Origin of the sequence: Micromonospora sp. CA-248260 (assembly GCF_050942205.1) — a bacterium.
Taxonomy (GTDB): domain Bacteria; phylum Actinomycetota; class Actinomycetes; order Mycobacteriales; family Micromonosporaceae; genus Micromonospora; species Micromonospora antibiotica.
Window position 1 is genome coordinate 4,808,784 of record NZ_CP192021.1, and the last position, 230,686, is coordinate 5,039,469.

At 72.6% G+C, this 230,686-nt stretch carries 192 protein-coding genes, 1 tRNA gene and 3 pseudogenes (2 of these 196 only partly in view); 77 read left to right on the forward strand and 119 right to left on the reverse strand.

The genetic code is table 11. The features are described from left to right. Positions 1-358: the 3' portion of a low temperature requirement protein A gene (locus ACQP2H_RS20510; RefSeq protein WP_433228515.1), read on the forward strand. Its footprint begins 905 nt before the window's first position; only the last 358 of its 1,263 coding nucleotides appear in the window; its start codon lies beyond the left edge, outside the window; the stop codon is at positions 356-358. A 164-nt stretch (positions 359-522) separates the two neighbouring features. Here the strand turns inward: ACQP2H_RS20510 and ACQP2H_RS20515 are convergent, their stop codons facing one another. Next, positions 523-1,221 (reverse strand): maleylpyruvate isomerase N-terminal domain-containing protein, encoded by a 699-nt coding sequence (locus ACQP2H_RS20515; RefSeq protein ID WP_433228517.1) that lies wholly within the window; start codon positions 1,219-1,221, stop codon positions 523-525. A 13-nt stretch (positions 1,222-1,234) separates the two neighbouring features. Beyond that, entirely contained in the window at positions 1,235-2,122 is an 888-nt protein-coding gene (locus ACQP2H_RS20520) for a phosphatase PAP2 family protein (protein ID WP_219463591.1), read from the reverse strand. A gap of 399 nt (positions 2,123-2,521) precedes the next feature. On the opposite strand from ACQP2H_RS20520, the gene ACQP2H_RS20525 reads away from it, so the two are divergent. Further along, entirely contained in the window at positions 2,522-3,145 is a 624-nt protein-coding gene (locus ACQP2H_RS20525; protein ID WP_219470176.1) for a DUF3159 domain-containing protein, read from the forward strand. Positions 3,146-3,489: 344 nt separating this feature from the next. Here the strand turns inward: ACQP2H_RS20525 and ACQP2H_RS20530 are convergent, their stop codons facing one another. Beyond that, complete coding sequence (locus ACQP2H_RS20530) at positions 3,490-6,387, reverse strand: glycoside hydrolase family 48 protein (RefSeq protein WP_219470179.1); 2,898 nt, start codon at positions 6,385-6,387, stop codon at positions 3,490-3,492. A 901-nt stretch (positions 6,388-7,288) separates the two neighbouring features. On the opposite strand from ACQP2H_RS20530, the gene ACQP2H_RS20535 reads away from it, so the two are divergent. Continuing rightward, the gene (locus ACQP2H_RS20535) at positions 7,289-8,785 is read left to right on the forward strand and encodes a GH1 family beta-glucosidase (RefSeq protein ID WP_357537128.1); all 1,497 of its coding nucleotides are present in this window, start codon (positions 7,289-7,291) and stop codon (positions 8,783-8,785) included. 87 nt (positions 8,786-8,872) lie between these two features. Here the strand turns inward: ACQP2H_RS20535 and ACQP2H_RS20540 are convergent, their stop codons facing one another. The 3 genes from ACQP2H_RS20540 to ACQP2H_RS20550 form a co-directional block, all read right to left on the reverse strand. Continuing rightward, a complete protein-coding gene (locus ACQP2H_RS20540) occupies positions 8,873-9,292 on the reverse strand; it encodes a roadblock/LC7 domain-containing protein (protein ID WP_244253239.1) in 420 nt (139 codons plus the stop codon). Continuing rightward, positions 9,292-11,850: a sensor histidine kinase gene (locus tag ACQP2H_RS20545; protein ID WP_357537130.1), complete on the reverse strand. Its 2,559-nt coding sequence runs from the start codon at positions 11,848-11,850 to the stop codon at positions 9,292-9,294. Before ACQP2H_RS20545 ends, ACQP2H_RS20540 begins: the two co-directional genes overlap by 1 nt. Before the next feature lie 69 nt (positions 11,851-11,919). After that, the gene (locus tag ACQP2H_RS20550) at positions 11,920-13,347 is read right to left on the reverse strand and encodes an FGGY family carbohydrate kinase (protein WP_357537132.1); all 1,428 of its coding nucleotides are present in this window, start codon (positions 13,345-13,347) and stop codon (positions 11,920-11,922) included. 230 nt (positions 13,348-13,577) lie between these two features. Between ACQP2H_RS20550 and ACQP2H_RS20555 the strand changes: the two genes are divergently transcribed. Then, positions 13,578-15,497, forward strand: a complete 1,920-nt coding sequence (locus ACQP2H_RS20555; RefSeq protein WP_357537134.1) for an anthranilate synthase family protein — start codon at positions 13,578-13,580, stop codon at positions 15,495-15,497. Between the two features lie 134 nt (positions 15,498-15,631). On the opposite strand, the gene wrbA is transcribed toward ACQP2H_RS20555, so the two are convergent. Continuing rightward, positions 15,632-16,249, reverse strand: a complete 618-nt coding sequence (wrbA, locus tag ACQP2H_RS20560; protein ID WP_208569787.1) for an NAD(P)H:quinone oxidoreductase — start codon at positions 16,247-16,249, stop codon at positions 15,632-15,634. An 85-nt stretch (positions 16,250-16,334) separates the two neighbouring features. On the opposite strand from wrbA, the gene ACQP2H_RS20565 reads away from it, so the two are divergent. Next, a complete protein-coding gene (locus tag ACQP2H_RS20565) occupies positions 16,335-16,826 on the forward strand; it encodes a GNAT family N-acetyltransferase (protein ID WP_219463596.1) in 492 nt (163 codons plus the stop codon). A gap of 292 nt (positions 16,827-17,118) precedes the next feature. Then, positions 17,119-18,225, forward strand: a complete 1,107-nt coding sequence (locus ACQP2H_RS20570) for a winged helix DNA-binding domain-containing protein (protein ID WP_433228521.1) — start codon at positions 17,119-17,121, stop codon at positions 18,223-18,225. A 677-nt stretch (positions 18,226-18,902) separates the two neighbouring features. Here the strand turns inward: ACQP2H_RS20570 and ACQP2H_RS20575 are convergent. The 5 genes from ACQP2H_RS20575 to ACQP2H_RS20595 form a co-directional block, all read right to left on the reverse strand. Continuing rightward, positions 18,903-20,108 (reverse strand): ABC transporter ATP-binding protein, encoded by a 1,206-nt coding sequence (locus tag ACQP2H_RS20575; protein WP_219463600.1) that lies wholly within the window; start codon positions 20,106-20,108, stop codon positions 18,903-18,905. Between the two features lie 8 nt (positions 20,109-20,116). Continuing rightward, the gene (locus ACQP2H_RS20580) at positions 20,117-20,950 is read right to left on the reverse strand and encodes a carbohydrate ABC transporter permease (RefSeq protein ID WP_433228524.1); all 834 of its coding nucleotides are present in this window, start codon (positions 20,948-20,950) and stop codon (positions 20,117-20,119) included. 1 nt (position 20,951) lies between these two features. Further along, positions 20,952-21,851, reverse strand: a complete 900-nt coding sequence (locus tag ACQP2H_RS20585; RefSeq protein WP_433228526.1) for a carbohydrate ABC transporter permease — start codon at positions 21,849-21,851, stop codon at positions 20,952-20,954. Continuing rightward, on the reverse strand, positions 21,848-23,137 hold the full coding sequence (locus ACQP2H_RS20590) for an ABC transporter substrate-binding protein (RefSeq protein WP_219463610.1): 1,290 nt from the start codon (positions 23,135-23,137) through the stop codon (positions 21,848-21,850). Before ACQP2H_RS20590 ends, ACQP2H_RS20585 begins: the two co-directional genes overlap by 4 nt. A gap of 234 nt (positions 23,138-23,371) precedes the next feature. Beyond that, complete coding sequence (locus ACQP2H_RS20595; protein ID WP_433228528.1) at positions 23,372-23,626, reverse strand: flavin reductase; 255 nt, start codon at positions 23,624-23,626, stop codon at positions 23,372-23,374. Positions 23,627-23,919: 293 nt separating this feature from the next. On the opposite strand from ACQP2H_RS20595, the gene ACQP2H_RS20600 reads away from it, so the two are divergent. The 4 genes from ACQP2H_RS20600 to ACQP2H_RS20615 all read left to right on the forward strand — a co-directional run bounded on the left by ACQP2H_RS20600 (position 23,920) and on the right by ACQP2H_RS20615 (position 26,169). Continuing rightward, entirely contained in the window at positions 23,920-24,717 is a 798-nt protein-coding gene (locus tag ACQP2H_RS20600; protein WP_219463614.1) for a helix-turn-helix domain-containing protein, read from the forward strand. Then, positions 24,714-24,896 carry a DUF397 domain-containing protein gene (locus tag ACQP2H_RS20605; RefSeq protein ID WP_204926244.1) on the forward strand — a complete coding sequence of 61 codons (183 nt, stop codon included), beginning with the start codon at positions 24,714-24,716 and terminating at the stop codon, positions 24,894-24,896. Before ACQP2H_RS20600 ends, ACQP2H_RS20605 begins: the two co-directional genes overlap by 4 nt. A 518-nt stretch (positions 24,897-25,414) precedes the next feature. Next, positions 25,415-25,846, forward strand: a complete 432-nt coding sequence (locus ACQP2H_RS20610; RefSeq protein ID WP_208569832.1) for a hypothetical protein — start codon at positions 25,415-25,417, stop codon at positions 25,844-25,846. Positions 25,847-25,893: 47 nt separating this feature from the next. Beyond that, positions 25,894-26,169, forward strand: a complete 276-nt coding sequence (locus ACQP2H_RS20615) for a hypothetical protein (protein ID WP_219463615.1) — start codon at positions 25,894-25,896, stop codon at positions 26,167-26,169. Positions 26,170-26,317: 148 nt separating this feature from the next. On the opposite strand, the gene ACQP2H_RS20620 is transcribed toward ACQP2H_RS20615, so the two are convergent. The 3 genes from ACQP2H_RS20620 to ACQP2H_RS20630 form a co-directional block, all read right to left on the reverse strand. Further along, positions 26,318-27,007, reverse strand: a complete 690-nt coding sequence (locus tag ACQP2H_RS20620) for a L,D-transpeptidase family protein (RefSeq protein ID WP_433228531.1) — start codon at positions 27,005-27,007, stop codon at positions 26,318-26,320. A gap of 396 nt (positions 27,008-27,403) precedes the next feature. Beyond that, complete coding sequence (locus tag ACQP2H_RS20625) at positions 27,404-28,111, reverse strand: HAD family hydrolase (RefSeq protein WP_433233608.1); 708 nt, start codon at positions 28,109-28,111, stop codon at positions 27,404-27,406. Positions 28,112-28,211: 100 nt separating this feature from the next. Continuing rightward, the gene (locus ACQP2H_RS20630) at positions 28,212-30,950 is read right to left on the reverse strand and encodes an MGH1-like glycoside hydrolase domain-containing protein (protein WP_219463618.1); all 2,739 of its coding nucleotides are present in this window, start codon (positions 30,948-30,950) and stop codon (positions 28,212-28,214) included. 45 nt (positions 30,951-30,995) lie between these two features. Here ACQP2H_RS20630 and ACQP2H_RS20635 point away from each other — a divergent pair, with 45 nt between their 5' ends. The 5 genes from ACQP2H_RS20635 to ACQP2H_RS20655 all read left to right on the forward strand — a co-directional run bounded on the left by ACQP2H_RS20635 (position 30,996) and on the right by ACQP2H_RS20655 (position 39,530). Then, the gene (locus ACQP2H_RS20635) at positions 30,996-32,936 is read left to right on the forward strand and encodes an amylo-alpha-1,6-glucosidase (protein WP_433228533.1); all 1,941 of its coding nucleotides are present in this window, start codon (positions 30,996-30,998) and stop codon (positions 32,934-32,936) included. Positions 32,937-33,079: 143 nt separating this feature from the next. Beyond that, positions 33,080-34,411: a glycosyltransferase family 4 protein gene (locus tag ACQP2H_RS20640; RefSeq protein ID WP_433228535.1), complete on the forward strand. Its 1,332-nt coding sequence runs from the start codon at positions 33,080-33,082 to the stop codon at positions 34,409-34,411. Positions 34,412-34,475: 64 nt separating this feature from the next. Then, positions 34,476-36,578 carry a protein kinase domain-containing protein gene (locus ACQP2H_RS20645; protein WP_433228537.1) on the forward strand — a complete coding sequence of 701 codons (2,103 nt, stop codon included), beginning with the start codon at positions 34,476-34,478 and terminating at the stop codon, positions 36,576-36,578. Between the two features lie 258 nt (positions 36,579-36,836). Further along, positions 36,837-38,618: a serine/threonine-protein kinase gene (locus ACQP2H_RS20650; protein WP_433233610.1), complete on the forward strand. Its 1,782-nt coding sequence runs from the start codon at positions 36,837-36,839 to the stop codon at positions 38,616-38,618. A 102-nt stretch (positions 38,619-38,720) separates the two neighbouring features. Then, entirely contained in the window at positions 38,721-39,530 is an 810-nt protein-coding gene (locus ACQP2H_RS20655) for a metal-dependent hydrolase (protein ID WP_219463626.1), read from the forward strand. Between the two features lie 289 nt (positions 39,531-39,819). Here the strand turns inward: ACQP2H_RS20655 and ACQP2H_RS20660 are convergent, their stop codons facing one another. The 7 genes from ACQP2H_RS20660 to ACQP2H_RS20690 all read right to left on the reverse strand — a co-directional run bounded on the left by ACQP2H_RS20660 (position 39,820) and on the right by ACQP2H_RS20690 (position 47,725). Continuing rightward, positions 39,820-40,413 carry a nucleotidyltransferase family protein gene (locus ACQP2H_RS20660; RefSeq protein WP_219470184.1) on the reverse strand — a complete coding sequence of 198 codons (594 nt, stop codon included), beginning with the start codon at positions 40,411-40,413 and terminating at the stop codon, positions 39,820-39,822. Positions 40,414-40,682: 269 nt separating this feature from the next. Further along, entirely contained in the window at positions 40,683-42,362 is a 1,680-nt protein-coding gene (locus ACQP2H_RS20665) for a bifunctional 3'-5' exonuclease/DNA polymerase (protein ID WP_357537155.1), read from the reverse strand. A gap of 356 nt (positions 42,363-42,718) precedes the next feature. Continuing rightward, positions 42,719-43,639 (reverse strand): carbohydrate ABC transporter permease, encoded by a 921-nt coding sequence (locus ACQP2H_RS20670; protein WP_219463627.1) that lies wholly within the window; start codon positions 43,637-43,639, stop codon positions 42,719-42,721. Between the two features lies 1 nt (position 43,640). Further along, positions 43,641-44,549: a carbohydrate ABC transporter permease gene (locus ACQP2H_RS20675; protein WP_208570895.1), complete on the reverse strand. Its 909-nt coding sequence runs from the start codon at positions 44,547-44,549 to the stop codon at positions 43,641-43,643. A 20-nt stretch (positions 44,550-44,569) separates the two neighbouring features. Further along, positions 44,570-46,006: an N-acetylglucosamine/diacetylchitobiose ABC transporter substrate-binding protein gene (ngcE, locus tag ACQP2H_RS20680; protein ID WP_219463629.1), complete on the reverse strand. Its 1,437-nt coding sequence runs from the start codon at positions 46,004-46,006 to the stop codon at positions 44,570-44,572. Positions 46,007-46,031: 25 nt separating this feature from the next. Next, positions 46,032-46,781 (reverse strand): sugar isomerase domain-containing protein, encoded by a 750-nt coding sequence (locus tag ACQP2H_RS20685; RefSeq protein WP_208570897.1) that lies wholly within the window; start codon positions 46,779-46,781, stop codon positions 46,032-46,034. After that, positions 46,778-47,725 (reverse strand): MurR/RpiR family transcriptional regulator, encoded by a 948-nt coding sequence (locus ACQP2H_RS20690; protein WP_208570898.1) that lies wholly within the window; start codon positions 47,723-47,725, stop codon positions 46,778-46,780. The genes ACQP2H_RS20685 and ACQP2H_RS20690 overlap by 4 nt, the downstream gene beginning before the upstream one ends. A 202-nt stretch (positions 47,726-47,927) precedes the next feature. Here ACQP2H_RS20690 and ACQP2H_RS20695 point away from each other — a divergent pair, with 202 nt between their 5' ends. The 3 genes from ACQP2H_RS20695 (at position 47,928) to ACQP2H_RS20705 (ending at position 49,887) form a co-directional block, all read left to right on the forward strand. Further along, entirely contained in the window at positions 47,928-48,956 is a 1,029-nt protein-coding gene (locus ACQP2H_RS20695; RefSeq protein WP_219463631.1) for an N-acetylglucosamine kinase, read from the forward strand. A gap of 165 nt (positions 48,957-49,121) precedes the next feature. Continuing rightward, a complete protein-coding gene (gene cspE, locus ACQP2H_RS20700) occupies positions 49,122-49,325 on the forward strand; it encodes a transcription antiterminator/RNA stability regulator CspE (RefSeq protein WP_043326981.1) in 204 nt (67 codons plus the stop codon). Between the two features lie 274 nt (positions 49,326-49,599). Next, a complete protein-coding gene (locus ACQP2H_RS20705; protein ID WP_208570907.1) occupies positions 49,600-49,887 on the forward strand; it encodes a hypothetical protein in 288 nt (95 codons plus the stop codon). Positions 49,888-49,954: 67 nt separating this feature from the next. Here the strand turns inward: ACQP2H_RS20705 and ACQP2H_RS20710 are convergent, their stop codons facing one another. From ACQP2H_RS20710 to murD, 3 genes are all read right to left on the reverse strand, one after another. Continuing rightward, positions 49,955-51,424: a CoA-acylating methylmalonate-semialdehyde dehydrogenase gene (locus ACQP2H_RS20710; protein WP_433233612.1), complete on the reverse strand. Its 1,470-nt coding sequence runs from the start codon at positions 51,422-51,424 to the stop codon at positions 49,955-49,957. Positions 51,425-51,558: 134 nt separating this feature from the next. Next, complete coding sequence (locus ACQP2H_RS20715; protein WP_208570900.1) at positions 51,559-52,866, reverse strand: aspartate aminotransferase family protein; 1,308 nt, start codon at positions 52,864-52,866, stop codon at positions 51,559-51,561. Between the two features lie 167 nt (positions 52,867-53,033). Continuing rightward, positions 53,034-54,383 carry a UDP-N-acetylmuramoyl-L-alanine--D-glutamate ligase gene (murD, locus tag ACQP2H_RS20720; RefSeq protein ID WP_357537159.1) on the reverse strand — a complete coding sequence of 450 codons (1,350 nt, stop codon included), beginning with the start codon at positions 54,381-54,383 and terminating at the stop codon, positions 53,034-53,036. Between the two features lie 86 nt (positions 54,384-54,469). On the opposite strand from murD, the gene ACQP2H_RS20725 reads away from it, so the two are divergent. Continuing rightward, positions 54,470-55,819: a hypothetical protein gene (locus tag ACQP2H_RS20725; RefSeq protein WP_219463632.1), complete on the forward strand. Its 1,350-nt coding sequence runs from the start codon at positions 54,470-54,472 to the stop codon at positions 55,817-55,819. Positions 55,820-56,184: 365 nt separating this feature from the next. Here ACQP2H_RS20725 and ACQP2H_RS20730 read toward each other — a convergent pair whose 3' ends face one another. The 3 genes from ACQP2H_RS20730 to ACQP2H_RS20740 form a co-directional block, all read right to left on the reverse strand. Then, positions 56,185-57,957: a PucR family transcriptional regulator gene (locus ACQP2H_RS20730; protein WP_433228544.1), complete on the reverse strand. Its 1,773-nt coding sequence runs from the start codon at positions 57,955-57,957 to the stop codon at positions 56,185-56,187. Positions 57,958-58,067: 110 nt separating this feature from the next. After that, the gene (gene argG / locus ACQP2H_RS20735) at positions 58,068-59,519 is read right to left on the reverse strand and encodes an argininosuccinate synthase (protein ID WP_357013707.1); all 1,452 of its coding nucleotides are present in this window, start codon (positions 59,517-59,519) and stop codon (positions 58,068-58,070) included. A 56-nt stretch (positions 59,520-59,575) separates the two neighbouring features. Next, positions 59,576-60,391, reverse strand: coding sequence for a TrmH family RNA methyltransferase (locus ACQP2H_RS20740; RefSeq protein WP_357537163.1), 816 nt, complete (start codon positions 60,389-60,391; stop codon positions 59,576-59,578). Between the two features lie 280 nt (positions 60,392-60,671). On the opposite strand from ACQP2H_RS20740, the gene ACQP2H_RS20745 reads away from it, so the two are divergent. Together ACQP2H_RS20745 and ACQP2H_RS20750 are read left to right on the forward strand one after the other, a co-directional pair. Further along, positions 60,672-62,510, forward strand: a complete 1,839-nt coding sequence (locus tag ACQP2H_RS20745; protein ID WP_433228547.1) for a thiamine pyrophosphate-requiring protein — start codon at positions 60,672-60,674, stop codon at positions 62,508-62,510. Positions 62,511-62,755: 245 nt separating this feature from the next. Continuing rightward, positions 62,756-63,361, forward strand: a complete 606-nt coding sequence (locus tag ACQP2H_RS20750; RefSeq protein WP_363822085.1) for a dTMP kinase — start codon at positions 62,756-62,758, stop codon at positions 63,359-63,361. Between the two features lie 344 nt (positions 63,362-63,705). Here the strand turns inward: ACQP2H_RS20750 and ACQP2H_RS20755 are convergent, their stop codons facing one another. From ACQP2H_RS20755 to ACQP2H_RS20770, 4 genes are all read right to left on the reverse strand, one after another. Next, a complete protein-coding gene (locus ACQP2H_RS20755) occupies positions 63,706-65,934 on the reverse strand; it encodes a transglycosylase domain-containing protein (protein ID WP_363822087.1) in 2,229 nt (742 codons plus the stop codon). 205 nt (positions 65,935-66,139) lie between these two features. Continuing rightward, on the reverse strand, positions 66,140-66,940 hold the full coding sequence (locus ACQP2H_RS20760; protein ID WP_357537168.1) for a hypothetical protein: 801 nt from the start codon (positions 66,938-66,940) through the stop codon (positions 66,140-66,142). Between the two features lie 258 nt (positions 66,941-67,198). Beyond that, a complete protein-coding gene (locus ACQP2H_RS20765; RefSeq protein WP_433228551.1) occupies positions 67,199-68,305 on the reverse strand; it encodes an SPFH domain-containing protein in 1,107 nt (368 codons plus the stop codon). 4 nt (positions 68,306-68,309) lie between these two features. Then, positions 68,310-68,783, reverse strand: coding sequence for an NfeD family protein (locus ACQP2H_RS20770; RefSeq protein ID WP_219463646.1), 474 nt, complete (start codon positions 68,781-68,783; stop codon positions 68,310-68,312). 94 nt (positions 68,784-68,877) lie between these two features. On the opposite strand from ACQP2H_RS20770, the gene ACQP2H_RS20775 reads away from it, so the two are divergent. Further along, positions 68,878-70,191 (forward strand): serine hydrolase domain-containing protein, encoded by a 1,314-nt coding sequence (locus tag ACQP2H_RS20775; protein ID WP_219463649.1) that lies wholly within the window; start codon positions 68,878-68,880, stop codon positions 70,189-70,191. 30 nt (positions 70,192-70,221) lie between these two features. On the opposite strand, the gene ACQP2H_RS20780 is transcribed toward ACQP2H_RS20775, so the two are convergent. Beyond that, positions 70,222-71,034: a DUF3097 domain-containing protein gene (locus ACQP2H_RS20780; protein WP_219463650.1), complete on the reverse strand. Its 813-nt coding sequence runs from the start codon at positions 71,032-71,034 to the stop codon at positions 70,222-70,224. 255 nt (positions 71,035-71,289) lie between these two features. Between ACQP2H_RS20780 and ACQP2H_RS20785 the strand changes: the two genes are divergently transcribed. Next, positions 71,290-72,084, forward strand: coding sequence for a hypothetical protein (locus ACQP2H_RS20785; protein WP_208570883.1), 795 nt, complete (start codon positions 71,290-71,292; stop codon positions 72,082-72,084). Positions 72,085-72,252: 168 nt separating this feature from the next. On the opposite strand, the gene ACQP2H_RS20790 is transcribed toward ACQP2H_RS20785, so the two are convergent. From ACQP2H_RS20790 to ACQP2H_RS20805, 4 genes are all read right to left on the reverse strand, one after another. Beyond that, a complete protein-coding gene (locus ACQP2H_RS20790) occupies positions 72,253-73,032 on the reverse strand; it encodes an HAD-IIA family hydrolase (RefSeq protein ID WP_088645665.1) in 780 nt (259 codons plus the stop codon). Positions 73,033-73,074: 42 nt separating this feature from the next. After that, a complete protein-coding gene (locus ACQP2H_RS20795) occupies positions 73,075-74,106 on the reverse strand; it encodes a ferrochelatase (protein WP_219463652.1) in 1,032 nt (343 codons plus the stop codon). Between the two features lie 95 nt (positions 74,107-74,201). Then, positions 74,202-74,969 carry an enoyl-ACP reductase FabI gene (fabI, locus tag ACQP2H_RS20800; protein ID WP_208570881.1) on the reverse strand — a complete coding sequence of 256 codons (768 nt, stop codon included), beginning with the start codon at positions 74,967-74,969 and terminating at the stop codon, positions 74,202-74,204. A gap of 23 nt (positions 74,970-74,992) precedes the next feature. After that, a complete protein-coding gene (locus ACQP2H_RS20805) occupies positions 74,993-75,697 on the reverse strand; it encodes a beta-ketoacyl-ACP reductase (RefSeq protein WP_357537173.1) in 705 nt (234 codons plus the stop codon). 378 nt (positions 75,698-76,075) lie between these two features. Between ACQP2H_RS20805 and ACQP2H_RS20810 the strand changes: the two genes are divergently transcribed. Then, on the forward strand, positions 76,076-76,234 hold the full coding sequence (locus tag ACQP2H_RS20810; protein ID WP_433228556.1) for a hypothetical protein: 159 nt from the start codon (positions 76,076-76,078) through the stop codon (positions 76,232-76,234). Positions 76,235-76,349: 115 nt separating this feature from the next. Here the strand turns inward: ACQP2H_RS20810 and ACQP2H_RS20815 are convergent, their stop codons facing one another. From ACQP2H_RS20815 to ACQP2H_RS20825, 3 genes are read right to left on the reverse strand one after another with little or no spacing between them, the layout of a single operon-like run. Then, entirely contained in the window at positions 76,350-77,300 is a 951-nt protein-coding gene (locus ACQP2H_RS20815) for a VWA domain-containing protein (protein ID WP_357537175.1), read from the reverse strand. Continuing rightward, complete coding sequence (locus ACQP2H_RS20820) at positions 77,297-78,307, reverse strand: DUF58 domain-containing protein (protein WP_357537198.1); 1,011 nt, start codon at positions 78,305-78,307, stop codon at positions 77,297-77,299. The genes ACQP2H_RS20815 and ACQP2H_RS20820 overlap by 4 nt, the downstream gene beginning before the upstream one ends. Further along, complete coding sequence (locus ACQP2H_RS20825; protein WP_219463659.1) at positions 78,286-79,395, reverse strand: AAA family ATPase; 1,110 nt, start codon at positions 79,393-79,395, stop codon at positions 78,286-78,288. The genes ACQP2H_RS20820 and ACQP2H_RS20825 overlap by 22 nt, the downstream gene beginning before the upstream one ends. 240 nt (positions 79,396-79,635) lie before the next feature. On the opposite strand from ACQP2H_RS20825, the gene ACQP2H_RS20830 reads away from it, so the two are divergent. The 3 genes from ACQP2H_RS20830 (at position 79,636) to ACQP2H_RS20840 (ending at position 82,045) form a co-directional block, all read left to right on the forward strand. Beyond that, positions 79,636-79,866, forward strand: coding sequence for a hypothetical protein (locus tag ACQP2H_RS20830; protein ID WP_219463660.1), 231 nt, complete (start codon positions 79,636-79,638; stop codon positions 79,864-79,866). Then, positions 79,863-80,381 (forward strand): PH domain-containing protein, encoded by a 519-nt coding sequence (locus ACQP2H_RS20835; RefSeq protein WP_308290849.1) that lies wholly within the window; start codon positions 79,863-79,865, stop codon positions 80,379-80,381. The genes ACQP2H_RS20830 and ACQP2H_RS20835 overlap by 4 nt, the downstream gene beginning before the upstream one ends. A 350-nt stretch (positions 80,382-80,731) precedes the next feature. Beyond that, on the forward strand, positions 80,732-82,045 hold the full coding sequence (locus tag ACQP2H_RS20840) for a PH domain-containing protein (protein WP_255598398.1): 1,314 nt from the start codon (positions 80,732-80,734) through the stop codon (positions 82,043-82,045). Here the strand turns inward: ACQP2H_RS20840 and ACQP2H_RS20845 are convergent, their stop codons facing one another. Beyond that, positions 82,046-83,074 (reverse strand): phosphatase PAP2 family protein, encoded by a 1,029-nt coding sequence (locus ACQP2H_RS20845; protein ID WP_219463664.1) that lies wholly within the window; start codon positions 83,072-83,074, stop codon positions 82,046-82,048. A gap of 154 nt (positions 83,075-83,228) precedes the next feature. On the opposite strand from ACQP2H_RS20845, the gene ACQP2H_RS20850 reads away from it, so the two are divergent. Together ACQP2H_RS20850 and ACQP2H_RS20855 are read left to right on the forward strand one after the other, a co-directional pair. Further along, positions 83,229-83,633, forward strand: coding sequence for a thioesterase family protein (locus tag ACQP2H_RS20850; protein WP_208570936.1), 405 nt, complete (start codon positions 83,229-83,231; stop codon positions 83,631-83,633). Then, on the forward strand, positions 83,630-84,460 hold the full coding sequence (locus ACQP2H_RS20855) for an MBL fold metallo-hydrolase (RefSeq protein ID WP_433228560.1): 831 nt from the start codon (positions 83,630-83,632) through the stop codon (positions 84,458-84,460). The genes ACQP2H_RS20850 and ACQP2H_RS20855 overlap by 4 nt, the downstream gene beginning before the upstream one ends. 90 nt (positions 84,461-84,550) lie before the next feature. On the opposite strand, the gene ACQP2H_RS20860 is transcribed toward ACQP2H_RS20855, so the two are convergent. Then, positions 84,551-85,483, reverse strand: a complete 933-nt coding sequence (locus tag ACQP2H_RS20860) for a carbohydrate kinase family protein (RefSeq protein WP_219470196.1) — start codon at positions 85,481-85,483, stop codon at positions 84,551-84,553. A 338-nt stretch (positions 85,484-85,821) separates the two neighbouring features. Between ACQP2H_RS20860 and ACQP2H_RS20865 the strand changes: the two genes are divergently transcribed. Beyond that, the gene (locus ACQP2H_RS20865; protein WP_219463669.1) at positions 85,822-86,952 is read left to right on the forward strand and encodes a lytic polysaccharide monooxygenase; all 1,131 of its coding nucleotides are present in this window, start codon (positions 85,822-85,824) and stop codon (positions 86,950-86,952) included. A 99-nt stretch (positions 86,953-87,051) separates the two neighbouring features. On the opposite strand, the gene asnB is transcribed toward ACQP2H_RS20865, so the two are convergent. Further along, positions 87,052-89,013 (reverse strand): asparagine synthase (glutamine-hydrolyzing), encoded by a 1,962-nt coding sequence (asnB, locus tag ACQP2H_RS20870; RefSeq protein WP_208570933.1) that lies wholly within the window; start codon positions 89,011-89,013, stop codon positions 87,052-87,054. 176 nt (positions 89,014-89,189) lie between these two features. On the opposite strand from asnB, the gene ACQP2H_RS20875 reads away from it, so the two are divergent. Then, positions 89,190-90,671, forward strand: coding sequence for an aminopeptidase P family protein (locus ACQP2H_RS20875; RefSeq protein WP_357537180.1), 1,482 nt, complete (start codon positions 89,190-89,192; stop codon positions 90,669-90,671). A 363-nt stretch (positions 90,672-91,034) separates the two neighbouring features. Next, a complete protein-coding gene (locus ACQP2H_RS20880; protein WP_219463671.1) occupies positions 91,035-92,711 on the forward strand; it encodes a right-handed parallel beta-helix repeat-containing protein in 1,677 nt (558 codons plus the stop codon). 126 nt (positions 92,712-92,837) lie between these two features. On the opposite strand, the gene pulA is transcribed toward ACQP2H_RS20880, so the two are convergent. From pulA to ACQP2H_RS20905, 5 genes are all read right to left on the reverse strand, one after another. After that, positions 92,838-98,333, reverse strand: coding sequence for a pullulanase-type alpha-1,6-glucosidase (gene pulA, locus ACQP2H_RS20885; protein WP_219463673.1), 5,496 nt, complete (start codon positions 98,331-98,333; stop codon positions 92,838-92,840). Between the two features lie 138 nt (positions 98,334-98,471). Continuing rightward, positions 98,472-99,245 (reverse strand): cellulose binding domain-containing protein, encoded by a 774-nt coding sequence (locus tag ACQP2H_RS20890; RefSeq protein WP_219463675.1) that lies wholly within the window; start codon positions 99,243-99,245, stop codon positions 98,472-98,474. A 104-nt stretch (positions 99,246-99,349) separates the two neighbouring features. Continuing rightward, complete coding sequence (locus tag ACQP2H_RS20895; RefSeq protein ID WP_357537185.1) at positions 99,350-100,072, reverse strand: hypothetical protein; 723 nt, start codon at positions 100,070-100,072, stop codon at positions 99,350-99,352. A 123-nt stretch (positions 100,073-100,195) separates the two neighbouring features. Continuing rightward, positions 100,196-100,585 (reverse strand): hypothetical protein, encoded by a 390-nt coding sequence (locus ACQP2H_RS20900; RefSeq protein ID WP_208570927.1) that lies wholly within the window; start codon positions 100,583-100,585, stop codon positions 100,196-100,198. A 37-nt stretch (positions 100,586-100,622) separates the two neighbouring features. Further along, a complete protein-coding gene (locus ACQP2H_RS20905) occupies positions 100,623-101,318 on the reverse strand; it encodes a hypothetical protein (protein ID WP_219463684.1) in 696 nt (231 codons plus the stop codon). Here ACQP2H_RS20905 and ACQP2H_RS20910 point away from each other — a divergent pair. The 3 genes from ACQP2H_RS20910 to ACQP2H_RS20920 all read left to right on the forward strand — a co-directional run bounded on the left by ACQP2H_RS20910 (position 101,317) and on the right by ACQP2H_RS20920 (position 103,354). Continuing rightward, positions 101,317-101,520, forward strand: coding sequence for a hypothetical protein (locus ACQP2H_RS20910; protein WP_208570938.1), 204 nt, complete (start codon positions 101,317-101,319; stop codon positions 101,518-101,520). The two genes, ACQP2H_RS20905 and ACQP2H_RS20910, sit on opposite strands and share 2 nt — an antisense overlap. 97 nt (positions 101,521-101,617) lie before the next feature. After that, on the forward strand, positions 101,618-102,343 hold the full coding sequence (locus tag ACQP2H_RS20915) for a hypothetical protein (RefSeq protein ID WP_357537189.1): 726 nt from the start codon (positions 101,618-101,620) through the stop codon (positions 102,341-102,343). 360 nt (positions 102,344-102,703) lie between these two features. After that, on the forward strand, positions 102,704-103,354 hold the full coding sequence (locus ACQP2H_RS20920; RefSeq protein WP_219462126.1) for a C39 family peptidase: 651 nt from the start codon (positions 102,704-102,706) through the stop codon (positions 103,352-103,354). A 100-nt stretch (positions 103,355-103,454) separates the two neighbouring features. On the opposite strand, the gene ACQP2H_RS20925 is transcribed toward ACQP2H_RS20920, so the two are convergent. The 4 genes from ACQP2H_RS20925 to ACQP2H_RS20940 all read right to left on the reverse strand — a co-directional run bounded on the left by ACQP2H_RS20925 (position 103,455) and on the right by ACQP2H_RS20940 (position 105,573). Continuing rightward, positions 103,455-104,111 carry a DedA family protein gene (locus ACQP2H_RS20925; RefSeq protein ID WP_208569160.1) on the reverse strand — a complete coding sequence of 219 codons (657 nt, stop codon included), beginning with the start codon at positions 104,109-104,111 and terminating at the stop codon, positions 103,455-103,457. Positions 104,112-104,189: 78 nt separating this feature from the next. After that, complete coding sequence (locus ACQP2H_RS20930) at positions 104,190-104,675, reverse strand: YcxB family protein (protein WP_219463689.1); 486 nt, start codon at positions 104,673-104,675, stop codon at positions 104,190-104,192. Between the two features lie 33 nt (positions 104,676-104,708). After that, positions 104,709-105,143: a VOC family protein gene (locus ACQP2H_RS20935; RefSeq protein ID WP_219470198.1), complete on the reverse strand. Its 435-nt coding sequence runs from the start codon at positions 105,141-105,143 to the stop codon at positions 104,709-104,711. A 37-nt stretch (positions 105,144-105,180) separates the two neighbouring features. Further along, positions 105,181-105,573: a VOC family protein gene (locus ACQP2H_RS20940; protein WP_357013769.1), complete on the reverse strand. Its 393-nt coding sequence runs from the start codon at positions 105,571-105,573 to the stop codon at positions 105,181-105,183. A gap of 162 nt (positions 105,574-105,735) precedes the next feature. On the opposite strand from ACQP2H_RS20940, the gene ACQP2H_RS20945 reads away from it, so the two are divergent. Beyond that, positions 105,736-108,603: an aconitate hydratase gene (locus ACQP2H_RS20945; protein ID WP_433228567.1), complete on the forward strand. Its 2,868-nt coding sequence runs from the start codon at positions 105,736-105,738 to the stop codon at positions 108,601-108,603. Between the two features lie 80 nt (positions 108,604-108,683). Here the strand turns inward: ACQP2H_RS20945 and ACQP2H_RS20950 are convergent, their stop codons facing one another. From ACQP2H_RS20950 to ACQP2H_RS20965, 4 genes are all read right to left on the reverse strand, one after another. Beyond that, positions 108,684-109,295, reverse strand: a complete 612-nt coding sequence (locus ACQP2H_RS20950; RefSeq protein WP_208569165.1) for a GTP-binding protein — start codon at positions 109,293-109,295, stop codon at positions 108,684-108,686. Further along, positions 109,276-109,662: a DUF742 domain-containing protein gene (locus ACQP2H_RS20955; RefSeq protein WP_208569166.1), complete on the reverse strand. Its 387-nt coding sequence runs from the start codon at positions 109,660-109,662 to the stop codon at positions 109,276-109,278. The genes ACQP2H_RS20950 and ACQP2H_RS20955 overlap by 20 nt, the downstream gene beginning before the upstream one ends. 5 nt (positions 109,663-109,667) lie before the next feature. Further along, entirely contained in the window at positions 109,668-110,090 is a 423-nt protein-coding gene (locus tag ACQP2H_RS20960) for a roadblock/LC7 domain-containing protein (protein ID WP_208569167.1), read from the reverse strand. 77 nt (positions 110,091-110,167) lie between these two features. Continuing rightward, complete coding sequence (locus ACQP2H_RS20965) at positions 110,168-112,600, reverse strand: nitrate- and nitrite sensing domain-containing protein (RefSeq protein WP_433228570.1); 2,433 nt, start codon at positions 112,598-112,600, stop codon at positions 110,168-110,170. Positions 112,601-112,893: 293 nt separating this feature from the next. Here ACQP2H_RS20965 and ACQP2H_RS20970 point away from each other — a divergent pair, with 293 nt between their 5' ends. Further along, positions 112,894-113,142 (forward strand): DUF2630 family protein, encoded by a 249-nt coding sequence (locus tag ACQP2H_RS20970; protein WP_208569169.1) that lies wholly within the window; start codon positions 112,894-112,896, stop codon positions 113,140-113,142. A gap of 47 nt (positions 113,143-113,189) precedes the next feature. On the opposite strand, the gene ACQP2H_RS20975 is transcribed toward ACQP2H_RS20970, so the two are convergent. After that, positions 113,190-114,119: a serine protein kinase RIO gene (locus ACQP2H_RS20975; protein ID WP_363818321.1), complete on the reverse strand. Its 930-nt coding sequence runs from the start codon at positions 114,117-114,119 to the stop codon at positions 113,190-113,192. A gap of 157 nt (positions 114,120-114,276) precedes the next feature. After that, positions 114,277-114,924 (reverse strand): HAD family hydrolase, encoded by a 648-nt coding sequence (locus ACQP2H_RS20980; protein WP_219463695.1) that lies wholly within the window; start codon positions 114,922-114,924, stop codon positions 114,277-114,279. Between the two features lie 231 nt (positions 114,925-115,155). Between ACQP2H_RS20980 and ACQP2H_RS20985 the strand changes: the two genes are divergently transcribed. The 7 genes and pseudogenes from ACQP2H_RS20985 to ACQP2H_RS21015 all read left to right on the forward strand — a co-directional run bounded on the left by ACQP2H_RS20985 (position 115,156) and on the right by ACQP2H_RS21015 (position 120,606). Next, positions 115,156-115,728, forward strand: a complete 573-nt coding sequence (locus ACQP2H_RS20985; RefSeq protein ID WP_208569172.1) for a TetR/AcrR family transcriptional regulator — start codon at positions 115,156-115,158, stop codon at positions 115,726-115,728. A 117-nt stretch (positions 115,729-115,845) separates the two neighbouring features. After that, positions 115,846-116,811, forward strand: a complete 966-nt coding sequence (locus ACQP2H_RS20990) for a TIGR04222 domain-containing membrane protein (protein WP_433228574.1) — start codon at positions 115,846-115,848, stop codon at positions 116,809-116,811. Beyond that, positions 116,808-117,626 carry a DUF692 domain-containing protein gene (locus ACQP2H_RS20995; RefSeq protein WP_219463699.1) on the forward strand — a complete coding sequence of 273 codons (819 nt, stop codon included), beginning with the start codon at positions 116,808-116,810 and terminating at the stop codon, positions 117,624-117,626. Before ACQP2H_RS20990 ends, ACQP2H_RS20995 begins: the two co-directional genes overlap by 4 nt. After that, positions 117,623-118,116 (forward strand): annotated as a pseudogene (locus ACQP2H_RS21000) (hypothetical protein). Before ACQP2H_RS20995 ends, ACQP2H_RS21000 begins: the two are co-directional and overlap by 4 nt. Before the next feature lie 62 nt (positions 118,117-118,178). Further along, a complete protein-coding gene (locus ACQP2H_RS21005) occupies positions 118,179-118,931 on the forward strand; it encodes an SDR family oxidoreductase (RefSeq protein ID WP_219463703.1) in 753 nt (250 codons plus the stop codon). 392 nt (positions 118,932-119,323) lie between these two features. Beyond that, positions 119,324-119,869 carry a G/U mismatch-specific DNA glycosylase gene (mug, locus tag ACQP2H_RS21010; RefSeq protein ID WP_255598404.1) on the forward strand — a complete coding sequence of 182 codons (546 nt, stop codon included), beginning with the start codon at positions 119,324-119,326 and terminating at the stop codon, positions 119,867-119,869. 299 nt (positions 119,870-120,168) lie between these two features. Continuing rightward, entirely contained in the window at positions 120,169-120,606 is a 438-nt protein-coding gene (locus ACQP2H_RS21015) for a hypothetical protein (protein ID WP_219463707.1), read from the forward strand. A 281-nt stretch (positions 120,607-120,887) separates the two neighbouring features. On the opposite strand, the gene ACQP2H_RS21020 is transcribed toward ACQP2H_RS21015, so the two are convergent. The 3 genes from ACQP2H_RS21020 to ACQP2H_RS21030 form a co-directional block, all read right to left on the reverse strand. Continuing rightward, positions 120,888-122,870 carry an ABC transporter ATP-binding protein gene (locus ACQP2H_RS21020; protein WP_357536981.1) on the reverse strand — a complete coding sequence of 661 codons (1,983 nt, stop codon included), beginning with the start codon at positions 122,868-122,870 and terminating at the stop codon, positions 120,888-120,890. A 158-nt stretch (positions 122,871-123,028) separates the two neighbouring features. Continuing rightward, positions 123,029-123,796 carry an enoyl-CoA hydratase/isomerase family protein gene (locus tag ACQP2H_RS21025; protein WP_208569179.1) on the reverse strand — a complete coding sequence of 256 codons (768 nt, stop codon included), beginning with the start codon at positions 123,794-123,796 and terminating at the stop codon, positions 123,029-123,031. 43 nt (positions 123,797-123,839) lie between these two features. After that, positions 123,840-124,067, reverse strand: a complete 228-nt coding sequence (locus ACQP2H_RS21030; RefSeq protein ID WP_007072022.1) for a helix-turn-helix domain-containing protein — start codon at positions 124,065-124,067, stop codon at positions 123,840-123,842. Positions 124,068-124,269: 202 nt separating this feature from the next. On the opposite strand from ACQP2H_RS21030, the gene ACQP2H_RS21035 reads away from it, so the two are divergent. Further along, positions 124,270-124,872, forward strand: a complete 603-nt coding sequence (locus ACQP2H_RS21035; RefSeq protein WP_308290851.1) for a cadmium resistance transporter — start codon at positions 124,270-124,272, stop codon at positions 124,870-124,872. A gap of 228 nt (positions 124,873-125,100) precedes the next feature. Here ACQP2H_RS21035 and ACQP2H_RS21040 read toward each other — a convergent pair whose 3' ends face one another. Continuing rightward, complete coding sequence (locus ACQP2H_RS21040; protein WP_208569180.1) at positions 125,101-126,705, reverse strand: ABC-F family ATP-binding cassette domain-containing protein; 1,605 nt, start codon at positions 126,703-126,705, stop codon at positions 125,101-125,103. A gap of 245 nt (positions 126,706-126,950) precedes the next feature. On the opposite strand from ACQP2H_RS21040, the gene ypfJ reads away from it, so the two are divergent. Then, entirely contained in the window at positions 126,951-127,862 is a 912-nt protein-coding gene (gene ypfJ / locus ACQP2H_RS21045; RefSeq protein ID WP_433228578.1) for a KPN_02809 family neutral zinc metallopeptidase, read from the forward strand. 76 nt (positions 127,863-127,938) lie between these two features. On the opposite strand, the gene ACQP2H_RS21050 is transcribed toward ypfJ, so the two are convergent. The 10 genes and pseudogenes from ACQP2H_RS21050 to ACQP2H_RS21095 all read right to left on the reverse strand — a co-directional run bounded on the left by ACQP2H_RS21050 (position 127,939) and on the right by ACQP2H_RS21095 (position 136,681). Next, positions 127,939-128,622 (reverse strand): acVLRF1 family peptidyl-tRNA hydrolase, encoded by a 684-nt coding sequence (locus tag ACQP2H_RS21050; RefSeq protein ID WP_219463714.1) that lies wholly within the window; start codon positions 128,620-128,622, stop codon positions 127,939-127,941. Positions 128,623-128,814: 192 nt separating this feature from the next. Then, positions 128,815-129,441, reverse strand: coding sequence for a LysE family transporter (locus ACQP2H_RS21055; protein ID WP_219463715.1), 627 nt, complete (start codon positions 129,439-129,441; stop codon positions 128,815-128,817). A 318-nt stretch (positions 129,442-129,759) separates the two neighbouring features. After that, the gene (locus tag ACQP2H_RS21060; protein WP_307799603.1) at positions 129,760-130,185 is read right to left on the reverse strand and encodes a metal-sulfur cluster assembly factor; all 426 of its coding nucleotides are present in this window, start codon (positions 130,183-130,185) and stop codon (positions 129,760-129,762) included. A 116-nt stretch (positions 130,186-130,301) separates the two neighbouring features. Next, positions 130,302-130,778 (reverse strand): Fe-S cluster assembly sulfur transfer protein SufU, encoded by a 477-nt coding sequence (gene sufU / locus ACQP2H_RS21065; RefSeq protein WP_208569185.1) that lies wholly within the window; start codon positions 130,776-130,778, stop codon positions 130,302-130,304. Then, positions 130,778-132,082, reverse strand: coding sequence for a cysteine desulfurase (locus ACQP2H_RS21070; RefSeq protein WP_219463717.1), 1,305 nt, complete (start codon positions 132,080-132,082; stop codon positions 130,778-130,780). Before ACQP2H_RS21070 ends, sufU begins: the two co-directional genes overlap by 1 nt. A gap of 23 nt (positions 132,083-132,105) precedes the next feature. Further along, complete coding sequence (gene sufC, locus ACQP2H_RS21075) at positions 132,106-132,879, reverse strand: Fe-S cluster assembly ATPase SufC (protein ID WP_208569187.1); 774 nt, start codon at positions 132,877-132,879, stop codon at positions 132,106-132,108. Beyond that, positions 132,879-133,223: a non-heme iron oxygenase ferredoxin subunit gene (locus ACQP2H_RS21080; protein WP_208569188.1), complete on the reverse strand. Its 345-nt coding sequence runs from the start codon at positions 133,221-133,223 to the stop codon at positions 132,879-132,881. The genes sufC and ACQP2H_RS21080 overlap by 1 nt, the downstream gene beginning before the upstream one ends. Before the next feature lies 1 nt (position 133,224). Continuing rightward, the gene (sufD, locus tag ACQP2H_RS21085; protein WP_219463720.1) at positions 133,225-134,367 is read right to left on the reverse strand and encodes a Fe-S cluster assembly protein SufD; all 1,143 of its coding nucleotides are present in this window, start codon (positions 134,365-134,367) and stop codon (positions 133,225-133,227) included. Between the two features lie 58 nt (positions 134,368-134,425). After that, on the reverse strand, positions 134,426-135,856 hold the full coding sequence (gene sufB, locus ACQP2H_RS21090) for a Fe-S cluster assembly protein SufB (protein ID WP_208569190.1): 1,431 nt from the start codon (positions 135,854-135,856) through the stop codon (positions 134,426-134,428). Further along, positions 135,853-136,681, reverse strand: a pseudogene (locus ACQP2H_RS21095) (helix-turn-helix transcriptional regulator). The gene sufB and the pseudogene ACQP2H_RS21095 overlap by 4 nt, the downstream one beginning before the upstream one ends. A 115-nt stretch (positions 136,682-136,796) precedes the next feature. Here ACQP2H_RS21095 and ACQP2H_RS21100 point away from each other — a divergent pair. Further along, complete coding sequence (locus ACQP2H_RS21100) at positions 136,797-137,795, forward strand: COX15/CtaA family protein (protein ID WP_433228583.1); 999 nt, start codon at positions 136,797-136,799, stop codon at positions 137,793-137,795. A 286-nt stretch (positions 137,796-138,081) separates the two neighbouring features. Here the strand turns inward: ACQP2H_RS21100 and ACQP2H_RS21105 are convergent, their stop codons facing one another. From ACQP2H_RS21105 to ACQP2H_RS21115, 3 genes are all read right to left on the reverse strand, one after another. Beyond that, positions 138,082-139,014 carry an ATP-grasp domain-containing protein gene (locus ACQP2H_RS21105; protein WP_363818340.1) on the reverse strand — a complete coding sequence of 311 codons (933 nt, stop codon included), beginning with the start codon at positions 139,012-139,014 and terminating at the stop codon, positions 138,082-138,084. A gap of 13 nt (positions 139,015-139,027) precedes the next feature. After that, the gene (locus ACQP2H_RS21110) at positions 139,028-139,360 is read right to left on the reverse strand and encodes a hypothetical protein (RefSeq protein ID WP_208569192.1); all 333 of its coding nucleotides are present in this window, start codon (positions 139,358-139,360) and stop codon (positions 139,028-139,030) included. 361 nt (positions 139,361-139,721) lie between these two features. Further along, the gene (locus tag ACQP2H_RS21115; RefSeq protein WP_219463724.1) at positions 139,722-140,681 is read right to left on the reverse strand and encodes a heme o synthase; all 960 of its coding nucleotides are present in this window, start codon (positions 140,679-140,681) and stop codon (positions 139,722-139,724) included. Between the two features lie 264 nt (positions 140,682-140,945). Here ACQP2H_RS21115 and tkt point away from each other — a divergent pair, with 264 nt between their 5' ends. The 6 genes from tkt (at position 140,946) to pgl (ending at position 148,162) form a co-directional block, all read left to right on the forward strand. Further along, entirely contained in the window at positions 140,946-143,075 is a 2,130-nt protein-coding gene (tkt, locus tag ACQP2H_RS21120; RefSeq protein ID WP_357536852.1) for a transketolase, read from the forward strand. A gap of 16 nt (positions 143,076-143,091) precedes the next feature. Next, positions 143,092-144,270, forward strand: a complete 1,179-nt coding sequence (tal, locus tag ACQP2H_RS21125) for a transaldolase (protein ID WP_433228586.1) — start codon at positions 143,092-143,094, stop codon at positions 144,268-144,270. 76 nt (positions 144,271-144,346) lie between these two features. After that, positions 144,347-144,571, forward strand: a complete 225-nt coding sequence (locus ACQP2H_RS21130) for a hypothetical protein (RefSeq protein ID WP_208569196.1) — start codon at positions 144,347-144,349, stop codon at positions 144,569-144,571. 2 nt (positions 144,572-144,573) lie between these two features. After that, a complete protein-coding gene (zwf, locus tag ACQP2H_RS21135; RefSeq protein ID WP_208569265.1) occupies positions 144,574-146,124 on the forward strand; it encodes a glucose-6-phosphate dehydrogenase in 1,551 nt (516 codons plus the stop codon). A gap of 31 nt (positions 146,125-146,155) precedes the next feature. Continuing rightward, on the forward strand, positions 146,156-147,172 hold the full coding sequence (locus tag ACQP2H_RS21140) for a glucose-6-phosphate dehydrogenase assembly protein OpcA (protein ID WP_219463728.1): 1,017 nt from the start codon (positions 146,156-146,158) through the stop codon (positions 147,170-147,172). Between the two features lie 219 nt (positions 147,173-147,391). Beyond that, a complete protein-coding gene (gene pgl / locus ACQP2H_RS21145) occupies positions 147,392-148,162 on the forward strand; it encodes a 6-phosphogluconolactonase (protein WP_433228588.1) in 771 nt (256 codons plus the stop codon). Between the two features lie 155 nt (positions 148,163-148,317). Here the strand turns inward: pgl and ACQP2H_RS21150 are convergent, their stop codons facing one another. The 9 genes from ACQP2H_RS21150 to ACQP2H_RS21190 all read right to left on the reverse strand — a co-directional run bounded on the left by ACQP2H_RS21150 (position 148,318) and on the right by ACQP2H_RS21190 (position 156,133). Further along, the gene (locus ACQP2H_RS21150; protein WP_208569199.1) at positions 148,318-148,662 is read right to left on the reverse strand and encodes an RNA polymerase-binding protein RbpA; all 345 of its coding nucleotides are present in this window, start codon (positions 148,660-148,662) and stop codon (positions 148,318-148,320) included. A gap of 124 nt (positions 148,663-148,786) precedes the next feature. Further along, a complete protein-coding gene (gene secG, locus ACQP2H_RS21155; protein ID WP_204959149.1) occupies positions 148,787-149,047 on the reverse strand; it encodes a preprotein translocase subunit SecG in 261 nt (86 codons plus the stop codon). A gap of 95 nt (positions 149,048-149,142) precedes the next feature. Then, entirely contained in the window at positions 149,143-149,934 is a 792-nt protein-coding gene (gene tpiA / locus ACQP2H_RS21160; protein ID WP_208569200.1) for a triose-phosphate isomerase, read from the reverse strand. Then, a complete protein-coding gene (locus ACQP2H_RS21165) occupies positions 149,934-151,133 on the reverse strand; it encodes a phosphoglycerate kinase (protein WP_219463730.1) in 1,200 nt (399 codons plus the stop codon). The genes tpiA and ACQP2H_RS21165 overlap by 1 nt, the downstream gene beginning before the upstream one ends. Next, positions 151,130-152,134 (reverse strand): type I glyceraldehyde-3-phosphate dehydrogenase, encoded by a 1,005-nt coding sequence (gene gap, locus ACQP2H_RS21170; RefSeq protein ID WP_363818352.1) that lies wholly within the window; start codon positions 152,132-152,134, stop codon positions 151,130-151,132. The genes ACQP2H_RS21165 and gap overlap by 4 nt, the downstream gene beginning before the upstream one ends. 338 nt (positions 152,135-152,472) lie before the next feature. Beyond that, the gene (gene whiA / locus ACQP2H_RS21175; RefSeq protein ID WP_091237335.1) at positions 152,473-153,453 is read right to left on the reverse strand and encodes a DNA-binding protein WhiA; all 981 of its coding nucleotides are present in this window, start codon (positions 153,451-153,453) and stop codon (positions 152,473-152,475) included. Between the two features lie 54 nt (positions 153,454-153,507). Further along, complete coding sequence (locus ACQP2H_RS21180) at positions 153,508-154,470, reverse strand: gluconeogenesis factor YvcK family protein (protein ID WP_219463731.1); 963 nt, start codon at positions 154,468-154,470, stop codon at positions 153,508-153,510. Further along, entirely contained in the window at positions 154,467-155,378 is a 912-nt protein-coding gene (rapZ, locus tag ACQP2H_RS21185; protein WP_208569204.1) for an RNase adapter RapZ, read from the reverse strand. The genes ACQP2H_RS21180 and rapZ overlap by 4 nt, the downstream gene beginning before the upstream one ends. Positions 155,379-155,647: 269 nt before the next feature. Further along, positions 155,648-156,133 carry a hypothetical protein gene (locus ACQP2H_RS21190; RefSeq protein WP_219463734.1) on the reverse strand — a complete coding sequence of 162 codons (486 nt, stop codon included), beginning with the start codon at positions 156,131-156,133 and terminating at the stop codon, positions 155,648-155,650. A 228-nt stretch (positions 156,134-156,361) separates the two neighbouring features. Here ACQP2H_RS21190 and recQ point away from each other — a divergent pair, with 228 nt between their 5' ends. Next, positions 156,362-158,206 carry a DNA helicase RecQ gene (gene recQ / locus ACQP2H_RS21195; protein ID WP_219463735.1) on the forward strand — a complete coding sequence of 615 codons (1,845 nt, stop codon included), beginning with the start codon at positions 156,362-156,364 and terminating at the stop codon, positions 158,204-158,206. A gap of 6 nt (positions 158,207-158,212) precedes the next feature. On the opposite strand, the gene uvrC is transcribed toward recQ, so the two are convergent. Then, positions 158,213-160,162: an excinuclease ABC subunit UvrC gene (uvrC, locus tag ACQP2H_RS21200; RefSeq protein ID WP_219463737.1), complete on the reverse strand. Its 1,950-nt coding sequence runs from the start codon at positions 160,160-160,162 to the stop codon at positions 158,213-158,215. Between the two features lie 10 nt (positions 160,163-160,172). Continuing rightward, a complete protein-coding gene (locus ACQP2H_RS21205; protein WP_219463739.1) occupies positions 160,173-161,507 on the reverse strand; it encodes a jacalin-like lectin in 1,335 nt (444 codons plus the stop codon). 334 nt (positions 161,508-161,841) lie between these two features. On the opposite strand from ACQP2H_RS21205, the gene ACQP2H_RS21210 reads away from it, so the two are divergent. Beyond that, positions 161,842-165,084 (forward strand): penicillin acylase family protein, encoded by a 3,243-nt coding sequence (locus ACQP2H_RS21210; protein ID WP_219463741.1) that lies wholly within the window; start codon positions 161,842-161,844, stop codon positions 165,082-165,084. A gap of 48 nt (positions 165,085-165,132) precedes the next feature. On the opposite strand, the gene ACQP2H_RS21215 is transcribed toward ACQP2H_RS21210, so the two are convergent. The 3 genes from ACQP2H_RS21215 to rsgA form a co-directional block, all read right to left on the reverse strand. Further along, on the reverse strand, positions 165,133-165,594 hold the full coding sequence (locus ACQP2H_RS21215; RefSeq protein ID WP_219463744.1) for a Rieske (2Fe-2S) protein: 462 nt from the start codon (positions 165,592-165,594) through the stop codon (positions 165,133-165,135). 149 nt (positions 165,595-165,743) lie between these two features. After that, on the reverse strand, positions 165,744-168,689 hold the full coding sequence (gene uvrA / locus ACQP2H_RS21220; protein WP_357536864.1) for an excinuclease ABC subunit UvrA: 2,946 nt from the start codon (positions 168,687-168,689) through the stop codon (positions 165,744-165,746). Between the two features lie 278 nt (positions 168,690-168,967). Continuing rightward, positions 168,968-170,047, reverse strand: a complete 1,080-nt coding sequence (gene rsgA / locus ACQP2H_RS21225) for a ribosome small subunit-dependent GTPase A (protein ID WP_433228593.1) — start codon at positions 170,045-170,047, stop codon at positions 168,968-168,970. A gap of 177 nt (positions 170,048-170,224) precedes the next feature. Between rsgA and ACQP2H_RS21230 the strand changes: the two genes are divergently transcribed. Both ACQP2H_RS21230 and ACQP2H_RS21235 read left to right on the forward strand, forming a co-directional pair. Further along, positions 170,225-170,944 carry a maleylpyruvate isomerase family mycothiol-dependent enzyme gene (locus tag ACQP2H_RS21230; RefSeq protein WP_433228595.1) on the forward strand — a complete coding sequence of 240 codons (720 nt, stop codon included), beginning with the start codon at positions 170,225-170,227 and terminating at the stop codon, positions 170,942-170,944. A 7-nt stretch (positions 170,945-170,951) separates the two neighbouring features. Next, positions 170,952-171,605, forward strand: coding sequence for an MBL fold metallo-hydrolase (locus ACQP2H_RS21235; RefSeq protein WP_357536870.1), 654 nt, complete (start codon positions 170,952-170,954; stop codon positions 171,603-171,605). A gap of 87 nt (positions 171,606-171,692) precedes the next feature. Here the strand turns inward: ACQP2H_RS21235 and ACQP2H_RS21240 are convergent, their stop codons facing one another. Then, complete coding sequence (locus ACQP2H_RS21240) at positions 171,693-172,310, reverse strand: DedA family protein (protein WP_208569215.1); 618 nt, start codon at positions 172,308-172,310, stop codon at positions 171,693-171,695. A gap of 97 nt (positions 172,311-172,407) precedes the next feature. Further along, positions 172,408-173,067 carry a class I SAM-dependent methyltransferase gene (locus ACQP2H_RS21245; protein WP_433233616.1) on the reverse strand — a complete coding sequence of 220 codons (660 nt, stop codon included), beginning with the start codon at positions 173,065-173,067 and terminating at the stop codon, positions 172,408-172,410. Positions 173,068-173,274: 207 nt separating this feature from the next. Between ACQP2H_RS21245 and ACQP2H_RS21250 the strand changes: the two genes are divergently transcribed. Then, the gene (locus tag ACQP2H_RS21250; protein WP_091237353.1) at positions 173,275-173,478 is read left to right on the forward strand and encodes a cold-shock protein; all 204 of its coding nucleotides are present in this window, start codon (positions 173,275-173,277) and stop codon (positions 173,476-173,478) included. 419 nt (positions 173,479-173,897) lie between these two features. Here ACQP2H_RS21250 and ACQP2H_RS21255 read toward each other — a convergent pair whose 3' ends face one another. Together ACQP2H_RS21255 and ACQP2H_RS21260 are read right to left on the reverse strand one after the other, a co-directional pair. After that, positions 173,898-174,086, reverse strand: a complete 189-nt coding sequence (locus ACQP2H_RS21255; protein ID WP_219463759.1) for a DUF397 domain-containing protein — start codon at positions 174,084-174,086, stop codon at positions 173,898-173,900. Continuing rightward, positions 174,077-174,877 carry a helix-turn-helix domain-containing protein gene (locus ACQP2H_RS21260; RefSeq protein WP_357536872.1) on the reverse strand — a complete coding sequence of 267 codons (801 nt, stop codon included), beginning with the start codon at positions 174,875-174,877 and terminating at the stop codon, positions 174,077-174,079. Before ACQP2H_RS21260 ends, ACQP2H_RS21255 begins: the two co-directional genes overlap by 10 nt. A gap of 355 nt (positions 174,878-175,232) precedes the next feature. Between ACQP2H_RS21260 and ACQP2H_RS21265 the strand changes: the two genes are divergently transcribed. After that, a complete protein-coding gene (locus ACQP2H_RS21265) occupies positions 175,233-175,484 on the forward strand; it encodes a flavin reductase (protein WP_433228598.1) in 252 nt (83 codons plus the stop codon). Between the two features lie 77 nt (positions 175,485-175,561). Here the strand turns inward: ACQP2H_RS21265 and ACQP2H_RS21270 are convergent, their stop codons facing one another. The 3 genes from ACQP2H_RS21270 to ACQP2H_RS21280 all read right to left on the reverse strand — a co-directional run bounded on the left by ACQP2H_RS21270 (position 175,562) and on the right by ACQP2H_RS21280 (position 178,792). Beyond that, complete coding sequence (locus ACQP2H_RS21270) at positions 175,562-176,419, reverse strand: hypothetical protein (protein WP_219463763.1); 858 nt, start codon at positions 176,417-176,419, stop codon at positions 175,562-175,564. Positions 176,420-176,609: 190 nt separating this feature from the next. Next, positions 176,610-178,271 carry a CocE/NonD family hydrolase gene (locus ACQP2H_RS21275; protein WP_433228600.1) on the reverse strand — a complete coding sequence of 554 codons (1,662 nt, stop codon included), beginning with the start codon at positions 178,269-178,271 and terminating at the stop codon, positions 176,610-176,612. Between the two features lie 5 nt (positions 178,272-178,276). Then, positions 178,277-178,792 carry a MarR family winged helix-turn-helix transcriptional regulator gene (locus ACQP2H_RS21280; RefSeq protein WP_363818379.1) on the reverse strand — a complete coding sequence of 172 codons (516 nt, stop codon included), beginning with the start codon at positions 178,790-178,792 and terminating at the stop codon, positions 178,277-178,279. A gap of 145 nt (positions 178,793-178,937) precedes the next feature. On the opposite strand from ACQP2H_RS21280, the gene ACQP2H_RS21285 reads away from it, so the two are divergent. From ACQP2H_RS21285 to ACQP2H_RS21295, 3 genes are all read left to right on the forward strand, one after another. After that, entirely contained in the window at positions 178,938-181,058 is a 2,121-nt protein-coding gene (locus ACQP2H_RS21285; RefSeq protein WP_433228602.1) for an MMPL family transporter, read from the forward strand. A gap of 705 nt (positions 181,059-181,763) precedes the next feature. Further along, complete coding sequence (gene typA / locus ACQP2H_RS21290; protein ID WP_357013864.1) at positions 181,764-183,632, forward strand: translational GTPase TypA; 1,869 nt, start codon at positions 181,764-181,766, stop codon at positions 183,630-183,632. A gap of 300 nt (positions 183,633-183,932) precedes the next feature. After that, positions 183,933-184,790, forward strand: a complete 858-nt coding sequence (locus tag ACQP2H_RS21295) for a serine hydrolase (RefSeq protein WP_433228604.1) — start codon at positions 183,933-183,935, stop codon at positions 184,788-184,790. 64 nt (positions 184,791-184,854) lie between these two features. Here the strand turns inward: ACQP2H_RS21295 and ACQP2H_RS21300 are convergent, their stop codons facing one another. Continuing rightward, a complete protein-coding gene (locus ACQP2H_RS21300; protein WP_433228606.1) occupies positions 184,855-185,652 on the reverse strand; it encodes a tyrosine-protein phosphatase in 798 nt (265 codons plus the stop codon). Between the two features lie 43 nt (positions 185,653-185,695). Here ACQP2H_RS21300 and ACQP2H_RS21305 point away from each other — a divergent pair, with 43 nt between their 5' ends. Then, positions 185,696-186,793 carry a mandelate racemase/muconate lactonizing enzyme family protein gene (locus ACQP2H_RS21305; RefSeq protein WP_357536884.1) on the forward strand — a complete coding sequence of 366 codons (1,098 nt, stop codon included), beginning with the start codon at positions 185,696-185,698 and terminating at the stop codon, positions 186,791-186,793. A gap of 60 nt (positions 186,794-186,853) precedes the next feature. After that, entirely contained in the window at positions 186,854-187,762 is a 909-nt protein-coding gene (locus tag ACQP2H_RS21310) for a C40 family peptidase (RefSeq protein WP_219463775.1), read from the forward strand. Positions 187,763-187,826: 64 nt separating this feature from the next. Here the strand turns inward: ACQP2H_RS21310 and ACQP2H_RS21315 are convergent, their stop codons facing one another. Continuing rightward, a complete protein-coding gene (locus ACQP2H_RS21315; protein ID WP_219463777.1) occupies positions 187,827-188,825 on the reverse strand; it encodes a TerC family protein in 999 nt (332 codons plus the stop codon). Between the two features lie 505 nt (positions 188,826-189,330). Between ACQP2H_RS21315 and ACQP2H_RS21320 the strand changes: the two genes are divergently transcribed. Then, positions 189,331-189,624, forward strand: a complete 294-nt coding sequence (locus ACQP2H_RS21320; RefSeq protein WP_208569225.1) for an antibiotic biosynthesis monooxygenase family protein — start codon at positions 189,331-189,333, stop codon at positions 189,622-189,624. A 511-nt stretch (positions 189,625-190,135) separates the two neighbouring features. Beyond that, positions 190,136-190,897, forward strand: coding sequence for an SDR family oxidoreductase (locus ACQP2H_RS21325; RefSeq protein WP_357536886.1), 762 nt, complete (start codon positions 190,136-190,138; stop codon positions 190,895-190,897). Between the two features lie 123 nt (positions 190,898-191,020). On the opposite strand, the pseudogene ACQP2H_RS21330 reads toward ACQP2H_RS21325, so the two are convergent. From ACQP2H_RS21330 to uvrB, 4 genes and pseudogenes are all read right to left on the reverse strand, one after another. Further along, positions 191,021-191,875, reverse strand: a pseudogene (locus ACQP2H_RS21330) (helix-turn-helix domain-containing protein); the annotation flags it as partial. A gap of 164 nt (positions 191,876-192,039) precedes the next feature. Continuing rightward, positions 192,040-192,408 carry a VOC family protein gene (locus ACQP2H_RS21335; RefSeq protein WP_357536888.1) on the reverse strand — a complete coding sequence of 123 codons (369 nt, stop codon included), beginning with the start codon at positions 192,406-192,408 and terminating at the stop codon, positions 192,040-192,042. A 23-nt stretch (positions 192,409-192,431) separates the two neighbouring features. Then, positions 192,432-193,334 (reverse strand): helix-turn-helix domain-containing protein, encoded by a 903-nt coding sequence (locus ACQP2H_RS21340; RefSeq protein WP_433228608.1) that lies wholly within the window; start codon positions 193,332-193,334, stop codon positions 192,432-192,434. Further along, the gene (uvrB, locus tag ACQP2H_RS21345) at positions 193,331-195,439 is read right to left on the reverse strand and encodes an excinuclease ABC subunit UvrB (RefSeq protein ID WP_208569228.1); all 2,109 of its coding nucleotides are present in this window, start codon (positions 195,437-195,439) and stop codon (positions 193,331-193,333) included. The genes ACQP2H_RS21340 and uvrB overlap by 4 nt, the downstream gene beginning before the upstream one ends. Positions 195,440-195,784: 345 nt before the next feature. On the opposite strand from uvrB, the gene ACQP2H_RS21350 reads away from it, so the two are divergent. Then, positions 195,785-197,368, forward strand: coding sequence for a hypothetical protein (locus tag ACQP2H_RS21350; protein ID WP_357536891.1), 1,584 nt, complete (start codon positions 195,785-195,787; stop codon positions 197,366-197,368). A gap of 93 nt (positions 197,369-197,461) precedes the next feature. Here the strand turns inward: ACQP2H_RS21350 and coaE are convergent, their stop codons facing one another. Together coaE and rpsA are read right to left on the reverse strand one after the other, a co-directional pair. Further along, complete coding sequence (gene coaE / locus ACQP2H_RS21355) at positions 197,462-198,646, reverse strand: dephospho-CoA kinase (RefSeq protein ID WP_219463785.1); 1,185 nt, start codon at positions 198,644-198,646, stop codon at positions 197,462-197,464. A 326-nt stretch (positions 198,647-198,972) separates the two neighbouring features. Further along, positions 198,973-200,472 (reverse strand): 30S ribosomal protein S1, encoded by a 1,500-nt coding sequence (gene rpsA, locus ACQP2H_RS21360; protein ID WP_208569231.1) that lies wholly within the window; start codon positions 200,470-200,472, stop codon positions 198,973-198,975. Positions 200,473-200,876: 404 nt separating this feature from the next. On the opposite strand from rpsA, the gene ACQP2H_RS21365 reads away from it, so the two are divergent. Continuing rightward, on the forward strand, positions 200,877-201,686 hold the full coding sequence (locus ACQP2H_RS21365) for a class I SAM-dependent methyltransferase (RefSeq protein WP_219470211.1): 810 nt from the start codon (positions 200,877-200,879) through the stop codon (positions 201,684-201,686). Between the two features lie 234 nt (positions 201,687-201,920). Further along, positions 201,921-202,268, forward strand: coding sequence for a DUF3140 domain-containing protein (locus ACQP2H_RS21370; RefSeq protein ID WP_208569232.1), 348 nt, complete (start codon positions 201,921-201,923; stop codon positions 202,266-202,268). Between the two features lie 25 nt (positions 202,269-202,293). On the opposite strand, the gene ACQP2H_RS21375 is transcribed toward ACQP2H_RS21370, so the two are convergent. Then, positions 202,294-202,854 carry an isochorismatase family protein gene (locus tag ACQP2H_RS21375; protein WP_357536894.1) on the reverse strand — a complete coding sequence of 187 codons (561 nt, stop codon included), beginning with the start codon at positions 202,852-202,854 and terminating at the stop codon, positions 202,294-202,296. Between the two features lie 99 nt (positions 202,855-202,953). Beyond that, a complete protein-coding gene (gene polA, locus ACQP2H_RS21380; RefSeq protein ID WP_219463787.1) occupies positions 202,954-205,662 on the reverse strand; it encodes a DNA polymerase I in 2,709 nt (902 codons plus the stop codon). A 659-nt stretch (positions 205,663-206,321) separates the two neighbouring features. Here polA and ACQP2H_RS21385 point away from each other — a divergent pair. Beyond that, a complete protein-coding gene (locus ACQP2H_RS21385) occupies positions 206,322-206,504 on the forward strand; it encodes a hypothetical protein (protein ID WP_219463790.1) in 183 nt (60 codons plus the stop codon). A gap of 329 nt (positions 206,505-206,833) precedes the next feature. Then, positions 206,834-207,106: a hypothetical protein gene (locus tag ACQP2H_RS21390; protein WP_219463792.1), complete on the forward strand. Its 273-nt coding sequence runs from the start codon at positions 206,834-206,836 to the stop codon at positions 207,104-207,106. Between the two features lie 110 nt (positions 207,107-207,216). On the opposite strand, the gene ACQP2H_RS21395 is transcribed toward ACQP2H_RS21390, so the two are convergent. The 7 genes from ACQP2H_RS21395 to ACQP2H_RS21425 all read right to left on the reverse strand — a co-directional run bounded on the left by ACQP2H_RS21395 (position 207,217) and on the right by ACQP2H_RS21425 (position 214,322). Then, the gene (locus ACQP2H_RS21395) at positions 207,217-207,933 is read right to left on the reverse strand and encodes an ABC transporter ATP-binding protein (protein ID WP_219463794.1); all 717 of its coding nucleotides are present in this window, start codon (positions 207,931-207,933) and stop codon (positions 207,217-207,219) included. Beyond that, positions 207,920-208,858 (reverse strand): ABC transporter ATP-binding protein, encoded by a 939-nt coding sequence (locus tag ACQP2H_RS21400; protein ID WP_219463796.1) that lies wholly within the window; start codon positions 208,856-208,858, stop codon positions 207,920-207,922. The genes ACQP2H_RS21395 and ACQP2H_RS21400 overlap by 14 nt, the downstream gene beginning before the upstream one ends. Then, positions 208,851-210,008: a branched-chain amino acid ABC transporter permease gene (locus ACQP2H_RS21405; protein ID WP_219463798.1), complete on the reverse strand. Its 1,158-nt coding sequence runs from the start codon at positions 210,006-210,008 to the stop codon at positions 208,851-208,853. The genes ACQP2H_RS21400 and ACQP2H_RS21405 overlap by 8 nt, the downstream gene beginning before the upstream one ends. Next, the gene (locus ACQP2H_RS21410; protein ID WP_208569240.1) at positions 210,005-210,988 is read right to left on the reverse strand and encodes a branched-chain amino acid ABC transporter permease; all 984 of its coding nucleotides are present in this window, start codon (positions 210,986-210,988) and stop codon (positions 210,005-210,007) included. The genes ACQP2H_RS21405 and ACQP2H_RS21410 overlap by 4 nt, the downstream gene beginning before the upstream one ends. Before the next feature lie 61 nt (positions 210,989-211,049). Next, positions 211,050-212,198 (reverse strand): branched-chain amino acid ABC transporter substrate-binding protein, encoded by a 1,149-nt coding sequence (locus ACQP2H_RS21415; protein ID WP_219463806.1) that lies wholly within the window; start codon positions 212,196-212,198, stop codon positions 211,050-211,052. 240 nt (positions 212,199-212,438) lie between these two features. Beyond that, the gene (locus tag ACQP2H_RS21420) at positions 212,439-213,638 is read right to left on the reverse strand and encodes a hypothetical protein (protein WP_357536898.1); all 1,200 of its coding nucleotides are present in this window, start codon (positions 213,636-213,638) and stop codon (positions 212,439-212,441) included. A gap of 60 nt (positions 213,639-213,698) precedes the next feature. Beyond that, positions 213,699-214,322, reverse strand: coding sequence for an ANTAR domain-containing response regulator (locus ACQP2H_RS21425; RefSeq protein ID WP_208569243.1), 624 nt, complete (start codon positions 214,320-214,322; stop codon positions 213,699-213,701). Positions 214,323-214,405: 83 nt separating this feature from the next. On the opposite strand from ACQP2H_RS21425, the gene ACQP2H_RS21430 reads away from it, so the two are divergent. Further along, a tRNA-Leu gene (locus tag ACQP2H_RS21430) sits at positions 214,406-214,491 on the forward strand. Positions 214,492-214,718: 227 nt separating this feature from the next. Further along, positions 214,719-215,714, forward strand: coding sequence for an LLM class flavin-dependent oxidoreductase (locus tag ACQP2H_RS21435; RefSeq protein WP_433228613.1), 996 nt, complete (start codon positions 214,719-214,721; stop codon positions 215,712-215,714). 197 nt (positions 215,715-215,911) lie between these two features. Here ACQP2H_RS21435 and ACQP2H_RS21440 read toward each other — a convergent pair whose 3' ends face one another. Beyond that, entirely contained in the window at positions 215,912-218,212 is a 2,301-nt protein-coding gene (locus ACQP2H_RS21440) for a cellulose binding domain-containing protein (RefSeq protein ID WP_357536902.1), read from the reverse strand. 211 nt (positions 218,213-218,423) lie between these two features. Between ACQP2H_RS21440 and ACQP2H_RS21445 the strand changes: the two genes are divergently transcribed. Next, complete coding sequence (locus ACQP2H_RS21445) at positions 218,424-219,902, forward strand: pyridoxal-dependent decarboxylase (protein ID WP_363818408.1); 1,479 nt, start codon at positions 218,424-218,426, stop codon at positions 219,900-219,902. An 81-nt stretch (positions 219,903-219,983) separates the two neighbouring features. On the opposite strand, the gene ACQP2H_RS21450 is transcribed toward ACQP2H_RS21445, so the two are convergent. Beyond that, entirely contained in the window at positions 219,984-221,036 is a 1,053-nt protein-coding gene (locus ACQP2H_RS21450) for a sulfite exporter TauE/SafE family protein (protein ID WP_357536906.1), read from the reverse strand. Positions 221,037-221,145: 109 nt separating this feature from the next. Further along, entirely contained in the window at positions 221,146-221,616 is a 471-nt protein-coding gene (locus ACQP2H_RS21455) for an RrF2 family transcriptional regulator (RefSeq protein WP_219463812.1), read from the reverse strand. A gap of 177 nt (positions 221,617-221,793) precedes the next feature. On the opposite strand from ACQP2H_RS21455, the gene ACQP2H_RS21460 reads away from it, so the two are divergent. Both ACQP2H_RS21460 and ACQP2H_RS21465 read left to right on the forward strand, forming a co-directional pair. Further along, the gene (locus ACQP2H_RS21460) at positions 221,794-223,311 is read left to right on the forward strand and encodes a serine/threonine protein kinase (protein ID WP_433228616.1); all 1,518 of its coding nucleotides are present in this window, start codon (positions 221,794-221,796) and stop codon (positions 223,309-223,311) included. A 28-nt stretch (positions 223,312-223,339) separates the two neighbouring features. Continuing rightward, entirely contained in the window at positions 223,340-225,106 is a 1,767-nt protein-coding gene (locus ACQP2H_RS21465; protein WP_219463816.1) for a vWA domain-containing protein, read from the forward strand. A gap of 111 nt (positions 225,107-225,217) precedes the next feature. On the opposite strand, the gene ACQP2H_RS21470 is transcribed toward ACQP2H_RS21465, so the two are convergent. The 3 genes from ACQP2H_RS21470 to ACQP2H_RS21480 form a co-directional block, all read right to left on the reverse strand. Continuing rightward, positions 225,218-226,102: an acyl-CoA thioesterase gene (locus tag ACQP2H_RS21470; RefSeq protein ID WP_208569250.1), complete on the reverse strand. Its 885-nt coding sequence runs from the start codon at positions 226,100-226,102 to the stop codon at positions 225,218-225,220. A gap of 135 nt (positions 226,103-226,237) precedes the next feature. Then, positions 226,238-227,686 (reverse strand): pyruvate kinase, encoded by a 1,449-nt coding sequence (gene pyk / locus ACQP2H_RS21475; protein ID WP_219463817.1) that lies wholly within the window; start codon positions 227,684-227,686, stop codon positions 226,238-226,240. A gap of 259 nt (positions 227,687-227,945) precedes the next feature. After that, positions 227,946-228,311, reverse strand: a complete 366-nt coding sequence (locus ACQP2H_RS21480) for a YciI family protein (RefSeq protein ID WP_208569252.1) — start codon at positions 228,309-228,311, stop codon at positions 227,946-227,948. A gap of 357 nt (positions 228,312-228,668) precedes the next feature. Here ACQP2H_RS21480 and ACQP2H_RS21485 point away from each other — a divergent pair, with 357 nt between their 5' ends. Beyond that, positions 228,669-230,686, forward strand: partial view of a PP2C family protein-serine/threonine phosphatase gene (locus ACQP2H_RS21485; protein WP_433228620.1) — the 5' portion only. The gene runs 232 nt beyond the window's last position; only the first 2,018 of its 2,250 coding nucleotides appear in the window; it begins with the start codon at positions 228,669-228,671; its stop codon lies off the right edge, out of view.

A 230,686-nucleotide genomic window follows, 5' to 3' on the forward strand; every position in this document is an offset into this window, starting at 1 on the left:
CTCGGCGGCGGACACCCACCTGGCGATGGTGGTGGGGCTGGTCGGTACGGCGATCGGGTACGAGCTGACCATCGAGCACCCGTTCACCTCCCCGGAGGCGGCGTGGGTGGTGCTGGTGGTGGGCGGCCCGGTGCTCTTCCTGCTCGCCCGCGCCCGCTTCGAGTACGAGGTCTTCGGCCGGGTGTCGCCGTCGCGGTGGCTCGCGGCGGTGCTGCTGGTCGTGCTCTTCCCGCTGCTGCTGCACGTGGTGCCGCTGGTCTCCGCCACGGTGGCCGCGCTGGTGCTCGGCGGGGTCGCGGCGGCCGACGCCCGCCGGGCCCGGGGCCGCCCCCCGGAACCCCCCGCCCCACCCCTGTAACCACCCCACCCCACCCGCCCCGCCGGGTGGGCCTGACCCCGGTGATCAAGAAGTTTGCGTCACGTTGATGATCAGAACTGACGCGAACCTCTTGATCACCGGGGCACAGTCGCGGGGGCACAGCAGCGGGAGCCAGCAGCGCGGGGCAGCAGCGCGGGGGTGGGTCAGGTGGGGGCGGTGAGGAACAGGTGGGGCCAGGGTTGCGCCGTGACGATCCGCCGCTCGGCGGCGGTGAGCGGGGCCCGGCCGGTGGTCTTGCGGACCAGGGTGAGACGGTCCCAGCCGAGCCCGTCCGGGACCGGTCGTCCCCCGGTGACCAGGTCGGCGATCACCCGCGCGGCGGCGGGGGTGAGCCACGGCTCGCGGTGCAGCGCCACCGCCAGGTCCAGCCCGTGCACGCCGACCTCCACCACGCGGGTCACCAGGAACTCGTGCACCGTCATCGGGTCACCGTGGCGGGTGCGGACGACCCGGTCGGCGGGCTGCGCCCGCACCGCCGCGTCGGTGGCCCGCCAGGCGGCGGTGAAGGCCGCGGCGGTCGTCACCGCTTCCGTGGACCCGGTCGGGGCGGCGGGATCGCGGGCCGCCCGCCGGGCGCTGGCGATCCGGTCGGCGTCGACCTGGGGGGTGAACTTCGCCGGGCCGAAGTAGCCGGCGGCGTCCACCTCGGCGCGCGGCGGCGCGGGCGCGGCGAGCATGTCGACCAGACGTCCGGCACCCGTGCGGACGTGGGCGACGAGGTCCCGGACCGCCCAGGGCGGGCACGGGGTGGGCCGGTCCGGGTCCGCGTCGGTCAGCGTGGCCAGGACCACGGCCAGCCGGGCACACTCGACTCGGAATGCCGTACCGGCCGGCGACGTCATGGTCGGGAGGTCCTCAACCCTTCCAGCGGGGCACCAGGCGGTGCACGGACAGCAGCACCAGCGCCGCCACCACCCCCATGGTGCCGGCGATCCCGGCGGCGCTGCCGGCGTACCCGATGAACAGGGTGCGGCGGGTCAGCTCGTCCACCGGCGTCTGCTGCTGGTCGAGCAGGCCGGACAGGGCGATGCCGCAGCCGAGGACGGCGAGCAGACCGCCGATGCCGAGCACGCTGGCGGCCACCTTGTGGGCGTCGTCGGGAGCGACCTGCGCCTGCTCGTGCTGGAAGATCAGCAGGAGCAGCCCGGCCAACGCCGCCCAGGCCCCGACCACCAGGAACGCGGCGATCGCGTCGCTGGGCCGGTGCCAGCCGGCGGAGAGGGTGGCGACCCCGGCGACGGCCGCGTACGCGGTGCCGAGGAACGCCCCGAGGACGCGCACCTTGGCCGGCAGCACCAGGATCAGCGCCAGCGCCACCGAGGCGGCGATGGTGGTGTGTCCACTGGGCAGGCTGTTGCCGACCGCGTCGCGTTGCGGGTCGATGCCGAGCGCGGGTCGGTCGATGACGTACTTGAGCACCTGGGTGGTGACGTTCGCCCCGGCGATCAGCAGGGTGGCCGAGATGGCGAGCGCCTTGCGGCCCCGGATCAGGGCGATGAAGAAGATCACCACCATGGCCGCCAGCAGGGAGACCACCGACATGGCGTTGAGGATCCGGTTGACCAGCCCGTCGATGCGGTCCTGGCCGATCCGGTTGCCGGTCAACGCGACCGTGTCGAGCCACTGCCCGGTGCCGGTGTGCACGGCGAACCGCCACACCAGCAGGAAGGCCGCCGTCTGGGCCAACGCCAGCACGACCAACCAGACCGCGGTCCAACCCCTTGCCGTCGCTCGCACCCGCACACCGTAGCGGCATGACCGGCACGTCGCGCGGGGGCCCACCGGCTCGACCCGGATACCTTGACACCCGGACCACGGGAGGTGACGGTGACCGGCACACCGCAGCACGGACGATCGACCCGGCAGCCGCCGTCCGGGGACCCGCCGGCACCGCCGCCGCACGGGCCGTCCCCGCAGCCACCGGCCGGGAACCCGCCGGCCGGACGGTCCGCCGCCGCGCCCACGGCGACCGGCCAGCCGACCGCCGCACCACCGCCGGCCGGGGACCCGGCGGCACCGCACGGGCCGGCACCGCACGGGCCGGCACCCCACGGGCCGGCACCCCACGGGCCGGCACCGCACGGGCCGGCACCGCACGGGCCGGCACCGCAGCCGCCGGAGCAGGGAGATTCGTTGGCCGGTCTGCTCGGTGGGCGCGGTGGCGCGGTCGACGCGACCCTGCCGCCGGTCGCGTTCACCATCGGCTGGCTGGCCACCGGGCGGTCCGTCGTCGGCGGGGTCGCCGTGGCCGTGCTGGCCGGTACGGCGGTGGCGTTGTGGCGGTGGCGGCGCGGGGACCGTCCCCGGGCGGTGCTGATCGGGTTGCTGGCGGTCTGCCTGGCCGCGGTGGTGGCGTTGCGCACCGGCCGGGCCGCCGACTTCTTCGCGGTGCAGGTCTTCTCCAACCTCGCCAGCGCGCTGGTCTGGATGGTGAGCATCGTGGTACGCCGGCCGCTGCTCGGGGTGGTCGTCGGGGCGGCGCTGCGCCAGCGCGGGCGGTGGCGGCGCGACCCGGCGCTGCTGCGGGCGTACGGGCGGGGCAGTTGGGTGTGGGCGGCGACGTACGTCGTGCGGGTGGCGGTGTTCCTGCCGCTGTGGCTGGGCGGGCAGGTGCTCGCGTTGACCGTGGCCCGGGTCGCGCTGACCTGGCCGCTGGTGGCGGCGGCGCTGACGGTGAGCTGGGTGGTGATCCGCCGGTCGCTACCGACCGGTCATCCGGGGCTGCGACACCCGGTGGACCCCGCTGAGGCGCGGCCGGAGGGCTGAGGCGCGGCCGGGCCACGGCCGATGGCCGGGGGCTGAGGTGTGGTCAGGGGTGGAGACGTTAATGGAGAGGCCGCCACGGGGGGAGCGGCCTCTCCGATCAACACGGTACTCCGTCAGGTGGCGTCGCGTTATCCCGCGCGCCCTCTTTTTTCACAGCCCTTTCCCGCCGGAGCGGGAAAGGGGATGGTGGGGTGGGCCGGCCGTTCCGCTGCGTCGGCCGGACGGTCGACCCACCCCCGGCCTGACCGTGGGAATCAGGCCGCCCGCCGACCGGGCGTCCGCTCCCCCGGGCCCGGTCGGCCTCCGGGTGGGCGGCGCCGCGCCACCCACCCGGCAGGGTCAACTCAGCCGTTCGGGAAGAGCATCCCGTAGTCCGCGTACGCCATGGCGATGTCGGACTGGGCCCAGAACCGGTGGTAGTTGAACGTCGGCTCGGGGCCGCCCTTGAGGTACGCGTCGACCTTCGGCCAGTCCGGGTCGTTCTTGTAGAACGACCGGATGTCCAGGAAGCTCTTGCCGGCGGCGATGGTGTCGCCGTTGGGCATCTTCCCGGTCCAGCCCGGCGGCACGTAGAGGCCCTGGCCGTCGGCGGCGTTGTAGACGTCGTCGAAGCGCTTGTAGTCGCCGCGCGTCTCCGTCGTCGACACACCCTTGCTGTCGCTGGCCGCCGAGAGCGCGTCCAGCAGACCCTTCGCGGTGGTCTTGGCCTGCGTGTTGCCGGACTTGGCCGCGTACGCGATCAGGGTCCGGGCGAGGGAGCCGGTGACGCCGACGTCCTGACCCGTGGAGCTGACCTCGACGTGCAGGCCGGTGTTGGACGCCGGGCTGCTCGGGTTCCAGTTGGCGGGCTGGCCCGTCCACTTCAGCTCGGACGGAACCGCCCAGTTGGTGCCCAGCTTGGTGTTGGCGATCGCCCACGGCACCCACTTGTCGAGCAGCGCCTTGGCCTTGGTGTTGCCGGTCTCCAGGTACAGCTCGGCGATGCGCTGCATCGACCAGACCTGCATGCCGAACCACTGGTTCGACGGCGGGTCGTTGTAGACCGGGTCGACGTCGTAGAACATGCCGTAGAAGGTGGCGGTGCCGGCCGGCGGCTGGGCGTAACTACCGTCCCAGCTGTTGGTGGCGCCACCAGCGATGCCGCCCTCGGCGGACTGGAGCCAGGTGTAGAACTCCAGCTGCCGGTCGAAGCTCTTCTGCCAGTCCGCGACCGCGGTCGGGGACTTCGGCTTGAGCTCGCTGATGTTGGTCATCGCCCAGGCCGCGAACGGGTTCTGGTAGCCGAAGTGGTTGTGGCTGGAACCGATCCGCCAGGACCAGCCCGCGCTGGCGTCGTACGCGCCACCCCAGGCGTAGTACCAGGACAGCAGGTAGTGCGCCGAGTCCTTGCCGGTGCCGGCGGCGCAGGTGCTGGCCCCGACGCAGTTGCCGATCTTCTTGAAGTACTTGTCGAACATCGCGTACCGCAGGTAGTCGCCCATCTTGGCGGCCTTGGCCACGGTGGCCGCGACGTCGGCCTGCTTGCCCTGCGCCTTGGCCCAGGTCAGCGCCCAGTACGCGGCCTGCACGGCGCGGGCGTCGGCGTCCGGGGCGTTGGTGTACTTCCACTGCTTGGCCGGGGCACCCGAGTCCTTGACGAACAGGTCGAGGTAGCCGTACTGGCCGCCGTGCTTGAAGGTGTCGCAGGAGGGCTGCGGGATGGTCTCCCACACCGACTCCTGGGTGCCCCGCTGGAAGGTGTTGATGTAGGCCGGCTTGGTGGTGCCGTCACCGCAGCGGCCGAAGCCGTAGGTGTTGTCGACGTCCATCAGCCAGTGCATGCCGTAGATGTCGCCGGTGCCGTAGGTGGACTGCAGCTCCGAGCGCAGCGGGTCCTGGCCGACCGGGACGCTGGCGTTCAGCGCCGACGGGTACTGGCTGGGCAGGTTGTACTCGGAGGCGTACTGCGGGGTGCCGGCGACACCCGCGGTGGGCTGGTCGGCGTGCGACGGGATGATGTACTTCTCCATCACCGTCCAGGCGTTGTTGAACGGGGCCCAGTTCTGGGTGACCCGGCCGTAGTAGGCCTCCAGCCACAGCCAGTAGCTGAACGCCTCGGAGGTGGTCTCGTGGCCGTGGTCGGGCGCCTCGACGATCAGCGTCTCGATCGAGTGGTACGGCACGCCCTCGGGGCTGAAGTAGCCCGAGTTCTTGATCTTGCCGTACTGGTCGAGGAACTTCGCCACGTAGGCGTTGTCCCCGCCGGGGGTGTCGTTGTCGATCTCGGTGGCGGTGACCACCACCGAGGAGACCCCGGTGCCGGCCGCGGTGATGGTGGCGGTGCCACCGGCGGTGTCGGTGTCCTCCGCCGCGGCGACCGTGACGGTGGCCCCGGTGTTCCAGTTGCTCGGGGTCAGCGTGACGCTGGCCGGCGAGACCGTGATGTCGGTGTCACCGGCACGGGTGATGGCGACCGGCACGTTGCCCGAGGGCGCGGCGCTGAGCTTGAGGTTGAAGGTGGTGCTGCCACCCTCGTTGACGCTCACCGTGGACGGCGTGGCGACCAGCGCCGGGCCGGTGGCCGGGTTGACGGTGAACGACTTCTCCGCCACGCCGATGCCGTTGGCGTTGTCGTACGCCTTGGCCTGGACCGTGTAGCTGCCGGACGGCAGCGAGGTCAGCGTGTACGCGTACGGCGCGGAGGTGTCGGTGTTGACCAGCATGCCGTTGCGGTAGAACTCGACCTTGCTGATCGTCCCGTCCGGGTCGCTGGCGGTGGCGGTCAGCGGCACGTCGGCCGGCGCGGTGAACGGGCCGGCGGGCACACCGAGGGAGACCGTCGGCGGCTGGTTGGCCGGGGTGCCGTTGCACGGGGTGCCGTTGAGGGTGAACGACGTCGGCTTCGGGTTGCTGCCCGAGTAGGAGCCGTTGAACCCGATGGTGGTGGAGGCCCCGGTCCCGATGTTGCCGTTGTAGGACTCGTTGGTGGCGGTGACCTCGCTGCCGCTCTGGCTCCACTTCGCCGACCAGCCCTGGGTGACCCGCTGGCTGCTGTTCGGGAAGGTCCACTTGAGCGACCAGCTGCTGAGCGCGTCACCCATGTTCTTGATGGTGACGTTCGCGGTGAAGCCGCTGCCCCAGTCGTTGGTGGCGTAGACCACGTCGCAGGCCGGCGCGGCCTGGGCCGCGCTGGCCGGCAGGCCCACCCCGCCGATGGCGAGTGCGGTGGCGGCGAGCATCGCCGTGCGGCGACGTCTTGCCATGAGTCTCATGTGCGCGGTGTCTCCTCGGACCGGGCCGGGGCTGCGGGCCCCGGCGGAGGCACCTCCACGCGCGGATACAGGGGTGCGCGGGGGGACGGAGGCGCCGGAATGGTGGTCGGTCCGGCCGATGGGCCGGGGCAGGGACGGGGTACGGCCGAGCAGGCCGGCCGTGCCGTTCCTTCGGGTGCCGTCCGGGAGACCCGGATGCCCTCGGCGACCCATCACTCGCGCGTGTTTGGCTCCGCTGCGTTGATTCGACAGTGTGCCATGGAAGCGCTCCCACGACAACTACCAGTATCGAAACGCAGGTCGATGTTTCGATCTCGTTTAGGGGCTTTCACAAAGCCGTGACGGGCGTTACAGTCGCAGCATCGCCGATGGGAGCGCTTCCATCGACGGAGATGCAACAAGTGAAGGTCAGAACCGTGGTCGCCCGACCACGGGGTTCAGCCCGAAAGGCTGACGACGGGCCAGCCCGGACACCGTCGCCAGCCATCATCCCACCATCACGGAGGGAGGTGGAACCAGAGCCACTCGCGTGGCCCGGCTCCCGCGCGACACGCACGGCCGGACGCCAATTCGAGCGTGCGTGTGTGCAACACAGGTGGGGACGGGGGTTGCCCTCCCCCGTCCCCACACTAAACCCCCGTACTCGACGGGAAAAGAGGCCGACGGGTCAGGCGTGCGCGCCGCCCGGCCGGCCTCGATCGCTATCTGCCCCTCGGCAGTTGGGCCGACCGTCCCCACGACGGCGCCCGTCACACTCCCGATTCCCCATCCCGGCCGCCCACGCGCGGCCCTCTAGGCTGGCGGCCCGCCCCGAGGCGGCCGGGCCGTCGCACGCCCGCGCTGGGAGCGCTCCCGGCCGTCGGGGTGGCCCGCACCCTGAGGAGAAACATCCATGTCGATACTCACCCGGCGACGCCTGCTGCGCCGCGCCGCGCTCTCCGCCACCGCCACCGCCGGCGCCGGGCTCACCGCCGCCACCGGTGCCGGTGGCCTGGTCGCGGCCACCGGCACCCTGGCCGCCGGCTGCGACACGCCGAAGGGTGGCGATCCGGCGCCCGACCCCGCCACGGAGCGGCTGCGGTTCCCCCACGACTTCGGCTGGGGTGCCGCCACCTCGGCCTACCAGATCGAGGGCGCCGCCAAGGAGGACGGCCGGGGCGAGTCGGTCTGGGACACCTTCAGTCACACCCCCGGACGCACCCACAACGGCGACACCGGTGACGTGGCCGCCGACCACTACCACCGCTGGGCCGACGACCTGGACCTGATGCGCGACCTCGGGCTGCGCAGCTACCGGTTCTCCGTCTCCTGGCCCCGGATCCAGGCCGACGGCACCGGCAAGCCCAACCAGCGCGGGCTCGACTTCTACAAGCGGCTCGTCGACGGGCTGCACGAACGCGGCATTGCCCCGATGGTCACCCTCTTCCACTGGGACCTGCCGCAGGCGTTGCAGGACGAGGGCGGCTGGGAGAACCGGGACACCGCCCACCGGTTCGCCGACTACGCCGACGCGGTCTTCCGGGGCATCGGCGACCAGGTGCCGGTCTGGTTGACCATCAACGAGCCCAAGACCGTGGTGCAGAACGGCTACCTCTGGGGCCACCACGCCCCCGGCCGACAGGACGCCGACGCCGCCTACCTGGTCGCCCACCACCTCCAGCTCGCCCACGGCCTCGCCGTCCGCGCGCTGCGCGCCACCGGCTACGACACCCGCATCGGCCCGGCGCTCAACCTGCACCCGTGCTACCCCGCCGACGACAGCCCCGCCGCGGCCTCCGCCGCCAAGCTGCACGACGGGTACGAGAACCGCCTCTACCTGGACTCCATCCTCACCGGGGCCTACCCGGCCGACGTGCTGGCCGACCTCGGCCCGGACAGCCGGATGGTCCGGGGCATCCACGACGGCGACCTGGGAATCATCTCCAGCCCGGTGGACCTGCTCGCGGTGCAGTACTACACCCCGCTCTACCTGACCGGCAACGGCAACACCGTCACCCGCTGGCCCACCAGCGAGGCGGACTGGCAGCAGATCTACCCGCAGGGCATGTACGACACCCTGACCCGGGTCACCCGCGACTACGGCCCGATTCCGATCACCGTCACCGAGAACGGACTGCCCTGCCCCGACACCCTCGGCCCGGACGGCACCGTCGACGACGCCGGCCGGATCGCCTTCCTGCGCGACCACTTCACCGCCGCCCACCGGGCCATCGCCGACGGCGTACCGCTGGAGAGCTACCACGTCTGGTCGCTGCTGGACAACTTCGAATGGGCCGAGGGGTACGACCAGCGCTGGGGGCTGGTCTATGTGGACTACCCGACCCAGCGGCGCGTCCTGAAGCGCAGCGCCCACTGGTACCGCCAGGTCATCCGGGACAACGGCCTGTAGGGACGTCGACCGGGAACCCGGCGACGGGGGCACCACCGGCACGGCCGGACCGCGTGGGGGCGGTCCGGCCCGGCACCCGACCGACCGTCAGCGGGGCAGTGCCTGCTGGAGTTCCGCGCGCAGCGCCGGGGTCAGCATCTCGCCGGCCTGCTTGGCCAGCCGGGCCATCTCGTAGCCCACCACGCCGATGTCCGCGTCCGCGCCGGCCAGGGTGGCCAGGATCGAGCCGTCGCGGATCTGCATGACCAGGAAGTAGCCCCGCCCCATCTCGACCACCGTCTGCTTGACGATGTCGCCGTCGAACATCTGGGCGGCACCCGCGGTGATGCTCATCAACCCCGAGGTGACCGCGGCCAACTTGTCCGCGTGGTCCCGGGGCAACTGCGCCGAGATCGCGACCAGCAGACCGTCCGAGGAGACCACCACCGCGTGCGCCACGCCCGGCACCCGCTCCGCGAACGCGTTGACCAACCAGTTCAGGTCACGCGCCTCCTGACTCAGCGTCATCACTGTCGTCCTCCTTCGCTGCGCACACCCGGCGGCAAGATTAACTCGGTGGTCTCCTCGGCCTCGGCACGGCGCACGCCGCTGTAGAGCCGGGACAGCATCCCGCCCACCGCCTCCGGGTCCAGGTCCTCGCGTACCCGGGCCGCCGGCCGGGCCGGCTCCGTCACCGAGGTCAGCTGGGCCATCGGCACCCGCACCGGCAGCCCCCGGTCGTTGGTGCCGCCGGTGACCGGGACGAGCGGCGGCGCCGGCGTGCTCTCCCCCAGCGACACCGGCGACGACGGGGCCGGACCCTGCCGGGACCACCAGCCGCCACCGGTGTCGGCCGGGGGCGCAGCGACCGGCGCCAGCACGTCCGCGGCGCGGACCGGCAACGGGGCCGGCGCGTCGGGCCGCTGCTGCGGCACCCCCGGCCACTGCTGCGGTGGCCGGCCGGCCACCGGCAGGTCGACCGGGTGGACCGCACCGGGCTGGCGCGACGCCCCGACGGGACGGGGCGCGGCGGTGACCGCGGTGGTGAGGGCCCGCTGCCCGACCGGCATGTCCAGCTCCACGGCGGGCGCCGGCGCGAGCAGGCTCGCCGGCAACGCGATCCGCGCCACCAGCCCCTGCCCCGGGGCGGCCAGCTGCACCCCGACGCCGTGCCGTGCGGCCAGGTGGCTGACCACGAAGTGACCCATCCGCTCGATGGCCGCCACGTCCGCCGCCGGTGGTGCCGCCAACACCGCGTTGGCCTGCGCCAACGCCGCCGGGCTCATGCCGAGACCGGCGTCGGCGACCTCCACCACCGCACCGCCGCCCTCGGCCCACGCGCTCACCCGGACCGCGGTGTCCGGCCGGGAGAAGGCAGTCGCGTTCTCCAGCAGCTCCGCCATCAGGTGGACCAGCTCACCGACGGCGTGCCCGACCACGTAGAGGTCGGCCACCGACTCGTGGCGGACCCGCTGGTACTGCTCGATCTCGGCGCTCGCCGCGAGCAGCACCGCACCCAACCGCACCGGCCGGTTCCACCGGCGGGTGGACTCGGTGCCGGCGAGCACCAGCAGGCTCTCGTCGTTACGGCGCATCCGGGCGGCCAGATGGTCCAGTTTGAACAGGTTCTCCAGCTGGTCCGGGTCGGCCTCCTCCCGTTCCAGGTCGTCGAGCAGCTCCAGTTGCCGCTCCACCAGCACCTGGCTGCGCCGGGCCAGGTTCACGAACATCGCATTGACGGTACGGCGGGTCTCCGCCTGCTCCACGGCGACGCTGACCGCGCTGCGGTGCACCGCCACAAACGCCTCGGCCAGCTCGCCGATCTCGTCCAGGGACCGCACCACGGCGGGCGGCACGTCGATCCTCGGCACCCCGCCGTCGACGGCCCGCAGCCGGTCCAGGGCGTGCGGGAGTTCGACCTGGGCGATCCGTAGTGCCTGGTCACGCAGCCGCTGCATCGAGTTCGCGATCGACCGACCGATCAGCACGGCCAGCAGCACCGCCAGGGCGAGCACCACCACGATGCCACCGAGCACCAGCAGGGTGGTGCGCAACTGGGCGCCGCTGACCTCGTCGGCCCGGACCACCGCGTCGTCGAGGACCCGGGTCTCCAGCTGCCGCAGCAGCGCCTGCCGCTGCTCGCTGACCGTCCACCACTGGTTCGCGGGCAACACCGCGGGCAGGGCGGTGCCGCCGGTGGTGATGCTCTTCTCCTCCAACCGGGTGGCGTCGACGAACGCCCCCTGCCGGGAGGTCCGGTCGTACGCCTGGATCTGGCCGGTGGTCGCGGCGACCCGGAACGCGCCCAACGCGGCCAACTGCTGGGCCCGCAGGTCGGTCAGGTTCACCTGGTCCTCCAGGCCGTACCGGCCGGCCCGGCCGGCGGCGTACAGCTGGGCCCGGATCCGCGACGACAGCTCCTTGACCCGGGCCAGCTGCACGTAACGCAGCACCGCGTCGGTCAACTCCGGACGCTCCGGCCCGGGGTTGGGCTCGGCGAGCAGGCCGAGCAGCGCCTCCACCGCCCGGTGGTAGTTGCCCAGGATGGTGTCGCTGCTCAGCACCGCCGGCGGCACCGCCGCCCGGATGTAGACCACCTGGTCGTACGCCTCCAACGCCTCGGCGTAGGCGACCTGCCAGGCGGCGTCGGAGTCGGCCAGCGGGCCGGCCGCCTCGCGCAACGCACCGATGGCCGTGTCGGTGGCGGAGTGCAACGGCCGCAGGGCGAGCTGCGCGGCGTCCCGGTCGGCGGCGTTGCCCGCGCGGCGCAGGGCCGCCAGTTCACCGGCGGTGCGGTCCCGTTCCTGCTGGAGCCGGTCCACCACGGTGGTGATCTGCTGGCCGATGCCGACCTGCCGGGCGAAGTCGTTCAGCGCGGTGGTCCGCCCGACCAGCCCCGCCGTCTGCACCCCGGCCAGCACCAGGAAGGCCACCGACGGGATGACCAGGACGGTGGCGAGCTTGGTCCGCATCCGCCAGTCCCGCAGCCGCAGCGGCGAACGCCGCCGGTGCGGCACGACCCGCTCGTCGAACCGGTTCCGACCCGGCGACTCCGCGCTCGGTGTCGGGTCGGGACCTGCGTCCACGTCTCGCCTCCTCGGTCCCCGTCCCCACGACGGGTGGCCCGGTCCATCCAACCAGGCCAGACACCGGTGTCAACGGGTCGACGGGGCATCCGACCGGGCGGACGTGCCGGACCCGACGGTCGAGGTCGGCGAGGGGTCCTCCTCCGTACGGCCGGTGCCGGCGAGCCGGTCCGCGTCGGGCACCCGACCCAGCGCGACCAGCGCGGCCCCGGTTGCCCCGATCTCCCGCTCGGCGCGGTGCCGGACCGGTCGCGGGGCGAGCGCGGCGGCGAACGCCGTACGCCACCACGCGGAGGCGGTCACCGCTCCCCCGCCGAGCACCACCTCGACGGGTGCGTCGACACCGGACTCCAGCACGGCGAGGTCATCGGCGACCATCCGGCACAGCCCGGTCATCAGCCCGGCGAGAATGTCCACCCCGGTGCTGGAGAAGCTGAGTCCGTGCAGCTCACCGGAGCCGGCCGGGGCCAGACCGGGCGGCCGGTCCCCACCCAGCCGGGGGTTCGCGGCGAGCACGCCGTCCGGCGCCACCCGGGCCAGCGCCGCGTCGAGTTCGGCCCCCTCGGGCAGCCGCAGTTCCCGGTTCGCCCAGGCGAACAGGTTCCCGCCGGACGAGTAGGCCGCACCGGTCACCACGTGCTCGTGGTCCACCCGATAGCGCCACAGCGACGCGGGCAGGGGCGGCAACGCCGTCCCTGCCGGGACCCGCTGGACCAGCCGTACCGCGGCGGAGGTGCCGACGGTGACCGCCGCCCGGCGGGGGTCCACGCAGCCCGAGCCGACGTTGGAGGCGGCCCCGTCACCGACCGGCGCGGCCCAGTCCGCCGCGGCGAGTTGCGGCCACCGCCGGGCGTGCCCGGCCCGCAGCCGACCGTGCCAGCCCATCGGGGCCAACTCGGGAAGCTCACCCGGGCGGACCCCGGCCAACGCGACGGCCTCGTCGTCCCAGTCGAGGCGGCGCAGGTCGAGCAGGCCGGTGCCGGACGCCATCGACACCGACATCGGCGCGTCGACGAGCAACTGGCCGAGGACGTACTCGACCAGGCCGGCGAACCGGGTCACGCCGGTCGTGCGTTCCCGCAGCCAGGGCAGCCGCACCGACCAGTAACAGCGATGCCACCACGCCCCGGTACGACGGTGGAAGTCCTGCGGATCGGCCGGACCGCTCGCGCCGGGGGCGGCTGCGGGCCGGGTGTCCAGCCAGGTCAGGACCGGGCCGAGCGGGTCACCGGCCCGGTCCAGGGGCAGCACCGAGTGCCACTGCGCGCAGACCGCAACCAGGCCCACGTCGCGCAGGTGGCCGGCGGCGGCCAACTCGTCCAGACACTCGGTCAGGCCGGCCAGGTAGGCGGCGGCGTCCAGGGTGCCGGCGCCGTCCCCGGTGACCGACAGGTGCACCTTGCGGCGGGCCAACGCTTCCGGCAGCGGGTCGGCGTCGGCGTCGAGCACCAGTCCCCGTACCGAGGAGGTGCCCAGGTCGAGGGCGAGAATGTTCATCGCGGATCACGCTACCCGCAGCTGCGGGTGGGAACGCCCTTCCCCGTCGTCCCCGCACCGCCTAGGGTGGGGGCATGCTCGCGCACCTGACCTGCTGGTGGCCCGCCGACCCGGCGGCCATCCCCCGCGCGTAGCTCTCACGCGGCCGCCCCGACGAGGCGGCCGACGGTTATCTCCCCGGCACCGGGGCCGCCCGACGACGAGGCGGCCCGGCCGACGAGGAGAACCCGATGAACCACCCGTACGACCTGCTCGCCGTCCTCGCCGACGGCGGGGACCCCGGCCCGTTCGCGCTGGTCCGCCGCGACGGCGTCGACCACGTCGACCTGTTCACCGGCCCGGTGGGCGTCGCCGACCACCTCGCCGAACTGCCGCTGCCCGAGGGCGGTCCGGGCCCCCGGACGCTGGCGCTGGTGCCCTACCGGCAGATCGCCGAACGGGGCTTCGCGTGTGTGGACGACGGCGTCCCGCTGGAGTACCTGACCGTCGAGTCGCACGTCGCGTTGCCGCTGGCCGACCTGCTCGCCGCCCTGCCGACCGGACCGGTGGTCACCCGCGACGCCGCCTTCGACGTCGACGACGACGAGTACGCCCGGATCGTCGACCGGGTGCTGGCCGAGGAGATCGGCCGGGGCGAGGGGGCGAACTTCGTCATCCACCGCACTCTGCACGCCACCGTACGCGGCACCCCGTTGGGTGCCGCGCTGGTGGCGCTGGGCCGGCTGCTACGCGACGAGCGGGGCGCGTACTGGACGTTCCTGGTGCACACCGGCACCCGGACCCTGGTCGGCGCGAGCCCGGAACGGCACGTCAGCGTCGACGACGGCCTGGTCATGATGAACCCGATCAGCGGCACCTTCCGGCACACCGGGACGGCCGCCGACCGGGACGCGCTGCTGCGGTTCCTGCACGACCCGAAGGAGGTCGAGGAGCTGTACATGGTCCTCGACGAGGAACTGAAGATGATGGCCGGGGTGGCCGAGCACGGCGGGCAGGTGGTCGGGCCGTACCTCAAGGAGATGTCGCACCTGGCGCACACCGAGTACCTGCTGGCCGGTCGGGGCACCCGCGACGTCCGGGAGGTGCTGCGCGAGACGATGTTCGCCCCGACGGTGACCGGCAGCCCGATGCAGAACGCCTGCCGGGTGATCGCCCGGCACGAACCTACCGGCCGGCGGTACTACTCCGGGGTGCTGGCGCTGCTGGGCCGCGACGCCGAGGGCCGGCAGACGTTGGACGCGCCGATCCTGATCCGGACCGCCGAGATCTCCCCCGCCGGGCGGCTGCGGGTGCCGGTCGGGGCGACCCTGGTGCGGCACTCCACCGCCGCCGGTGAGGTCGCCGAGACGCACGCCAAGGCCGCCGGGGTGCTCGCCGCGTTGGGGCTGGGCCCGCAGGCGGCGACGGTCGGTGCGTACCCGCCGGTGCGGTGGGCCGACGATCCGCAGGTACGGGCGGTGCTCGCCGCCCGCAACGACCCGCTGGCCCGGTTCTGGCTCGACCAGCGGGCCCCCGGCGCGGTGGTGCTGCCCGGGGCGGCGGGCCGGCGGGCGCTGGTGGTCGACGGGGAGGACACCTTCACCGGAATGCTCGCCCACCAGTTGCGGGCGCTGGGCCTGACGGTGGACGTGCGGCCCTGGCACACCCCCGGCCGCACCGACGGATACGACCTGGTGGTGGTCGGCCCCGGACCGGGTGACCCGGGCGCGGTCGACGACCCGAAGATGGCGGCCCTGCGCGGGCTGCTGACCCGGCGGCTGGACGCGGACCGGCCCACCCTGGCGGTGTGCCTGGGTCACCAGCTGCTCAGCGGGCTGCTCGGATTGACGCTGCACCGCCGGGCCGCGCCCTACCAGGGCCTGCAACGGCAGGTGTCGCTGTTCGGGGTGCCACGTCGGGTGGGTTTCTACTCGACGTTCACCGCCCGGGCGGCCACCGACCGGATCGGCTCGCCGTACGGCCCGGTGGAGCTGGCCCGGGACCCGGCCGACGGGTCGGTGCACGCGCTGCGTGGGACGACCTTCGCCGGGGTGCAGTTCCATCCGGAGTCGGTGCTCAGCCGGGACGGCCTGGCGGTCCTGGCCGAGCTGCTGGGTCAACTCCTGGCCCGGCCGGCGCTGGCGGCGCACGGCGACCCGGTGGGCGGGTAGTGCGGCGGTGGGCGGTGGATCGGACGGTGCTGGCGACCCGTCCGATCCACCGCCCACCCGCCGGCACTGCCCCACCCGCCGGTCCGGTCCGGCGGGTCGACCTGGTCCGCCGGCTCGGTCTGGTCCGCCGGGGCTCAGCCGGCCAGGCCGCGCTTGACGGCGGCGCCGATGCGGACCGCCCGCTTGGCGGTCAGCGCGGTGGCCGCGAGCGCCACGTGGTCCGGGGCGATCTCCCCGTTGTTGCTGGTGTGCGACGCGCCGTACGGGTTGCCGGCGACGAACTGACTCGGGTCGGTGTAGCCGGGGGTGACCACCACACCACCCCAGTGGTAGAAGATCGTGAACAGCGACAGCAGGGTCGACTCCTGCCCGCCGTGCGAGGTGGCGGTGGAGGTGAAGCCGCTGTAGACCTTGTCGGCCAGCGCACCGTTGGCCCAGAGCGGGCCGGTGGTGTCGATGAACTGCTTGAGCTGGGCGGCGATCATGCCGTACCGGGTGGGGCTACCGAAGATCACCACGTCGGCCCAGGCCAGATCGTCGATCTCGGCCTCCATCACGTCCTGGGTCTCCAGCCGGTGCGCCTGCCAGCCCGCGTTCGAGCGGATCGCCTCGTCGGGCGCCAACTCCCGCACCTTGCGCAGGCGCACCTCGGCTCCCGCCTCACCGGCGGCCTCACAGGCCGCCTGCGCCATCTGGTAGGTGATGCCGGTCGCGCTGTAGTAGATGACCGCTACCTTGACCTGGCCGTCCATTCCTGTGTCCTCCTCGGTTCGGGTCAGCTCCCGCGACTACCCGGTGGTTGCCGGGTCAAACGTTCCCGCGTGGCATGATCCGGACATGCAGCTGCGCGCCGCCACCGCCGGGGACTGGCCCGCGATCTGGTCCTTCCTGCGCGAGATCGTCGCCGCCGGGCAGACGTACACCTGGCCGCGTGACGTGAGTGCGGACGACGCCCGCCGACGGTGGTTGGTCGTCCCACCCGGTCGGACGGTGGTCGCGGTGGACGACGACGGGACGGTCCTGGGGACGGCGAAGCTGGTCGCCAACCAGGAGGGGCCGGGCGACCACGTGGCCAACGCCAGCTTCATGGTCGCGCCGACGGCGGCGGGTCGCGGCGTCGGCCGGGCCCTCGGGGTGTACGTGCTGGAGCTGGCCCGGCGCGACGGCTACCGGGCGATGCAGTTCAACGCGGTCGTGGCCAGCAACACCCGGGCGGTGGCGCTGTGGCAGTCGCTGGGATTCGCCGTGGTCGGCCGGGTCCCGGAGGGTTTCCGCCATCCCGACCTCGGCCTGGTCGACCTGCTGGTGATGCACCGCCGGCTCGACTAGACCGGCCGGCGACACCGGGAGTTTCGGCCGCAGCTCAAGATTTCCGCAAGTTCCGCCCGGGAACGCTCCCACGCACGGACGGGAACGCGATCCTGGGGGCACGGACGCCGGGGTGGGGGCCACCCTCGGGGTTCGGGGGGACCTGCACGGGGGATCGCGCTCCGCCGGTTCGGCAACCGGCGTAGCGCGATCAGGGGTCTCCACCCACATGACCACCGCGCTGCGCGCCCCGCGGTGGCGGTCCGGTCCGGGTGTGCCGGCCGACGTCGGGGGTCGCTCCTATGCTGGCCGCATGGTGGAGCTGACCGGCGGCGAGGCGCTGACGTTGCGGATGACCGCGCTGGGCCTGCGGGAGCACCCGGGTGGCCGGCCGGTGGACGTGGCCGGGGTGGTGGAGTGGTTCGGTGCCATGCAGGCCCAGGACGCGGCGAGCGGCCTGTGGTCGCTGGGCCTGCGGCTGCCCGGTCACACCGAGGCCGACGTACGCGCCGCCCTGGAACGACGCGAGGCGCTGCGCACCTGGCCGATGCGGGGCACCGTGCACCTGGTCCCCTGCCGCGACGCCCGCTGGATGCTGGAGCTGACCGGGGTACGCGCCCTGGCCGGGGCACCGGCCCGCCGGGCCACGATCGGGCTGACCGAGGCAGACGCCGACCGGGCCGCCGACGTGCTCGGCGCGGCGCTGGCCGGCGGCGGCCGGTTGACCCGCGCCCAGTGCCTGGCCACACTCGCCGCCGCCGGCATCGACACCACCGGCCAGCGCGCCTACCACCTGCTCTGGTACGCCAGCCAACGGGGTGTCACCTGCATCGCCCCGCACGTGGGCACCGAGCAGACCTTCGCGCTACTCGACGAGTGGGCCCCCGACCCGCACCGGCCCGAGCGCGACGAGGCGCTGGGCATCCTGGCCCGGCGCTACTTCCGCAGTCACGGGCCGACGACCCGGCGGGACTTCACCGGCTGGACGGGGCTGACCGCCGCCGACGCGAAGCGCGCCATCGCGGTCGCCACCGACGCCGGGCAGTTGGCCGTGGTGCACGTCGACGGCGTGGAGTCGCACCTCGACCCGGCGTTGCTCGACGCGCCCCGCCTGCCGGTGGACGACGTCCACGTGCTCCCCGGCTTCGACGAGTATCTGCTGGGCTTCAAGGACCGCACCCTGATGGTGGACCCGGCGCACGTGCCGGCGGTGATCCCCGGCGGCAACGGCGTCTTCCAGTCCACCGTGGTGCGCGGCGGCCGGGTGGTCGGCACCTGGAAGCGCCGCCTCGCCCGGACCAGGGTCACCGTGACGGTGCAGCCGCTGGTCCCGCTGGACACGGAGATCAGACAGCGGGTCGGGGCGGCGTTGGAAGGCTACGCCCGCTTTCTCGACCTGCCGTTGCACCTCTCCCGGTAGCCCGCCGCATCCCGCAGCCCCTCGTGCCGGACCTCCCGGCCGCCGCCCGCGCCGCACAGCCCACACAGGCCGCACAGCCCGCCTGGGCCGGGCAGCCCCATAGGCCGCGCAGCCCGCCTGGGCCGGGTAGTCACCACGGGCCGGGCAGCCGCCACGGGCCCGGTAGCCACCACGGACTGGGTAGTTCCTGCGCGCCGCAGTGATGCGCACACATCCCGAACACCTTGCCCCGGTGACAACTCAGCGTAATTCTCGGCAGTATTACTGCCAGTAATCGGCCGCCTCGGCTGCCGAGAAGCCAGAAACCCCACCCTCATGTGCCCTGAACTGGTAATTCACCGAAACATCTCGCCGACCGCCACCACACTCACCCGCCCCCTTTGCTCTGCTGCCATCCACGCGACAGTTGCGGAAAGTGAGCGTCGCATCGGTGGCAGCAGAGCAAAGGGGCCGAAGGTGGTGGGGCGAGGCGGACGTTTGGGCTACTTTCCGTGCTGGGCGGGTGGCGGCGAGCCCCGAGGTTGGGCTCGGACGGCGCAGGCCGTCACCGGCCTCGTGGGCAGCCGCACCGGGCCGCTGCGTCTGCGGTCCCAGCGGGGCTGCGGTCCCAGCGGGGCCTGCAGCCCCAGCGGGGTGGGCCGCCGCCGCTGGGGCCGGACGTCCGGGCCGGGAGGGGATCAGTTGCCGAGCGTGCCGGCCGACCGGCCCTCGTGCAGGGTGAGATTTCGCCCGTTCGACGGGTCGAACAGGTGGATCTTCTCCAGGTTGAACCAGACCCGCCGGTCCTCGCCCTCCTGCACCGGCGACTCGGCCGACAGCCGGGTCACCAGGTTGCCCCCGCCGCCGCTGAAGTCGGCCCCGGCGTCGGCGGCCAACTCCTCCAGCTCGGCGGCGCTGGCCCGCTGCCCTTCGACGGTGAAGTAGACGTACTTGTCGGAGCCCATCGACTCGACGATGTCGGCGGGGGCGGTGAACTCCATGCCCCGGGCCCGCGCCTCGTCGTCGATCAGTTCGGCGTCCTCGAAGTGCTCGGGGCGGATGCCGAGGATCAGCTCCCTGGGCGCGTCGGCCCCCTCCAGCTCGCGGCGGATCCGGTCGCCGATCGGCACGTCACCCAGGGCGGTCCGCAGCTTCCCGTCCTCCACGGCGGCGTGCAGGAAGTTCATCGACGGGGAGCCGATGAAACCGGCGACGAAGAGGTTGCGGGGGTGGTCGTACAGCTCCTGGGGCGGGCCGACCTGCTGGATCGCGCCACCCCGCATGATGACCACGCGGTCGCCGAGGGTCATCGCCTCGGTCTGGTCGTGGGTCACGTAGACGGTGGTGGTGCCGAGCTTCTTCTGCAACCGGGACACCACGGTACGCATCTGCACCCGCAGCTTGGCATCCAGGTTGGACAGTGGCTCGTCCATCAGGAACGCCTTGGGCTGCCGGACGATCGCCCGGCCCATCGCCACCCGCTGGCGCTGCCCACCGGAGAGGTTCGCCGGCTTGCGGTCGAGCAGCGAGGTCAGCTCCAGCACTTTCGCCGCCTCGTCCACCTTCTGGTCGATGGTCGCCTTGTCCAGCTTGGCCAGCCGCAGCGGGAACGCCATGTTCTCCCGGACGGTCATGTTCGGGTAGAGCGCGTACGACTGGAACACCATCGCGATGTCCCGGTCCCGGGGCGCCTTGTCGTTGACCCGTTGCCCGCCGATGCGCAGCTCACCGGAGCTGATGTCCTCCAGCCCGGCGATCATGTTGAGGGTGGTGGACTTCCCGCAGCCGGACGGCCCGACCAGGATGACGAACTCGCCGTCGGCGATCTCCAGGTCGACGTCCTGCACCGCGACGGTGCCGTCGGGGAAGCTCTTGCTCACCTTGTCCAGCACGATGTCAGCCATTTTGTCACCTATCCCTTGACTGCGCCGGAGGTCAGACCGGAGACGATGCGGCGCTGGAAGAAGAGCACGAACAGGATGATCGGAATGGTGATCACCACGGCGGCGGCGCAGATCGCCCCGGTGGGGTCCTCGAACTGCGACTCGCCGGTGAAGAACGACAGCGCCACCGGCACCGTACGGGCCCGCTCGGTCGAGGTGAGCGTGATGGCGAACAGGAAGTCGTTCCAGCAGAAGATGAAGACCAGGATCGCCGTGGTGAACAGGCCCGGGGCGGCCAGCGGGGCGATGACCCGCCGGAACGCCTGCGCCTGGGTCGCGCCGTCCATCTTCGCGGCCTTCTCCAGGTCCCACGGGATCTGCTTGAAGAACGCCGACAGCGTGTAGATCGCCAGCGGCAGCGCGAAGGTGATGTACGGCAGGATCAGCCCCGGCCAGGTGTCGAAGAGGCCGAGTTGCCGTTCGATCTCGAACAGCGGCGACACCAGCGACACCTGCGGGAACATCGCGATCAGCAGGGACACCCCGACCAGCAGGCGCTTGCCGGGGAAGTCCAGCCGGCTGATCGCGTACGCGGCCATCGCGCCGAGGACCACCGCGATGAGCGTGGCGATCAGGGCGATGCCGATCGAGTTGGCCAGGGCGCGGACGAACTGGTCGGTGTCGAAGATGCTCTTGTAGTTGTCGAGCGTCCACTCCCTCGGCCAGAACTTGCCGTCGGTGAGGGTGGCCGGGGTCTTGAACGACAGGGACGCGATCCAGAGCACCGGGACCAGGGCGAACACGACGACGATGACGTCGATCAGGCCCCAGCGCAGCTTCGCGCGGGTGGTGGTGTCGGCCATGTCAGCGCCTCTCCCCGTCGTCGCTGCCCGGGGCAGCGGTGCCGAACAGCTTCACGAAGACGAACGCGATGATCGCCACCATGATGAAGATCAGCACGGACATCGTGGAGCCGATGCCGAGGTTGAGCCCCCGGATCAGGTTGTTGTAGGCGAGCATCGACACCGACGAGGTCTCGTTGCCGCCGTTGGTGAGCACGAAGATGTTGTCGAAAACCCGGAACGCGTCGAGGGTGCGGAACAGCAGGGCGACCAGGATCGCCGGCTTCATCACCGGCAGCATCACCTTGGTGAACCGCTGCCACGCCGTCGCCCCGTCGGTGGAGGCCGCCTTGAGCAGGTCCTCCGGGACCAGCGCCAGCCCGGCCATCAGCAGCAGGGCCATGAACGGGGTGGTCTTCCAGATCTCCGCCAGCATGATGATCGCCAGCGAACTGGCCCGCTCGGTCAGCGGCGCGCTGCCGTCGAACAGGTTGGCCAGGTAGCCGGTGCCGGGCGTCCAGGCGTACCGCCAGGAGAACGCGGCGACGACCGTGACGATGCCGTAGGGGATGAGCGCGGCGGTCCGGACGATGCCCCGGCCGACCAGGGTGCGGTGCATGACCAGGGCCAGCCCCATGCCGAGCACCAGCTCCACCGCGACGGTGACCACCGTGATCAGCATGGTCACCCCGAACGCGGTCCACCAGAACTCGTTGCTGAGCACGGTGACGTAGTTCTCCAGCCCGATGAACTCGCGCTGGTCGGGGAAGCGCAGGTCGAAGCGCTGCAACGACAACCAGACCGAATAGATGATCGGGTACGCGGTGACCAGCACCATGACCAGCGCGGCCGGGGCGCACAGCAGCCAGCCCAGTTTCCGCTCGGCCTTCTTGTTCTCGCTCAGCGGGGCTCGCCGACTCACGGCAGGACCCCCTTGGACTGGAGCGCGTCGGAAATCGCGTCGCGCAGCTCCTTGGCGGTCTGCTCCGGCCTGATCGCCGACGGCGGCGACAGGATCGCCGACATCACCGTGGAGATGCTCTGGTACGCGGGGGTCAGCGGACGGACCGCCGGCTCCTTCAGCTCCTCCAGGATGGTCTCCTTCATCGGGTACGCCTCGTCCATCTCCGGGTCGTCGTAGACCGCCTCGATGGTCGGGGGCACCCCGTCGTTGATCGCGGAGAACTTCTGGTTCTTGGCGTCCCGGAGGCACTTCGCCGCCTCGAAGGACTCCGTCGGGTGCTTGGAGTAGGCGCTGACCGCCATGTTGACCCCGCCGATGGTGACCTTGCTGGGGGTGTTCGCGTCGATGCCGGGCACCCGGGCCCACTTGACCTTCTTGGCCAGCTCCGGGTCGGCCTCCTGCAACGCCGGGTAGACGAACGGCCAGTTGACCTGGAAGGCGCCCTTGCCGGACTGGAAGTCCAGCCGGACCGGATCCTCGGTGGAGTTGCTGAACGACGGTGACGTCACGCCCGACGTGGCGAAGCGCTGGAGCTGGTCGAGGGCCTTGACGGTGCCTTCGTCCATCACGGCCTGCTTGCCGTCGTCGCTGAGGATCTTGCCCCCGGCACTCTCGGCGAGCGTGTTGTAGAGCACCACCAGGCCCTCGTACTGCGCGCCCATGGTGAGCACCTGGTACGGCTTGCCCTGCCCCTTGAGGTCCTTGGCGACGGTGATCATGTCGTCCCAGGTCTTGGGTGCCTGCGGGACGAGGTCGCTGCGGTACCAGAGCAGTTGCACGTTGGTGTTCTTGGGCGCCCCGTAGAGCTTGCCCTCGTAGCGGGCGGTGTCCAGCGGGCCCGCCAGGGTGCCCTGTTCGACCTCGGACTTGTCCTGACCGGTCCACTCCCGGATCCACTTCGCGCTGGCGAACTCCTGGGTCCAGGTCACGTCGAGGCCGAGCACGTCCATCCCGGTGTCCTCGGCGGCCAGCCGGCGGACGAGCTGCACCCGCTGGTCGTCGGCCTGCCGGGGCAGCACCCGGTAGGCGATCTTGTAGCGCCCCTCGGCGCGGGTGTTGCAGTCGTCGACCACCTTCTGCAGGTTCTGCTCGGGCGGGTAGTACAGGTTGATCGTGGGCGTACCACCGCCACCGTCGTCGGTGCCGCACGCGGCCAGCGGCGCGACCAGCGCCAGCGCGGCGGCGGCCGCCCCGGCCCGGAGCGCCGGCCGACGCCGGTGTCGGGCCGTTCCGGGGTCCGTCATCGCCCCTCCCCCTCTCTTCGGCGAAACCGGGGAGGTCAACCCGTGCCCCGGTGCACGGCAAGCCGTTACCGGGCCGGTGAAGTGCGGAAACGCGCCGCCCCGGGGTGTTGCGTGCGCCTACACTGCCCGACCTGCGAAGTCGTGAAACCTGTCGGTAACCGGAGTCGGGACGGGTGGGGCCGGGCCCACCGCGCAGGCGTCACCGGTGTCCGGGTCGTGCCCGTGCGGGCGGTTTCAGCGCCGGGCCCTGGCCCAGGTCAGGAAACGTTCGGTCATCCAGGCCGGCGGGTGCTCCGGGTGCAGTTGGGCGAGCTGGTTGGTCGCCTCGTGCATCAGGGTGCCGAGGTAGACCAGCAGCCCGGTGCGGTCCCTGCGGTACTCGGTGAGCAGGGCGAGCTTGGCCGGCTGGCAGGGCCACTCCCGGCCACAGTTGCGGCACCGCCACAGCGGGCGCATCGCGACGTGCGGGACCGGCGGTCGGACCACCATCACCGCCACCTCCTCGAATCGTGGGCGCGGTGGCCCCCGGCCGTCGTGGCCGGAGGCCGACCGCATCGACCTGGGATTGGAAGGGGCCGCTCCCGCACGGGGGGTGTCGGGAGCGGCCCCGGGCAGGGCCCGCTGCCGCCCTCCCCGGCTGCCAGCGGGCCCGCCACCGGTGACAGTGTGCTGACCGGACCACTACTGTCGATACACGCTCACGTCATCTGCGCAGCTCAGCAGGGTGGGTGAGCGACCACGAGCGACCCGCCGGTCCACGGTGGGCAGGAACCGGGGGTGTGATGGGGACGGCTACCGACTACGTGTTGGAGGAGTTACGCCTGTTCCGGGCGTCACTCGCACTCAGCCAGGAGGATTTCGGTAAGGGCATCGGCTACTCGGGGTCGCACGTCAGCTCGGTGGAGACCGGCGGCCGGGCGCCCACGAAGGAGTTCATGAAGGCCGTCGACGGCCACCACGACACCGGCGGGCGCTTCCTGCGGATGCTGGACCGGTTGGGCCGACTCGACGCCGAGCCCGCCTGGCTGCGGGAGTGGATCGAGTTCGAACGGGAGGCGACCACGCTGCGCTGGTTCGAGCTGGCGTACGTGCCGGGCCTGTTGCAGACCGAACGGTACGCCCGCGCGACGCTGGCCGGTGGCCGGTTCGCCCCGGAGGACGTCGACCGGATCGTGGCGTCCCGGCTCGAACGGCAGGCGATCCTGCGGCGGGAACGCCCACCGCAGCTCATCTGCGTGATCGACGAGACGGTGCTGCGCCGGCCGGTGCTCGACCAGCCGGGGCTGATGATCGAGCAGTGCGAGCACCTGGCCCGGTTGACCGCCGAGGAGCACGTCCAGGTGCACATCGTGCCGACCGACGCCGGCATGTACCTGGGGCTGGCCGGGCAGTTCATCATCGCCGAGATGCCCGACGGCGAGCGGGTCGCCCATGCGGACAACCAGCTCACCGCGCAGATCGTCGATACGCCGACCGATGTCGCTACGCTGGCCAGAACGTGGGAGATCGTGCGGAACGAGGCGCTCCCCCGCCGGCAGTCAATCGAGCTGATCGAGGAAGTGGCGAAGTCATGGACATGATGACCCCGCAGTGGCGGAAGTCGACCAGGTCCGGCGGCAACGGCGGATCGTGCGTCGAGGTCGCCGACAATCTGCCCGACCGGGTGCTGGTGCGCGACACCAAGGACCGCGAGGGCGGCACCCTGCACTTCGACCGTACGGCCTGGACCGCGTTCGTCGGCTACGCCAAGCGGCACTGACCAGGTCGGTCGACCAGGCTCCCCCGCACCGCCGGGAGCCTGGTCGACCCGGCCCGGCCGCCCCGCGCCGGTCAGCCTGACCAGCCCCGATCCCGGCCCGCCCTGACCCGGCCGCGGCCGGCCCCCATCCGACCCGCCCTCGGCTGCCCTGGCCCGGCCGGCCGCAGCGTGCCGAGCGCAAGATCGACTCATGTGGGGCGCAACAGCGGTATCGAGGTGCGGCGGACACCGCAACATCGACCCCAAGGAGTCGATCAACCGCGCCGCCCCCGTCCCGACCGGCATCGCACGTCCCGTCGGCTTGTCGACGACTGTCCGGATGGCGGGCGCGGTGGGCTGTCCCGGGGCATGCCGCGTGCACTAGCGTTGACGCACTCACTCCACCAGGCCGCGCGTCGCCGTCGTAGTCGATACGCCTCCGGCCGACATCAGCCTGCCCGTTCGGTGGGTTCTCCCGCGAACTCCCACTGCGCCCCCCGGCCCGGGCAGGATCGTCCTCAACGAGGAGGTGCCCCGTGGTGCAGGACACCCGCGCTCTCGCCCTGACGTTCGAGGTGAGCGGCCTGCCACCGGTGAAAACCGAGGCGCTGTCCATCTTCGCTGCCGGCCATCGGCAGGCGACGAGGGTCCGCGCCCTACTCGAGGCGGCCTGCGCCGCGGCCCAGCAGACCGGCTGGACGCCGTTGGCCGGGCCGATCGAGGTCGACCTGATCCTGCGGTGCCCACCCGGGCACCGCACCTCCGACGCCAGCACCCTGCTGGGCGGGGTGTGCGCGGTGCTCCAGGACAAGAAGCGGGTGGCCAACATCGGGCTGGCCCATCTCGGGGTCCTGGTCGACGTCGCCCTCTACGTCGACGACCGGCAGATCCGCCGGCTGTCGTACCGGGAGGAACCGGCGGAGGACTTCTCGTACCAGGTCCGGGTGGCCGACGCGTCAGCCGTGGTTTGACCGACGTCCGCGGTGGGGTACCGCGGACGCCGACGAAGGGAGCGCCGATGTCGGAGCCACATGTCACGCTCGACCCGAGAGGGCTCGATCCGGTGCAGCAGAAGCTGCGCGGCCCACTGGAGGATCAGCTGACCTCGGCCCTCCAGGCCGCCACCGACCGGGTCCGGGCCGGCTACGCGGGCGAGCCGGTCGAGCAGGTCTGCCAGCTGCTGCTCGACGAGACCCGGTCCGGGCTGCACCCGGACATCGCCGCCGGTTTCCGGCCCGACATGGACGAGTTCTGCCGGGTGGCGGTGGCGATCGTCCGGGACGAGATCGCCTGACCCCGGCGCACCGCGTGCCAGCTCAACCCCGACCAAGGCCCCGCACCAGCCAGGGCTCACCCGACCATGCCTCCACCGGCCAGGGCCCGACACCGGTCAAGCCCACCAGCCAGGGCCCGACACCGGCCGAGCCCTCACCGGACGGGGATCAGTAGCGGCCGAGGTTCTGGGCCGGGCAGATCACGATGCGCGGGGCATGCTTCGGGTCCAGCCAGCGCAGCAGGGTCACCAGGTCGGCGTGCGACATGCTGACGCACCCGGCGGTCGGGCCGCCGCCGGCCTTGCTGAACTCGTGCAGGAAGATGCCGCTGCCGGCGTTGGGCACGGGCTTGGGCACGGTCGGCGGCATGTTGTAGGTGATGACCGCGAAGTGGGTGTACGCCGGCACCTCCCGCCACAACGCCTCGCTGTATCCGCCGGGGTTCGTGCTGCTGTGCTGGAACGTGTTGTAGGCCGCCGAGTTCGGGTTCTCGTTCCACCAGTCGTCGGTGACCACCCGGTGGTAGGGGAAGCGCACGCCCGGGTTGGCGGCGATGCCGTACATGGTGGGGCCGAAGGAGTAGACCCCGGTCGGGGTGGTCGCCACCCCCTCGGTGTGGTTGTCGCTGAACCCCTTCGCGCCCAGCCGGGCGGCCAGCGGGGCCGAGACCGCCACCCAGCGCCCACCCGCCTGGTGGAACGTCTCCATCGTGGCGTACGTGGTGGAGTAGCTGCTGCCGGTGACGATGACGACCTGGCGGGTCCCGGCGGGCAGGGTGGTCAGCCGGGAGGCCCGGTTCGGTGGCGGGAGCGGCCGCCCGCGACCCGTCGCCAGTGCCGAGCCGGGTGTGGTTTCCATCCCGAGATGATCGCACCACGAACGACACCAGGTGTCCCGAGGATCGCCGGGTGCTGGTCCGGTGGGTCAGGGCCGGGTCCGCAACTCCCCGGCCCTGACCGCCAGCCGTCCGGCCCGGCAGCGGTGGTCGCCGGTGCGAGCACGACAGGCGGGGCAGGCCGCCCATGTCGGGCCCGACACTCGGGCCAGGCCGCCTGCACTCAGCTCCACGGTGCCCCGGGCGTCGGACTTCGGCGCGTCCCGGCCACCCCGAATGGCGCCGGACGCGGGCCCAGGTTAGGCACCCGTCGCCGGGCCGGGCAAGCAGGTAGGTGGGGGCTGCGGGGCTGATTCCCGCCGGGGCGGAATTGCGGCATCCCGGCGTGACACGGTCAGCCGGGTCGACGCTGTTGGCGCTCAGAAGTGGGCGAGCAGATCCGGGAAGGCAGCCAGCCGGATCACCCCGGTGTCGGCCGGGTCGAGGTCGTCGTTCTCCAGCACCCAGGTGTTCTCGTTGGGGATGAACACCGCCCGCATCCCGGCCGCCCGCGCCGGCAGGATGTCCGACTTCGGGGAGTTGCCGATCATCCACGCGTCGGCCGGCGCGAAGCCGTGTTCCCGGGCCAGCCACCGGTAGGTCCCGGCGTCCTTCTCGGCCACGACGTGCGCTGCGGTGAAGTGGTGCAGCAGGCCGCACGCGTCCAGCTTGCGTTGCTGCTCCTCCCGGTCCCCCTTGGTCAGCAGCAGCAGGTCGTAGCGGGTGGCCAGGGCGTCGAGGGTGTCGGCGACCCCGGGCATCAACTCGACCTGGTGGTTGACCAGCGCGGTGGCCAACCCGTCGATGTCCGCACGTTCCCGGTCGGTGGCCGGCCGTTCCCGCAGCCGCTCCAGGCACTCGCCGAGGCTGCGCAGGAAGACCTTGCTGCCGTAGCCGTGGGCCACCGCGTTGGCCCGCTCGATGTCGTCGAGCACGGTACGGATCTGGGCCCGGTCGAGGCTCGGGTGGTCGAGCCAGTCCAGGAAGTCGTCGATCACCCGCTCGAACAGGACGTTGTTCTCCCACAGCGTGTCGTCGGCGTCGAAGATCAGCGTCGTCGCGCGCCCACCCGGGACCGTCCCGGCCACCGCAGCGGCCCCGCCCGACGTCGACCCGGTCGCACCCGTGTCCACCCTGGTCCCCTCCCCGATCGGTCGGCCGCCCGGCCCGGGGGCGGTCCCGGACACGTTAGCGGCCCGGCCCGCCCGGCACATCCGGGTTGTCCCGGCGCAGGGTCAGGATCAGGTCGGCCACCAGCGCCGTCCACCCGGTCTGGTGCCAGGCCCCGAGCCCGGCGCCGTTGTCGCCGTGGAAATACTCGGGGAAGGCGATCAGGTCCCGCCAGTCGGGATGGGTCTGGAACAGCTGACACGCCCCGTAGATCGGCCGGCGGCCCCAGTCGTCCCGGGTGAACAGTGAGATCAACCGGACGGACAGGTCGTCGGCGATCTCGTCCAGGGTGCACTTGCGCCCCGACCTGGTCGGGTACTCCACCTGCAGGTCGTCGCCGAAGAACGCCGCGTAGTCACGCAACGCGCTGATCAGCAGGAAGTTCGTCGGCATCCAGATCGGGCCGCGCCAGTTGGAGTTGCCGCCGAACAACCCGCTCGTCGACTCGGCCGGCTCGTAGCCGACGCAGAACTCCTGCCCGCCCAGGTCGACCGCGAACGGCTTGTCCAGGTGCGCCCGGCTCAGCGTCCGCAGACCGTAGTCGGAGAGGAACTCGTCGGGGTCGAGCATCCGGGCCAGCAGCCGGACCACCTGCTCCGGGCCGACCATGGACAGCAGCCGCTGCTGACGCCCGTCCGGGCCGAGCCGACGGGCCCCGATCACGTCGGCGTACTCGGGGCGTTGGGTGAGGAACCAGCGCAGCCGGGCACCCAGCTCGGGCAGGCGGTGCAGGGTACGGGCGCTGAGCCGGGTGGTGGCCGCCAACGGCAGCAACCCGACCACCGAACGGACCTTCAACGGCACCTGACTGCCGTCGGCGAGGCGCAGCACGTCGTAGAAGAACGCGTCCTCGGCGTCCCACAGCCCCTGCGAGTAACCGGCGGCGGCGATGTACGCGAAGTGTTCGAAGAACTTCGTCGCGGTGTCCACGTACGCCCGGTCGTGCTCGGCCAGCACGATGGCCATGTCCAGCAGGTTGAGGGCGTACATCGCCATCCAGCCGGTGCCGTCGGACTGTTCGAGGACCCCGGCCACCGGCAGCGCCGCCGAGCGGTCGAACGGGCCGACGTTGTCCAGCCCGAGGAAACCGCCCTCGAACAGGTTGTTGCCGCCGGTGTCCTTGCGGTTGACCCACCAGGTGAAGTTGAGCAGCAGCTTGTGCATCACCCGGGCGAGGAACTCGTGGTCGCGCCCGCCGTCGATCTCGAACACCTTCAGCGCCGCCCAGGCGTGCACCGGCGGGTTCACGTCGCCGAACGCCCACTCGTACGCCGGGATCTGGCCGTTGGGGTGCAGGTACCACTCGCGGAGCAGGAGCAGCACCTGCGCCTTGGCGAAGCCCGGGTCGACCCGGGCGATGGTGACGCAGTGGAAGGCCAGATCCCAGGCGGCGTACCAGGGATATTCCCACGGGTCCGGCATGGAGATCACGTCGAAGCTGGTCATGTGCCACCAGGCGCTGTTGCGCCCGTGGCGGCGGCCGGCCGGCGGCGTCGAGCCCGGGTCGCCGTCGAGCCACCGTTTGACGTCGAAGTGGTAGAACTGCTTGCCCCACATCAGCCCGGCGATCGCCTGCCGGGCGACGAGGGCCTCGTCGGCGCTGGCCGCCGCCGGGATCACCCCGGCGAAGAAGCGGTTCGCCTCGGCCCGCCGGGCCCACACCACCGCGTCGAAGCCCGCGCCCAACTCCGCCGGGGGCGGTGCGACGGCCCCGGGCGGCGGGGCGGTCCGGGTCAGCCGCAACCGGATCTGCCGTTGCCCGCCGGCCGGCACCTCCAGCACGTAGTGCAGGGCACCCTTGGTGCCCTCCCGGTCCGGGTTGACGGTGGCCGCGCCGGCCACCACGTGGTCGTTGATCCCGTCCTTCGGGTACGGCGAGCGACCGGCCAGCCCCCACAGCCGCTCGGCGTTGGTGTCGTTGTCGCAGAGCAGCGGGACCGGCTCGCCGTCGCCCTCCAGCAGGATCTGCCCCAGCACCCAGTGCTCGCCGACCAGCCGGCCCCCCTCGCCGGTCAGCCGGGGCACCCGGTCCGCGCCGGGCGGACCCCAGGCCCAGGTGTTGCGGAACCACAGCGTGGGCAGCACGTGCAGGGTGGCCGCCTCGTCGGCCCGGTTGGCGACGGTGACCAGGATGCACATGTCCGTCGGGGACGCCTTGGCGTAGTCGACGGTGACCGCCCAGTACCTGTCGTCGTCGAAGATGCCGGTGTCGACCAGCTCGTACTCGTTCTCGTCCCGGCCGCGCAGGGCGTTCACGGCGACCAGCTCGTCGTACGGGAAGGCGGCCTGCGGGTAGTGGTAGCGCCAGCGCATCCACGAGTGGGTGGGGGTGCTGTCGAGGTACCACCAGTATTCCTTGGCGTCCTCGCCGTGGTTGCCGCCGTCGCCGCCGAGGCCGAACATCCGCTCCTTGAGGATCGGGTCGACGCCGTTCCACAGCGCCAGCGCGAAGCAGAACGTCTGCCGGTCGTCGCAGACGCCCGCCATGCCGTCCTCGTTCCACCGGTAGGCTCTGGACCGCGCGTGGTCGTGGGGGAAGTAGTCCCACGCCGTGCCGTGTTCGCTGTAGTCCTCCCGTACCGTCCCCCACGCCCGCTCGGACAGATAGGGACCCCATGCTCGCCAGTCCTGCTCCCCGGCGTCAGCCTGGGCGAGCCGGAGCCGCTCGGCGTCGGGGGACGGGGCGTCGGAGGGCGATCTGTCGGTGAGCACCTGCACATTTTCGACGCCGCCGGGGTACTTGACCACAGCGGCCATTGTCGTCGTGGCGTGTTACACCTCGCCGCCACAGGAGGAAAGAAGTTGATCGAGTTCGGTTTCGGGCCGGGGGTCTGCGGTGAACTGGCCACCGGGGCGACCCGGGAATGGCTGGTCACCGACGGTCTCGGCGGTTACGCCATGGGCACGGTGAGCGGGTTGCGGACCCGCCGCTACCACGGTCTGCTGGTGGTCGCCGGAGAGACGCCGGCCGCCCGCCGGGTGGGACTGGTCAGCCTGGACCCGGCGGTGGTCCTGCCGTCCGGGGCCCGGGTGCGGCTCGGCGCGCACGAGTGGAACTCCGGCGTGGTCGACCCGCGCGGCTACGAGTTCCTGGAACGGTTCGACCTGGTCGACGGGCTGCCGCGCTGGCGGTGGCGGATCGGCGAGGTGGTGATCGAGCGGGAACTGGCCATGACGTACGGCCGGCCCGCCGTGGCGGTGGTGCACCGGCTGGTGGCCGGCGGCCCGGTCCGGCTGGACCTGTCGGCCGCCTGCACCTGGCGCGACGCGCACGGCGAGCGGCGGGCCGACGGTCCGACGCCCCGGGTGGAGCCGGCCGACGGCGGCGCGGTGGTCGAGGGCGCATACCGGCTGACCGGCCCGGACTGGACGCCCGAGGGGCAGTGGTGGCTGGGCGTGCACCACCGCGAGGAGGCCGCCCGGGGGCTGCACCCCGACGAGGACCTGTGGTGCGCCGGGCGGTTCTCCGGCGCGCTGGACCGCCCCGGGGACACCGTGTCGGTGCTGGCCTGGGCCGGCGACCTGGCCGAGGAGCCGCCCCCGGCGACGCAGGTGGTGGCGGCGGCCCGGCAACGGCACCGGGCGGTCGTGGCGGCGGCGAAACCGGCCGACGCGGTGGACGCCACCCTGGCGCTGGCCGCCGACGCGTTCGTGGTGCGCACCGCCACCGGCCCGGACGTGGTCGCCGGCTACCCGTGGTTCGGGGCCTGGTCGCGGGACACCATGACCTCCTACGAGGGGTTGTTCCTGTGCACCGGGCGGGCCGACGAGGGGCGGGAGCTGCTGCGGGGGTACGCGGCGACGCTGTCGGAGGGGATGCTGGCGAACACCGCCGACACGGGTCGGGTGGAGTACAACACGGTCGACGCGACGCTGTGGTTCCTGCACGCGGTGAGCCGGCACGTCACCGTCACCGGCGACACCGACCTGGGTGACGAGCTGCTGCCGGCGCTGCACGGGGTGGTGCAGGCGCACCTGGCCGGCACCCGGTACGGCATCGCGGTCGACCCGGCCGACGGGCTGATCACCCAGGGTGGCACCCCGGGCACCGCGCTGACCTGGATGGACGCCCGGGTGTACGGGGTGCCGGTGACCCCCCGGGTCGGCAAGCCGGTCGAGGTCAACGCGTTGTGGATCAGCGGGTTGGCCGGGTTGGCGGAGCTGACCGAGCTGGCCGGGCAGGACCCGGACGAGCTGTGGCGGTTGCACGACCGGGCCCGGGAGTCGTTCGGCAAGCGGTTCCCCACCCCGGCGGGCTGGCTGCACGACGTGGTGGACGCGCCCGCCCCGGCGTACCCGCTGGGTGGGGCGGCGCACCACGACGACGACCTGCTGCGCCCCAACCAGCTGCTCGCCTGGTCGCTGCCGTACGCCCCGCTGGAGCCGGACCCGGTGGCGCTGCGTCGGGTGGCCGCCGGGCTGTTCACCCCGCTGGGCCCGCGCAGCCTGGCCCCCGACTCGCCGGAGTTCGCGCCCCGGCACCGGGGTGGCCCGGCGGAGCGGGACGGCGCGTACCACCAGGGGACGGTCTGGCCGTGGCTGGTCGGGCCGTTCGTCGAGGCGTACCGCAAGGCCGGGCTGCCCACCGACGACCTGCTGGTCGGGCTGGTCGGACACCTGGGGGAATTCGGCCTGGGCTCGGTCAGCGAGACGGCGGACGCCACCGCCCCGCACGCCGCCACCGGCTGCCCGTTCCAGGCGTGGTCGGTGGCCGAGCTGCTGCGGGTCAGGCGGGTTCGATAGGCAGGCGTTACACACCGGCAACGGCGGCGTCTCCGCTGGTTATCCACCGGTGGGCAGGATGGGCCCCAACCCCGGGCCGCAGCGAGGACACCCTTCTGGTGTCCCACCGGCGTGCGCCCAGGACACCACCCGAAGGGGGCCGCATGTCACCTGACGCCGACGTGATCGACATCCACCCCGCCCGGCACCAGCGGGTGCTGATGCTGTCCTGGGAGTACCCGCCGGTGCTGGTCGGCGGCCTCGGCCGGCACGTACACGCGCTGGCCACCGCCCTGGCCGCCGCCGGGCACGAGGTCACCGTGGTCACCCGGCACGCCGAGGGGGCGCCCCTGGAGGAGTACGCCGAGGGGGTCCGCGTCCTGCGCGCCCCCGAGGACCCGGTGACCTTCCCGCTGGCCACCGGGTCCCTGCTGGCCTGGACGATGGCGTTCAACCACACCCTGACCCGGACCGCCCTGCGGGCCACCGACTCCGCCGACTACGACGTGATCCACGCCCACGACTGGCTGGTCGGGCACACCGCCGTAACCCTGGCCGAGCACCTCGACCTGCCGCTGGTCACCACCATCCACGCCACCGAGGCCGGCCGCCACCAGGGCTGGCTGCCCGGGGAACTCAACCGCACCATCCATGGTGTCGAACACTGGATCAGCAACGCCTCGACCCGGGTGATCGCCTGCTCCGGTTACATGCGCGCCCAGGTGAGCCGGCTGTTCGACGTCCCGGCGGGGCGGGTCGACGTGGTGCCCAACGGGGTCGACGACCGGGCCTGGCGGGCCCGGCCCCGGGCGGTCGCCTCGGCCCGCGCCCGGTTCGCCGGGGACGGCCCGCTGGTCGGCTACGCCGGTCGGCTGGTCTACGAGAAGGGCGTACAGCACCTGGTGGACGCCGTGCCGCACCTGCGGGAGCGGCACCCGGGGCTGCGGGTGGTGATCGCCGGGGACGGCCCGTACAAGGACGAGCTGGTCGACCAGGTACGCCGGCTGCACGTCGGCGACAGCGTCCGGTTCGCCGGGTTCCTCGACGCCGGACAGCTCCCGGCGGTGCTCGCCGCCACCGACGCGACGGTCGTGCCGAGCCTCTACGAGCCGTTCGGCATGATCGCCCTGGAGGCGGCGGCGGCCGGCGCCCCGCTGGCGGTGGCGAGCACCGGCGGGCTGGCCGAGATCGTCGAGCCGGGCGTCACCGGGGTGACCTTCCCGCACAGCGACCCGGGCGCGCTCGCCGGTGCGGTCGACCGGCTCGTCGGCGACGAGGTCTTCGCCCGCCGGGTGGCCCGCCGGGCCCGCACCATGGTCGGCGAGCGGTACGGCTGGGTAGCCATCGCCGCACGTACCGTGAGCAGCTACTCCACCGCCCGTCGCGAACACGGCGGCTTCCAGGCCCGACGCGCCGCGACCCTGCTGACCGGCGGTCGCCAGCGGATCGCCATCCCCGAGGGCAACCTGCTGGCGTTCGACGGTGCCGCCTGCTGAGGAAACCGGGACCCGACGACCGATAGGTCCGCCCCGATCCATTGGCTACGGTGTACCTCGGCCGATGGTGAGGAGAACGGTGCAGCAGGTAGTGATCGCCGGCCGGTACCGCCTGTTGAACTTGGTGGGCCGGGGTGGCATGGGCCGGGTCTGGCTGGCCCGCGACGAGGTGTTGCATCGCGAGGTGGCGGTCAAGGAGGTGGTGCCCCCCGCCTGGTTGGCTGACGACGAACGCGACGAGGTGCGGCTGCGGACCCTGCGTGAGGCGCGCACCGCCGCCCGGCTCAACCATCCCAACGTGGTCCGGGTCTACGACGTGGTGCAGATCGAGGATCGCCCGTGGATCGTGATGGAGTACGTCCTGTCGCGGTCGTTGCAGGCGGTGCTGGACACCACCGGCCCGGTCGACCCGGTGCGCGCCGCCGAGATCGGGCTGGCGCTGCTGGCCGCGCTGCGGGCCGCGCACTCCGCCGGGGTGCTGCACCGCGACGTGAAGCCGCAGAACGTCCTGGTCGCCGACGACGGACGGGTGATGCTCACCGACTTCGGGCTGGCCACCTTCGACGGTGGGGACGGGCTGATGACCCGCCCCGGGATGGTGCTCGGCTCGCCGCAGTTCGTCGCCCCGGAACGCGCCGCCGACGGCGTGTCCAGCGTGGAGGCGGACATGTGGTCGCTCGGGGCCACCCTGCACGCCGCGGTGGAGGGCCGCTCCCCGTACGCCCGGAGCACCGCGATGGCCACCCTGGCCGCCCTGGCGAGTTCCCCGCCGGACCCGGCGCCGCACGCCGGACCGCTGCGCCCGGTCCTCGACGGGCTGCTGCTGCGCGACCCCCGGCAGCGGATCGGCCACGACGAGACGAACCGCCGCCTGGAGGCGGTGACCCGACCGACGCCCGCCGCCGAGCCGCCGACGGTGATACTGCCGGTCGCCCGTCCGGTGGGCGTGGCCCGGCCGCCCCGGCCGGGCGGGGACGGCGAGCCGACGCAGCAGCCGACGGACCGCGCGGCGAGGAGCCGCGCGGAACTCGACGCCGAACGGGAGTGGGGGCCACCAGGTCGCCGGGTCGCCGGTGACTCGGGGGAACGCCCCACCACGTCCTCCTCCCCGACGACGGCCGGCACCACCGGCTCGACGTCGTCGGGCCCGGAGCCCGGCCGTCCCGGGCCGGGTGTCGGGGCACCGGACGGCAGCGTGCCGACGTCCGGCCCGGCCACCGCCGCGCCGGGATCGGGCGGACCTGCCCCCGCCGGCGCCGGGGCGGAACCCGGCGTCCCGGGGGGACACGGTCCCGGGGCGGACCCGGGACGCGGTGGCGCGGGTGGACGAGGCCCGGGGCGGTCCGGCGCGGGGGCGGGATCACGGCGGGCGACCGGGACGGGTGGGGTGGTCGGGATGTTCACCCGGCTGCCCGGCGGCACCCGGGGCTGGCTACTGGCCGGGGCGACCCTGGCGGTGGGGGCCACGGTGGGCATCGGCACCACGTTCGCGATCGACAACGACGAGCAGCGGGCCGCGCCGCGCAGCACCGACGTGCCCGTCACCGGCGTGCCCTCCACCCGCCCGTACGGCCCGCCGGGTGCCGACCGGGGCCGGCCGAACCCACCGCCCGGCGCACCGGGCCTCGCCCCGCCGCCCCTGCCCTGCCTGCGGCCCGATCCGGTCGGCACGAAGGTCACCGGCCGACCGGCGACCGTGGACGGCGGGTTCCGTCCCCCGGCCGGCTGGACCTGGTACGACGGTGCCGGCTTCCGGATCGCCGTCCCGGTCGGCTGGCTGCGCACCCAGGAGGGGCAGGTGGCCTGCTTCCGCGACCCGGGCAGCCGCCGGACGCTCAGCGTGGAACCGCTGGCCGGTGGTGGCGGCGGCGCGCTGGAGCGGTTGCGGGCCGAGGAACGCACGCAGCTCGACTTCAACGCCCTGCCCGGGTACGACAAGATCAGGCTGGACACTCTCGACGATGACGGCGCCCAGTGGGAGTGCCGTTGGGACACCCCGTTCGGCGGCCGGGAGCACGCGGTCCGGATGATCCCGGGTCGGAACCTGTCCGGGTTCATCCTCAGCTGGTCCGCCGCCGACGAGGACTGGAGCAACTCGAACAGCCAGCTGCGGGTGGTGCGGGAGAGCTTCCAGGGTCGGTCGACCGAGGTGACCTCGCCCACCTGACCGGCCCCGCCGCTGCGCCCGCCCCCATCGTCACGGTCGCCGTCACTGCGGCCGCCGTCACTGCGGTCACCGTCACTGCAGTCACCGTCACTGCGGCCGCCATCGCTGCGGCCACCGTCGCTGCGGCCACCGTCGCTGCGGTCGAGAAACCGCAGCTCGGTGGCTACCCTGGTGAGGGGGCAGTCGAGGGGGAAAGTCGTGCAGCAGCAGCTGGTCGCGGGGCGCTACCGCCTGCTCGAACTGGCCGGCACCGGCGGGATGGGCCGGGTCTGGTTGGCCCGCGACGAGATGCTGCACCGGGATGTCGCCGTCAAGGAGGTCGTCCCGCCCCACTGGCTCGCCGAGTCCGAACGCTCGGAACTACGGCTACGGACGCTGCGCGAGGCGCGTACCGCAGCCCGGCTCAACCACCCGAACGTGGTCCGGATCTATGACGTGGTGCACGACGGGGACAACCCCTGGATCGTGATGGAGTACGTCCCGTCCCGGTCGGTGCAGCAACTGCTCGGCATCGAAGGACCGCTGGACCCGCACCGGGTGGCGGGGATCGGGCTGGCGGTGCTGGCCGCTCTGCGGGCCGCACACACCGCCGGGGTGCTGCACCGCGACGTCAAACCGCACAACGTGCTGGTCGCCGACGACGGGCGGGTGGTGCTCACCGACTTCGGGCTGGCCACCTTCGACGGTGGGGACGGGCTGATGACCGGCCCGGGGTTGGTGCTCGGGTCGCCGCAGTTCGTCGCTCCCGAGCGGGCCCGCGACGGGGTCTCCGACCCGCGTACCGACCTGTGGTCGTTGGGCGCCACGCTCTACGCGGCGGTGGAGGGGCAGTCCCCGTACGCCCGCGCCAGTGCGATGGCGACGTTGAGCGCCCTGGCCACCGAGCCGCCCGACCCGGTGCGTCGGGCCGGGCCGCTGCGTCCGGTGCTGGAAGGTCTGCTGCGCCGGGAGCCGGGCGAACGGCCCACCGCCGCCGAGACGGAGTCGTTGCTGCTCGCCGCGCTCGCCGCACCGCCGACCGGCAGTCCCTCCCCCGCCGGGCCACCTCCGCCCGGCGCGGCTGTCCACCGGCCGGAGATCCCGACCGACCCGGCAACCGTCGACGCGCCCCCGCCCTCCGGGTCGGCCGGGCCGGGTCCCGGGATCGGTCCACCGGGACCGGGTCTGGCCGGGCCGGGTCTGGCCGGGATCGGTCCCGCCGGGCCGGATCCAGCCGGGATCGGTCCACCGGGACCGGGCCCGGCCGCGCCGGATCCAGCCGGGATCGGTCCACCGGGACCGGGCCCGGCCGCGCCGGATCCGGCCGGGATCGGTCCGGCCGGGCGGAGTCCGGTCGACGGACGTACCCCGGCGGTGCCGGTGGCGGACGCACGTCGCCGCCGACGGATCGCCCTGGTCACGGTGGCCGTCGCGGGCGCCCTGCTGGCCGGGGTCGGGACGACGCTCGCCCTGCACGACGACGGCACCACCCCGTCCTCACCGGGCGGCGGCGCCGGCAACCCGGTGGCCCGGCCGGCGGCCTTCCCGTGCGCCGCGCCCGCGCCGACGGACGCCACCCCGGTCCGGTCCGCGCCACCGCCGGCGGGTGAGCGGTTCGGCCTGGTCCCGGGCTGGACCTGGTACGAGGACCCGACCGGATTCCGGATCGCCGCGCCGGCCGGGTGGCTGCACTACACCGAGGGCACGGTGACCTGCCTGCGGGAGCCGGGCGGCCCCCGGGTGCTCAGCGTGGCCCCCGGTGACGCCCCGGCCGACCCGGTCGCCCACTGGCAGGCCGAGGAACGCCGGCTCACCGATGACGGCCGGCTCACCGGTTACCGTCGGGTGGAGATCGTCCCGTTGGACATGTTCCGGGGTGGCGCACTGTGGGAGTGCGAGTGGACCGGTGCCACCGGTGGCCGGCTGCACACCGCCCGGCTGCTGGTACGGGTCACCCGGGACCGGGCGTACACCGTCTCATGGCTGACAGACCAGTTCGACTGGCAGGTCAACGCGACATACTTCCTGATGATCAGGCAGAGTTTCCGCCCCGCCGACTGACACCGTCCCCTGTGGATTGTCCGGGTGATTGCCCCGTCGGTGACGGCTCTGACACAGTGGCGTAGCGTTGTCGATCAAGAACCCGGGGAGGGGCGAGGCGAGATGATGGGACCGTCCCACGCACTGTCGGGCGCGGCGGTGTGGCTGACCGGGTCGTGGGCGCTGGACTACTTCGCCGACTACCACCAGTCCCCGCTGGCGCTGGCCGTCGGCACGGCGGTCTGTGCCGGTGGCGCGCTCTTTCCCGACCTCGACCTCTCCGGCAAGGTCACCCGTAACCAGGGCGGCGCGACGGTGGCCCGCACCTTCGGCGTCTTCTCGCTCTTCGTCGCCGAGGTGATGGAGAAGATCTCCCTCGGCGTCTACTACGCCACCAAGCTCAGCCGCGACCCGCGCCGCAACAACGGCCACCGTACGCTGACCCACACCATCCCGTTCACCGTGCTGGTCGGCTGGGGCACCACCGCGCTCTGCGCCGCGTACGGCAAGTGGGCGGTGGTGAGCATCCTGTTCTTCATGATCGGGCTGGCGCTGCGCGGGCTCTTCGACGAGTGGGCCGAACGGGCCGGCTGGGTGATCGTCACGCTCGTCTCGGCCGCCGCCGCCTGGTTCACCTTCGCCACCCTGCCCGGCGACCGCGGCTACCCGATGATCGGGTTGGCCGTCGGAGTGGGCTGTTTCGTGCACATCCTCGGCGACATGATCACCAAGGCGGGGGTGCCGATCCTCTGGCCGATCCCGATCAAGCGCCGCATGTGGACGATGATCGGGCTGCCGAACAGCATCGCCCTGCGCACCGGCAGCAAAGCCGAGGTGGTCGTGTTGCGCACCGCGCTGACGGTGCTCTCCGTACTCGCGGCGGTCGGCCTGGTAGCCCCCTCGGTCCTGCAACGATTCAACATAGAGGTCTAACCCCTCCCGCTCGCCCCCGCCCCGCCCCCGCCTCCTCCCCGCCTCCTCCCCGCCCCGGCCTTTCCCCGGTGATCAAGAGGTTTGCGTCAACATGGAGATCATTCTTGACGCAAATCTCTTGATCACCCGGGGGAAAGGCGGGCGGGGAGGGGCGGAGTCGGCCTGGTTGGCCGTGGGTGGGGGCCGGGTTCGTGGGTGAGGGGACGGTCGGGGGCGCTGGCCGAGCGGTCGGCGGTCACCTGTCGCGTTCCGCAGGCGGCAGCATCCCCGCCGCCTGCCTGAACGCTGATCAGACGCCGACCCGCTGCGGTGGCACGGTGAGGCCGTAGAGCGCCATCAGCTCCGGGGTGTCGACCCGGTTGCCGTCGGCGACCGAGTCGCAGGCGATGTCGACGATCTGGTCCTTGTGCGCCAACAGGTAAGGTCGGGCTCCGACATCGGCGCTGGCCAGGGTGGCGATGCCGGCCCAGTGTCGACGGCCGAACAGCATCGGGTAACCGCGCAACCCGTCGTAGGTGGCGCAGGCGAGCACGTCCGGGTAGGGCAGCGCGGCCACCCGGCGGACCGCCTCCGGGGTGAGGCCGGGCATGTCGACCGGGACCACCACCACCGCCTCGACCCGCCTGTCGGCCAGCGCGGCCAGGCCAGCCCGGATCGACGAGCCGACGCCGGTGCCCCAGGCCCGGTTGACCACCACGGTGGCAGGGCTCAGGTCAGCCGCCGCCCGTACCTCGTCGGCCGCCGCGCCCAACACGACCACCAACTGCCCGCACCCGGCCTCGGTCATCGTGTCGATCATGCAGCTGACCAGCGGCCGGCCTCCCTGGAGCAGTAATGCCTCGGGGCCGCCGAGCCGGCGTCCCCCGCCCGCCGCGATGATCATTCCTGCGATACGCACACCGGGTGCAACGAGCCCTCACCCGATCCGTGTCGGCACGAAACGGATATTTCACGCGTAATACCCACCCGCCCCCTGCCCTAACCCTCCTCCCGTCCCCCACCTGCCCTCGGTGATCAAGAGGTTTACGTCAGGAAACTCGATCCGGCTGACGCAAACCTCTTGATCACCGGGGACGGGAGGGGATGGGCGGGGGACCCGGGGATGGGCGGGGGTGGGGACGGGAGGAGGGGTGGGGTGGGGGTGGGGGTGGGTTAGGCGTGGGCGTAGCAGTCGACGGTGGAGAGGTCGAGGGGGAAGCGGACGGGGGTGTCGCCGAAGAGCAGGGTCGAGGCGCGTGCTCCGGCCCGGCGGATCGCCTCGGTCACCGGATCGGCCAGCTCGGCCGGGCAGTGCACGATCACCTCGTCGTGCTGAAAGAAGACCAACTCGCCACCGATACCGGCCAGCTCGCCCCGGAGCGTGGCGAGCATCGTCGAGGCCCACTCGGCGGCGGTGGCCTGGATGACGAAATTCCGGGTGAACCGGCCCCGGGACCGGGCGGCCCGCGCCCGGGGTGAACGGGGGTCCGACCCGGCGTCCGGGTCCACCAGGGCATCGTCACCGGTGTCGAAGCCGGCTGTCCCCGGTGGGCAGGTCCGCCCCAGCCAGGACCGGACCAGACCGCCCGCCTCGCCGGTGCGGGCTGCCGCCTCCAGGTAACCGAAGGCGGTCGGGTAGCTGCGCTTGAGCACCGCCAGGGCGGGCAGCGCCGAGCCACCGGTCTGCCCGTACATCGCGCCGAGCAGGGCCAGCTTGGCCCGGGCCCGGTCACCACCGAAGGAGTCCTGCGCCAACGCCGCATAGAGGTCACCGGCCGCACCGGCGGTGGCCAGCCGGGCGTCGCCGGAGACCGCGGCGAGCACCCGGGGCTCCAACTGGCCGGCGTCGGCCACCACCAACTGCCACCCCGGATCGGCCACCACCGCCTGCCGGATCACCTTGGGGATCTGCAACGCGCCGCCGCCCCGGGTCGCCCACCGGCCGGAGACCACCCCGGCGGGGACGTACTCCGGGCGGAACCGGCCGTCGCGGACCCAGGCGTCCCGCCAGGCCCAGCCGTGCGCCGTCCAGATCCGGAACAGCTCCTTGTATTCGAGCACCAACGGTACGGCCGGATGGTCGACGCCGCGCAGCACCCAGGCCCGGGTGTTGGGCAGCTGCACGCCGACGCGGGCGAAGGCGCGCATCAGCTCCGCCGGGGAGTCGATGTGCAGCTGCCGCACCCCGAGCGCCTCGGCGATCCGGGCGGCCAGTTCGGCCAGCCGCCGGGGCGGCCCGCCCATCGGGGACGCCTCGCCCAGCAGCTCGGCGAGGATCTCACCGTGCACGTCGACCCGCCACGGCAGCCCCGCCGCGGCCATCTCGACCGCGACGAGCGCACCGGCCGACTCGGCGGCGACCAGCAGCCGGAACCGGCCGGGATGCGCGGTGGCGGCGATCCGGGTGAGCTGGTCGGCGTACACCCGGGTCAGGGTGTCGATGCCGGGGCCCGGCGGGCCGGGGACGGCCTCGAAGAGCGCGGCCTGGCCGTGACCGGGCGGCGCGGGCGGCCGGGCCGGCGGGTCGGGTGGGACCACGGCCCCGATGAGCCGGGCGTACGCGGCGGCCGGTGAACGCGGCTCGCCCCACCGCCCGGCGTGCCCCAGCAGCAGCGCCTCGGTCAGCTCGACGTCGTGGCACCGCTCGACCCGCACCCCGGCACCCAGCAGGATGGGGTAGACCGCCGTGCCGGAGCCCCACACCCAGCGGGGACGCTCGGCGGCCTCCCGGGCGGCGACCGCGCGGGTCAGGTCGTCGACCAGCTCGACCGCGCCGGACGGGCGGCCGGCGGCGTCCAGCGGCCGGAGCGCGCCACCGCCCCGCTCGCCCGCCACCACCGCCACCACCGCCACGGCCCGATTCTGCCCCGCCCCTGTGACACCCCGCCGCTTCCGCCGGTCGCCGGGTCCGTCCCACCTGTCCGGCCGTCACCTACCGACACCTGCGGATCGCCCACTGCGGTACTGAGGGGCAGGGGGCGTGCCGGCACCCGGACAGCTGCCGCAGCACAGTGGCGGGGCCGGGTGCCGCCGCGGCCCAGCGGCCCAGCGGCCCGAGAACCGCGGTCCGGGGCCCGGGGCCCGAGAACCGGGGCCCGGGAACCGAAGTCCCGGGCACTGACCGCGCATGAGGGCTGGCGGCAGGGCGGAGCGCCAGCCGGCCCGGCGGCGGGATGGAGCGGGTCGCCTCGCCGCCGGGACGGAGGGGGCTACTTGACCGCGCCGGAGGTCAGACCGGACTGGATCTGCCGCTGGAAGATCGCGTACACGATGATCATCGGGAGGATGGCGATGGTCAGGGCGGCGAACAGGCCGGACCAGTCGGCCTCGTAGCCGGCATTGACCGAGATGTCGGCGATGCCCTGGGTGAGCACCCACTTGTCCTTGGCGTTGGAGAGCAGCACCAGGGGCAACTGGTACTGCGCCCACTGCCCGATGATGTTGAAGATCGCCACGCTGATCAGGCCCGGCTTCGCCATCGGCAGCATCACCTGGAAGAACAGTCGGGTGTGCGAACAGCCGTCGATCATGCCGGCCTCGGCCACCGAGTTCGGCAGCGTCCGGAAGAACGCGGCCAGGAAGAAGATGGTGAACGGCAGCGAGTAGGCGATGTAGACCAGGATCACGCCGGTGTGGGTGTCCAGCAGGCCCAGGTTGCGGACCACGAAGAACAGCGGCACCAGCGCCAGGAAGACCGGGAAGGCCAACCCGGAGACGAACAGGTAGTAGATCGCCCGGTTGCCCCGGAACTTGTACCGGGCCAGCACGTACGCGGCCATCGAACCGAACAGCATGGTGCCGAAGGTGCTGCACGACACCACGAAGACGCTGTTGAGGAAGTACCGGCCGACGTGCGCCTTGGTCCAGGCCCGGCCGAAGTTCTCCCAGCGCAGCTCCGCCGGCAGCGTCCACGGGCTGCTGAAGATCTCGCCGGTGTTCTTGAACGCGGCCAGGAACGTCCAGAGGATCGGCACGATGACGATCACCGCCCAGACGGCGAGCGCCAGCTGACCGAGCCCGCTGAACAGTCGTACCTCGTGGTGCTCGCCCCGGCCCTTGCGGGTGCGGGCGGCGGGCCGGCCGGGCGGGGTGTCCGCCGCGGCCGGCGGCAGCGTCGTCTGTGCGGCCATGTCAGTACTCCACGCTTTCCCGCTTGGTCAACCGCAGCGTCAGCGCCGCGAACGTGAGGGTGAGGAAGAACAGCGCCACACCCATCGCCGAGGCGTAGCCGTACTTCGAGTAGACGAAGGCGTTGCGGTAGATCTCCACCGCCAGCACCGTCGTCGCGCCGTCCGGGCCGCCGCTGTCCACCGAGAGCACCGCGACGATGGCGAACGCGTCGAACGCGGCGATGCCGAGATAGACCCAGGCCACCTGGAGGGTGTCCCAGAGCAGCGGCAGGGTGACCCGGAAGAACAGCATCACCTTGCTCGCCCCGTCCATCTCGGCCGCCTCGTAGATCTCCCCCGGGATCGAGGCCATCCCGGCCGAGAAGAGCACCACGTAGAAGCCGACGGCCTGCCAGACCAGCACCGCGATGATCGACCACAGGGCCAGGTTCGGCCGGACCAGGAACAGCACCGGGTCCAGCCCGATCTTCATCAGCACGCCGTTGATCAGGCCGGACTCGTTGGGCCGGTACACCATCTGGAACAGCACCGCGATGATGGCCACCGCCAGGACCTGGGGGAAGAAGAACACCACCCGGTAGAACTTCGACCCCCGGACCCCCTGCCGCTGGCCACCCACGCTGCGTCCGCCCACGTTGAGCAGGAAGGCGAAGAACAACGCGATGGCGATCGTGATCAGCGGCAGGGCAAGCAGCAGTACGCCGTGGTGCTGGACCGCCTGCCAGAAGCGCCCGTCGTCGAGCAGCCGCCGGTAGTTGTCGAAGCCCACCCACTGCGGGGCGGACAGCCCCCGCCAGTTGGTCATCGAGATCTGGAACGCCTGCGCGTACGGTGCGATGACGAAGACCACGTACAGCGTGACCGGGGCGAAGAGGAACCCGATCACGAACGGATACTTGCCGTGCCGCATGATCCCGCTACTCCGATCGGTCAGCGCGTGAACTTGGCGACGGAGCTGTCCTTCTTGATGGCGTCGGCCCGCTTCTGGATCCGCTCCACGAAGGCGTCCGCCTTGATCCGGCCGAACATCAGCTCGTTGGTGGCGGTGCGCGCCTCCGTGTCGAGCTCCTTGTACCAGCCGTCGAAGTACAGGTTGAACACGTCCTTGCCGGCGGCGGCGAGGGCGGCCTGCGAGCTGGCCACGCCGGGCGGAAAGGCGAAGCCGGCGCTGCCGGCGGTGACCACGGTCGGGGCCTTGACCACCTCGGTGAAGCCCTTCGCCCCGGCGACCGAGAGCATCTGGCGCATGTACTCCAGACCACCGCGCGGGTTCTTGCTCTTGGCCGAGACGAAGTAGCCCTCACCGGCGGTGGCCCGTACGGCGGTGGCGGGCAGCTTGTCCGAGCCGGTGAGGCTGGGCACCGGCATCAGCTGGTAGTCGAAGCCGGCCGGGGTGTCCTTCTTCTGCTCGCCCTCCAGCCAGTCGCCGCTGGGGTAGAGGGCCAGCTTGTACTGGTTCTGCCGCAGCTGCACGTCGGTGTGCTTGAGCCCCTCGAAGCTCTTGTCGACGTACTTCGCGCCGATCTCCTCCCATGCCTGGGCGGCCTGCTTGACCGCGTCCTGCTGCCAGGCGCCGTCCTCCAGGTTGTCGATGTTCTTGAGTACGTCGGTGCCGCCGATCTTCGCGGCGTGGGTCAGGATGACGTTCCACTGGTAGTAGGCGGCGTTCGCCCCGGCGTAGCCGTACGGGGTGATGCCCTTGGACTTGATGCCGTCGAGCAGGGCGGTGAACTCCGACCAGGTCTTCGCGGGCGCCCAGCCGTTGTCCTTGAACAGCTTGCCCGAGTACCAGATGCCGAAGACGGTGGAGACGTAGTACAGGACGTACGGCTTGCCGTTGAACGAGCCGGCCTCGACGGTGCCGGGGACGACGGTGTCGCGGACCTTCTTGCTCGGGTCGTCGACCGACGGGGCGTCCCACAGCTCGGTGAGGTCCATCAGCTGCCCGTCGGCGACCAGCGAGCCGAAGTCGATCAGCTTCTCGCCGGAGTTGTTGACGAACTCCGGCGGGTTGCCCGAGGCGAACCGGGGCTGGAGCACGGTGGAGACCGCCTGGGTGGACTGGTGCTTGATCTCCGCCTTGGGGAACGCCTTCTTGTAGAGCGGCTCGTGCACGTCGGTGGCGTACTTCTCGCCGTAGCCACCGTTGAAGATGACCACCTCCAGCGGGGCGTCCTCGGCGGCGCCGAGCGGGTTGGTCGCGCTCTTGGTGCCCTCCTCGGCCTTGGTGGTGTCCTCGTCGGAGCCGCTGGTGGCGCAGGCACCGAGCAGGCCGACCACCGGGGTGGCGAGCAGGCCCGCCGCGGCGGTCCGGCCCAGCAGGCTGCGGCGGCTCATCGGGGTCGGGGTCTCGGGGGTGTTCGACATCGTCGTCTCTCCTTGGGTGTCCGGGTCAGGCGGTGCGCCGGAGACGCCCGGCGTACCGCGACTCGAGGGCGAGGTTGTGCGCGTCCCCACCGGGGACGTTGGCGGAGAGGTAGATAGGGGGTACCTCTCCGGCCTGGTGGAACCGTCGGACGACCTCCGCGGTCACCAGTTGCGCCAGCAGCGCGGAGGTGACCGAGGAGACCGCACAGACCGCGCCGCCGCCCTCCAGCGGCAGCAGTGCGTCGCCGTACGGTGCGCCGTTGTCCAGCACGACGTCGGCGAGTTCGGCGAGTCGGCGACCGGACGGGTGGCGGGGCGCGACCCGTGCGGTGTGGGCGACCGAGGTGACCGCGATCAGCGGGTGGCCGTGCCCGGTGACCAGCGTCGCCAGCTCGACGACCGAGCCGTTGATGCCGGACTGGGAGGCGATCAGGAAGACGTCGGCCGGCTGCGGCCGGGCCAGCGGGTAGAGCTGGTGGGCCACGGCCGGGTCGCGTTCCAGCTTGGGGTCGGTGAGCACGTCGCGCGGGGCGTCGCCGTGCAGCACCAGGTCGTGCAGGCCGATCCGGTTGGTGGGGACCAGGCCGCCGGCCCGGGCCACCAGTTCGGCGGCGAACGCCTCGGAGTGGCCGGCGCCGAACGCCTGGAGCACGCCGCCGGCCCGCAGGCTGGTGGCGATCAGGTCGGCGGCCCGGCCGATCGCCTCGGCCTGGGTGTCGAGCAGCCGGTCGAGGACGGGCCGGACGGCTCGCGCGTACCCCTGGGCACTGATCATGACGTGGTCCCCTTCGCGGCCTTGTGCCCGTCGACGGCCTGGGCGGTACGCCGGAAGGCCGCGTGGGCGCGGTCGTGGGTGCGCTGCGCCACGGCGATGTAGAGCAGGTCGAGCACGACGAGTTGGGGGTGCCGGGCGGACAGCGCGTCCGGCCGGAAGGTGGTGGCCTGGCTGGCGGTGAGCAGGACGATGTCGGCCAGTTCGGCGAGCGGGGAGCGGGGGAACCCGGTCAACGCGACGGTGGTGGCGCCCCGGCTGCCCGCCTCGGCGAGCATCTCGATGGTCTCCCGGGTCTGCCCGGTGTGCGAGATGCCCAGGGCGACGTCGCCGACGCCGAGCAGCGCGGCGCTGGCGAGCCCCTCGTGCACGTCGCTCCAGGCCCACGCCGCCACCCCGATGCGGTGCAGGCTGAACTGCATCTCCTCGCCGACCAGGGCGCTGCCGCTGGCGCCGAAGATGTTGACCCGGGCGGCTCCGGCGATGGCGACGGCGGCCCGTTCGACCTCGGCGAGGTCGAGCAGGGTGGCGGTGTCGTGCATGGCGCGGGTGTCGGCGGCCATGATCTGGTCGAGCACCCGGGCCAGCGGGTCGCCGGGCTGGATCTCCCGGCCGATGTCGACGGTCCAGCCGGCCGAGCGGGCCCGGCCGGTCTCGGAGGCGATGCCCAGGCGCAGGTCGGCGTAGCCGTCGAAGCCCATGGCCCGGCAGAACCGGGTGATCGTCGCCGGTGAGGTGCCGCTGCGTTCGGCCAGCTCGACGATAGTGGCGCGGGCCGCTGCCTCCGGGTCGCTGAGCACCTGCTCGGCGACCCGGCGCAACGCTCCCGTCAACTCCCCCGTGCCGGCCCGGACCCTGGCCAGCACTCCGTCCGCGCTGCGCCGGTCGACCGGCTCGGCATCGACCACCGCGGTTGCCGCGGTGGTGTCCGCCTCGTGCTCGGCCATCGACGCGCCTTTCGGAAAAGAGTGTTAACTGTTAGTGGTAAAAGTTCTTACTGAAGGCCCCTTCCTGTCAAGACCATGGGCGAAGTTTTCAAACTGTTACCTGTCGCTACGGCCCGCCACCGGCGCCCGGTCTTGCCCTGCGACACCGCACCGACCAGCATGGACACCCCCACACCAGCGCACCCCCGGGAGGCCCGCGAGGATGTCCGACATCGTCGTGGTCGGCCTCGACGTCGGGGGTACGTCCACCCGGGCCACCGCCCTGACCCTCACCGGCGAACGCCTCGGCACCGGCCGGGCCGGCGGCGGCAACCCCACCAGCCACGGTGCCGAACGGGCCGCCGCCGAACTGTCGACCGCCCTGCGGGAGGCGCTGCGCGACGTCGACCCGACCCGGGTCCACGCCGGGGCGATCGGGCTGGCCGGGGCCGGCCGGTTGCGCGCCGACCCGGCCGGCCGGGCCGCCTTCGACCGGGCCTGGTCGGACGCCGGCCTGCGCTGCCCGTACACGGTGCACAGCGACGCCCTCGTCGGGTACGCCTCCGGCACCGCCGCAGCCGACGGCACGATCCTGATCGCCGGGACCGGGGCGATCGCCGCCCAGGTGTGCCGATGGCGACTGGACCGGGTCGCCGACGGGCACGGGTGGTTGCTCGGCGACGCCGGCTCCGGGTTCTGGCTGGGCCGGGAGGCGGTCCGGCGCCTGCTCGCCGACCTGGACGCGGCCCGGACGCCGGGGCCACTGGGCCGCCGGGTGCTCGCCACCCTGCTGGGGGACGACCGGGTCGCCGACCGGCCCCGAGAGACCGTGGACGCGGTGGTGCAGGCGGTCACCCGCCGGCCGGCGGTGGAGCTGGCCCGGCTCGCCCCGCTGGTGGTCGCCGCCGCCGCCGAGACCGAACCGGTCGCCGTCACGCTGATCGAGCGGGCCGCCGGGCTGCTGGCCGACAGCGTCGCGCGGATCCGACCGGCCGACGCGGTGGACCCGGTGGTCCTCGGCGGCGGTCTGCTCACCGGTGACACCCCACTGGCCGTCGCCGTCACCGCGGAGCTGGCCCGGCGGTGGCCGGTCGCGCCCCTGCGTCCGGCCGGCGACGGCGCCTCCGCGGCGGCCTGGCTCGCCGCCCGCGACCTGCCGGGGGCCACCGATCCAACGGCTCTGCACCCGCTGCTCGTACCGGACCCGCCGGTCGACGGGAAGGGAGTCGCGACGGATCGTGTGCTACGGTAACCGGGTTGCAGTTTTGATTTCCGTAGACGTCTCATGGCGCCTGGTGGGTTATCTAAAACCCATCCGGGCGCTTTTCGTTTTTCGTGTCGTTTCGATGCGGGTTATCAACTCGGCGGCTAAGGGTCCGCGCAGTGCGGTCTCTCCACAGCCTGCAGAGGAGCAGACATGACTACAGGTACCGTGAAGTGGTTCAACGCCGACAAGGGCTTCGGCTTCATCAGCCCCGACGACGGCGGTGCCGACGTGTTCGCCCACTTCTCCGCGATCTCGGCGAGCGGCTTCCGCAGCCTCGACGAGAACCAGAAGGTGGAGTTCGACGTCACCCAGGGCCAGAAGGGCCCGCAGGCGGAGAACATCCGCCCGCTCTGATCCACGCTTCACGAACGGCGGCCCGACTGGTTCAGCGGGCCGCCGTTCGGCGTCTCCATCGCTCACCACGGCGACCGGGGCTGAGCGACCAGGGCCGCCCGGCCAGGCGTGAGCCGACGCAGACCCCTCCCGCTACGCGCCACGTTCCACAGCGCCGCCGCCCTGACGGTCGGGGCACGTACGACCCTGGTCCCGATGGAGCACAGCCCGACGCCCCGGCTCCCGATGACCACGGCCGGGGGCCGAGGTGCGCAGCGTTCACCCTGAAAGGCTGATGACTTTGACGACGACCTACTCGGGTCCGGCGAGGCTGATCCTGGCCGACGGCGCACGCATATCCGGCATGGCCTCCCTCAGCACCAACCAACGCGGTGGACTCAACGGCTGGGGTGGCACCTTCCGTCCGGACGAGATCACGACGGACCTTCGCAACGCCGTCGAGGGACTGCAACTGGAACTGCCCTACGACCGCGTGGGAACGGTCGCCGTCACCGGCCTACGCAAACTACTCGCCACGCAGGTGTTGATGTCGCTGGCAGGCCGCGGACCCGCACCATTCTGACCGTACGCCCGCACGGCCCCACCCCGCAGACTCGGTCACCCGTGCCTGCGGGGTGTGCCGCGGCTGCTCAGCTCTGGGTGGGGAAGCCGAGGTTCACCCCGCCGTGGCGCGGGTCCGGCCAACGGCTGGTGACCACCTTGCCCCGGGTGAAGAACCGCACCCCGTCCTCACCGTGGGCGTGCAGGTCACCGAAGAGCGACGCCTTCCAGCCGCCGAACGAGTAGTAGGCCATCGGCACCGGGATCGGCACGTTGATCCCGACCATGCCGACCTGGACCTCGTACTGGAACCGCCGGGCCGCCCCACCGTCGTTGGTGAAGATCGCCGTGCCGTTGCCGTACGGGTTGGCGTTGACCAGTGCCACCGCCGCGTCGTACGAGTCGACCCGGACGACGCCGAGCACCGGGCCGAAAATCTCGTCGGTGTAGATCGACATGTCCGGGGTGACGTGGTCGAACAGGGTCGGGCCCAGCCAGAACCCGTCCGGCACGACGTCCCGACCGTCCACCACCGGCACCGCGCCCGCCGCCACCCCGGCCTCGACGTACCCACGGACCCGCGCCAGGTGCGCGGCGGTGACCAGCGGCCCCAGGTCGCCACCGCGCCGACCGTCGCCGGTGCGCAGCCCGGCCATCCGGTCGGCGATCCGGGCGACCAGGGCGTCGGCGACCGGCCCCACCGCCACCAGCGCGGAGATCGCCATGCACCGCTGGCCCGCCGAGCCGAACCCGGCGTTGACCGCCGCGTCGGCGGCCAGGTCCAGATCGGCGTCGGGCAGCACCACCAGGTGGTTCTTGGCCCCGCCGAGGGCCTGCACCCGCTTGCCGGTCAGCGTCGCGCGCCGGTGCACGTGCCGGGCGACCGGGGTGGAGCCGACGAACGACACCGCCTGCACGTCGGGGTGGTCGAGCAGCGCGTCGACCGCCTCGGCGTCGCCGTTGACCACGGTGAGCACTCCGGCCGGCAGGCCCGCCTCGACGAACCACTCGGCCAGCAGCAGCGCCGCGCTCGGGTCCTTCTCGCTCGGCTTGAGCACCACCGCGTTGCCGCAGGCCACCGCCACCGGCACGAACCACAGCGGCACCATCACCGGGAAGTTGAACGGCGAGATCACCGCCACCACCCCCAACGGCTGCCGCAGGCTGTACGAGTCGACCTCGGTGGACACGTTCGCGCTGAAGCTCCCGCGCGACGCCGAGGCGATACCGCAGGCGTACTCGATCACCTCGAGGCCGCGCTGCACCTCGCCGGCGGCGTCGGCGAGCACCTTGCCGTGCTCGGCGGTGATCACCTCGGCGAGCCGGTCCCGGCGGGCGTGGACCAGCTCCCGGAAGGCGAACAGCACCGCCGTGCGGCGGGCCAGCGAGGCGTCCCGCCAGCTCCGGGCGGCCCGCCCGGCCACCTCGACGACCATCGCCACCTCGGCCGCGTCAGCCAACGCCACCCGGCCGGTACGCCGGCCGGTGGCCGGATCGAAGACGTCGGCGTACCGCCCGGACGTCCCGTCGATGCGCCTACCGTCGACGAAATGCCCGATCCGGGGCGCGTCGCCCGCCCCCTGCTCGATGTCGGCAAAGTCGTCTTCGCTGTCGGCCGCCGCAGCCACCAGCCCGGCAGCCACCGGCCCGGCAGCCAACGGCGCTCCGGAGGGTGACGTCCCGCCCGGCGTGCTCACCGGGCCGCCTGCGCCGCGACGGCGCACCGGATCGCCTCGACCAGGATGGCCAGCCCCTCGCGGGCCTCGTCCTCGGTGAGGGTCAGCGGCGGGCCCATCCGCAGCACGTTGCCGTGCAGGCCGCCCTTGCCGACCAGCAGGCCACCGGCCCGGCACGCCTCGAAGACCCCGGCGGTCAACACCGGATCGGGCTCCAGCCCGCCGGGTCGGACGAACTCCACGGCGAGCATCAGACCCTTGCCCCGCACCTCGGCGACGCCGTCGAGGTCGGCGACCGTGGCCCGCAGCCCGTCGAGGAGGATCGCGCCCACCCGCGCCGCGTTGGCCTGCAGGTCGTGGTCGCGCAGGTAGTCCAGGACCGCGTTGCCGGCGGCGGTGCAGAGCGGGTTGCCGCCGAAGGTGGAGAAGCTGATCGCCGGCACCGACTCCATGACGTCCGCCCGGCCGACCACGCCCGCCAGGGCGAACCCGTTGCCGATGCCCTTGGCGAAGGTCAGCAGGTCCGGGGTGACCCCGTGCGCCTGGTAGCCCCAGAAGTGCTCGCCGGTGCGCCCCCAGCCCGTCTGCACCTCGTCGGAGATGAGCAGGATGCCGTGCTCGTCGAGCACCTTGCGCCAGCCGGCGAACAGCCCGTCGGGCGGGGCGACGAAACCGCCGACCCCCTGGATCGGCTCGGCGATCAGGCAGGCCACGTCGCCGCTGGTCTGGGTGGCGAGCACCTCGCGCAGGTCCTCCACGGCGGCCTCCGTCCGGTCGGCCTCGGGCAGCCGGGCGAGCAGCCCGCGCAGCCGCTCACCGGAGTGCAGAAAGGCCACCTGGAGCGGATTGTGCGCGCTGGCCGTCCAACCCCCGTTGCCGGTGATCCCCATCGTCGCGTACGACCGGCCGTGGTAACTGTTGCGGACGGCGAGGATCTGGTGCGACCGGCGGTGGTTGGTGGCGACCAGCAGCGCCGCCTCGTTCGCCTCGGTGCCCGAGTTGGTGAAGAAGACCCGGGCGTCCGGGATGCCGGCGAGCGAGGTCACCCTCTCGGCCAACTCCACCTGTTGCCGGATCAGATAGAGGGTGGAGGTGTGCACCAGACCGGTCCGCAGTTGACGCTCCACCGCCTCGCGGATCTCCGGGATGTCGTAGCCGATCATGTTGGTCAGCACACCGCCGAAGAAGTCCAGGTAGCTGCGGCCCTGGGCGTCGGTGACCCGGCGGCCGGACCCGGCGACCAACTCGATCGGCTCGGCATAGTAGAGCGGCATCCAGGACGGGAGCACGGCCCGGTGTCGGGCCAGCAGGTCGTCGGCGGTCATCGGCACACCCTTCAGCGGCGGCGGCTTGCGCGTCCTCCGCACGCTGCCACCCCGACCGGCCGGCGACAACTGGCACTGTGTAGCCCGGCGTCCGTCCCCGCCTGACACCGCGTCACCCGGCCCGGTGTCGTCGGGCCCGTGCCGGGGCCGAGGTCGCCGGCCCGCGCTCAGCCGGCGGCGGTGTCCCGGATCGCCTCGGCGAACACCTCGGAGCGGTGCTCGAAGTTACGGAACCGCCCGTAGCTGGGCGCCGCCGGGGAGAGCAGCACCACCCCGCCGGCCGGGGTCACCGACCGGGCCAGCCGGACCGCGTCCACCAGGTCGTCCACCAATTCGGTACGCACCTTCGGCAACCCGGCCAGCGCCGCCACGATCCGGGGACCACTGTCGGGAATCCCGATCACGGTCAACTCCCGCTCGGCCAGGTGCTCGGCCAGCGGCGTGTAGTCCAACCCCCGGTCGGTGCCACCGACGATCACCGTCAACGGCCGCCCGTCGTACGCGTCGATCGCGTGCATCGCCGCGTACGGGCTGGTGGCGAGGGTGTCGTCGACGAAGGTGAGGCCGGACGGGTCGGCGATCTCGGTGAGCCGGTGGGCCAGCCCGTGGAACCCGGCGACCGCCACCGCCAGGGTGTCCTTGTGGGCGACGACGTCGACCCCGAGCGCGTCGAGCACGGCGAGCGCCACGCACAGGTTGCCCGCGTTGTGCCGGCCGACCAGCGGCAGCACCCCCCGGGCGAACAGCGGCCGGTCGCCGAGGTGGAACCAGTCGGTGCCGTCCGGGCCGGTGCCGACGTGCACACTGTCGGGCAGGCCGGCCCGGATCGCCGCCCGGTCGCCCAGCTCCAGGGCGAGACGGGGGTCGTTGCCGTTGACCACCACCGTGCGGGGGCCGTACGCGATCAGGTTGAGCTTGTCGCGGTAGTACTCGGCCTCGCCGCCGTGCGCGTCCAGGTGTTCGGGGAACAGTGCGGTGACCACCGCGACCCGGGGCGAGTCGGTCAGGTCGCTGCACTGGTAGCTGGACAGCTCCAGCACGTACGACTCGGCGTCGGGCAGGTCGAGGGTGGGCACCCCGATGTTGCCGCCCAGGACGTTGGGCCGGTCCACCGCCGCGAGCAGGTGACTGATCAGGCTGGCCGTGGTCGACTTGCCCTTGCTGCCGGTGACCCCGATCGTCCGGTCGGCGTGGTCGGCCATCCACAGCGCGGTGCCCTGGGTGACGGTGACCCCCTTGGCGCGCAGCTCGACCAGCCACGGGTGGGTGTTGGGCACCCCCGGGGAGCGCACGACGACGTCGGCGGCGGCCAGCCGGGCGTACCCCTGCTCCCCGGTGACCAGCGGCGCGGCCTCGGCGAGCGGCCCCTCCCAGGCCACGGCGAGGAAGTTGGCGCTGTCGTCGACGGCGACCAGGTCCGCCGGGCCGTGCGCGGCGATGGCGGTCACGGCGGCGCGGCCCTCGCGGCCGGCCCCCCAGACGGCGACGGTACGGCCGCGCAGATCGGACAGGCGCACGAACTCTCCCTCAGGTGTCGACGGTGGTGCGGCGGCCGGTCCGGCGCAGCGGACCCGGCCGGACGGACCAGGGCCTAGTATGGCGTGTGCCCAACGAGCAGCTCCGGCGGATGGACGCCTTCACCTTCCCGTCGTACTCGTTCGACCCCGCCACCGGCGCGGCGTCGTTCGACTACGCCCTGACCGGTCCCGACGGCGAGCAGCGGTTCACCGAGGTGATCACGTTACCGGTGCCGGCCGCGCCGCCGTCGGACGAGACGGTCGCCACCCTGGGCCGGGTCCTGGAACTGCTGCACGTGGTGGCCGGGGTCAGCTACTACAAGGCCGCCGCCCCGCCGCGCCTGGTGCTGCCGACGCCGCTGGGCGGGGCCGCCACCGCGCTGGTCACCGCCGTCTACACCAAGGGTCTCGCCGAGTACGCCTACCGCAACCAGCTCCCGCACGTGCTGCAGCTGCGCCCCGAGGTGCCGGCCGGCGAGGTCCCGCCACCCCGGGTGTACGACGACTCGGACCGTCGGCCGCTGTCGGCCGTCGGCGGGGGCAAGGACTCCATCGTCAGCCTGGAGGCGCTGCGCCGGGGCGGCTTCGACCCGGTGCCGTTCTCGGTCAACCCCAACCACGTGATCGTCGCGGTGAACGAGGCGTCCGGGTTGCCGGCGCTGGCCGCCCGCCGGCGGCTCGACCCGGTGCTGTTCGACCTGAACGCGGCCGGGGCGCGCAACGGGCACATCCCGGTCACCGCGATCAACTCGCTGATCGCGGTCGCCACCGCCGTGCTGCACGGGCTCGGGCCGGTGGTGATGTCCAACGAGCGGTCCGCGTCCGACCCGAACCTGATCTGGAACGGTCACGAGATCAACCACCAGTGGTCCAAGGGGGTCGAGGCCGAGGGGCTGCTGCGGGCGGCACTGGCCGAGCACGCCGGGCTCACCGAGCCGTACTTTTCGCTGCTGCGTTCGCTGTCGGAGCTGCACATCGCCCGGCTGTTCGCCACCATCGACCGCTACGACGCGGTGGTGACCAGTTGCAACGCCGCGTTCAAGCTGCGCGACGCCAGCGCCCGCTGGTGCCGCGACTGCCCGAAGTGCCGGTTCGTCTTCCTGGCCATGGCCCCGTTCATGCCCCGGGACCGGGTGGTCGGCATCTTCGGCGGTGACCTGCTGGCCGACGAGACGCAGATCCCCGGCTACCGGGAGCTGCTCGGCGTGGACGGGCACAAGCCGTTCGAGTGCGTCGGCGAGGTCGAGGAGTCGGTGGTGGCGTTGAGCCTGCTCGCCGCCCAGGACCAGTGGCGCGACGCCCCGGTGGTCCGCACCCTGGTCGACGCGGTCCCCGCCGCCGCCTGGTCGACGGCCGCCACCTCCGACGTCTTCACCCCCGCCGGCCCCCACCACGTCCCCGCCCCCTACGCCAAAACCCTGGACACCCTGACCTGACCCCCCTCCCCCGCCCCCTCCCCGCTCCCCCTCCCCCCACCCCCATCACCCCGGTGATCAAGAGGTTCGCGTCACCAGGGCGGCAAATTCTGACGCAAACCTCTTGATCACCGTGAACCTGCCGGCCGGGCAGTCGGTGATCAAGAGGAATACGTCATCCGGACAGCGAAATCTGACGCAAACCTCTTGATCGCGGTCGACGGGCAGACCGCGTAGGCGGTGATCAAGAGGAATGCGTCACCCCGCCGACGAAATCTGACGTATTTCTCTTGATCACCGGAGACGGGCCGGGGGCGGGCGGGCACGGGGCGGGGGCGGGCACGGGGTGGGGGCGGGGCGGAAGGGCGGTGGGGTGGGGAGGGGCGTCAGGGGGTGCGGATGGCGTCGAGGGCCAGTAAGGCTACGTGGAGGGAGAGGCTGGTCTCGACCGAGTCGAGGTCGACGCCGAGGATTCGGCCGATCCGGGCCAGTCGCTCGTAGAAGGCCGGGCGGGACAGGTGGGCGGCAGCCGCGCCGGCCGACTTGTTGCGGCCCTGCTCCAGGTAGGCCCGCAGGGTGCCGAGCAGTTGCTCCCGGGGGTGTTGGGCGTCGTGGGCCAGTAGCGCGCCGAGTTCCCGTTCGACGAAGGTCTGTAACCGGGGCTCGTCGCGCAGCAGGTGCAGCAGACCGGCCAACCCGACGTGCGGCAGCCGGAAGACCGGCAGTTCCCGGCTGTCCCGGCGGGCGGCCTCGGCGAGCTGCCGGGCCTCGACCAGCGACCGGCGTACCTCCCGCAGGCTCCCCACTCCGGAGCCGGCGGCGACGATCACCGTCAGCCGGTGGCTGTTCCCGCCGGACGGCGGCGGGTCGGGGTGGCGGCGGCGCACGGCGGCGGCGAAGGCGGCGAGGGCGCGTTCCTCGGCGGCGGCGTCCGGCAGGGCGAGCAGGACACCCACCGCCTGGTCGTCGACCGGACTGGTCAGACCGGACAGCTTCGTCTCCCGCAGCGCCTGGCCGACCGCCTCGGCGAGATCCCGCAGCCGGGCCGGGCCGGCCTGCGGGTCCGCCGGGGCCGGTGTCGGCCAGGTGACCGGGTACGCGGGAGGGCCGGCTCCGTCGACGGGCGGCCCGCCCTCGCCCGGTGCGGGGGTGCCCGCCGGGGCGTCGCGGCGGTGCCGGACCATGATGCCGACCAGGTGCCGGCGGTCGAGGGTCACTCCGAGCGCCCGGGCCCGCAGGGCGATCTCGTCCACCGGGCGGGAGTGGTCGAGCAGGGCGGTGAGCAGGGTACGGTGCAGTTGCCGTTCCAGTCCTTCGGCGTCGCGGCGGATCAGCCGGCCCAGCGCCAGCGTCGAGGCGGCCCGCTCCACCAGGATGGTCAGCCGGGTGGGCGGCGTGCCGACGGGCCGACCGTCGCCGAGGCCCGCCCGGGCCGGCCAGCGCAGCAGCAGCCGACCCCAGTCCTGCCCGCGCGCGCCGACGGTGGTCACCAACCAGCCGCTGTCCCCGTCGTACGCGGTCCGGCCGGTGGGACGGATCCGGCGGGAGTGCTGCTCCCAGCCGTCGAGCAGCAGGTCGGCGCTCTCCCCCGCCGGGTCGTAGGCGAGCACCTGCCGGGACAGGTTCTCCAGCACCACCGGGCAGCCGGCCAGCTCGGCGGCCTGCCGGACGACCTCGGCCGCCCCGGCACCCTCGACGGACAGCTCGGTGAACCGCTGGTGGATCTCCTCGGTGGCCCGCAGCTCGTGCAGTTGGGCGTCGACGATCTGGGCGTGCACCGCCTCGGTGATCCGGACGAACGGGGTGGCCCGCCGCAGCTCGACCAGGGGCAACCCGCGCCGCTCGGCGGCCACGGCCATCACCCGGGGCACCTCGGTCGGGTAGCGGCGGCCCAGCTCGACCACCAGCCCGGAGACGCCCACCTCGGCGAGGTCGCCGATGAAGGCGCGGAGCCCGGCGTCGTCGGCCGGTAGCCCGATGCCGGTGGTGAGCACCAGTTCACCACCGCCGAGCAGGGTGGCGATGTCGGGCACCTCCGCCACGTGCACCCAGCGCACCGGCCGGTCCAGGCCGGCCTCCCCCGCCACCAGTCGCGGTGCGCCCCGACGGACCGGGTCCAGCGCCAGCACCTCACGGACGGTCGGGAACACGGGCGACACGCTACCCTCCGTGACCCCGGGTCCCGCCATCCGCCGTCCGTCGCCGCCCCGACGACGAGGGCGGCCCCACCGGCCGGGGCGGTGACCCGTCCCGGCCGGCGGCGCGACGGTCAGTCGACGCCGAACTCCATCGCGGCCCGGTCGAGGGCCTCGTCGTCGGCCGAGGCGACGCCCCGGGAGGCGATGGCCTCCGCGCCGCCCTGCGGCATCGCCCCGATCAGCCCGGTGGAGGCGGCCTGGGCCGCGCCGACCGCCCGCTGGGGGGTCCCGCCGCCGACCAGGCCGAGGGTGGCGTACTGCTCCAGCTTGGCCCGCGAGTCGGCGATGTCCAGGTTGCGCATGGTGAGCTGCCCGATCCGGTCGGACGGGCCGAAGGCCGAGTCCTCGGTACGTTCCATCGACAGCTTGTCCGGGTGGTAGCTGAACGCCGGGCCGGTGGTGTCCAGGATCGAGTAGTCCTCGCCCCGGCGCAGCCGCAGGGTCACCTCGCCGGTGACGGCGGTGCCGACCCAGCGCTGCAACGACTCGCGCAGCATCAGTGCCTGCGGGTCGAGCCAGCGGCCCTCGTACATCAGCCGGCCGAGGCGGCGGCCCTCGTGGTGGTAGTTGGCCAGGGTGTCCTCGTTGTGGATGGCGTTGACCAGCCGCTCGTACGCGGCGTGCAGCAGCGCCATGCCGGGGGCCTCGTAGATGCCCCGGCTCTTGGCCTCGATGATCCGGTTCTCGATCTGGTCGGACATGCCCAGGCCGTGCCGGCCGCCGATGGCGTTGGCCTCCAGCACCAGGTCGACGGGGCTGCCGAACTCCTTGCCGTTGATCGTCACCGGGCGGCCCTGGTCGAAGCCGATGGTGACGTCCTCGGTGGGGATCTCCACGGACGGGTCCCAGAACCGGACCCCCATGATCGGGCTGACCGTCTCGATGCCGGTGTCGAGGTGCTCCAGGGTCTTGGCCTCGTGGGTGGCCCCCCAGATGTTGGCGTCGGTGGAGTACGCCTTCTCGGTGCTGTCCCGGTAGGGCAGGCCGCGTTCGAGCAGCCACTCCGACATCTCCTTGCGGCCACCCAGTTCGGTGACGAAGTCGGTGTCCAGCCACGGCTTGTAGATCCGCAGCTGCGGGTTGGCCAGCAGGCCGTACCGGTAGAACCGCTCGATGTCGTTGCCCTTGAAGGTCGAGCCGTCGCCCCAGATCTGCACGTCGTCGGAGATCATCGCCCGGACGAGCAGGGTCCCGGTCACGGCCCGGCCCAGCGGCGTGGTGTTGAAGTAGGCCCGGCCGCCGGAGCGGATGTGGAAGGCGCCGCAGGTCAGCGCGGCGAGGCCCTCCTCGACCAGGGCGGCGCGACAGTCGACCAGGCGGGCGACCTCGGCGCCGTAGCTGAGCGCACGTCCGGGCACCGAGTCGATGTCGGGCTCGTCGTACTGGCCGATGTCGGCGGTGTAGGCGCACGGGACGGCGCCCTTGTCGCGCATCCACGCGACCGCGACCGAGGTGTCGAGGCCGCCGGAGAAGGCGATGCCGACACGTTCGCCGATGGGCAGGGAGGTGAGAACCTTGGACACAGGAAAGATTATGCACCTGGCCGCATTCTCATGCAAATAGCCGGTGGTCGTGGTGGCTACCCGTCGACCGGGTCGTCCCGGCCCAGCTCCCAGAACGCCACCGCCGCCGCTGCGGCCACGTTCAACGAGTCCACGCCACGCCGCATCGGGATCACCACCCGCACGTCGCTGGCCGCCTGGGCCGCCCCGGTCAGCCCCGGGCCCTCCGCCCCCAGCAGCAACGCCGCCCGCGCCCGCTGCGCCGACGTCAACCGCTGCATGGGTACGGCGTCCGCCGCCAACGTCATCGCGAGCACGGTGAACCCCGCCTCCCGCACCTGGTCCAACCCCACCGGCCAGCGCTCCAGCTTCGCGTACGGCACCGCGAACACCTCCCCCATGCTGACCCGCACGCTGCGCCGGTAGAGCGGATCGGCGCAGGACGGCGAGAGCAGCACCGCGTCGATGCCGAGCGCGGCGGCCCCCCGGAAGATCGCGCCGAGGTTGGTGTGGTTGTTGATGTCCTCCAGGATCACCACCCGACGGGCGGCGGCCAGCACCTCGGCGGCGGTGGGCAGGGGCTTGCGGTGGAACGAGGCGAGCACGCCCCGGTGGACGTGGAAGCCGGTCGCCTTCTCCAGCACGTCGGGGGTGGCCGCGTAGACCGGGACGTCCCCGGTGTCCAGGTCGGCGAGCTGGTCGACCCGTTTCGCGTCCACCAGGTACGACCGGGCCGGATAGCCGGCCCGCAACGCCCGGCGCAGCACCAGCTCCCCCTCGGCGATGAACAACCCGTGCGGGGGTTCCCACCGGGTACGCAGCTCGACGTCGGTCAGCGCGCGGTAGTCGGCGATCCGGGCGTCGTCGGGGTCGGTGATCTGGTGAACGGGCACCGCCCGATTCTGCCGGGTGCCCCGGCGCGCACCTGCGGGGCGGTCCGGCGCACCGCCCGCCGGAACCCGGTCGCCTTTCCCGACCCGGTCGCCTTCCCCGACCCGGTCGACCTCCCCGACCCGGTCGACCTCCCGCCCACGGGCAGGTTCCCGGACACCGTCGCCTCCCGGGCACCGTCGCCTTCCCGGACGCGGGCGGGTTTCCCGGACGCGGGCGGGTTTCCCCGGACGCGGGGCGGGAAGGGGGCGGGAAAGGGACGCGACCGGAGGGACCACCACGATGAGCGCAACAGGCACCGCCGACGGCAGCTTGCCGAAGAACGCCACGGTCGCCGACCACATCGTGGCCCGCCTCGCCGAATGGGGGGTGCACCGCTACTTCGGCTACCCGGGTGACGGCATCAACGGCATGACCTCCGCCCTGCAACGAGCCGGCGGCCGGGTGGAGTTCGTCCAGGTACGCCACGAGGAGACCGCCGGTTTCGCCGCCAGCGCCCACGTGAAGTACGGCGGCGGCCCACTCGGCTGCGCCCTGGCGACCAGTGGCCCCGGCGCGATCCACCTGCTCAACGGCCTCTACGACGCCAAGCTCGACCACCAGCCGGTGGTGGCCCTGGTCGGCAACACCGCGCTGACCGCCGAGGGCGGCGGCTACTACCAGGAGGTCGACCTGCTCGCCCTCTACAAGGACGTCGCCTCGGACTTCCTGGCCCAACTCGACGACCCGTCCCAGGTGAGGCACCTGGTGGACCGGGCCTGCCGTACGGCGCTGTCCCGCCGGACGGTGACCGCACTGGTGCTCCCGCTGGACGTGCAGGACGAGCCGGCGGTACCGGATCCACCGCACGCGCACGGCTACTACCACACCAGTTCGGTCCCGAGCAGCATGCCGACGGTGCCGCCGGAGGCGGAGCTGCGCCGCGCCGCCGAGGTGCTGCGCGGCGGCGAGAAGGTGGCGATGCTGGTCGGGCAGGGCGCGCTCGGTGCCGAGCAGGAGGTACGCCTGATCGCCGACCGGCTGGGCGCGGGGGTGGCCACCGCCCTGCTCGGCTTCACCGCCGTCGACCACCGTGAGCCGTGGGTGACCGGGGCGATCGGCCTACTCGGCACCCGACCGAGCTGGCAGCTGATGCAGGACTGTGACCGGCTGCTGATCGTCGGCAGCAACATGCCGTACTCGGACTTCTATCCGCCGCAGGGGCAGGCCCGTGCGGTGCAGATCGACCTGGACGGGTCCCGGATGGGGCTGCGCTACCCGACGGAGGTCAACCTGACCGGCGACGCCGGCCCGACCCTGCGGGCGCTGCTGCGGGAGCTGGGCGACGGTCCCGCCCCGACGGCCTGGCGGGCGACCGTCGCCGACGCCACCTCGGCGTGGCGACGCGTCCAGGCGGACCTGGCCGGGCAGCCCGCCGACCCGGTGAACCCGCAGCTGTTGTTCCACACCCTCAACGACGCACTGCCCGACGACGCCATGATCGCCGTCGACTGCGGCACCGCCACCGCCTGGTACGCCCGCCACCTCCAGGTCCGCCCCGGCATGCTGGCCAGCCTCTCCGGCACCCTGCTGTCAATGGGCGGCGCCATGCCGTACGCCCTCGCGGCGAAGTTCGCCCACCCCGACCGGCCGGTGGTGGTGTTGATCGGCGACGGGGCGATGCAGATGAACGGGGTCAACGAGTTGATCACCGTGGCGAAGAACTGGCGGCACTGGGCCGACCCGCGTTTCGTGGTGCTGGTGCTCAACAACCGGGATCTGGCGTTCGTCAGTTGGGAGCAACGCTCCACCGAGGGCAGCCCGCGCTATCCGGCCAGCCAGGACGTGCCGGACGTGGCGTACCACCGGTGGGCCGAGGTGCTGGGCCTCGACGGCGAACTGGTCGACTCCCCCGACCAGGTCGCCGGCCTGTGGCGTCGGGCCCTGACCGCCGACCGTCCCGTGGTGGTGAACGCGATGGTCGACCCGGCGGAGCTGATGCTGCCCCCGCACTTCACCCTCGACCAGGCCCGCAAGACGGCGGCGGCCCTGCTGCGCGGCGACACCGACCGGGCCGGCATCGTCCGCCGGGGCATCCCCGCCACCCTGGCCACCTACCGCCCCCGCCGCAAAAACCCCTGACCACCCACCCACCCGCCAGCCCACCCACCCGCACCGCCCCGGAGCGGGGACCGGACCGCCCCGCCCAGCCTCCGCGCCGGACCGCGGTGATCAAGAGGTTTACGTCAAACAGAGCCCCATTCCTGACCTGAACCTCTTGATCACCGGGCCAAGCCGGGGTGGGGTGAGCCGGGGTTTGGGTGGGTTTGAGTGGGGGTGGGGTTCGGGGGGTGGTGGGGTCGTATTGGGTGGTTAGGGTGCGAAGGATGGGGCGTGGGGTGGTTGTCGCGATGGTGGGGACGGACGGGTCAGGAAAGTCGACCCAGGCCAGAGGGCTGGTGGGGCGGCTGAACGAGGCGGGGATACCCGCGACCTACCTCGAGAATGCCGGTGGACGGCCGCTGTGGAACCGGCTGGCGCGGGCGGTGGGCCGTCGCGACGGCGTGCATCTGTTCGGACGGCGTGCCTACCCGGTGCTGGAGGCGACGGTACGGTGGGTGGCGCTGGCACGTGCGGTGGCGGTCACCCGGTTGACCGGGCGGGTCGGGGTGATGGACCGTTGGACCTGGTGCCAGTACGTGATCATGCGAGCCCGCGGCGACCGGGGTGTCGGGCTGGTCCGCGCCGCGTACGCCCTCTTTCCCCGGCCGGACCTGGTCTGTTTCCTGGCGGTCCGGCCGGAGCTGGCCCAGCGACGGGTGCTGGAGCGGGGCATCGACACCGAGGAGTTGGCCCACCTGACCGCGCTCGACGCCGGTTACCGGGCGCTACCGGAGTTCGGCAGCTTCACTCTGGTCGACGGCAACGCCGCCCCGGCGACGGTGGCCGACGCCCTGGACCGGGCGGTCGCCACGGTGACCGGCAGGCGGTAGCCGTCACCGGCACCCCGCCGGACAACCCGGTAAGCCGTCTCCGCCACCGTGCCGGACAGCCCCGGTGGCAGCACAACCAACCCCCGGCCCAGCCCGGTGGCAGCACAGCCGACCCCCAGCCCGGTGGCAGCACAGCCGACGCCCTGGTCCCCTTGCCCGGATGGTGGTCCAGCCGGTTGCTCCTCGCCGCTGCCGCCGAAGATCGCGCTCGATCCGTGTTCCAGTGGCACCCAAGCGCTCGCGAGGCCACTCGAACATGGATCGAGCTGCACCTCGGTGCCACGCACGAACCCCGGCTGCGCGACCTGGGCGTACCGGCCGACTGGCACCCGCACGACCCCGGCTCAGCCCCGACGGTTCTGCAACCAGCGCAGCAGGTCCGACGGGAAGCCCTCGTCCGGTTGCGGCGCGCTGGGGGACGGCCGGGGCGTCGGACGCTGCGGGTTGCCGACGAGTTCCCGGCTGGGGGCGGTGAAATCGCGGACCGGCTGGCCATCCACGGCGGTACGGATGGTCCGGGCGACCGCCGTGATCACCTCACCCTGCACCGCCGCGCCGACCGCGTCGCTGGGGTCGTCGGGGTTGGCGGCGATGCCGGCGACCGCCACCTGCGGGGTGAAGCCGACGAAGGTCTCGGTGGCGTTCTGCTCCGAGCTGCCGGTCTTGCCGGCCACCGGGCGACCGACGATCCGGTCCACCCCACCGGCGGTGCTGCCGTTGCACTGCCCGTACGCCGACTGCTGGCCGACCGGGCAGCGGGCCGCGTCGGTGGCGGCGCGGGCCACGTCCGGCGTCAGCACCTGCTTGCAGGCCGGCTGCCCGACCGGCACGGTCGTGCCGTCCGGGGCGGTCACCGAGACCACCGGGGTCGGCGCACAGTACGTCCCCTCGGCGGCCACCGTCGCGTAGGCGTTGGCCAGGTCGAGCGGGGTGGTGGCGGACACCCCGAGGGTGAACGCCCCCCAGTCGTCGGCGTCGTGCGCGGCGAGGTCGGCGTCGGCCGGCGCGCGGAAGGTTATCCCGAGGCGCTGGGCCATCTCCACCACCTTGGCCGGGCCGACCTGCTCTTCCAGCCAGACGAAGTAGGTGTTCACCGAGCGGCCGAAGCCGTCCCACATCATCCGGTAGCCGTCCATCCGCGCCGGGTTGGCGTTGGCCGGGCACCACCGGCCGTCACAGGACGCCTCCCCCTCGGCGGGGAACCGGGTGGTCAGCCGGCTCGGCGAGTCGAACCCGGTGGACAGGGTACGACCGTTCTCCAGCGCAGCCAGCATGGTGAACAGCTTGAACGTGGAGCCGGCCTGGTAGCCGGCGATGCTGCCGCCGCCGGAGACCAGCGGGTTGACGGTCTGGCCGTCGCCCACCCCGTACTCCCGGTTGACGGCCAGGGCGAGCACCCGCCCGGTGCCGGGCTCGACGGCGGCGATCGGCAGGGCCCGGGCGTCGTCGGCGGGGTAGACCTTGCGGGCCTCGGCGACGGCGGTGGCCTGCACGTCGGGGTCGAGCGAGGTGACCACGGTGTAGCCGCCCCGGCGCAGCGACTGCTCCCGCTCCTGGGCGGTCGCACCGAAGGCGGGCTGATCCAACCACCAGCGGCGCAGGTAGTCGCAGAAGAAGCCGGCGTCGGCGCTGGCCGTGGCGGTGCAGCCGTTGGGCTGGGCCGTGGGGTGCAGGGTCAGCTTCTCGGCGCGGGCCCCGTCGGCCTGGGCGGCGGTGATCGCGCCGGTGGCGACCATCGAGTCGAGGACGTACCCGCGTCGCTTCAGGGCCGCGTCCTGGTCACCGTCGATCGGGCTGTACGCGTCGGGCGACTGGACCAGGCCGGCGAGCAACGCCGACTCGGCCAGGGTCAGGTCGGCGGGTGCCTTGCCGAAGTAGCGCTGGCTGGCGGCGGCGACCCCGTACGCCCCGGAGCCGAAGTAGGCGATGTTGAGGTAGCGGTTGAGGATCTCGTCCTTGCTGAGGGTCTTCTCCAGCTCGGTGGCGTACCGGATCTCCTGGAGCTTGCGCCCGACGGTCTGCTCGGTGGCCGCCTCCCGTTGCTCGGCGGTGGCCGTGGGGTCGGTCTTGAGCACGTTGCGCACGTACTGCATGGTCAGCGTGGAGCCGCCCTGGGCGGTGCCGCCGCCGGTGACGTTGGCGACCAGGGCGCGGGCCATGCCGCGCAGGTCGGCCCCACCGTGGGAGTAGAAGCGGCGGTCCTCGGCGGCGACGATCGCCTGCCGCAGTGTCGGGGCGATCTCGGCCAGCGGCACGTCGGTGCGGTTGACGTCGTAGAACGTGGTGAGCAGCGTCTTACCGTCGTTGGCGTAGAGGTAGGAGCGCTGCGGGGTGGCCGGGGTGCGCAGCGCCGCCGGCAGGTCGTCGAACGCCCCCAGGACCGCCTTGGTGGCGATGCCGGCGAGCAGGTTGCCCGGGAGCGCGGCGACTGCGAGGACCAGACCGGCCAGCAGGCCGGCGAGCAGCACGGTGAGCAGCCGCGTCAGCGGCGTCCGGGGTGAGGACATGGACGCAAGCATTGCCACCGCACCGGGTAGCAGCCCACTCCGCCAGCGGATTGTCAGGTAACTCACCGTAATCTGCCAGCGACTTCCCCGCCCCGTCCCCCTCCCGTCCCCGCATCCCCCGTCCATCCCGTCCATCCCGTCCATCCCCTCCGTCCCGGCGGCTCGGTGATCAAGAGCTTTGCGTGCTCTCCGGCCGAATTCCTGACGCAAACTTCTTGATCACCGACCCGAGCCGACCCGAGGCGGGGGCGGGGAGGGAGCGGGGGCGGGGTTAGGCGGCGGGGAGGGGGCCTTGCGGGCCGGGGGTGGGGGTGGGGGTGGTGACGCTGGCGGTGGCGGCGTCGTGGGCGATGGCGGCCGGGAGGAGGCGGCCGGAGCGGTAGCCGATACCGACACCCGAGATCAGCACGAAGATCGCGCCGAAGGTCGGCAGCGAGCCGACCAGCGCGCCGCCCAGGCCGAGCAGCGGGGCGGCGATCATCAGCATCGCCCCGTCACCGATGGCGAACGCCCCGGAACGGGCCACCGCCCAGCCGGTGAGCAGCCACCCCGCGCTGTAGCAGGTGGCCCCGACCAGCACCAGCGTCCGGGCGGTGGTGCCGAAGACCGGGGTCTGCTCGGTCAGGCCGGCGAAGGGCAGCATCAGCACCGTGCCACCGATGCCCACCAGCAGGCCGGCCACCGCCGCCCGCCGGCTGCGGGTGGCCGCGAGCAGACCGGTGAGCGCGAGCAGGGCGAGCAGACCCAGCCAGATGGCGGCGACCCAGCCGAGCAGGTAGAGGGGTCGACCGTCGGCCGGGTACGGGTCGTTGCCGACCGCGCCGTCGCTGGCCATCGCCACCGCCCCGTAGAGCACCGCGTAGGCGGGCAGCAGCCAGACCGCCGCCCGGGCGAGCCGGCGCAGCGACCAGGCCCAACTGGCGTCGGTGGCCGGCGCTGACGGGCCGGGGTCACCGACGAAGGGCAGCACCCCGAAGCCGCCGCCGGTGCGCCGGGTGCCCAGCGGACCCGCCGGGTCGTGTGCGCCGGCAACCGGGGTACGGGAGAACAAGCGCTGCGCGGGTTCCTTCATGGCTCACCTCGTCTGCTCCGACGGGCGGCACGCGCGGCGACACCCGTCTGCTCCGACGGGTGGACCGGCACGCGCCCCCGTCCGCCCTCCCGACGGGCGGCACGGGACGCGCCACCCGGCTGCTGGCGACGGGCCGGCCGGAACGCGTCCGGCGCCCCGGTGCCTGACCACCACCCGTCCCTCAGGACCGATCGTGGCAGGCACCGGGGCGCCGGATGAGCGTTTCTCACATTTGCCGCCGGGGTGGGCGGCGGCGGGTCAGGCCCGTTCGCGCTGGTCGGCCGGGTCGGTGACCAGGCTGGCCGGGGAGACCGGCTCGGGCGCGGGCAGCCCCTGCGGCACCTTGCCGCCGGTGGCCTGCGCCTCGGCGACGCGTACCTCGTCGTGGATCTGCTGGGCGGCGATGGCCGCCGCCTGCGCCGCCTCGGCGGCCTCCCGCTCTACCTCGCCGGCGCTGTGCTTCGCCTCCGGGGCCGGCTCGTCGCCGACCATCCGGCTGAGCCCGCCCAGCGCGCCGCCCATGCCCTCCAGGGCCTTGGTCAGCTCGGTCGGGATGATCCAGACCTTGTTGGCCGTGCCGTTGGCGATCTGCGGCAGCGCCTGCAGGTATTGGTAGGCCAGCACCTTCTGGCTCGGGTTGGCGGTGTGGATCGCGTCGAAGACCGTCCGGATCGCCTTGGCCTGACCCTCGGCCTGGAGGATCCGGGCCTGCCGGTCACCGTCGGCGCGCAGCACCGCGGACTGCTTGTCACCCTCGGCGGTGAGGATCTGCGACTGCTTGTGGCCCTCGGCGGTGAGGATCGCCGCCCGGCGGTCCCGCTCGGCACGCATCTGCTTCTCCATCGAGTCGCGGATGCTGGCCGGCGGCTCGATCGCCTTGATCTCCACCCGGGTCACCTTGATGCCCCACCGGCCGGTGGTCTCGTCGAGCACGCCGGAGAGGTGTCGGTTGATCTCCTCGCGGCTGGTCAGCGCCCGCTCCAGGTCCAGCGAGCCGATCACGTTACGCAGCGTCGTGACGGTCAACTGCTCGATCGCCTGGATGAAGTTGGCGATCTCGTAGGTGGCCCGGACCGCGTCGACCACCTTGTAGTAGAGGACGGTGTCGATCGACACCACCAGGTTGTCCGAGGTGATCACCGGCTGCGGCGGGAAGCTGACCACCTGCTCGCGCATGTCGACCTTGGTACGCACCGCGTCGACGAACGGGACCAGCAGGTTCAGGCCCGGGTTCAGGGTGCGCTTGTACTTGCCGAGCCGCTCCACCACGTCCTGACGCTGCTGCGGCACGATGCGTACCGCCTTCGCCAGCGTCACCACCATGATCAACGCTACGGCCACCAACAGGACCGCTAGAAATTCCATACCGTCACCTTTTCGCTTCCGGCAGCTCGCCGGGGGAGGAAATGTCGTCCTGCCACACCAGGGCGGTGGCGCCCCGGACCTTTATCACCTGCACCCGCGCACCGGGCTCGAAAGTCTGCGTCGCGTCGTACGGACGCGCCGTCCACAACTCGCCGTCGATCTTCACCATGCCCTGGTCGGCACCGACCTGCTCGATCACCAGCGCGGTGGCGCCCTCCAGCGCCGCCACCCCGAACGGCTGCTCGCCGCTGTCCACCGACGGCCGCATGTGCCGGCGGATCGTCGGCCGGGCGAGCGCCACCGTCAACGCCGACACCACGGCGAAAACCACCGCCTGCACGGCGACGGGCGCACCCAGCGCGGCGGCCCCGGCAGCGGCGAACGCGCCCACCGCGAACATGATCAAAAACAGCGTCGTCGTGAAGATCTCGGCGACGGCCAACAGCACACCCAGCACGATCCACACCACGGCGTCCACCCCCCGATCGTGACACGTCCACGCGAATCCACCCACTCCTGGTGATCAGTAAGCTCAGTTCAGGCCCGTTCCGACCGCCGCCAAGGAGCCAATCGTGACCCTGCTCGCCGAGACCGTCCGCCGGATCGACACCCTCGTGGCACAGGCCCAGGCCACCGGGCGTACGCCGTCGTTGGCGCTGGGCGTCGTACGGAACGGGACCCTGGTGCACCTGGCCGCCGCCGGCGACCACCCGCGCCCGGACCCCGACCTCCAGTACCGGGTGGGCTCGATCACCAAGACGATGACCGCGACGCTGCTGCTGGGGGAACGGGACGCCGGCCGGCTCACCCTCGACGACCCGCTGGAGCGGCACCTGCCGGGCACCGCCGTCGGCGGGCTCACCCTGCGCCAACTCCTCGGCCACGCCAGCGGCCTGCACCGCGAACCCGACGGCCCCTGGTGGGAGCGGACCGAGGGCACCGACCTGGCCACCCTGGTCGCCGGCGTGACCACGGACAAGGTCGGCTACCCCGCCTGGCGCGGCTACCACTACTCCAACCTGGCGTACGGGCTGCTCGGCGGCGTGCTGGAACGGGTCACCGGGACGCCCTGGGCGCAACTGCTGAGCACCCGGATCCTCGACCCGCTGGGCCTGCGGCGCACCACCTACCACCCCACCGCGCCGTACGCCCCGGGCTACGTGGTGCACCCGTGGCACGACACCCTGCGGGAGGAGCCGCGCACCGACACCGGGGCGATGGCCCCCGCCGGGCAACTCTGGTCGACCGTCACCGACCTCGCCCGCTGGGCGGCGTTCCTCGCCGACCCCGACCCCGAGGTGCTGGCCGCCGACACCCTCACCGAGATGTGCACCCCGGTCATCCTCAGCGACCTGGACTCCTGGCGTGGCGGCCACGGCCTGGGCCTGGAGCTGTACCGCGAGGGCGACCGGGTGTACGTGGGCCACGGCGGCTCGATGCCCGGCTACGTCGCCGCGCTGACCGTGCACCGGCCCAGCCGGACCGCCGTGGTCGGCTACGCCAACTCGTACGGGTTCCGCACCGGCCACATCGGCGGGCTGTCCCGGCAACTGCTCACCCTGGTCCTGGACGCCGAACCGACGCCGGTCACGCCCTGGCGGCCGGCCGCCGCCCCACCCCCGGCGGAACTGGCCGAGCTGACCGGCCGCTGGTGGTGGATGGGCATCGAGTACGAGGTCCGGGCCGACCCGGCCGGCGAGCTGTGGGCCGGCCGGCCCGGCGAGCCGACGCTGCGGTTCACCCGGACCGGACCGGACCGCTGGCGGGGCCGCTCCGGCGAGGAGGACAGCGAGGTCCTCGCCGTGCTCCGCGACCCGGACGGGCGGGCGGTGGGCCTGGACATCGGCACCTTCGTCTTCACCCGCACCCCCGACCAGGAGCCCTGACCGGGGCCGACGGGCCGGCGGCGGCGGGTGTCAGCCGGGTTCGGTGACGAAGTCGATCAGGCGTTCCATCGCGTTGATCAGCGGCGTCTCCACGTCGGCGAAACTGTCCACCCGGGACAGGATGCGCCGCCACATGTCGGCCGGCTCGGCCACCCCGAGGGCCGCACAGACGCCCTCCTTCCACGGCCGGCCCGGCGGCACCACCGGCCAGGCCCGGATGCCCAGCGCGGCCGGCTTGACCGCCTGCCACACGTCGACGTACGGGTGCCCGGTGACCAGCACGTGCGGGGAGTCCACCCGGGCCACGATCCGGCTCTCCTTGGAGCCGGGCACCAGGTGGTCGACGAGCACCCCCAACCGGCGGCCGGGGCCGGGGGCGAAGTCGCGTACCTCGGCGTCGAGGGCGTCGATGCCGTCCAACGGCTCCACCACCACGCCCTCGACCCGCAGGTCGTCGCCCCAGATCCGCTCCACCAGGGCGGCGTCGTGCACGCCCTCGACCCAGATCCGGCTGGCCTTGGCCACCCGCGCCCGGACGTCGGCCACGGCGATCGATCCGGAGGCGGTGCGGCGGCGGGCGGCGGGCACCACGGGGCGTACCGGCCGGCGCAGGGTCACCGGTGCCCCGTCGAGCAGGAACGCGGCGGGCAGCAGCGGGAAGACACGCCGCCGGCCGTGCCGGTCCTCCAGCACCACCGCCCCCGACTCGAACCCCACCACCGCGCCGCAGAACCCGGAGTCGGCGTCCTCCACCACGAGATCCACCTCGGCGTCGACCTCGGGGGTGACCTTCCGTCGCCGCCAGTCGCCCGCCAGCACGTCCTCGCCGTATCGCCCCGCCATGTCGATCACGCTAACCTCCGGCGCGCTCCGGCACCTCCCGACGCGCCCGTCCGACGTGCCGCCCACCCGGACCGACGCGCCCCGTCCGACCGCCGTCCGCGCGGGCCGACGTGCCGACCGCCCCGGACCGACGTGTTAACCGCCCCGGACCGACGTGCCGCCCGTGCGGGCCGCCACCTGCACCGGTGGGTGGGCCGTGGGACCCACGATCCGGCAGTCGAGACAGGGGCGGCGGGGAGCACGTACCCTTTCGGCATGTCCTCCCCCGCAACGGGCGCGGCCACCCTCGCCGCGCGCCGGTCGAGCCGTTTCGTGGCCTGGGTACGCGCCTGGCGGGCCGGCCTGGTGCCCTTCGACGAGGTGGCCGAGTCGGTCGCCGGTGACGAGGAGCACCTGGTCGCCGACGCGCCGGGCACCTGGCGGGACGTGCCGCTACGCGACGCCCTACCGACGTTGGCCAAGCTCTCCCCCGACGAGATCCGCCTGGTGCTGCCGGCACCGGGCGACCCGCGGGGGCTGCCCGGTCCAGGCGACTTCGCCGGGGCCGCGCTGCTGGCCGGGGAGGCCGTGGTGGCCGGTGGGCTCGGGCTGATCCCCGAGGTGCGCACCCACACCTCCGGCTCCGGGATGACCTGGGAGACGGTGCTGTGGCGGGTCTACCCGCTGCCGGCCGACGCGCCGAAGGCGTCGCTGACCGCGCCCGGAGCGGCCGAGGCGGAGGCGGAGCTGGCCACCGCGCTGGCCGAGTCCACCGCCGCGCTGACCCGCCTCGACGTGGCCCAGTGGCGGCCCGAGCTGGCCGGGGCGCTCGCCGCGCTGCGCCGCCCGGACGGTGCCACCGACCTGCCGCCCGGGTTCGACCCGCGCTCCCGGCGGCTGTTCGCCCGCGCCGCCGTCCTCGACCGGGTCCTCGCGCTGGCCGGGGAGAGCGCGCCCGGCGGAGCGATCAACAACCACGAGGCCCAGCAGCGCGACGCCGCCCTGCGCCCGCTCACCACCGCCTGTAGGCAGGCGCTGGTCGCCGCCTGCAACGCCCCGCTGCGCCCCTGACCGCACCCGCCGCGCACACCGGGCCGGGCCGCCCGCACCGCGCCGCACACCAGGCCGGGCCGCCCGCACCGCGCCGTATGCAGGGCCGAGCCGTCCGCGCCGGGACGCCATGCCCGCCGGCCGGGACGCCGCCCGCACCCGGACCGGATCGCGCCGGAACGGTACGGCTCAGATCTCGTCGATCAGGTCCAGCACCGAGTCGACGATGCGCGACGGCCGGTACGGGTAGCGTTCCGTCTCCGCCCGGGTGCTGATCCCGGTGAGCACCAGGATCGTCTCCAGTCCCGCCTCCAGGCCGCACAGGATGTCGGTGTCCATCCGGTCGCCGATCATCGCGGTGCTCTCCGAGTGGGCGTTGATGGTGTTCAACGCCGAACGCATCATCATCGGGTTGGGCTTGCCGACGAAGTACGGCTCCACCCCGGTCGCCTTCGAGATCATCGCGGCGACCGACCCGGCGGCGGGCAGCGCACCCTCCACCGACGGGCCGGTGACGTCCGGGTTGGTGCAGATGAACCGGGCCCCGTCGTTGATCAGCCGGACCGCCTTGGTGATCGCCTCGAAGCTGTAGGTGCGGGTCTCCCCCAGCACCACGTAGTCCGGGGCGAAGTCGGTCAGCACGTAACCGACGGCGTGCAGCGCGGTGGTCAGCCCCGCCTCGCCGATCACGTACGCGGTGCCGCCCGGCCGCTGGTCGGCGAGGAACTGGGCGGTGGCCAGCGCCGCCGTCCAGATCGCCTCCTCGGGCACCTCGAAGCCCATCCGGGTGAGCCGGGCCTGGAGGTCGCGCGGGGTGTAGATGGAGTTGTTGGTGAGCACCAGGAAGGGCTTGCCGGAGGACCGGAGCCGGTTGACGAACTCCGGGGCGCCGGGCACCGGCTGGCCCTCGTGCACCAGCACGCCGTCCATGTCGGTGAGCCAGCTCTGCACCGGTTTGCGGTCAAGCATCTGTCGTCCCAAGGGGGTGTCGGGGAGGGTGGGTCGTCGGCATCAGGGTCGGCGGGCGGCCGGCACGCAGCACGGGGTCGGGCAGCTGTCCCACATCGGCAGCTCACCGAGGCGACGGCGGGTCGCCGGCCCGTCGGGCGTGGTGCGTTCGGCCACCAGTTCGCGCACCATCGAAACGAACCTCGGGTCGGTGCCGGGGGTGCCCGCCCGGACGAAGTCCAGACCGAGCTGCTTGGCCGTCTCCAACGCCTCGGTGTCGAGGTCCCAGACCACCTCCAGGTGGTCGGAGACGAACCCGATCGGGCTGACCACCACCCCGGTCACCCCCTGCCCGGCGAGGGCGGTCAGGTGGTCGTTGACGTCCGGCTCCAGCCACGGCACCTGGGGCGGGCCGGAACGGCTCTGCCAGACCAGGTCGTAGGGCAGGTCGGGTGCGGCGGCGGCGTGCACCAGCCGGGCGGTCTCCGCCAGCTGCGCGGTGTACCGGCCGCCGTGCGGGCCGGCGGTGGCCGCCGCCGAGGTGGGGATGGAGTGCGCGGTGAAGACCAGCCGGGTGGTGTCCCGCCGGGCCGGGTCGAGCTGGGCCAGCGCCGAGCGCACCGCGTCGGCGTGCGGCTCGACGAAGCCCGGGTGGTCCCAGAACTGCCGCAGCTTGTCGATCACCGGGGCGTCCGGGCCGACGGCGGCCCGCGCGGCGGCGATGTCCTCCTGGTACTGCCGGCACGACGAGTAGCCGCCGTACGCGCTGGTGACGAACGCCAGCGCCCGGGTGATCCCGTCGTCACGCATCTGCGCCACGGTGTCGGCGAGCATCGGGTCCCAGTTCCGGTTGCCCCAGTAGACCGGCAGGTCGACGTCGTGCGCGGCGAGGTCCGCCCGGATCGCGGCGAGCAGTTCGCGGCACTGCTGGTTGATCGGGGAGACCCCGCCGAAGTGCAGGTAGTGCTCGGCGACCTCGGCCAGCCGCTCGGGCGGCACCCCCCGCCCCCGGGTCACGTTCTCCAGGAAGGGCAGCACGTCCTCGGGCCGCTCCGGGCCACCGAAGGAGACCAGCACCAATGCGTCGTACGACATGGGGTCATTCTCCCCCGCGCCCGAAGGCGGCCCGACGACGCCCCCTGGTCGCGGGCGTGCCGCAGGGGCCCCGGTTCGGGGCCCCTGCGGGCGGTTCAGGCGCCGACGGCGTGGTAGCCGCCGTCGACGTGGACGATCTCGCCGGTGGTGGCCGGGAACCAGTCCGACAGCAGGGCCAGGCAGGCGCGGGCGGCCGGCTCCTGGTCGGTGAGGCTCCAGCCCAGCGGGGCGCGCTCGGTCCACGCCTGCTCGAACTGCTCGAAGCCGGGGATGGACTTCGCGGCCATGGTGCGCAGCGGCCCGGCGGCGACCAGGTTGCTGCGGATGCCCTGCTTGCCCAGGTGCACGGCGAGGTAGCGGGAGGTGGACTCCAACCCGGCCTTGGCCACGCCCATCCAGTCGTAGACCGGCCAGGCCTTGGTGGCGTCGAAGGTGAGCCCGACCACCGAGCCGCCCGGCGACATCAGCGGCAGCGCCGCCATGGCCAGCGACTTGTAGGAGTACGTGGAGACGTGCAGCGCGGTCGCCACGTCCTCCCAGGAGGCGTCGAGGAAGCCGCCACCGAGGCAGCTCTGCGGGGCGAAGCCGATCGAGTGGACCACCCCGTCGAGTCCGTCGACGTGCTCGCGCACCCGGTCGGCCAGGCCGGCGAGCTGCTCCGGGCTGGTCACGTCCAGCTCGATGATCGGTGCCGGCTGCGGTAGCCGGCGGGCGATCCGCTCGACCAGCGAGAGCCGGCCGTAGCCGGTGAGCACGACCTGGGCGCCGTTGTCCTGGGCGAGTTTCGCCACCGAGAAGGCGATCGAGGCGTCGGTGATGACGCCGGTGACCAGCAGCCGCTTACCGGCGAGCAGTCCTGACATGTGTTGGCTTCCTCCGTACGTTCTCAGTGACCCATGCCGAGGCCGCCGTCGACCGGGATGACGGCACCGGAGATGTAGCCGGCGGCGTCCGAGGCGAGCCAGGTGACCACCCCGGCGACCTCGTCCGGCGCGGCGAACCGCCCGGCCGGGATGACCTTGCGGTACTCGGTGCGGCGCTCCTCGGGCAGCTTGGCCGTCATCTCGGTGTCGATGAAGCCCGGGGCGACCACGTTCGCGGTGATGTTGCGGCTGCCCAGTTCCCGGGTGATCGAGCGGGCCACCCCCACCAGGCCGGCCTTGCTGGCGGCGTAGTTGACCTGGCCGGCGCCGCCGTAGAGGCCGATCACGGAGGAGATGAAGATCATCCGGCCCCACTTGGCCCGGAGCATCTTGGACGAGGCCCGCTTGGCGCACCGGAAGGCGCCGGTCAGGTTGGTGTCGAGCACCCCGGTGAACTGCTCCTCGGACATCCGCATCAGCAGCGTGTCGTCGGTGATGCCGGCGTTGGCGACCAGCACCTCGACCGGGCCCAGCTCGGCCTCGACCGCGGCGAAGGCGGCGTCGACAGAGGCCGAGTCGGTGACGTCACATCGGACCCCGAACAGCCCCTCCGGCGCGTCGCCGCTGCGGTGGGTGACCGCCACCCGGTCGCCCTGCTTGGCGAAGGCCTGCGCGATGGCCAGTCCGATTCCCCGGTTGCCGCCGGTCACCAGCACGGTACGGGCCACTGTCCCCCCTCGTTTCCACTGATCATTCCGGTCGGAGCCTAGGCGTTACCGACAGGTAACCGCTAACGGTCCGCCACCGGCGGCCGGCCGAGTACGCGTTCGCGCAGTCCCCGTTGTACGATCATCGTCGTCCGCGAGCCGAATGCGACTCGCGTTTCCGGACCCGCCGACCGCAGGAGGTGATCGCTGTGCGAGATAGCGATCCTCCCAGTCGTGGCCGGGCCCTCCGTCAGCCCCGCTGAGCCACGACTCAGTCGGTCGAGCTGACCCAGCTCCCGCTCCCCGCACCTCCCGTCTGCGGCCCCGGCCACAGACCGGTCGGTGGTGCCGTCCCGCGTCGGGACGCCCCGGTGGAGCAGCCCGGTCACGACTTCGCGTGTGCGCCCCGTTCAACCCTTTGCGGTCCGCCCCCCGCCCCCGCGGACCGCCCCGTCGCCACCGGAGCCGTTCATGAGCCGCTACGTCGCCCCGCTGAGCTTCACCCTCGCCGCCGTCTGGGTGGCCGTCGTGTTCGTGCTGGCCGGCGGCGGTCACTGACCACCACCGGCCGTCGCGCCGACCCGCACACCCCGGCGGGACACCCCGGACCGGGTCACCGCACCCCGGGACGTCCGCCAACCGCCGCACCACACCCCGGACGTCCAGCCGGGCGTCACAGCATCCGGGACGTCCACAGCAGGCTCAGCCCGCCCGCGCAGAGCACCAGCAGCAACGCCACCCCCGCGTACCACTGGGTGATCTCGCGGGGCTCGGTGCGGAACCCGATCGACGAGCCCATGTCCTGGTAGACCTGCTTCAGCTCGGCCACCGAGGCCGCCTCGTAGAAGTAACCCTCGGTGGTCTCGGCAAGCTGGGCCAGCGCCAGCCGGTCCACCGGCACCCGCTGCAACTGACCACCGATGTCGACCTGCCCCGAGTCGGTGCCGAACGCGATGGTGGACACCGGCACGTTCGCCGCCTGCGCCGCCGCCGCGGCCTCCTCCACCGACCGGCCCGAGGTGCGGAACCCGTCGGAGAGCAGCACGATCCGGGCCGGCGGAATGCCGGCCGCACCGTCGGCCGGCACCGACCGGATCGCCTCCAGGCAGGTGAAGACCGCCTCACCGGTGGCGGTCGCCTCGGCCAGGGTCAGCCCGTCGATGGCCGCCGTCACCGCCGCCCGGTCCTTCGTTGGGGCCACCAGCACGTTCGCCGCCTTGGCGAAGGAGACCAACCCCAGGTTGTAGCTGGCCGGCAACTCACCGACGAACTGCTTCGCCGCCTCCTGCGCGGCCTCCAACCGGTTCGGCGACACGTCGTCGGCCTGCATGGACAGCGACACGTCGATGGCGAGCATCACGGTGGCCCGCTCCAACGGCTCCCGGGTGTCGATCGCCGGCCGGGCCATCCCGGTGGCGAGCGCCACCATCGCCAGCAGCAGCACGGTCGCCGCCGCGTGCCGCCGCCAGCCCAACCCCTTCGGCGCGAGGGTACGCAGCAGGTCCACGTTGGTGAACCGCATCGCGTACGCCCGGCGGTGGCGCTGCCGCCAGACGTAGGCCGCGGCCAGGGCCAGCACCGGCACCAGCGTCAACAGCCACCACGGTTGCATGAAACGGATCATCGCGTCGTCCCCCGGGTGCGGGCGTGCCGCTGGGCGGCCACGAATCGCACCATGTCCAGCAGCCAGTCTCGGTCGGTACGCAACACCAGGTGCCCGGCACCGGCGGCACGAAGCTCGGTGGCGATCGCGCCGCGCTGGGCGGCGGCCGCCTCCGCGTAACGGCGGCGCAGCCGCGGATCGGCGGTCTGCACCTCGTGCAGCTCCCCGGTCTCCGGGTCCACCACCGGCAGCACCCCCACGTCGGGCAACTCCAGCTCGCGCGGGTCGACCACCTCGATGGCCAGCACGTCGTGCCGGACCCGCAGCTTACGCATCGGCCGGCCCCACTGCGCGGGCGGTGCGAGGAAGTCCGAGATCACCACGGCCAGGCCCCGGCGGCGCGGCGGCCGGTTGAGCAGGTCGATCAGCGCCCCCAGGTCACCGCGCCCGGGACGCAGTGGGGTGTGCGCCACCGCGCGCAGCAACGCCTGCGCCTCCCGCCGGCCGGAGCGGGCCGGCACCCGGGTCAGCGTCCCCGGCCCGGTGGGCTCCGGTGGTGGGGCGGAGCGCCACCGACGGGTGGGCGGGGCCGGCGGCGGGGCCCCGGTGCCGATCACCGCGCCGATCCGGTTGCCGCCGCGCACGGTCAGGTGGGTCAGCGCGGCGGTCGCGGCGACCACCACGTCCCGCTTGAGCCACCGGCCGGTGCCGAAGTCCAGGCTCGCCGACAGGTCCACCGCCAGCCACGTCTCCAGCTCCCGGTCGGCCACCGTACGCCGCACGTGCGGGGTGGTGGTGCGGGCGGTGACCGGCCAGTCCATCCGGCGTACGTCGTCGCCGGGGCGGTACTCGCGCGACTCCCCCGCCTCGCTGCCCGGCCCCGGCAGCAGACCCGCGTAGTCGCCCTGGAGCAGTCCGTCGAGTTTGCGGGTCACCAGCAGTTGCAGCCGGGACAGCACCGCCTCGTTGCGCTCCCCACCGGCGTCGGCCGGGCTTACCGGTGCGGTCACGGGCGCTGCCCGGGCCAGCCGGCGGCCGGCGGGCCGCTGACCGGCGGCGGCGCGGACGCCTGCTGACGGGGCGCCACCGAGGGCATCGGGATGGTCGACATCACCCGGTGCACCACGTGGTCGGCGGGCACGTCGTCGGCCAGCGCGTCATAGCTGAGCACCAGCCGGTGGCGCAGGATGTCCGGCGCGATGTCCTGGACGTCCTGCGGCAACGCGTAGTCCCGGCCGCGCAGCAGTGCCAGCGCCCGGGTGGCCCGGATCAGGCCGAGCGAGGCGCGCGGGCTGGCCCCGTACTGGATCAGCCGGGCCACGTCGGGCATCCCGTGCTCGGCGGGGCTGCGGGTGGCCAGCACCAGCCGGACGGCGTAGTCGACCAACGCGTTGTGCACGAAGACCTGGTCGGCCTTGCGTTGCAGGGCGAGCAGGTCGTCGGCGGTGAAGACCTGCGCCGGCACGGGCGCGGCGACCCCCATCCGGTAGACGATCTCCCGCTCCTCGGCGTCGGTGGGGTACCCGACGACGATCTTCATCAGGAAGCGGTCCCGTTGCGCCTCCGGCAACGGATAGACGCCCTCCTGCTCGATCGGGTTCTGGGTGGCCATCACCAGGAACGGGTCGGGCACCCGGTGGGTCTGGCCGCCGATGGAGACCTGCCGTTCGCTCATCACCTCCAGCAGTGCCGACTGCACCTTGGCCGGGGCCCGGTTGATCTCGTCGGCGAGCAGGAAGTTGACGAAGACCGGGCCCAGCTCGACGTCGAACTTCTCACTCGACTGCCGGTAGATCCGGGTGCCCATGATGTCGGCCGGCACCAGGTCCGGGGTGAACTGCACCCGGGCGAACTCCCCACCCACCACCCGGGCCAGGGTCTCCACCGCGAGGGTCTTGGCCACCCCCGGCACACCCTCCAGCAGGCAGTGCCCCCGGGCCAGGAGCGCCACGAACATCCGCTCCACCATCCGGTCCTGCCCGACGATCACCCGTTTGATCTCGAACAGCGCCCGCTCCAGCAGGGTGGCGTCCTGGGCGGGAGTGGTCACCACCGCAGGTGTCTCGGGGGCCGTCCCGTTCGGGGTCGGGGCGTCGGGCGTGGTCGGCTGGGCCACCGGTCCTCCACAGCATGATCGGTCGTCGTGGCGTGGTGCGGTAACAAGACTCGCATGCCCGGCTGAGAGCCGAGGTGGGGAGAACCCGATTTCCGCCACGCCGTCCCGATCACCGAATCGCTGAACGAGGGTGGACACGAAGGGGTCTGCCGCGTGTACGATTCACCCCGTCGCCGGGCGGCTCCCCCCGTGGCCGCCCGGCGCTCAAACCTCCGGCCCAGGCACGCCTACACTTCCCTGGTGACCGATCCCACCCCCACCGACGAGGCCCCCGTCTGTTCGTCGCGGGGGTGTCGCGCGCCCGCCACCTGGGCGTTGCGCTGGAACAATCCCCGACTGCACACCCCCGACCGGCGCAAGACCTGGCTCGCCTGCCCGGCCCACCGGGGCAGTCTCGGCGACTTTCTCGACGCCCGGGGGTTCCTCCGGGAGGTCGCCGGGCTCCCCACATCGCATACCCTCGAAGCGTGAACGCTGCCGAGCCACCCCAGTCCCCGGTGAGCGCCCTGGAACCCTGGCCGGACACCGTCCGCTGGCAGCCGATCTCGACCGACCTGATCTGGGTCGAACTGCTCCGCCTGGCACTGGGCCTGGTGGTGCTGCTGGTCGGGCTGGCGGTGGGCTGGGCGCTGCAGGGGCACTGGCTGTTCGGCGCGGGCTGCGCCGTGGTGCTGCTCGGCGGCGGCTGGCGGGCGGTGACGATCGTCCGGGGCGTACACGCCTGGGGGTACGCCGAACGCGACGACGACCTGCTGGTCCGGCACGGGTTGCTGGTCCGCCGGTTGTCCATCGTGCCGTATTCGCGGATGCAGTTCGTCGACGTCAGCGCCGGCCCACTGGAACGCGCCTTCGACCTGGCCACCGTGCAGTTGCACACCGCCGCGGCGGCCACCGACGCCCGGGTGCCCGGCCTGCGGCCGGCCGAGGCGTCCCGGCTGCGCGACCGGCTCACCGCCCTCGGTGAGGACCGGGCGGAGGGGCTGTGACCGACGGCCACCCCGGCCCCGGCGCGGCCCGTCCCGCCGACCCGACGCCCACCAGGCCCACACCGTCTGACCCACCAGCACTGTCCGACCGTTCACCATCCGGCCCACCGGCACCGTCGGACCATTCACCATCGCACCGAGCGGCACCGTCGAGCCCAGCGGCACCGTCGGGCCCAGCGGTGCCGTCGGGCCCGCCCGCGCCGGGCGGGGTCGCCGCCCCGCAGGTGGCGACCGTCCCGGACCGTCTGGAGTCCCCTGCGCCGGCGGGACCCGTCACTGGTCCAGATGCCGACCAGCCGGGGCCGACCGGTCCGGGCGCGACGGCCGCCGATGCGGCGCCCCGGCAACGGCTGCACCCGCTGAGCCCGGTGTTGCAGGGGGCGAAGTCCCTGTTCGTGGTGATCGCCGGCCTGTCCTGGTCGACCCTGTCCCGGGTCGGCTTCGGCTGGTTCGCCGTGCTGGTGGCGGTACTCGCCCTGGGCGCGACCGTACTGGCGGTGGTCAGCTGGTACAACACCGGTTACCACATCGTCGGGCGGGAACTGCGGGTGCACGAGGGTCTGCTGTGGCGGCGCACCCGGGCGATCCCGCTGGAACGCCTACAGGCCGTGGAGGTGGTCCGCCCGCTGCTGGCACAGCTCACCGGCCTGGCCGAGCTGCGCCTGGAGGTGGTCGGCGGCGGTAAGACCGAGGCGCCGCTGGCGTACCTCTCGGTGGCCGACGCGGCCCGGCTGCGGCAGCGGCTGCTCGCCGTGGCCGCCGGCACCCCGGACCAGGAGACCACCGGGGCGGTCCCGCCGACGCCCGGCGACCCGGAGGTGGACGCCACCACGCCGACCGAGCGGGAGCCGGCGGGCCGGCCGCTGCACGCGGTGAGCAACACCGACCTGCTGGTCAGCCAACTCCTCACCCCGCAGGCGTTCCTGCTCCCGGTCGGGGTGGCCTTCGTGGTGGCGCAGTTCCTGTCCGAGGGCTCCTGGTCGTTCATCGCGGTCGCCAGCACCCTCACCGCGATGGCCGGCGTGCTGCTGCAACCGGTCCGCCGGGTCCTCGACGACTGGAGCTTCCGCCTGGCCCGCGAATCCGACCGGCTGCGCATCCACAACGGGCTGCTGGAGACCCGGATGCAGACCGTGCCGCTGGAACGGGTGCAGACCGTCGTGGTGACCTGGCCGCTGCTCTGGCGGATGAAGGGCTGGCTGCGGCTGCGGCTGGAGGTCGCCGGCTACTCCGGCGGCGAGACCGACGACCGCAACCGGCCTGACCGGCTGCTCCCCGTCGGCGACCTGGCCGTCGGCACGATGATCGTCGACGAGGTGCTGCCCGGGGTGCGGCTGGACGCGCTGCCGTTGACCCCGCCACCGCAGCGGGCCCGCTGGCTGCGCCCGCTCAGCGCCCGGGCGCTCGGCGCGGGGCTGCACGAGCGGGTGTTCGCCGTCCGGTCCGGTCTGCTCACCCGGCAGTTGGCGTTGGTGCCGTACGCCCGCATCCAGAGCGTGCGGGTGGTGCAGGGGCCGGCGCAGCGGCGGTTGCGGCTGGCGACCGTGCACGTCGACACCGCCGGTGGGTCGGGTGCCGCCGCGTACGACCGGGACCTGGCCCAGGCGTGGGCGCTCGCCGCGGAGCTGACCGCCCGGGCCCACGCCGCCCGCCGCGCCCGCTGATCAGCGCCGGGCGGACCCGGCCGGGGTGACGGCGACCGCAGCGTCGTCGGGTGACGCCGCGGCGGTGGAGCCGGCACGACGGGCCTGGCGGGCCCGCCAGGCCCGCTCGGCCAGCCCCACGACCAGGAACGTCACCCCCACGTACGCCCAGCCCACCAGGACGTCGATGACGTAGTGCTCACCGCTGTAGACCAGGGTGAAGGTCATCGCCAGCGGGTAGGCCAGCAGCAGCGGCCACCAGCGCCGCCGGGTCGAGCGCAGGAAGAACAACACCACGAACAACGCCCAGGCGGTGTGCAGCGACGGCATCGCGGCGACCGGGTTGGAGGCGATCTGCCCGGCGTTGAGCAGGTTGCCCGCGCCGTGCATCCCGAACTCCTTCCACCCCCGGGTGGAGATCCGGGCGACCTCGGTGAGCAGACCGTTCTGCGCCGCCCACCACGGCGGAGCGGCCGGATAGACGAAGTAGGTGACCAGGCCGGCCGCGCAGAGGAAACCCCACCGCCGCATGTACGCCGCCCACCGTGCCCGGCTGCGCAGCCAGAGCACCGCGGCGGCGGCCAGCGTCACCACGAAGTGGGAGAAGTAGACCCAGCTGACCACCACGTCCCACCAGCGCACGTCGGGGCGGTAGAGGTGCTGCTGGAGCCAGACCGTCGGCACCTCGCCCCCGGTCGCCCAGCCGAACATCAACCGGTCGGCGACGATCAGCTCGTAGGCGTGCGGGGTGCGGCCGTTGTCGGCGAACCCCCGGGAGAGGTTGTAGAAGGCGAGCAGCAGCACCACCGGGATCCAGTCCCGGGCGAACCGCAGGTGGCTGCGCCAGGGCCGGCCCCAGTTCCAGGCGACGGTGCCGGCCCAGATCCACAGGAAGGCGTACGCCGGGTCGGTGGGCAGGCCGATGGCCAGCCAGGTCACCACGAAGGCGACGGCCCAGACGGACATCGCGATCACGCGGCGGCGTCCACCGGCGGACGCGCCGACGGACCCGGACGGGACGGGGGGCGGGGGCTCAGTCACAACGGCCATCGCGGTCAAGGTTAACGGTGGGCGACGCATCGACCACCGCCGACCACCTGTCGGGTGACCACCGGGCACGGGAGCCCGCCGACGGCGGCGGAAGCACCCGGCCGGCCGCCGATGTCCCGGCCGGCAGCGGGGGCCCGACCACTAGGCTGACCCCATGCTGGAACAGCCGGACGCACCGTTCCCGCCGGGGCTGACCGCCCGGGTGGAGCTGACCGTCGCCGACGCCGACACCGCGCGGGCCGTCGGCTCCGGTGACGTGCCGGTGCTGGCCACCCCCCGGGTGCTGGCCCTCGCCGAGGCCGCCACGGTGGCCGCGACGGCACCCCGGATGCCCACCGGCCGGACCACGGTCGGGGTCCGGGTCGAGCTGGCACACCTGGCCGCCACCCCGGTCGGGCGGACCGTGGTGGCCCACGCCCGGCTGGTCGAGGCCGACGGGCGGCGGCTGCTGTTCGAGGTGACGGTGACCGACGGCGACACGACGGTGGCGTCGGGCCGGGTGGAGCGGGCGCTGGTCGACCGGCAACGGTTCGTCGAGCGGGCGGCGCGGGTGTCATGACGAACCGGTTCGTGGAGATCGCCGACCGGGTCCACGTGCTGCGGGAACCGCTGCTCGACGTCAACGTCACTCTGGTGGTCGGCGACGGCGCTGCGCTGCTGGTGGACACCCTGTCCACCGCCGGTCAGGCCGCCGAGCTGGCCGCCGCGGCGCGGGCCGTCACCCCGCACCCGTGGACGCTGGTCAACACCCACCACCACTTCGACCACTGCTTCGGCAACGCGACGCTCGCCGCCGACCCACCCCGCCCGGTGTACGCGCACGAGGTGGCCGCCGCCGCACTGCGGGACCGGCCGGACCGGCTGCGCCGGGCGGCGTACGAGGAGATGCGGGCGGAGCATCCCGGGCTCGCCGCCGAGCTGGCCGGGACGACCCTGCTGGCCCCGACGCACACCGTGCACACCGAGACCGTGCTGGACGTCGGCGGCCGGCGGGTGGTGCTGCGGCACCCGGGGCACGGGCACACCGACGGGGACCTGGTGGTACACGTGCCGGATGCCGACGTGCTGGTCGCCGGGGATCTGGTGGAGCAGTCCGGGCCGCCGGCCTTCGAGGAGTCCTACCCGTTGCAGTGGCCGGACGCCGTGGCCGACCTGCTGCGGATGACCACGCCCGCGACGGTGGTGGTGCCGGGCCACGGCACGCCGGTGGACGTGGAGTTCGTCCGGGCCCAGCACGCCCAACTGGTCGAGCTGGCCTGGCTGATCCGGGCCGCGCACACCGGCGACGCCCCGCCGGAGCGGGTGGCCGCCGGCTCCCCGTTCGGTGCCCGACCCGGCCTGGTCGCCGCCCGCCGGGGCTACCGGGAACTCGACGGCACGCCCTGAGTCACCGGCCGCCGCGGGCGGGCGGACGAACTGGCACCACGCCGTGCCCGACCGTCGACCCGGTCGCTGCGGTGACCGGGTGGGCGGCGCTCAGTCGGTGAAGCGGCGGCGTACCGCGTCCCGGGTGGGCATGGCGACCGCACCGCCGGGTGACTCGCAGACCAGGCCGGCGACCCGCAGGGCGAACGCCACCCGCCGGTGCCAGCCGGTCGGCTCGGTCGGTTCGCCGTCGGCCAGCAACTCGGCGATGAGCGCGGCCATCACCGAGTCGCCCGCGCCGGTGGCGTCCACCGCCTGGACCTTCGGCGCGGGCACCCGGACCGGGTCGGGACCGGCGGCGACCAGGGCACCGTCCGCGCCGAGGGTCACCACCACCGTGCCCGCGCCCACCTCCCGCAGGTACGCGGCGACCCCCTCGACCGGCTCGTCGGGCCAGAGGAGGGCGGCGTCGGCGCTGCTGAGCTTCACCAGGTGCGCCGAGGCGGCGAACTCCACCACCACCTGGCGCAGGCCGGCCAGTTCCGCCGGGCCGGACAGCAGCCGGGGCCGGACGTTGGGGTCGAAGACCCGCAGGCCGGGCGCGAGCGACCAGGCCCGCCGGGCGGCGGCGAGAGTCGGTGGGCGCAGCAGCACGATCGAGCCGCAGTAGAGCACGTCCGCGCCCTCGATCAGCGCCCCGTCGAGGTCGTCGGCGGCGAGCAGGCCGTACGACGGTGGTTCGCCGTAGAAGCGGAAGTCCGGCTCGGCCCCGGTGTGGGTGGTGACCGCCAGCGTGGTGGGTGCGGGCACGGTGACCGCGCCGGTCAGCCCGACCCCGGCGTCGGCCAGGAAGGCGCGGATGCGGCCGGCGAGCACGTCGTCGCCGAGGGAGCCGACGAACTCGGCGGTGCCGCCGAGCCGGGCCACCCCGACGGCGACGTTGAGCGGGCCGCCGCCGATCGCCTGCCGGAACACCGGCTGCCCCTCGGACTCGGCGTCCAACAGGTCGATCAGCGCCTCACCGAGCACCACCGCGTACCCCACGTCGCCTCCCAGCGCGTCGTCGTCGGCTACCAGGCTGGCACAACGGTCCATGCCGATCGGGGCCGGCCGGGCAACCAGATCCCACCCATCGAGCAACGACTATTGCGTGGTTCGTCCGGGCGTGATGGTATTGGGGTGCCGGGCCGGCGCGGAGGGCTGCCGCACCCGCTCGGCGATCAGCTGGGGTCTGACGCGAGAGGCACCGGTCCGTGGGCACGGACCGCCGACGGCACGCGCCCGTCGGCCCCTGTCGGGCCGCCGGCCAGAGCCGCGACCGACGCATCCCTCACCTTGTGCGGGGCGGGCGTTCGCGCCACCCCGCGGATCAGGAGAAGCTCGTGCTTCGTTCCCGTACGGCCGCGTTGTTCACCGCGGCCGCCACCCTCGCCTTCGGGGCCGTCGCCCTGACGGTGCAGCCAGAACCGGCCGCCGCACACGGCACGCCGATCGTTCCGGGCAGCCGGACCTACCTGTGCTGGCAGGACGGCCTGAGCCCCACCGGCGAGATCCGGCCGAACAACCCGGCCTGCTCCGCCGCCGTCGCCCAGAGCGGCACCAACTCCCTCTACAACTGGTTCAGCGTGCTCCGCTCCGACGCCGGTGGCCGCACCGTCGGCTTCATCCCCGACGGCAAGCTGTGCAGCGGCGGCAACACCGGTTTCGCCGGGTACGACCTGGCCCGTACCGACTGGCCGCTGACCCACCTGACGTCCGGTGCCCGGCTGGACTTCAAGTACAGCAACTGGGCGCACCACCCGGGCACCTTCTACTTCTATGTGACGAAGGACAGCTGGAGCCCGACCCGGCCGCTGGCCTGGAGTGACCTGGAGGAGCCGTTCCTCACGGTGACCAACCCGCCCCAGCGGGGCGCGTCGGGCACCAACGAGGGGCACTACTACTTCAGCGGGAACCTGCCGTCGGGCAAGTCCGGCCGGCACATCATCTACTCCCGCTGGGTCCGCTCGGACAGCCAGGAGAACTTCTTCGGCTGCTCGGACGTCACCTTCGACGGTGGCAACGGTCAGGTGACCGGGGTCGGCAGCGGCAACAACCCGACCACCCCGCCGCCGACCACGCCCCCGCCGACCACCCCGCCGCCGACCACCACCCCGCCGCCGCCGACCACGACCCCGCCGCCGCCGACCACCACCCCGCCGCCGGGCAACAGCGACTGCATGGCGGTCTACAAGGTGGTCAGCGCCTGGAACGGCGGCTTCCAGGGTGAGGTCACCATCATGAACCACAGCACCCGCACGTACGGGGGCTGGGCGGCGAGCTGGACCTGGCCCAACGGTCAGGTGATCTCGCAGGTCTGGAACGGCTCGCTGAGCACCAGCGGGTCGACGGTGACCGTCACCAACGCCGCGTACAACGGCTCGATCGCGCCGGAGAAGACGACCACGTTCGGCTTCACGGCGAGCAGCACCGGCACCAACGGACTGCCGACGGTCTCCTGCTCCGGCCGGTGATCCGACGCTGAACGCACACACCGGAGGCCCCCACCCGTCGGGTGGGGGCCTCCGGTCCGTCCGGGCCCGGTGTCCGTCGCGACGGGACCGGGGGCGGGGTCAGCGGACCATGCTGCCGACCACCGGCTTGGTGAGCAGGGCCGACTGGTTGCGCTGGATGCCCGGGTCGAGGGTCTTGGCCACGAAGATGGCGTGCCAGATGCAGAAGATCAGCACCGTCCACACCTTGCGGGAGTTGTCCGCCTCCTCGCGCTTGTGCTCCTCCAGCAGCCGCATCGCGTACGACAGGTCGATCAGGTCGCCGGCACCGGAGGTGGACAGCACGTGCCGGGCCCACTCGTACATCTCGCCGCGCAGCCAGACCCGGGTGGGGGTCGGGAAGCCCAGCTTCTTGCGGTTGACGATGGCCGGCGGCACGACGCCCTGCAACGCCTGGCGCATGGCGTACTTGGTGGCGTCGGAACGGGGCGGCAGCTTCAGGTCGACCGGGATGGTGGCCGCCACGTCGAAGACCGCCCGGTCCAGGAACGGCACCCGCACCTCCAGCGAGTGCGACATCGAGATCCGGTCCGCCTTGACCAGGATGTCGCCGCGCAGCCAGGTGTAGAGGTCGACGTACTGCATCTTGGTGACGTCGTCCAGCTCGGTGCACTCGGCGTAGATCGGGGCGGTGACGTCGGTGTAACGCACCGACGGGTCGTAGCGGCGCAGCAGGTGCTGCTTCTCCTCCTCGGTGAACATCCGGGCGTTGCCGTAGTAGCGCTGCTCGATCGGGGTGGTGCCGCGCTCCAGGAAGCTCTTGCCCTTGACCCCCTGCGGGATCGCCTTGGAGACCGCGCGCAGGCCCTTCTGCACCCCGCCCGGCAGCCCGTTGACGGTGCCGAGGGAGAGCGGCTCCCGGTAGATGGTGTAACCGCCGAAGAACTCGTCGGCGCCCTCGCCGGAGAGCACCACCGTGACGTGCTCGGCGGCCTTCTTGGCGACGAAGTAGAGCGGCACCAGCGCCGGGTCGGCCACCGGGTCGTCCAGGTGCCAGACGATCTTCGGCAGCGCGTCGATCATGTCCTGCGGCCCGATCTTGGTCGGGATCGTCGTCACGTCGAGATGCCGGGCCGAGTCCTGGGCCACGTCGATCTCGGAGTAGCCGGGCACGTCGTAGCCGACGGTGAAGGTGAGGATGTTGGGGTTGAACTCGCGGGCCAGGGCCACCACGGCGGTCGAGTCGATGCCGCTGGACAGGAACGAGCCGACCGGCACGTCCGAGCGCATGTGCATCCGTACGCTCTCCCGAAGCGTCTCCCGGATCTCGTGGTAGAGCCGCTGCTCGTCGGCGACCGGGGCGGGCCGGAACACCGGCCGGTACCAGCGCCGCACGTCCAGCCGGCCCCCCGGCGACCAGGTCAGGTACTCCCCGGAGCCGATCCGGCTGATCCCCTGGTGCAGGGTGCCGGGCTCGGGAACGTACTGGAGGGTGAGGTAGTGGCTGAGGTTGGCGGTGTCGATGCCGGCGTCACCCTGGTAGTAGGAGTGCGCGAAGGGCAGCAGCGCCTTCTTCTCGGAGGCGAGGTAGAGGCCGTCGGCGGTCTCCAGGTAGTGCAGCGGCTTGATGCCGAAGTAGTCCCGCGCGCCGAACGCCCGACGCTCCTGCCGGTCCCAGATGACGAAGGCGAACATGCCGCGCAGCCGGGTGAGCACCTGCTCGCCCCAGTAGTGGTAGCCGGCGACGATCACCTCGCCGTCACCGGCGGTGGCGAACTGGGCCCCGAAGTTGCGGGCCAGCTCCTCGCGCAGCTCGATGTAGTTGTAGATCTCGCCGTTGAAGGTCAGCAGGTAGCGGCCGCCCGCGTAGGGCAGCGGCTCGTGGCTGGACGCCACGTCGATGATGGCGAGCCGCTTGTGGGCGAACACCCCGTCGGCGTAGTGGCCGGTGGCGTCACCGACCACCTCGACCCCTGTCTCGTCCGGTCCGCGGTGGTGCAGGCATTCCAACGCCCCCGCGATGTTGTCGCGGTGGGCGGCGGCGTTGCCGTTCGCGCTGAAGAAGGCCAGGAGTCCGCACATGGTCGCCATCTTTCCACGCGGCACATTCCGGTCGTGCGGCACCGCTGGCTCTGTCCCTCCGCGCGAAGCGGACGGCGCTGTCCCTCCGCGCGAGCGTCCGGTGCCGGACCGCAGGCACCCCGCCCGGCCGGAGCCGGGGTACCGTCTGGACGAGCGACGAGGCGAAGGGAGCCGACATGGCCGAGGAACGGACGGAAGGCAAGCCGGCGGACGGCACCGAATCGCACGACCCGGACTTTCCGGAGGCGTTCCTGTCCTTCATGCGGCACGGCTGGCGCGACACCAGCCTGCCGGTCGGGCCCCGACCGGAGGTCCCGCACCACGCCAAGCGGCGGGCCGCGCTCTCCGCGGCCTTCCCGGGCGAGACGCTGGTCATCCCCACCGGCACCGAGAAGGTACGCGCCAACGACACCGACCACCCGTTCCGGCCGGGCAGCGACTTCGCCTACCTGACCGGGGACCACGACCCGGACAGCGTCCTGGTGCTGCGCCCCAACGGTTCGGGGCACGACGCGACGCTGTACATGCGTCCCCGGTCCTCGCGGGAGACCGACGAGTTCTTCCGCAGCCGGCACGGCGAGCTGTGGGTGGGCCGGCGGCACACCCTGGCCGAGAAGTCCACCGAGCTGGGCCTGCCCACGGAGGACCTGACGGCGCTGGACGGGGCGCTGGCGCGGATGGCACCGGGGCGGACCCGGGTGTTGCGCGGCTTCGACCAGCGGGTCGACGCGGCGGTGCGCCCGTGGGACGGCCCCCGGGAGGAGGGGCAGCCGGCCCGCGACCGGGAGCTGGCGATCGTGATCGCCGAGCTGAAGCTGGTCAAGGACGAGTGGGAGGTCGCCCAACTCCAGGACGCGGTCGACGCCACCGTACGCGGCTTCGAGGACGTGGCCCGGGTGCTGCCGGCCGACCGGGGGGTCTCCGAGCGGCTGTTGGAGGGGATCTTCGCGCTGCGGGCCCGGCACGACGGCAACGACGTCGGCTACAGCTCGATCGTCGGGGGCGGCGAGCACGCGACGATCCTGCACTGGGTGCACAACCACGGCGCGACCCGTCCGGGTGAGCTGCTGTTGATGGACATGGGCGTGGAGAACCGCAACCTCTACACCGCCGACGTGACCCGGGTGCTGCCGGTGGACGGCCGGTTCACCCCGCTGCAACGCCAGGTCTACGACGCGGTGTACGCCGCCCAGCAGGCCGGCATCGACGCGATCCGGCCGGGCGTGGGGTTCCGCGAGGTGCACCTGACCTCGATGCGGGTGCTCGCCGAGGCGCTGAAGGATCTCGATCTGCTGCCGGTGAGCGTCGACGAGGCGATGGACCCGGCCTCCACGGTCTACCGGCGGTGGACCCTGCACGGCACCAGTCACATGCTCGGCATCGACGTGCACGACTGCGCGAACGCCCGCAAGGAGAAGTACCGCGACGGCCAGCTCGGTGAGGGTTACGTGCTCACCGTCGAGCCGGGGCTGTATTTCCAGCCGGAGGACGAGCTGGTCCCGGAGGAGCTGCGCGGCATCGGGGTCCGCATCGAGGACGACATCCTGGTCACCGCGACCGGTTCGGTGAACCTGTCGGCCGGTCTGCCCCGCCGCTCCGACGAGGTGGAGACCTGGCTGGCCGAGCAGCGTGAGGCGGGTCCCCGCCTGCCCGGCTGACCCCCGCACCCGGTTCACGGCGGCCCCGCCGCCGGACGCGTCGCCCCCTCGGCGGACGCCTCCGGCGGCGGGGCCGCCGTCGTTCCCGCCCCACGCACCGCTCCCGCCCCGCCTGGCCTGGCCATCCCCGGCTGAAGCCGCCCCTGCGGCGAGTTACAGGGGATCACCCGCTGAGGACCTGCTCGTCCCGAGGGTCACCGACCGCCGGAACGTGCAAATAAGGCGGGCTTTCTTCGGGTTTGGCCTCATAGCGAGGAACGTTCTCATACCGTGGGTTTCGGGAGCTACAACCGATTTGTAGCAGGGGACGTCCGCTCAGGCGCGGCGACCCTGTCTGGTACGAGGAGAGGGCAGAGAGCTCCGATGTCCAACTACCTAACGAACAACGAAGCCTCCGCGCGGGCGACGGGGAGCAGGAGCCGTCGCAAGCTCTGGCTCGCCAGTGGCGTCGCCGGGTTGACAGGTGTGGTCAGTCTCGCCGCGGTGGGCGTCGCCGGCAGTGCCGGGGCGGTCGGGGTGAGCGGACTGAAGTGGAACACCACTCAGCAGGTCACCAAGGACGGCGACCATGGCCGCGGCGACGAGGGCCCGGACCGTGGCGGCAAGGACGACCGTGGCGGCAAGGACGAGCACGAGGGCAAGGACCGCGAGCGTGGAAGGGAGGTGCCCTGCGACACCGACCGGCTCATCCAGGCCATCGTCTTCGCCAACAGCCGCGACGGCGGCGTGCTGGACCTGGCCAAGGGCTGCACCTACAACCTGACCCGCAACCAGGACGGCAACGGCCTGCCGGTGATCACCCAGAACATCACCCTTCGGGGTGAGCACACCACGATCTCCCGGGACGCCACCGCCGACTACTTCCGGATCCTCAACGTGGGCCCCGGCGGCCACCTGAGCATCAAGGGCCTGACCATCAAGGGCGGGCAGACCATCGAGGCGTTCACGGCCGTCGCGCCGGAGACGGTCTGGGGGGCCTACTCGGACTCCCAGGCGATCGCCGCCCAGGTGAAGGCCGGCACCCCGCTGACCCAGGCGCTCACCGTCCGCAAGGCGAACCCGAAGGCCGGCCTGAAGGCCGCGCCGAAGGCCACGCCCAAGGCCGCCGTACAGCTCGCACCCAAGGCCAAGCCGGGGGCCGTCACGCCGCTGGTCCTCACGCCGGGCATCAACGACGGCGCCGGGATCCTGGTGCAACCGGGTGGTACGGCCGACCTGTTCGACACCTCGGTCGTGCTGAACCAGTCCGGCGGCAACGGCGGCGGGCTGGCCAACTTCGGCACCACGTCGCTGCGGCACACCGAGGTCGCCCACAACACCGCCTTCTTCTTCGGCGGTGGCATCTTCAACGCCGGCCTGCTCAAGGTCGACGAATCCACGATCACCGACAACACCGCCGTCATCGGTGGTGGCGGCATCTCCAACGGCGCCGCGGAGATCTTCACCGAGGACGTCGACGGCGGCACCGTCCTGATCGAGAAGTCCAAGATCACCGAGAACGAGACGCTCGGCTTCGGCGGCGGCCTGCTCGACATCGGGGGCAACACCACAGTGCGCTACACGGAGGTCCTGTCGAACACCGCGGTGCTCGCCGGTGGCGGTATCGCGGCGGCGGACGCCCAGGTCAACGTGCACCACTCGACGGTGGCCAAGAACAGCACCGCGGGCGTCGGCGGCGGCGTGGCCGTGGCCTTCGACAGCGCGGTCACCATCGAGAAGAGCCACCTCAAGGAGAACACCGCCGGCTTCTTCGGCGGCGGGCTGTTCAACGCGGACAGCGTCACCACGGTGCGTGAGTCCGAGGTCGTCGCCAACCGGGCCCTCGGTCCGATCGGCGTCGGCGGCGGCATCTTCAACATCTTCGGCGAGGTCAACCTCAGCCGGACGAAGGTCGCCAACAACTTCGCCACCTTCGCTCCGGGCGGTGTGTTCACCTTCGAGGGCGTGGTGAACGTGGACGACAAGTCCGCGATCGTCGCGAACCGCCCGACGAACTGCCTGGCCATCCCGGGCGACACCATCCCGAACTGCTTCGGCTGAGCACCTTCGGGTGACGTGCGGCCGGTGACGGCGGCACACCGGGCAGGACGCGAACCGGCCCCCCTCCGCAGCACGCGGAGGGGGGCCGGTCGTCGCCTGCTCAGCGCACGACGAAGCGCCGTCGGGTCAACGCTGGACGAAGACCCCCACGCTGCGTGCCGGCACGGTGAAGGTGCCCGCCGCCCGGTCGAACGAGGCGGCCCGCAGCACCGGGTCGGCGGAGTCGGCCAGCACCGGGTGCAGGGTGGTGTCGGTGCCCCGCAACCCGGCCACCGTCTGCTTCGCCGCCGTCGGGGTGGCGTTGAAGACCACGGTCACCGTCTTCCACCGGCCACCCAGCCCCCGGGCGTCCAGGGTCATGGTGAGCACCCCCGGGGTCTCCTTCGCCCCGGACAGCGGGAAGGCGACCCGCTGCTGCACCTGGTCGGCGGTGGACAGCCCGAACACCGGCGAGGACCGCCGGATCTCCAGCAGTTCCGCGTACCGGGCGTCGGCCAGGTCGATCGCGGCGCAGTCCGGGACCAGGGACGGATCGGCCAGCAGCGGCTTCGCGTACGACCACTTGTCCTGGTTGTCCGCCGCCGGTGGGAGACCGGCACCGAAGCCGTTGCCCTCGGCGCAGTCCCAGCGGATCTGGTTGAACCAGTCACCGGAGTTGTAGGAGTTGCGGTCGAGCGACTTCGACCGCAGCCGCTCCGAGCCAGCCGCCACGAACCCGGTCCCCTGCCCGAGGGCGGTGGTGGCCAGGGCGAGCACCTGCATCCGGGCCCGGTCCGTCGCCGAGGTGCCGGTCGGCAGCTTGTACGCCAGCGCGTCGTACAGGATCTCGTTGTCGTGCGCGTCGACGTAGGTCACCGCCTCGCCGGGCGCGGCGGTGTAGCCGGCCGGGGAGCCGTTGTAGTCCACCTGCGCCCCGGTGACCTTGCGGCCGGTGGAGTCGGTGAACCGGTAGCCGCGCAGGTTGCCGGTCAGCCCCACCTTGATCAGGTCCTGCTGGTGGCGCAGCCGGGCCTGTTGTTCGGCGGCGGTGCCGTTGACCGGGTCGCCGTTGGGATCGGTGTAGAGGCCGGAGGCGAAGCCCTGCACGCGCGGGTTGGCGTCGAAGGGGCCGCCACCGCGTACCGCGTCGCGGAGCCGGTCGTTGAAGGTGCCGATCCCGGTGCCGGCCATGTTGGTCTGGGTGGCCTGGACGAACCGGGCGTCGTCGGCGACCTCGCCGAAGTTCCAGCCCTCGCCGTAGAGCAGGATCTTCTTCCCGTCGACACCGTCGCGGGCGAGGGTGAGACGGTCCAGCGCGGCCCGGACGGCCAGGATGTTGGCCTTGGGGTGGTGGCCCATCAGGTCGAACCGGAAGCCGTCCACCTTGTACTGCTTCGCCCAGACGACCAGCGAGTCGACCACCAACTTGCCCATCATGGCGTGCTCGGGGGCGGTGTTGGCGCAGCAGGTCGAGTTGGCGACGGTGCCGTCATCGAGCAGCCGGTGGTAGTAGCCGGGCACCACCTGGTCCAGCACCGACTTCGGATCGGTGCCGGCGGCGGAGGTGTGGTTGTAGACCACGTCGAGCACCACCCGCAGGCCAGCGCCGTTGATCCCGGCGACCATCCGGCGGAACTCGGTGGTCCGCCGCGCCCCGTCCGGGTCGACGGCGTAGCCGCCCTCGGGGACGGTGTAGTGCAGCGGGTCGTACCCCCAGTTGTAGCCGTCGGTGTCGGCGACCGCCGCGACGCACGCCTGCTGCCGGTCGGAGTCCGGGGGCAGCGTCGCCAGGTCGCAGTCGGGCTGCCGCTGGTCGGCGCGCTTCTCGGGAATGGTGGCGAAGTCGAACACCGGCAGCAGGTGCAGGTAGTTGACCCCGGCGTCGCCGAGCGCCTTGAGGTGTTTCATGCCGGCCGTGCCCGGGTCGGTGAAGGCCAGGTAGGTGCCCCGCCGGTCGGCCGGGACGGTGGTGTCGGCGATGGAGAAGTCGCGTACCGACAGTTCGGAGATCTGCGCCTGCGACGCGGCCGGCGCGGCCGGCTTGCGCAGCCCGGACCAGCCGGTCGGGGTGAGCGCCGGGTCGGCCAGGTCGACGATCTGGCTGTGCGTGGAGTCCGCCGCGAGCGCCACCGAGTAGGGGTCGGTGACCGAGGCGGTGACGATCTTCTGGGCGGCCGGCTGCCAGGCTTCGACCCGGTAGCGGTAGTACCGGCCGGTCCAGTCGCGGCTGCCGCGTACCGACCAGACGCCGGTGCGGTCGTCGCGGCGCATCGCCACCGTGCGCGGCTGCGCCGACGGCGTGTCGGACAGTTCGAGGGTGACGGTGCGGGCGGTGGGCGCCCAGACCGCGAGGGTGGGCACCTTACCGGCGAAGCTGACGCCGAGCGTCGCGTCGGTGGCGGCCCGGTAGACGTCGTCGAGCGCGCCGGGGATCTGCACCCCGGTCGCGCGCAGCAGCGCCCCCCGGGCGTCGCGTTCGGTCACCACGAGTTGCCCGCGCAGCGCCGCCGGCACCTTCGCCAGGTCGGCCCGGTCGAGACGGAACGCCTGGTGGGCCCACAGGTGCGGGAAGGCCGCCCGCTGGGCCTCGGTGAGCCCGTTGCGCTGCGCCCGCAACGGCAGCGAGGTGTACGTCCCGGACAGCTCGCCGTCGACCACACTCAGCCCACCCGCCGGGGCGGCCACCAGGGCGTACGCCCTGCCGTCGGTCGGGCCGACGGCCCAGGTGACCGTGGACCTGTCGATCCACTGCGCCTGCTGCTTCGTGATGTCGAGGTCCTTCGTCGTCCCGGTGGCGGTGGCGGGGAGCAGCCGGCCGGGCACCCCGCCCAGCAGCCAGACCTCGTGGCCGACCCCGGTGAGGTCGAGTCGCTGGTCGTCGGGCTGATCCTTGGTGTCGCCCCGGTGGATGATGTAGTTGAGCCCGGTCGCGCCGGCCGCCAGCGGCACCCGGAACAGCGCGCCGAAGGAGTCCACCTTCTCGGGCAGGAGCGGGCTGGCCCAGTCGGTCGGGGTGGCCGCGCCGTCCCACAGGTGCAGGCCCCAGCCGGCGTAGTCGTTGTCGGCCTTGCGCCAGTGGATGATCGCGGTGCCCGGGTCGACGGGTGGGTCGGGTTCGCCGGTGGCGGCCTGCCGGGTGGGATAGAGCGCCGGGTCGCCCTGCTTGACCCAGACCTCGCCGGTGGTGGTCACGTCGATGGTGCGGTCGTTGGCGACGTCCTTGGTGCCCGCCTTGTCGACCACGAGGAACCCGACGGACTTGGCGCCAGGCTTGAGCTTCACCCAGGCGAACCGGCCGTACGAATCCTCCCCGGCGAACGGCTGCCCGGCGGGCCACTGCGTGACGTACGCCGGATCGAGGTCACCCCAGGCGTACAGTCCCCAGTCGGCGTAGTCCCCGGCGGGGCGCTGGTAGTGCACCACCACCCAGTCCCGGGACGCGCCCTGCGCGGGGGTGCCGACCACCCCGGTCGACCGGGTGGCGGTCGTCCGCCCCTTTCCGTCGCGGACCACCGCCTTGTATTCGACCCGGGTGCCCCCGGCGAGCCCGGTCAGGTCGTGGTGCACGGTGTACGGCGCGGTGTGCGCGCTGCCCAGCAGGGTCCATTTCCCACCCGCGACCCGGGCGGCGACGGTGACGGTGGCCAGCGGGTCACCTGTCACCTGAGCGGTGACGGCGGCCCGGGTGGCGACCGGGTCGGTGCCCGGCTCGGTGAGGGTGACGGTCGGCTTGGCGGTGGCCTGTGGGACGGGCCGGCCGGCCTTGAGCACCACCGCCGACCCGGCGGGGACGGTCACGCTCAGCTTTCCGTCGGTGCCGGCGGTCGGGGTGGCCGTGCCGCCGTAGATGCCGGTGAACGTGGTGCCGGGTGACCAGGTCTGCACGGTGACAGTCTGCGGGGTGCCGGCGTTGTTCACCGCCACCAGGTACTCGGTGCGGTCGGCCGGGGAGATCCGGGAGAAGGCGAAGACACCCGGCCCGTCGGCGGCGTACCGGGTGACCTGGACGCCGTCGCGCAGGCCGGGGTGCGCGGCCCGCAGCCGGCCCAGCTCGGCGATGGTGCGGTACAGCGGGTGGGTGGTGTCGTACTGGTCCGCGGCGTGGGTGCGGGTGGTGCCGATCAGGTCGTCGTCGAGGTAGTCCGCCGTGCGGGTGGCGAACATGTCCTGCCGGGCGTCCTTGTCCCCGCCCGGCCCGGTGAAGCCCTGCTCGTCGCCGGAGTAGACGACCGGCTGACCCCGGGTGAGGAACATCAGCTGGTGGGCGAGGCGGTCCCGGCCGAACTGGCGGGCGTCGTCGCCCCCGGCGGCGGCGATGAACGAGCCGATCCGACCCATGTCGTGGTTGCCGAGGAAGGTGGTCAGCCGGCCGGCGTCGGTGTCCCGGGCGGCGTACAGCGGGTCCTTGGCGTAGACGTCGGCCAGCGCCTTCGCCGATCCGTCGGTGGTGACGTAGCCGCGCGCCGCCTCCTGGAAGGAGAAGTCGAGGGTGGCCGGCAGCCCGCCGCGCCGCACGTAGGTGGAGGTGACCTCCTGGTCGGCGCTGTAGACCTCGCCGAACATGAAGAAGTCCTTCTTGCCGGCGGAGTCGGCGGCGCGCTTGATGCCCTGGCTGAACTGCGGCCAGAAGTCGAGGTTGACGTGCTTGACGGTGTCCAGCCGGAACCCGTCGACGTCGGTGCTGGCGATCCAGTCGCCGTACGCCTTGGTCAGGCCCCGGACCACCTCGGGCCGCTCGGTCCACAGGTCGTCGAGGCCGTAGAAGTCGCCGTACTCGCTGTTCTCACCGGCGAAGGTGGAGTCACCCCGGTTGTGGTACATCGTCGGGTCGTTGAGCCAGGCCGGCACCTTGACGCCCGCGTCGGCTCCGGTGGCGAACGTCGGCGTGTACGGGCCGGCGTCGGTGTTCACCCTCGGGAAGTCCCGGGTGCCGTCGGCGTAGTTGCGGTCCTCGAACTCACGCCCCTGCGCGTCGGTGTACGGCGACGTCTTCTTGTCGACGTACGCGTACTTGCCCTCGGCGTAGGAGATGACGTCGGCGGTGTGGTTGACGATGACGTCGAGGTAGACCTTGATGCCCCGCTGGTGGGCCAGCCTGACCAGCCGCTTCATTTCCTCGTTGGTGCCGAAGTGCGGGTCGACCTGGGTGAAGTCGGTGATCCAGTAGCCGTGGTAGCCGGCGGAGACGTCCGCGCCGCTGCCCTGCACAGGGCGGTTCTTGAACACCGGCGCCAGCCAGATGGCGGTGGTGCCGAGCCCCTGGATGTAGTCGAGCTTGTCGATGACGCCCTTGAGGTCGCCACCGTGGTAGAAGCCCTTGTCGGTCGGGTCGAGCCCGGTGCGCAGCCGGTCGCCGGTGAGACCGCCGGTGTCGTTGCGGCGGTCGCCGTTGGCGAACCGGTCCGGCAGGACGAAGTAGAACTGCTCGGCGCGTCCCTTACCGGTGCCGGCGGCGAGCAGCGCCTCGGTGGTGGGTTCGGCACCCCACTGGGCGGCGCCGGCCGCGGCGAGTGCGTCGATGGTGGACGGGCGGTCGGTGGCGTCGGCACCGAGGTGGCGGACGGCGACCGGGACGCCGACGAGGGCGAGGGTGAGGGTGGAGACCAGGGCGAGCAGCGCCTTGCGCGGCAGCGGGGGTTTCATCGACGGCCTTCCTATGGTCGCTGATTCGCCCGCACGCTAGCCCTTTCCGAAAGGGTTCTGCAATACCTTGCAAACCAAGTCGCAACAAAGCAGCAAACTTGCAACGACGGCAACCGGACCGGCGACCCGACGCGACGGTCAGAGACCGGAGCAGGCCACCCCGTCGACCGTGCAGCGCGACGGCCGGATGCTGCCCCCGGTGTTCTCGAAGTGGAACCGCAACGGCACCGACGCCCCCGGCGCGACGTTCACCCCACTGGTGTACGTGAACACCCCACCCGACATCCGGGGGGTGCCCTGCGGCGCACCCTCCACCCACGAGGTGACCAGCCTGCTGCCGGCGGGCGGGACCAGCCGCACCGTCCAGGGCCGGGCCACCCGGTCCCGGTTGTGCAGCAGCACCTCACCGATGAACGCCTCGTTGTTCCAACTGTCCCGCACGCTGAACCGACCCGTCATCGGCGACGACGGCGGGGCCGGTGGCGCGGGCGGCGTGGCCTGCGGGGCCGGCGGGGCGGGCGGCGCACCTGGGTCGTCGGGCGGCACCACGACCCCGTCGGGCGGCGAGGACACCGCACCGCCACCACCCGACGGGTCACCCCCGACGACGTCGGCGGGCAGCTCGACCGGCAGCGGGTCGGTGCGGCGGGGCGTCAGACCGGGGACGACCGGTTCGGGCAGGTTCGCCGCCACCGGCGCCCGGTCGGTCACCCCCGACCCGGGCAGCGAGTAGGCCGGCACCGGATCGGCCGGCCGCGCCTCGAACGCCGGCCCACGACTGCGGTACGACGCCAGCGCCACGATCAGGAGCACGACCATCACCAGCACCCCGGTGGCGACCACGACCCATGGCGACGACGCCAGCGCACCCGCTCCGTGTGCCCGCGGTTGTGCGCGACGCATGCCGGACATGACCCTCCCTGGTCGGCCCCGTCCGAGAAGAGTAACGATCCCGGCGTTTGCCGGAAAGTGGCTGAGGCATCGGATTTTGTCCTAACCGGACAGTTCGCCGTTCGTCAGCCCCGTACCCGCAACGCGTCCACCTGGAAGTAGACGCCGTTCCGCTTGACCGCCCAGATGGTGTACGTCCCGAGCGGAAGGTCCCTGACGCTGAACACCGTCTGCTGGGGCTGGTAACGGTTCGCCCGCGCGCTCACCCGCTGCTGCTTCACCGGCCGGCCGCCGGCATCGACGACCCACACGTCGGCATCCCCGTACTCCGGGTCCCGCGACGTGATGTAGTCCAGCCCCGTGCCGGTGAACGTGAAGCTGAACGAGTCACCGTCGTGGATCGTGTAGTGAACGTCGTCGCGGTGGTCGCCGTACGGCCGGTCCCGGGAGACCGCCCACCGCCCCCGGTAGGAGATGCCCGGGGCGTCGTCGTTGAGCAGCGTGGTCGGCTTCGGCGAGGGCGTCGCGGCCGACGGCGACACGGACGGGGACGGGGACGGCGTGGCCGACCGGGACGCGGTGGGCGGTCGACCGGCCGGTGGCAGGGCCACGCCCGGTCCGCCACCGGAGTCCGGGCGGGTCCTGGTGGGCGACGGCGACGGCAGCACCGACTCGGTCGCCACCGGCACACCCGGCACCATGATGGCCTCGCTGCGCGCCCCGGCGCCGTGCTCGGCGTAACGGTCGTGACCGAGCACCGCCACCAACGCCTTGACCAGCAAGAAGAGCAGCACGATCACCGCGATCGAGGCGAGCGTCCAGGGCAGCGCGGCGATCGCGTGGGGCAACCGAGACGTCCACCGCGTCCAGCGCGTCCCCGGCATGATCCTCCTCGGTCGATCCCGTACGCAGAGATTAGCGACCGTCCAGTAGCGATGATCAGCGGGGGCGGTAGGCCCGGCGCGCGCAGGTCAGCCGGTCCGGATGACGGTGCAGATCGCCGGGCCGTCCTCGGTGCCACGCAGCAGGTAGCGGTAGCGCTCCCCGGGCACCGCCCGCCCCTGGCTGTCCAGGAACTCCCACCGCACGGCGACCATGGTCAGCAGGGCGGAGACCGGCTCGACCTGCTCGATCAGCGCGTGCGCCGCGACCAGCTCCCGTTCCTGGTAGTCGGGCGCGGCACCGACGAAGGAGAGCGCGACGGCGGCCATCGTGCTGAACGAGAAGCTGTAGCTGTCGGCGACCACCAGCCCGGGCAGGGCGTAACAGCCGGCGATGGCGGGCACGTCACCGGTGGTGAGTGCCACCCCGTAACGGTCGAAGAAGTCGCTCAGCGTATCCAGATCGGTGGAAGCTCTCACGGCGTCACCAGTTGCCGTCGCCGCCCGTCGGCAAACCTCATCGGGGCGGGATGCGTACCTCGATCTCCGCGCCCAGCCGTGCGTCGCCGGCCAGGTCGAGGTCGTCGCCGCTCCAGAACCGGCCCGGGTCGTACCAGTTGGGCCGGCGGCCGGGCGGCAGCAACCCCATCGCCTCGTAGGTCACCGCCACCACCTCCGCGCAGTACGCGGTCTCCAGCGCGCGGTCGCCGGTCGGCCGGTCGCCGGGCTGCCGGTCGGCCGGCTCGCCGTCCCGGTCCCGCCGACCCGGCAGGGGCAACGGGATGCGCAGCTGCGGGACCCGCCCCCGGGCCCATCGCCAGGCCAACTGGGCGGTGGACGGGAACGGGGTGCCGTCGAGCCGGGCCACGGTCTGCAGCACCGCCTGCTCCATCGCCAGGTCGGCCGACGGTTCGAGCTGACGCAGCCAGGCGCGCTGGCCGTACCGGTTGGCCCAGACGCAGACCGCGTCGCGCAGGTCGTGCAGTTGCACACCGCGCTGGTGGGTGCCGGTCCACATGTCCCGCAGCGACCGCCCCAGCTCGGCGTGCCACATCAACGGCGGCATGTCGTCCAGCACCACCGCCATGCCGACGTGGTTGACGGGACTGTTGGTGGTGAACTGGATGGCCCGGTCCGGCACGCTGCGCCCCCGGAACACCCACACGTCACCGGTACGGCTCAGGTCGACGGCCTCGTCCAGGCTGATGCTCATGAGCGTCTACCCTAGGCCGATGCGGCAACGGATGCAGTGGTGGAAGGTCCTCGGGTTGGCGGGTATCGCGGGGGTCGCCGCGACCGGCGTGGTCGTCGCCCGCGCCGAACGGCGGCGTCGCGCGTACACCCCGGAGGAGATCCGGGACCGGCTGCGGCAGCGGCACGCCGAGGCCGCGAAGCCCGCCGACGACCCGGCCTGACCGACCCCGGGCCGTCCGTCGCCGGTCGGCCACGGACGGCGCCCACGGCGGCCCCGACGGGGCAGTCGGGCGGGCCGCCGACGGCTAGGCTCCCGGCATGGATGATGCGGTCGAGCAGCAACCCTTCGTGTTGTCACCGCCCGCAGCGCCGGTGGAGCGGCACGGCCAGGTCGACCTGCACCTGCCGACCGGCCCCGGGCCGCACCCCGTCGTGGTGGTCGTGCACGGTGCCCCACTTCCGCCGGGCGCACCGGATCCTCGGGACTGGCTGCTCTACCGGGGCTACGGGGCGCTCGTCGCCGAGCAGGGTCTGGTCGCCGCCGTCATCAGCTACCGGGTCACCGACCTCGCCGGGCTGCCCACCACCGCCGACGAGATCGCCGGCCTGGTCGAGGCCGTCCGGTCCGATCCCCGGGTGGACGCGCAGCGGGTGGTGCTCTGGTTCTTCTCCGGTGGGTGCCTGCTGGCGGCCGACTGGCTGCGCGCCGCGCCGGCCTGGGTACGGGGCATCGCGCTGACCTATCCGCTGCTCGTCCCGCTGCCCGGCTGGGAGGTGCCGGCGCGGTTCCTGCCGATCGATGCCCTCGGTGCCGGCTCGACGACGCCGGTGGTGCTGACCCGGGCCGGGCAGGACAAGCTCCCCGGGCTGCTGGCCGGCATCGCCGCGTTCCTCGACGCCGCCGCCCAGGTCGGGCGACCGGTGCGTCTGGTGGAGGTGCCGGACGGCCAGCACGCCTTCGACATCCTGGACCACACCGAGCAGTCGCGTGACGCCGTCCGGGCGGCCCGGGACGCGGTGGTCGACCTGATCCGGGCCGACTGAGCCGGGTCCACCACCCACCGCACCGGGTCCGGTAGCCGCCCGGACGTCCGGTTCCGACCGGAGGTCCCGCACCGGACAAGCCCGTTCGTGCCCGATCGTCCCGTGGCCGGGGCCACCCGCACGGCGGAATCGTCGCCGGGGCCGGGGCGTTGTACCTGGCATACCACCGCCACTCCCCCACCCCCCGGGGGACGGCCCCGGAACCCCGACCGCGGAATGCGGTCGCCACCGGGTCGGTTACACCTCCCTGGACGCCCGAGCAGGTCCCCCCCGACCGCCAGGCGATCCCCTGAACTTCCGGCCACGCCCCACCCCCTGAGGGCGTCCGCCACACCCCCGAATGCAGAGGAGCACGCGACCATGCGTACCGATCTGATCCGCAAGACCGCCCTGACCGCCGCCGGCCTCGCCTTCACCACCGGCGCCATCGCCGGCCCACTGACCACCGCCCACGCCGCCGACGCCCGAACCCCCACCACGGCGCAGACCGAACGCCGACCCGCCGGCGAGCGTGAACTGACGATGAACTACCAGCCCCAGCCCAACTTCTACTACTGCGGCCCCGCCGCCACCCGCAACGCCCTGTCCGTCCAAGGCAAGAACATCGACGTCGACGCCATGGCCAAGGAAATGCGCACCACCGAAAACGGCACCGACAGCATCAACGACATCACCCCCGTACTCAACAAGCAGACCGGCCGCAAAGCCTACGAAAGCACCGAAATCCGCACCACCAAGGCCGACGACAAGCAGACCAACGAACTCCGCACCGACATCGTCCGCACCATCGACGACGGCCGCGCCGTAGTCGCCAACATCGCCGGCACCGCCACCGACACCGACGGCACCACCCACGCCTTCGAAGGCGGCCACTACATCAGCGTCATCGGCTACCGCGACGCCGGCAAGACCGTCACCATCGGCGACTCCGCCAACCCGAACACCGCGTCCTACCGGATGAGCGTCGACAACCTCGCCGACTGGATCGCCACCCGCGGCTACACCTCCTGACCCGCTACTCGTCCTGACCTCGGACACCGATCGGGCCGCCCCCCCCCCGGGGGCGGCCCGATCGTCGTCGGTACGGCCGGCTCCCGCGCCCGGTTGCAGCTCAGCGGTCGGTGCCGGCCGCCACCGGTTCGGCCTCGTCGGTGGTCGTCGTCGACTCCAGGCGGCGGGCTCGGCGGCGCAGCCACCAGGTGCTGGCCACCCCGCCGAGTACGGCCAGGACCAGGCCGGCCCAGGAGATGTCCTTGAGCCAGTGCTCGGCCGCCCGGCCCAGGGTGTAGAGCAGGTAGGTGGTGCCGAAGGCCCAGACCAGGCCGCCGGCCGCGTTGGCCACCAGGAACCGCCGGTACGGCACGTGCAGCGCGCCGGCCAGCGGCCCGGCCAGGATGCGCAGCAGGGCGACGAACCGGCCGAAGAACACCGCCCAGACGCCGTGCCGGGCGAAGCTCTGCTCGGCTCGGGCGAGTTGTGCGGGGCCCAGGTGTTTCGGGAAGCGCCGGCCCAGCCGGGCCAGCAGCGGACGGCCGCCCCGGCGACCCACCGCATAGCCGACGGAGTCGCCGACGATCGCGCCGAACGCCGCGGCGGTGGCGACCCAGTGCGGCTCGACCACCCCGGTCGCGGCCAGCAGGGCGGAGCTGACCAGCACGATCTCGCCCGGCAACGGGACACCCATGCTCTCGACGCCGATCACCCCGGCGACGATCAGGTAGACCACCCCCGGGGGAAGTGCTACGAGCCAGTGCTGAACGTCGACCACTACGGCACCCCTTCCGACCCGACCTCGAACCCTACCCGCGCCGGGCGGGTAGGGCGGGCCCCCGGGAACACGGTGCGGTCAGCGGGGTTCGAGCAGGCCCCGGGCGGTCATGAAGCTGTGCAACGTCGCGGCGTCCTCGGCGGGCATCAGCCAGCGGGGGATCACCGTCGCCGGCATCCGGCCGACGTACACGATCCAGAAGTCGCCGGCCTCCCGCACCCGGGCCACCCCGTCCCAGGCGATGCCGCCGGACTCCGAGCCGCTGCGCATCATGATGTTGTCGTCGGTGATGTCGTAGCCGCCCTCGACCGCGTAGTCGTCGGAGCGGCGTCGGGCCCGCCAGCGCACCCAGGGCGCGTAGAGCATCGACAGCAGCCCGCCCACGAGCAGCACCAGCCACAGCGACGAGAGCCGGCCACCCCGGGAGACGAGCAGGCCGACCGCCCCGGCCGCCGCCAGCGCCACGCCGATGAGGGTGAACCGGCGCAGCCGGACGCTGCCGAGCGCGGCGGCCACCCGACCCGGGTAGGCGGGGTCGGCGGGGACGTCGAAACGGATGTGCACGCGGAAACGATAGTGCGGCGCGGCCGCGGTGGCTCAGTCGAGGCAGAACTCGTTGCCCTCGACGTCCTGCATCACCAGGCACGACTCGTCGTAGCCGCCGGCGGGCAGCAGGCGTACCCGGGTCGCGCCGAGGGCGACCAGCCGGGCGCACTCCGCCTCCAGCGCGGCCAACCGCTGCTCACCGACCAGGCCGGGGCCGATCCGCACGTCGAGGTGCAGCCGGTTCTTGACCACCTTGCCCTCGGGCACGCGCTGGAAGAACAGTCGCGGGCCCGCACCGGTGGGGTCGACGCAGGCGAACGCGGAGCCCTGCCGCTCGGGCGGCAGGGACCTGTCGAACGCGCCCCAGTCGGCGAACCCCGGCGGCGGTGGCGGGACGACGTAACCGAGCGCCTCGCACCAGAAGCGGGCGACCCGTTCGGGCTCCGCGCAGTCGAAGGTGACCTGGACCTGCTTGACCGACACCATCGGCACACCGTAGCGGCCGGGTCCGACACGGTGGCGCTCAGCGACCGGGGGCCGCCGGCCGGGTCGTCCGGTCGGGCAGCGGGGCGACGAACTCCAGCCGGTTGCCGTGCGGGTCGGCGGTGTGGAAGCGGCGCATCCCGGGCAGCTCGTCGTCGTCACCCCAGGTGACCGGGTGGCCGGCGCGGGCCAGCCGGTCGGCGAGGGCGTCGAGGTCGGGGCGCAGCAGCGCCGGGTGCGCCTTGCGGGCGGGCCGGAAGTCGTTCTCGACGCCGAGGTGCAGTTCGGCGTCGTACCCGGTGAACCAGCAGCCGCCACGGGCGGCGAGGGTCGGGGGTTTGGGTTTCTCGGTCAGGCCGAGGATGCCCACGTAGAAGGCCCGGGACGAGTCCTCGGCACCGGGCGGGCAGGCGAGCAGCACATGATGGATCATGGTGGCACCTCCTCGTCCCGAACCCTGGCACGAGGTTGCGTGAATAGCAAGACGGACGTACGGTTTTGTTGGAAGACGACGAATCGGCAGTAAGTGTTACCTAACCTGGGCGGCCCTCCGCCTGGTGCGACAGACTGCTCAGGACTACTCACGGTCGCTGGTGTGAAGGAGTACGACGTGGCGAGCCTCGACACCTTCGGTGCGAAGACCCAGCTACGCGTCGGAGACGCGAGCTACGAGATTTTCAGGATCGGCCAGGTGCCGGGGCACGACAGGCTGCCCTACAGCTTGAAGATCCTGCTGGAGAACCTGCTGCGGACCGAGGACGGCGCGAACATCACCGCCGACCACATCTCCCAGCTCGGCGCGTGGGACCCCACCGCCGACCCGAGCGTGGAGATCCAGTTCACCCCGGCGCGGGTGCTGATGCAGGACTTCACCGGCGTGCCCTGCGTGGTCGACCTGGCCACCATGCGTGAGGCCGTCCGCGAGCTGGGCGGCGACGCCACCAAGGTCAACCCGCTGGCCCCGGCCGAGCTGGTCATCGACCACTCGGTCATCGCCGACCTGTTCGGCCGCGAGGACGCCTTCGCCCGCAACGTCGAGCTGGAGTACGAGCGCAACAGGGAGCGCTACCAGTTCCTGCGCTGGGGCCAGAGCGCGTTCAACGAGTTCAAGGTCGTCCCCCCGGGCACCGGCATCGTGCACCAGGTCAACATCGAGTACCTGGCCCGCACGATCATGGCGCGCGCAGAGGCGTCTGGAGTCATGCAGGCGTACCCGGACACCGTGGTCGGCACCGACTCGCACACCACCATGGTCAACGGCCTGGGCGTGCTGGGCTGGGGCGTCGGCGGCATCGAGGCCGAGGCCGCGATGCTCGGCCAGCCGGTCAGCATGCTGATCCCCCGGGTCGTCGGCTTCAAACTGCACGGCGAGATGCCGGCCGGCACCACCGCCACCGACCTGGTGCTCACCATCACCGAGATGCTGCGCAAGCACGGCGTCGTCGGCAAGTTCGTCGAGTTCTACGGCCCCGGCGTCAGCGCCGTGCCGCTGGCCAACCGGGCCACCATCGGCAACATGTCCCCCGAGTACGGCTCCACCGTCGCGATCTTCCCGATCGACGCCGAGACCGTCCGCTACCTGGAACTGACCGGCCGCGACGCCTCCCAGGTGGCGCTCGTCGAGGCGTACGCCAAGGAGCAGGGTCTCTGGCACGACCCGGACCACGAGCCGGAGTACTCCGAGCGCCTGGAGCTGGACCTGGGCACGATCGAGCCGTCCCTGGCCGGGCCCAAGCGCCCGCAGGACCGGGTGCCGCTCGGGGTCGCCAAGACGCTGTTCCGCTCGGCGCTGACCGACTACGTCGCCGACGACTCCGCCGGTGAGCGCGACCTCAAGCCCGGCGTCGCCCGCGAGCAGCTCCCCCGGGGCGCGAACGGCCCGGCCGACGAGGCCAGCGCCGAGTCGTTCCCGGCCAGCGACCCGCCCGCCAACGACTTCAGCGACCCCGCCGACGAGCCGCGCGACCTGGAGACCGCCGCCGTCGGCGCCGGGGGCCGGGCCAGCAACCCGGTCCGGGTCACCGGCAGCGACGGGGTGGAGTACGAGCTGGACCACGGCGCGGTGGTCATCGCCGCGATCACCTCCTGCACCAACACGTCCAACCCGCAGGTGATGATCGGTGCCGCCCTGCTGGCCCGCAACGCCGTCGACAAGGGCCTGAGCCGCAAGCCGTGGGTCAAGACCACCCTGGCACCCGGCTCCAAGGTCGTCATGGACTACTACGAGCGGGCCGGCCTCACGCCCTACCTGGACAAGCTCGGCTTCAACCTGGTCGGCTACGGCTGCACCACCTGCATCGGCAACTCCGGCCCGCTGCCGGAGGAGGTCTCCGCCGCCGTCAACGAGGGCGACCTGGCCGTCGTGTCGGTGCTGTCGGGCAACCGGAACTTCGAGGGCCGGATCAACCCGGACGTCAAGATGAACTACCTGGCGTCCCCGCCGCTGGTGGTGGCGTACGCGCTGGCCGGCACGATGGACATCGACCTGGCCAACGAGCCGCTCGGCGAGGACACCGAGGGCAACCCGGTCTACCTGCGCGACATCTGGCCCAACAGCGCCGAGATCCAGGACGTCATCGCCCAGGCGATCGGCGCGACCGGGTTCAGCGCCGCCTACGCCGACGTGTTCGCCGGTGACGAGCGGTGGCAGTCGCTGCCCACCCCGACCGGCGACACGTTCGCCTGGGCCGACGACTCCACCTACGTCCGTAAGCCCCCGTACTTCGAGGGGATGCAGCAGGAGCCGAGCCCGGTCGTCGACATCGCCGACGCCCGGGTGCTGGCCAAGCTGGGTGACTCGGTGACCACCGACCACATCTCCCCGGCCGGCGCGATCAAGGCCGACTCCCCCGCCGGCAGCTACCTCGCCGAGCACGGCGTGCCGCGCCACGAGTTCAACTCGTACGGCTCCCGCCGGGGCAACCACGAGGTGATGATCCGGGGCACCTTCGCCAACATCCGGCTGCGTAACCAGCTGGTCCCCGGTGTGGAGGGCGGCTTCACCGTCAACCACCTGACCGGTGAGCAGACCTCCATCTACGACGCCTCCACCGCCTACCAGGCCGCCGGCGTCCCGCTGGTTATCCTGGCCGGCAAGGAGTACGGCTCCGGTTCGTCCCGGGACTGGGCAGCCAAGGGCACCATGCTGCTCGGCGTCCGGGCGGTCATCGCCGAGTCCTACGAGCGCATCCACCGGTCCAACCTGATCGGCATGGGCGTGCTGCCGTTGCAGTTCCCGGTGGACACCACCGCCGAGTCGCTCGGTCTCACCGGCACGGAGACCTTCTCCATCACCGGCGTCACCGCGCTCAACGAGGGCGACACCCCGCGTACGGTGCGGGTCAGCACCGACACCGGCGTGGAGTTCGACGCGGTGGTCCGGATCGACACCCCCGGCGAGGCGGACTACTACCGCCACGGGGGCATCCTCCAGTACGTGCTGCGCCGCATGATCGCCAGCTGACGTCGGCGTACGAAACGGGCCCTCTCCAGCGTGGAGGGGGCCCGTTCCCGTCGACGGGTGGCGGCGGGTCGCGACCGTCGTCAGCGGCCGCCGACCGCGCGCCGCCGGGAGTTCCGGGTCTTCATGGCGTGCTCCAGCAGGGTGATCAGCACGTTGCGGCTGGACTCCCGCTGCCGGGCGTCGCAGAGCAGCAGCGGCACCTCCGGGTCCAGGTCCAACGCCGTACGCACCTCGTCGAGGCCGAACCGCCGGGCCCCCTCGAAACAGTTCACCGCCACCACGAACGGGGTGCCCCGCCCCTCGAAGTAGTCGATCGAGGGGAAGCAGTCGGCCAACCGGCGGGTGTCGGCCAGCACCACCGCGCCGAGCGCACCCACCGCCAACTCGTCCCACAGGAACCAGAAGCGGTCCTGACCGGGGGTGCCGAACACGTAGAGCACCAGGTCGTCGCTGATGGTGATCCGGCCGAAGTCCATCGCCACCGTGGTGGTGCTCTTACGTTCCACCCCGGACAGGTCGTCGACCCCGATGCCGGTCTCGGTCAGCACCTCCTCGGTACGCAGCGGACGGCTCTCACTCACCGCACCGACCAGTGTCGTCTTGCCGGCCCCGAACCCACCCGCCACCAGAACCTTGAGCGCGGTGGGCAGCACCCGTGCCCCCGCCGGACGTTCAGAGCGCCCGTAGTCCATTGATCACCGCCTCGTAGATGCTCTCGTCGTTGACACCGGCCGGCTCCCGGGGTTCCTGTACCCGGACCAGGTCCCGTGCCACCAGGTCACCGAGGAGCACCCGTACGGTGCCCACCGGCAGGTCCAGTCGGGCCGCGACCTCGGCCACCGACTGCATGCGCTGGGTCAGCGCCACTATCGCCACGTGTTCGGGCCCCAGCCCGGCCTCCTCGACCGCGTTCGTCCGGGTCGCCGTGACCAGCGAGATCAGGTCGAACGAGCCGGCCACCGGGCGGGCCCTGCCCCGGGTGACCGCGTACGGGCGGACCACCGGGCCCGCGTGGTCGTCGACCCACTGCTCGTCCGCGGGGTCGCCGTCGGCGGCCATCGCGGTCAGCTCCCACCGGACGACTGGTCGACACCCCGGGCCGGGGACGCCACGTACTTACCCACCCGGGCGACCAGCATCGCCATCTCGTACGCGATCAGGCCGACGTCGGCGTCGGTGCCGGCGAGCACCGCCAGGCACGCGTTCGGCCCGGCCGCGGTGACGAACAGGAACGAGGACTCCATCTCGATGATGGTCTGCTGGACCTGCCCGCCGCCGAACCGTTTGCCGGCGCCCCGGGCCAGGCTCTGGATGCCGGCGGCCATCGCGGCGAGGTGTTCCCCGTCGTCGCGGCCCATCCCCTCGGACGCGGCCATCAGCAGGCCGTCGGTGGAGAGCGCGACGGCGTGCTCGGCCTGCTTCACCCGGCCGACCAGATCGTCCAGCAACCACGTCAGGTCGGCACCGGATGCCGTCGTCTGCCCCACTCGTCGTCCTCTTCCCCGGCGGTTCCGCCGTGCTCGGTTGCCGTGACCCCGTGGACGTCGCGTCCGTCGCGACGCCGTCAGGTGGCCGGGCGGTCTGCGTCGTCCGACCGGTCACCGCTGCGGGTGCCCTCCGACAGCCGGGCCGCGTCGGTCCGGCCGCGTCGGGTGCCCGACTGGTAGGCGCTCATCATCTGGCGCACCTGCTCGGGTGCGCGCCGGACCGCAGCACCGGCCCCGGTCTCCCCACCGGTCGGGGGGTCCCGCAGCTCGGGCGCCAGGTTCGCCTGTCGTACCCGCACCGGCAGGCCCGCGTCGGTCACCGGCCCCTCCACAGTAGGCGACGGCGGGTCGGCGTCGGCGTCCGCCGTCCGTGCGTCCCCGGTCACCGCGACGGTCGGGGTGGACGGTCGGGCGACGGTCACCGGCAGACCGGTCGGGACGGTCGGCGCGTGCAGCGCGTCCTGCGCCGGGCGTCGCTTACGGGACCGGGCCGGCAGGCCCGCCGGGGTCACCGCGTCCGACGGCGGGACGGCCCTCGGGCTCACCGGGGGCCCCGCGTCGGCCGCCGGTGTGGCCTCGGCGGTGGCCGGGCGTCGGGCGACCACCGGAAGCGCGCCGGACGGGCTCGGGTCCCCCGGCACGACCAGCTCCGCCGGGATCAGCACCACGGCGGTGGTCCCCCCGTAGGCGGACTCCTTGAGCTGCACCTTCACCCCGTGCCGCTCGGTCAGCCGGCTCACCACGTACAGCCCGAGGCGGGCGGCGTCGGCCAGGTTCAACTCGGACCGGTCCACGATGCGGCGGTTGGCGGCGAGCAGTTCCTCACCGGTCAGACCCAGACCACGATCCTCGATCTCGATGGCGAACCCGGCGGTCACCAGGTGACCCTGCACCTCGACGGTGGTGTTCGGCGGGGAGAAGGACAGGCCGTTCTCGATCAGCTCGGCGAGCAGGTGGATCACGTCACCGACCGCCCGGCCGGCGAGCGCGACCGGGCCGAGCGGCAGCACGTCCACCCGGGTGTAGTCCTCGACCTCGGCGACCGCGCCGCGCACCACGTCCACCATCGGCACGTTGCGTCGCCACGCCCGACCCGGGGTGGCGCCGGAGAGCACGATGAGGTTCTCCGCGTTGCGCCGCATCCGGGTGGCCAGGTGGTCGACCCGGAACAGGTCCTCCAGTTCCCCGGCGTCGTGTTCGCGCCGTTCCATCGCGTCGAGCAGGGTGAGCTGGCGGTGCACCAGCGCCTGGGTCCGCCGGGCCAGGCTGAGGAACACCCCCCGGACGTTGCGGCGCAGCTCGGCCTGCTCGACCGCCGTGCGGATGGCGGTCTCCTGGACGGCGTTGAAGGCTCGGCCCAGCTGACCGATCTCGTCGTCGCCGAAGTCCAGCGGCGGGGCCTCGCGGGCCACGTCGACGTCCTCGCCGTGGCCGAGGCGGTCCACCACTCCGGGCAGCTGTTCGTGGGCCAGCCGCAGCGCGGCGTCGCGCAGCCGGGCCAGCTGCCGGACCAGGTGCCGGGCGGTGCTGATCGACACCACGATCGAGGCGATCACGGCGATCAGGCCGAGGCCGGCGGCGAGCACCAGCCGGACGATGACGCCCACCGCGACCGGGGTGGCCCGGTCGATGAGCGCGTCGCCGACGCTCACCCCGAAGTCCACCTGCGCCTGCATCGCCGGCCCGACGGTCGACTGCCACTCCTGCTCGGTCAGCGGCAGGGTGGTGCCCGACCGGGCCTGCTGGATCACCCGGTCCTCCAGCAGCCGGAACCGGGCCACCGCGTCCGAGCCGGCGAGCTGGTCGTAGCGGACCCGGTCGGCCGGGGACAGCTCGGCGACCGCCTCCGCCGTCTGGTAGCGCTGGGCGCCGACCAGTTGGGTGAAGCGGGCGTACTCGTCGCCGGTCATCCGGCCGGCCGCGAGCACGCCGGTGATCAGGGCATCCTGTTGGGAGATCAGCTCCCGCACCTGGTAGAGGTCGACCAGGGTCTCGCTCTCCGCGGCGATCCGCGTGTCGTCGAGCTGCCCCAGCGAGCCGTACATCCGCAGCACCCCGGCGAGGACCCCGGTGTACGCGGCGGACGCCTCGGCCCGGGTCATCCCGGCGTCGCGCACCGACTCCCGGATGCCGGTCAGGCCACTCAGGCCGGTCAGCACCTCGTCGACCCGGCGGCGGGTGTCCTCGCCGGTGGCCAGCTCGGCCTGCCAACTGCCCACCGAGGTGCCGAACTCGTCCGCCACCTGGTCGGTGCGCTGCCACTGGGTGCTCAACGCGTCGAGTTGCCGCTGGGCCCGTTCACCCAGGTAGGCGTTGGCGAGCCGCCGCTCCTCCTGGAGCGCGGTGAGCAGCGACTCCCCGGGGTCGGCCACCCGGCTGTTGAGGGTCTGCACCCAGAGCAGGTTGAAGCCGTCACCGACGGTCACCCACGCGGCGAAGGACCAGAGCGCGACGAGGGAGGTGAGCAGGGCCACGATCTTGGTACGCAGACGCGTGCTGCCGGAACCCATCACACCGCCCCCGGGCCGGACCGTGGCCACCGGACGCCCGACGCGTCACGGCACACCTGAACCCGGCGCACGCTAGCAGTCGGCACCACCATCGCTCAAGCCATGCTGATCATGGAGGCGGGGCCGGTGCCGCAGGTCCTGGGGCGATGGTGACCACCGTGGATGGTGCCGGCACCCCCTGAGGCAGCCGACCCGGCGACCACCCGGCGCGGGCCACGGCCGGTCTGGCCGCCGACGGACCGGCCGGCCCCGAACACGGGCGCGGGCGACCCTGCTGTGCCAGGCTCAGGGGCATGGACGACAAGACCATCCTGCATCGGATCTCGGAACTGGTCGACGAGGAGCACCGGCTCCGCTCGGCCGCCCAGGACCACGAATCCGGCACCGACGACGAGGCCAAGGAACACCTGCGCGCGCTGGAGGAGTCGCTGGACCAGTGCTGGGACCTGCTGCGCCGCCGCCGGGCGGCCCGGGAGGCCCACGGCGACCCGGAGGCCCAGGGGGCTCGACCGGTGTCGGAGGTCGAGCGTTACCTCCAGTGACGCCCCGACGTCCCGGACGGCCGGTTGCCGTCCGGGACGTCACCCGTTCAGCGCACCCCCGCCTCGCGCAGCAGCAGCTCGGTGAGGGCGGCCGGGTCGGTGTCGGCGGCGGGCAGCCCCCGGGCGGTGAACCAGGTCGCCACCACCCGCACGTCGCGGGCCAGGAACTCCGGTCCCTGCGGGTTGGCCACCACGTCGACCACCTGCGGCAGGTCGATCATGACGAGCCGCCCGGCGTGCACCAGCAGGTTGTACGGCGACAGGTCGCCGTGGGCGTAGCCGGCCCGGGCCAGCACCACCAGGGCGTCCACCAGTTGCTCCCAGAGGGAGCGCAGCGGGGCCGGGTCGGGGCGTACCTGGGCCAGCCGGGGTGCGGCGGTCCCCTCGTCGGGGTCGCCGACGAACTCCAGCATCAGCTCGGTGCCGAGCAGCTGCACCGGGTACGGCACGGCGATCCGCCCGGATTCCGCACCGATCTCCCAGAGCCGGGACAGCGCGGCGAACTCGGCCGCCGCCCACTGCCCGGCGATCATCTGCCGGCCGAACGCCGTCCGGCCGGCCATCGCCCGGTTCTCCCGGGACCGGCGCACCCGGCGTCCCTCCAGGTAGCCGGCGTCGCGGTGGAAGAGCCGGTGCTGGGCGTCGCGGTACCGCTTGACGGCCAGCAGGCAGGACCGGTCGGTGTCGGGCACCGCCCGGCGGACGAGGTGCACGTCCGCCTCCTTGCCGGTCTTGAGCACACCGAGTTCGGTGTCCCGGGCGGCCAGCTCGGTGACGAGCCACGGCGGGTGCGGTTCCGGACCGTGCACGGCCTCGTCCCAGGACGACCAGTGGTCCTCGGGCTCGGGCTCGGGCTCGTCCTCGGGTGCGGTGCCGGCCGGCTGCCGGCCGTACGTCAGGAAGGGTGTCTCGTCGTCGTCGAAGCGGCTTCTGCCGCGGCCACGGCGCTGCGGCGCCGGGAGGTCGTGTTCGCGCACGGTGCTGGTGATCCCTTGGTCGAGGCTGGTGAGGGCAGGTGGTACGACCCTGCAAAGACGGCCATGACCGACCTCCTCTCCTCGACCGGGCCCCGCCCGGCTGCGCGCTCCCGCGCGGCCCCATGCTGACCGATACCCCGCCCGGCGCACAACCGGATTACCCCCCGGCGAGCACCACCGAGACCGCCGCGATCAACGAGTCGACGGTACGGGTGGGGGCGAACCGCCCGTCGGTCCAGCTGCGCCCCCGGTGCAGCCAGACGCTGGGCAGGCCGACCGCGGCGGCCCCGCCGATGTCCGCCTCCGGGCTGTCGCCCACCACCCACGCGCCACGCAGCGGCAACCGGGCCCGTTGGGCGGCCAGCGCGAAGATCCGGGGGTTGGGCTTGCTCACCCCGGCTTCCTCGGAGATCACCCAGTCGGCGACGTAGCGGTCGAGGCCGGTCTGCCTGATCTTGGCGTCTTCCAGCCGGACCGAGCCGTTGGTGACCACCACCGGCAGCCACCCGGCGTCGTCGGCGATCCGCAGCGCGCAGGCGACCAGCGGGTCCAGCCGGGTGTAGCCGACCACCCCGTCGTGCAGCTCCTCGACCAGGTCGATGGAGGGGATGCGCAGCGCGTAGCGGTCCCGGATGGCGTCGGCGATGTCCCACCGGTCGGTGAGGCCGTCGGCGTCGATGGACAGCAGCCAGTCGATGTCAGTGGCCGGGGCGCCGATCTCGGCCAGGAAACCCTCGGCCCAGGCGCGGAACGGCCCGGCCCGGTCGAGCAGGGTGTTGTCCAGGTCGAGCAGGAGCAACGGCACTGAGGCACCTTACGGGAGGAAGGACCGCCGCCGACAGGGTCGAACCGCCCGCCGGCGACCGTCGGGCTGCCGGGGCCGGATGGGGGCGGTGGGCGGGTAGGGGGAGGTGACCGGGGCTGTCGGCACCGGCCGATCCTAACCGGACGGGCGTTCGGCAGGACGAGGTGACGACCCGATAGCAAGCCGTACGTACGGTTTGCCTTGCGGAGGGTCACCTGCGACGATCGACCCGTGCCCAGAGTAAGTCAGGACCAGCTCGACGCGCGCCGGCAGGAGATCCTGGGCGCGGCCCGGGCCTGTTTCGCCCGGCACGGCTACGAGGGTGCCACCGTGCGCCGGCTGGAGGAGGCGACCGGCTTGTCCCGGGGCGCGATCTTCCACCACTTCCGCGACAAGGACTCACTCTTCCTCGCCGTCGCCGAGGACGACGCCGCCGTGATGGTCTCCACGGTGGCCCGCCACGGCCTCGTCCAGGTGATGCGGGACCTGCTCGCCCGCGCGGTCTCCCCCGACACCACCGGCTGGCTGGGCAGCCAACTGGAGGTGTCCCGGCGGCTGCGGACCGACCCGGCCTTCGCGCGCCGGTGGGCGGAACGCTCCGCCGCCATCGCCGAGGCGACCCGGGACCGGCTCGCCCGGCAACGCGACGCCGGGGTGCTCCGCGAGGACATCGACATCGACGTGCTGGCCCAGTTCCTGGAGCTGGCGTACGACGGGCTGGTGCTGCACCTGGCGATGGGCCGGCCCGCCGGTGACCTGGGGCCGGTGCTCGACCTGGTCGAGGAGGCCGTCCGCCGGCACTGACCCACCCGGGCCGGCAGCCCGGATCTCGGCTCGGTAACTCGCCCACCGCCCCGGTGCCGGCGTGGCGGGGCTGCTCCACAATGAGGCCGCGACCCCCTCGCGCGACAGGAGCAGCTCATGAACACGCTTGCCGCACAGGGCGACACCTGGGGCATCCCCGGGCCGCTCTTCCTGAAGCTCTACCTGCTGGTGGCCGTCGTCGCCGTGGTCGGCACGCTGCTGCACCGCCGCCGCACGACCGCCGGCCCCGACACGGTCACCACGGACCAGCTCGGACCCCAGCAGGTGGCCTACCTCAACGGTGGCGACCAGCTCGCCATCTGGGCGGCGCTGGGTGGGCTGCGCGGCGCCGGCGCGATCGACGTCACATCGAACGGCCGGTTGGTCGCCGCCGGGTCGACGCCCAGCGGGCTCACTCCGCTCGACCACGCGATCCGGCACGCCGCCCGCCAGTCGGTCGCCACCCGCGAGCTGCGCCGCAACGCCGGGGTGACCCGCGCCCTGGAGGAGCTGCGGCAGGGGTTGGAGCAGCGCGGCCTGCTGATCGACGCCGACGGGGTACGGGCCCTGCGGCGCGGACGGAACCTGCTGCTGGTGCTCCTGGCCCTGGGTGTGGTGCGGCTGGTCGCCGGCCTGTTCAACGGCCGGCCGGTCGGCTGGCTACTGCTCGCCCTGGCCGGACTCGCAGTGGCGTTCGCCCTGGTGGCCCGTACGCCCCGGCGGACCAGGACGGCGAACGTGATGATGAGTCGCCTGCGCAGCAGCAACCACCACCTCGCCCCCGACGCCGCCCCGGCCTACGCGACCTACGGTCCGGCCGGCGCAGCGATGGGGGTGGCCCTGTTCGGCACCGTCTCCCTCTACGCGCTCGACCCCGGCTTCGCCGCGCAGGCGGAGATCCAGCGGCAGGCGTTGAACGCCAGCAGCGGCAGCGGCTACACCGGTTCCACGGGTGTCACGTGCGGCGGCAGCACCTCGTCGGGCGACAGCGGCTCGTCGGGCGACAGCGGCTCGTCGGGCGGTGGCGGCAGCTCCTGCGGCGGCGGAGGAGGATGCGGCGGCGGTGGCGGGTGCGGCGGATGACCGGGCCGCAGGGGGTGGGCATCGGCTGGCGGTCGGAGATCGCCGGCTTCGTCGCCGAGCTGCCCGGGCTGCGCTTCGTCGAGGTGGTAGCGGAGTCGCTCAGCCCGGGCAACCCCCTGCCGGCCGGGCTGGCCGGGCTGCGGGAGCGCGGCGTGACCGTCGTACCGCACGGGGTGCGGCTCTCCCTCGGCGGCGCGGACCCGGTCGACCCGGCCCGGGTGACGCACCTGGCCCGGGTGGCCGAGCTGGTCGACGCGCCACTGGTCAGCGAGCACATCGCGTTCGTCCGGGCCGGCGGCCTGGAGGCCGGGCACCTGTTGCCGTTGCCGCGCACCCGGGAGGCGGTGGCGGCGGTGGTGGCGAACGTCCGCCGGGCCCGGGCGGAGCTGCCGGTGCCCTTGGCGTTGGAGCCGATCGCCGCGCTGTTCGACTGGCCCGACGACGAGCTGGACGAGGCGGACTTCCTCACCGAGATCCTCGACGCCACCGACGCGGAGCTGCTGCTCGACGTGGCAAACGTGTACGCCAACGCCCGCAACCGGGGCGAGGACCCGCAGGCCCTGCTGGACCGGCTGCCGCTGGACCGGATCGCCTACGTACACGTGGCCGGTGGGGCCGAGCACGGCGGGCTCTACCACGACACGCACACCGATCCGGTGCCCACCGAGGTGTTGGAGCTGGTCGGCGCGCTCTGTGCCGGCCGCCGACCGCCGGCCCTGCTGCTCGAACGCGACGGCCACTACCCACCCGCCGACGTGCTGCGGGCCGAGCTGGACGCCCTCGCCACCGCTGCCGGCCACCCGGTCGTCACATGAGCCCGACGCACCCCGTCGAGTCGGCCCCGCCGCCCGGTGCCACCGGACCGGTGGGGCTGGCCGCCCGACAGGCCGCGCTGGTCGCCGCCCTGGTCGCGGGGGCCCCGCTGCCCGCAGGCTTCGCCACCGACCGGGTCGACGCCGCCCGGCGGGCGCTGCTGCGCAAGCGGGCCGGCGAGGTCGCCCGCCACTGGCCGCTGCTCGCCGCCGGCCTCGGGGACACCTGGCCGGCCACCTTCGCCGACTGGGCGTCCGGCCGACCCACCGTCGGGTCGCTGCGCGACGGTTGGGACCTCGCACGTGGGCTGCGCGACCGGGACGCCCTCCCCCGCTCGGCGCGCAGGAGCTGGCCGCCCGCGAGGCCACCCACCGCTACGACGGGCGGCACCCGCCCCGCCGCCGCCGGTTGCCGGCCCTGGCCCGCAGCGGCGACGCCGTCGCCCTCCAGATCGCCGGCCGGGTACGCCTGCTCCGACCGGCCCGCCGCTGACCACCGGCTCGCCTCCCCGGCCCGCCGCGCCACCCACCGCCGGATGCGGCAGGATCGGTGGCATGGATCTCGGACTCACCGATCGGGTGTACGTGTTGACCGGCGCTTCCCGGGGGCTCGGCTTCGCGACCGCGCAGTGCCTGGTCGCGGACGGAGCACGGGTGGTCCTGTCGGCCCGCACGCCGGAGCGGATCGCCGGGGCGGTCGACCGGCTCGGTGGGCCGGACCACGCGATCGGTCTCGTCGCCGACCTGGCCGACCCGAGCCTGCCCGAGCGGCTGGTGATCGCCGCCGGAGAACACTTCGGCCGCCTCGACGGGGCGCTCGTCTCGGTCGGTGGGCCGCCGCCGGGCACCGCCGCGCAGGTCAGCGACGCACAGTGGCGGGAGTCCTTCGAGACGGTCTTCCTGGGCACCGTCCGGACGGCCCGGACGGTGGCCGCCGCGCTCACCGATGGTGGCGCGATCGGTATGGTCCTGTCCACCTCGGCCCGGACGCCGATCACCGGCCTCGGCATCTCCAACGGCCTGCGGCCCGGCCTGGCCGGCGTGGCCAAGGACCTGTCCGACGAGTACGGCCCACGCGGGGTACGGGTGCTGGGCCTGCTGCCCGGGCGCTTCCTGACCGACCGCAACCGGGAGCTGCTCGGCGACGACGCGGCGGCCCGTGCCGCTGCGGAGGCCGGCATCCCGCTGCGCCGCATCGGCGATCCGGCCGAGTTCGGGCGGGTGGCGGCCTTCCTGCTCTCCCCCGCCGCCGGCTATGTCACCGGGGTCAGCGTGCCCGTCGACGGCGGCGCGCTGCGCAGCCTGTGACCCCGCGACGCCGTTCGACCAGCCCCGCCGCCGCCCCCGAACCAGCCCCGGCCGCCGAACCGGGCCGCACCGCCCCCGAACTGCCTCCCGCCGTCGCGACCCCCGAACCGGCCCGTCGTCGGGGTGCCGGCGGGCGGCCCTCCCCGGCCCCTGCCGAGCGCCCGTCCACGACCGTCGACGCGATGTCCGACCCGGTCGGGCCCTCCGCCGGCCTGACCCGGCCGGGCGCGTCGCAGGTACGGCGACCGGACCAGCCAGGCACGCCGGAGGTACGGCGACCGGACCGGCCGGGCGCGTCGCAGGTACGGCGACCGGACCAGCCAGGCACGCCGGAGGTACGGCGGCAGGACCGGCCGGGCACGCCGGAGGTACGGCGACCGGACCGGGCGGAGCTGGCAGCGGCGGCGGACCGCACCATCCCGGACGTGATCGGCCCCGGGCTGACGGTGCTCTTCGTCGGGATCAACCCGGGCCTGTGGTCGGCGGCCACCGGGTGGCACTTCGCCCGGCCGGGCAACCGGTTCTGGCCGGCCCTGCACCGGGGCGGCTTCACCCCGCGCCAACTGCACCCCAGTGAGCAGGACACCCTGCCCGGGTACGGCCTGGGCATCACCAACATGGTGGCGCGGGCCAGCGCCCGGGCGGACGAACTGACTCCGGCGGAGCTGGTGGCGGGCGCGCGGACGCTGACCGACAAGGTGGCCCGGTACCGGCCGACCTGGGTCGCCGTGGTCGGGGTGACCGCCTACCGGATCGGGTTCGCCCGGCCGAAGGCCGGTTTCGGCCCGCAGCCGCAACCGCTGGCCGGCGCGCGGCTCTGGGTGCTGCCCAACCCCAGCGGCCTGAACGCCCACTTCACCCCGCAGACCCTGGGGGCCGCCTTCGGCGAGCTGCGCGCCGTCATCGCCGGCCACCCGCCGGCTGACCGGTCGGCGTGACCACCCTGGCGAGATGGACCCTTCCCGTACCGCATGAACACCGCCGCGAACCACCGGGACGTCTGGCGGGGAACGGCCAGCAGTCCACTCCGCGTGCCGGCTCACGCTGTCCGTGGGGTGGCGCGTTCACGATGTGTCGGGTAAAGGGTGACATTGAGGCGATAAATTGCGCAGCCGACTCATCACCCTATTGACGAAGATTTATTTCGAACGTGCTTTCGACTTCACCTTGGTCTAACATTGGGTCCGCAATCGGTCACACGTCTTTAACGCAATTCTCCAGCAGATCAGGAGCAGTTATGCCTCAAGTCCGTTCTTCCCGCTTCATCCGCCTGCTCGCCGCAGGCGCCGCCGGGGCGGCCGCGGTGGCCATGTTCCCCGCGGTCAGCGCCCAGGCGGGCACGTCATCGATCAACGTCTCGGTCAAGGGTGGCTACAACAACACCCATTCCCTCGGCACCGCCACCGGGACCGTCACCGGGACGACAGGCAGCACCCAGGCAAGCTACTCGGTGACACTGTGCGGGCAGAGCACCTACCCGAGCGCCAGCGTCACCATCCAGGGCGGAACCGCCACGGCCACCCACACCGTCTACTACCAGAACTGCGAGACCTTCACCGGCGATCTCGTCTCCAGTTACGGATTCACCAACGTCCAGGTCAGTGTGTCCGGTTCCACCTTCTACCCGGGCAGCCAGTACACCACGTACACGAAGACCAAAACGGTGTACTTCTGAGTTACCGTCGCACCTGATGACGGAACAGGCACCGAATTGACGATCGCCGCCTCGGGCAGCCGCCGCGCCGGCAGCCTGTGAGTCGTGCCGACGGCCGGTGGGACGTGTCGTCGGCACCCGGCGTGGGGAGCGCCGTCGGAATGCGAGACCAGGCCAGGGCCCGCTCCCCCTGGCCTGACCTCGTTTCACTGGCGGCAGCACGCAGCCGAGGTGTGCCCCGACCCCGGTCCGCAGAACACCAGCCGGGTCACCACGCTGGTCGCTTTCGGGACGGGGTCCCGTCAGTTGGCCACGGCCGGGGGCAGCGCCTCCTGCGCGACGTAGGTGCCCATCGGCACGGTGGTGATGATCGGCTCAGGCTGGTCCGCCTCGGCGTACGGGGCAGGCGAGTCGACGACGGCGAACTGGGTGCGGTACAGCTCGGCGTAGAGCCCACCGACCGCGACCAGTTCCTCGTGGCGGCCCCGCTCCACGATCCGGCCGCCGTCGAGGACCAGGATCTGGTCGGCGTCACGGACGGTGGAGAGCCGGTGCGCGATCACCAGCGCGGTACGCCCAGCCAACGCCACGGACAGGGCCCGCTGCACCGCCGCCTCACTCTCCGAGTCGAGATGGGCGGTGGCCTCGTCCAGGATCACGATCGACGGGGCCTTGAGCAGGAGCCGGGCGATGGCGATGCGTTGCTTCTCGCCGCCGGAGAAGCGGTAGCCGCGCTCGCCGACGGTCGTCTCCAGCCCGTCGGGCAGGGCCCGGACCAGGTCGGCCACCTGCGCACCGGCCAGCGCCGCCCAGATCTCGTCGTCCGTGGCGTCCGGCTTGGCGTACCGCAGGTTCTCGGCGATCGTCTCGTGGAACAGGTGGGAGTCCTGGGTGACCACACCGATCTCGTCGCGCAGCGAGGCGAGGGTGGCGTCCCGGACGTCGACCCCGCCGACCCGCACCGCGCCGTCGGTGACGTCGTAGATCCGTGAGATCAGCATGGACAGCGTGGACTTGCCGGCCCCGGACGGCCCGACCAACGCCACCATCTGCCCCGGCTCGACGCGGAACGAGACGCCCTTGAGTACCGGCTCGTTGGCCGTCCGGTCGAGGGTGGCGACCTCCTCCAGCGAAGCCAGCGAGACGTCGGCGGCAGCCGGGTAGCGGAACCGGACATCGCGGAACTCGACCCGGCCGGCGCCCCGGGGGACCGGCACCGCGTCGGGCTTCTCCTCGATGCCGGGGCGCAGGTCGAGCACCTCGAAGACCCGGTCGAAGGAGACCAGGGCGCTCATCACGTCGACCCGGACGTTGGACAGCGCGGTCAACGGACCGTAGAGGCGGGTGAGCAGCAGGGCGAGGGTGACCACGGTGCCCGCGCTGACCGCCCCGGTGACCGCCAGCCAGCCGCCGAGCCCGTAGGTGAGCGCCTGGGCCAGCGACGCGACCAGCAGCATCGCCACGAAGAAGGTGCGTGAGTACATCGCCGACTGGATGCCGATGTCGCGGACCCGTTCGGCCCGCGCGGCGAATCGGCCCGCCTCCACCTCAGGCGTGCCGAACAGCTTGACCAGCAGCGCGCCCGCCACCCCGAACCGCTCGGTCATGGTGGCGTTCATCTTGGCGTCGAGGTCGTACGACTCCCGGGTGATCTCGGCCAACCGCCGGCCGACCCGCCGCGCCGGCACCACGAAGATCGGCAACAGGACCAGCGACAGCAGGGTGATCTGCCAGGAGAGGGTGAACATCACCCCGGCGGTGAGCACCAACTGGATGACGTTGCTGACCACCCCCGACAGGGTGGAGGTGAACGCCCGTTGGGCGCCCATCACGTCGTTGTTGAGCCGGCTGACCAACGCACCGGTCTGGGTCCGGGTGAAGAACTGCAACGGCATCCGCTGCACGTGGTCGTAGACCCGGGTGCGCAGGTCGAGGATGATGCCCTCGCCGATACGCGCCGAATACCACCGCTGGACCAGGGAGAACAGCGCGTCGGCGACGGCCAGCGCGCCGATGATCAGGGCGAGCCGGACGACGACCGCACCCGCCTCGGGGCCACCCCCGCTGATCGCGTTGATCACGTGGCCGGCCAGCACCGGGGTGGCCACCCCGATCACGGCGGCGATGACCACGGTCACCAGGAAGACGACGATGTCCCGCCGGTAGGGGTGGGCGAACGCCATGATCCTTCTCGCGGTGCCCCGGGTTAGCCGGTGCGTGGAGACGTCGTCACCGTGCCGGATCGACCGGAGCATGCTCCAGCCGGCCATGTTGCCGCCCGCCATCGGGTTCATGGGTCACCTCCGCGTCGTGGGCAGCGCGCACCGTCGGGTCGATTCTCCCGACGCCTACGACAACCTCGGCGGCAACCCGGGTCTTCCCGGGCAGTCCCTGCTGTTCGCTCCGGGCAGAGTAGCCGCGGTTCCCGCCCCCGGCGGGTGGGCTATTCGCCGCGGCCGGCGAGATCGCGCAGCCGGCGGGTCTGTGCCTCGCGCTCGGCCCGCTGCTGTTCGGGGTGGGAACGGCCGGCGGCACCGGCGAGCAGCGCCTTGATCTCGACAACCGCGTCCCGGTTGCCGGCGAGCAGGCCGGCGGTGAGGTCCCGGACGGCCGCGTCCAGCTCGGCGGGCGGCACCACCAGGTTGGCCAGCCCGATCCGGTCGGCCTCGACGGCGTCCATCCGCCGGCCGGTGGCGCACAGCTCCAGGGCACGGGCGTAGCCGACCAGCTCGACCAGCCGCTTGGTGCCGGCCAGGTCGGGGACCAGGCCGAGGGTGACCTCGGCCATCGACAGCTTCGCGTCCTCGGCGAGCACCCGCAGGTCGCAGGCGAGCGCGAGTTGGAAGCCCGCGCCGATGGCATGACCCTGCACGGCCGCCACCGAGATCACGTCCGGTCGGTGCAGCCAGGTGAAGCCCTGCTGGTAGTCGGCGATCCGGTCGGCGCACTCCTGCTCGGGCAGGGTGGACAGCTCCGCGAAGGAGCCCGGACCCTGGGCACCGGCCACCGACAGGTCGAGGCCGGCGGAGAACGACCGCCCCTGACCGCGTACCACGACGACGCGCACGTCGCCGGGCAGGTCCCGGGAGAAGTCGCTCATCGCGCGCCACATCGCCGGGGTCTGGGCATTGAGCACGTCGGGCCGGCACAACGTGACCGTCGCGACCGGCCCGTCGCAGTGCAGTAGCACCCCGGTCGTCTCGGCGGTCACCGGACCGCCCGGGGCGTGCTGACGGACGACGCTGGTAGGCGGGTCACGCCTTCTTGCGACGCCGGGCGCCGCCGCGCTGTCGCAGCTGCACACCGGACTCGGTGAGCACGCGGTGGATGAACCCGTAGGATCGCCCGGTCGAAGCGGCGAGCGCGCGAATGCTCTCGCCGCCGGTGTACCGCTTTACCAGGTCCTTGGCGAGCGTCTGACGCTCGGCTCCGACGATCCGGCGACCCTTCTCAGTGCTGGTGGCTGTGCCAGTGGCTGCCATGCTGATTCCTCACGTCCCAGACTGTGCGGTTCGATACGGTCCCACCTATTAGACCGTCTCGAACGATCATGCGCCAGATATCAACTCCACGCCAACCGACACGCTATGCAGTGTCGCCAACCCGATAGAGTGACGCTCCGGACGATCCACGGCGGAGACCGCGCTGCGGTCGCGCCCGTGGGAGGCCCGTAGCCTGCCGGTCGTGACCGACCTGTTGGGCAGCGTGAGCGGAGCGGGGGCCGTCTTCGCGGCCACCAACCTCGACGACATCGTGGTGTTGACCGTACTCTTCGTGGCCGCCCGGAGCACCGGACGACCCCGCCCGTGGCAGATCGTGACCGGGCAGTACCTGGGCATCGCCGCCCTCGTCACGGCGGCTCTGGTCGTCGCCGCCGGCCTGCTGGTGGTGCCCGACCCGTGGACCGGCCTGCTCGGGCTGCTGCCGATCGCGCTCGGCGTCCGGGCGCTGCTGGCCCGCACCGACGACGACACCCCGCCGGCCGTGGTGGGCGGCCTGCTCGGCGTCGCCGGGGTGACGATCGCCAACGGCGCGGACAACATCGCCGTCTACGTCCCGGTGTTCCGCTCCCTCGACCCGGCCACCGGGCTGGTCTACCTGCTGGTCTTCGCCGTGCTGGTCGCCGCCTGGTGCGGTGCCGCCGCGCTGCTCGGTGGGCATCCCCGGGTGGTCCGCCTGGTCGGCCGGGCCGGGCACTGGCTGGTCCCGGTCGTCTTCGTCGCCATCGGCCTGGTGATCCTGGTCGGCTCGGGTGTCCTCGGCCGGCTGGTCGACCTCGCCCGCTGACCACCGGCCGGGCCGCCGCCGCCGCGCCGCCGAGCGTAGGCCGGCGACCACCGGCCGGACCGTCGAGCCGCCGGGCGTAGGCCGCTGACCACCGGCCGGACCGCCGAGCATGGGCCGCTGACCACCGGTCGGGCCGGTCACGGGCCGGTGGGGCAGGGGCCACTGAGCACCGGTCGTTGGCCGCGGCAGCCGACCCCGCCGGCCGTCGCGGGCGGGGTCGTGGCCGGGTCAGGCCAGCTCGACCAGTTCCAGCAGGTCGTCGCTCCAGGCGTCCTCGTCGCCGTCGGGGAGCAGGATGGCCCGGTCGGGCTTGAGCGCGAGCACCGCGCCCGGGTCGTGGGTGACCAGCACGATCGCGCCGGGGTAGTTGGCGATGGCGTCGAGCACCTGCTCACGGCTGACCGGGTCGAGGTTGTTCGTCGGCTCGTCCAGCAGCAGCACGTTCGCGCCGGAGCAGACCAGGGTCGACAGGGCGAGCCGGGTCTTCTCGCCACCGGAGAGCACCCCGGCGGGCTTGTTGACGTCCTCGCCGGAGAACAGGAAGGCACCGAGGATCTTGCGCAGGTCGGTGTCGGACTGCTCGATCGCCGCCGCCCGCATGTTCTCCAGCACCGTGCGTTCCACGTCCAGCGTCTCGTGCTCCTGGGCGTAGTAGCCCAGCCGCAGGCCGTGCCCGGCGTGCACCTCGCCGGTGTCCGGCGGGAGCAGCCCGCCGAGCATCCGCAGCAGGGTGGTCTTGCCGGCACCGTTGAGCCCGAGGATCGCCACCCGGGAACCCCGGTCCACCGCGACGTTCACGTCGGTGAAGATCTCCAGCGAGCCGTACGACTTGGACAGGCCGGTCGCGGTCAGCGGGGTCTTGCCGCACGGCGCGGGGTTGGGGAACCGGACCTTCGCCACCTTGTCGGAGACCCGTACCTCCTCCAGGCCGGAGATCAGCTTCTCGGCCCGGCGGGCCATGTTCTGCGCGGCGACGGTCTTGGTGGCCTTGGCGCGCATCTTGTCGGCCTGCGCCATCAACGCGCCGGCCTTCTTCTCGGCGTTGGCCCGCTCCCGGCGACGCCGCCGCTCGTCGGTCTCCCGAGCCTCCAGGTACGCCTTCCAGCCCAGGTTGTAGACGTCGACCACGGAACGGGTGGCGTCGAGGAACCAGACCTTGTTGACCACCGACTCCAGCAGCGAACCGTCGTGGGAGATCACGATCAGCCCGCCCTTGTGGTTGGCGAGGAAACCGCGCAGCCAGGTGATCGAGTCGGCGTCGAGGTGGTTGGTGGGCTCGTCGAGCAGCAGGATGCCGCCGCCGTTCTCCCCGGCGTCGCGGAACAGGATCCGGGCCAGCTCGATCCGGCGACGCTGACCGCCGGAGAGGGTGCCGATGGTCTGGGCCAGCGCCCGGTCGGGCAGCCCCAGGTTGGCGCAGATCCGGGCGGCCTCGGCCTCGGCGGCGTACCCGCCCAGCGAGGCGAACTGGTCCTCCAGGGCGCCGTAGCGGCGGACCAGCTTGTCGTCGACGCCGTCGGCGAGCCGCTGCTCGATCTCCTTCATCTGGGCCATCAGCACGTCCAGCCCACGGGCGGAGAGCACCCGGTCCCGGCCGGTGACCTCCAGGTCGCCGGTACGCGGGTCCTGCGGCAGGTAGCCGATGGCGCTGCGCCTGTCGATCTGCCCACCGTAGGGCTGCCCCTCGCCGGCGAGGACCTTGAGGGTGGTGGTCTTGCCGGCGCCGTTGCGGCCGACCAGTCCGATCCGGTCACCGGGCTGTACCCGCAGGGTGGTGTCGGACAGTAGGATCCGGGAACCGGCGCGCAGTTCCAGGCCGGTGACACTGATCATTTCCGGTACTCGCTCTCGGGGGTCTGGAAGGGCTGACTCAGGGCACGCGAAAGCGCCGGCGGGCGGTGGTTCCCGTCGGCGCGGGGCGATTCAGCCTTCGCAGCGCAGCACCCGACAAGTGTACCGGGCGGCCCGACACGCGCCGCCCGGATTACCGGGCAAGATCATCGGGTACCGGAAACGCCGTCCGGACCCGGTCCGGTACCGCAACCCTCAGACGTGACGAATCGGTGATCGGGGTCAACATGGAGCTGAACGAGAACGCGCGGGTCGACACCGGCCAGGTGGACGACCGGCGGGGATCCGGCGGGGGTGGCGGGATGGGCATCCCGATCCCCGGTGGGGGTGGACGCGGCGGCATCGTCGGGCTCGTCATCGCCGTGCTGGTGGCCCTGGTGGGTGGTGGATTCGGCCTGAACGCCATGAACGGCGGCGGTGCCGAGTCGGGCGACAACACGTCGCTTACGCAGAAGTGCTCCGCCGACGACGCGCTCAAGCAGCTGGACTGCCGCAACACCCTCTACGTCAACTCGATCCAGGCGTACTGGCGTACCGCGTTGCCGGAGCGGTTCGGCCAGCAGTACCAGCCGTCCAAGACGGTCTTCTTCAGCCAGGGCGTCAACACCGGCTGCGGTCAGGCCGACTCCGGCGTCGGGCCGTTCTACTGCCCGGCCGACGACCTGGTCTACATCGACCTGACCTTCTACCAGACCCTCGCCGACCAGCTCGGTGCCGAGGGTGAGTTCGCCCAGCCGTACGTGCTGGCCCACGAGTACGGCCACCACGTGCAGGACCTGCTCGGCACCGAGGCGCAGATGCGCCGCCAGCAGCAGCGGGACCCGGGCAGCGCCAACGCGCTCTCGGTCAAGTTGGAGCTCCAGGCCGACTGCTACGCCGGGGCCTGGGCCAAGAACGCCACCGGCACCGCCGACGAGCAGGGCCAGAAGATCTTCAAGAGCATCACCGAGCAGGACATCGCGCAGGCGATCGACACCGCCGAGAAGATCGGCGACGACGCCATCTCCAAGCGGGCCAACCGCCCGGTGAACCCGGAGGAATTCACCCACGGCTCCTCCGAGCAGCGCAAGCAGTGGTTCACCAAGGGCTACACCACCGGTGACCCGAAGTCCTGCGACACCTTCGGCGGCAGCCTCTGACCGGGCACCGCATCGGCACCGTCGCGGCGGTCGGAGGGGCGTACGCCCCCCGGCCGCCGTCGTCGTGCCGCCCCGCTCAGGCCGGATCGCGGACCAGGATGTGCACGGCGCGGGCGGCGGCGACCGCGCCGACCAGCACCGCGTGCCGGGGTTCGGGCACGTCGAGCAGCCGGTCGGCACGCAGCGCGGCGAGCGGGGCCAGCCGCCGGTCGGCCAGGACCGTGTCGACGGCCCGGCGGTCGCCCCCGCAGACCAGCGCCGCCAGCGTCGCCGCCGCCGGCAGCAGCAGGCGTACGGCCAGTTCCGCCGCGTCGCCCAGGGCCGCCTTCGCCTGGTTGTCCCGCCGCCGGGCGAACCGCTGCTGGGACCAGCCCCCGGCGGCGGTACGACCCTGCACGTAGCGGGTGTCCACCTTGGAGACCAGCAACTCCGCACCGGACGCCACACCGACCGCCACCGCGCCCTTGCGGGCGAGCAGCAGCCCGAGCCGGCGGGGCGCGGTGGCGACGCTGACGAACTGCGGCACGTCGTCGACGCGTCGGGGCGGGACGGCCTGCGCTGCGTCGCCGACGGTCGGGGCACCCGGCGGCAGGTGCAGCTCGGCGGTCGCGCCGTCGGAGGCGGTGAGCAGCAGCCCGTACCCCTGCGGGGAGACGACGGGCGGGCCGTGCCGGTCGGCGAAGCCCTCGGCCCAGCGCCCGACCCGGGTCGGATCGACCTCGACCCACCGGCCGCCACCGGCTGCGGGTCGGCTGCTCATCACCCGACCGTACGGCACGGCGGCGTTCCGCTCCTACCCCACCTGACCCACGGCGGGCGGACGACGGCACACGCCGTGCCGACCGACCGGTGGCCCACCCGAGCCGGTCCGACGGCCGGCCCACCGCACGACCAGCCGGGCCGACCGCCCGACGGGCGGCCCACCGCACGACCGACCGGACCGACGGACGGCTCACCGCACGACCAGCACGGCGACGGCGAGTGCGGCGATGATGAGGCTGGAGAGGAGCCCGGTCACCAGACGGCCACGCGGGCCGGCCAGCACCCGGCCGACCAGGGTGCCGCCCCCGGCGATCAGCAACTGCCAACTCGCCGAGGCGACGAAGGCACCGAGGACGAACAGCGCCGCCGCTGCCGGTGCCGCCCGCGCCGCGTCGGCACGGCCGAGGACCAGCGCCGTGAAGTACACGACGGTGGCCGGGTTGAGCAGGGTCAGTGCCAGCACCCCGGCGAACGCCCGCCCCGCGGTGTCGATCCCCCGGCCCGCCCCCGGGCCACCCGACGCGGGCCGGGGACGCCAGGCCCGCCAGCCTCCGTGCACGGCGAGCGCCAGCAGCACCACCGCCGCCACCACCCGCAGCGGACCGGCGACCGGGGCGACCACGGCGGCCACCGCCGCGCCGCCGAGCACCGCCACGGCGGCGTAGAGCCCGTCCGCCGTGGCGACACCGAGCGCGGCGGCCGCACCGACCCGGAAGGAGGTTCGGGCACTGAGCCCGAGGATGAGCACCGCGATCGCGCCGACCGGCACGGCGACGCCGTAGCCGGCCACCAACCCGGCCAGGAAGGCGGCGGTCACGACGATCGGGGACGGGCCGATCCGCACCCCGGACGGGCCCGCTGTCGACGCGCGGCGGTGGCCGCCCGGACAGGGCTCTGCTTCGGGTACGCCTCGATCACCGGCCCATCATCGGCCGCCACCCGCCACCAGGCCACCGAATTGCCACAAAAACGGGGAACGACCGGGGTGGTCGACTCGTCGGCGGCGACGGTGCGATAGCCGGCAGACCTGGACACCCACTGCGGTGAGCACCCCCGGCGGGTGGGTCGGGCCGGCTGGAAAGACGCGGGCACGGCACCCGGTCAGGGGTGCCGTGCCCGCGAGGTCGACCAGGGGTCAGACGTTGAAACCGAGCGAGCGGAGCTGGTCCCGCCCCTCATCGGTGATCTTGTCCGGGCCCCACGGCGGCAGCCAGACCCAGTTGATCCGGATGTCGTCCACCAGTCCCCCGCCGGGGCCGGTGGTCAGCGCCTGCCGGGCCTGGTCCTCGATCACGTCGGTGAGCGGGCAGGCCGCCGAGGTCAACGTCATGTCCAGGGTGGCGACGTTCTGGTCGTCCACGTGCACGCCGTACACCAGGCCGAGGTCGACCACGTTGATGCCGAGTTCGGGGTCGACGACGTCCTTCATCGCCTCCTCGATGTCGGCCAGGGCCGCCCGGCCACCGGCCGAACCGGCGGCGTCCGCCGTCCCGTCGCCGGCCGGGGTCCCGTCGGCACCGGACGACGCGTCGACACCCGCCGTCCCGGTGGCACCGTTCACGGCGTCGGCGGCCGGAGTCGCGGCGGCGACACCGTCGGTGGCCGGCGGCGTCACCGCGCCGGTCGTGGTGCCGGCGTCGCCGGTCTGCGGCGTCGCCGCGGTAGCCGTGTTCTCGCTCATGCCTCAACCTCCGTCGGGCTCACGCCCACCCCCGCGCGTGCCGCGGCGTCCTTGAACGCCATCCACGGCAACAACGCGCACTTGACCCGGGCCGGGTAGCGGGCGACCCCCGCGAACGCCACCCCGTCACCGAGTAGTTCCTCGTCCGGCGTGACCTGGCCACGGCCGGACATCAACTCCACGAATCCGGCGTGCACGGCGGCGATCTCCTCCGCGCACCGGCCGGACAGCCGGTCGTACAACACGCTCGCCGACGCCTGGCTGATCGAACAACCGGCCCCGTCGTACGAGATGTCCACCACGATGTCGTCGACGGCGGCCACCCGTACGGTGACCTCGTCGCCGCAGGTCGGGTTGACGTGGTGCGCCTCGGCCACCTCGGCGTCGGGGTCGTCGGCGTCACGCAGACCGCGCCCCTGCGGACGCTTGTAGTGGTCCAGGATGATCTCCTGGTAGAGCTGCTCCAGCTGCATCAGTCGAAGATCCTCCGCACCTGTGCGAGACCCGACACCAGGGCGTCGATCTCCTCCGTGGTGGTGTACAGGTAGAACGAGGCCCGGGTCATCGCCGGCACCCCGAACCGGGTGCAGACCGGCTTGGCGCAGTGGTGACCCACCCGCACCTGCACGCCGAGCGAGTCGAGGACCTGCCCGACGTCGTGCGGGTGCACGTCGCCGAGCGCGAACGAGATGGTGCCACCCCGGCCGACCGGCACCGTCGGGCCGAAGATCCGCAACCCCGGCACGGTGGCGAGGGCGTCCAGCGCGTACGCGGTCAGCTCCTTCTCGTGCCACTGGATCGCCCGCATCCCGACGCCGGTGAGGTAGTCGACCGCCGCGCCGAGCGCGACGGCCTCGGCGATCGGCGGGGTGCCCGCCTCGAACCGGGCCGGCGGCGCGGCGAACGTCGACCGGGCCATCGACACCGTCTCGATCATCGAGCCGCCGCCCATCACCGGGGGCATCGCGGCGAGCAGCTCGCCCCGGCCCCACAGCACGCCGATGCCGGTCGGCCCGCACATCTTGTGCCCGGTGAACACGATGAAGTCGGCGTCCAGATCGACCACGTCGATCGGCTGGTGCGGCACCGACTGCGAGCAGTCGAGCAGCAGCAACGCACCCACCTGGCGGACCCGTTCGGTGATCCGGGCGGTGGCGTTGACCGTGCCGAGGATGTTGGAGGTGTGCACCAGCGCGACGATCTTCGTCCGCTCGGTGACCAGGTCCGCCAGCCCCGACTCGTCCAGCCGGCCGCTGTCGGTGACCGGGAACCAGCGTAGGGTCGCGCCGGTCCGCTCGGCCAGCAACTGCCACGGGACGATGTTCGAGTGGTGCTCCATCTCGGAGATCACGATCTCGTCGCCGGGGCCGAGCCGGAACCGCTCGTCGGCGTCGGCGCGCAGCGAGGCGTTGGAGAAGGCGTACGCCACGATGTTGATCGCCTCGGTGGAGTTCTTGGTGAACACCACCTCGTCCACGCTCGGCGCGTTGACGAACGCGGCGATCTTCGCCCGTGCCCCCTCGTACGCCTCGGTCGCCTCGGTGCCCAGGGTGTGCACCGAACGCGACACGTTGGCGTTGTGCATCGCGTAGTGCCCGGCGAGCACGTCGAGCACCTGGCGGGGTTTGTGCGAGGTGTTGGCGCTGTCGAGATAGACCAGCCGGTGCCCGTTGACCTCCCGGTCGAGGATCGGGAAGTCGGCGCGCACCGCGGCCACGTCGAAGCGCGGCACGTCGTCGTACTGCGGCATCCCGTCCGGGATGGCGATGGTGGTCATCTCAGCGCCCCGTTCCGTGGTGTTCAGGCCCGCGCCGTGCCGGCTCCGGCGACGTACCGCTCGTAGCCCTCTTCCTCGAGCTTGTCGGCCAGCTCCGGGCCACCCTGCTCGACGATCCGACCGGCCACGAACACGTGCACGAAGTCGGGCTTGATGTAGCGCAGGATGCGGGTGTAGTGGGTGATCAGCAGCAGGCCGGTGTCGCCGGTGTCGCGGACCCGGTTGACTCCCTCGCTGACCACCCGCAGCGCGTCCACGTCGAGGCCGGAGTCGGTCTCGTCGAGGATGGCGATCTTGGGCTTGAGCAGCTCCAGCTGCACGATCTCGTGCCGCTTCTTCTCGCCGCCGGAGAAACCCTCGTTGACGTTGCGCTGGGCGAACGCCGGGTCCATCTGGAGCTTCTCCATCGCGCCGCGCAGCTCGCCACCCCAGGTACGCAGCTTCGGGGCCTCGCCGTCGATGGCGGTCTTGGCGGTGCGCAGGAAGTTCGCCACCGAGACGCCGGGCACCTCGACCGGGTACTGCATGGCCAGGAAGAGGCCGGCACGGGCCCGCTCGTCGACGGTCATCTCCAGCACGTCGACACCGTCGAGGGTCACCGAGCCGCCGGTGATCTCGTACTTGGGGTGGCCGGCGATCGAGTAGGCAAGCGTCGACTTGCCGGAGCCGTTCGGGCCCATGATCGCGTGGGTCTCCCCCGACCGGACGGTCAGGTCGACGCCGGACAGGATCGGCTTGAGCTCACCCTCGGGCAGCTTGACCGACACCTTAAGGTCGCGGATCTCCAGGGTGCTCATTATCGGGTCACTCCATTGCTCGGCGTCGGGCGGCCGTCGGCGCCCACGGGAAGGTAGATGTCGCCGTCGCGGACCTCGACGGCGTAGACGGGGACGGGTTCGGTGGCGGGCAGCCCGGAGGGCTCACCCGTGCGCAGGTCGAACCGGGAACCGTGCAGCCAGCATTCCAGCGTGCAGCCCTCGACCTCACCCTCGGACAGGGCCACCGAGGCGTGCGAGCACTCGTCGTGCACCGCGTAGAACTCGCCGTCGGTGCCGTGCACGACGGCGACCTGGAGGCCGTCCACGTCGGCGCTGATCACGGTGCCCTTCGGCACGTCCTCGGTCGCGCAGATCCGGATCATGTCAGGCCCCGGACCGGGAGAGCCGGGCCTCGATGGCGTCCCCCAGCCGCTCACGCAGCGACTCGACCGGAATCTTGTTGATCACCTCGGCGAAGAAGCCCCGCACCACCAGGCGGCGGGCCTCGTCCGCCGGGATACCCCGGGCCATCAGGTAGAACAACTGCTCGTCGTCGAACCGGCCGGTCGCGCTGGCGTGGCCCGCCCCGGCGATCTCGCCGGTCTCGATCTCCAGATTGGGTACGGAGTCCGCCCGCGCACCGTCGGAGAGCAGCAGGTTCCGGTTGATCTCGTACGTGTCGGTGCCGGTCGCCTCGGCCCGGATCAACACGTCGCCCACCCAGACGGTGTGCGCCTCGTCGCCCTGCAACGCGCCCCGGTAGCCGACGTGACTGCGGCAGTCCGGCACGTTGTGGTCGACGAGCTGGCGGTGCTCCAGGTGCTGGCCGCCGTCGGCGAAGTAGACGCCGTACAGCTCGGCCTCGCCGCCGCGGCCGGTGTACTCGACCGTGGTGTACTGGCGGACCAGGTCGCCACCCAGGCTGACCTGGATGTGCGACACCTTGGCGTCCCGGCCGAGCCGGATCTTCAGGTGCTGCGCCTGCACCGCGTCGGCGGCCCAGTCGGCCACCGTGACCAGGGTCAGCTTCGCCCCGTCGGCCACCGCCACCTCGACGTTGTCGGCGAGCGTCGCCGCGCCGACGTGTTCCAGCACCAGCACCGCCTCGGCGAACCGGCCCACGTCGACGAACGTGTGCCCGAAGGCCAGCCCGGCGGCGTCGTCCCCGACCACCCGCAGGGTCACCGGCGCGTCGACCACCGCGTCGGCCGCGACCTCGACCAGCAACGCCGCACCGGCACCGCCGTACGCCAGCGCGCTGACCCGGTCGACCGGGGTGAGCACGCTGCCCACCCGGGGGTCGTCCCGGCCGATCCGCCCGACGGTGACGCCGGCCGGCAGGTCGGCGTACTCGTGGCGGACCGCACCGGTGGCGGCCTGCGCCCCGTCGGTCAGCCCACGCAGCCGCTTGAGCGGGGTGAAACGCCACTCCTCCTCCAGGCCGGTCAGGGCCGGGAAGTCGGCGACGTCGTACGAGCGGAGCGCCTGCGACTTGGTGCTGGGCGGCGCGGAAGCCTGGGTAGTCATCTCTTCCTTGGTCTGTCTGTCCGTGACGACGGTGTCATTGGGCGGAGGGTGGGCGGCGTCAGCCGACCGCGCCCTCCATCTGGAGTTCGATCAGGCGGTTGAGCTCCAGGGCGTACTCCATCGGGAGTTCCTTGGCGATCGGCTCGATGAAGCCCCGCACGATCATCGCCATCGCCTCGTCCTCGCTCAGGCCCCGGCTCATCAGGTAGAAGAGCTGGTCGTCGCTGATCTTGGAGACGGTCGCCTCGTGCCCCATCGACACGTCGTCCTCGCGGATGTCGACGTAGGGGTAGGTGTCCGAGCGGGAGATGGTGTCGACCAGCAGCGCGTCGCACTTGACCGTGCTGCGGCTGTGGTGCGAGCCCTCCAGCACCTGCACCAGGCCCCGGTACGAGGTACGGCCGCCGCCCCGGGCGATCGACTTCGACACGATGGTGCTGCTGGTGTGCGGCGCGGCGTGCACCATCTTGGCCCCGGCGTCCTGGTGCTGACCCTCGCCGGCCATCGCCACCGAGAGCACCTCGCCCTTGGCGTGCTCGCCGGTCATGTAGACCGCCGGGTACTTCATGGTGACCTTGGAGCCGATGTTGCCGTCGACCCACTCCATGGTCGCGCCCTCGTGGCAGACGGCCCGCTTGGTGACCAGGTTGTAGACGTTGTTCGACCAGTTCTGGATGGTCGTGTAGCGGCAGCGCGCGTTCTTCTTGACGATGATCTCGACGACCGCGCTGTGCAGCGAGTCGGACGAGTAGAGCGGCGCGGTGCAACCCTCGACGTAGTGCACGTACGCGCCCTCGTCGACGATGATCAGCGTCCGCTCGAACTGGCCCATGTTCTCGGTGTTGATCCGGAAGTACGCCTGGAGCGGGATCTCCACGTGCACGCCCTTCGGCACGTAGATGAACGAGCCACCGGACCACACGGAGGTGTTCAGCGCGGCGAACTTGTTGTCGCCGACCGGGATCACCGTGCCGAAGTACTCCTTGAAGACGTCCTCGTGCTCCTTGAGGGCGGTGTCGGTGTCCAGGAAGAGGACACCCTGCTCCTCCAGGTCCTCGCGGATCTTGTGGTAGACCACCTCGGACTCGTACTGCGCCGCGACCCCGGCGACCAGCCGCTGCTTCTCCGCCTCGGGGATGCCCAGCCGGTCGTAGGTGTTCTTGATGTCCTCCGGCAGGTCCTCCCAGCTGGTGGCCTGCTTCTCGGTGGACCGCACGAAGTACTTGATGTTGTCGAAGTCGATCCCGGTGAGGTCGGCACCCCAGGACGGCATCGGCTTGCGGCCGAACAGCCGCAGGCCCTTGAGCCGCAGGTCGAGCATCCAGGCCGGCTCGTTCTTCTTCGCCGAGATGTCCCGCACCACCGCTTCGTTGATGCCGCGCTGCGCGGCCGCCCCGGCGACGTCGGAGTCGGACCAGCCGTACTCGTAGCGACCGAGGGCGGCGAGCTGCTCTTCCTGGGTCAGGGGCTGGACGATCTGCTCGGTCATCTATCTGTCCTCACAGTGGTGACGGTGTTACCGGACTGGGGCGCGCAGCTGGGCCGGAATGTGCGTGGTGCACACCCCGTCGCCATGCGCGATGGTGGCCAGGCGCTGCACGTGGGTGCCGACCAGACGGGAGATGACCGCCGTCTCGGCCTCGCACAGCTGGGGAAACTCGGCGGCCACGTGCGCCACCGGGCAGTGGTGCTGGCAGAGCTGCCCGCCGGAGGCGATCGTGGACGCGTTGGCAGCGTAGCCCTCGGCGGTGAGCGCCCCTGCGAGTGCCTCGGACCGGGCGAGCGGATCGTCGCCGGCATCCTCCATGGCGGCCCGGCAGCGGGCCTCCAGCGCGGCGACCTGGTCGGCGGCGAAAGCCTCGACCGCGTCGGAGCCGCCGCTGCGGGCGATCCAGCGCAACGCCGCGGTGGCCATGTTGTCGTAGTGGTGGGTGCCGCAGCGCACCCGGGCCGCGTCGGTGAGCAGGAAGACCTTCGCCGGTCGGCCCCGGCCCCGACTGCCCCGCACGGTCTGCTCACGGGCCACCACGTCACCGTCGGCGAGCATCGCGTCGAGGTGTCGGCGGATCGCGGCGGGACTGAGGCCGAGCGCCGAGCCGAGCTGGCCGGCGGTGGTCGCCCCCTGCTCCAGCAGGAGCTGGGTCACCCGGTCCCGGGTGGAAAGATCGGTGGGGGCGGCCGGGGTCGACTCCACCGGGGCGGGGTGACCGGCACCCGGCCCGCCGGGTCGCCCGGCACGACGGGACCGCGCTCCGACGCCGACGACCGACCCGGTCGTCGGCGGGTGCCCGGAGAGCGCCGCCATGTTTTTCACAACGCCAACGTTACGTAATTCGGCGGGCGCTCGCAAACCCGATCCCGGTGATTCCGCCCACCGGGGTGCCGGAGTCACCCGATCGGGATCAACTACGGTGCGTAGGATTCGCGGCGTGAAGCGATCCGTCCGGTTCCCGGTCCCCGCCGCGCTGGCCCGCCTGCTCGACCGCCACCCGGTCTCGACCACCCTGCTGCGCCGCCTCGCGTACGCCTCGATCGTGGCAAACGTGGCCATCGTGGTGACCGGCGGGGCCGTCCGGCTCACCGCGTCGGGGCTCGGCTGCCCGACCTGGCCCCGGTGCACCGACGCGTCGTACACCACCACCACCGAGATGGGCGTGCACGGGGTGATCGAGTTCGGCAACCGGCTGCTCACCTTCGCCGTCGGGGCGATCGCGCTGGCCACCCTGCTGGCCGTGCTGGCCCAGCGGCCCCGACGCCCCGGGCTGACCGGGTTGGCGGTGGCGGTGTTCCTCGGCATCCCCGCGCAGGCCGTGATCGGCGGGATCACCGTGCTGACCAACCTCAACCCGTGGGTGGTCGGACTGCACTTCCTCGCCTCGATGGCGGTCATCGCCGCCGCGTACGCCCTCTGGCGGCGGATCGTCGACCCCGACGGGCCGGCGGAGCCGGTGGTGCCCCGGCCGCTGCGTACCCTCGCCCGGCTCACCACCGCCGTCAGCGTCGCGGTGCTGGTCGTCGGGACCTGGGTGACCGGCAGCGGCCCGCACGCCGGCGACCACGGGGCGGCCCGCAACGGGCTGGACCCCGAGACGATCTCCCAGGTGCACGCCGACGGGGTGTTCCTGCTGATCGGGCTCTCCGTCGCGCTGGTCCTGGCGTTGCGGGCGGTCGGCGCGGCCGGCCCGGCCCGCGCCGCCCTGGTGCTGGTCGCGGTGGAACTGGGGCAGGGCCTGATCGGTTTCGTGCAGTACTTCACCCACCTGCCGGGCGTGCTGGTCGCCGCGCACATGCTCGGCTCCTGCCTGGTGCTGCTGGCCACCCTGGCGATGCTCTGGTCGACCCGGCAGCGCCGTCCGGCCACGGCCGACCCGCTGCCGGCCGGTCCCGCACGACCCCTGACCGAGGACCGGTTGCCCGCCACCGTCTGACCGCCTGCGGCCCCTGCCGCACTCGCGGTCCTGGTGCACTCGCGGGCCCTGCCCCACTCGCGGGCCCTGCCCCACTCGCGGGCCCTGCCACACTCGCGGGCCCTGCCACACTCGCCGGTCCTGGTGCCGAGATCGCACTCGAACCAGGTCGTAGTGGCCTCACCGCCGAAGAAGGCCACTACAACCTGGAAGTAGCCGGCCGCATCCGGCCCGACGGCGCGGGCGGGCGGGCGCGGGGCTGGGTGGCGCGGGGCGGGTGGGCGCGGGGCGGGGCGGGTGGGGGAGGTCAGCTGCGGCGGGTGAGGTGGGTGAGCACCGCGTCGGCGAGGCGCTCGGGCGCACCGTCGGCGTGACCGAGGAACAGCGAGGGCTCGGTCAGCTCCAGCTCGATCAGCACGGGTTCGCCGTCCGGGCCGGGAAGCAGGTCCACCCGGGCGTAGAGCAGCCGCTGCGGGCCGCCCGGGACCTCCGCCAGCACCCGCGCGGCGACGGCCAACTGGGCGTCGGTGGGGTTGCGCGGGCTGATCTCCTCCGGCCGGAAGAGCCCCTCGACGCCCAGGTCGGGGCCGTCGAGCATGGCGCCCTTGCGGATGGCGTGGCTGAACGTCAGGCCGTCCGGGCCGGCCACGAAGAGCAGGGCGGTCTCACCGGCGGTGTCCACCGCGTCCAGGTAGGGCTGGACCATGGCGACCCGGCCGGCCGACGACAACCGACGGAGGTGTGCGACGGCCAGGTCCCCGTGTCCCGGGTCGGCCGCGTCGTACCGGCCGGCGTCCTGGCTGCCGGCGCTGACCGTCGGCTTGACCACGTACTCGCCGGGCGGTGGAGGCGGGACCCAGGCGTCACCCGGCGCGACCCAGGAGGTCGGCACGGTGGGCACCCCGGCTGCGGCGAGCTCACCGAGGTAGCGCTTGTCGGTGTTCCACTCGACCACGTCGGCAGGGTTGGCCAGGGTCGGCACCGTACGGGCCCAGGTGACGAACTCGTCGCGGCGTGGGGCGTAGTCCCAGGGCGAACGGAGCACGACCAGGTCGTAGCTCCCCCAGTCGACCCGGGGGTCGTCCCAGACGGCGGCCTCGACGGTGACGTCCCGTGCCGCCAGCGGGGCGAGCACGAGCCGGTCGTCGGGGTAGAGATCGGCGAAGCGGGCGCAGGTGACGAGAGCGACCCGGGGTTTCCCCCGGGTCGACTGGTGGTGGGTCACGGTGTCGTCGGTCAACGGGCCGACCGGGTCAGCGGGCCATCGTGCGTCGGGCCATCGACCGCCACAGGTCGTTGCTCGGCCGCATCTGGTCCATCAGCTCACGCTCCCAGGCGTTCTCGACGGTGACCCCCGCCTGCGCGCACGCCTCCCGGGCGGTCACGGTGTCCTCGGCGAACTGGTCGCCCCACGCACCGTCAGCGCCGACCAGGACGATCCGCGCGCCACGCTTGCCGACGTACTCGATGACCGCCTTCGCGCCGCCGTGTCCGGCGGCGAAGGACTTGATGCCCGAGACCAGCCCGGTGGGGGCCGGCTCGGCGGTCTGTTCAGCCGTCAGCGTCGTATCGGAACCTTCTGCCATGCGCGAAGCCTAAGCAGACTTGCACCCCTACGCGCGAGAATCATGAACTATTTGTGATACCAATTACCCGAGGGTTTATCGGAACCGCTGGGCCGATTGACCAGGCATGTCGGATAAATACGGGCGTAACGACTCGCCTGGATCGCCATAATCTGTCCAGATGCAGACAGTGCAGTCCGCCGGCGTCCGTGGGCTGTCCGGTCGACGGGAGCGGATCAACGTGGCCGCTCGACATCGACGGTGAGCTTGCCGTAGACGTCCTTGGCGGCGATGCGGCCGTCGCGTACCCGGTAGACGTCCACCCCGCGCAGGACCGTGCCGTCCTCAGCCGGGGCCCACTGCCAGACGCTCCTGTGCCGCGTCAGAGCAGCGCGTCGAGGGCCACCGCGGCGAAGACGATGGTCAGGTAGGTGGTCGACCAGTGGAACAGGCGCATCGGCTTGACCGGCTCGCCCCGGGTCACCCGCCGGCAGAGCTTGTGCGCCTCGACCAGGAAGACCGCACCCACCAGGGCGGTCGGCACCCCGTAGATCGCGCTCATGCCCAGCGGCCACAGCGCCAGCGAGGTCGCCACGGTCAACCAGGCGAAGATCAGGATCTCGGCGTTGACCCGCCGGGCCGAAGCCACCACGGGCAGCATCGGGATGCCGGCGCGGGCATAGTCGTCCTTGTATTTCATCGCCAGCGGGTAGAAGTGCGGCATCTGCCAGAAGAAGACCACCGCGAACAGCACCCAGGCCGCAGGTGCCAACGACCCGGTCACCGCAGCCCAGCCGATCAGCACCGGCGCCGCCCCGCACGCCCCGCCCCAGAACGTGTTCGCCGTCGTGGTGCGCTTGAGCCAGAGGGTGTAGACCAGGTCGTAGTAGGCGATCGCGGCCAACGTCAACGCCGCGGCCAGCAGGTTGGTGAACGTCGCCATCAGGGCGACCGACACCGCCGCCAGCACCAGCCCGAAGACCAGGGCGCTGCGGGGCGAGACGGTGTGCGCCGGCAGGGGACGCCGCTTGGTCCGGCGCATCAACTGGTCGATGTCCCGGTCGATGTAGCAGTTGAGCACGCTCGCCGCACCGGCGGCGAGCGAACCACCGACCAGCACCACCGCCATCAGCCACAGCGACGGCAGGCCACCGTCGGCGAGCATCATCGCCGGCACCGTGGTCACCAGCAGCAGCTCCACGATGCGCGGCTTGGTCAGCGTCACGTACGCCGACAGCACCGCGCGCACGTCCCGCCGCCGGGACGCCGGCTCCCCGGCCACCGTGCGCACCGGCGGCTGCCCGGCAGGGTTGCTGACGGGGCGCTCGGTGATCATGCTCACGGATTGCCACCTTCCGGCATCGGCAGGGGAAGTCGGTTCGGCGGGGCCCCGTCGGGGCCCACACACCGCACCACACACTACGCGTCGTCGTTTTCGCTGCCCGGGCGACCCGACAACGGTGCGGGCCGTCACACCTGACGGGTGACCGAACGATCCGGCCCGCCCATACGTAACTGCCTGCTGAGATCCCCGGGCGGACGTTTAGACCCGCTCGATAGGGTCACCACTGAGGGTTCCGCCCATCTGCCGAGGAGCACAACCATAGTGGCTGCCAACCGACCCGCACTCAACTGGACCGACCTCGACCGCCGGGCCGTCGACACCGTCCGCGTCCTGGCCATGGATGCCGTGGAGAAATCCGGCAACGGCCACCCCGGCACCGCGATGAGCCTCGCGCCCGCGGCGTACCTGCTGTTCAACCGGGTGATGCGGCACAATCCGGCCGACCCGAACTGGCCCGGCCGGGACCGGTTCGTGCTGTCCGCCGGGCACTCCAGCCTCACGCTCTACATCCAGCTCTTCCTGTCCGGCTACCCGCTGAGCCTGGACGACCTGAAGTCGCTGCGGCAGTGGGGCTCGCTCACCCCGGGTCACCCGGAGCACGGGCACACCCCCGGTGTCGAGACCACCACCGGCCCGCTCGGGCAGGGCCTGGGCAACGCGGTCGGGATGGCGATGGCGGCCCGCCGCGAGCGTGGCCTGTTCGACCCGGAGAGCGAGCCGGGGCAGTCCGTCTTCGACCACCAGATCTGGTGCATCGCCTCCGACGGCGACATCGAGGAGGGCATCAGCCACGAGGCGAGCGCGCTGGCCGGGCACCAGCAGCTGGGCAACCTCACGCTGATCTACGACGACAACGAGATCTCCATCGAGGACGACACCCGCATCGCCAAGAGCGAGGACGTGGCGGCGCGCTACGCGGCGTACGGCTGGCACGTGCAGACCGTCGACTGGCGGGCCGGCGACGCCGACCAGGGCGACTACCACGAGGACGTCGAGGCGCTCTACCAGGCGCTGCTGGCGGCGAAGGCCGAGACCGGCCGTCCCTCGTTCATCGCGCTGCGCACCATCATCGGCTGGCCCGCGCCCAACAAGAAGAACACCGGCAAGATCCACGGTTCGGCGCTCGGCGCCGACGAGGTGAAGGCCACCAAGGAGATCCTCGGTTTCGACCCGCAGCAGAGCTTCCAGGTCGACGAGGACGTGCTCGCCCACGCCCGTGGGGTGCTGACCCGGGGCACCGAGGCCGAGCAGGCGTGGACCGGCGAGTTCGACGGCTGGGCGCAGGCCAACCCGGAGCGCAGGGCGCTCTACGACCGGATCGCCGGCCGGGTGCTGCCGCAGGGCTGGACGGACGCGCTGCCGACCTTCCCCGCCGACGCCAAGGGCGTGGCCACCCGGGCCGCGTCCGGCAAGGTGCTGGAGGCGCTCGCCCCGGTGCTGCCGGAGCTGTGGGGCGGCTCGGCCGACCTGGCGGAGAGCAACAACACCACCATGAAGGGCGAGCCGTCGTTCATCCCGGCCGCCCACGCCACCAAGGACTTCCCCGGCCACGAGTACGGCCGCACGCTGCACTTCGGCATCCGTGAGCACGCCATGGGCGCGATCCTCAACGGCATCGCGCTGCACGGCGGCACCCGCCCGTACGGCGGCACCTTCCTGGTCTTCAGCGACTACATGCGCCCGTCGGTGCGGCTCGCCGCCCTGATGAAGCTGCCGGTGACGTACGTCTGGACGCACGACTCGATCGGCCTCGGCGAGGACGGGCCGACCCACCAGCCGGTGGAGCACCTGACCGCACTGCGCGCCATCCCGGGCCTGGACGTGGTCCGCCCGGCCGACGCCAACGAGACCGCCTGGGCCTGGCGGCAGGCGCTGGAGCACACCGACCGGCCGACCGCGCTGGCGCTGAGCCGGCAGCCGCTGCCGACCCTGGACCGGGAGCAGTACGCCGGCGCCGAGGGCACCGCCAAGGGCGGGTACGTGCTGGCCGAGGCGTCCACCGGCAAGCCGCAGGTGATCATCGTGGGCACCGGCTCCGAGGTGCAGCTCTGCCTCACCGCCCGGGAGCGGCTGGAGGCCGACGGCACCCCGACCCGAGTGGTGTCGATGCCCTGCCAGGAGTGGTTCTACGAGCAGGACGAGGCGTACCGGGAGTCGGTGCTGCCGCGCGGGGTCAAGGCCCGGGTGAGCGTGGAGGCCGGGATCGGGATGTCCTGGCGGGGTGTCGTCGGTGACCTGGGCGAGAGCGTCAGCCTGGAGCACTACGGAGCAAGCGCGCCGCACACGGTGCTGTTCGAGCAGTTCGGGTTCACCCCCGACCGGATCGTCGCGGCGGCACACGCGTCGCTGGCGCGGGTGGGCGACATCACCGGTTTCACGACCGGCAGTTGAGGGGAGCGTGCACGGCATGACGGACCGACTGAAGGAACTGAGCGCCGCCGGAGTGGCGGTCTGGCTCGACGACCTTTCCCGGGTACGACTGAGCTCCGGCGGGCTGGACCAGCTCCGCCGCGAGAAGCACGTGGCCGGGGTGACCACCAACCCGACGATCTTCGCCAAGGCGTTGAGCGACGCCGACGAGTACAACTGGCAGCTCAAGGACCTCGCCACCCGGGGCATCGAGGTCGAAGAGGCCGTCCGGATGCTCACCACCTACGACGTGCGCTGGGCGTGCGACGTGATGCGCCCGTCGTACGACGGCAGCGACGGCGTCGACGGGCGGGTCTCCATCGAGGTCGACCCCCGGGTCGCCCACGACACCGACAAGACGGTCGCCGAGGCCAAGGCGCTGTGGTGGCTGGTGGACCGGCCGAACCTGTTCATCAAGATCCCGGCGACCGAGGCGGGGCTGGCGGCGATCACCGCCACCCTGGCCGAGGGGATCAGCGTCAACGTGACGCTGATCTTCGGGCTGGACCGCTACTCCGCGGTGATGGAGGCGTTCCTCACCGGCCTGGAGCAGGCCAAGGCCAACGGCCACGACCTGTCCGGCATCGGCTCGGTGGCCTCGTTCTTCGTCTCCCGGGTCGACTCCGAGATCGACAAGCAGCTCGACAAGATCGGCTCCGGGGAGGCCAAGGCGCTGCGCGGCAAGGCCGCCGTCGCCAACGCCCAGCTCGCCTACGAGCGCTACACCGAGGTCTTCTCCTCCGACCGGTGGCAGGCCCTGGCCGATGCGGGCGCCCACCCGCAGCGCCCGCTGTGGGCGTCGACCTCGACCAAGAACCCGGACTACCGCGACGTGATCTACGTCGAGGAGCTGATCGCGCCGGGCACCGTCAACACCATGCCCGAGTCGGTCGTGACGGCGTACGCCGAGCACGGGGAGACCCGGGGCGACACCATCACCGGCGCATACGAGGCCGCCCGGAAGGTCTTCGCCGACCTGGCCGCCGTCGGCGTCGACATGGCCGACGTGATCGCCACCCTGGAACGGGAGGGCGTGGAGAAGTTCGAGGCCAGCTGGGGTGAGCTGCTCGAAGGTGTCCGCAAGTCGCTGAGCGCGGCGGCGCAGGGCACCGGCACGCCGAACGAGGCCGCCAAGGGCAACGCCGAGGCGGCCCAGCGGGCCGGGGGCAACGCGTGACCGACGGCGTCGCCGGCGTCGCGGGGCCCGGCCCCGCGACGTGCCACGCCGTCGTCACCGCAGCACCGGTGGCGACGTGAGTGACCTGTCGACCGGCGCGGCCGATGCCGCCGCCGGTCGCGCGGTGAACGGGGCGGACGCGGTCGCGACGACCGCGCCCGCCGCCGTACCGGCTGCCCTGTACGCGCGGGGCATCCCGGTGGCACCATCCGACCGGGGCCGGCCGATGCTGCGCCGGCCCCCGGCCGACAGGCCGGCCGCACCGGCCCGGCTGGACGCGATCGGACAATGGCGGGCGTGACGATGGACGACATGGACCAGACGGAGCGAGGAGACGGCGTGAATCCGCTGCGCGACGCGCAGGACCGAAGGCTCCCCCGGATCCCGGAGCCGTGCGCCCTGGTGATCTTCGGGGTGACCGGTGACCTGGCGCGCAAGAAGCTGCTGCCGGCGGTTTACGACCTGGCCAACCGGGGGCTGCTGCCGCCCGGTTTCGTGGTGCTGGGCTTCGCCCGCCGGGACTGGGGCGACGGCGACTTCGAGGCACTGGCCCACGAGTCGGCGAAGAAGCACGCCCGGACACCGTGGCGGGAGGAGGTGTGGGGCCGGCTGGCCGGCAACATCAAGTTCGTCGGTGGCTCGTTCGACGACGACGCCGCCTTCGACAAGCTCGCCTCGACGCTGAACCAGCTGCGCGACAGCCACGGCATCCACGGCAACGCCGCGTTCTACTTCTCCATCCCCCCGACGGCCTTCCCGGTGGTGCTCAAGCAGCTGGCCCGCACCGGCATGGCCGACAACGACAAGTGCGGCGGCTGGCGGCGGGTGGTGGTGGAGAAGCCGTTCGGCAACGACCTGCCCTCGGCCAAGGAACTCAACGACCTGGTCGACGACGTGTTCACCCGGCAGGACGTCTTCCGGATCGACCACTACCTGGGCAAGGAGACGGTCCAGAACATCCTCGCCCTGCGGTTCGCCAACAACCTGTTCGAGCCGCTGTGGAACTCCAAGTACGTCGACTCGGTGCAGATCACCATGGCCGAGGACGTCGGCATCGGCACCCGGGCCGGCTTCTACGACTCGGTCGGCACCGCCCGCGACGTGCTCCAGAACCACCTGCTCCAGCTGCTCGCCCTGGTCGCCATGGAGGAGCCCACCAGCTTCGACGCCGACGAGATCCGGGCCGAGAAGCTCAAGGTGCTCAAGGCGATCACCCTGCCGAAGGACGTGTCCCGGGGCACCGTGCGCGGTCAGTACCTGCCCGGTTGGGTGGGTGGCGAACGGGCCGTCGGCTACCTCGACGAGGAGGGCGTCCCGGCGCACTCGACCACCGAGACGTACGTCGCCGTCGAGTTGGGCATCCAGAACCGCCGCTGGGCCGGGGTGCCGTTCTACATCCGGGCCGGCAAGCGGCTGCCCCGGCGGGTCACCGAGGTGGCCATCATGTTCAAGAAGGCCCCGCACCTGCCGTTCAACACGGCCGACATGGAGTCGCTGGGCAACAACCAGCTGGTCATCCGGGTGCAGCCGGACGAGGGCGTGGTGCTCAAGTTCGGCTCGAAGGTGCCCGGCACCACCATGGAGGTCCGCGACATCGCGATGGACTTCCAGTACGGCGAGGCGTTCACCGAGTCCAGCCCCGAGGCGTACGAGCGGCTCGTGCTGGACGTGCTGATCGGCGACCGGACACTCTTCCCCGACGCCTCCGAGGTGGAGCAGAGCTGGGCGGTGGTGGACCCGCTGGAGCACGCCTGGGAGGGCACCAAGCCGGAGCCCTACCGGTCCGGCGAGTGGGGTCCCCGGGCCGCCGACGAGATGCTGGCCCGCGAGGGCCGGGCTTGGCGGAGAGCGTGAGCGAGCAGAGCGAGCGAACCAGGAGGCTCCATTGATCGGGCTGTGGGACACCACCGGCAACGAGGTGGTCAAGGCGCTCGCCGCCGAGCGGCGCAGCGCGGGCGGGGTGGCCAGCGGGATGGCGCTCACCCTGATCGTCGTGGTCGACGAGAAGCGGGTCCGGGAAGCCGAGGCGGCGGCCACCATCGCCGCCGCCGCCCACCCGTGCCGGCTGCTCGTCGTCGTACGCGCCGACGTGGAGCGGGAACGCAACCGGTTGGACGCCGAGATCGTGGTCGGCGGCCGGCTGGGCCCGTGCGAGGCGGTGGTGACCCGGATGTACGGCCGGCTGGCCCTGCACGCCGAGTCGGTGGTGATGCCGCTGCTGGTGCCGGACGTACCGGTGGTCACCTGGTGGCACGGCGAACCACCGGCGGAGATCGCCACCGACTTCCTCGGGGTGGTCGCCGACCGGCGGATCACCGACTGCGCGCAGGCCGTCGACCCGGTCGAGGCGCTGCGGGAACGGGCCCGGGACTACGCCCCCGGCGACACCGACCTGGCGTGGACCCGGATCACCCCGTGGCGCACCCTGGTCGCCGGGGCGTTCGACACCACCGAGGCGCGGGTCACCGAGGCGACGGTGGTGGCACCCCGCCGGGACCCGACGGCGGCGCTGATGCAGGGGTGGCTGGCCGCCCGGCTCGGCATCCAACCGCAGTGGCAGCACACCGACGACCACCCGAGGATGCGTCAGGTGCAGCTGCGCTGCGCCAACGGCGACGAGTTGACGTTGACCCGGGACGACAGCCTGGCGACGTTCCGGCGTACCGGCCAGGACGACCGGGTGCTGCCGCTGGTGCGTCGCCCGCTCGGTGACGAGCTGGCCGAGGAGCTGCGCCGGCTCGACGCCGACCAGGTGTACGCCGAGGCGTTGGGCACGGCGGCCGGCCTGTCCGGCCTGGAGCAGCGTCCGCCCCAGCGGGTGCACGTCTGGAAGGACCCGGCCACCGCGCGCCGGGCGGAGGCGGGCGTGAGCGCGCACGCCGACACCAGCACGACATCCTGAGCATGTGCCGGTGGGCGGTCCTGCGGGGCCGCCCACCGGCCGTTAGGGGCAGCCGGGGTCCGTTCCCGGGTGGGCGGGTGTCCTCTCCCGCCCGTCGCCGGAGTCGACCGGCGGCCCGCACGACGACGAGACCTCCGGTGACACCGGCACCCGGCGGGCCGACCGGTCCCCGCCCCCACGAGCAGGACCGCGCCGAGCGGTCAGGAAAAGAAGGCCAAGATGAGTGAGGCGAGTGTCGCGGTCCACGCCGACGCCGACCTGCTGGCGCAGGCGGTGGCGGCCCGGCTGGTGGTGAAGCTGCTCGACGCGCAGGCGGAGCGGGGTGCGGCGTCGATCGTGTTGACGGGCGGGCGGATCGCCGCGACGGTGCACCGGGCGGTGCTCACCCTGCCCGCCCACGACGCCGTCGACTGGTCCCGGGTGGATGTCTGGTGGGGCGACGAGCGCTTCCTGCCGGCCGGCGACCCGGACCGCAACGAGACGCAGGCCCGGGCCGCGCTGCTGGACCTGGTGCCGCTGGACCCGGCCCGGGTGCACCCGATGCCGGCCACCGACGGCCCCACCGGCGACGACCCGGAGGCCGGTGCCGCCGCGTACGCCGAGGAGTTGGCGCGGGCGGCCCGGCCCGGTCACGCGGCACTGCCGCACTTCGACGTGCTGATGCTGGGCGTCGGCGAGGACGGGCACGTGGCGTCGGTCTTCCCCGAGCACCCGGTGCACCACGACACCCGACCGGTCAGCGCGGTACGGGGCAGCCCGAAGCCGCCGCCGGTGCGGACCACCCTCACCCTGCCGGCGATCAACACCGCCGAGGAGGTCTGGCTGGTCGCCAGTGGGCCCGACAAGGCGCGGTCGGTGGGGATGGCTTTGGCCGGTGCCGGCCCGAAGCAGGTGCCCGCCGCCGGGGTGCAGGGCGTCTCGCGTACCCTCTGGCTGCTCGACCGGGCGGCGGCGGCCGACGTGCCGGCCCGGCTGCGCAGCCTGCGCTGAGCCCGGGCGGCCCGGCCGCGAGCCGGGTCAGCACGCCCCCACCGCCGGGGCGGTCACACCCGGCCGCAGCGGGCGTCACCGCCGGGCGGTCGCTCCGGGTCGAGGTGTCACCGCCGGGGCGGTCGCTTGGGGTCGCAGCGTCACCGCCGGGGCGGTCACTCCCGACCGCGTCGGCGGCGCAGCGCGGCCAACGCCTCCGCCAGCAGCGCCTCCCCCTCCTCCGGGGTACGCCGCTCCTTCACGTACGCCAGGTGGGTCTTGTAGGGCTCGGGACGGGTACGTCCGGGCGGATTCTGGGCGTCCTGGCCGGCGGGCAGGCCGCAGCGCGGACAGTCCCAGACGGCCGGCTCCTCGGCGTCCAACGCCAACCGGATCTCGGTGGCGTGGTCGTTGCGGCACCAGTAGGTGACCGCGCGACGGGGGGCCGGCTCGTAGCGTTCGGTGGGGCGCTCCGGCGCCCCACCGATCCGGGAACCGCGGATGACGTTGCCACTGGGCACACTCGCTCCTGTCGTCGGAGGGGACCACCGCCTGAGGCGGGCGGTGGGCGACGGTGGCGGAGAAACACAACTGCGCGCGGTCCGTGACGGACCGCGCGCAGATTGTACGACCTGATCGTGTCGCTCAGGACCCGCTGTTGAGCTGGAGCCGGAGCCAGAGGCCGAGCCCGATGATGCAGGCGAACCAGACGATGCTCACCAGGACGGTGTAGCGGTCCAGGTTCTTCTCGGCCACCGACGAGCCGGCCAGGCTGGAGCTGACCCCGCCGCCGAACATGCTCGACAGCCCGCCGCCCTTACCCCGGTGCAGCAGAATGAGCATGGTGAGCAGAACGCTCGTGATGACCAGCAACACGATCAACGTGTATGCGAACCAGATCGGCATGGCTGGGGTCAGTCCTCTCGTTACGATCCTCGCCCGGACAGATCGGGCACGGCGGCACCGACCGGTGGACGGGCGGAGTCAAGAATAGCGAGCGATCAGCGACCCGTGTGCTCCGGGAAGCGGCAGATCTTCGCGAACTCCTCGGCGTCCAGGCTGGCCCCGCCCACGAGCGCCCCGTCCACGTCCGGCTGGGACATGATCGACGCGACGTTGGACGACTTCACCGAGCCGCCGTAGAGGATCCGGACCTGGTCCGCGGTGCCCTGGTCGTAGGTCTCGACCAGCCGCTTGCGGACCTCCCCGCAGACCTCCTGGGCGTCCTCGGGGGTGGCCGTCTTGCCGGTGCCGATCGCCCAGACCGGCTCGTAGGCCACCACGACCTTGGTGACCTGCTCGGCGGTGAGCCCCTTCAGGGCGCCGTCGAGCTGGTCGCAGCAGTGCGGCACGTGCCGCAGCTGCTCGCGGATCTCCAGGCCCTCACCGATGCAGAGGATCGGGGTGAGCCCGTTGGCCAGCGCGGCGGCCACCTTCGCGTTGACGATCGCGTCGTCCTCGTAGTGGTACTGCCGCCGCTCCGAGTGCCCGACCGCCACGTAGGTGCAGCCCAGCTTGGCCAGCATCGCCCCGGAGATGTCCCCGGTGTACGCGCCGGACTGGTACGGCGAGAGGTCCTGCCCGCCGTAGCCGATGAGCAGCTTGTCGCCGTCCACCGCGGTCTGCACGGTGCGCAGGTCGGTGAAGGGCGGCAGGACCACCGTCTCGACGGCGGTGAGCTGCTGCTCGGTGAGGCTCGCGGCCAGCTTCTGCACCAGCAGGTTGGCCTCGAGGTGGTTGAGGTTCATCTTCCAGTTGCCGGCCATCAGCGGCCGGCGGGTGACGCTCGCCATCAGTTCTCCAGGGCCGCGATGCCGGGGAGGGTCTTGCCCTCCAGGTATTCCAGGGAGGCGCCGCCACCCGTGGAGATGTGCCCGAACGACGACTCGTCCAGCCCGAGGGCCCGTACGGCCGCCGCCGAGTCACCGCCACCGACCACGGTGAACGCGTCGGTCTTGGTGATCGCCTCGGCGACACCCCGGGTGCCGTTGGCGAACGCCGGCATCTCGAACACGCCCATCGGGCCGTTCCAGAAGACCGTCTTAGCCTGCGACAGGGCGGCGGTGAAGCCGGCCACCGTCTCCGGGCCGATGTCCAGGCCGAGCCGGTGGCTGGGGATGCCGTCGGCGGGCACCGTGTCGTGCGCGGCGTCCGGGGCGAAGGCGTCGGCCGCCACCACGTCGACCGGGAGCAGGATCTTGCCCTCGGCGCGGGCCAGGAGGTTGCCGCAGGTCTCGACCATCTCCTGCTCCAACAGCGAGGTGCCCACCTCGTGGCCCTGGGCCTTGAGGAAGGTGAAGCACATCCCGCCGCCGATGAGCAGCCGGTCGACCTTCGGCAGCAGCGCCTCGATCACGGCCAGCTTGTCGGAGACCTTGGAACCGCCGAGCACCACCACGTACGGGCGCTCCGGCTCGCCGGCCAGCCGGGACAGCACCTCCACCTCACGCAGCACCAGCCGGCCCGCGACGTGCGGCAGCCGGGCCGGTACGTCGTGGACGCTGGCGTGCTTGCGGTGCACCGCGCCGAACGCGTCGTCCACGTACGCCTCGCCGAACGCGGCGAGCTGGTCGGCGAAGGCCCCCCGCTCGGTGTCGTCCTTGCTGGTCTCCCCCTTGTTGAAACGGAGGTTCTCCAGCAGGGCCACCTGGCCGTCGGCCAGCGCGTCCACGGTGCTGCGGGCGGACTCGCCGACGGTGTCGGTGGCGAAGTGCACAGGCGCGTCGAGCAGCTCACCGAGCCGCCCGGCAACCGGGCGGAGGCTGTACTGCGGGTCCGGGGCACCCTTTGGGCGACCCAGGTGCGAGCAGACCACGACCTTCGCCCCGGCCTGCACGAGCGCGCCCAGGGTGGGCAGGACGGCCCGGATCCGGCCGTCGTCGGTGATCTCCCCGGTCTGCTTGTCGAGTGGGACGTTCAGGTCGGCGCGCACCAGCACGCGCCGACCTGACACCCCCTCGGCGAGCAGGTCGTCGAGGTTGCGGATGCTCACAGCGAGGAACCCACCAGCTTGACCAGGTCGACGAGCCGGTTGGAGTAGCCCCACTCGTTGTCGTACCAGCCGACGACCTTGACCTGGTTGCCGATGACCTTGGTCAGCGGCGCGTCGAAGATGCACGACGCCGGGTCGGTGACGATGTCGGACGAGACGATCGGGTCCTCGTTGTAGACCAGGATGCCCTTGAGCGGGCCGTCCGCGGCGGCCTTGATCGCGGCGTTGACCTCGTCCACGGTGGTCTCCCGGCCGACCTCGACGGTCAGGTCGGTGGCCGAGCCGGTCGGGATCGGCACCCGCAGCGCGTAACCGTCCAGCTTGCCCTTGAGCACCGGCAGCACCAGCCCGATCGCCTTGGCGGCACCGGTCGAGGTGGGGACGATGTTCAGCGCGGCGGCACGGGCCCGACGCAGGTCCTTGTGCGGCGCGTCCTGGAGGTTCTGGTCCTGGGTGTACGCGTGGATCGTGGTCATCAGGCCCTTCTCGATGCCGAAGGTGTCCTGGAGGACCTTCGCCATCGGGGCCAGGCAGTTCGTGGTGCACGACGCGTTCGAGATGATGGTGTGCTTGGCCGGGTCGTACTGGTCGTGGTTCACGCCCATGACGACCGTGACGTCCTCGTTCTTCGCCGGGGCGGAGATGATGACCTTCTTGGCCCCGCCGTCGATGTGCGCCTTGGCCTTGGTGCCGTCGGTGAAGAAACCGGTGGACTCGATGACGACGTCCGCCCCGGCGTCGCCCCACGCCAGCTTCGACGGGTCCTTCTCGGCGAACGCCTTGATGGTCTTGCCACCGACGGTGATCTCGTCGGCGGTGGCCTTGACCTCGTACGGCAGACGACCGAGGATGCTGTCGTACTTGAGCAGGTGGGCGAGCGTCGCGTTGTCGGTCAGGTCGTTCACGGCGACGACCTCGATGTCGGCGCCGGACGCCAGCACGGCCCGGAAGAAGTTACGGCCGATGCGGCCGAAGCCGTTGATGCCAACCCGGATGGTCACAGGTCCCATCTCCTCGCGTTCTGGTCCGCCGACGTCAGAACGGGCCGGCGGAGGTGTGTGCGCCGGCCGGTGAGCCGGCCGTTGACGATTCGTCTCGGCCACCCCGCCACGGTCTGGGAGGACCTGACCGCCTGAGGCGGCGTGCACGGCGAGGAGTGCCTGTGCCGGCCCCCTTGCCGTACCTGACGACCCTATCCGAGCGTGCCCCGCCGTGCTGCGGCGGGTGGTGACCCCGTCGGGTCGACGGCACGGCACGCCCCACCCACCCGACCCGGGGCACGTCACGCCCGCCGGCCCGTGCCTCGCACGCGCCCGCGGGATGGCGGCCCACCGTCCTATCAGACCACGAGCATGTCCGGCGTGACTGCCGCTTCGGTATCCGGGATGCCCAGGTCACGGGCCCGCTTGTCGGCCAACGCCAGCAGCCGGCGGATCCGCCCGGCGATCGCGTCCTTGGTCAACGGCGGGTCGGCCAGCGCGCCCAACTCCTCCAGCGACGCCTGCCGGTGCTCCAGCCGCAGCTGACCGGCCGAGGTGAGATGGTTCGGCGCGTCGTCGGCGAGGATCTCCAGTGCCCGGGTGACCCGGGCGGCGGCGGCCACCGCCGCCCGCGCCGAGCGGCGCAGGTTGGCGTCGTCAAAGTTCGCCAACCGGTTGGCCGTGGCCCGCACCTCCCGGCGTACCCGACGCTCCTCCCAGGCCAACACGCTGGAGTGCGCGCCGACCCGGGTGAGTAGCGCGGCGATCGCGTCACCGTCCTTGACCACCACCCGGTCCACCCCGCGCACCTCCCGGTTCTTGGCGGTGATGCCGATCCGACGGGCCGCCCCCACCAGGGCCAACGCGGACTCCGGCCCCGGGCAGGTGATCTCCAACGCACTGGAGCGGCCCGGCTCGGTCAACGAGCCGTGCGCCATGAACGCGCCCCGCCAGGCCGCCACCGCGCAGCAGACGTTCGCCGCCACCACGTGCGGCGGCAGGCCGCGTACGGGCCGGCCCCGGACGTCGAGCAGGCCGGTCTGCCGGGCCAGCGCCTCGCCGTCCTTGACCACCCGGACGATGAAGTGGCTGCCCTTGCGCAGCCCACCCGAGGCGAGCACGTGGATCTCGCTGGGATAGCCGTAGACCTCGGCGATCTCCCGGCGTAGCCGGCGGGCCACCGCCCCGGTGTCCAGCTCCGCCTCCACCACCACCCGACCGGAGACGATGTGCAGCCCACCGGCGAAGCGCAGCAGCGCCGCCATCTCCGCCCGCCGGCAGCAGGGCTTGGGCACGTCGACCCGGCTCAGCTCGTCCTTGACCGCAGCCGTCATCGCCATTGTGCGCCCCCTCACGGACCGGTACCGGCGTGTCGCCGGTGATTACGTACGTGCTTAACGATCGACGCCCAGGACAGGCACCAGTGCGGCAGCCAGGGCGGCCGGATCGTGACGGGGCGTGCCGTCGTCGACGGCGACCGGGGCGAGGACCAACCGGGCACCAAGCGATTCTGCCGCACGCCCGACCGGTTCGGGGTCACCCACCGCCTTGGAGTCGGCCACCACGTAGTCGACGGTGAGCTGCGGAAGGTACCAACGCAGAGCGGCCAGGTGGTCGGCCACCGAGAGACCCAGGGTCTCCTTCTCGGCGGCCAGGTTGAGGGTGACCAGTCGCCGGGCCGGGCTGGTCACGATCGCCTCGGCCAGCCCCGGCACCAGCAGGTGCGGCAGCACGCTGGTGTACCAGCTGCCCGGTCCGAAGATCAACCAGTCGGCGTCGCCGATCGCGGCCACCGCCTCCGCGCAGGCCACCGGGGCGTCCGGGGTGATCCGCAGCGCCTGCACCGTGCCGGTGGTCACCGCCACCTGGTGCTGGCCGCGCACCGTGCGTACCTCGTCGGGGTGGGCCGGGTCGAGGCCACGGACCCGGGCCTCGATGTCCACCGGCTGGGCGGACATCGGCAGCACCCGGCCGACCGCGCCGAGCATCGCCCCCGCGTGCGCCAGCGCGGCGACCGGGTCGCCGAGCTGCTCCATCAGGCCGCAGAGCACCAGGTTGCCCACCGCGTGACCGGCCAGCCCGTCCCGGGCGGCACCGGCGAACCGGTGCTGGAACAGCCCGGCGCTACGTCGGGTGGCCGGATGGTCCCCGGCCAACGCGACCAGTGCCTGCCGCAGGTCGCCCGGGGGCAGGCCGCCGCGTTCGGCCCGGAGCCGGCCGCTGGAGCCGCCGTCGTCGCCGACGGTGACCACGGCGGTGATGTCCAGGTCCAACTCCCCGGCGCAGTGCCGCAGCGCCCGCAGCGAGGCGGACAGTCCGTGCCCCCCGCCGAAGGCGACCACCGACCGCACCGTCACTCCCGCCCCAGGTCCCGGTGCTGCGCATTGGCGGCCAGCCCCGACTGGCGCAGCCGCTCGGCCAGCTCCTCGGCGATCGCCACGCTGCGGTGCTTGCCGCCGGTGCAGCCCACGGCCACCGTCAGGTAACGCTTGCCCTCCCGCTCGAAACCGGCGGTGGTGGCGTTGACCAGCTCGGCGTACGAGGCGACGAAGGCGTCCGCGCCCTCCTGACCGAGCACGTACGCGCTGACCGCCGCCTCCCGACCGGTGTGCTCCCGCAGCTCCGGCACCCAGTACGGATTCGGCAGGAACCGGGCGTCGAGGACGAAATCGGCGTCCGGCGGCAGGCCGTACTTGAAGCCGAACGAGAGCACGGTGAGCCGCAACCGCCGGGCGTCCTCCCCGCCGAACAGCTCCTCGACCCGACGGCGGAGCTGGTTGACGTTGAGGTGGCTGGTGTCGATGATCACATCGGCCTGGTCGCGGGCCTCCTCCAGCAGGGCCCGCTCGACGGCGATCCCGTCGGCCAACCGCCCCTCACCCTGCAACGGGTGCGACCGGCGCACGCTCTCGAACCGCCGGATCAGCACCTCGTCGTCGGCGTCGACGAAGACCACCCGGGGCGAGAAGCCACGTTCCTTCAGCTCCCGGATCGCCCCGGCCAGGTCGGTGGAGAACGCCCGCGACCGCACGTCCAGCACCATCGCGGTACGCCGGGCCGCCCCGCCGGCCTTCATCGCCAGCTCGGCCATGTCCAGCATCAGCGCCTGCGGCAGGTTGTCCACCACGTAGTAGCCGACGTTCTCCAGGGCGCGCGCCACCGTGCTGCGGCCACCGCCGGACAGGCCGGTGACCACCACCAGCGTGGTGTCCGACTCCGCCGTGCCGCCCTCGACGTGCCCGCCGGTTGTCCGCGCCTCGCCCATTCCACCACTCCCGGTTCCGTGGCGGCGAGCCCCGATGGGTCCCGTACCGCGCAGGGTCAGTCGACGACTCTATCCCGGTGGGCGGCGTCGATCCCGGCACGCCCGACGGCGGGTCGCCCGGCGGGGTCGGCTCGGCGTTCGACCGGCATCCGGAGCATTGCCTGGCGCGGAGCGGTATGCCTGTCCGTCATATTTATGCCGGACAGGCATACCGCTCGACGGGAGAAGTGTCACCACCTCCGCACCGCGACGGTGGCGGCACGATCGTCCTAGTCTCCGTCCAGTTCGACGGCGGTGCGGGGCGCGGGCTGGCCGGCCTGCGCCCGTAGCGCGCCCTCCCACACCGGGTCCGTGGCCGCCCACTCGGCGACCAGCGCCGCCAGCCGGCGCGCGGGCAGCCCACGCGCGAGTACGGTCAGCTCCGCGACCCGGGGGTCGACCGCCGGGTCCAACTGCGGGGTGGCCGTCGACGACCACGCGAAGCCCTCGGCCAGGGCGGCGGCGGTGAGGGCCACCGCGTGCGCACACAGGTCGGTCTCGGCGGCACAGTCGCACTCGGCGGTGAAGCCGTCCGCCGTGACCCCCACCCAGACCTCGTACGGCGGCCGACCCGCCTCGTGGACCACCCCGGATGCTCCGCCGTCGACCGGGAGGACCTCCGGCGGCTGGCCGGAGGCCGTCAGCTTGTCCGCCGCTGCGCAGACCTCGACCCCGGCCGCGTCCCGGAGTGCGTCGATATCGATGTGTACCGCCATCAGGCCATCCAACCGCACGGCGTCTCGGCTTCCACAGCGCCGCCGGCATCGGCGGCCTCTGCTGGGGTGACGGGGACAGCACCGGGTGAGGGCCCGCCGGGTCGGACACCCGCCGGCTCCGGCGGGGGCACCGCTGAGGACGAGGGTGCCGCCGGAAGCGGGGCGGATCGGGGCGGGTCCGGGGGCGTCGTGGACGGTGGTGTCGGGGCCGGCTCGTAGACTCCCCGGATGGTCTCCCCCACCGAGTTGCGCGCCTCCGACGCCCTCGACGTGCTCCGCCGGGTCTTCGGCTACGACGCCTTCCGGGGCTTCCAGCAGGAAATCATCGATCACGTGGTGGCCGGTGGGGACGCGCTGGTGCTGATGCCCACCGGTGGCGGCAAGTCACTGTGTTACCAGGTCCCGGCGCTGGTCCGCGACGGCGTCGCGGTAGTCGTCTCCCCGCTGATCGCCCTCATGCAGGACCAGGTCGACGCGCTGACGGCGGTCGGCGTACGCGCGGGTTTCCTCAACTCGACGCAGGACTACGCGGCCCGGCGCACGGTCGAGCAGGCCTTCGTCGCCGGGGAACTGGATCTGCTCTACCTGGCCCCCGAGGCGCTGGGCACCCGGGGCGTGCAGCAACTGCTCGACCGGGGCCGGATCGGCCTGTTCGCCATCGACGAGGCGCACTGCGTGTCCCAGTGGGGGCACGACTTCCGCCCCGACTACCTGGCCCTGTCGATGCTGCACGAGCGGTGGCCGACGGTACCCCGGATCGCGCTGACCGCGACCGCCACCAGCGCCACCCGGGCCGAGATCGCCACCCGGCTCCAGCTCACCGAGGCGAAGCACTTCGTGGCCAGCTTCGACCGGCCCAACATCCAGTACCGGATCGTGCCCAAGAAGGAGCCGCGCAAGCAGTTGCTGGCCCTGCTGCGCGACGAGCACCCGGGCGATGCCGGCATCGTCTACTGCCTGTCCCGGGCCTCGGTGGACAAGACTGCCGAGTTCCTGGTCGCCAACGGGGTCGCCGCGCTGCCCTACCACGCCGGCCTGGACTCGGGCACCCGCGCCACCAACCAGCAGCGTTTCCTGCGCGAGGACGGCCTGGTCATGGTCGCCACGATCGCCTTCGGGATGGGCATCGACAAGCCGGACGTCCGCTTCGTGGCCCACCTCGACCTGCCCAAGTCGGTCGAGGGCTACTACCAGGAGACCGGGCGGGCCGGCCGGGACGGCCTGCCGTCGACGGCGTGGCTCGCCTACGGCCTCCAGGACGTGGTGCAGCAACGCAAGATGATCGAGACGTCCGACGGCGACCTGGCCCACCGCCGTAACCTCGCCACCCACCTGGACGCCATGCTGGCGCTCTGCGAGACGGTCCGCTGCCGACGGGTGCAGCTGCTCGAATACTTCGGCCAGCCCGGCACGGCCGACTGCGGCAACTGCGACACCTGCCTGACCCCGCCGGAGACCTGGGACGGCACGGTGGCCGCGCAGAAGCTGCTGTCCACCGTCTACCGGCTCGACCGGGAGCGCAACCAGCGCTTCGGCGCCGGGCACTGCGTCGACATCCTGCTCGGCAAGCAGAACGACAAGATCAGCCAGCACGGCCACGACGCGCTGAGCACCTTCGGCATCGGCACCGAGCTGCGCGATACGGAGTGGCGCGGGGTGGTCCGGCAGCTGCTCGCCGAGGGGCTGCTGGCGGTCGAGGGCGACTACGGCACGCTGGCGCTCACCGAGGCCAGCGCGGACGTGCTGGCCCGCCGCCGCACGGTCACCATGCGCCGGGAGCCGGAGAAGGTGGCCTCGGCCCGCTCGGCGAAGCCGCGCGGCGCGGCCACCGTGGTCGCCGAGCTGTCCCCGGCGGCCGGGTCGCTGTTCGAGCGGCTGCGTGCCTGGCGGGGAGCCACCGCCAAGGAACAGGGCGTGCCCGCGTACGTGATCTTCCACGACGCGACGCTGCGGCAGATCGCCACCGACTCCCCCACCTCGCTGGCCGAGCTGTCGAGGATCAGCGGCGTCGGCGAGAACAAGCTGGCCAAGTACGGCGAGTCCATCCTCACCGTCCTCGCCGACCAGCCCTGACCGCCGTCAGTCGGCCGGGGTGGGGGCGGTGGTCTTCGGGTCGTCGTCGAGGGCGGCGAGGATCGCCTCGGCGGTGCGCCGGCCCACCCCGGGCACCTCGACGATCTCCTCCACGGTGGCGGCGGAGAGCCGTTTGAGCGAGCCGAAGTGGTGCAGCAACGCCTTGCGGCGGACCTCACCCAGCCCGGGGACGGTGTCCAGGGCCGATTCGGTCATCCGCTTGGAGCGCCGCTGCCGGTGGAAGGTGATGGCGAACCGGTGCGCCTCGTCCCGGGCGCGTTGCAGCAGGTAGAGCCCCTCGGAGGTGCGCGGCAGGATGACCGGGTAGTCGTCGTCGGGGAGCCAGACCTCCTCCAGCCGCTTGGCCAGCCCGCACAGCGCCACGTCGTCGATGCCCAGCTCGGCCAGCGCCTGGGCGGCCGCCGCCACCTGCGGGGCACCGCCGTCGACCACCACCAGCTGCGGCGGGTACGCGAACTTGCGTGGCCGGCCGGTGGTCGGGTCGATGCCGGGGCGGTCGGGGTCGGACGCGGTCTCCTCGCCCAGCTCACCGGTCTCGGCGCGGGCGTCGAGGTAGCGGGCGAAGCGGCGGCGCAGCACCTCGGACATCGCCGACAGGTCGTCGGTGGCGCCCCGGACGATGAACCGGCGGTATTCGCTCTTGCGGGGCAGCCCGTCCTCGAAGACGACCATGCTGGCCACCACGTCGGTGCCCTGGATCTGGGAGACGTCGAAGCACTCGATGCGCAGCGGCGAGGTACGCATGCCGAGCGCCTCGCTGATCTCGTCGAGCGCCTTGCCCCGGGTGGTGAGGTCGCCGGCCCGCTTGAGCTTGTGCCGGGCCAGCGCGTCCTTCGCGTTGCGGCCCACGGTCTCCAGCAGGGTCTTCTTGTCGCCGCGCTGGGGCACCCGCAGCGACACCCGGCTGCCCCGGCGGGCGCTGAGCCAGTCGGCGAGCGCGTCGGCGTCACCGGGCAGCTCGGGGACGAGCAACTCCCGGGGGACGTCCGCCTCGCCCTGCTCGCCGCCGTAGACCTGGGTGCAGAAGTGGTGCACCAGGTCGCCGGTGGTCAGCTCCTCGGTCTTTTCCACCACCCAGCCGCGTTGGCCGCGTACCCGACCGTCGCGGACGTGGAAGACCTGCACGGACGCTTCGAGGGGGTCGTCGGCGAAGGCGACCACGTCGGCGTCGGTGCCGTCGCCGAGCACCACGGTCTGCTTCTCCATGGCCCGGCGCAGGGCGGCCACGTCGTCGCGGAGCCGGGCCGCCCGCTCGAACTCCAACTGCTCGCTGGCCTCGGTCATCTCGCGTTCGAGGCGACGCACCATGCTGTCGGTACGGCCGGCCATGAACTCGCAGAAGTTGTCGACGATGGCCCGGTGCGCGTCGGCGGAGACGGTGCCCACGCAGGGCGCGGAGCACTTGCCGATGTAACCGAGCAGGCAGGGCCGGCCCACCTGCCCGGCCCGCTTGAACACCCCGGCGGAGCAGGTGCGGGCGGGGAAGACCCGCAGCAGCAGGTCGAGCGTCTCGCGGATCGCCCAGGCGTGCGAGTACGGCCCGAAGTACCGCACGCCCTTACGCTTCGCGCCCCGCATGACCTGCAGCCGCGGGTATTCCTCGTCGAGGGTGACCGCCAGGTACGGGTACGACTTGTCGTCGCGGTACCGGACGTTGAACCGGGGGTCGTACTGCTTGATCCAGGTGTATTCGAGCTGGAGCGCCTCGACCTCGGTGCCCACGGTGACCCAGTCGACCGACTCGGCGGTGGTGACCATCTGCCGGGTGCGCTCGTGCAGCCCCCACGGGTCGGCGAAGTAGGAGTTGAGCCTGCTGCGCAGACTCTTGGCCTTGCCGACGTAGATCACCCGGCCGGTGCCGTCGCGGAACCGGTAGACCCCGGGGGACTCGGGGATCGTGCCGGTCGCGGGGCGGTAGGTCGAGGGATCAGCCACGGCACCGAGACTATCCGTTGCCCCCGACACTCCAGATCACACCGAGCTGGTCGACCTCGGTGCCGCTGCGGCCGAAGAAGCCGGCCAGTCGACCGCCCGGGGGCGCGGTGAAGGTGACCGTCGCCGAGGTGGGCGTACCGGCGCTGAGGGTGCGGCCCTGGTCGGTGCCGAGCCGGGCCGAGAAGATCCTGGTCCGGCCGTCCTTCTGGCCCTGGGTCAGAGTGACCTGGGTGATCCGCTCGCCGGGGGCCAGGGTGAGGCCGGTCTCGGTCCCGCCGGTGCCGCCGTGGCGCAGCTGGCCGCCGTCGGCGAGGTCGACGCCGACGGCGTCGAGCCGGGAGCCGCCGCGCAGGGTGACCCGGGTCACCGCCGGGCCGACCCGGTCGGCGTCGGTGAAGCCGGTGCCGTGCGGGCCGCCCCAGGTATCGCTGGCCCGCAGCGTCGGGGCGAGGGTCCAGTCGAACCAGGCGGCGTGCGGGTAGTGGTCGGACAGCGGCCCGCCGGTCGGGGTGAGGAACCGGGCGTGCTCGTTGTGGTAGCGGTTCAGGGTGAGGTTGACCAGCTTGTTGCCCCGGTAGAGGATCTTGTCGACCACCTCGCAGGAGTCGGTCACGTTGGCCTCGTCGCAGACCAGCGCGGGGTCACCGGCGGCCGGCGGCTGGCCGCCCCGTTCCTGCTGCACCCAGACGTCGGTGAGGCCGTTGGCCGCCACCAGGTCCCGGATGTTGTCTCCGGTACGGGTGTAGCGGACGTTCAGGTCACCCATCAGGACCACCGCGTTGCCGGCCGAGTTGGCGGCGACGTACGCGGAGAGCTGGCTGAGGTTGGACCGGCGGGCGGCCAGATCGGCGTCGGTGGTGCCGGCGTTGGGGTGGGCGTTGTAGAAGTCGACGAAGACGCCCTCGGCGAGCCGGATGCGGCTGGCGGTGAAGCCCTTCGGGGTGAGGCAGTCGGTGCCGTTGCAGGAGTTCCACTTCACCCGGGCGAAGTCGCTGTACGGGTAGTTCGACAGCGTGTTGAGGCCGCTGCCGAACGGCACTCCCCCGCTGGTCGGGGTGCGGTACGGGTGCTGGTCGGTGGCGTACAGGTCGGCGTGGTAGTTGAAGTCCTCCTGGACGTGCACGATGTCGTACCCGCCGAGCCGTTCGCCGATCGGCCGGGTGTTGGTCGCCGGGTCGCCGCTGGAGATGATGTCGGGCAGCCCGGCGACGTTGTAGGTGAGCACGGAGAACGCCCCCGAGGTGGGCGCGGCGGCGGCGGTGCCCGGGGACGCGGCGGCCGGCGCGGGCGGGGTGAGCACGGCCGCGAGCAGCGTCGCGGACGCGAGCAGACGGACGACCTTCATCGACGGTCCAATCTGGAGTGGCGGGACCGGCGGGTGTCCGCCGGTCGGGGGCGGGACCGGCAGTGAGCACCGGTCAGGGTTGGGGGACCGGCGGGTGAGCACCGGTCCGGGCGGGAGGGCCGGCGGGTGAGCGCCGGGCGGGGTGGGGCGAGGGGCGGGCGTCAGCCCGGGTGCCGGATCGAAAGCTATCCACGCGCGCCGACCGGCTCGATACTCCCGGGGAAAGATCCGGCAGCCGCTCGATGGACGTCTTCCGATATCGACGAGCGGAGATTACCATCCGGTAACCGAATGTTATTCACGTAAAGATCCCCATCCTCATCGGAGGATCACCATGCCCCGTCCCCCCACCGTCCGCCGCCTGCTCGCCGGACTGACCGCCGGCATCAGCGTCGCCGCCCTGCTCACCGCGACCCCCGCCGCCCCGGCCGAGGCCGCCGCGCCACGTGCCGCGTTCAGCCCCGAGGACTACTGCCTCGGCGAGTGCGGCGACATCCTGCCACCCGGCCAGAACGGCAACGCCACCCTCGTCGAGGTGCTGGGCAACCAGACCCTCGGCACCCTGCCCCGGCACTCCGCCGACCAGCTCGACCGCTACGCCGACCTGGTCTACGGCTACGCCGGGCTGCGCGAGGAACAGATCGGCTCGTTCTTCAACGACGCCTCCTTCGGAGTGCCGCAGGGGCAGGTCGAACGCGACTACTCGCCCCGCTCCGACGTGCGCATCCTGCGGGACAAGGCGACAGGCGTCCCGCACGTCACCGGCACCACCCGGGGCGGCACCATGTACGGCGCGGGCTACGCCGGGGCCGAGGACCGACTGTTCACCATGGACCTGCTACGGCACGTCGGCCGGGGCACCCTCACCTCGTTCGCCGGGGGCGCCCCCGGCAACCGGGCCCTGGAGCAGAGCGTCTGGCGCAACTCGCCCTACACCGAGGCGGACCTCCAGGCGCAGGTCGAGGCGCTGCGCACGAAGGGTCCGCGCGGCCAGCAGCTCTACGCCGACGTGCAGGAGTACATCGCCGGCATCAACGCCTACATCGGCGTCTGCATGGGCGCCCGCAACTGCCCCGGCGAGTACGTGCTCACCGGCCACCTGGACGCGGTCACCAACGCCGGCGGCCCGGAGCCGTTCCAGCTCACCGACCTGATCGCCATCGCCGGCGTGGTGGGCGGCCTGTTCGGCGGCGGGGGCGGCACCGAGATGCAGTCCGCGCTGGTCCGCATCGCCGCCCGCGCCAAGTACGGCGCCACCGAGGGCGACAGGGTGTGGACGGCGTTCCGCAACCAGAACGACCCGGAGACCGTGCTGACCCTGCACGACGGGCAGAGCTTCCCGTACGGCGACGCCTCCCCGGACGCGGCGAGCGTGGCACTGCCCGACGCCGGCTCGGCCCGGGTCGAGCCGATCTTCACCGACCCGACCGGCTCCGCCGGCAGCACCGCCGCCCCGGCCCGTGCCCCCGGCACCAGCGCGTCCGGTGAGCTGGCCGCCGCGCTGTCCGGGCTGACCATCAGCCCGGCGCACCGGGGCATGTCCAACGCGGCGGTGGTCTCGGCCGGGAACTCGGCCACCGGACACCCGGTCGCGGTCTTCGGCCCGCAGACCGGCTACTTCTCCCCGCAACTGCTGATGGTGCAGGAGTTGCAGGGCCCGGGGATCAGTGCCCGGGGCGCGGCGTTCGCCGGTCTCAACCTCTACGTGCTGCTCGGCCGGGGGCAGGACTACGCGTGGAGCGCCACCTCGTCGATCCACGACATCACCGACAGCTACGCGGTGCCGCTGTGCACCACCGACGGCAGCGCCCCCACCCTCGCCGCCGACCACTACCTCTACCGGGGGCAGTGCGTGGCGATGGAGCAGCTCGCGCACGTCAACAAGTGGACGCCGACCCTCGCCGACGGCACCGCCAAGGGGTCGTACAAGCTCGTGGCCTGGCGCACGAAGCTCGGCCTGGTGTCCTGGCGGGGCACGGTGGGCGGCAAACCGCACGCGTTCACCCAGCTCCGCTCCACCTACCGGCACGAGGCCGACTCGGCGATCGGCTTCCAGATGTTCAACGACCCGGCCGAGATGGGCTCGGCGGACGCCTTCGTCGCCTCGGCCAACAACGTCGAGTACGCGTTCAACTGGTTCTACGTCAACTCCACCGAGTCGGCGTACTTCAACTCCGGGCTGAACCCGGTGCGGGCCGCCGGGTCCAACCCGAACCTGCCGATGAAGGCCGAGCCGGCCTACGAGTGGCAGGGCTTCGACCCGGCGACGAACACCGCCAACTACGCCCCGCTGGCCGCCCACCCCCGGTCGGTCAACCAGGACTACTACGTCAGCTGGAACAACAAGCAGGCCAAGGACTTCGGCGGCGCGGACGGCAACTACAGCTTCGGCGCGGTGCACCGGGCCGACCTGCTGGACCGCCCGCTCAAGGCGGGCCTTCAGGCCGGCCGGAAGTTCGACCGGGGCTCGCTGACCGCGCTGGTCGAGCAGGCCGGCGTGACCGACCTGCGCGGGGCCGAGGTGCTCGACGAGCTGATCCGGGTGCTGGAGAGCCAGCCCGTCGCCGACGCCGCGCTGGCCACCGAGATCAGCCGGCTCAAGGCGTGGCGGCAGGACGGCGCGCTGCGGGTGGAGACCGCGAAGGGGTCGAAGGTCTACCGGCACGCCGACGCGATCCGCACCTTCGACGCCTGGTGGCCGCTGCTGGTCCGGGGGATGTTCCGCGACCAGCTGGGCCCGGACCTCTACCAGTCGTTGATCAACGCGATCCAGATCAACGAGTCCCCCTCCGGGTACCAGCAGGGCGACAAGTCCAACCTGCCGACCTCGGCCAACGAGGCCCAGTCGCACAAGGGCTCGTCCTTCCAGTACGGCTGGTGGGGCTACGTCGACAAGGACCTGCGCGCGGTGCTCGGCGACCCGGTGCGCGGCGGGCTGGGCCGGAGCTACTGCGGGGCCGGGAACCTGGCCGGCTGCCGGCAGGTGCTGCTGGACACGCTACGCACGGCGGCGGCCACCCCGGCCGCCCAGACCTATCCCGGCGACGCGAGCTGCGCCGCCGGTGACCAGTGGTGCGCGGACGCGATCATCCAGTCGCCGCTGGGCGGGATCAAGCACGCCACCACCGCCTGGCAGAACCGGCCCACCTTCCAGCAGGTGGTGTCGTTCCCGTCCCGCCGGGGCGACGACCTGACCAACCTGGCCGCCGGCCGGCCGGTCAGCGCGTCCGGCAGTGAGCTGTTCTTCGGGGCGGCCAAGGCCGTCGACTCCGACCTCGGCACCCGCTGGGCGAGCAGCTGGGCGGACGACCAGTGGCTGACCGTGGACCTCGGGTCGGCCCGCCAGGTGGGTCGGGTGACGCTGGCCTGGGAGTCGGCGTACGCCCGGTCGTACCGGATCGAGGTGTCCAACGACGGGTCGACCTGGCGTACGGTCTGGTCGACCACGGCCGGCGACGGCGGCACCGACGTGGCGGCCTTCCCCACGACGAGCGCCCGCTACGTCCGGATGCACGGGGTGACCCGGGCCACCACTTACGGCTACTCGATCTGGGAGATGGCGGTCTACCCGCAGTGAACCCGACCGGCCGGCCCGGAGGACGTCCTCCGGGCCGGCCGGTGTCGGTCAGGCCAGCGAGATCTGGTCGCCGTCGATCTTGAGTTCCTTGGCGGCCAGCGGTTTGGTCGCCGGCCCCTCCTTGACCGCGCCGTCGGTGATGGCGAACTTGCTGTTGTGGCAGGTGCAGTTGATCGTCCCGCCGTCGACGTTCGACACCGGGCAGCCCTGGTGGGTGCAGATCGGGTCGAAACCCTTGAACTGCCCCTCCGTCGGCTGGGTGATCACCACGCCCTGCGCGGCGTAGACCTGGCCGCCGCCGACCGGGATGTCGGCGGTCTTGGCGATCGCGGCGGCACCGGACCCGCCGGAGGTCGCGGCCGGCCCACCGGTGGCCGGGGTGGCCGGTTCGTCACCGGAGTCGTCGCCGCAGGCGGTCAGGAGAACCGAGGCCCCCACCGCACCGGCCCCGGCCAGCAGGGCGCGTCGGGTCTGCGTACCGGGCCCGGTCAGCACCTGATCGTCGTTCATCTCCGGCCTTCCTCTCGACTGCCGCCGCAGGTCGTCGACCATCGCGGCCTCACTGGAGCACACGCACCACTGTGCCCGACGGTTCACCCCACCCGCCCGGGAATGTCCGCGCCGGACCCCGGGGCGGGGCCGGTCGTCGACCCGCCGGGTCAGCGGGCTGCGGCGGGCACCTTGCGGGTACGCGCCTTCGGCGTCGCACCGTTGGCCCGGGACGCCCGGGTCACCGCCGCCTTCGCCCCCCGGGCCTGGCCGTCGAGCTTGAGCACCGAGCGCAGGAACTGGCCGGTGTGGCTCTCGGCGACCTCGGCGACCTCCTCCGGGGTGCCGGTGGCGAGCACCGTGCCGCCCCGGTGACCACCCTCCGGGCCCATGTCGATCAGCCAGTCGGCCGTCTTGATCACGTCGAGGTTGTGCTCGATGGTGATCACCGTGTTGCCCTTGTCGACCAGGCCCTCCAGCACCATCAGCAGCTTGCGGATGTCCTCGAAGTGCAGGCCGGTGGTGGGCTCGTCGAGCACGTAGACCGTGCGACCGGTGGAACGCTTCTGCAACTCGGAGGCCAGCTTGACCCGCTGCGCCTCACCGCCGGACAGCGTCGGCGCGGGCTGACCCAGCCGGACGTAACCCAGACCCACGTCGTTGAGCGTGCGCAGGTGCCGGTGGATGGCGGGGATGGCGGAGAAGAACTCGGCCGCCTCCTCGATCGGCATCTCCAGCACGTCGGAGACGGTCTTGCCCTTGTAGTGCACCTCCAGGGTCTCCCGGTTGTACCGGGCGCCCTTGCAGACCTCGCACGGGACGTAGACGTCCGGCAGGAAGTTCATCTCGATCTTGATGGTGCCGTCGCCGGAGCACGCCTCGCAGCGGCCACCCTTGACGTTGAACGAGAACCGGCCGGGGCCGTACCCCCGGACCTTGGCCTCGGTGGTCTCGGCGAACAGCTTGCGGACGTGGTCCCAGACCCCGGTGTAGGTCGCCGGGTTGGAGCGCGGGGTACGGCCGATCGGTGACTGGTCGACGCCGACCACCTTGTCGACGTGCTCCAGCCCGGAGACCCGGGTGTGCCGGCCCGGCACCAGCCGCGCGCCGTTGATCTGGTTGGCCAGCACCGCATAGAGAATGTCGTTGACCAGCGTCGACTTGCCCGAGCCGGAGACCCCGGTGACCGCGATGAGCTGCCCCAGCGGGAACGGCACGGTCAGGTTGCGCAGGTTGTGCTCGCGCGCCCCGTGCACCACCAGCTCCCGCTCCGGCGTCTGCGGTCGACGCTGCTGCGGTGTCGGGATCTCCCGCCGGCCCGACAGGTACGCCCCGGTCACCGACTCGGGATTGTCCAGCAGCTCCGGCACCGAGCCGCTGTGCACGATCCGGCCGCCGTGCTCCCCCGCGCCGGGCCCGATGTCGACGATCCAGTCGGCGACCCGGATGGTGTCCTCGTCGTGCTCGACCACGATCAGCGTGTTGCCCAGGCCGCGCAGCCGCAGCAGGGTCTCGATCAGCCGGTGGTTGTCCCGCTGGTGCAGGCCGATCGACGGCTCGTCGAGCACGTAGAGCACGCCGACCAGGCCGGAGCCGATCTGGGTGGCGAGCCGGATGCGCTGCGCCTCGCCACCGGACAGGGTGCCGGCCGCCCGGTCCAGCGAGAGGTAGTCCAGGCCGACGTCGAGCAGGAACCGCAGCCGGGCGTTGATCTCCTTGAGCACCCGCTCGGCGATCATCTTCTGCCGGTCGGTCAGCGCGATGCCGGCGAGCAGCTCGGCCGCCTCACCCACCGACAGGTTGCACACCTCGGCGATGCTCTTGCCGGCGATGGTGACCGCCAGCACCTCGGGCTTGAGCCGGGTGCCGCCGCAGGCCGCGCAGGGCACGTCGCGCATGTAGCCCTCGTACTTGTCCCGCGACCACTCGCTCTCGGTGTCGGTGTGCCGCCGCTCGATCCACTGCACCACGCCCTCGAAGCCGGTGTAGTAGGACCGCTCCCGGCCGAACTTGTTGCGGTAGCGGACGTGCACCTGGTCGTCGGAGCCGTGCAGGATGGTCTTTTGCGCCCGCGCCGGCAGCGCCCGCCACGGGGTGTCGACGTCGAAGTGCTGGCTCTCGCCGAGCGCCTCCAGCAGGCGCAGGAAGTATTCCAGGTTGTGCCCGGTCGCCCAGGGTTGCAGCGCGCCCTCGCGCAGGGTGCGCTCCGGGTCGGGGACGACCAGCTCCGGGTCGACCTCCTTCTTGGTGCCCAGGCCGGTGCACTCCGGGCAGGCCCCGTAGGGCGCGTTGAACGAGAAGACCCGGGGTTCCAGGTCCTCGATCGCCAACGGGTGGTCGTTGGGGCAGGCCAGGTGCTCGGAGTAGCGACGTTCCCGGGCCGGGTCGTCCTCGGCCAGGTCGACGAAGTCGAGCAGCACCAGGCCGTCGGAGAGGCCGAGCGCGGCCTCCACCGAGTCGGTCAGCCGCTGCTTGGCGCCCGCCTTGACGCTGAGCCGGTCGATCACCACCTCGATGGTGTGCTTCTCCTGCTTCTTGAGCTTGGGCGGCTCGGTCAGCGGGTGCACCACCCCGTCGACCCGGGCCCGGGCGTAGCCCTTGGCCTGGAGTTCGGCGAAGAGGTCGACGTACTCGCCCTTGCGACCCCGGACCACCGGGGCGAGCACCATGAACCTGGTCCCCTCGGCCATCGTCAACACCCGGTCGACGATCTGCTGGGGGCTCTGCCGGGAGATCCGCTCGCCGCAGACCGGGCAGTGCGGCTCACCGATGCGGGCGAAGAGCAGCCGCAGGTAGTCGTAGACCTCGGTGATGGTGCCGACGGTGGAGCGCGGGTTGCGCGAGGTGGACTTCTGGTCGATGGAGACGGCCGGGCTCAGCCCTTCGATGAAGTCGACGTCGGGCTTGTCCATCTGGCCGAGGAACTGCCGCGCGTACGACGACAACGACTCGACGTAGCGGCGCTGCCCCTCGGCGAAGATGGTGTCGAAGGCCAGGCTCGACTTGCCGGAGCCGGACAGCCCGGTGAAGACGATCAGCGCGTCCCGGGGCAGGTCGAGACTGACGTCACGCAGGTTGTGCTCGCGCGCGCCACGGATGATCAGACGGTCGGCCACGGTGCGGGTGCTCCCGAAAGAAGAATGTGAGGCGGATCTGTCCGCTACGAGGGTGATCTGAGCGGTTTGCGGAGTGAGTTGAGCAGTTTCACGGGCGCGAAGGAACGCCCCGGCAACTTTAGCCCCGGGGTACGACAACTTCGTGCACGCCCACACTCCCCCAGCTCACACCGGTCAGGTCAGCCACCGCCCGGCCCGCGCCACAGCTCGGACCGGCACCGCGGCGGCACACCGACCCGGTGCCCGACCCGACCGCTGTCGGCCGGTCCGGGCACCGGTCAGAAGCCGCCCGGCAGCGGTGGCGTGGTCGGCCGGGCCGGCCGGCGTCGACCCCCTCGCCAACCGCCCCGCCGCTCGGCGGCCAGCCGGCTCTGCCGACGGCCACCCTCGTAGGCCACCTCCCGCTGGAGCCGACGCCAGCTCTCCCAGCGCCGGGGCGACAGTTCCCCGTTCTCCAGCGCCTCCCGCACCGCGCAGGCCGGCTCGGCGGTGTGCCCGCAGTCGGCGTACCGGCAGCCGGTGGCCAGCTCGGCGATGTCGGTGAACGCCCGGTCCAGGCCGGCGTGCCCGTCGAGCAGGCCGACCGCCCGGACCCCGGGGGTGTCCAGCACCGCCCCGCCACCGGGCACCGGGACCAGCGCCCGCCAGGTGGTGGTGTGCCGACCCTTGCCGTCGACGCGTCGGATCGCCTGGGTCGGCATGACGTCCGCCCCGACCAGGGCGTTGAGCAGGCTGGACTTGCCCGCTCCGGACGGGCCGAGCAGGGCCAGCGTGCGCCCCGGGGCGACCAGCGGACGCAGCGGTGCCAGGCCGGTGCCCTGCTCGGCGCTGACCGGCAGCACCGGCACCCCGGGGGCCACCGCGGCGAGTTGCCGGGCCACCGCCTGCGGGTCGGCGGCCAGGTCGACCTTGGTGAGCACCACCAGCGGGGTGGCCCCCGACTCGTGGGCCAGCGCGAGCAGCCGTTCGATCCGGGCGGCGTCCGGCTCCGGGTGCACCGGCTCGACCACCGCCGCGGCGTCGAGGTTGGCGGCGAGCACCTGACCGCTGGCGTCCTTGCCGGCGGTCCGGCGGATCAGCGCGGTCCGTCGGGGCAGCACCGCGTCGACGGTCACCGGGCCGTCCGGCCAGCGGGCCAGCAGCACCCAGTCACCGGCGCACGGCAACGCGGTCAGGTCACGGGCGGCGGCGGCCAGCACCGCCGGGCCCAGACTGGCCCGGACCGGTCCGTCCGCGGCGAGCACGGTGCACACCCCCCGGTCGACCCGGGCCACCCGGCCGGGCCGGCGGTCCGGCCGCCGTCGCGCGTACGCCGCCCGCTCGGCGTCCAGGCCGAGAGCGGTCAGATCGATGGTCATGTCATCCTCACCGGGGTCGGAACTGGTCGTGGCCGAACACGCGTCCTGCTACCGGCATGATCACCACCCCGTCCGTCGTCCCGGTACCGCGTCGTAGCCGACGGTAGGCGTCGCACCGACGCGCCGAAAGCGAATTCCCCGGCGGCGCAACGCTCCCCGGACCGTTAGGGTCGTGGCGTGACCACGGATCCACTGCTGTTGACCGGTGCGGTGACCGACGCCGCCGCCCGTCTGCTGGACACCACGGCCGGGCTCGACGCGGCGGCCGTCGCGGCTGCCAGCCTGCTGCCCGGCTGGACCCGGGGCCACGTGCTGACCCACCTGGCCCGCAACGCCGACGGGTTCGTCAACCTGCTCACCTCCGCCCGAACCGGGCAGGACATCCCGATGTACGCCAGCGACGCCGCGCGGGACGCCGACATCGCCGCCGGTGCCGACCGGCCGCCCGCCGAATTGCTGGCCGACCTGCGTCGCAGCACCGACCGGTTCACCGAGGCGGTGGCCGCGATGCCGGCGCACGCGTGGCAGGGCACCGTGCAGACCCGACGCGGCCCGTGGCCGGTCGCCCTGGTGCTCTGGGGCCGGTGGCGCGAGCTGGAGGTGCACCACGTCGACCTGGGCACCGGCTACCGGCCGGCGGACTGGCCGGCCGCGTTCGCCCAGCACCTGCTGCACGAGGTGGCCGGCGGGCTCGCCGAGCGGCCGGACGCCCCGGCGCTGGTGCTACGGCCCGCCGACGGTAACCGGCCGGAGCTGGTGGTGGGCGACCCGCAGGACGCCCCGCAGGTCGCCGGCCCCGCCGCCGAACTGGTCGCCTGGTTGATCGGCCGCAGCAGCGGCGACGTGTTGACCGTCACCCCGGACGGTCCCCTCCCGACCCCACCCGAATGGATATAGACCGCCCATGAGCTACACCGGAGACGTCACCCACGGCGGCCCGCCCGCCGTCCGGGAACTCGACCGACTCACCGTCAGCAAGCTGTCGGTCGGCCCGATGGACAACAACGCCTACCTGCTGCGCTGCCGCGACACCGGGGCGCAGGTCCTGATCGACGCCGCGAACGAGGCACCACGGCTGCTCGACCTGATCGGCGACGCCGGCCTGACCTCGGTGGTCACCACCCACCGGCACATGGACCACTGGGTGGCGTTGGAGGAGGTCGTCGCCACCACCGGCGCCCAGGCCCTGGTGCACGCCGACGACGCCGAGGGGCTGCCGATCGCGGCGCAGGCCCTGACCGACGGCGACACCGTGACGGTGGGCGAGCAGACGTTGGAGGTGATCCACGTCAAGGGGCACACCCCGGGGTCGATCGCGCTGCTCTACCGCGACCCGGCCGGCACCCCGCACCTTTTCACCGGGGATTCGCTGTTTCCCGGCGGGGTCGGCAACACCGACCGGGACCCGCAGCGGTTCGGCCAGCTCATCGACGACGTCGAGCACAAGCTGTTCGACCGGCTGCCCGACGACACCTGGTTCTATCCGGGGCACGGTGCCGACAGCACCCTCGGGGCGGAGCGGGCGTCGCTGCCGCAGTGGCGGGCGCGCGGCTGGTGACCCGGGGCACCCGGTGGCGGGCTCACACCCGGTGACCGGGCGAACGCCGGTCACCGGGGCGGATGCCGGTCACCGGGTCGGCAGCGGTCAGCCGGCCTGACCGAGGGCGGTCACCGTCCGTAGCCGACGTCGGGTGCCCAGCAGCACCAGACCGGCCAGCACCAGGCCCACCCCCATGGTGACCAGCAGCGGATCGCCGGGCAGCAGCCCGGCCAGGGCCCGTGACGCCACCCCCAGCGCCAGATAGAGACCGGCCCACGCCGCCGCGCCGAGCGCGGCACACGTGACGAACCGGCGGTACGACATCCGCAGGCCCCCGGCGGCCAGCGGCAGCAGCGTGTTGAACACCGGCAGGAAGGGTGCGACAAGCACCATCCGCCCGCCACCGGAGCGCAGCAGTTGCTCGGCGGCCGACCAGCGCCCCTCGCCGATCCAGCCACCGACCCGGCTGTGCCGCAGCCGCTCCCCGTAGATCCGCCCGGCGAGGAAGCTCAGCGACCAGCCGGCGAGGCAGCCGACGACCACCGCCACCATGGTCGCGACACCGGCGAGGGGCCGACCCACCCCCACCGCCGCGAGGATCGCCACGTCGCCGGGGACGAGCACACCGAGCAGCGGTACGGCGTCGGCGAGCATCACCAGCCCGAGCGCCGCCATCAGCAGAGCGGTGGGCAGGTCACCGAGTCGGGCCAGTTCGTCGAGCACGAGCCGACGCTACGGCTCGGGGGTGCTCCGGCGCATCGGGTCGCGACCCTGATCACTCCCCGAATTTTCTCGGGGTGCCCTGGTTGGCCTGCGGGGTTCACCGGGGACGCAGCACCTGCACCCGGCGGACCGGGGAGTCGACGGACGGCTCGGTGGTGGGCACCGGATAGCTGGCCACCACCTCCAGCACGTCCCACGGCAGGTGGCCCCGGTCCGGGTCACCGACCAGCACCTGCGTCCCACCCTGGGCGGCCCGTCGCAGGTAGGGCAGCACCCGCTCGGCCAGTTCCCGGTCGTAGAGGACGTCCCCGGCGACCAGCAGCTCGGCCTGGGTGCCGTCGTCGTCGAGCAGGTCACCGGAACGGGCCTGCACCCGTACCCGGTTGGCCCGCGCGTTGACGGTCACCGCCGCCACCGCGTACGGGTCCACGTCGTTGGCGACGACCTGGGTGGCACCGCCGAGCGCGGCGGCGATGGCGACCAGTCCGGAGCCGGCGGCCAGGTCGAGCACCCGGCGACCGGCGACCAGGTCGGGGTGATCGAGCAGGTGACGGGCGAGCGCCTGACCACCGGCCCAGGCCGAGGCCCAGAACGGTGGCGGCAGGGCACGGCCGGCCGCCGCCTCCATTCGTGCCCACCAGACGATCGCGTCCTCGGCGAGGTGCAGCCGCACCTCGGGCACGAACGGCGTCGGCACCAGCCGGAGCCGGTCCAGCCCGTCCCCCGGTGCGTCGATCTCCCGCTCCAGCTCGGCCAACGCGGCGGTGCTCGGTCCGTTCACCGGTCGAGTGTCCCGGACCGGACCGCCCGAAGGGTGGTATTCCGGGCTGACCCGCGAGTTTCCCCGTAACTTCCTGCGGCACTTCAGCCGGCAAAAACCGGATCGGCCGGTTACTGTCGGGGCAGTACAGGGCGATCATCCGCCGCAGCGGCGGGATCACCCGTTGTAAACAGGGAGAGATGCATGGCAACCGGCACGGTCAAGTGGTTCAACTCGGAAAAGGGCTTCGGCTTCATCGAGCAGGACGGCGGCGGCCCCGACGTCTTCGTCCACTACTCGGCGATCGCCAGTAGCGGATACCGGGAACTGCAGGAGGCCCAGAAGGTCGAGTTCGATGTGACCCAGGGGCAGAAGGGCCCGCAGGCGGAGAACGTCCGCCCGCTGTAGGTCCGTGCCGGTGGCGGCGGCTTCGGCCGCCGCCACCGAGCGCTGTCGACCACCATCACCCGGTGACGGCACCGGTACGGCCCGGCACGACCATGATCGACTCAAGGGGGCCGTTGTAGCGCTATCCCGCCCGCCGTGACACCGCTACCTGGGCACCATTGCGGCGCATCCTGCCCGCCGTTCCGCCGGACCGAGCGAACTCCGCCGTCGGGGCGGGGAGGCACGGTCCCGTCCGTCCGGCAGGAAGACATCACGCGTTCGGGCGAGGGCGGGGAGGGCGGTCACGGCCCCCCGGCCGAGGGAAGCAGTGATCATGGGCCGCCCGGCGAGGAACCGTCACGGCCGCCCGGCGAGGAAGCGGTCACGGGCCGCCCGTCGGGGAAAGCCGCCACCGGCCGTCCGGGCGGGGTGCGGTGGTGTCAGGACCGCTTGACGAGGCCCAGGAACGACCGCCAGGCGGCCGGCGCGAAGCTGAGCACCGGGCCCGCCTCATCCTTGCTGTCGCGGACGCCGACGACACCGGGCAGGTTGGCGGCCACCTCCACACAGTCACCGCCGTTGCCGCTGCTGCGGGTGCTCTTGTGCCAGATCGCGCCGGTCAGGTCCATGAATCTGCCGCCTCCGAGATCATCTTTACGGTGGCCCCGTGGGGTAACGCCTCGGCGCGCACCGATTCCCAGGTCCGTCGCAGCGAGTGTACGTCCGCCGTCCGCTCGATGATCGATCCATGCAACTGGTTGTCGAGGTAGGCGATGTCGTCGCCCTCGGGCGGCGTGGCGATCACGAAGGCACCGTTCAGCCCGGGGTACGCCCCGGTCCCCTTCGGCACCAGGTGCAGGTGCACCCTCGGCCGGCTGCCGACGTCCCGCAGGTGCAGGAGCTGCTCCCGCATCACCTTCGCCCCGCCGACCGGGCGCTCCAGCACGGTGTGGTCGAGCACCGCCACGAACAGCGGAGGGTTAGCTCGGGTCAGGATCTCCTGCCGGGCCAGTCGCGCCGCGACCTGCTGCTCGATGTCGTCACCGAGGAAATGGCTGGCCCGCTCGAAGAGTTCCCGGGCATATGCCTCGGTCTGGAGCAGGCCGGGCAGGACCGTTTGCTGGAACGAGCAGAGTGCGGTCGCCTCCTGCTCGATGGTGACCCACTCGCGGAACCAGGGCAGCAGGCTCTCCCGGATCTGGGCGTCCCGGATCCGGGCCAGCAGGCCGTCAGTGTCCAGCACGGTGTCGCAGCGCTCGGCGAACTCCTTGCGCGGCGGCCGACGGCACTGCTCGACGGCGGCGACCAGCGAGGCCGAGTAGTTGACCAGGTCACCCAGCCCTTCCTGGGACAGTCCCGCCTTCGTCCGCAGCCGGCGCAGCTCCCCGGCGAACAGTTCCAGCATGGGCAGACGTTCCATCTGCACAACTCCTGTACGTGAAGGGTGTCGGCGCTGCACGCCCGCTCCGGTGCAACGCGAATGCCTTCCGACGGTAACGGCAACCTGAGCAGACTGTCACGTATGCGGACCTGCTCGACGCCGGACGAGGGCTCGGGCCGACTCCGCCGGGGCCGCCCCCTCCCCCGTGGGGGCGGCCCTTCCAGTCTCCGAGGAGGTAGGCCGTGCCCGGTCCGATCAGGTGGTGGAGAACCCGCGACGTCGCTGCCGGCCCGGACGACCCGGTCTGCGCCGGGACGCCGTCCCATCGGATGCGCGCGGCCCACCGGTGACCGGCGTCGACGGTGGGGAGCCGCGCCGCCGGGTGGCGACTCCGATGACGGCCCGTCGGGTGATCCCCCACGTCGCCATGCGCCCGCTCTGGCGGTGCCGCAACTGCGGCGGGGAGTGGCCCTGCCAGCCGGCCCGGCTGGGCCTGCTGGTGGAGTACCGGGGCAACCGGACCGGCCTGCTCGTCTATCTCGCCACGTTGATGACCGAGGCCGAGCGGCAGCTCACCCAGCTCCACCCCGACCGGCGCGACGAGTTGACGGACCGCTTCCTCACCTGCGCCAGGGCACGGGAGTGACCCCCGGCCGCCCGTCGCCAACCGTGGGTACCCCGTCACAGGAGGCGTGGCGGACGGGGTACCCACGGGGTCGGGGGTCAGGCGACCAGCCGCTTGGCCAACTCGTCGGCGACCTGCTTGGCGATGGTGGGCGGGATGGCGGCGGCGATCTTCTCCGGGGTGAGCCCGGTCAGGACGCCGGTGATGATGGCTTGCTCGTCGGTGAAGTCCTTGGTGGCCAGCGCGGTCAGTGCGGTCTGCAGCGAGGCCACCTGCGCGCCGAGCGACTTCAGGCTCGGGTGCGGGACGACGAAGTCGGGGTTGGTGTGGTCCTCACCCATCGCCATCCGGGTGTAGATCTGACCCACCGGGTTCCGGCCGTCCAGGACGGTCAGGTTCTTGTGGACGGTCTCCAGCCAGGCGTGCTCTTCGGGTGTCATGTCGGGTCCTTCCAGTAGTCCGATGCCGGTCAGGTAGCGCCGGAACAGCGAGGTCTGGTCCCGTCCGGCCTTGGTCGAGTCGCGGAAGAAACTGAAGTGGGTGTGCCACAGGTGCGAGTCGTCGCCGGAGCTGCGCTTGCCGAGCCGGTCCCAGCGCCGCACGACCTTGCCGTCGGGCGAATAGATGATCTCCCGCAGGTCGCGGCTGTCCGCCGTGTTCGCCCGGCACTGGGCGACACACCACTCGGAGAACGTCCGCAGGTCGTGGGTGGCGCCCCCGGACCGCACGCTGAACGTGCCCACGTCCAACCCTGAGGCATAGAGGGTGAGGCCGGCGGAGTCCCGGGGTGACTCCACCACGGAGTAGTCGTTGGCGACCACCCGGTCCGAGCCGGTGTGGTAGCCGCCCCGGTGGGCCGGATCGCCGACGATCCCCACCGCCGCCGGGTCGAGGCTCTTGATGGTGTCGAGCAGGAGCCGGCGGACCGCCAGCAGATTGGCCGGAGCCGTCGTCATGACGTCCCCCTCTCCGCAGTCGGAACCAGGGCGCCGACTGCTTCAGCACCAGGCCAGGGCCGGAAACGTCGCTACTCCGCGTAGGCAGTGCCCGCTGGGAGAGCGGACCCGACCGCTGGTGCACGTCATCGGGCGTTGCGAGAGACGATATCCACAGTTGCCAGAAAAGCCCAGTTCAGAGGGATTGTCTTCAGATAGGTCGAAGCTGGGAGTTGACTGGGACCGTGGGCAGCACCAGCCGCGACGGATGCGATGGATCATGCAGGATCTGCCGCAGCCCTGCGCGGAGCGTGATGGCCGTCCCGAGTGGTTCGCCGGTGCCGGGATTGCGCGCGTAGCGGGGATGGGCACCGCCTGAGACCTGCACCCGCAGCCGGTGCCCCACGGCGAAGCGGTGCGCCACCGGCCACAGTGCCACCGGCACCCGGGTCACCCCGTCCGGGTCGACCGGGAACCGGCCGGGGGCCATCCGGACCAGACCGTCGGCGACGTTCCAGGACCGGCCGCGCCGGTCCACGTCGCAGAGCCGCACGAAGACGTCCAGGTACGACAGTTCGCTGCGGACGTGGATCTCCGCGTGGACCGGGCCGACCACCTCGACCGGGTCGGTCAACACCGCACTGGTGTAGACCAGCACGTCGGGGCGGGCCTCGACGGAACGGTTGTCGACCGGGCCGGCCCGCTGGGCGACCAGCAGCGGACCGCCCAGCGACGGGGTGGGGTCGGCGGGGTCGTACCGGATGGTGTCCGGGGCCGATTCGGCCGGTGGCTGCGGGGCGAGCCGGCCCCCGGCGTGCAGGTGCCACGGGGTCGCGGTGGCCGGCGGCGGCCAGTCGGGGAGGTCACGCCAGCCCCCGCCGTCCCCGCCGACGTGCACCCGCACCGGGGCGCGCGGCGGCGCGGGTCGGCCGTGCAGGTGGGCGTCGAGCCAGCCCAGCCCCTCCCGCAGCGACTCCGCCAGCAGGCCGGGGCTGCCGTGCGTCCACGGGCCGACGGTGAGCCGGGTGGGCACGCCCGCCGCCCGCAGCGCGGCGTGGTCGGCGAGCTGGGCTGGCAGGAAGATGTCCTGCCAGCCGCTGACCATCGTCACCGGGGCGCGCACCTCGGCGATCCGCGCGCCGAAGACCCGGGTCCGCCAGTAGTCGGCGTCCGGGGTGTGGTGGTGCAGCCACTCCTGGAAGAACGGCACGGTCACCCCGGTCGCGACCCGGTCGGCCTCGGCCAGCGGCAGGTGGGCCAGGGCGGCGGCCAGCCGGGGCTGCCCGCGCTTGAGCTCCCACTGCCGGGCCAGCCACGGTACGGTCTGCGCCTGGAGCAGCTCGGCCCAGGTCAACACGGTGTCCAGGGCGAAGGATTCTCCCGCGTACGTCGAGTCGCGGGTGGCCGAGGCGGTGACCACGGCGACCATCGCGGCCAGCTCCTCCCCCGCGTCGGCGGCCAGCGCCCACTGGACGAAACCCTGGTAGCTGGCCCCGAACATGCCGAACCGGCCGGTGTACCAGGGTTGCCGACGCAACCAGTCGACGGTGTCGAGCCCGTCGTCGCGCTCGTGCACCAGCGGGTCGAACAGCCCGTCGGAGCCGTCGGTGCCCCGGCAGGACTGGATCACCAGGTGGAAACCGCGACCGGCGACCAGCCGACCGAGCAGCCGCATCGGCCCGCCCCGCCCGTACGGCGTGCGGATCAGCACGGTCGGCGCACCGGGCAGCCGGGGGGCGTAGTGGTCGGTGCGCAGCCGCGCCCCGTCGCGGGCCCGGACCACGACGCCCCGGGTGACGTCGACCCGGTGGGTGGGCGCGGCCGGCAGCCGCAGCGCGGCGGCGGCGAGTCGGGCGAGCGAGCGGTCCAGCACGACGGTCAGTCCACCGGGCGGCGGGACGGCTCGGCGCGGGCGGCCCGCATGGCGTCGCGGTGCTCCTGCATCGAGGCGACCATGGTGGTCATGAACCGCTGCACGACCGCCAGCTCGTCGTCGGTGAACCGGGCCATCACCTCGTCGGTACGCCGCCCGAGCGGGCCGAAGAAGCTCATCGCCAGGGCGGCCCCCCGGTCGGCGTAGTGCAGGAACACCTTGCGCCGGTCGGCGGTGTCGCGGTCGCGGCGGATGTGCCCGGCGCGTTCCAGCCGGTCGATCAGCGCGGTCACCGACCCGGAGGAGAGATTCAGCTGTTCACCCAGCCGGCCGGGGGTGATCGGGTCGCCGAGCAGCTCGGCGTCCATCACGGCGATCAGGGCGTGCAGGTCGGTCGGGTTGAGCCCGTGCAGGCCGGCGAAGGCGTGCCCGATGTGCTGCGCGTCCACCGAGTAACGCCGCAGGTCGTTGGTGATGTCGGCCACCATCCGCCCGCGCGGATCGTCCCGCCGCCGATACATCTCGTGCGCTGCCACGCCCGCCGTCGCCCCCTGTCGATGCGCCCGGTTGCAGCATAGAACAGCTACCGATAATCTCGTCCATCAAGATACTCGAAGGGCGGGCTATCTCTCCGTCCGGCGTCCCCACCGACCAAGAGGGCCTCCGATGTCTCTGTTCACCCGCGTCGCCCGCAGCCGGCTCGCCGCCTGGCTCACCGTGGTCGCCGCGATCGTCGTCGGCGCGATCGTCTTCGGGCTGCCCAAGCCCGACAACCCCGCCCCCGTCTCGACCACCGGCCTGTCCGTGCAGTGGCAGTCGACCCAGGTGGAACGCCTCCAGGAACAGCTGCCGCAACGCGACGTCCAACCGGCCATCGTCGTGGTCAGCCGGGACGACGGCGCGGCCCTGACCGACGCCGACCGGGCCGCCGTCACCGGACGCTCCGACGCGCTGGGCCGGCTCGCCGTCGGCGGTCAGGTCAGCCCACCCCAGGTCTCCCCGGACGGCACCGTCGCGCTGCTCGCCGTCCCGCTGGACACCGCCGGCGGCCAGCAGGCCGTCGCCGACGAGGTGGCCCAGGTACGCGACGCCGTCGGCGGCCTCCCCGACGGGATCACCGTCGCGGTCACCGGGGCACCCGCCTTCACCGCCGACCTGACCAAGGTCTTCGAAGGCGCCGACATCACCCTGCTCGCGGTCACCGCCGGCGTGGTCGCCCTGCTGCTGCTGATCACCTACCGCAGCCCGTTCCTGTGGATCGTGCCGCTGATCGTCGTCGCCGCCACCGAACAGCTCACCCTGCGGGCCGTCGACACCATCGTCCCGGCCGTCGGCATCAACCTCCAGGAGGGCGCGGTCACCGGCATCGCCAGCGTGCTGGTCTTCGGCGCCGCCACCGACTACGCCCTGCTGCTCATCGCCCGCTACCGGGAGGAACTGCGCCGCCACGAGGACCGGTTCGCCGCCATGCGCGCCGCCGTACGCCGTACCGCCGAACCGATCCTGGCCAGCGGCGGCACCGTCGTGCTCGGCGTGCTCACCCTGCTGCTCTCCGAGCAGGAGACCAACCGGGCGCTCGCCGTGGCCTGCGCCACCGGGGTCGTGTTCGCCATGCTCTCGGCGCTGTTCGTGCTCCCCGCCGTGCTGGTCATCTTCGGCCGGGGGCTGTTCTGGCCGTTCGTGCCCAGGGTCGGCGGCCCGGCCCGCGAGGGCAAGCTGTGGGGCCGGCTCGGCGCGGCCGTGGTCCGCCGCCCGGTGCCCGTCGCCGCGCTCGCCACCCTGCTGCTCGCCGGCCTCGCCCTCGGCGGCCTCGGCATCCGCACCGGCCTGTCCGAGACCGAACAGTTCCGGGTCGAGCCGGAGGCGGTCGCCGGAGCCCAGACCCTGGCCCGCGCCTTCCCCGCCGGCACCACCCAGCCGGTGGCCGTCCTCACCAACCCGGCCGCCGCCCCGGCGGTCACCCGGGTCGCCGCCGCCGTGCCCGGCGTCGCCTCCGCCCGGCCCGGCCTGGCCGGCGGCAACGTGGCCCAGGTCGACGTGGTGCTGACCGACGAACCGGGCACCCCGGCGTCCGACCGGGCCGTCGAGGCGCTGCGCGACGCCGTCGCCGCCGTACCCGACTCCGCCCCACCGGCCGTCGAGGGCGTCGACCCGCCCGACGGCGCGCTCGTCGGGGGCACCGTCGCCGCGACGTACGACTCCGACGAGGCCAACACCCGCGACCTGTGGCTGATCCTGCCGATCATCCTGGTGCTCGTCCTCGCCGTGCTGGTGCTGCTGCTGCGCGGCCTGCTCGCCCCGCTGCTGCTGGTGCTCACCGTGATCGCGTCCTTCTTCGCCAGCCTCGGCGCGGCCTGGCTGCTCTTCGACCACGTGCTGGGCTTCCCCGCGCTGGACAGCGGAGTGCTCCTGCTGGCCTTCGTGTTCCTCGTCGCCCTCGGCGTGGACTACAACATCTTCCTGGTCACCCGGGCCCGGGAGGACGCCCGTCTCACCGGCACCCGGGACGGGATGCTGTCCGCCCTGCGGGTCACCGGCGGGGTGATCACCAGCGCGGGCATCCTGCTCGCTGCGGTCTTCGCCGTCCTGGGCGTGCTGCCGCTGATCCTGCTGACCCAGATCGGGATCATCGTGTGCCTCGGTGTGCTGCTCGACACACTACTGGTGCGCACGGTGCTGGTGCCGGCCCTGGCGTTCGTGCTCGGCGACCGCTTCTGGTGGCCGGGCCGCATCCAACGGGACGCCCCCGACTCGGCCGTCACCCCCGAGCCAGCCGCCCACCCCTGACCCAGCCGCCCCCGACACGGGCGCCACCACCCCACGAGACTGAACCGACCTCCACCCTCCGCCCACCCCTCATTTCCAGCCACCTCCCACCCCAGCTCCCTCGCTACCGACCCTCACCCCACCTCCCACCGCGCCCTCGCTCCCGGCCCCTCGCACCACCTCCCGTCCCCGCTCCGGGCGCGCGCGAGCAAGATCGCGCTCGATCCTGGTTGTAGTTGCCTCCGCAGCTTCGAACACCACTACAACCTTGTTCGAGGGCGAACACGGGCGGCGGGCGCGGGCGGGCCGGGGCGCGGCGGACAGCAGACGCGGGCACGAGCGGCGGGGGTGGGCGAACGCGGGCGACGGGCGACGAACACGGCCGGCGCGACGGGTGGGCGCAGGTGCGGGGATGTGGTGCCGGTCACGGCCGGCCCGGTCAGCGGGAGCAGTGCCGAGACGGGCCTTCCCGGGCCCGCGTACGCTAGGAGACCGACCAGCAGGGTCGACTCCCCCCGGCACCGACACCGACGATCACTGTGGCCTCGTCCGCCGTGACCGTCGCGACCGGGTGCCCGACCGGCCCACCGGGGCCGGCGGGATGCCGGTGGGAGCGGCAGACCCGCAGCTGGCACGGCCGCAACAGCAGTTCCGGCCGAGTTCCGGGCGGCGTCGGGGGTGACCCCGACACCTGACCCGGCAACCGCAGACAGGAGTATGGAGGGTATGCAGCTTCGCACCGACCTCCGCAATGTCGCCATCATCGCCCACGTCGACCACGGCAAAACGACCCTGGTCGACGCCATGTTGCGGCAGGCCGGCGCCTATGGGGCCCGTGGTGAGAACACCGAGCGCGTCATGGACTCGATGGATCTCGAACGGGAAAAGGGCATCACCATCCTGGCCAAGAACACCGGCGTGCGCTACCTGCCGGCGGACGGCTCCGACCCGGTCACCATCAACATCATCGACACCCCCGGCCACGCCGACTTCGGCGGTGAGGTCGAGCGGGGCCTGACCATGGTCGACGGGGTGGTGCTGCTGGTCGACGCCAGTGAGGGCCCGCTGCCGCAGACCCGGTTCGTGCTCCGCAAGGCGCTCAAGGCCCGGATGCCGATCATCCTGGTGATCAACAAGGTGGACCGGCCCGACGCCCGGATCAAGGAGGTCGTGGACGACACCTACGAGCTCTTCCTCGACCTGGACGCCGACGAGGAGCAGATCGACTTCCCGATCGTCTACGCCTGCGCCCGCGACGGCATCGCCTCGCTGACCCAGCCCGCCGACGGCTCGGTGCCCGGCGACAGCACCAGCCTGGAGCCGCTGTTCCGGACCCTGCTCGACACCATCCCGCCGCCCTCCTACGACGAGGGTGCCCCGTTGCAGGCGCACGTCACCAACCTGGACGCCTCGCCGTTCCTCGGTCGGTTGGCGCTGTGCCGGGTGCGTCAGGGCACCATCAGCAAGGGCCAGACGGTGGCCTGGTGCCGTACCGACGGCAACACCCAACGGGTCCGCATCTCCGAGATGCTGATGACCGAGGGCATGGAGCGTAAGCCCGCCGACTCGGCCGGGCCGGGCGACATCATCGCCGTCGCCGGCATCCCCGAGATCATGATCGGTGAGACCCTGGCCGACGCGGAGAACCCGATCCCGCTGCCGCTGATCACCGTGGACGAGCCGGCCATCTCGATGACCATCGGCACCAACACCTCGCCGCTGGTCGGGCGGGTCAAGGGCGCCAAGGTCACCGCCCGGATGGTCAAGGACCGGCTCGACAAGGAGCTGGTCGGCAACGTGTCGCTGCGGATCCTGCCCACCGAGCGGCCGGACGCCTGGGAGGTGCAGGGCCGTGGCGAGCTGGCCCTGGCGATCCTGGTCGAGCAGATGCGCCGGGAGTCCTACGAGCTGACCGTCGGCAAGCCGCAGGTGGTCACCAAGGAGATCGACGGCAAGACCTGCGAGCCGGTCGAGCGGCTGACCATCGACGCGCCGGAGGAGTACCTGGGCGCGATCACCCAACTCCTGGCCACCCGCAAGGGCCGGATGGAGCAGCTGGTCAACCACGGCACCGGCTGGATCCGGATGGAGTGGCTGGTGCCGGCGCGGGGCCTGATCGGCTTCCGCACCGAGTTCCTCACCGACACCCGGGGCACCGGCATCCTGCACCACGTCTTCGAGTCGTACGAGCCGTGGTTCGGTGAGCTGCGCACCCGCAACAACGGGTCGCTGGTGGCCGACCGGACGGGCGTCGTCACCCCGTTCGCGATGATCAACCTCCAGGAGCGCGGCCAGCTCTTCGTCGAGCCGACCACCGAGGTGTACGAGGGCATGATCGTCGGGGAGAACTCCCGCTCCGACGACATGGACGTCAACATCACCAAGGAGAAGAAGCTCACCAACATGCGGGCCTCGACGTCCGACGAGACCGAGAAGCTGATCCCCCCGCGCAAGCTCTCCCTGGAGCAGGCGCTGGAGTTCTGCCGCGAGGACGAGTGCGTCGAGGTGACCCCGGTCGCCGTCCGGATCCGCAAGGTGGTGCTGGACCAGACCCAGCGGGGTCGGATGGCCGCCCGCCGCAAGCACGCCGGCTGAACCACCCCACAGCACCCCGCACCACCCCGGAGCCCCGGTCCGCCACGCGCGGCCCGGGGCTCCGCCCTGCCCGACCGGGAGCCGACCGACGGGACGGGAGACCGGGGCCGAACCGGCCGCCCGGAGTACGGCGGCGGGATGGCGCGGGTAGGGCGGGCTCGACCGTCGGGCCGCCCGGGAGTAAGGCGGACGGGGTGGGCGGGCTCGACCGTCGGGCCGCCCGGACGACGGGGGCCGTGCCCACCGGTCGCCTCGCTTCGGCGGCCCCCGTGCCCGCAGGCGGTCCGTTACCGTCACGGCATGACCTGGGATGACCTCGACGCCCGGCTGGACCGGGTGCCCGGCACCGTTTCGGCGTACCTGGGTCGGCTCGACGCGCCGGCCACCTGGACCCGTACCCCCGACGCCACCCACTACGCGGCCAGCACCATGAAGGTCGCGGTGCTGCTGGCGCTGCACCGGGCCGCCGAGGCGGGCACCCTCGACCTGGACGTCCCGGTGCCGGTGGTCGACGAGTTCGACTCGGCCCAGCCGGGGGCGCCCCGGTTCTCCTGCGCCCGGCACTACGACAACGACGACGCGGTCTGGGAGCGGCTGGGCGGGCAGGCCACCCCGCGTTGGCTGGCCGACCGGATGATCACCCGGTCCAGCAACCTCGCCACCAACCTGATCATCGACCGGGTCGGGCTGCCCGCCGTCGCCCAGGCGTGGCAGCTCGCCGGGGCCCGGCACAGTGTCACCGGTCGGGGCATCGAGGACGCCGCCGCCCGGGAGGCCGGCATCACCAACCTGGTCACCCCGGCCGACCTGGCGGCGCTGCTCGGCGGGCTGGCCACCGGTGCCGAACACCCCGGACCGCTGGCCACCCCGGCCGCCTGCGCCGCCATGCTGGACGTGCTGCTGGCCCAGCGGCACCGGGAGGATCTCGCCGCCGGGCTGCCCGACGGCACCCGGATCGCCCACAAGAACGGCTGGGTACGCGGGGTACGGCACGGTGCCGGCGTGGTCCTGCCCGACGACGCCCCGGCGTACGTGATCGCCGTCTGCACCACCACCGACCTGGCCGCCTCCCCCGACGACGACCTCGACGACGCCTGCCGACTGGTCGCGGAGATCTCGGCAACGGCCTGGGCGGCCCGACACGACCTGGCCGGCTGACCCGCAACGGCCCGGCCCGCCACGATCGGCTGACCGGCCCGGCTGGGCCCGGGCCAGCCCGGTGTCACTCCAGCAGGTGCGCCCGCAGGGCGGCGCGGACCTCGGTGGTCACCCCCAACCCGTCCACCAGGTACGCGTCGAACGACCCGAACACCCGGCGCACCTCGTCGTAGCCCGCGTCCAGGTACTCGGGGCGGACCTCCAGCACCGCCTGCGCCGTCTCCGGGTCCAGCTCCGGCCGGCGACGCAGCATCGCCGCCGACATGGTCGCCCGCGACTCCACCGTCAGGTCGTTGTGCCGCAGGTAGTCGGCCCGCACCGTCGCCTCGTCGACGCCGAGTGCGGTGAGCAGCACCACCGCCAGCCACCCGGTGCGGTCCTTGCCGGCCGAGCAGTGGAACAGCAACGGCAGGTGGGCCGGATCGGCCGCCAACCGCACCGCGTGGGCGAAGCCCTCCCGGGCCACCGCGGCGCTGACGAACCAGCGGTAGACCTCCGCCATCGCCGCCGCCGCACCCCGCCGGGCCAGCTCGTCGTACCCGGCGAGGTCGTGACCGTGCAGCACCGCCGAGAGGTAGGTGAACCCGGGGTGCGCCGGGTCGAGCACCGGCAACCGGACCAGACGGGGGTCACCGACCAGCCGGTTCGGCGGGGCGAGCGCGGTCTCCGAGTCGTCGCGCAGGTCCACCACGCAGGCCGGGGCGAGCCGGCCCAGCACCGTCAGGTCGGCCTCGGTCAACCGCCCCAGCGCCGGGGTCCGGATCAGCCGGCCCACGCGTACCCGCCGCCCGTCCGTGGTGGGTAGTCCGCCCAGGTCACGGGCGTTCGGTGCGCCCACCAGCTCCCAGTCCCGCACGCTCATCGGCCTCCCCTTCCGGCGACATGGTGCGTATAGGGTGCCGCACATGACGATCGCCGCGGTACGCACCCACCGGCTGTCCGCGCCGCTGCACACCCCGTTCGTCACCGCGCTGCGCCGGACCACCACGGTGCGGACCCTGGTGGTGGAGGTGACCGACGACGACGGTCGGTCCGGTTACGGGGAGGCACCGCAGGTGTGGCAGGTCACCGGGGCTTCGGTGGCCGGCGCGGAGGCGTGCGTGCGGGACGTGCTCGCCCCGGTGGTGGTCGGCCGGGACGCCGACGACGTGCTGGCCCGCTGCGCCGAGATGGCGGCGACGGTGGCCGGCAACGAGGCGGCCCGCTGCGCGCTGGACGTGGCCCTGCACGACCTGGCGGCACGGCGGCTCGGCGTACCACTGGTGCGGTTGCTCGGCGGCACGGCGCTGCGGGTGCCGACGGACGTCACGCTGGCGGCCGGGGACGGCGCGGAACTGGCCAGGGCGGCCCGGCAACGGCAGGGCGAGGGCTTCGACGTGCTCAAGCTGAAGGTCGGCACGGATGCGGCCGGCGACCTGGCACGGGTCCGCGCGGTCCGGGCGGCCGTCGGCCCGGGGGTGCGGATCCGGTTGGACGCCAACCAGGGCTGGACGCCGCGCGAGGCGGTCCGGGTGATCCGGGGCGTCGAGGACGCCGGGCTCGACGTGGAGCTGGTCGAGCAGCCGGTCGCCCGGTGGGACCTGGACGGCATGGCCTGGGTCGGCGACCGGGTGGGCGTGCCGATCCTGGCCGACGAGGCGGTGTTCGGGGTGCGGGACCTGGTCGAGGTGATCCGCCGGCGGGCCGCCGACCTGGTCAACGTCAAGCTCGCCAAGTGCGGTGGGCTGCGACCGGCGCGGACCCTGCTGGAACTGGCCCGCGCGCACGGCATGGGCACCCTGGTCGGGTCCATGATGGAGAGCCAGGTCGGTGTCGGGGCGGCGGCCAGCCTGGCCGCCGCGTACACGACCAGTGCCGTGTCCGACCTGGACGCCGCCTGGTGGCTGGCCCGGTCACCGGTGCGCGGGGGGCTGCGGTACGAGGGCGCCACGGTGGTGCTGCCGGACGCCCCGGGGCTCGGGATCACCTCGGTGACCGAAACAAAAGTTCACCACCAGAGTTGATGACCGCATTTTTCTTACCTATCGTCCGGTGAGGCACCGACACGTGAGCCGGAGGTCGACGTGGAGTTGGAGCCGGGCTGCGAGGCCCTCGTACAGGTGGCCGTCGCCACCCTCTGGACCGACCCCGGCGCGACCCGCCCGGTCGACCGGCCGGCCCTGTCGGTGCCGTCCGACACCGACGGCTGGATCACCGGGATGGACGCCACCCAACGGGTCGGCGACTGCGTGCTCAGCCAACTGCTGCTCGGTGAACGGGTCCTGGTGACCGCGCTGCGCCCCGGCGGCTGGGCCGAGGTGGTCGCGGTGCAACAGGCCGCCCCCCGACGTGACCCGCGCGGCTATCCCGGCTGGCTGCCCACCGCGCAACTCACCCCCGCCACCCCCGACGCGGACCCGCCCGGTCCGTTGGTCGTCGACGCCGTCAGCACCGGCCTGCGCGCCACCCCGGACGGCCCGGTGACCCTGCCCGGGGTCGTCCTCGGCACCCGGCTCCTGCCCGTGGGCCCCGCCGTCGACGGGTGGCGACCGGTCCGGGCACCCGGTCGACCCGATCCCCTGTGGGTGCCCGAGGTGGACGTCACCGACCTGCCCACCGTCGCGCCGACGGCCGACGAGGTGCTCACCGTCGCCGCCCGGCTGCGCGACGTCGCGTACGTCTGGGGTGGGCTCTCCGGGCACGGGATCGACTGTTCCGGCCTGGTCCACCTGGTCTGGCGGCGGTTCGGCGTGACGCTGCCCCGCGATGCCGACGACCAGGCGGCGGCCACCACCCCGGTGCCGGCCGGCGAGGAACTCCCGGGCGACCTCTACTTCTTCGCCCGCCCCGGACGCCGGGTCCACCACGTCGGCCTGGTGACCGACGGCAGCGGACCACGGATGCTGCACGCCTGCTACCGGCAGCGGCGGGTGCTGGCGGAGCCGCTGCCGCCCGACCGGGTCGCCACCCTGGTCGGCGCGCACCGGGTCTGACCCGGGGTTCGAACCGGCGATGGGCGTCACCGACGTGCGGTGACGCCCATCGTGGTCACGACGGTCAGCGGCGGGCCTCGACCAGCTCGCGGCGGCGGTCCCGGGACGACTTGACCAGGCTCGCCACCGTCGCCACGGCGAGGCAGCCGAGGATGACGGTCAACGACAACCAGATCGGGATGTGCGGGGCCCAGCCGATCGGCTCACCACCGTTGAGGAACGGCAGGTTGTTGTCGGCCAGCGCCTCGAGCACCAGTTTGACGCCGATGAAGCCGAGCACCACCGCCAGGCCGTAGCTCAGGTAGATCAGCCGGTCGAGCAGCCCACCGACCAGGAAGTAGAGCTGTCGCAGACCCATCAGCGCGAAGACGTTCGCGGTGAAGACCAGGTAGGGCTCCTGGGTGATCCCGAAGATCGCCGGGATCGAGTCCAGCGCGAAGATCAGGTCGGTGGTGCCGATCGCGATCATCACCACCAGCATCGGGGTGAACAACCGCCGGCCGGCCTGGTGGGTGGTGAGCTTCGCCCCGTCGTAGTCCCGTGAGATCGGCAGCGCCTTGCGGCTCCACCGGATCAGCACGTTCTCCTTGAACTCGTCCTCCTCCGGCTCACCCTGGCGGGCCAGGTTGATCGCCGTGTAGATCAGGAACGCGCCGAAGATGTAGAACACCCAGGAGAACTGGGCGAGCAGCGCCGCTCCGGCGGCGATGAAGCCACCCCGCATGACCAGGGCCAGCACGATGCCGACGAGCAGCACCTTCTGCTGGTATTTCCGGGGCACCCCGAAGCGGGCCATGATGATCACGAAGACGAAGAGGTTGTCCACCGAGAGGCTGTACTCGGTCAGCCAACCGGTGTAGAACTGGCCGGCCACGTTGCCGCCCGCGGTGACCCACAGCCCGGCCCCGAAGAGCAGCGCCAGGCCGACGTAGAAGCTGACCCAGAGGCTCGACTCGCGGACGCTGGGCTCGTGCGGCCGGCGACCGATGATGAAGAGGTCGACGAGGAGCACAGCCGTCAGTGCGACGAGAGTTCCCGCCCACACCATTCCGGACACGTTCAATCCATTCCTCCGGCAGACACGCGGCGTCGGGCACACCGTACGCCGCGTGACGGCGGGGTGGGCGACGACGCACACACTGGTGACTGACGGAGGTCTCTTCCGCCGGTGACCCGCGAACGGGCCGCCGACCGGCGGAGCCGGGTCGATTGTCGGGGGTGACGCTCGACCGTGCTGACGACTCCGTCGCGAGGGAATACTCCCCTCCTCGGCCGCCATTGTTCACCATCGAGGGCCACGGGCGCATCTCCTGCGGCATGCATTGCCGGCAGCATCACGTTCCGAAACCGGTCGCCGCGCCGGTCGCTCCGCTGCGGCAGACCGCCCACAGCGCCCGTCGAGGGGTGATGCCGCAGGTGGGGGCCGATCGGGTCGGCTGGCGCCACGCCACACCCCGCAAGGCTTCCTAGGAGGCTAGGTGTGGCTGGTGCGGAGTCGGTCCGCCTGCTCCGCGCCGGGTTCGGCCCCACTGCGGTGGGGCCTCGGCAGGGCGTGGCAGGCTGTCAGCATGGTGCTTGAGGTCGCGCTCATCGACGTACTGCCCGGACACGAGGACGATTTCGCCGCCGCCTACGCGGAGGCGCACGCCATCATCATCGCCACCGAAGGGTGCCGCTCGGTCCGGATGACCCGGGGCATCGAGTCCCCCTCCCGCTTCGTGCTGCTGGTCGAGTGGGACTCGGTGCAGGCCCACGAGGAGAACTTCCGGGGCACCGAGGCGTTCGACAGGTGGCGGGCGCTGATCGGCCCACACTTCGCCGGACCGCCCCGGGTCGAGCACTTCGTCGACGTCCCGGCCTGAGCCGAGCCGGCCGTTCCGGGTCGGCCCGGCGGGTCCCACCATCCGACCCCACGGGCCACAGGTCGTTTCGCGGTCGACCCGGCGGCGGGCCGGCCGGTTCGGGGTGGCCGGTTCGGGGTGGCCGGTTCGGGGTGGCCGGTTCGGGGTGGCCGGTTCGGGGTGGCCGGTTCGGGGTGGCCGGTTCGGGGTGGCCGGTCGAGCGGTCCCGGTTCGGGGCGGCCCGGCGGGTAGAGAAATTTACCTTGGTCGATCAGATTCGAGCCGGTTCTGTCGTACCTCCGGGTTATCGTGCGGCGCACGCGCGGCCCACCGGCCCCGACACGTTCGGGGGTGCCGGGCCCGGTGGTCGCGCGCCGACCCACCGTGCCGGTGCCCCACCGTGCCGGCGCCCCACCATGCCGGCGCCCCACCATGCCGGTGCCCCACTATGCCGGTGGACCGTTGCGGCCGTTACGGCGCAGTGGTGTTAATCCGTGGCGTCCGGTGCGCCCGCTCCGGTTGACTGGCCCGCATGACCGCACGGGTGTTCCTGGTGACCGGGGTGAGCCGACGGGTCGGCATCGGCGCGGCGGTCGCCCGCACCCTCGCCGCCGACGGACACCGGCTGCTCCTCACCGGCCTGCCCGACTTCGACGACGCCCAGCCCTACGGCGGTGACCCCGACGGCGTGCCGGCGTTGCTGGCCGATCTGGCTGGTTCCGCCGAACACATCACCGCCGACCTGCTCGACCCGGGCACCCCGGCGGCCCTGGTCGCCGAGGCGGTACGCCGGCACGGCCGGCTCGATGCCGTGGTGGCCGCGCACGCCTACTCCACCAGCACCCGGCTGGGGGAGCTGGACGCCACCCAGGTCGACCGGCACCTGCTGGTCAACGTCCGGGCCTGTCTGCTGCTGGCCGACGCGTTCGCCACCGCCTTCACCGCCGGGGCCGGCGGCCGGCTGGTGTTCTTCTCCAGCGGCCAACGACTCGGCCCGATGCCCGACGAGTTGGCCTACGCGGCCAGCAAGGCCGCCCTGGAGAACCTCACCACGCAGCTCGCGCCGCTGCTGATGGCCCGGGGGATCACCGTCAACTGCCTCAACCCCGGGCCGACCGACACCGGTTACGCCGCACCGGAGGCACACGCCGCCGTGGCCGCGCGCTTCCCGGGCGGGCGCTGGGGCACCCCGCAGGAGGCGGCCCGGCTGGTGCGCTTCCTCTGCTCACGGGAGGCGGACTGGCTCACCGGCCAGGTCATCGACTCCGAGGGTGGCTTCAACCGCTACGGGTGAGCCCGGACCGGCCGGCCGCGTACCGGGGCCGTCGGCCGCTTCGCCCGGCTCTCCCCCACGGTGGGCGGCACCCCCGCCGCCGGACGCACCGACGGCGACCGCGGGTGGGCCGACGGCGAGACCGGCGGCCCTGCGACCGAGTAGTTCCACCGTCTCCGCCGCGCTGAGCGCGGCGGCGGAGAGCCAGCCGGTCATCCGGTCGTAGCGACCGACGTCGGCGTCGGAGGCCAGCCGCACGTCGGTCGTCAGCGCCTCCAGCATCACCGTGCGCGGGTCGGCCGGGTCGGGGAACGAGTAACACGAGAAGGCGGTCAACGGGTACGCGCCACCACGCGGGACCCCCGTCCTCGGCACCACCCGGATGGTCACGTGCGGCAACTCGGCCAACGCCAGCAACTGGTCCAACTGCTCACGCCACACGTCGGCGGGCAGACCCGCCGGATCGCAGGCCCGCTCGTCGAGCAACGCGGTGTACTGCGGCGGATCGGGGCGGCGCAACACCCCCTGCCGGGTGAGCCGGGCCCGCAGATCGGCCTCGACGTCGACGTCCGGGTGCAGCAGCCGACCGGCGGTGATCCGCAGCCGGGCGTAGCCGGGCGCCTGGAGCAGGCCCGGCAGCACCGTCGGCTGGTATTCCACGATGGACGCCGCCCCCGCCTCCAGCTCGGCGTAGGTGCGCTGCCGCTCGCTCATCTCGCCGAGCGCCTTCCACCAGCCGCGCCCGGTCGCCGCGTCGCGGGCGATGACGATCAGTGCCTCGCGCTGCGGCGACGGCACCTCGTAGACGTCCAGCAGATCGAGTACGTCGGCCAGGTCGGGCCGGCTCTGCCCCAGCTCGATGCGGGACAACTTGGAGGTGGAGGCCCACCCCAACCGGGCACAGACCTGTTCCAGCGTCAGCGCCTCCCGTCTGCGCAACTGGCGCAGCTCGGCGCCGAGCCTCGCGCGTCGAATGACAGGACTCGATGACAATGGCATCCCGGCCTCCCCACGAGGGAGGGTACGCAGGATCATCACCCAGGGCAACACTTTGCTTGCTCACCGCAACAATAATCTGAGCCCGATTCGGATGACGCCGCTGTCGGAGACGGCCCCGAACGGCAGCCCCCCGTTCGCTACGGCTGCCGTTCGGGGCCGTCCGGTCAGGGCCGGTAGGTGCCGAACGACCAGACGTGACCGGCGAGGTCCCGGGCCGCGTAGTCACGGGAACCGTAGTCGGTGTCGAACGGTTCCCGGACGATCTCCGCCCCGACCGCCCGCGCCCGGTCGTGGTGGGCGTCCAGGTCGTCGACCGCCACGTAGACGGCGTAGTCGTCGTCGGCCGGCCGATCCGGTCGCCCCCGGCCCGTGCCGAGCATGACGATGCCGTCACCGAGGGCCAGCTCGGCGTGCGCCACCGTCCCGTCCGGGCCGTCGTGCACCGCGTGGACCCGGAACCCGAACGCCGTGCAGAGCCAGTCGATCGCCGCCCGGGCGTCGGGATACCGGAAGGTCGGGTAGATGTTGGTCATGCGTCGAGTGTGCCGTCCGGGGATCAGCCCGGATTGGACGAATGGGAACCCGGCCGGCCGACCGCCGTCGGGGTCGCCCCGGTGAACTCCCGGAACTCCCGGATCAGGTGCGACTGGTCGTAGTAGCCCCAGCGCACCGCCAACTCGGCCCAGCCGTCCGTCGGATCGGGACGATCCGACCCGACGGGCGACGCGGGCATGGCGTGCGTCCGCCCCAGGGCCGCGTAGGCCCGTTGGAAGCGCAGCAGCCGGGCGGTCGTCTTCGGGCCCAGCCCCAACTCCCGGCGGAACCGCGCGGTCAGGTACCGGCGACTCCAGCCCAGTTCGTCGGCCAGCTCGCCGATGCCGATCCGGCCGGCCGACCCGGCGAGTCGGCCCCAGGCCCGGCCCAGGTGCTCCTCGACCGGATCGGTGGCCGCCAGTCGGGCCCCGAGCGCCGCGTCGAGCAGAGCGAACCGGCGGGGCCAGTCCGACATCTCGGCCAGCCGGACCCGTAACCGGTCGAGCCACGGATCGGGCAGCCCGTCGACCGCCACCGCCCGGTTGGCCAACTCCCCCAGCGGCACTCCGAGGATCCGACGGGCCGCCAGCGGGGTGAGCAGCAACTGCACCCCGGCACCGGCCCCGACCGTCGAGGTCGTGCAGTAGCCGTCGTACGGCCCGGCCACGAACGAGTCCACCTGGTACGCGCTGTGCGCTGCCGAGCGCGGGTTCAGCACGTCCAGCGGGGCGCCCCAGCCGAGGACGAGGACCACGAAGGCCCCGGCCGCCTCGTGCCGCACCAGTGGCGACGCCGTACCGGCCGGCACACCCCCCGGATGCGCCGGCCGGCTCTCCCGGTAACCCAGGTAGCTGCCCACCAGGGGGCGCAGCCCACCGGCCGGTGTCCCGACGCGCACCTCGTCCAGCACCAGGGCGGCCGTCACTTCACCCCGGCGGCGTCCATCCCGCGCAGTTCCTTCTTGAGGTCGGCGACCTCGTCGCGGATCCGCGCCGCCAGCTCGAACTGCAACTCGCGGGCGGCGGCGAGCATCTGGTCGTTGAGTTCCTGGATCAGCTGCGCCAGGTCGGCGCGGGCCATCCCCTCCCGGGAGGGCGTGCCGGCCGTGGCCCGGCTGCGGCTGCGGGTCTCCTTGACCGGCGCCTTGCCCCGGGACAGCTGACGTGCGGCCCCGCCGATCCGGGAATTCTCGGTGTCCTCCGCCTCACGGTAGATGTCGTCGAGGATGTCGTGGATCTTCTTGCGCAGCGGCTCGGGGCTGATCCCGTGCGCCTCGTTGTGGGCGATCTGCTTGGCCCGGCGGCGGTTGGTCTCGTCGATCGCCGACGCCATCGACGGCGTGATCTTGTCGGCGTACATGTGCACCTGGCCGGAGACGTTACGGGCGGCCCGGCCGATGGTCTGGATCAGCGACCGGCCACTGCGCAGGAAGCCCTCCTTGTCGGCGTCCAGGATCGCCACCAGGGAGACCTCGGGCAGGTCGAGCCCCTCCCGGAGCAGGTTGATGCCGACCAGCACGTCGTAGTCGCCCTTGCGCAGCTCGCGCAGCAGCTCCACCCGGCGCAGGGTGTCGACCTCGGAGTGCAGGTAACGCACCCGGATGCCGTTCTCCAGGAGGTAGTCGGACAGGTCCTCGGCCATCTTCTTCGTCAGCGTGGTGACGAGCACCCGTTCGTCCCGCTCGGTCCGCAGCTTGATCTCGTCCATCAGGTCGTCGATCTGGCCCTTGGTCGGCTTGATCACGACCTCCGGGTCGATCAGGCCGGTGGGGCGGATGACCTGTTCGACGAACTCGCCCTGGGCCTGTTCCATCTCCCAGGTGCCCGGGGTGGCCGAGAGGTAGACCAGTTGGCCGACCCGCTCCAGGAACTCGTCGAAGCGCAGCGGACGGTTGTCGGCGGCGCTGGGTAGCCGGAAACCGTGGTCGATCAGCATCCGCTTACGGGAGGCGTCGCCCTCGAACATGCCGCCGATCTGCGGGATGGTGACGTGGGACTCGTCGACCACGGTGAGGAAGTCGTCCGGGAAGTAGTCGAGCAGGCAGTGCGGGGGACTGCCGGGCAGTCGGCCGTCGATGTGCATGGAGTAGTTCTCGATGCCGGAGCAGAACCCGACCTGCCGCATCATCTCCAGGTCGTAGGTGGTGCGCATCCGCAGCCGCTGCGCCTCCAGCAGCTTGCCCTGCCGTTCCAGCTCGGCCAGCCGCTCCCCCAGCTCGGCCTCGATGTCGCGGGTGGCCCGTTCCATCCGCTCCGGACCGGCCGCGTAGTGGGTGGCCGGGAAGATCAACAGGTGGTCGACCTCCTTGACCACGTCACCGGTGAGCGGGTTGAGGTAGTAGAGCTTCTCCACCTCGTCACCGAACAGCTCGATGCGGACCGCCAGCTCCTCGTACGCCGGGATGATCTCCAGGGTGTCGCCCCGGACCCGGAAGGTGCCGCGTTGGAAGGCCATGTCGTTGCGGGTGTACTGGATGTCGACCAGCCGGCGTAGCAGCTGGTCGCGGTCCAGCTCCTGCCCGACGGCGATCCGGACGGCCCGGTCGAGGTATTCCTCGGGGGTGCCCAGGCCGTAGATGGCCGAGACGGTCGCCACCACGATCGTGTCGCGCCGGGTGAGCAGCGACATGGTCGCCTTGTGCCGCAGCCGCTCGACCTCCTCGTTGATCGAGGAGTCCTTCTCGATGTAGGTGTCGGTCTGCGGGATGTACGCCTCGGGCTGGTAGTAGTCGTAGTAGGAGACGAAATACTCCACCGAGTTGTGCGGGAGCAGCTCGCTGAACTCCTTGGCCAGCTGGGCGCAGAGCGTCTTGTTGGGGGCGAGCACCAGGGTCGGCCGTTGCAGTCGCTCGACCAGCCAGGCGGTGGTGGCGCTCTTGCCGGTGCCGGTGGCGCCGAGCAGCACGGTGTTCCGGTCGCCACGTCGAACCCGACGCTCAAGATCATCAATGGCGGCCGGCTGGTCGCCGGCCGGCTGGAAGTCACTGACGACCTGGAAGCGACCGTCGAGCCGGGGAATGTCGAGCGCCATGACATCAACGGTACGCCGCGGGTCCGACACTGTGCCGCGACCGTCGCCAGCAGTCGACCACCTTCGATATTGCCATTGTGGCCCACATCTCAGAGGGCTAGCCTGGACACCGTAGGCCGCTCGCGGCGGCCGACCGCGGCAGTGGCCGGGCCTCGACAGGCTCCCACCGCCCGGCACCTGGGGTCGCAGCACCCGGACATCACCGGCGTGCGCATCCCGCGTGGTCGCGCCCCTGGCGCAGACCGGCCGCCGCGAGCGCCCCTGCCCGTCCGGCCGGCCACCGCCCGCCCACCCCACCCGTCCCGGCGGCGTCACCCCGCCCCCGGCCGGCCCGTTCAACTCCACGTGGAGACCTCGCCCGACCGGCCACGACACCCACCCGGCACCGGCCCGGGACGACGACGTGCCGGCCGGCGACACCGAACCGCCGGCCGACCGGTCGCCCTCGGCACGACCGCCCCGGCCGGCCCCGAGGACCGCACGCCGGGGCGGCGAAGCGCCACCCTGCTCGTCCTGGGCGCGGTCGCGGCCACCTCCGCCGCCGCCCTGGTGGCCGGCCTGCTCAGCTGGTCGCCCGCACCGGCCACGCCGGCCCGCGCGCTGACCGGCGACGAGGTCGAGCGGCTGGCAGCCGCCCGGGTCAGCGCCTACCGGGACGTCCGGGCCGGGGTACGGGTGGCCGTCGGCACCGCAGCCGGCCGTACCGACCTGGTCGGCTGGGTCGACTGGTCGCGTCCCCTGGCCTACCTCGCCGTCGGCGGTCCGGGTGCCGGCCAGGACCGGGGGCTGGTGCAGGCCGCCGGCCCGGTGGTGGTGCACCGTCGCGACCCCACGGCGATCGTGACCCCGGCCCGGCCGCCGCTGGTGCCTCCCGTCGACCGTTGGCGGCTGCGCGACCGACCCACCGGGCGACGCCTGGACGGCGCGCTCGCCGTCCTGTTCGCGCTGGCCGCCGACCGGGCCGAGCCGGCCGAACCACTCCGCACCGGCGGACGGTGGCTCGGCCGGGACACTGTCGGCGGCGACCCGGTGGACGTCCTCCAGGCGGCGCTGCCGCCGGTCGGGCCCCGTGGTCGGCCCGCCGCCGGGCCGACCGGTCGACCGGTGGCCAGGGACACCGACCCCCGCTGGTGGGTGGACCGGGACGCCCGGCTGCGTCGCTGGGCGGGCCGGCTCGACGACGGGACCCCGGTCACCATCGAGCTGGACCGGGTCGACCGGCCGACGCCGTGGCCGGTCGACGCGCTCGGTGGCCGGCCAGGACTGCCCCGGGCCCTCACCGACGAGGAGGCCGCCCGGCTGGGCCGCCTGGCCACCCGGCTACGCGCCGGCAGCGGGGCCGCCGTCACCGTGACGGCCCCCCTCGGGGCCGCCGCCAACCTGCGCGGCAGCGGCTGGTTGAGCTGGTCCGCCGATGTCTCCTACCTGTCCGTCGCCGAGCTGGACACCCTCGGCCGTCGGACGCTGCGGCGGCGGGACCGGACCGGCTTCGCCCGGGCGGACGTACCGGTCGGGCCGGACACCGCCGCCCCCGGTCCGCCGTTGCCGCCGCCGGCCGGGACCGGCTGGCGGCTCGGCGGTCGGCCGGCCGACGAGCTGGACATGCTGGTCGACGCGGCGCTACAGGCCGACGGGCGCCCGCCGGGCGTCGACACGGCCGTCCGGATCCGGGGCGACCGACGGGCCAACCGGCCGGTGGACGTGTTCGAGGTACGCCAGCAGGGCCGGCGACTGCGCTACTGGCTGGACCGCACCGGGTTCCCGCACCGGCTGGAGCTACGCACCACCGGGGGTCTGTGGGCGCAGCTGGACCTGAGCCCCGGGCCGCTGCCGGCGGGACTCGTCGCGCCCCACCGCACGGCAACGTCGGCCTCACGACCCGGCGGACGCCACGACGCTGCCGGCGGCACGATTCGGCCGACGCCCTGACCCGGCAGACGGGCACGACGCTGCCGAGTGCGCGATCCGGCGGACGGCACGATTCCCGGTGCCGTCCGCACCGGCTGGGGAGGAGGGCTGCGGTCAGGGACGCCAGCCGGTCCGGGTCGCCCACGCCTCCGCCCGCAGGTACTCCTCCGCGGACCACGGGTCGCCCGTGGCGGTGGACCCCGGATCGGGCGGCGCCGCCAGCTCCCGCTCCACCAGCAGGTGGGCCGCCCGTTGACCGGGATCGGCGCGCAGGTGGTCCCGCATCAGCAGGGCGTGTCGCCAGCCGGGGGATCCGGCCACCCGCAGGTGCACCCGTACCGGCCGCCCCGGGTCGGCACCGCCGTGCAGCCGCTCATCCCGGCCCGCCCCGCCGTCGCCGGCTGCCGGTCGGGGTGCGTCCCCCCGGACGTCGGGCACCCTGGGAAATCCGGCGTCGGCGAGTCGCCGCGCCAACACGCCGTCCGCCTCGGCCAGCGACGGGACGGTCACCTGCACGTCGATGACGTCCCGGCCGGCCAGCCCCGGCACAGCGGTCGAGCCGACATGGTCGATCCGCAGGTCGGCCGGGGCGAGCGCGTGCCGGATCCGGGCGGCGAGCCGGGCGTACTGCTGCGGCCAGGTCGGGTCGGGCTCGGTCAGCACCGCCCACCCCTCCCGGACCGCCCGGTGTTCCCGCACGTTGCGCTCGTAGGGCAGCAGGCGGTCCCGCCAGAGCGCGTCCACGGCGGCGTGCAGCTCGTCGAGACCGCCGTCGTTGTCGAGGACCACGTCGGCCGCCGCCCGGCGGCGGGCGTCGTCGGCCTGGGCGGCGATCCGCCGCTCGGCCTCCGCCCGGGTCATCCCCCGGTCCCGCACCAGCCGCGCCAACCGGATGGCCACGGCCGTCTGCACCACCACCACCAGGTGGTACGACGGTGCCAGCCCCACCTCCACCAGCAGCGGCACGTCGTTGACCACCACCGCGTCGGCGGGGGCCGCAGCGGACAGCTCGGCGGACCGGGCCCGTACCCGGGGATGGGTGATCTCCTCCAGCCGACGGCGGGCAGCCTCGTCGGCGAAGACCAACGCGCCCAACGCCGCCCGGTCCAGTGCGCCATCGGCGGTCAGCACCCGGTCGGAGAAGGCGGCCACGATCTCGGCCAGCCCCGCACTGCCCGGCGCGACCACCTCCCGGGCGATCCGGTCGGAGTCGACGATGATCGCGCCCCGCTCGGCCAGTCGGGTCGCCACCGCGCTCTTGCCGGACCCGATACCACCGGTCAACCCCACCCTCAGCACCGACCCAGTCAACCGGATCGGCCCCTGCCCCACCACACCACCCCCGCCCCCACCTCCCACCCGGCACCACGCCACCAGGCCCGTGTTGTCGGCGCACCGCACCGGGAAGCCCGCCCTGGGCACCGGCGGCACCTGACCGCCGCCGACGGGCCGCCTCGCACCCGGAGCGCCACGCGGTGTCAGCGGGGTAGCCGTATCCGACGCCGACGCCAAAGAGCCCCGCCTCCGGTCCACGTTCAGTGGACCGGAGGCGGGGCTCTTCTGGTCAGCGGCTACCCGGGCCCGGGTACGACGTCAGACGTGGTACCCGGTGGCAGCCTCCTGGGTCACTTGCCGCCGGCGAGCTTCTCCCGCAGCGCGGCGAGCGCCTCGTCGGTGGCCAGGGTGCCCGCCGGCTCCTCGGCCTGCCGGCTCGGGGTCGACGAGCTGGTCGAGGTGGTGGTGCCACCACCGGCGGCCACGGGCGGAGCCGGGTTGGCAGCGGCCTCGGCGTCGGCGGCCCGGGAGGTCTGCACCTGCTTGGTGTGGGCCTCCCAGCGCTGACGCGCCTCGGCGTACTGGTTCTCCCAGGTCTCGCGCTGCTTGTCGTACCCCTCGAGCCACTCGCCCGTCTCCGGGTCGAAGCCGTCCGGGTAGATGTAGTTGCCCTCGGTGTCGTACGTCGCGGCCATGCCGTAGAGGGTCGGGTCGAAGTGCTCCTCGCCCTCGACGAAGCCCTCGTTGGCCTGCTTGAGCGACAGCGAGATCCGGCGGCGCTCCAGGTCGATGTCGATGACCTTGACCATGACCTCGGAGCCGACCTGCACGACCTGCTCCGGGATCTCCACGTGGCGCTCGGCCAGCTCGGAGATGTGGACCAGGCCCTCGATGCCGTCGTCCACCCGGACGAAGGCGCCGAACGGGACCAGCTTGGTGACCTTACCCGGCACGATCTGCTGGATCGCGTGGGTGCGGGCGAACTGCCGCCACGGGTCCTCCTGGGTCGCCTTCAGCGACAGCGAGACCCGCTCGCGGTCCAGGTCGACGTCCAGGACCTCGACCTCGACCTCCTGGCCCACCTCGACGACCTCGGACGGGTGGTCGATGTGCTTCCAGGAGAGCTCGGAGACGTGCACCAGGCCGTCCACGCCGCCCAGGTCGACGAACGCGCCGAAGTTGACGATCGACGAGACGACGCCCTTGCGGACCTGCCCCTTCTGGAGCTTGTTGAGGAACTCGGTGCGCACCTCGGACTGCGTCTGCTCCAGCCAGGCCCGGCGGGACAGGACCACGTTGTTGCGGTTCTTGTCCAGCTCGATGATCTTGGCTTCGAGCTCGCGGCCCACGTACGGCTGCAGGTCACGCACCCGTCGCATCTCGACCAGGGAGGCGGGCAGGAAGCCGCGCAGCCCGATGTCGAGGATGAGGCCACCCTTGACCACCTCGATGACCGAACCGCGGACGACGCCGTCCTCGTCCTTGATCTTTTCGATCGTGCCCCAGGCCCGCTCGTACTGCGCCCGCTTCTTCGAGAGGATCAGACGCCCCTCCTTGTCCTCCTTCTGGAGGACCAGGGCCTCGATGTGGTCACCGACCGAGACGACCTCGGCGGGGTCCACGTCGTGCTTGATCGACAACTCCCGCGAGGGGATGACACCCTCGGTCTTGTAGCCGATGTCGAGCAGGACCTCGTCCCGATCGACCTTGACGACGGTGCCTTCGACAATGTCGCCGTCATTGAAGTACTTGATGGTCTCGTCGATCGCGGCGAGGAAAGCCTCCTCGGAACCGAGATCGTCGTGGGTGACCCGGGTGGCGCTCGAGGGGGCCTCGATGCTGCTCGTCATGTGGGCGGTTGCTCCGGTCGGATGGGTTGTCACAGCAGGCGTGGTGTCGCAGTGACCCGTTCGCGCCAGCGGATCCGCCACCGGGCACACCGAACGATCGTCAAGAGAAGACCATTGGTGCTCCGACGACCGCGCACCTGCTCCCTGCCGAGGTACACGATCCACGAGCGCATCGTCTAGCCTACCCGCTGCATTACCACAGCGTGCAAGGCCTCCCGGGTCCTCGCGAACCCGCCAGCTGCGAAAGCGGAGATTTCGGGGAAAAAGCGCCTCCGGTGTCTCATCCGTCACATCCACCCCACGGGACCGACAGCGTACGGCGGTCCGGCACGCCGCGCGCGGCGGGGTCCGGCGGGCGAGACCACCGCAGGGCCTAGCGTGAGCTGGTGAACGACGACGAGCTGGTGGACGACGACGAGCGGGTGCTGCGACGCCGGGTGGGCGCCACCGAGGCACGATGGGCCAACCGGGGCTGGTGGGACGCCGACGCCGACGACTACCAGGCCGAGCACGGCGCGTTCCTGGGCGAGGTCGACTTCCGCTGGTGCCCGGAGGGGCTGCGCGAGTCCGACGCGCGGCTGCTCGGCGAGGTCGCCGGGCGGCGGGTGCTGGAGGTCGGCTGCGGCGCGGCGTCCTGCGCCCGCTGGCTGGCCACCCAGGGGGCGGAGCCGGTGGCCTTCGACCTCTCCGCCGGAATGCTGCGGCACGCCGCCCGCGCCGCCGGCACCACCGGGGTACGCGTCCCGCTGGTGCAGGCCGACGCCCTGGCCCTGCCGTTCGCCGGGGCGTCCTTCGACATCGCCTGCACGGCCTTCGGCGCGATCCCGTTCGTCGACGACTCCGCCGCCCTGATGGCCGAGGTGCACCGGGTGCTACGCCCCGGGGGGCGCTGGGTCTTCTCGGTGACCCACCCGATGCGCTGGGTCTTCCTGGACGACCCCGGCGAGGGTGGCCTGACCGCCGTGCACTCGTACTTCGACCGCTCGCCCTACGTGGAGCAGGACGAGCGGGGGGTGGCTAGCTACGTCGAGCAGCACCGGACCCTCGGCGACCGGATCCGCGAACTGGTCGACGCCGGCTTCCGCCTGCTGGACCTGGTGGAGCCCGAGTGGCCGGCCGGACACCGGGAGACCTGGGGGCAGTGGAGCCCGCTGCGCGGACGGCTCTTCCCCGGCACCGCCATCTTCGTCACCGAGAAGCCGACCGCCAGCTGACCGGTGGCGGCTGCCCGCCCCGCTCCCGACCGACTCCTTGTCACCCGGGCCGTCGGGGCCGGGCTGAGCGGCACCACCGGACACCTGCCGATCACCGGGGTGTCACGTAGCACCGGGTCCGCACCGGTCGTTTCGGTGGACCGCCCCCGGGTACGCGGCGGACATGGCCGAGCAGAGGTTCCGCATCCGCCATGACGGCACCCGACGTCGCCCGCCGACTGGAGGCGGTGCGCGATGAGCCGGGCCGACGATCCGCAGCAGACCTACCGCGAGTTCACCGAGGCGGTGAACATGCGGCCCGGCGAGCTGTCCTCCTGGTTACAGACGGCTGAGTCCAAGCACGTCGGCTGGCACAAGGGTGGACGTGCCGGCGGCGGCGAGTCGGTCGGCCACTCGTCCGGGCGGCGGATCGTCGACCTGCTCCGCCGCAAGCGGGCCGAACTGTCGGCTGCCGACTACCAGCACATGCGCACGGTGATCGGGTACGTGCACCGGCACCTGGCGCAGCGGCCCGCCGGTGACATCCGGGACACCAGGTGGCGCTGGTCGCTGATGAACTGGGGCCACGACCCACTGCGGTGACCGCCCCCGACCGGGGCGGCGGAGGTCAGGCCGGGGCGGCGAAGTCGACGTCCTCCGCCTCGACCGTGCCGGCGGTGCGTCCCGGCGCCGTCTGGTGGGCCCAGTAGAGGTTGGTGTGCGCGACGACCTGCTCGGGCGGTGGAGCACCCCACGCCGTCCGGTCCTGCGTGGTGTGGGCGTCGCCGACCAGCACGGTGTCGTAGCCTCGGACGAACGCGCCGTGCAGCGTCGACCGGACACACGCGTCGGTCTGCGCACCGGCCACCACGAGTCGCCCGACACCCAGCCCGGCCAGCACCGACTCCAGCGCAGTGTCCTCGAAGGAGTCGCCGTAGTGCTTCTCGACCAGCGGCTCGGCCTCGCCGGGGGCCAGCTCACGGACGATCCGCCAGTCGTCGCTGCCCCGGACGAGGTCGGCGTCGGAGTGCTGCACCCAGACGACCGGCACCCCCTCGTGTCGGGCCCGCCGCACCAGTGCACCCACGGTGCCGACGACCTCGTCACGCCGGTGCGTCCCCGCGACGACGCCGTTCTGCACGTCGACGACGAGCAGCGCGGTGTGCGGCCGGTCGTGGAGTGTGGTCATGTCTCCCCCTCGTCCCCGTCAGAATTCCCTGGTCAGGTCGCCGACCACCGACCCGAAAGGCCGTGGCCCAACGGGCCACCGCCCTGGTGGCCGACCGGCCTAGTGGTCGGCGCTGTTCCAGTCCCGGCCCGCGCCGACGGAGACCTCCAGGGGCACCGACAGCGGATAGGCCGCCCCCATCTCCTGCCGGACCAGGGCCTCCAGCGCCTCCCGCTCGTCGGGGGCAACCTCGAAGACCAGCTCGTCGTGCACCTGGAGCAGCATCCGGGAACGCAGCCCGGCGTCGCGCAGCGCGGTGTCGACGCGCAGCATGGCGACCTTGATGATGTCGGCCGCCGAGCCCTGGATCGGGGCGTTGAGCGCCATCCGCTCGGCCATGTCCCGGCGCTGCCGGTTGTCGCTGACCAGGTCGGGCAGGTAGCGGCGGCGGCCCAGGACGGTGGAGGTGTAGCCGTCCTGGCGGGCCCGGGCCACCACCTCGTGCAGGTAGTCACGCACCCCGCCGAAACCGGCGAAGTAGTTGTCCATCAGCCCGCGGGCTTCCTCGGCGGTGATGCCGAGCTGCTGGGACAGGCCGAAGGCGCTCAGCCCGTACGCCAGGCCGTAGTTCATCGCCTTGATCTTTCGGCGCTGGTCGGCGGTGACCTCGCCGACCGGGACGGTGAAGACCGACGACGCGGTGGCGGCGTGGAAGTCGTGGCCGGAGTTGAACGCCTCGATCAGCGCCTCGTCCAGGGACAGGTGCGCCATGATCCGCATCTCGATCTGGCTGTAGTCGGCGGTGAGCAACGTCTGGTAGCCGTCGCCCACCACGAAGGCCCGGCGGATGCGCCGGCCCTCCTCGGTGCGGATCGGGATGTTCTGGAGATTCGGGTCGGTGGAGGAGAGCCGGCCGGTGGCCGCCACGGTCTGCTTGAACGTGGTGTGGATGCGGCCGTCGTCGGCGACCGACTTGAGCAGGCCGTCGACGGTGGTCTTGAGCTTCGCCACGTCCCGGTGCCGCAGCAGGTGCTCCAGCACCGGGTGCGGGTTCTGCGCGTGCAGCCACTGGAGCGCGTCGGCGTCGGTGGTGTAGCCGGTCTTGATCTTCTTGGTCTTGGGCAGCCCCAGCTCCCCGAAGAGCAACTCCTGGAGCTGCTTGGGCGAACCCAGGTTGAACTCCCGCCCCACGGCGGCGTACGCGCTCTGCGCGGCGGACTTCACCTCGCCCGCGAAGTGCGCCTCCAGCTCCTGGAGGTAGTCCAGGTCGGCACCGATGCCGACGCGCTGCATCGCGGCGAGCACCTCGGACAGGGGCAGCTCCACCTCGGCCATCAACCGGGCCGACTGCTCGCCGTCGCGGGACAGCTCGGCGTCGATCGCGTCGGCCAGGTCGAGGGTGGCCCGCGCCTGCAGCATCAGGTTCTGCTCGGCCTCGCCGTCGTCACCGAGGCCGTCGAAGGTGAGCTGCCCGGTCTCCGGCGCGTCGACCCGCAGCTCGCGGTGCAGGTAGCGCAGCGCCAGGTCGGTCAGGTCGTAGGAGCGCTGGTCGGGACGGGCCAGGTAGGCGGCGACCTCGGTGTCCCGGGCGACGCCGGCCAGGTCCCAGCCCCGGGCGGCGAAGGCCAGCCGGGCGTGCTTGCTGTCGTGCAGCACCTTCGGTTGCTGCGGGTCGGCCAACCAGTCGGCCAGGGCGCGCTCGTCGGCCTCGGCCAGCGTCGTCGGGTCCAGCCACGCCGCCGGGCCGGTGGCCAGCGCGAACGCCAGCGCCTCCAGCTGCGGCTCGTAACGCTCGCGGGGTTCCTTCGGCTTGGCCGGCGTCTTCACCGCCACACCGACCTGGGTGCCGACCGGGGCGTGCGTGGCCAGCCAGTCGGTCAACGCGCCGGGCGCGGTGAGCACCTCGGCGGTCAGGTCGAAGCCCGCCTCGGCCTCCGGCTCCACCGCCTCCAGGTACTGGTAGAGCCGGTCGCGCAGGATGCGGAACTGGAGCGTGTCGAAGACCTGGTGCACGGCCTCCCGGTCCCAGCCCTGCCAGCGGGCGTCCTCGGGACGGATCGGGAGCTCCAGGTCGGAGACCAGACAGTTGATCTCGTAGTTGCGGATCACGTCGGCGAGCCGCTCGCGCAGGCTGTCGCCGGCTTTGCCCTTGATCTCGTCGGCGTGGGCGATCACGCCCTCGACCCCGCCGTAGGTGGTGATCCACTTGGCGGCCGTCTTGGGGCCGACGCCGGGGATGCCGGGCAGGTTGTCGCTGGTCTCGCCGACCAGCGCGGCCAGGTCGCGGTAGCGCTGCGGGCCGACACCGTATTTCGCCTCGATCGCGGCCGGGTCCATCCGGGCCAGGTCGGAGACGCCCTTGCGGGGGTAGAGCACGGTCACGGTGTCGCCGACGAGCTGGAAGGCGTCCCGGTCGCCGGTGCTGATCAGCACCTGCATGCCCTGGTCGCGGGCCTGGCAGGCCAGGGTGGCGATGACGTCGTCGGCCTCGTAGCCCTCGCGCTCGACGACCGGGATGCGCAGCGCGTCGAGGACCTCCTTGACCAGACTGACCTGCCCCTTGAAGTCGGCCGGGGTCTCGCTGCGGCCGGCCTTGTACTCCGCGTACTTCTCGGTGCGGAAGGAACGGCGGGAGACGTCGAAGGCGACCACGATGTGGGTGGGCTGCTCGTCGCGGAGCACGTTGATCAGCATCGAGGTGAAGCCGTAGACCGCGTTGGTCGGCTGCCCGGTCGTGGTGGAGAAGTTCTCCACCGGCAGGGCGAAGAACGCCCGGTATGCCAGGGAGTGTCCGTCGACGAGAAGCAGGCGCGGCGTCGTAGCTGTCACGGCAGCGACTCTAGTACGGGATACCGACAGTGCTCGCGCGCCAGCACCGGGTCGTGCGACGACCGACCACCCCCCTCCCGGATCAGGACGCCCTGTTTCCGGATCGGTCCGGCGGCCGGACCACGGCCCGCGCCGCACGCGAGGAGGCCCGCCGCACGCGGTGATCGCGAGGAGGCCCGCCGCACGTGGCGATCGCGCAGGTCGGCGCATCGGACAACGCCTCCGCCGGGAGCGCGAGTGCGCCCGGCGAACCGCCGGCGGCACCGGACCGGCAAGGAATCCACCATTGTTCACCACTGCCCGTGGTACGCGATGGTCCCCGCAAAGCCCGACGGTCCCCGTAAACGTGATGGCCCTCGTAAAGCGTGCCGACCCCCGTGCAGCGCAATGAGCACCACCCTGTCAGCGGTCGAAATCGGCCGCTGTCCCTCGCCGCCGAACACCGGTCACCCTCACGCCGACCTGGCCAGCAGTAGCCCGAATGGGGGACAGGATTACCTCGACTCGCACACCTCCACACCGATTTCAAGGCTTGACATGCATCTTCGACACCAGCATCGTATTGACGAACAGCAACCGAAAGATTGGAGCGGGGGATGAAAAAGCTGGCGCGACGATTAAGCGTCGCTGTCGCTGTCGCGGCGGCCGGTGTCACGCTCGTGGGAAGCCCGGCATATGCCGGGGTCTGGGTGGACGGCGGGCTCTATCAGGTCCTGTCCGACTGCCAGGCCGTCGGTGACGGTCGCAAGCTGATCGGGATGTACCAGACGTACACCTGCACCAAGGAATGGGACAACGTCGCCAAGAAGAACTTCTACCGGCTCCGCGGGTACATGAACTGACGCGGGCTCGCCAGGAATAGCGGCCGGCTCACACCCGACCTTCAGTGACATCACCCGTCCCGTGTTGCGGAAATACGCAGGACGGGCGATGCCGCCATGCCCTGAAACGCTTATTCCAGAAAACGTGAACGGCATATCGAACGGTCCGGGTCGACGCGTGCCTCCGGTCAGCTGACCCGGCGGTGGCCGTCGTGGCGAGCAGGCCGGGGACGCGTACGCCCGCTTATCGGTTCCGGAAAAGCTGGCAGACAACACACAGTGCCGAAGAACAGCGAAACCACGATGGGAGACGACGGAGAGCCATGCGGAAAGTTGCGAGAACCGTTGCGATGTCGGTCCTGGCCACGGCCGGGGCCGTCGCCTTCATGGCAGGTCCCGCACATGCGGGGGTGTGGGTCAATGGTGGCTTCTACTCGTCGGAAGCCGAGTGCCGGAGCACGGGCGCGGCACGGGTCGCGAGCCATCAGTACGAGGCCTACACCTGCACCTTCGGTACCAAGTCGTGCGTGGCGGAGCCGACGGGATCCGGCGTCGCCGTGGGCCTCGTGCCCTTCGACCGGTGCGGCGAGCGGGGATACTTCCTCCGCGGCTACATGAACTGATCCGCCCACCGGCGGGCCGACTCGACGCTGGGGACAGCGGTCGGCCCCGGTACCCACTGACGAACCGGCCGGCGAGTGACTCGCCGGCCGGTTCGTCGTGCCTGGTGCGGTCAGGACACGCCGAGGTACGCCTCCTTGACCGCCGGGTCGGTGAGCAGGTCCTGACCGGACCCCTCCTTGACGATCCGGCCGGTCTCCAGCACGTAACCCCGGTGGGCCCGGGAGAGCGCCTGCTGGGCGTTCTGCTCCACCAACAGGATGGTGATGCCCTGCTGCTGGTTGATCTCCGTGATGATGTCGAAGATCTGTCGGATGACCATCGGCGCCAGCCCCATCGACGGCTCGTCGAGCAGGAGCAGCTTCGGCCGGCTCATCAGCGCCCGACCGACGGCCAGCATCTGCTGCTCACCGCCGGAGAGCGTGCCGCCGGCCTGCTTGCGCCGCTCGGCCAGCCGGGGAAAGAGGGTCATCACCCGGTCCAGGTCGGCGGCGATACCGGCGGAGTCCCGCCGGGTGTACGCCCCCATGTCCAGGTTCTCCAGCACCGTCATGCCGGGGAAGATCTGCCGGCCCTCGGGCGACTGGCACAGCCCCCGGACCACCCGCAGGTCGGCCCGGAGCCTGCTGATGTCCTCGCCGTTGAAGGAGATCCGCCCCTGGGACAGGGTCCGGATGCCGGAGATGGCCCGCATGGTGGTGGTCTTGCCGGCGCCGTTCGCGCCGATCAGTGCCACCACCTCGCCCTCGTTGACGGTCAGGCTGATGCCGTGCAGCGCCTCGATGCGGCCGTACGACACGCTTACGTTGTCCAGCTCAAGCAGCGCCATCGGCGGGCTCCCCCAGGTACGCGGCGATCACCCGCGGGTCTCGACTGACTTCGGCCGGCGCACCCTCGGCGATCTTCCGGCCGAACTCCAGCACCACGATCCGGTCGGTGACCCCCATGACCAGGCGCATGTCGTGCTCGATCAGCAGCACGGTCAGCCCCATGTCACGGATCCTGCGGATCAGGGAGAGCAGTTCCTCCTTCTCCGCCGGGTTGAAGCCGGCAGCCGGCTCGTCCAGACAGATCAGCTTCGGCTCGGTCGCGAGGGCCCGGGCGATCTCCAGCCGGCGCTGGTAACCGTACGGCAGGTTGCGCGCCTCGTCGTTGGCCCGGTCGGCGATGCCGACGAAGCGCAGCAGCTCCAGCGACTTCGCCTCGGCGGCCCGCTCCTCGAGGATGTGCCGGGACAACCCGAACACCTTGGCGCAGGTCCGACGGATCTCCTGCCAGGTCCGTACGATGCCGGACGTGGCGGTCACCTGCGGCAGCTCCTCCGGCTTCGGCTTGACCCGGTACAGCCGGAACAGCGCACCCGGCACGCTGGTCTTGTGCCGGGAGTCCGTCCCGACCATGACGTTCTCCAGCGCCGTCATCTCCGGGAAGAGCCGGATGTTCTGGAACGTGCGGGAGATGCCCATCCGGCTGATCTGGTGCGGCTTGCGGCCGGTCACCTTCTCACCCCGGAACCGGACGGCCCCGGAGGTGGGCCGGTAGACGCCGGTCATCACGTTGAAACTGGTGGTCTTGCCCGCGCCGTTCGGACCGATGAGCCCGAGGATCTCGCCCTCGTAGATCTTGAAATTGATCTTGTCGAGGGCCACCACTCCACCGAAGCGGAGCGTGACCTCGTCGACCTCGAGCAGCACCGGCTTCGGGCCCGGCTGGGCCGGAATCTTCGGCGTCGTGGTGGTCATCTGGTCAGACATGAGCGGGCGCCTCCTCTGCAGCCGCCGCGCGATCCTTCAACTCACGGGCCCGCCGTCGGCTCGGGATGAGGCCCTGCGGACGCAGGATCATCACCAGCACCATGGCGAGGCCGAAGGCCAGCCACCGGTAGTCGGCGACCTCCCGGAACCGCTCCGGTAGGTAGGCCAGCAACACCGCGCCGAGCGAGACACCGATCATGTTCCCCGATCCACCGACGACGACCATGGCGACGAAGAGGATGGAGAGGTTCGCGTTGAACTGGGTCGGGTCGATGAACGCGTTCCGGCTGCCGAAGAGGAACCCGGACAGTCCGCCCAGCGCCGCGCCGATGGCGAAGGCCCAGAGCTTGGCCTTGAACGGGTAGACCCCCATCACCGCAGCGGCGTCCTCGTCCTCACGCACCGCCAGCCAGGCCCTGCCCACCCGGCTGTGCTCCAGCCGGCGGACCAGGAAGACCATCAGCAGCACCATCGTGATCGCCAGCCAGTACCAGGGCTTCGCGTCGATCAGGCCGAAGACCTTGTTGTCCCCCGACGGCGGGCCCTCCGGGCCCGGGATGGCCGAGATGCCCTGCGGGCCGTTGGTCAGACCGGTGGCGTTGCGTGCCACGATCCGGATGATCTCGCCGAAGCCCAGCGTCACGATGGCCAGGTAGTCACCGCGCAGGCGCAGCGTCGGCCAGCCGAGCAGCACGCCGGAGATCAGCGTGAGCACGATGGCGAGAAGCAGGCAGACCGCCCAGGTCACCGCCCACGTCGGCGGCAGGTCGAACTCCTGCTGGATCCACTTGACCACCGGCGAGTTGACCGAGCCGAAGAGCGCGACGCTGTAGGCGCCGATGGCGAAGAACCCGATGTAGCCCAGGTCGAGCAGGCCGGCCAGGCCGACCACCACGTTCAGGCCGATGGCGACCAGGACATAGATGGCGCAGACGAACAGCACGCCGGCCCAGTTGTTGCCGCCCGCGATGGAGTCGGTCCGCAGCCAGGTCAGGCCGGGGATGCCGAGCAACGGCAGGTAGTACAGGAAGGCCACCAGAGCCACGATCGCCGCAGCCTGCTGCCACTTCGGCAGCGCCCGGAACCGGTCGCCGACGGAAGTCAGCACGCTGACCCGTCGTCGGTCTGCGGAGCGAATCTTGTCGATCATGCGCGGGCCCTCCCGAGCGACTCGCCCAACAGGCCGGTCGGGCGGAACATCAGCACGACGATCAGCACCACGAAGGCGATGACGTCCTCCCAGTTGGAGGCGAAGAGCGTCGCGCCGTAGACCTCGACGATGCCGAGGAACAGGCCACCCACCAGGGCGCCCCGCAGGTTGCCGATGCCGCCGAGCACCGCGGCCGTGAAGGCCTTGAGACCGAGTACGAAGCCGATGCTGTTCTGGGTGAAGCCGAACCGCATGCTCCACAGCAGTGCCGCCGCACCGGCCATGATGCCACCGAGCATGAAGATCAACATGATCACACGCTCCTGGTTGACGCCCATCAGCGCGGCGGTCTCCGGGTTCTGCGCCACCGCGCGCACGCCCCGGCCGTACCGGGTGCGGTTGATGAACCAGTCCAGGAGGGCCATCATCACCACGGCCGACACGAAGACGATCAACTGGATGTTGGTGATCGCGGTGTTGCCGATCTGGAGCAGCGTCTCCTGCTGGATGATCGTCGGCATACCGACGATCTGCCGGGCCCGACCGAACAGGGTCGGCAACGCGCCACCCGCCACGTCCGGCAGGAGCAGGCCGAAGACCTCGACCAGCACCAGGGAGATTCCGATCGCGGTGATCAGGAAGATCAGCGGTGGCGCGTTCTTACGGCGCAGGGGGCGGTAGGCGATCCGTTCGATCGCCAGGGCGGTACCACCGGACGCGATCGCTGCGGCGATGAGGCCGAGCACCAAGAAGAGCACCGCCTGGCCGATCGGCGGGTTGTTCTTTACCCCGAACGCGGTCCACAGGCCCAGCACCGCGAAGGTGCCGACCATGAAAACCTCGGAGTGGGCGAAGTTGATCAGGCGCAGGACGCCATAGACGAGGGTGTAGCCAAGAGCGATCAGGGCGTAGATGGCACCCTTGGACAGGCCGTCCACGGTGTGCTGGCCGAGGTGTCCGATCAGTTCATCGAAATGCACGGGGTCTCCTTGCATCGAGTGCGGCCGGGAACAGCACCCGGCCGCACCCCCTGCTGTGTCGTCAGCTGAGCTTGAGCTCCTGCAGGGCGCTGATTTCCTCGCCCTTGATCTGGTAGGCCCAGATGACGACCTTCGACGGGTCGACGTCACCCTTGTCGTCGAACTTGATGTACTTCGAGACGCCCTGCTTGTCGTACGCCTTCACGTAGGCCAGGATGTCGGCCCGGGTCTTCTTGCCGTCCTTGAAGGCGTCCAGGTAGATCTGGGCACCGTCGAAGCCCTCGGCACCGTAGGAGCCGGGCGCCTGGCCGAACTCCTTCTGGTAGTCGGCGGAGAAGGTGCCGCCCGCCTTGTCGGCCGGCAGGCAGGGGCAGGTGATGATGGCGCCCTCGGCGCCGCCCGAGGCACCCTTCGGGAACGCCGGGTCGTAGAGGCCGTCCGGGCCCACGAACTTGGCCTGGATGCCGGCCGCACGCATCTGCTTGACCAGCGGAGCCGCCTCGCGGGTGTACCCGCCGTAGAAGACGAAGTCCGCCTGCGCCGACTTGATCTTGGAGATGGTGGCGTCGAACTGCGCCTGCTTCTCCTGGATCTTGTCGGTGCCGGCCAGCGTCGAGCCGATGTTCTTGGCCAGCTCGGCGGTGATGCCCGCGCCGTACGCGCTGCCGTCGTCGATGGTGAAGACCTTCGCCGCGTTCTGCGACTTCAGGTAGGTGGCCACGGCCCCCGCCTGGGTGCCGTCGTTGCCGACCACCCGGAAGAAGGACTTGTTGCCCTTCTGGGTCAGGTCGGCCCGGGTCGCCGAAGGGCTGACCATGGCCAGGCCGGCCGCCTGGTAGATCGGCATGGTGGCGTCGGACTCGCCGGAGAAGTGGCCGCCGATCACACCGAGGAACGAGTTGTCGCCGGCGATCTGGTTCGCGAACGGGGTCGCCACCGCCGGGTCGCCCTGGGTGTCGAACTCCTGCAAGGTGACCTTGCAGTTCGAGTTCTTCTCGTTGAACTGCTTAACGGCGAGCTTCGCACCGTTCAGCGACGGCAGGACGAGGCCCGCGTTGTCACCGGTGAATGCGCCGAAGATAGCGATCTTGCCACCACAGTCGCCGGACGCGGTGGTCTCGCCGCCGCCCGTGTCCTGGCAACCTGCGGCACCGACCATCGCCACGGCAAGCGCGGCGGCCCCCAGTGCCCGTACATAGCTACGCCTCACGGCTTCCTGACCTCCTCCAAAAGCAGAAGGCGACCATCCTGGGAGGGCGGCGACCGTACAGCCCGCACCACCACCCACCCAGCAGGAACGCCCCCTGCGTTACGGCTCGTGATGGCGGAGCGTACCGACACTCATACGACCGGGGAAGACCTTGGCCCGTGGTCTGCGAAACCGTTACGAAGACGTGCGTGATCGGCCAGGAGCCCGTAACAGGTCGGCCCCTGACTGGTCCTTGGAGCCCTACCTCGGCCCCTCACCACGTCGCTCGACCCCGCCGTCCGCGGGCACTTCCGCCGTCCACACCGCCGGGCGGACACCGTCGTCGACCAAGATCCACAGTCGCCGCCCCACCGCCACCACCGCGACGTCCCCGTCCACACCCGCCGGCACCGGCCCGGGCAGCTCCATCCGCCGCCAGGAACCGCCCCGGTCGACCGACGTCCAGACCGCACGCGATATCCCGTCCGAGATCGCCGCCACCAGCCGGCCGTCCGCCGCCACCAGGGCGTCCACCGACGGGACCCGCGACGGCACGGCACCGGCGAACCCGCCGACGGCCACCCAGCGGTCGTCGTCGCGACGCCACGCGCCGAACGCCGTACCCCGCAACCCGACCGCCACCACCGCGTCGCCGGTCAGGACCACCCGCTGTAGTTCCTCGTAGCGGTCCGTCCCGGGCAGCGTCGTCCGCCGCCAACTGCGGCCGTCCGCCGACGACCAGGCGACCGGGTCACGGTCGATGCGACCACCCGGCAGCACCCCGCCGACCGCCAGCCACCCGCCGGGCACCGCGGTGGCGTCGAAGGCCCAGGTGATCCCGCCTCCGTCACTGGCCAGTTCCGGCGCCCCCTCCACCAGGGCGAAGTCCGCCGCGTCCGGGGACACCCACGCCGCCGCGCCGCTGGAGCGGTTGCCGACGATCAACCAGCCCGGCGGGCCGCCCACCAGGCGGGACACGTTCACCGCCTTGGGCCCGCCGTAGGTCTCGAACGACGCCGACACCTCGACCAGTGCGCCGTCCGGGCCCTGCCGCCAGGTGCTCACCCGGGGGTTGCCGTGGGCACCACCGGTCTTGGCACCGACGGCCGCCAACGCGCCGTCGCGGCAGCCGGCTGCGGAGAGCACGTTCTGCCTGCCGTAGAAGGACTCGGCGACGATCGGCACCACCGCCCAGGTCGTACCGTCCAGGCTGGTCCAGGCGGCCGGTCGGGTGCCGCCGTCGGCATCCGCGACGCCGCCGACCGCGTACCACCGGCCCGCGCAGGCCGTCGCGTCGCGTAGCAGCACCCGGCCGGGCGGACCCGGTGGTGGCGGCAGGGTCAGCGGCTGCCACGCCGGTCGGACCGGCGGCTGCTCACCGGTCGATGTGGGCGCCGGATCACAGGCGACCAGCGACGCGGCGAGCACAACCAGCACCGCGAAGCTCCACCGAGAGGCCATCCATCGATGCTAGCCACCGACGGTGGTCTCCGGAACCGGCGGACGCCCCGCCCCGGCCGGCTAGCCGGTGGGCTGCTCGGCGATCTCGCCGCCGGCGGTCTCGGCGAGGATCCGCTCGGCGACCTCCTTCATGGTCATCCGGTGGTCCATCGCGGTGCGCTGGATCCACTTGAACGCCTGCGGCTCGGTCATCCCGTACGTCGTCATCAGCGCACCCTTGGCGCGCTCGACCGTCTTGCGGATCTCCAGCCGGTCGGTGAGCCCGGCCACCTCCGACTCCAGGGCGGCGATCTCGGAGTAGCGGGAGAGGGCGATCTCCACCGCCGGCACCAGGTCGCTCTTTTGGAACGGCTTGACCAGATAGGCCATCGCCCCGGCGGCGCGCGCCCGTTCCACCAGGTCACGCTGGCTGAACGCGGTCAGGATGATCACCGGGGCGATCCGGGCGCCGGCGATCCGCTCGGCGGCCGCCAGCCCGTCCATGATCGGCATCTTGATGTCGAGGATGACCAGATCGGGCTTGAGTTCCTCGGCCAACCGGACGGCGGTCTCGCCGTCCCCGGCCTCACCGACGACCTCGTAACCTTCCTCGACCAGCATCTCGGCCAGGTCCAGTCGGATGAGCGCCTCGTCCTCGGCGATCAACACCCGCCTGCGCTCGGCATCCGTCTGCGTCTCGGCCACCAGCCCTACCCCCACCATCGATCTCGGCACAGCTACCGCCCATACTCCCGCAAGAGCCTAGTCGGGTACAGTTGTCAGCACCCGCCGGGATGGTGGAACGGCATACACGGAAGTCTCAAACACTTCTGCCCGAAAGGGCTTGCGGGTTCGAATCCCGCTCCCGGCACCACCTGCACGTACGCACAGTGACCCGGGTGCCTGCTCCGAGCAGGCCCCGGGCCCCGCGTCGACCGGGGTGCCCCGGCTCATGATCCCGCGACGACAGCGGTGTCGCGATGCCGACCCCCACGACCTCGTCGACCTGCCCGTCCTCCCCTGGACCGGGCGGGGGACCGCGCCGGCCAGGGAACATATCCGGCGTGGGGCGGGTTGGGGAAAGTCGTGATCGACGTACCGATGTCTGTTCTTGATCTTGCTCCGGTCGCCGCCGGGGCCACCGCCTCCGAGGCCCTCGCGCACACCACCGAGCTGGCCCGCCGGACCGAGGAACTGGGCTACCGCCGGTTCTGGGTGGCCGAGCACCACAACATGCCGGCGATCGCCAGCTCCGCACCGGCGGTGCTGCTCGCCCACCTGGCGGCGCACACCACCACGATCCGGCTGGGCTCGGGCGGGGTGATGCTGCCCAACCACGCGCCGCTGGTGGTCGCCGAACAGTTCGGCACCCTGGAGGCGCTGCACCCGGGCCGGATCGACCTGGGCATCGGCCGGGCCCCCGGCACCGACCAGCGGACCGCGCTGGCCCTGCGCCGGACCATGGAGGGGCTGTCGGCGGAGGGCTTCCCCCGGGAGCTGGCCGACCTGATGAACTACTTCAGCGGCGACGACCCGGGCGCGATCACCGCCAGCCCGGGGCTGGGCCAGTCCCCCGCCGTCTGGCTGCTCGGCTCCAGCGGGTTCAGCGCGCAGCTCGCCGGGCTGCTCGGGTTGCCGTTCTCGTTCGCCCACCACTTCAGCTCCCAGCACACCCTGCCCGCGCTCCAGCTCTACCGGCAGAGTTTCCGGCCGTCGCGCTGGCTGACCGAGCCGTACGCGATGGTGGCGGTGAACGTGGTCTGCGCCGACACCGACGAGCGGGCCGAGTGGTTGTCCGGCCCCGCCGGGCTGTCGTTCCTCAAGCTGCGCTCAGGGCGGCCGGAGCCGCTGGCCAGCCCCGACGACGCCGCCCGGTATCCGTACACCGAGATCGAGCGGGAGTTCGTCCGGCAGCGCCGCGACGGTCAGGCGATGGGCTCACCGGAGACGGTCCGCCGGCAGCTCACCGAGCTGCTGGCCCGCACCGGCGCGAACGAGCTGATGCTCACCACCATGGTGTACGACGTGGCCGACCGGGTGCGCTCGTTCGAGCTGGTGGCCGAGAAGGTGGTCGGCGGGCTGTCCCGCAGCGTCTGAAACACGCTCTTCATAGCGACGTCACCCCACCGTTGCGGACGACCTCTAACTTTATTACCGGTGGTGGTACGGCACTCCCGGTCGGGACGGGTCGGGGGTGCTGCGGTGTGGTGCACCGGGTCGCCAGCTGAGCGGATTCCGCGGCTGGCGACCCGGTGCCTGCTTTGTGGGGCCCGGCCAGCGCCGGGCCCGCACCGTCAACGCAGGTAGATGTTGGGCGTGGGCGGGGTGGACATGCCGTCACCGATGAAGAAGCCCGGGTGCGGCGGCTGGTTGTAGGCGGTGTTCTGCCAGGCGATCGCCGCGCGGTACTGCGGGTCGTGCATCAGCGTGTAGATCCGGGTGCTGGTCGGCGTGGGCGTGCTGTAGATCCGCAGCGCCCGGCTGTCGCCGGTGCGCCAGATCACCTCCTCGCGCCAGTCGCCCAGGATGTCGCCGGAGAGCGCCGGGGTGGACTTGGTGCTGTTGTTGGAGGCCACGTCGCTGCCGGTGAGCAGCCGGGTCTCGCCACCCGTGCCGTACTTGTCGATCTTGGTGCCGTCGAGGAGTTCACGCACCGGGTCGCCGTCCCACCAGGCGAGGAAGTTCATCGACGACGGCTTGCGGCCGATGTTCTGCCCCCTGGTGTTGGCCAGCCCGTCGACCGCCGCCGACCACGACTCGGCACCGGGGCTGCCGGCCCAGATGTCGGCCGAGACGCCCCGACCGTTGTCGCCGTTGGCCGCGGTCCTCCAGATGATCTGACCGGTCCGCGCGTCGGCGAACCAGGAGCTGGGCTTGCTGGCGTCCTCGTCGACCTTGAAGATCTCCAGGCCGGCCCGGCCCGGGTCCAGGTCACCGACGTGCAGGGCGTCGCCGTGGCCGTTGCCGGTGGAATAGAGCAGCCGGCCGTTGTCGTCGATGGTGGCCGCGCCGTACACGATCTCCTGGCGGCCGTCGGCGTCCACGTCGGCCACCGAGAGCTGGTGGTTGCCCTGGCCGGCGGCGGCCGAGTTGCCGGAGGCGTTGGAGTCGAACGTCCACCGCTTGGTCAGGGTGCCGTTACGGAAGTCCCAGGCGGCGATCACCGCGCGGGTGTAGTAGCCGCGCGCCATGATCAGCGACGGCCGCTGCCCGTCCAGGTAGGCGGTGCCGGCGAGGAACCGGTCGACCCGGTTGCCGTACGAGTCGCCCCAGGACGAGACGGTGCCGCGCGGCGGGTCGTAGTTGACGGTGGAGGCGATGGCACCGGTCTGCCCGTTGAACATGGTCAGGTACTCCGGGCCGGACAGCACGTAGCCGCTGGAGTTGCGGTAGTCCGCCGACGACGAACCGATCAGCTGACCGGTGCCCGAGCGGGTGCCGTCGGCGGTCTTCATGGCCACCTCGGCCCTGCCGTCGCCGTCGTAGTCGTACACCTGGAACTGGGTGTAGTGGGCGCCCGCCCGGATGTTGCGGCCCAGGTCGATGCGCCACAACCGACTGCCGGTCAGGGTGTACGCGTCGACGTAGACGTTGCCGGTGTAGCCGGACTGGCTGTTGTCCTTGGCGTTGGACGGGTCCCACTTGAGCACGATCTCGTAGTCGCCGTCGCCGTCGAGGTCACCGACGCTGGCGTCGTTGGCCGAGTAGCTGTACGCCTCCCCGCTCGGGGTGGTGCCCCCGGCCGGCGGCTGGATCGGCACGTCCAGGTAGCCGTTGGCGAACTGGAGCGCGGACGCGGACGCCGCCTGCTCGGCCCCGTTCACCACCGCCCGCACGGTGTACGCCGAGCCGGCCGCCGCCCCGCTGTCCAGGTAGTTGGTGGCCCCGGTGATCGGCGAGGCGTTGACCCTGGTGGAGCCCCGGTAGAGGTTGAACGACACCCCGGAGGTCTCGGTGCCCAGCAGCCGCCAGGAGACCAGGTTCCCGCTGCCGGAGCGGACGCTGATCAGCCCCCGGTCGAGATCCTCCAACTGCTTGGCCCCGGCCGGCGGATCGGTCGGCGGGGGCGTGGTCGGCGGCGGTGTCGTCGGGGGTGGGGTGGTCGGCGGCGGCGTGGTGGGTGGGGGCGTGGTCGGCGGTGCGGTCGTCGGGGGCGCGGTGGTCGGCGCGGTGCCACCGGTGCAGGTCGTGCCGTTGAGCACGAAGCTGTCCGGCGTCGGGTTGCTGGCGTTGTTCCACGACGCGTTGAAGCCGAAACTCGCGGTGCCGTTGGTGCCCAGGGCGGCGTTGTAGCCGGCGTCCTTGGCGCTGACCTGCGCCCCGGACTGGGTGACCGTGGCGTTCCACGCCTGGGCCACCTGCTGACCGGCCGTGTAGGACCAGGTCAACGTCCAGCCGTTGATCGGGTCACCGAGGTTGGTGACCAGGACGTCGGCGCCGAAGCCGCCGCCCCACTGGCTACTGATCTTGTAATCGACCCGGCAACCGGCGGCGGCGGCCGAAGCCGTCACGGCGGTGAGGGTGCCGGCGGCGAGCGTGGTGGCCGCGGCGGCGGCGAGCAACGCGGCGCGACGACGGGGTGGGCTCAGGTGCACGGAAACGCCTTTCGCGGAGGTCAGCGCACGGTGCCGACGCCGGCCTGCCCGGGCCGGCGGGATGAAGCGCCGTGCTGACGGTGGTGACGGGACGCCTTGCATCGACGTCCATGGTTCGACTCCGCGCAGTCGGATCGTAGGACAACGCTTTCCGCCCGCACAACCCGTACCCGCCCTTGCCCCCGACCGGCCCACCTGATCGACTCGGCCCATGGCTGAGCACATGGACCCCGAGGAGTTCCGTCGCGCCGGGTACGCGGTGGTCGACTGGGTCGCCGACTACTGGCGGACGCTGGACCAGCGCCCGGTGGTCCCCCGGGACCCGCCCGGCACGGTCACCGCCGCCCTGCCGGCCACCCCGCCCACGCACGGCGAACCGGTCGCGGCGATGCTGGCCGACCTGGACGACATCATCGTGCCCCGGGTCACCCACTGGCAGCACCCCGGCTTCTTCGGCTACTTCCCGGCGAACACCAGCGGCCCCAGCGTGCTCGCCGACCTGGTCAGCTCGGGCCTCGGCAGCCAGGGCATGCTCTGGGCCACCAACCCGGCCGGCACCGAACTGGAGACGGTGGTGCTGGACTGGCTGGTCGAACTGATGGACCTGCCCGCGCGGTTCCGCTCCACCGGCACCGGCGGCGGCGTCATCCAGGACTCCGCCTCCTCGGCGACCCTGGTCGCCACCCTGGCCGCCCTGCACCGGGCCAGCGGGGGCCGCTGGCGGGAGGTGGGCGTCGACCGCCGGTACCGGGCGTACACCTCGACACACGGGCACTCCTCGATCGAGAAGGCGGCCCGCATCGCCGGCCTCGGCGGGCAGGGCGTCCGCACCATCGCGGTGGACCCGCAGACCCAGGCGATGCGCCCGGCGGCCCTGCGGGCGGCGATCGAGGCGGACCTGGCCGCCGGCGAGGTGCCGGCCATCGTGGTGGCGACCATCGGAACCACCTCCACCACCGCCGTCGACCCGCTGCCGGAGATCGGCGCGATCTGCGCCGAACACGGCATCTGGCTGCACGTCGACGCCGCGTACGCTGGCGCGGCGGCGGTCTGCCCCGAGCTGCGCTGGTCGCACGCCGGGGTGGAGCACGCCGACTCGTACTGCTTCGACCCGCACAAGTGGCTGCTCACCGGCTTCGACTGCGACGCCTTCTGGGTGGCCGACCGGGGCGAGCTGATCGAGGCGCTGACCGTCATGCCGGAGTTCCTGCGCAACGCCGCAAGCGAATCCGGTGCGGTGATCGACTACCGGGACTGGCAGGTCCCGCTGGGCCGCCGCTTCCGGGCGCTCAAGCTCTGGTTCGTCCTGCGCTGGTACGGCGTCGAGGGGCTGCGCGCGCACCTGCGCTCCGGGATCGCCCTGGCCGACCGGTTCGCCGCCCGGGTCCGCGCCGACGACCGGTTCGCCATCGCCGCCCCGCACCCGTTCTCCCTGGTGACATTCCGGCTACGGGCCGGCGACGAGGCCAGCGCGGCCCTGCTGGCCCGGGTCAACGACGACGGTCAGGTGCACCTGACGCACACCCGGGTCAACGGCCGGTACACCCTGCGCCTGGCCGTCGGCGCACCGCTGACCGGGCCGGAGCACGTGGACCGGGCCTGGGCACTGCTGTCGGCTGCGGCCACGGACCTGCTGGCCGGGGACACCGCCACGGGTGGAGCCGCCCGGGGCGGCGCGCTTCCCGGGTGACCGTCGCCGCCCCGTACGGGTCACACCGGTGCGCGACGGTCGCCGTGGCCGCGACGGCGGGCCGCGTACCCCGTCGGTGGTTCAGCGCTCGACGACGGCGAGCCGGTCGTCGTCGGCGTCGGCCGGGGCGGCCCCGGCGACGACCCCGGCCGCGACAGCGGAAGCCGCGGTGTCCGGCGACGGCGTCGTGGCGACGGCGTCGGCGGGGCTGGGCGCGTCGGCGGGGGTGGTGACGGCGGGGGTTTCGGCGGTGGCGGCGTCGACGATGGCGCGGGCCCGACGGGTGCGGCGCAACGCCCGGACGGCGAACGTCAGGGCGACCACCCAACCCACGGCGAGCAGCACGTAGACCACCGGACGCACGGTCGACCCGGCGTCACCGGCCTTGAGCAGGATGCGGGCGTTGGTCAGCACGATCACCCCGCCGATGGTGGCGCCCAGCAGTTGGGCGGGGACGATCCGCACCAGCCAGGCGGCCACCGGCGCGGCGATCAGGCCGCCGATCAGCAGCGCCGCGACGGTGGGCAGCAGGAAACCCTCGCTGCCCAGGCCGATCAGGAAGCCGATGCTGGCCGCCCCGGCCACCACGAACTCGGCGGTGTCCACCGACCCGATCACCTTGCGGGGCTCCATCCGACCGGAGACCAGCAGCGCCGGAGTGGCCACCGGACCCCATCCCCCGCCGCCGGTGGCGTCGACGAACCCGGCGACCAGGCCCAGCGGGCCGAGGAACCGGCCACGCAGCCGCCCGGCACCGGAGCGCTGGCGCAGCGGGCGGGAGAAACGCACCAGCAGGTACGCCCCGAGGGTGAACAGGATGCCGGCCATCCACGGGGCGGCGTTCTCGGTGGAGATGGAGCTGAGGAAGGTGGCCCCGACGAACGCGCCGACCGCGCCGGGCAGGGCGATCCGGGTGACCACCCGCCAGTCGACGTTGCCGAACCGCCAGTGCGCGACACCGGCGGCGAGCGTGGTGCCGATCTCGGCGAGGTGCACCGACGCCGAGGCGGCGGCCGGGGCGACGCCGACGAAGAGCAGCAGCGTCGACGAGGTCAGCCCGTACGCCATGCCGAGCGCGCCGTCGACGAGCTGTGCGGCCAACCCGACCAGAGCGAGGATCAGAAGCTTGCGCACGAGCCCTCCGAACTTTTCGGCATCTCCTATCGACTTGGTCGAGAATGCGGCACGGCGGCTCCCCGGTCAACCCCTGATCGGTGGGTGGGACGCCCCGGGGCGCGGCGGATCAGCTCCAGGCGCGGGGGTCGGCAGCCAACTCGGTGATCCGGCCGGGAAGTGTCCCGGCCGCCACGTCGGCGATGGTGACCTGCTCCAGGATCGCCCGCTCGCTGGCCCGCAACGCGATCCAGACCTCCTGCAACGCCTGCGCCGCACCGTGGTAACCGAGCTGTTCGGGGCGCTGCCCCCGGACGTGGGCGAGCGGACCGTCGATGACCCGGATCACCTCGGCGAGCGAGATCTCGGCCGCCGGGCGGGCCAACCAGTAACCGCCCTCGGGACCCCGCTGGGCGTGCACGATGCTGCCCCGACGCAACTGGAGCAGGATGCTCTCCAGGAATTTCGGTGGGATGTCCTGCGCCCGGGCGATCTGCTCGGCGGTGACGGGACGGGACCGTCCGGAGTCCCCGCCATCGGCGACCGCCGCGAGCTCGGCGGCCGCGCGGAGGGCATAGTCGACCCGAGCGGAGAGGCGCATGGCCGCAAGGTTAGTCGGCGACCCGGCCGGCCGGGTCGTCACCCTCCACCGAACGGGCAGGGTGTCATGTCCCGGTGGCGGGGACGTGGCACCATACCCCTGTCGCCGGCAGGGTCGCCGGCACACCACGACACACACCAGCGCACCGAAAACCGGCCGATGGGGGCAGCGACAGCGATGCCGGACGTGACACCGCTGAGCCCCCGCGACCCCCGCCAGGCCGGGCCGTACGAACTGGTCGGGAGGCTCGGCGCAGGCGGCCAGGGCGTGGTCTACCTGGGCCGCGACGAGCAGGGCCGATGGGTCGCGGTCAAAGTGATCAACGTGGACCTGCACCAGCATCCCCGGGCGAAGGCACAGTTCGTCAAGGAGATCGCCGCCGCCCGCCGGGTCGCGCCGTTCTGCACCGCGCAGATCCTCTTCGCCGACGTCGACGGTGAGCTGCCCTACGTCGTCAGCGAGTTCATCGAAGGCGTCACCCTGCAACGGCACGTCCGTGAACAGGGCCCGATCAGCGGCAACGCGCTGCACCGGCTGGCCGTGGGCACCGCCACCGCGCTCGCCGCGATCCACCAGTCCGACGTGGTGCACTGCGACCTGAAGCCGGACAACGTCATCCTCGGGGCGGACGGCCCCCGGGTGATCGACTTCGGCATCGCCCGCGCGTTGGACGTCACCGAGACGATGACCAACCGCGTCATGGGCACCGCCCCCTACATGGCCCCGGAACGGTTCCGCGACGACGAGGTCGGGCCGGCCAGCGACGTGTTCGCCTGGGCGGGGACCATCGCCTTCGCGGCGGGCGGACAACCACCGTTCGGCACCGGCCCCGTCGCGGCGGTGCTGCACCGGATCCTGCACGACCCCCCGGACCTGACCGGGCTCACCGGCCCACTGGCCACCCTGATCGGCCAGTGCCTGGACAAGGACCACCGGGCCCGGCCGACCGCCCAGGAGGTGCTGCTGCGGCTGCTCGGGCGGGACACCCGCGAGGTGCCGTTGCAGACCGTGCTGCGGGCCGGCACCGACGCGGCGGCCACCCAGCAACTGCCCCGTACCCTGTCCTCCCCGCCGGCCGCCCCGCCCGCGCCGACCGGCGCGGTGGCCGACCCCTGGCCGACCGGCGCGGCGGCGGACCCGTGGCCGACCGCCGGGGTGGCGGGACCCGGGCCGACCATCTCGACCGGCCACCCGGCACCGCACGGGCCGAGCGGGCCGGCGATGGCGGCGGCACTGTGGCCCACCACGTCGACCTCCCACCACACTCCGCAGGTACCGACCGACCCGGCGACCGCCCCACCGGCGGCGACCCGGCCCGCCCCGGCCGGACCGACGGCACCCCCGGGGACCCGGGCCACCGCCCCCGCCCCGGCCCTCACCCCCACACCCACCCGGACGACGACGGACCGGCCGGCCCCGGTCACCCCGCCGACCCGGCGGGACGGTTTCGGGCGGCGGCTGCGTCGACAGTGGACCGACCCGTGGGGGATGTCCCTCGCGATCTTCCTCGGCGCGGTGGGCTTCGCCGCCGGGTACGTCGCCAGCACCGCCGTGGGCACGGCCGCCGCCGTCGGCGCGCTCACCCTCGTCGTGGTCTACGGTGTCCGTCTGCTCGTCGCCGCCGCGCTGACCCCGTCCACCACGCCGGACGGTCCCCCACCGCCGCCCGTGCCGGCACCGCGCACCGACACCTGACCCGCCGAACCAACCCCTGGAGGAGCCGATGGCCACCGGTCAGCGTCCCGCCCGACCGTGGCTGCCGCACGCGGTGGCCGTCGTCGCGGGGCTCGCGGTGATCGCCGGGGCGTACCTGTACGTCCGGCCCACGCCCGGCACCGACCGGGCCGACTGCGTACCGCTGGAGGTCAGCTCCTCCACCGAGAAGAGCGCGCTGGTCGCCCAGCTCGCCGACCGGTACAACGCCGCCGACCGGCGCTTCGGTGGGCGGTGCGCGCAGGTGACCGTGCACGGTCTCAACTCGGGCGAGGCGATGGAGGCGCTGGCCGGCGGGTGGGCGCTCACCCAGCCGAAGGTCGCCGAACCACAGGTGTGGCTGCCCACCTCGTCACTGTGGACCGGGCAGCTGCGCCTGCTGGACTCCGCGGCGGGCCGACCCGCCCAGACCCCCGGGCAGTACCCGTCCATCGCCAACAGTCCACTGGTCATCGCCATGCCCAAGGACCGGGGCGAGGTGGTGCAGCAGCGCGGCCCGCTCGGCTGGGCCGACGTGCTCGGCCTCTCCGGCGACACCGGTTGGGCGGCGTTCGGCAAGCCCGAGTGGGGCCGGTTCACCTTCGGCAAGGACAACCCGCACCTGTCCACCTCCGGCCTGGCCGCCACCATCGCCACCTACTACGCGGCGGTCAGCCGGGCCAGCGACCTGACCAGCGAGGACCTCGCCCAGCCGGCGGTGACCCAGTTCGTCAGGCGGATCGAGGCCAACGTCTCGCACTACAGCGACGACTCGGTGGACCTGCTGCGCAACCTCGCCGAGGCCGACGCCACCGCCACCGGGGACACCCCGGCCACGGACATGAGCGCGATCGTCCTCCAGGAGGAGCTGGTCTACCTCTACAACCAGGGGCAGCTCAGCCCCACCGGCAGCAAGCCCCGGGTCCCGCTGGTGGCGGTGCACCCCAAGGAGGGCACCTTCAACCTCGACCACCCGTACGTGGTGCTGCCCTCCGCCGACCCGGCGCAACGCGAGGCCGCCGAGGACTTCCTCACGTTCCTCCGCGACGGCCCGCAGCAACGCAGCTTCGCCGCGCTCGGTTTCCGGGACGACGAGCGCCAGCCCGCCGACACGCTGCTGGCCACGGTGGCCGGGCCGGGCGGCGACCGGCTCACCTACTTCGACCCGCCCACCCCGGAGGTGGTCGGCGCGATCCTCGGCAGCTGGGACACCCTGCGCAAGAAGGCGAACATCCTGCTCGCCGTGGACACCTCCGGCTCGATGAAGGCCACCGTCGGCGACCGGACCCGGTTCCAGGTGGCGACCGACGCCGCCAGCAAGGCGATCGGGTTGCTCAACGCCGCCGACCAGGTGGCGCTCTGGTCGTTCTCCAGCGAGACCCCGCAACGGCCGAAGAAGCCGTACAGCGAGGAGGTACGGCTCGCGCCGCTGAACCGGGAAGCGTTCAACCGGAAGCTGGCCGGGCTGCGCATCGGTGGCAACACCGCCCTGTACGCGACGGTCCGCGCGGCACACCGCTCCCTGCTCGACAGGTACGACCCGAAGCGGATCAACGCGGTGGTGGTGCTCACCGACGGCAAGAACGAATACCAGAAGGACAGCGACCTGGACCGGTTGCTGCGGGACATCGCACTGGACCCGAACAAGCCGGTGAAGGTCTTCTGCGTGGCCTTCGACCAGGAGTCCGACCTGGCCGCGCTGGACCGGATCGCCAAGGCGTCGTCCGGCAAGGCGTTCGACGCCAAGAACCCGACCACCATCGACGAGGCGTTGGTCAAGGTGGTCAGCAGCTTCTGACCACCCGGCCGGTCCCTGCCCGACCACCTGCGCACCGCCACCGCCCGACGCGCCACCTTCCCCGCACCCCACGGTCAGCGGGTGGCGGCGACCCGGCGCGGGCGGGTCCGCTCAGGCGCCGACGCGGCGCAGCAGGCCCTCCTGGACGGCGCTGGCGATGTGCCGGCCGTCGAGGGTGAACAGCCGGCCGGTGGCCAAACCCCGCGCACCGGAGGCGGACGGGCTCCAGCAGTCGTAGAGGAACCACTCGTCGGCCCGGAACGACCTGTGGAACCACAGGGCGTGGTCCAGGCTCGCCCCGACCAGACCGCCCGGACCCCAGACCTCGCCGTGCACCGACAGGACCGAGTCCAGCAGGGTCAGGTCCGAGGCGTAGGTCAGCGCACAGGCGTGCAGCAGTGGATCGTCGGGCAACTTGCCGTCGATGCGCATCCAGACCCGCTGGTGCGGGTCGGCGGGCCGGTCGCCGGGGCGTACCCAGCCGGGTTCGCCGACGTAGCGGACGTCGATCGGGCGGGGAATCTGCCCCCAGATGCCGAGCCGCTCCGGATAGCGGGCCAGCCGGTCGGACATCGTCGGCACGTCGTCCGGGCCGGGCACGTCGGGCGGGGTCGGGGCCTGGTGTTCCAGGGCCTCTTCCTGCCGCTGGAAGGACGCCGACATGAAGAAGATCGGCTTGTCGTGCTGCAACGCCACCGAGCGGCGGACCGAGAAGGACCGCCCGTCCCGGACGTTCTCCACCTGGTAGTCGATCGGCTCGGCCGGGTCGCCGGGCCGGACGAAGTAGCCGTGCAGCGAGTGCACGAACCGGTCCGGGTCGACGGTGCGCCCGGCGGCGACCAGTGCCTGTCCGGCGACCTGCCCCCCGAACACCCGCTGCGGACCCACCGAGGGGCTGACCCCACGGAAGGTCATCGAGCCGGTGTGGTCGAGGTCGAGGACCTCGAGGAGCTGGTCGACCGCGGCCTGACCGGTCGCCGCCGGACGCCCGTTCACCGGCCTGCTTCTGTTCGCGACTGCGGGGCTCGCAAACCCGGCTCACTCCTCGCGCTCACCGGGCTGGCTCTGTTCGCGACTGCGGGGCGCGCAAACCCGGCGTGCTCCTCACGCTCACCGGGAGTTTCCCTGTGCTCACTGGAGCGCCCGGGCGGAGGCGGCGTCGACCAGGGAGCCGAGCTGGTGCACCCGCAGGGTGTTGGTGGAGCCGGGGGTGCCGGGCGGGCTGCCCGCGACGATCACCACGTAGTCGCCGGGGGTGGCCTGGTTGAGGCCGAGCAGAGCCTGGTCGACCTGACGGAACATGTCGTCGGTGTGCTGGACGAACGGCATCAGGAAGGTCTCCACGCCCCAGCAGAGCGCCAGCTGGCTGCGCACCTCGGGGACCGGGGTGAAGGCCAGCAGCGGCAGGTCGCAGTGCAACCGGCTGAGCCGCTTGACGGTGTCGCCGGTCTGCGAGAAGGCCACCAGCGCCTTCGCCCCGATGGCGCGGGCGATCGAGGACGCCGCCACGGTCAGCGCGCCACCGTGGGTGCGCGGGTCGTGCTGGAGCCGGGGCACCCCGATCGAACCGGCCTCGGTGGTGGTGATGATCTTTGCCATGGTGCTGACGGTGAGCACCGGGTACTTGCCGACGCTGGTCTCGCCGGAGAGCATCACCGCGTCCGCGCCGTCGAGCACCGCGTTGGCCACGTCGGAGGCCTCGGCGCGGGTGGGCCGGGAATTCTCGATCATGGAGTCGAGCATCTGGGTGGCCACGATGACGGGCTTGGCGTTCTCCCGGCACAGCTGCACGGCCCGCTTCTGCACCAGCGGCACCTGGTCCAGCGGCATCTCGACACCGAGGTCGCCCCGGGCCACCATGACGCCGTCGAAGGCGAGCACGATCGCCTCCAGGTGGTCGACCGCCTCGGGCTTCTCGACCTTGGCCAGCACCGGACGGCGCACACCCTCCTCGTCCATGATGCTGTGGACGAGCTTGATGTCCTCCGCCGTACGGACGAAGGAGAGCGCGATCAGGTCGACGCCCAGGCCGAGGGCGAAACGCAGGTCCTCGGCGTCCTTGTCCGACATCGCCGGGACGCTGACCGCCACGTTGGGCAGCGAGACGCCCTTGTTGTTGGAGACCGGGCCACCCTCGGTGACCAGGCACCGGATGTCGTTGCCGGTGACGTCGCTGACCTCGACGGCGACCCGGCCGTCGTCGATCAGCAGCCGGTCACCCGGCTTCACCTCCTGGGGCAGCTTGCGGTAGGTGCAGGAGACCCGGTCCCGGGTGCCGAGGATGTCGTCCCCGGTGATCACCACCGAGTCGCCGGTACGCCACTCGTGCGGCCCGTCGGCGAACTTGCCGAGCCGGATCTTGGGGCCCTGGAGGTCGGCCAGGATGGCGACCGGCACGCCGACCGCCTCGGCTGCCTCGCGGACCATGCGGTACACCGACTCGTGGTCGGCGTGACTGCCGTGGCTGAAGTTCAGCCTGGCCACGTTCATGCCCGCCTCGATGAGGCCCCGGAGCCGCTCCGGGGACGAGGTGGCGGGACCAAGAGTGCAGACGATCTTCGCGCGGCGGTTCACGCCCATCAGGCTAGTCTCTCCTCCGGGTCGACCTGGGGGTCGACCCCTTGCGGACTGAGGAACAGGGGTCCGACGACGCGCGGGGTGGGCGCCTGGCCGGCGGGACGCAGCCCACGCCGGGACGTCGGGGAGTCGCGGGCATCGGCGACCGCGCGCCGGGAATCGTACCGCCCGGGGACCAACGCCGTCCGCGCGCTCCCGTGCTCGTCCGCCCCGACACCGGCACCGTCGGTCACCACGACCCGACGTCCGGACCCCGCCGCCCCTAGCTGTCGGTCTTGACCAGCGGAAACTCCAACGAGCCGGCCGGGCAGAGGAAACTCAGCACGTCGACCATGTAGAGACCGGCCTGCACCGCCGGGTCCGCCTCCATCACGCTGCGTACGTCCTCGACCGAGCCGGTGCGGGCCAGGCCGATGCCGATCGGCGGGGCGGGCTCCCGGGCCGGGCCGTCGATCGAGCCGGCCACCAGCACCAGACCCCGGCGTTGCAGGGCCCGCATGTGCGCGAAGTGCTCGGCCTGGAGCCGCTGCACGGTCTCCTTCGGCAGCACCCGACCGGCCGGGCCGGGATAGAGCACGATGCACTCGTACGTGTCGAGTGCGAAGTCCAGCTGCGGCGTACCCGTCATCGCGTCCCTTTCCCCGCGTCGGCGCCACCCCGCGCCGGTCTGCCCCGGACCCGGCCAGCGTCGCACGGTGGGCACACCCCTCGCGGCGGGTCGGGACAACTCCCCGGACCGCCTCCCCGGACCGTCGCCGGCACCGACCCGGACCGACGGCGGGCACCGGGACCGGAGCGGGACGGCCGACGCGGGCGGCGCACCGGGTCGGGGTCCGCCGGGCGGGCCCCGGCACGGGCCCGTCGGACAGCGGGGGCGACGTTCCGGCAGACCCGAACCGGATGATCGACAGACGTGCGGATCGGCCCACGCTGGTACGGTCCGACTGATGGGGAAGCGCTCGATCCGCAGAGCGGAGGTCCCGACATGACTCGCTCCGCCGCCGCTCCCCGGCCGCCGGACGACGCACGCTGGCGGGACCTGCTCTCCCGGGCCGGCCGGACCGGCCGTCGGATCGTCGGGCACGACTGGGCCGGCAGCCCGCTCGGGCCCGTCGAGGACTGGCCGGCGAGCCTGCGTACCGCCCTGGTGATCTGCCTGTACAGCCCCGAACCAGCCGCGATCTGGTGGGGACCGGAACTCGTGCTGCTGCCCAACGACGGGTACCTCGCGCTGCCCGACCCGGTCGGCGCGCAGGAGCCGGGCCAACCCGGGGCGGCGGTCTGGCCGGACGCGGTGCCGACGCTGACCGGGCTGCTGACCACGGGCCAGGTGACCTGCCGGCAGGAACGGGAGGTCGGCTCCGGCGCGGAGCGCCACCGACTGGTCTTCTCGTCGGCTCCGATCGTCGACGCCACCGGCCGGCCCGGCGGCGTCTTCACCACCGTCGCCGAGGCGATCGGCCACACCGGCGGGGCCACCGACGCCGACGACCCGACCGGATCCCCACGGTCGGACACCACCAGCGCCGGGACCGCCACCAGCACCGGGGTTCCCGCTGCGCGCCGCCGTGGCCGCCGGGACCCCGGCCAGCAGCAGGCCCCACACCCGGCGGCCGGGGAGCGGCGTCAGGCGCTGCGGCAGGCTGAAGGGCTGGCCCGGCTCGCCGGGTCGCTCAGCGCCGCCGGGACCCGCACGGCGGTGACGGACGTGGTCATCACGGTCACGCCGGCGCTGGTCGGGGCAACCGAAGTCCGGGTCGCGGTGGCCACCGCGGGCGCGTTGGACCTGACGGTGACCGACGGGAACGGCCCCGGTCGGCTCGCGGTGGCCGACGACGCGCCGCTGGCCCGCGCGGTACGCGAGGAGGCGACCGTCGCGCTGCCCGACGGGCTGTGCCTGCCGTTGCGCGACGGCACCGGCACCGTGCTCGGGGCGTTGGAGGTGCGCTGGGACGGGCCGGTCGCCGACGAGGAGGCCCGCCGGATCCTGCTCGACGCGGTGGCGGGGCTGTGCAGCCAGGCGTTACGCCGGGCCGAGCTGACCGCGTCCGCGCGGGCGATGGCGGAGTTCGCCGCCCGGCTCAGCGTCACCCGGTCCACCGGTGAGGCGATCGAGGTGATCCTGGACGCCGCGCCGATGGCCCTCGGCGCGGCGCTGCCCGGCCTGGCGATGCGCGACGAGGGCCGACGGGTCCGGCTGTGGCACGCGGAGCTGCCCAGCGGGCTGGTCGCCACCTTCGACGACCTGACCATCGACGATCCCCGGCCGATCGCCCGCGCGCTGCGCACCGGGGAACGGATCATCCTGCGTAACCGGGCCGAGTTCGCCGCCCGGCATCCCGGCCTGCCGGACCCGGCCGGCGAGTACGGGATGGTGACCACCGTCGTGCTGCCGCTGCTGGACGCCTCCCGGCGGCCCATCGCCGCGTTGGGCTTCGGCTGGCCCCGCGAACGTCCGCTGCCCGACGACGACCTGGCGTTGCTGGACACCATCGCCGACCTGTGCGAGCAGACCCTGGAGCGGGTCCGGTTGGCCGCCGCCGAGCACAACCTGGTGACCCGGCTCGCGGGCCGGCTGCGCACCTCGGCCACGGTCGGGCCCCCCGGTCTGGACGTGGCCACCCGCTACCAGCCGGCGATGAGCGGCCTGCACCTGGGCGGGGACTGGTACGACCTGGTCGACCTGGACGACGGCCGGCTGGCCGTGGTGGTCGGCGACGTGGTGGGCCACCAGGTCGAGGCGGCGGCCGACATGGCGCAGCTGCGGACGGTGGTGAACACCCTGATCCGGTCCGGGGTGCCGCTGGCCGAGGTGTTCCCCCGGTTGACCGGGCTGCTCGGGGTCGGGTTCCTCGGCACCTGCCTGGCGATGGTCGTCGACCCGGTGGCCGGCGAGGCGCAGGTGGCCCGGGTGGGGCATCCGCACCCGGTGCTGCTGCCGTCGGGGCGGCCCCCCGAGACGGTCTGGACGGGGCACTCGCTGCCGCTGGGGCTGGTCCGTGA

Excerpts from the sequence above, each read along its gene's own strand:
- ACQP2H_RS20515 (WP_433228517.1), bottom strand. The coding sequence starts at position 1,221 with ATGACGTCGCCGGCCGGTACGGCATTCCGAGTCGAGTGTGCCCGGCTG.
- ACQP2H_RS20530 (WP_219470179.1), bottom strand. The coding sequence starts at position 6,387 with ATGGCAAGACGTCGCCGCACGGCGATGCTCGCCGCCACCGCACTCGCC.
- ACQP2H_RS20535 (WP_357537128.1), top strand. The coding sequence starts at position 7,289 with ATGTCGATACTCACCCGGCGACGCCTGCTGCGCCGCGCCGCGCTCTCC.
- ACQP2H_RS20540 (WP_244253239.1), bottom strand. The coding sequence starts at position 9,292 with ATGACGCTGAGTCAGGAGGCGCGTGACCTGAACTGGTTGGTCAACGCG.
- ACQP2H_RS20550 (WP_357537132.1), bottom strand. The coding sequence starts at position 13,347 with ATGAACATTCTCGCCCTCGACCTGGGCACCTCCTCGGTACGGGGACTG.
- ACQP2H_RS20555 (WP_357537134.1), top strand. The coding sequence starts at position 13,578 with ATGAACCACCCGTACGACCTGCTCGCCGTCCTCGCCGACGGCGGGGAC.
- wrbA (WP_208569787.1), bottom strand. The coding sequence starts at position 16,249 with ATGGACGGCCAGGTCAAGGTAGCGGTCATCTACTACAGCGCGACCGGC.
- ACQP2H_RS20565 (WP_219463596.1), top strand. The coding sequence starts at position 16,335 with ATGCAGCTGCGCGCCGCCACCGCCGGGGACTGGCCCGCGATCTGGTCC.
- ACQP2H_RS20570 (WP_433228521.1), top strand. The coding sequence starts at position 17,119 with ATGGTGGAGCTGACCGGCGGCGAGGCGCTGACGTTGCGGATGACCGCG.
- ACQP2H_RS20575 (WP_219463600.1), bottom strand. The coding sequence starts at position 20,108 with ATGGCTGACATCGTGCTGGACAAGGTGAGCAAGAGCTTCCCCGACGGC.
- ACQP2H_RS20580 (WP_433228524.1), bottom strand. The coding sequence starts at position 20,950 with ATGGCCGACACCACCACCCGCGCGAAGCTGCGCTGGGGCCTGATCGAC.
- ACQP2H_RS20590 (WP_219463610.1), bottom strand. The coding sequence starts at position 23,137 with ATGACGGACCCCGGAACGGCCCGACACCGGCGTCGGCCGGCGCTCCGG.
- ACQP2H_RS20595 (WP_433228528.1), bottom strand. The coding sequence starts at position 23,626 with ATGGTGGTCCGACCGCCGGTCCCGCACGTCGCGATGCGCCCGCTGTGG.
- ACQP2H_RS20600 (WP_219463614.1), top strand. The coding sequence starts at position 23,920 with ATGGGGACGGCTACCGACTACGTGTTGGAGGAGTTACGCCTGTTCCGG.
- ACQP2H_RS20605 (WP_204926244.1), top strand. The coding sequence starts at position 24,714 with ATGATGACCCCGCAGTGGCGGAAGTCGACCAGGTCCGGCGGCAACGGC.
- ACQP2H_RS20615 (WP_219463615.1), top strand. The coding sequence starts at position 25,894 with ATGTCGGAGCCACATGTCACGCTCGACCCGAGAGGGCTCGATCCGGTG.
- ACQP2H_RS20620 (WP_433228531.1), bottom strand. The coding sequence starts at position 27,007 with ATGGAAACCACACCCGGCTCGGCACTGGCGACGGGTCGCGGGCGGCCG.
- ACQP2H_RS20630 (WP_219463618.1), bottom strand. The coding sequence starts at position 30,950 with ATGGCCGCTGTGGTCAAGTACCCCGGCGGCGTCGAAAATGTGCAGGTG.
- ACQP2H_RS20640 (WP_433228535.1), top strand. The coding sequence starts at position 33,080 with ATGTCACCTGACGCCGACGTGATCGACATCCACCCCGCCCGGCACCAG.
- ACQP2H_RS20645 (WP_433228537.1), top strand. The coding sequence starts at position 34,476 with ATGGTGAGGAGAACGGTGCAGCAGGTAGTGATCGCCGGCCGGTACCGC.
- ACQP2H_RS20650 (WP_433233610.1), top strand. The coding sequence starts at position 36,837 with ATGGGCCGGGTCTGGTTGGCCCGCGACGAGATGCTGCACCGGGATGTC.
- ACQP2H_RS20655 (WP_219463626.1), top strand. The coding sequence starts at position 38,721 with ATGATGGGACCGTCCCACGCACTGTCGGGCGCGGCGGTGTGGCTGACC.
- ACQP2H_RS20660 (WP_219470184.1), bottom strand. The coding sequence starts at position 40,413 with ATGATCATCGCGGCGGGCGGGGGACGCCGGCTCGGCGGCCCCGAGGCA.
- ACQP2H_RS20670 (WP_219463627.1), bottom strand. The coding sequence starts at position 43,639 with ATGGCCGCACAGACGACGCTGCCGCCGGCCGCGGCGGACACCCCGCCC.
- ACQP2H_RS20675 (WP_208570895.1), bottom strand. The coding sequence starts at position 44,549 with ATGCGGCACGGCAAGTATCCGTTCGTGATCGGGTTCCTCTTCGCCCCG.
- ngcE (WP_219463629.1), bottom strand. The coding sequence starts at position 46,006 with ATGTCGAACACCCCCGAGACCCCGACCCCGATGAGCCGCCGCAGCCTG.
- ACQP2H_RS20685 (WP_208570897.1), bottom strand. The coding sequence starts at position 46,781 with ATGATCAGTGCCCAGGGGTACGCGCGAGCCGTCCGGCCCGTCCTCGAC.
- ACQP2H_RS20690 (WP_208570898.1), bottom strand. The coding sequence starts at position 47,725 with ATGGCCGAGCACGAGGCGGACACCACCGCGGCAACCGCGGTGGTCGAT.
- ACQP2H_RS20695 (WP_219463631.1), top strand. The coding sequence starts at position 47,928 with ATGTCCGACATCGTCGTGGTCGGCCTCGACGTCGGGGGTACGTCCACC.
- cspE (WP_043326981.1), top strand. The coding sequence starts at position 49,122 with ATGACTACAGGTACCGTGAAGTGGTTCAACGCCGACAAGGGCTTCGGC.
- ACQP2H_RS20705 (WP_208570907.1), top strand. The coding sequence starts at position 49,600 with ATGACTTTGACGACGACCTACTCGGGTCCGGCGAGGCTGATCCTGGCC.
- ACQP2H_RS20715 (WP_208570900.1), bottom strand. The coding sequence starts at position 52,866 with ATGACCGCCGACGACCTGCTGGCCCGACACCGGGCCGTGCTCCCGTCC.
- ACQP2H_RS20745 (WP_433228547.1), top strand. The coding sequence starts at position 60,672 with ATGAGCGCAACAGGCACCGCCGACGGCAGCTTGCCGAAGAACGCCACG.
- ACQP2H_RS20750 (WP_363822085.1), top strand. The coding sequence starts at position 62,756 with ATGGGGCGTGGGGTGGTTGTCGCGATGGTGGGGACGGACGGGTCAGGA.
- ACQP2H_RS20760 (WP_357537168.1), bottom strand. The coding sequence starts at position 66,940 with ATGAAGGAACCCGCGCAGCGCTTGTTCTCCCGTACCCCGGTTGCCGGC.
- ACQP2H_RS20765 (WP_433228551.1), bottom strand. The coding sequence starts at position 68,305 with ATGGAATTTCTAGCGGTCCTGTTGGTGGCCGTAGCGTTGATCATGGTG.
- ACQP2H_RS20780 (WP_219463650.1), bottom strand. The coding sequence starts at position 71,034 with ATGGCGGGGCGATACGGCGAGGACGTGCTGGCGGGCGACTGGCGGCGA.
- ACQP2H_RS20785 (WP_208570883.1), top strand. The coding sequence starts at position 71,290 with ATGTCCTCCCCCGCAACGGGCGCGGCCACCCTCGCCGCGCGCCGGTCG.
- ACQP2H_RS20790 (WP_088645665.1), bottom strand. The coding sequence starts at position 73,032 with ATGCTTGACCGCAAACCGGTGCAGAGCTGGCTCACCGACATGGACGGC.
- ACQP2H_RS20795 (WP_219463652.1), bottom strand. The coding sequence starts at position 74,106 with ATGTCGTACGACGCATTGGTGCTGGTCTCCTTCGGTGGCCCGGAGCGG.
- fabI (WP_208570881.1), bottom strand. The coding sequence starts at position 74,969 with ATGTCAGGACTGCTCGCCGGTAAGCGGCTGCTGGTCACCGGCGTCATC.
- ACQP2H_RS20815 (WP_357537175.1), bottom strand. The coding sequence starts at position 77,300 with ATGATCCGTTTCATGCAACCGTGGTGGCTGTTGACGCTGGTGCCGGTG.
- ACQP2H_RS20845 (WP_219463664.1), bottom strand. The coding sequence starts at position 83,074 with ATGGCCGTTGTGACTGAGCCCCCGCCCCCCGTCCCGTCCGGGTCCGTC.
- ACQP2H_RS20850 (WP_208570936.1), top strand. The coding sequence starts at position 83,229 with ATGCTGGAACAGCCGGACGCACCGTTCCCGCCGGGGCTGACCGCCCGG.
- ACQP2H_RS20855 (WP_433228560.1), top strand. The coding sequence starts at position 83,630 with ATGACGAACCGGTTCGTGGAGATCGCCGACCGGGTCCACGTGCTGCGG.
- asnB (WP_208570933.1), bottom strand. The coding sequence starts at position 89,013 with ATGTGCGGACTCCTGGCCTTCTTCAGCGCGAACGGCAACGCCGCCGCC.
- ACQP2H_RS20875 (WP_357537180.1), top strand. The coding sequence starts at position 89,190 with ATGGCCGAGGAACGGACGGAAGGCAAGCCGGCGGACGGCACCGAATCG.
- ACQP2H_RS20880 (WP_219463671.1), top strand. The coding sequence starts at position 91,035 with ATGTCCAACTACCTAACGAACAACGAAGCCTCCGCGCGGGCGACGGGG.
- pulA (WP_219463673.1), bottom strand. The coding sequence starts at position 98,333 with ATGAAACCCCCGCTGCCGCGCAAGGCGCTGCTCGCCCTGGTCTCCACC.
- ACQP2H_RS20890 (WP_219463675.1), bottom strand. The coding sequence starts at position 99,245 with ATGTCCGGCATGCGTCGCGCACAACCGCGGGCACACGGAGCGGGTGCG.
- ACQP2H_RS20910 (WP_208570938.1), top strand. The coding sequence starts at position 101,317 with ATGAGCGTCTACCCTAGGCCGATGCGGCAACGGATGCAGTGGTGGAAG.
- ACQP2H_RS20905 (WP_219463684.1), bottom strand. The coding sequence starts at position 101,318 with ATGAGCATCAGCCTGGACGAGGCCGTCGACCTGAGCCGTACCGGTGAC.
- ACQP2H_RS20915 (WP_357537189.1), top strand. The coding sequence starts at position 101,618 with ATGGATGATGCGGTCGAGCAGCAACCCTTCGTGTTGTCACCGCCCGCA.
- ACQP2H_RS20920 (WP_219462126.1), top strand. The coding sequence starts at position 102,704 with ATGCGTACCGATCTGATCCGCAAGACCGCCCTGACCGCCGCCGGCCTC.
- ACQP2H_RS20935 (WP_219470198.1), bottom strand. The coding sequence starts at position 105,143 with ATGGTGTCGGTCAAGCAGGTCCAGGTCACCTTCGACTGCGCGGAGCCC.
- ACQP2H_RS20940 (WP_357013769.1), bottom strand. The coding sequence starts at position 105,573 with ATGATCCATCATGTGCTGCTCGCCTGCCCGCCCGGTGCCGAGGACTCG.
- ACQP2H_RS20950 (WP_208569165.1), bottom strand. The coding sequence starts at position 109,295 with ATGGACTACGGGCGCTCTGAACGTCCGGCGGGGGCACGGGTGCTGCCC.
- ACQP2H_RS20955 (WP_208569166.1), bottom strand. The coding sequence starts at position 109,662 with ATGGCCGCCGACGGCGACCCCGCGGACGAGCAGTGGGTCGACGACCAC.
- ACQP2H_RS20965 (WP_433228570.1), bottom strand. The coding sequence starts at position 112,600 with ATGGGTTCCGGCAGCACGCGTCTGCGTACCAAGATCGTGGCCCTGCTC.
- ACQP2H_RS20970 (WP_208569169.1), top strand. The coding sequence starts at position 112,894 with ATGGACGACAAGACCATCCTGCATCGGATCTCGGAACTGGTCGACGAG.
- ACQP2H_RS20990 (WP_433228574.1), top strand. The coding sequence starts at position 115,846 with ATGAACACGCTTGCCGCACAGGGCGACACCTGGGGCATCCCCGGGCCG.
- ACQP2H_RS20995 (WP_219463699.1), top strand. The coding sequence starts at position 116,808 with ATGACCGGGCCGCAGGGGGTGGGCATCGGCTGGCGGTCGGAGATCGCC.
- ACQP2H_RS21005 (WP_219463703.1), top strand. The coding sequence starts at position 118,179 with ATGGATCTCGGACTCACCGATCGGGTGTACGTGTTGACCGGCGCTTCC.
- ACQP2H_RS21015 (WP_219463707.1), top strand. The coding sequence starts at position 120,169 with ATGCCTCAAGTCCGTTCTTCCCGCTTCATCCGCCTGCTCGCCGCAGGC.
- ACQP2H_RS21020 (WP_357536981.1), bottom strand. The coding sequence starts at position 122,870 with ATGGCGGGCGGCAACATGGCCGGCTGGAGCATGCTCCGGTCGATCCGG.
- ACQP2H_RS21030 (WP_007072022.1), bottom strand. The coding sequence starts at position 124,067 with ATGGCAGCCACTGGCACAGCCACCAGCACTGAGAAGGGTCGCCGGATC.
- ACQP2H_RS21040 (WP_208569180.1), bottom strand. The coding sequence starts at position 126,705 with ATGATCAGTGTCACCGGCCTGGAACTGCGCGCCGGTTCCCGGATCCTA.
- ypfJ (WP_433228578.1), top strand. The coding sequence starts at position 126,951 with ATGGAGCTGAACGAGAACGCGCGGGTCGACACCGGCCAGGTGGACGAC.
- ACQP2H_RS21050 (WP_219463714.1), bottom strand. The coding sequence starts at position 128,622 with ATGAGCAGCCGACCCGCAGCCGGTGGCGGCCGGTGGGTCGAGGTCGAT.
- sufU (WP_208569185.1), bottom strand. The coding sequence starts at position 130,778 with ATGCAGCTGGAGCAGCTCTACCAGGAGATCATCCTGGACCACTACAAG.
- ACQP2H_RS21070 (WP_219463717.1), bottom strand. The coding sequence starts at position 132,082 with ATGACCACCATCGCCATCCCGGACGGGATGCCGCAGTACGACGACGTG.
- sufC (WP_208569187.1), bottom strand. The coding sequence starts at position 132,879 with ATGAGCACCCTGGAGATCCGCGACCTTAAGGTGTCGGTCAAGCTGCCC.
- ACQP2H_RS21080 (WP_208569188.1), bottom strand. The coding sequence starts at position 133,223 with ATGATCCGGATCTGCGCGACCGAGGACGTGCCGAAGGGCACCGTGATC.
- sufD (WP_219463720.1), bottom strand. The coding sequence starts at position 134,367 with ATGACTACCCAGGCTTCCGCGCCGCCCAGCACCAAGTCGCAGGCGCTC.
- sufB (WP_208569190.1), bottom strand. The coding sequence starts at position 135,856 with ATGACCGAGCAGATCGTCCAGCCCCTGACCCAGGAAGAGCAGCTCGCC.
- ACQP2H_RS21110 (WP_208569192.1), bottom strand. The coding sequence starts at position 139,360 with ATGGCAGAAGGTTCCGATACGACGCTGACGGCTGAACAGACCGCCGAG.
- tal (WP_433228586.1), top strand. The coding sequence starts at position 143,092 with ATGACGGACCGACTGAAGGAACTGAGCGCCGCCGGAGTGGCGGTCTGG.
- zwf (WP_208569265.1), top strand. The coding sequence starts at position 144,574 with ATGGACGACATGGACCAGACGGAGCGAGGAGACGGCGTGAATCCGCTG.
- pgl (WP_433228588.1), top strand. The coding sequence starts at position 147,392 with ATGAGTGAGGCGAGTGTCGCGGTCCACGCCGACGCCGACCTGCTGGCG.
- secG (WP_204959149.1), bottom strand. The coding sequence starts at position 149,047 with ATGCCGATCTGGTTCGCATACACGTTGATCGTGTTGCTGGTCATCACG.
- tpiA (WP_208569200.1), bottom strand. The coding sequence starts at position 149,934 with ATGGCGAGCGTCACCCGCCGGCCGCTGATGGCCGGCAACTGGAAGATG.
- whiA (WP_091237335.1), bottom strand. The coding sequence starts at position 153,453 with ATGGCGATGACGGCTGCGGTCAAGGACGAGCTGAGCCGGGTCGACGTG.
- rapZ (WP_208569204.1), bottom strand. The coding sequence starts at position 155,378 with ATGGGCGAGGCGCGGACAACCGGCGGGCACGTCGAGGGCGGCACGGCG.
- ACQP2H_RS21190 (WP_219463734.1), bottom strand. The coding sequence starts at position 156,133 with ATGGCGGTACACATCGATATCGACGCACTCCGGGACGCGGCCGGGGTC.
- recQ (WP_219463735.1), top strand. The coding sequence starts at position 156,362 with ATGGTCTCCCCCACCGAGTTGCGCGCCTCCGACGCCCTCGACGTGCTC.
- ACQP2H_RS21205 (WP_219463739.1), bottom strand. The coding sequence starts at position 161,507 with ATGAAGGTCGTCCGTCTGCTCGCGTCCGCGACGCTGCTCGCGGCCGTG.
- ACQP2H_RS21210 (WP_219463741.1), top strand. The coding sequence starts at position 161,842 with ATGCCCCGTCCCCCCACCGTCCGCCGCCTGCTCGCCGGACTGACCGCC.
- ACQP2H_RS21215 (WP_219463744.1), bottom strand. The coding sequence starts at position 165,594 with ATGAACGACGATCAGGTGCTGACCGGGCCCGGTACGCAGACCCGACGC.
- rsgA (WP_433228593.1), bottom strand. The coding sequence starts at position 170,047 with ATGACCATCGATCTGACCGCTCTCGGCCTGGACGCCGAGCGGGCGGCG.
- ACQP2H_RS21235 (WP_357536870.1), top strand. The coding sequence starts at position 170,952 with ATGAGCTACACCGGAGACGTCACCCACGGCGGCCCGCCCGCCGTCCGG.
- ACQP2H_RS21250 (WP_091237353.1), top strand. The coding sequence starts at position 173,275 with ATGGCAACCGGCACGGTCAAGTGGTTCAACTCGGAAAAGGGCTTCGGC.
- ACQP2H_RS21255 (WP_219463759.1), bottom strand. The coding sequence starts at position 174,086 with ATGGACCTGACCGGCGCGATCTGGCACAAGAGCACCCGCAGCAGCGGC.
- ACQP2H_RS21260 (WP_357536872.1), bottom strand. The coding sequence starts at position 174,877 with ATGGAACGTCTGCCCATGCTGGAACTGTTCGCCGGGGAGCTGCGCCGG.
- ACQP2H_RS21265 (WP_433228598.1), top strand. The coding sequence starts at position 175,233 with ATGACGGCCCGTCGGGTGATCCCCCACGTCGCCATGCGCCCGCTCTGG.
- ACQP2H_RS21270 (WP_219463763.1), bottom strand. The coding sequence starts at position 176,419 with ATGACGACGGCTCCGGCCAATCTGCTGGCGGTCCGCCGGCTCCTGCTC.
- ACQP2H_RS21280 (WP_363818379.1), bottom strand. The coding sequence starts at position 178,792 with ATGTATCGGCGGCGGGACGATCCGCGCGGGCGGATGGTGGCCGACATC.
- ACQP2H_RS21285 (WP_433228602.1), top strand. The coding sequence starts at position 178,938 with ATGTCTCTGTTCACCCGCGTCGCCCGCAGCCGGCTCGCCGCCTGGCTC.
- typA (WP_357013864.1), top strand. The coding sequence starts at position 181,764 with ATGCAGCTTCGCACCGACCTCCGCAATGTCGCCATCATCGCCCACGTC.
- ACQP2H_RS21295 (WP_433228604.1), top strand. The coding sequence starts at position 183,933 with ATGACCTGGGATGACCTCGACGCCCGGCTGGACCGGGTGCCCGGCACC.
- ACQP2H_RS21300 (WP_433228606.1), bottom strand. The coding sequence starts at position 185,652 with ATGAGCGTGCGGGACTGGGAGCTGGTGGGCGCACCGAACGCCCGTGAC.
- ACQP2H_RS21305 (WP_357536884.1), top strand. The coding sequence starts at position 185,696 with ATGACGATCGCCGCGGTACGCACCCACCGGCTGTCCGCGCCGCTGCAC.
- ACQP2H_RS21320 (WP_208569225.1), top strand. The coding sequence starts at position 189,331 with ATGGTGCTTGAGGTCGCGCTCATCGACGTACTGCCCGGACACGAGGAC.
- ACQP2H_RS21325 (WP_357536886.1), top strand. The coding sequence starts at position 190,136 with ATGACCGCACGGGTGTTCCTGGTGACCGGGGTGAGCCGACGGGTCGGC.
- ACQP2H_RS21335 (WP_357536888.1), bottom strand. The coding sequence starts at position 192,408 with ATGACCAACATCTACCCGACCTTCCGGTATCCCGACGCCCGGGCGGCG.
- uvrB (WP_208569228.1), bottom strand. The coding sequence starts at position 195,439 with ATGGCGCTCGACATTCCCCGGCTCGACGGTCGCTTCCAGGTCGTCAGT.
- rpsA (WP_208569231.1), bottom strand. The coding sequence starts at position 200,472 with ATGACGAGCAGCATCGAGGCCCCCTCGAGCGCCACCCGGGTCACCCAC.
- ACQP2H_RS21370 (WP_208569232.1), top strand. The coding sequence starts at position 201,921 with ATGAGCCGGGCCGACGATCCGCAGCAGACCTACCGCGAGTTCACCGAG.
- ACQP2H_RS21375 (WP_357536894.1), bottom strand. The coding sequence starts at position 202,854 with ATGACCACACTCCACGACCGGCCGCACACCGCGCTGCTCGTCGTCGAC.
- ACQP2H_RS21390 (WP_219463792.1), top strand. The coding sequence starts at position 206,834 with ATGTCGGTCCTGGCCACGGCCGGGGCCGTCGCCTTCATGGCAGGTCCC.
- ACQP2H_RS21395 (WP_219463794.1), bottom strand. The coding sequence starts at position 207,933 with ATGGCGCTGCTTGAGCTGGACAACGTAAGCGTGTCGTACGGCCGCATC.
- ACQP2H_RS21400 (WP_219463796.1), bottom strand. The coding sequence starts at position 208,858 with ATGTCTGACCAGATGACCACCACGACGCCGAAGATTCCGGCCCAGCCG.
- ACQP2H_RS21405 (WP_219463798.1), bottom strand. The coding sequence starts at position 210,008 with ATGATCGACAAGATTCGCTCCGCAGACCGACGACGGGTCAGCGTGCTG.
- ACQP2H_RS21420 (WP_357536898.1), bottom strand. The coding sequence starts at position 213,638 with ATGGCCTCTCGGTGGAGCTTCGCGGTGCTGGTTGTGCTCGCCGCGTCG.
- ACQP2H_RS21435 (WP_433228613.1), top strand. The coding sequence starts at position 214,719 with ATGTCTGTTCTTGATCTTGCTCCGGTCGCCGCCGGGGCCACCGCCTCC.
- ACQP2H_RS21445 (WP_363818408.1), top strand. The coding sequence starts at position 218,424 with ATGGCTGAGCACATGGACCCCGAGGAGTTCCGTCGCGCCGGGTACGCG.
- ACQP2H_RS21455 (WP_219463812.1), bottom strand. The coding sequence starts at position 221,616 with ATGCGCCTCTCCGCTCGGGTCGACTATGCCCTCCGCGCGGCCGCCGAG.
- ACQP2H_RS21460 (WP_433228616.1), top strand. The coding sequence starts at position 221,794 with ATGCCGGACGTGACACCGCTGAGCCCCCGCGACCCCCGCCAGGCCGGG.
- ACQP2H_RS21465 (WP_219463816.1), top strand. The coding sequence starts at position 223,340 with ATGGCCACCGGTCAGCGTCCCGCCCGACCGTGGCTGCCGCACGCGGTG.
- pyk (WP_219463817.1), bottom strand. The coding sequence starts at position 227,686 with ATGGGCGTGAACCGCCGCGCGAAGATCGTCTGCACTCTTGGTCCCGCC.
- ACQP2H_RS21480 (WP_208569252.1), bottom strand. The coding sequence starts at position 228,311 with ATGACGGGTACGCCGCAGCTGGACTTCGCACTCGACACGTACGAGTGC.